Source organism: Flavobacterium pygoscelis (assembly GCF_023162025.1).
Classification (GTDB): domain Bacteria; phylum Bacteroidota; class Bacteroidia; order Flavobacteriales; family Flavobacteriaceae; genus Flavobacterium; species Flavobacterium pygoscelis.
In genome coordinates this window covers 57,672-288,357 of record NZ_JALNUB010000005.1, presented here as the reverse complement: position 1 = coordinate 288,357, position 230,686 = coordinate 57,672, and the positions used below count along the sequence as shown (strand labels likewise).

At 32.3% G+C, this 230,686-nt stretch carries 203 protein-coding genes, 7 tRNA genes, 1 pseudogene and 1 riboswitch (2 of these 212 only partly in view); of the genes and pseudogenes, 125 read left to right on the top strand and 86 right to left on the bottom strand.

Going from position 1 to position 230,686, the window contains the following annotated elements; translation table 11 throughout:
* Positions 1-1,019: the 5' portion of a 1-deoxy-D-xylulose-5-phosphate synthase gene (locus MW871_RS10105; RefSeq protein WP_248428426.1), read on the bottom strand. It extends 763 nt beyond the left edge of the window; the window shows 1,019 of its 1,782 coding nt (coding positions 1-1,019); its start codon is at positions 1,017-1,019; its stop codon lies beyond the left edge, outside the window.
* A 143-nt stretch (positions 1,020-1,162) separates the two neighbouring features.
* Here MW871_RS10105 and MW871_RS10100 point away from each other — a divergent pair, with 143 nt between their 5' ends.
* The 3 genes from MW871_RS10100 to MW871_RS10090 are packed head-to-tail and all read left to right on the top strand — an operon-like array spanning position 1,163 to position 2,178.
* The gene (locus MW871_RS10100; protein WP_188048952.1) at positions 1,163-1,402 is read left to right on the top strand and encodes a hypothetical protein; all 240 of its coding nucleotides are present in this window, start codon (positions 1,163-1,165) and stop codon (positions 1,400-1,402) included.
* Positions 1,399-1,692, top strand: coding sequence for a type II toxin-antitoxin system RelE/ParE family toxin (locus MW871_RS10095; protein WP_248428425.1), 294 nt, complete (start codon positions 1,399-1,401; stop codon positions 1,690-1,692). Before MW871_RS10100 ends, MW871_RS10095 begins: the two co-directional genes overlap by 4 nt.
* 42 nt (positions 1,693-1,734) lie before the next feature.
* Positions 1,735-2,178, top strand: coding sequence for a nucleoside deaminase (locus MW871_RS10090; RefSeq protein ID WP_248428424.1), 444 nt, complete (start codon positions 1,735-1,737; stop codon positions 2,176-2,178).
* An 88-nt stretch (positions 2,179-2,266) separates the two neighbouring features.
* Here the strand turns inward: MW871_RS10090 and MW871_RS10085 are convergent, their stop codons facing one another.
* The 4 genes from MW871_RS10085 to ahcY form a co-directional block, all read right to left on the bottom strand.
* Positions 2,267-5,044 (bottom strand): outer membrane beta-barrel protein, encoded by a 2,778-nt coding sequence (locus MW871_RS10085; protein ID WP_248428423.1) that lies wholly within the window; start codon positions 5,042-5,044, stop codon positions 2,267-2,269.
* A 129-nt stretch (positions 5,045-5,173) separates the two neighbouring features.
* A complete protein-coding gene (locus MW871_RS10080) occupies positions 5,174-5,710 on the bottom strand; it encodes a hypothetical protein (protein ID WP_210644715.1) in 537 nt (178 codons plus the stop codon).
* Between the two features lie 246 nt (positions 5,711-5,956).
* Positions 5,957-6,289 carry a DMT family transporter gene (locus tag MW871_RS10075; RefSeq protein ID WP_248428422.1) on the bottom strand — a complete coding sequence of 111 codons (333 nt, stop codon included), beginning with the start codon at positions 6,287-6,289 and terminating at the stop codon, positions 5,957-5,959.
* Positions 6,290-6,417: 128 nt separating this feature from the next.
* Complete coding sequence (ahcY, locus tag MW871_RS10070; protein WP_188048947.1) at positions 6,418-7,734, bottom strand: adenosylhomocysteinase; 1,317 nt, start codon at positions 7,732-7,734, stop codon at positions 6,418-6,420.
* Positions 7,735-8,009: 275 nt separating this feature from the next.
* On the opposite strand from ahcY, the gene MW871_RS10065 reads away from it, so the two are divergent.
* Positions 8,010-8,642, top strand: a complete 633-nt coding sequence (locus MW871_RS10065) for a 4'-phosphopantetheinyl transferase family protein (RefSeq protein WP_248428421.1) — start codon at positions 8,010-8,012, stop codon at positions 8,640-8,642.
* A 501-nt stretch (positions 8,643-9,143) separates the two neighbouring features.
* Here MW871_RS10065 and MW871_RS10060 read toward each other — a convergent pair.
* From MW871_RS10060 to MW871_RS10050, 3 genes are all read right to left on the bottom strand, one after another.
* Complete coding sequence (locus MW871_RS10060; protein ID WP_188048945.1) at positions 9,144-9,533, bottom strand: group III truncated hemoglobin; 390 nt, start codon at positions 9,531-9,533, stop codon at positions 9,144-9,146.
* Positions 9,530-9,820 (bottom strand): hypothetical protein, encoded by a 291-nt coding sequence (locus MW871_RS10055; protein WP_188048944.1) that lies wholly within the window; start codon positions 9,818-9,820, stop codon positions 9,530-9,532. The genes MW871_RS10060 and MW871_RS10055 overlap by 4 nt, the downstream gene beginning before the upstream one ends.
* Before the next feature lie 80 nt (positions 9,821-9,900).
* The gene (locus MW871_RS10050; RefSeq protein WP_248428420.1) at positions 9,901-10,497 is read right to left on the bottom strand and encodes a Crp/Fnr family transcriptional regulator; all 597 of its coding nucleotides are present in this window, start codon (positions 10,495-10,497) and stop codon (positions 9,901-9,903) included.
* A gap of 96 nt (positions 10,498-10,593) precedes the next feature.
* On the opposite strand from MW871_RS10050, the gene MW871_RS10045 reads away from it, so the two are divergent.
* From MW871_RS10045 to MW871_RS09980, 14 genes are all read left to right on the top strand, one after another.
* Complete coding sequence (locus MW871_RS10045; RefSeq protein ID WP_248428419.1) at positions 10,594-11,328, top strand: phosphoglycerol geranylgeranyltransferase; 735 nt, start codon at positions 10,594-10,596, stop codon at positions 11,326-11,328.
* Between the two features lie 9 nt (positions 11,329-11,337).
* The gene (gene pnuC, locus MW871_RS10040; protein ID WP_210644705.1) at positions 11,338-11,961 is read left to right on the top strand and encodes a nicotinamide riboside transporter PnuC; all 624 of its coding nucleotides are present in this window, start codon (positions 11,338-11,340) and stop codon (positions 11,959-11,961) included.
* Positions 11,922-14,033 (top strand): DUF4301 family protein, encoded by a 2,112-nt coding sequence (locus tag MW871_RS10035; RefSeq protein ID WP_248428418.1) that lies wholly within the window; start codon positions 11,922-11,924, stop codon positions 14,031-14,033. Before pnuC ends, MW871_RS10035 begins: the two co-directional genes overlap by 40 nt.
* A gap of 25 nt (positions 14,034-14,058) precedes the next feature.
* Entirely contained in the window at positions 14,059-14,460 is a 402-nt protein-coding gene (arfB, locus tag MW871_RS10030) for an alternative ribosome rescue aminoacyl-tRNA hydrolase ArfB (protein ID WP_248428417.1), read from the top strand.
* Positions 14,461-14,860: 400 nt separating this feature from the next.
* Positions 14,861-17,071 carry a TonB-dependent receptor gene (locus tag MW871_RS10025; protein ID WP_248428416.1) on the top strand — a complete coding sequence of 737 codons (2,211 nt, stop codon included), beginning with the start codon at positions 14,861-14,863 and terminating at the stop codon, positions 17,069-17,071.
* 239 nt (positions 17,072-17,310) lie between these two features.
* On the top strand, positions 17,311-17,559 hold the full coding sequence (locus MW871_RS10020) for a hypothetical protein (RefSeq protein ID WP_248428415.1): 249 nt from the start codon (positions 17,311-17,313) through the stop codon (positions 17,557-17,559).
* Positions 17,560-18,006, top strand: coding sequence for a GLPGLI family protein (locus MW871_RS10015; RefSeq protein ID WP_248428414.1), 447 nt, complete (start codon positions 17,560-17,562; stop codon positions 18,004-18,006).
* Between the two features lie 9 nt (positions 18,007-18,015).
* Complete coding sequence (locus tag MW871_RS10010) at positions 18,016-18,720, top strand: GLPGLI family protein (RefSeq protein WP_248428413.1); 705 nt, start codon at positions 18,016-18,018, stop codon at positions 18,718-18,720.
* A gap of 536 nt (positions 18,721-19,256) precedes the next feature.
* Complete coding sequence (locus MW871_RS10005) at positions 19,257-19,487, top strand: hypothetical protein (RefSeq protein WP_248428412.1); 231 nt, start codon at positions 19,257-19,259, stop codon at positions 19,485-19,487.
* Positions 19,488-19,549: 62 nt separating this feature from the next.
* On the top strand, positions 19,550-20,272 hold the full coding sequence (locus MW871_RS10000) for a GLPGLI family protein (RefSeq protein WP_248428411.1): 723 nt from the start codon (positions 19,550-19,552) through the stop codon (positions 20,270-20,272).
* Between the two features lie 445 nt (positions 20,273-20,717).
* Complete coding sequence (locus MW871_RS09995) at positions 20,718-20,942, top strand: hypothetical protein (RefSeq protein WP_248428410.1); 225 nt, start codon at positions 20,718-20,720, stop codon at positions 20,940-20,942.
* Positions 20,943-20,987: 45 nt separating this feature from the next.
* Positions 20,988-21,695 (top strand): GLPGLI family protein, encoded by a 708-nt coding sequence (locus tag MW871_RS09990; RefSeq protein ID WP_248428409.1) that lies wholly within the window; start codon positions 20,988-20,990, stop codon positions 21,693-21,695.
* 174 nt (positions 21,696-21,869) lie between these two features.
* Positions 21,870-22,619, top strand: a complete 750-nt coding sequence (locus MW871_RS09985) for a GLPGLI family protein (RefSeq protein WP_248428408.1) — start codon at positions 21,870-21,872, stop codon at positions 22,617-22,619.
* Between the two features lie 51 nt (positions 22,620-22,670).
* Complete coding sequence (locus MW871_RS09980) at positions 22,671-25,337, top strand: TonB-dependent receptor (RefSeq protein WP_248428407.1); 2,667 nt, start codon at positions 22,671-22,673, stop codon at positions 25,335-25,337.
* A gap of 1 nt (position 25,338) precedes the next feature.
* On the opposite strand, the gene MW871_RS09975 is transcribed toward MW871_RS09980, so the two are convergent.
* Complete coding sequence (locus tag MW871_RS09975) at positions 25,339-25,752, bottom strand: Rieske (2Fe-2S) protein (RefSeq protein WP_248428406.1); 414 nt, start codon at positions 25,750-25,752, stop codon at positions 25,339-25,341.
* Between the two features lie 159 nt (positions 25,753-25,911).
* Here MW871_RS09975 and greA point away from each other — a divergent pair, with 159 nt between their 5' ends.
* The 3 genes from greA (at position 25,912) to MW871_RS09960 (ending at position 27,775) form a co-directional block, all read left to right on the top strand.
* A complete protein-coding gene (gene greA, locus MW871_RS09970; protein ID WP_188048929.1) occupies positions 25,912-26,388 on the top strand; it encodes a transcription elongation factor GreA in 477 nt (158 codons plus the stop codon).
* A 29-nt stretch (positions 26,389-26,417) separates the two neighbouring features.
* Positions 26,418-26,807 carry an HIT family protein gene (locus MW871_RS09965; protein ID WP_248428405.1) on the top strand — a complete coding sequence of 130 codons (390 nt, stop codon included), beginning with the start codon at positions 26,418-26,420 and terminating at the stop codon, positions 26,805-26,807.
* Positions 26,808-26,884: 77 nt separating this feature from the next.
* Positions 26,885-27,775 (top strand): hypothetical protein, encoded by an 891-nt coding sequence (locus MW871_RS09960; RefSeq protein ID WP_248428404.1) that lies wholly within the window; start codon positions 26,885-26,887, stop codon positions 27,773-27,775.
* 2 nt (positions 27,776-27,777) lie between these two features.
* Here the strand turns inward: MW871_RS09960 and MW871_RS09955 are convergent, their stop codons facing one another.
* Positions 27,778-28,926 (bottom strand): sensor histidine kinase, encoded by a 1,149-nt coding sequence (locus MW871_RS09955; protein WP_248428403.1) that lies wholly within the window; start codon positions 28,924-28,926, stop codon positions 27,778-27,780.
* Between the two features lie 175 nt (positions 28,927-29,101).
* Here MW871_RS09955 and MW871_RS09950 point away from each other — a divergent pair, with 175 nt between their 5' ends.
* The 3 genes from MW871_RS09950 (at position 29,102) to aat (ending at position 31,138) form a co-directional block, all read left to right on the top strand.
* Positions 29,102-29,977 (top strand): flavin reductase family protein, encoded by an 876-nt coding sequence (locus tag MW871_RS09950; RefSeq protein ID WP_188048925.1) that lies wholly within the window; start codon positions 29,102-29,104, stop codon positions 29,975-29,977.
* Between the two features lie 27 nt (positions 29,978-30,004).
* Positions 30,005-30,382, top strand: coding sequence for a DUF3127 domain-containing protein (locus MW871_RS09945; RefSeq protein WP_188048924.1), 378 nt, complete (start codon positions 30,005-30,007; stop codon positions 30,380-30,382).
* A gap of 114 nt (positions 30,383-30,496) precedes the next feature.
* Entirely contained in the window at positions 30,497-31,138 is a 642-nt protein-coding gene (gene aat, locus MW871_RS09940) for a leucyl/phenylalanyl-tRNA--protein transferase (RefSeq protein ID WP_248428402.1), read from the top strand.
* Between the two features lie 270 nt (positions 31,139-31,408).
* Here the strand turns inward: aat and MW871_RS09935 are convergent, their stop codons facing one another.
* The 14 genes and pseudogenes from MW871_RS09935 to rplM all read right to left on the bottom strand — a co-directional run bounded on the left by MW871_RS09935 (position 31,409) and on the right by rplM (position 42,727).
* On the bottom strand, positions 31,409-32,119 hold the full coding sequence (locus tag MW871_RS09935) for a HesA/MoeB/ThiF family protein (protein WP_248428401.1): 711 nt from the start codon (positions 32,117-32,119) through the stop codon (positions 31,409-31,411).
* A 55-nt stretch (positions 32,120-32,174) separates the two neighbouring features.
* Positions 32,175-33,332 (bottom strand): 2-iminoacetate synthase ThiH, encoded by a 1,158-nt coding sequence (gene thiH / locus MW871_RS09930; RefSeq protein WP_248428400.1) that lies wholly within the window; start codon positions 33,330-33,332, stop codon positions 32,175-32,177.
* A 44-nt stretch (positions 33,333-33,376) separates the two neighbouring features.
* Positions 33,377-33,754: pseudogene (locus MW871_RS09925) on the bottom strand (GxxExxY protein).
* Positions 33,755-33,909: 155 nt separating this feature from the next.
* Positions 33,910-34,686: a thiazole synthase gene (locus MW871_RS09920; RefSeq protein WP_248428399.1), complete on the bottom strand. Its 777-nt coding sequence runs from the start codon at positions 34,684-34,686 to the stop codon at positions 33,910-33,912.
* Positions 34,667-35,305 (bottom strand): thiamine phosphate synthase, encoded by a 639-nt coding sequence (locus MW871_RS09915; protein WP_248428398.1) that lies wholly within the window; start codon positions 35,303-35,305, stop codon positions 34,667-34,669. The genes MW871_RS09920 and MW871_RS09915 overlap by 20 nt, the downstream gene beginning before the upstream one ends.
* Complete coding sequence (locus MW871_RS09910; protein WP_248428397.1) at positions 35,298-36,053, bottom strand: hydroxymethylpyrimidine/phosphomethylpyrimidine kinase; 756 nt, start codon at positions 36,051-36,053, stop codon at positions 35,298-35,300. The genes MW871_RS09915 and MW871_RS09910 overlap by 8 nt, the downstream gene beginning before the upstream one ends.
* Positions 36,026-36,598: a thiamine phosphate synthase gene (locus MW871_RS09905; protein ID WP_248428396.1), complete on the bottom strand. Its 573-nt coding sequence runs from the start codon at positions 36,596-36,598 to the stop codon at positions 36,026-36,028. The genes MW871_RS09910 and MW871_RS09905 overlap by 28 nt, the downstream gene beginning before the upstream one ends.
* A gap of 17 nt (positions 36,599-36,615) precedes the next feature.
* Positions 36,616-38,439: a phosphomethylpyrimidine synthase ThiC gene (gene thiC / locus MW871_RS09900; RefSeq protein WP_248428395.1), complete on the bottom strand. Its 1,824-nt coding sequence runs from the start codon at positions 38,437-38,439 to the stop codon at positions 36,616-36,618.
* Positions 38,440-38,646: 207 nt separating this feature from the next.
* Positions 38,647-38,853 (bottom strand): sulfur carrier protein ThiS, encoded by a 207-nt coding sequence (gene thiS, locus MW871_RS09895; RefSeq protein WP_248428394.1) that lies wholly within the window; start codon positions 38,851-38,853, stop codon positions 38,647-38,649.
* A 63-nt stretch (positions 38,854-38,916) separates the two neighbouring features.
* Positions 38,917-39,014: riboswitch (TPP riboswitch) on the bottom strand.
* A gap of 120 nt (positions 39,015-39,134) precedes the next feature.
* The gene (locus MW871_RS09890) at positions 39,135-39,698 is read right to left on the bottom strand and encodes a DNA-3-methyladenine glycosylase I (RefSeq protein ID WP_248428393.1); all 564 of its coding nucleotides are present in this window, start codon (positions 39,696-39,698) and stop codon (positions 39,135-39,137) included.
* A 111-nt stretch (positions 39,699-39,809) separates the two neighbouring features.
* Entirely contained in the window at positions 39,810-40,772 is a 963-nt protein-coding gene (gene tsf / locus MW871_RS09885) for a translation elongation factor Ts (RefSeq protein ID WP_188048913.1), read from the bottom strand.
* 140 nt (positions 40,773-40,912) lie between these two features.
* Complete coding sequence (rpsB, locus tag MW871_RS09880; RefSeq protein WP_248428392.1) at positions 40,913-41,710, bottom strand: 30S ribosomal protein S2; 798 nt, start codon at positions 41,708-41,710, stop codon at positions 40,913-40,915.
* 175 nt (positions 41,711-41,885) lie between these two features.
* On the bottom strand, positions 41,886-42,272 hold the full coding sequence (gene rpsI, locus MW871_RS09875) for a 30S ribosomal protein S9 (protein ID WP_039108715.1): 387 nt from the start codon (positions 42,270-42,272) through the stop codon (positions 41,886-41,888).
* Positions 42,272-42,727 carry a 50S ribosomal protein L13 gene (gene rplM / locus MW871_RS09870; RefSeq protein ID WP_188048911.1) on the bottom strand — a complete coding sequence of 152 codons (456 nt, stop codon included), beginning with the start codon at positions 42,725-42,727 and terminating at the stop codon, positions 42,272-42,274. The genes rpsI and rplM overlap by 1 nt, the downstream gene beginning before the upstream one ends.
* A 342-nt stretch (positions 42,728-43,069) precedes the next feature.
* Between rplM and MW871_RS09865 the strand changes: the two genes are divergently transcribed.
* On the top strand, positions 43,070-44,095 hold the full coding sequence (locus MW871_RS09865) for a LacI family DNA-binding transcriptional regulator (RefSeq protein WP_188048910.1): 1,026 nt from the start codon (positions 43,070-43,072) through the stop codon (positions 44,093-44,095).
* Between the two features lie 143 nt (positions 44,096-44,238).
* Here MW871_RS09865 and polA read toward each other — a convergent pair whose 3' ends face one another.
* Positions 44,239-47,082, bottom strand: a complete 2,844-nt coding sequence (gene polA, locus MW871_RS09860; protein WP_248428391.1) for a DNA polymerase I — start codon at positions 47,080-47,082, stop codon at positions 44,239-44,241.
* 335 nt (positions 47,083-47,417) lie between these two features.
* Between polA and MW871_RS09855 the strand changes: the two genes are divergently transcribed.
* From MW871_RS09855 to MW871_RS09845, 3 genes are all read left to right on the top strand, one after another.
* A complete protein-coding gene (locus tag MW871_RS09855) occupies positions 47,418-48,653 on the top strand; it encodes a metallophosphoesterase (RefSeq protein WP_248428390.1) in 1,236 nt (411 codons plus the stop codon).
* A gap of 197 nt (positions 48,654-48,850) precedes the next feature.
* The gene (locus MW871_RS09850; protein ID WP_210644658.1) at positions 48,851-50,338 is read left to right on the top strand and encodes a hypothetical protein; all 1,488 of its coding nucleotides are present in this window, start codon (positions 48,851-48,853) and stop codon (positions 50,336-50,338) included.
* A gap of 113 nt (positions 50,339-50,451) precedes the next feature.
* A complete protein-coding gene (locus MW871_RS09845) occupies positions 50,452-50,748 on the top strand; it encodes a thioredoxin family protein (RefSeq protein WP_210645505.1) in 297 nt (98 codons plus the stop codon).
* A 4-nt stretch (positions 50,749-50,752) separates the two neighbouring features.
* On the opposite strand, the gene MW871_RS09840 is transcribed toward MW871_RS09845, so the two are convergent.
* Positions 50,753-51,400 carry a polysaccharide deacetylase family protein gene (locus MW871_RS09840; protein ID WP_248428389.1) on the bottom strand — a complete coding sequence of 216 codons (648 nt, stop codon included), beginning with the start codon at positions 51,398-51,400 and terminating at the stop codon, positions 50,753-50,755.
* 126 nt (positions 51,401-51,526) lie between these two features.
* Entirely contained in the window at positions 51,527-54,838 is a 3,312-nt protein-coding gene (locus tag MW871_RS09835; protein WP_248428388.1) for a glycosyltransferase family 117 protein, read from the bottom strand.
* A gap of 236 nt (positions 54,839-55,074) precedes the next feature.
* On the opposite strand from MW871_RS09835, the gene MW871_RS09830 reads away from it, so the two are divergent.
* Positions 55,075-55,145: transfer RNA gene (locus MW871_RS09830), tRNA-Gln, on the top strand.
* Between the two features lie 119 nt (positions 55,146-55,264).
* Here the strand turns inward: MW871_RS09830 and MW871_RS09825 are convergent.
* On the bottom strand, positions 55,265-56,089 hold the full coding sequence (locus tag MW871_RS09825) for a universal stress protein (RefSeq protein WP_248428387.1): 825 nt from the start codon (positions 56,087-56,089) through the stop codon (positions 55,265-55,267).
* Positions 56,090-56,267: 178 nt separating this feature from the next.
* On the opposite strand from MW871_RS09825, the gene rimP reads away from it, so the two are divergent.
* From rimP to infB, 3 genes are all read left to right on the top strand, one after another.
* Complete coding sequence (gene rimP, locus MW871_RS09820; protein ID WP_188048902.1) at positions 56,268-56,732, top strand: ribosome assembly cofactor RimP; 465 nt, start codon at positions 56,268-56,270, stop codon at positions 56,730-56,732.
* Positions 56,733-56,745: 13 nt separating this feature from the next.
* Entirely contained in the window at positions 56,746-57,999 is a 1,254-nt protein-coding gene (nusA, locus tag MW871_RS09815) for a transcription termination factor NusA (protein ID WP_188048901.1), read from the top strand.
* A 112-nt stretch (positions 58,000-58,111) separates the two neighbouring features.
* Positions 58,112-61,024 (top strand): translation initiation factor IF-2, encoded by a 2,913-nt coding sequence (infB, locus tag MW871_RS09810; protein WP_188048900.1) that lies wholly within the window; start codon positions 58,112-58,114, stop codon positions 61,022-61,024.
* A 1,381-nt stretch (positions 61,025-62,405) separates the two neighbouring features.
* Here the strand turns inward: infB and MW871_RS09805 are convergent.
* The gene (locus MW871_RS09805; RefSeq protein ID WP_248428386.1) at positions 62,406-62,795 is read right to left on the bottom strand and encodes an SPOR domain-containing protein; all 390 of its coding nucleotides are present in this window, start codon (positions 62,793-62,795) and stop codon (positions 62,406-62,408) included.
* Between the two features lie 215 nt (positions 62,796-63,010).
* Here MW871_RS09805 and MW871_RS09800 point away from each other — a divergent pair, with 215 nt between their 5' ends.
* The 26 genes from MW871_RS09800 to MW871_RS16415 all read left to right on the top strand — a co-directional run bounded on the left by MW871_RS09800 (position 63,011) and on the right by MW871_RS16415 (position 96,531).
* Positions 63,011-64,318, top strand: coding sequence for a c-type cytochrome (locus tag MW871_RS09800; RefSeq protein WP_188048898.1), 1,308 nt, complete (start codon positions 63,011-63,013; stop codon positions 64,316-64,318).
* A 29-nt stretch (positions 64,319-64,347) separates the two neighbouring features.
* A complete protein-coding gene (locus MW871_RS09795; RefSeq protein ID WP_248428385.1) occupies positions 64,348-67,404 on the top strand; it encodes a TAT-variant-translocated molybdopterin oxidoreductase in 3,057 nt (1,018 codons plus the stop codon).
* A gap of 37 nt (positions 67,405-67,441) precedes the next feature.
* Positions 67,442-68,845, top strand: coding sequence for an NrfD/PsrC family molybdoenzyme membrane anchor subunit (nrfD, locus tag MW871_RS09790; RefSeq protein ID WP_188048896.1), 1,404 nt, complete (start codon positions 67,442-67,444; stop codon positions 68,843-68,845).
* Entirely contained in the window at positions 68,838-69,362 is a 525-nt protein-coding gene (locus tag MW871_RS09785; protein WP_188048895.1) for a DUF3341 domain-containing protein, read from the top strand. Before nrfD ends, MW871_RS09785 begins: the two co-directional genes overlap by 8 nt.
* 7 nt (positions 69,363-69,369) lie before the next feature.
* On the top strand, positions 69,370-69,915 hold the full coding sequence (locus tag MW871_RS09780; RefSeq protein ID WP_188048894.1) for a c-type cytochrome: 546 nt from the start codon (positions 69,370-69,372) through the stop codon (positions 69,913-69,915).
* 27 nt (positions 69,916-69,942) lie between these two features.
* Complete coding sequence (locus MW871_RS09775) at positions 69,943-71,415, top strand: cation-translocating P-type ATPase (protein ID WP_188048893.1); 1,473 nt, start codon at positions 69,943-69,945, stop codon at positions 71,413-71,415.
* Positions 71,416-71,434: 19 nt separating this feature from the next.
* Positions 71,435-72,595 (top strand): cytochrome c oxidase subunit II, encoded by a 1,161-nt coding sequence (locus MW871_RS09770; protein ID WP_188048892.1) that lies wholly within the window; start codon positions 71,435-71,437, stop codon positions 72,593-72,595.
* Positions 72,596-72,624: 29 nt separating this feature from the next.
* Positions 72,625-74,421, top strand: a complete 1,797-nt coding sequence (locus MW871_RS09765) for a cytochrome c oxidase subunit I (RefSeq protein ID WP_188048891.1) — start codon at positions 72,625-72,627, stop codon at positions 74,419-74,421.
* A 78-nt stretch (positions 74,422-74,499) separates the two neighbouring features.
* On the top strand, positions 74,500-75,522 hold the full coding sequence (gene ruvB / locus MW871_RS09760; RefSeq protein ID WP_210644638.1) for a Holliday junction branch migration DNA helicase RuvB: 1,023 nt from the start codon (positions 74,500-74,502) through the stop codon (positions 75,520-75,522).
* 77 nt (positions 75,523-75,599) lie between these two features.
* Positions 75,600-76,523, top strand: coding sequence for a tRNA epoxyqueuosine(34) reductase QueG (queG, locus tag MW871_RS09755; protein WP_248428492.1), 924 nt, complete (start codon positions 75,600-75,602; stop codon positions 76,521-76,523).
* Between the two features lie 175 nt (positions 76,524-76,698).
* Positions 76,699-77,124, top strand: a complete 426-nt coding sequence (locus MW871_RS09750; protein ID WP_248428384.1) for a CBS domain-containing protein — start codon at positions 76,699-76,701, stop codon at positions 77,122-77,124.
* 158 nt (positions 77,125-77,282) lie between these two features.
* Positions 77,283-79,565: an NADP-dependent malic enzyme gene (locus MW871_RS09745; protein ID WP_188048888.1), complete on the top strand. Its 2,283-nt coding sequence runs from the start codon at positions 77,283-77,285 to the stop codon at positions 79,563-79,565.
* Positions 79,566-79,656: 91 nt separating this feature from the next.
* On the top strand, positions 79,657-80,238 hold the full coding sequence (ruvA, locus tag MW871_RS09740; RefSeq protein ID WP_188048887.1) for a Holliday junction branch migration protein RuvA: 582 nt from the start codon (positions 79,657-79,659) through the stop codon (positions 80,236-80,238).
* A gap of 25 nt (positions 80,239-80,263) precedes the next feature.
* A complete protein-coding gene (gene sov / locus MW871_RS09735; RefSeq protein ID WP_248428383.1) occupies positions 80,264-87,409 on the top strand; it encodes a T9SS outer membrane translocon Sov/SprA in 7,146 nt (2,381 codons plus the stop codon).
* Between the two features lie 87 nt (positions 87,410-87,496).
* Positions 87,497-87,877: a glycine cleavage system protein GcvH gene (gcvH, locus tag MW871_RS09730; RefSeq protein WP_188048885.1), complete on the top strand. Its 381-nt coding sequence runs from the start codon at positions 87,497-87,499 to the stop codon at positions 87,875-87,877.
* Positions 87,870-88,247 carry a VanZ family protein gene (locus tag MW871_RS09725; RefSeq protein ID WP_188048884.1) on the top strand — a complete coding sequence of 126 codons (378 nt, stop codon included), beginning with the start codon at positions 87,870-87,872 and terminating at the stop codon, positions 88,245-88,247. The genes gcvH and MW871_RS09725 overlap by 8 nt, the downstream gene beginning before the upstream one ends.
* A 211-nt stretch (positions 88,248-88,458) precedes the next feature.
* Complete coding sequence (gene deoC, locus MW871_RS09720) at positions 88,459-89,202, top strand: deoxyribose-phosphate aldolase (protein WP_188048883.1); 744 nt, start codon at positions 88,459-88,461, stop codon at positions 89,200-89,202.
* A 49-nt stretch (positions 89,203-89,251) separates the two neighbouring features.
* On the top strand, positions 89,252-91,345 hold the full coding sequence (locus MW871_RS09715) for a capsule assembly Wzi family protein (RefSeq protein ID WP_248428491.1): 2,094 nt from the start codon (positions 89,252-89,254) through the stop codon (positions 91,343-91,345).
* Between the two features lie 106 nt (positions 91,346-91,451).
* Entirely contained in the window at positions 91,452-92,354 is a 903-nt protein-coding gene (gene cyoE / locus MW871_RS09710) for a heme o synthase (protein ID WP_210644628.1), read from the top strand.
* Between the two features lie 2 nt (positions 92,355-92,356).
* Entirely contained in the window at positions 92,357-92,944 is a 588-nt protein-coding gene (locus tag MW871_RS09705; protein ID WP_188048881.1) for a cytochrome c oxidase subunit 3, read from the top strand.
* A gap of 42 nt (positions 92,945-92,986) precedes the next feature.
* Positions 92,987-93,964 (top strand): cytochrome c oxidase subunit 3, encoded by a 978-nt coding sequence (locus MW871_RS09700; RefSeq protein WP_248428382.1) that lies wholly within the window; start codon positions 92,987-92,989, stop codon positions 93,962-93,964.
* Between the two features lie 20 nt (positions 93,965-93,984).
* The gene (locus tag MW871_RS09695; RefSeq protein WP_188048879.1) at positions 93,985-94,335 is read left to right on the top strand and encodes a cytochrome C oxidase subunit IV family protein; all 351 of its coding nucleotides are present in this window, start codon (positions 93,985-93,987) and stop codon (positions 94,333-94,335) included.
* Between the two features lie 75 nt (positions 94,336-94,410).
* Positions 94,411-95,052 (top strand): hypothetical protein, encoded by a 642-nt coding sequence (locus MW871_RS09690; RefSeq protein WP_210644624.1) that lies wholly within the window; start codon positions 94,411-94,413, stop codon positions 95,050-95,052.
* Between the two features lie 11 nt (positions 95,053-95,063).
* Positions 95,064-95,750 (top strand): SCO family protein, encoded by a 687-nt coding sequence (locus tag MW871_RS09685; RefSeq protein WP_210644622.1) that lies wholly within the window; start codon positions 95,064-95,066, stop codon positions 95,748-95,750.
* Positions 95,751-96,293 (top strand): DUF420 domain-containing protein, encoded by a 543-nt coding sequence (locus MW871_RS09680; RefSeq protein WP_248428381.1) that lies wholly within the window; start codon positions 95,751-95,753, stop codon positions 96,291-96,293.
* Positions 96,294-96,381: 88 nt separating this feature from the next.
* Positions 96,382-96,531, top strand: a complete 150-nt coding sequence (locus MW871_RS16415; protein ID WP_370566786.1) for a hypothetical protein — start codon at positions 96,382-96,384, stop codon at positions 96,529-96,531.
* Between the two features lie 27 nt (positions 96,532-96,558).
* Here the strand turns inward: MW871_RS16415 and MW871_RS09670 are convergent, their stop codons facing one another.
* Positions 96,559-97,968 (bottom strand): DUF4403 family protein, encoded by a 1,410-nt coding sequence (locus MW871_RS09670; RefSeq protein ID WP_188048874.1) that lies wholly within the window; start codon positions 97,966-97,968, stop codon positions 96,559-96,561.
* 197 nt (positions 97,969-98,165) lie between these two features.
* Between MW871_RS09670 and MW871_RS09665 the strand changes: the two genes are divergently transcribed.
* The 3 genes from MW871_RS09665 (at position 98,166) to tsaB (ending at position 101,658) form a co-directional block, all read left to right on the top strand.
* Complete coding sequence (locus MW871_RS09665; protein ID WP_248428380.1) at positions 98,166-99,602, top strand: TolC family protein; 1,437 nt, start codon at positions 98,166-98,168, stop codon at positions 99,600-99,602.
* Between the two features lie 7 nt (positions 99,603-99,609).
* A complete protein-coding gene (locus MW871_RS09660; protein WP_188048872.1) occupies positions 99,610-100,911 on the top strand; it encodes an efflux RND transporter periplasmic adaptor subunit in 1,302 nt (433 codons plus the stop codon).
* Positions 100,912-100,989: 78 nt separating this feature from the next.
* Positions 100,990-101,658, top strand: a complete 669-nt coding sequence (gene tsaB, locus MW871_RS09655) for a tRNA (adenosine(37)-N6)-threonylcarbamoyltransferase complex dimerization subunit type 1 TsaB (RefSeq protein ID WP_210644612.1) — start codon at positions 100,990-100,992, stop codon at positions 101,656-101,658.
* Positions 101,659-101,678: 20 nt separating this feature from the next.
* On the opposite strand, the gene MW871_RS09650 is transcribed toward tsaB, so the two are convergent.
* From MW871_RS09650 to MW871_RS09635, 4 genes are all read right to left on the bottom strand, one after another.
* Positions 101,679-102,536, bottom strand: a complete 858-nt coding sequence (locus MW871_RS09650; protein ID WP_188048870.1) for a mechanosensitive ion channel family protein — start codon at positions 102,534-102,536, stop codon at positions 101,679-101,681.
* Between the two features lie 78 nt (positions 102,537-102,614).
* The gene (locus tag MW871_RS09645; RefSeq protein ID WP_248428379.1) at positions 102,615-103,253 is read right to left on the bottom strand and encodes an apolipoprotein A1/A4/E family protein; all 639 of its coding nucleotides are present in this window, start codon (positions 103,251-103,253) and stop codon (positions 102,615-102,617) included.
* 261 nt (positions 103,254-103,514) lie between these two features.
* Entirely contained in the window at positions 103,515-103,715 is a 201-nt protein-coding gene (locus tag MW871_RS09640; protein ID WP_188048868.1) for a dodecin family protein, read from the bottom strand.
* 99 nt (positions 103,716-103,814) lie between these two features.
* The gene (locus MW871_RS09635) at positions 103,815-104,714 is read right to left on the bottom strand and encodes a NifU family protein (RefSeq protein ID WP_188048867.1); all 900 of its coding nucleotides are present in this window, start codon (positions 104,712-104,714) and stop codon (positions 103,815-103,817) included.
* Positions 104,715-104,879: 165 nt separating this feature from the next.
* On the opposite strand from MW871_RS09635, the gene MW871_RS09630 reads away from it, so the two are divergent.
* Together MW871_RS09630 and MW871_RS09625 are read left to right on the top strand one after the other, a co-directional pair.
* Positions 104,880-105,878, top strand: coding sequence for a PorP/SprF family type IX secretion system membrane protein (locus MW871_RS09630; RefSeq protein ID WP_248428378.1), 999 nt, complete (start codon positions 104,880-104,882; stop codon positions 105,876-105,878).
* 12 nt (positions 105,879-105,890) lie between these two features.
* Positions 105,891-106,409 carry a gamma carbonic anhydrase family protein gene (locus MW871_RS09625; RefSeq protein ID WP_188048865.1) on the top strand — a complete coding sequence of 173 codons (519 nt, stop codon included), beginning with the start codon at positions 105,891-105,893 and terminating at the stop codon, positions 106,407-106,409.
* 1 nt (position 106,410) lies between these two features.
* On the opposite strand, the gene murI is transcribed toward MW871_RS09625, so the two are convergent.
* The 8 genes from murI to MW871_RS09585 all read right to left on the bottom strand — a co-directional run bounded on the left by murI (position 106,411) and on the right by MW871_RS09585 (position 114,760).
* Positions 106,411-107,187, bottom strand: coding sequence for a glutamate racemase (gene murI / locus MW871_RS09620; protein ID WP_248428377.1), 777 nt, complete (start codon positions 107,185-107,187; stop codon positions 106,411-106,413).
* A gap of 112 nt (positions 107,188-107,299) precedes the next feature.
* A complete protein-coding gene (locus tag MW871_RS09615; protein WP_188049498.1) occupies positions 107,300-107,800 on the bottom strand; it encodes an OmpH/Skp family outer membrane protein in 501 nt (166 codons plus the stop codon).
* Positions 107,801-107,821: 21 nt separating this feature from the next.
* A complete protein-coding gene (locus tag MW871_RS09610) occupies positions 107,822-108,832 on the bottom strand; it encodes an OmpH/Skp family outer membrane protein (RefSeq protein WP_210644602.1) in 1,011 nt (336 codons plus the stop codon).
* Positions 108,833-108,869: 37 nt separating this feature from the next.
* On the bottom strand, positions 108,870-111,599 hold the full coding sequence (locus MW871_RS09605) for a BamA/OMP85 family outer membrane protein (RefSeq protein WP_248428376.1): 2,730 nt from the start codon (positions 111,597-111,599) through the stop codon (positions 108,870-108,872).
* A complete protein-coding gene (uppS, locus tag MW871_RS09600) occupies positions 111,532-112,272 on the bottom strand; it encodes an undecaprenyl pyrophosphate synthase (RefSeq protein WP_210644600.1) in 741 nt (246 codons plus the stop codon). The genes MW871_RS09605 and uppS overlap by 68 nt, the downstream gene beginning before the upstream one ends.
* A 4-nt stretch (positions 112,273-112,276) precedes the next feature.
* On the bottom strand, positions 112,277-112,951 hold the full coding sequence (porG, locus tag MW871_RS09595) for a type IX secretion system protein PorG (RefSeq protein ID WP_248428375.1): 675 nt from the start codon (positions 112,949-112,951) through the stop codon (positions 112,277-112,279).
* 161 nt (positions 112,952-113,112) lie between these two features.
* Complete coding sequence (locus MW871_RS09590; protein ID WP_248428374.1) at positions 113,113-113,997, bottom strand: NAD kinase; 885 nt, start codon at positions 113,995-113,997, stop codon at positions 113,113-113,115.
* A 103-nt stretch (positions 113,998-114,100) separates the two neighbouring features.
* Complete coding sequence (locus MW871_RS09585) at positions 114,101-114,760, bottom strand: CBS domain-containing protein (protein WP_188048858.1); 660 nt, start codon at positions 114,758-114,760, stop codon at positions 114,101-114,103.
* A 114-nt stretch (positions 114,761-114,874) separates the two neighbouring features.
* Here MW871_RS09585 and MW871_RS09580 point away from each other — a divergent pair, with 114 nt between their 5' ends.
* From MW871_RS09580 to MW871_RS09550, 8 genes are all read left to right on the top strand, one after another.
* Entirely contained in the window at positions 114,875-115,588 is a 714-nt protein-coding gene (locus MW871_RS09580; RefSeq protein WP_248428373.1) for a pyridoxine 5'-phosphate synthase, read from the top strand.
* Between the two features lie 78 nt (positions 115,589-115,666).
* Positions 115,667-116,425, top strand: a complete 759-nt coding sequence (locus MW871_RS09575) for an alpha/beta fold hydrolase (RefSeq protein WP_248428372.1) — start codon at positions 115,667-115,669, stop codon at positions 116,423-116,425.
* A gap of 53 nt (positions 116,426-116,478) precedes the next feature.
* A complete protein-coding gene (locus MW871_RS09570) occupies positions 116,479-116,823 on the top strand; it encodes a phage holin family protein (protein WP_188048852.1) in 345 nt (114 codons plus the stop codon).
* Between the two features lie 220 nt (positions 116,824-117,043).
* Positions 117,044-117,628 (top strand): DUF3347 domain-containing protein, encoded by a 585-nt coding sequence (locus tag MW871_RS09565; protein WP_248428371.1) that lies wholly within the window; start codon positions 117,044-117,046, stop codon positions 117,626-117,628.
* Between the two features lie 2 nt (positions 117,629-117,630).
* On the top strand, positions 117,631-118,191 hold the full coding sequence (locus tag MW871_RS09560; protein ID WP_248428370.1) for a helix-turn-helix domain-containing protein: 561 nt from the start codon (positions 117,631-117,633) through the stop codon (positions 118,189-118,191).
* A gap of 86 nt (positions 118,192-118,277) precedes the next feature.
* Positions 118,278-120,767: a heavy metal translocating P-type ATPase gene (locus tag MW871_RS09555; RefSeq protein ID WP_248428369.1), complete on the top strand. Its 2,490-nt coding sequence runs from the start codon at positions 118,278-118,280 to the stop codon at positions 120,765-120,767.
* A gap of 418 nt (positions 120,768-121,185) precedes the next feature.
* Positions 121,186-121,317: a hypothetical protein gene (locus tag MW871_RS16335; protein ID WP_255462775.1), complete on the top strand. Its 132-nt coding sequence runs from the start codon at positions 121,186-121,188 to the stop codon at positions 121,315-121,317.
* A gap of 216 nt (positions 121,318-121,533) precedes the next feature.
* A tRNA-Glu gene (locus MW871_RS09550) sits at positions 121,534-121,605 on the top strand.
* Positions 121,606-121,702: 97 nt separating this feature from the next.
* Here the strand turns inward: MW871_RS09550 and nhaA are convergent.
* Positions 121,703-122,869, bottom strand: a complete 1,167-nt coding sequence (gene nhaA, locus MW871_RS09545) for a Na+/H+ antiporter NhaA (protein WP_248428368.1) — start codon at positions 122,867-122,869, stop codon at positions 121,703-121,705.
* Positions 122,870-123,465: 596 nt separating this feature from the next.
* Positions 123,466-124,119, bottom strand: a complete 654-nt coding sequence (locus MW871_RS16410) for a M949_0222 family glutamic-type intramembrane endopeptidase (protein ID WP_427854650.1) — start codon at positions 124,117-124,119, stop codon at positions 123,466-123,468.
* A 540-nt stretch (positions 124,120-124,659) separates the two neighbouring features.
* Between MW871_RS16410 and MW871_RS09540 the strand changes: the two genes are divergently transcribed.
* From MW871_RS09540 to serB, 4 genes are all read left to right on the top strand, one after another.
* Positions 124,660-125,985 (top strand): trigger factor, encoded by a 1,326-nt coding sequence (locus MW871_RS09540; RefSeq protein WP_210644582.1) that lies wholly within the window; start codon positions 124,660-124,662, stop codon positions 125,983-125,985.
* A gap of 310 nt (positions 125,986-126,295) precedes the next feature.
* Positions 126,296-126,973 carry an ATP-dependent Clp endopeptidase proteolytic subunit ClpP gene (gene clpP, locus MW871_RS09535; protein WP_188048845.1) on the top strand — a complete coding sequence of 226 codons (678 nt, stop codon included), beginning with the start codon at positions 126,296-126,298 and terminating at the stop codon, positions 126,971-126,973.
* An 87-nt stretch (positions 126,974-127,060) separates the two neighbouring features.
* Positions 127,061-128,293 carry an ATP-dependent Clp protease ATP-binding subunit ClpX gene (clpX, locus tag MW871_RS09530; protein ID WP_210644580.1) on the top strand — a complete coding sequence of 411 codons (1,233 nt, stop codon included), beginning with the start codon at positions 127,061-127,063 and terminating at the stop codon, positions 128,291-128,293.
* Positions 128,294-128,455: 162 nt separating this feature from the next.
* Positions 128,456-129,694, top strand: a complete 1,239-nt coding sequence (gene serB / locus MW871_RS09525) for a phosphoserine phosphatase SerB (RefSeq protein WP_248428367.1) — start codon at positions 128,456-128,458, stop codon at positions 129,692-129,694.
* Between the two features lie 109 nt (positions 129,695-129,803).
* Here the strand turns inward: serB and MW871_RS09520 are convergent, their stop codons facing one another.
* The 5 genes from MW871_RS09520 to MW871_RS09500 all read right to left on the bottom strand — a co-directional run bounded on the left by MW871_RS09520 (position 129,804) and on the right by MW871_RS09500 (position 135,355).
* Positions 129,804-131,954 (bottom strand): peptidase domain-containing ABC transporter, encoded by a 2,151-nt coding sequence (locus tag MW871_RS09520; protein WP_248428366.1) that lies wholly within the window; start codon positions 131,952-131,954, stop codon positions 129,804-129,806.
* Positions 131,955-132,030: 76 nt separating this feature from the next.
* Positions 132,031-132,555 (bottom strand): TlpA family protein disulfide reductase, encoded by a 525-nt coding sequence (locus tag MW871_RS09515; RefSeq protein WP_248428365.1) that lies wholly within the window; start codon positions 132,553-132,555, stop codon positions 132,031-132,033.
* Between the two features lie 9 nt (positions 132,556-132,564).
* Complete coding sequence (locus tag MW871_RS09510) at positions 132,565-133,041, bottom strand: hypothetical protein (RefSeq protein WP_248428364.1); 477 nt, start codon at positions 133,039-133,041, stop codon at positions 132,565-132,567.
* 278 nt (positions 133,042-133,319) lie between these two features.
* Positions 133,320-133,565: a hypothetical protein gene (locus MW871_RS09505; protein ID WP_248428363.1), complete on the bottom strand. Its 246-nt coding sequence runs from the start codon at positions 133,563-133,565 to the stop codon at positions 133,320-133,322.
* Between the two features lie 263 nt (positions 133,566-133,828).
* Positions 133,829-135,355 carry a GH3 auxin-responsive promoter family protein gene (locus tag MW871_RS09500; RefSeq protein ID WP_248428362.1) on the bottom strand — a complete coding sequence of 509 codons (1,527 nt, stop codon included), beginning with the start codon at positions 135,353-135,355 and terminating at the stop codon, positions 133,829-133,831.
* Positions 135,356-135,576: 221 nt separating this feature from the next.
* Between MW871_RS09500 and MW871_RS09495 the strand changes: the two genes are divergently transcribed.
* Positions 135,577-136,371: a DUF2797 domain-containing protein gene (locus MW871_RS09495; RefSeq protein WP_188048841.1), complete on the top strand. Its 795-nt coding sequence runs from the start codon at positions 135,577-135,579 to the stop codon at positions 136,369-136,371.
* Positions 136,372-136,425: 54 nt separating this feature from the next.
* Here MW871_RS09495 and MW871_RS09490 read toward each other — a convergent pair whose 3' ends face one another.
* Both MW871_RS09490 and sppA read right to left on the bottom strand, forming a co-directional pair.
* Positions 136,426-139,053: an AsmA-like C-terminal region-containing protein gene (locus MW871_RS09490; protein WP_248428361.1), complete on the bottom strand. Its 2,628-nt coding sequence runs from the start codon at positions 139,051-139,053 to the stop codon at positions 136,426-136,428.
* A 187-nt stretch (positions 139,054-139,240) separates the two neighbouring features.
* The gene (gene sppA, locus MW871_RS09485) at positions 139,241-141,001 is read right to left on the bottom strand and encodes a signal peptide peptidase SppA (RefSeq protein ID WP_248428360.1); all 1,761 of its coding nucleotides are present in this window, start codon (positions 140,999-141,001) and stop codon (positions 139,241-139,243) included.
* A gap of 136 nt (positions 141,002-141,137) precedes the next feature.
* Here sppA and folK point away from each other — a divergent pair, with 136 nt between their 5' ends.
* Positions 141,138-142,274, top strand: coding sequence for a 2-amino-4-hydroxy-6-hydroxymethyldihydropteridine diphosphokinase (folK, locus tag MW871_RS09480; RefSeq protein ID WP_248428359.1), 1,137 nt, complete (start codon positions 141,138-141,140; stop codon positions 142,272-142,274).
* A 22-nt stretch (positions 142,275-142,296) separates the two neighbouring features.
* Here folK and MW871_RS09475 read toward each other — a convergent pair whose 3' ends face one another.
* Positions 142,297-142,845: an RNA methyltransferase gene (locus tag MW871_RS09475; protein WP_248428358.1), complete on the bottom strand. Its 549-nt coding sequence runs from the start codon at positions 142,843-142,845 to the stop codon at positions 142,297-142,299.
* Positions 142,846-142,914: 69 nt separating this feature from the next.
* The gene (locus MW871_RS09470) at positions 142,915-143,367 is read right to left on the bottom strand and encodes a DUF1573 domain-containing protein (RefSeq protein ID WP_248428357.1); all 453 of its coding nucleotides are present in this window, start codon (positions 143,365-143,367) and stop codon (positions 142,915-142,917) included.
* Positions 143,368-143,534: 167 nt separating this feature from the next.
* On the opposite strand from MW871_RS09470, the gene mutS reads away from it, so the two are divergent.
* From mutS to MW871_RS09450, 4 genes are all read left to right on the top strand, one after another.
* The gene (mutS, locus tag MW871_RS09465) at positions 143,535-146,141 is read left to right on the top strand and encodes a DNA mismatch repair protein MutS (protein WP_248428356.1); all 2,607 of its coding nucleotides are present in this window, start codon (positions 143,535-143,537) and stop codon (positions 146,139-146,141) included.
* Positions 146,142-146,289: 148 nt separating this feature from the next.
* Positions 146,290-146,365, top strand: a tRNA-Gly gene (locus MW871_RS09460).
* An 11-nt stretch (positions 146,366-146,376) separates the two neighbouring features.
* Positions 146,377-146,462, top strand: a tRNA-Leu gene (locus tag MW871_RS09455).
* A 270-nt stretch (positions 146,463-146,732) separates the two neighbouring features.
* On the top strand, positions 146,733-147,080 hold the full coding sequence (locus tag MW871_RS09450; RefSeq protein WP_188048834.1) for a DUF1508 domain-containing protein: 348 nt from the start codon (positions 146,733-146,735) through the stop codon (positions 147,078-147,080).
* 162 nt (positions 147,081-147,242) lie between these two features.
* On the opposite strand, the gene MW871_RS09445 is transcribed toward MW871_RS09450, so the two are convergent.
* From MW871_RS09445 to MW871_RS09430, 4 genes are all read right to left on the bottom strand, one after another.
* Entirely contained in the window at positions 147,243-147,476 is a 234-nt protein-coding gene (locus MW871_RS09445) for a hypothetical protein (protein ID WP_188048833.1), read from the bottom strand.
* Between the two features lie 193 nt (positions 147,477-147,669).
* Positions 147,670-149,844: a S46 family peptidase gene (locus MW871_RS09440; RefSeq protein WP_248428355.1), complete on the bottom strand. Its 2,175-nt coding sequence runs from the start codon at positions 149,842-149,844 to the stop codon at positions 147,670-147,672.
* Between the two features lie 23 nt (positions 149,845-149,867).
* Positions 149,868-150,314, bottom strand: a complete 447-nt coding sequence (locus MW871_RS09435; protein WP_188048831.1) for a GNAT family N-acetyltransferase — start codon at positions 150,312-150,314, stop codon at positions 149,868-149,870.
* Positions 150,301-151,542 (bottom strand): 3-deoxy-D-manno-octulosonic acid transferase, encoded by a 1,242-nt coding sequence (locus MW871_RS09430; RefSeq protein ID WP_248428354.1) that lies wholly within the window; start codon positions 151,540-151,542, stop codon positions 150,301-150,303. The genes MW871_RS09435 and MW871_RS09430 overlap by 14 nt, the downstream gene beginning before the upstream one ends.
* 200 nt (positions 151,543-151,742) lie before the next feature.
* Between MW871_RS09430 and MW871_RS09425 the strand changes: the two genes are divergently transcribed.
* The 4 genes from MW871_RS09425 to MW871_RS09410 all read left to right on the top strand — a co-directional run bounded on the left by MW871_RS09425 (position 151,743) and on the right by MW871_RS09410 (position 154,525).
* Entirely contained in the window at positions 151,743-152,903 is a 1,161-nt protein-coding gene (locus tag MW871_RS09425; RefSeq protein ID WP_345799455.1) for a DegT/DnrJ/EryC1/StrS family aminotransferase, read from the top strand.
* Positions 152,904-152,930: 27 nt separating this feature from the next.
* Positions 152,931-153,944: a UDP-glucose 4-epimerase GalE gene (gene galE, locus MW871_RS09420; RefSeq protein ID WP_210644556.1), complete on the top strand. Its 1,014-nt coding sequence runs from the start codon at positions 152,931-152,933 to the stop codon at positions 153,942-153,944.
* 90 nt (positions 153,945-154,034) lie between these two features.
* Complete coding sequence (locus MW871_RS09415) at positions 154,035-154,220, top strand: hypothetical protein (RefSeq protein WP_188048827.1); 186 nt, start codon at positions 154,035-154,037, stop codon at positions 154,218-154,220.
* Complete coding sequence (locus MW871_RS09410; RefSeq protein ID WP_188048826.1) at positions 154,208-154,525, top strand: hypothetical protein; 318 nt, start codon at positions 154,208-154,210, stop codon at positions 154,523-154,525. Before MW871_RS09415 ends, MW871_RS09410 begins: the two co-directional genes overlap by 13 nt.
* 87 nt (positions 154,526-154,612) lie before the next feature.
* Here MW871_RS09410 and fabD read toward each other — a convergent pair whose 3' ends face one another.
* Positions 154,613-155,485: an ACP S-malonyltransferase gene (fabD, locus tag MW871_RS09405; RefSeq protein ID WP_188048825.1), complete on the bottom strand. Its 873-nt coding sequence runs from the start codon at positions 155,483-155,485 to the stop codon at positions 154,613-154,615.
* A gap of 214 nt (positions 155,486-155,699) precedes the next feature.
* Between fabD and MW871_RS09400 the strand changes: the two genes are divergently transcribed.
* Positions 155,700-157,343, top strand: coding sequence for a hypothetical protein (locus MW871_RS09400; protein ID WP_248428352.1), 1,644 nt, complete (start codon positions 155,700-155,702; stop codon positions 157,341-157,343).
* 41 nt (positions 157,344-157,384) lie between these two features.
* On the opposite strand, the gene MW871_RS09395 is transcribed toward MW871_RS09400, so the two are convergent.
* On the bottom strand, positions 157,385-157,702 hold the full coding sequence (locus MW871_RS09395) for a DUF6370 family protein (protein WP_248428351.1): 318 nt from the start codon (positions 157,700-157,702) through the stop codon (positions 157,385-157,387).
* A gap of 2 nt (positions 157,703-157,704) precedes the next feature.
* On the bottom strand, positions 157,705-158,865 hold the full coding sequence (gene purT / locus MW871_RS09390; protein WP_248428350.1) for a formate-dependent phosphoribosylglycinamide formyltransferase: 1,161 nt from the start codon (positions 158,863-158,865) through the stop codon (positions 157,705-157,707).
* A 175-nt stretch (positions 158,866-159,040) separates the two neighbouring features.
* On the opposite strand from purT, the gene MW871_RS09385 reads away from it, so the two are divergent.
* On the top strand, positions 159,041-159,844 hold the full coding sequence (locus tag MW871_RS09385; RefSeq protein WP_248428349.1) for a hypothetical protein: 804 nt from the start codon (positions 159,041-159,043) through the stop codon (positions 159,842-159,844).
* Between the two features lie 118 nt (positions 159,845-159,962).
* On the opposite strand, the gene MW871_RS09380 is transcribed toward MW871_RS09385, so the two are convergent.
* The 4 genes from MW871_RS09380 to MW871_RS09365 all read right to left on the bottom strand — a co-directional run bounded on the left by MW871_RS09380 (position 159,963) and on the right by MW871_RS09365 (position 165,389).
* Positions 159,963-161,831: a peptidase U32 family protein gene (locus MW871_RS09380; protein WP_248428348.1), complete on the bottom strand. Its 1,869-nt coding sequence runs from the start codon at positions 161,829-161,831 to the stop codon at positions 159,963-159,965.
* A 271-nt stretch (positions 161,832-162,102) separates the two neighbouring features.
* Positions 162,103-162,561: a ferritin-like domain-containing protein gene (locus MW871_RS09375; RefSeq protein WP_188048819.1), complete on the bottom strand. Its 459-nt coding sequence runs from the start codon at positions 162,559-162,561 to the stop codon at positions 162,103-162,105.
* Positions 162,562-163,006: 445 nt separating this feature from the next.
* Positions 163,007-164,194, bottom strand: coding sequence for a pyridoxal phosphate-dependent aminotransferase (locus MW871_RS09370; RefSeq protein ID WP_248428347.1), 1,188 nt, complete (start codon positions 164,192-164,194; stop codon positions 163,007-163,009).
* Positions 164,195-164,297: 103 nt separating this feature from the next.
* Positions 164,298-165,389: a fatty acid desaturase family protein gene (locus MW871_RS09365; protein WP_188048816.1), complete on the bottom strand. Its 1,092-nt coding sequence runs from the start codon at positions 165,387-165,389 to the stop codon at positions 164,298-164,300.
* 105 nt (positions 165,390-165,494) lie between these two features.
* On the opposite strand from MW871_RS09365, the gene rsmG reads away from it, so the two are divergent.
* Positions 165,495-166,124 carry a 16S rRNA (guanine(527)-N(7))-methyltransferase RsmG gene (gene rsmG / locus MW871_RS09360; protein ID WP_210644539.1) on the top strand — a complete coding sequence of 210 codons (630 nt, stop codon included), beginning with the start codon at positions 165,495-165,497 and terminating at the stop codon, positions 166,122-166,124.
* A gap of 134 nt (positions 166,125-166,258) precedes the next feature.
* Here the strand turns inward: rsmG and pruA are convergent, their stop codons facing one another.
* The 5 genes from pruA to map form a co-directional block, all read right to left on the bottom strand.
* The gene (gene pruA, locus MW871_RS09355; protein ID WP_188048814.1) at positions 166,259-167,887 is read right to left on the bottom strand and encodes an L-glutamate gamma-semialdehyde dehydrogenase; all 1,629 of its coding nucleotides are present in this window, start codon (positions 167,885-167,887) and stop codon (positions 166,259-166,261) included.
* 290 nt (positions 167,888-168,177) lie between these two features.
* The gene (gene apaG, locus MW871_RS09350; protein WP_188048813.1) at positions 168,178-168,564 is read right to left on the bottom strand and encodes a Co2+/Mg2+ efflux protein ApaG; all 387 of its coding nucleotides are present in this window, start codon (positions 168,562-168,564) and stop codon (positions 168,178-168,180) included.
* Positions 168,565-168,645: 81 nt separating this feature from the next.
* On the bottom strand, positions 168,646-169,902 hold the full coding sequence (locus tag MW871_RS09345) for a type IX secretion system plug protein (RefSeq protein ID WP_248428346.1): 1,257 nt from the start codon (positions 169,900-169,902) through the stop codon (positions 168,646-168,648).
* A gap of 78 nt (positions 169,903-169,980) precedes the next feature.
* Positions 169,981-170,751, bottom strand: coding sequence for a class I SAM-dependent methyltransferase (locus MW871_RS09340; RefSeq protein WP_248428345.1), 771 nt, complete (start codon positions 170,749-170,751; stop codon positions 169,981-169,983).
* Positions 170,751-171,569, bottom strand: a complete 819-nt coding sequence (map, locus tag MW871_RS09335) for a type I methionyl aminopeptidase (protein WP_188048810.1) — start codon at positions 171,567-171,569, stop codon at positions 170,751-170,753. Before map ends, MW871_RS09340 begins: the two co-directional genes overlap by 1 nt.
* 212 nt (positions 171,570-171,781) lie before the next feature.
* Here map and MW871_RS09330 point away from each other — a divergent pair, with 212 nt between their 5' ends.
* Positions 171,782-172,969, top strand: coding sequence for a DUF445 domain-containing protein (locus MW871_RS09330; protein ID WP_248428344.1), 1,188 nt, complete (start codon positions 171,782-171,784; stop codon positions 172,967-172,969).
* 169 nt (positions 172,970-173,138) lie between these two features.
* Here MW871_RS09330 and gpmI read toward each other — a convergent pair whose 3' ends face one another.
* The 3 genes from gpmI to MW871_RS09315 form a co-directional block, all read right to left on the bottom strand.
* The gene (gene gpmI / locus MW871_RS09325; protein WP_248428343.1) at positions 173,139-174,656 is read right to left on the bottom strand and encodes a 2,3-bisphosphoglycerate-independent phosphoglycerate mutase; all 1,518 of its coding nucleotides are present in this window, start codon (positions 174,654-174,656) and stop codon (positions 173,139-173,141) included.
* 139 nt (positions 174,657-174,795) lie between these two features.
* Positions 174,796-177,213 carry a DUF5916 domain-containing protein gene (locus MW871_RS09320; RefSeq protein ID WP_248428342.1) on the bottom strand — a complete coding sequence of 806 codons (2,418 nt, stop codon included), beginning with the start codon at positions 177,211-177,213 and terminating at the stop codon, positions 174,796-174,798.
* A gap of 124 nt (positions 177,214-177,337) precedes the next feature.
* Positions 177,338-179,731 (bottom strand): DUF5916 domain-containing protein, encoded by a 2,394-nt coding sequence (locus MW871_RS09315; protein WP_248428341.1) that lies wholly within the window; start codon positions 179,729-179,731, stop codon positions 177,338-177,340.
* A gap of 187 nt (positions 179,732-179,918) precedes the next feature.
* Between MW871_RS09315 and MW871_RS09310 the strand changes: the two genes are divergently transcribed.
* A complete protein-coding gene (locus MW871_RS09310) occupies positions 179,919-180,641 on the top strand; it encodes a murein L,D-transpeptidase catalytic domain family protein (RefSeq protein WP_248428340.1) in 723 nt (240 codons plus the stop codon).
* Between the two features lie 226 nt (positions 180,642-180,867).
* On the opposite strand, the gene MW871_RS09305 is transcribed toward MW871_RS09310, so the two are convergent.
* A complete protein-coding gene (locus tag MW871_RS09305; protein ID WP_188048804.1) occupies positions 180,868-181,317 on the bottom strand; it encodes a GNAT family N-acetyltransferase in 450 nt (149 codons plus the stop codon).
* Between the two features lie 171 nt (positions 181,318-181,488).
* Here MW871_RS09305 and MW871_RS09300 point away from each other — a divergent pair.
* A tRNA-Gly gene (locus tag MW871_RS09300) sits at positions 181,489-181,561 on the top strand.
* A gap of 41 nt (positions 181,562-181,602) precedes the next feature.
* Positions 181,603-181,675: transfer RNA gene (locus MW871_RS09295), tRNA-Gly, on the top strand.
* A gap of 150 nt (positions 181,676-181,825) precedes the next feature.
* On the opposite strand, the gene pepE is transcribed toward MW871_RS09295, so the two are convergent.
* The gene (gene pepE, locus MW871_RS09290) at positions 181,826-182,533 is read right to left on the bottom strand and encodes a dipeptidase PepE (RefSeq protein WP_188048803.1); all 708 of its coding nucleotides are present in this window, start codon (positions 182,531-182,533) and stop codon (positions 181,826-181,828) included.
* A gap of 185 nt (positions 182,534-182,718) precedes the next feature.
* Here pepE and MW871_RS09285 point away from each other — a divergent pair, with 185 nt between their 5' ends.
* The 8 genes from MW871_RS09285 (at position 182,719) to MW871_RS09250 (ending at position 189,609) form a co-directional block, all read left to right on the top strand.
* Positions 182,719-183,435, top strand: coding sequence for a hypothetical protein (locus MW871_RS09285; RefSeq protein ID WP_248428339.1), 717 nt, complete (start codon positions 182,719-182,721; stop codon positions 183,433-183,435).
* Entirely contained in the window at positions 183,425-184,153 is a 729-nt protein-coding gene (locus tag MW871_RS09280; protein ID WP_248428338.1) for a peptidase associated/transthyretin-like domain-containing protein, read from the top strand. The genes MW871_RS09285 and MW871_RS09280 overlap by 11 nt, the downstream gene beginning before the upstream one ends.
* Positions 184,140-184,901: a hypothetical protein gene (locus MW871_RS09275; protein ID WP_248428337.1), complete on the top strand. Its 762-nt coding sequence runs from the start codon at positions 184,140-184,142 to the stop codon at positions 184,899-184,901. The genes MW871_RS09280 and MW871_RS09275 overlap by 14 nt, the downstream gene beginning before the upstream one ends.
* Before the next feature lie 71 nt (positions 184,902-184,972).
* Positions 184,973-185,719, top strand: coding sequence for a BamP family beta-barrel-assembly machinery protein (gene bamP, locus MW871_RS09270; protein ID WP_188048800.1), 747 nt, complete (start codon positions 184,973-184,975; stop codon positions 185,717-185,719).
* Complete coding sequence (locus tag MW871_RS09265) at positions 185,716-186,219, top strand: DUF6702 family protein (protein ID WP_248428336.1); 504 nt, start codon at positions 185,716-185,718, stop codon at positions 186,217-186,219. Before bamP ends, MW871_RS09265 begins: the two co-directional genes overlap by 4 nt.
* A 62-nt stretch (positions 186,220-186,281) precedes the next feature.
* A complete protein-coding gene (locus MW871_RS09260; RefSeq protein ID WP_248428335.1) occupies positions 186,282-188,525 on the top strand; it encodes a M1 family metallopeptidase in 2,244 nt (747 codons plus the stop codon).
* Positions 188,526-188,635: 110 nt separating this feature from the next.
* On the top strand, positions 188,636-189,037 hold the full coding sequence (locus tag MW871_RS09255; RefSeq protein WP_188049495.1) for a Sec-independent protein translocase subunit TatA/TatB: 402 nt from the start codon (positions 188,636-188,638) through the stop codon (positions 189,035-189,037).
* Positions 189,037-189,609, top strand: coding sequence for a phosphatase PAP2 family protein (locus tag MW871_RS09250; RefSeq protein ID WP_248428334.1), 573 nt, complete (start codon positions 189,037-189,039; stop codon positions 189,607-189,609). Before MW871_RS09255 ends, MW871_RS09250 begins: the two co-directional genes overlap by 1 nt.
* A gap of 90 nt (positions 189,610-189,699) precedes the next feature.
* Here the strand turns inward: MW871_RS09250 and MW871_RS09245 are convergent, their stop codons facing one another.
* Complete coding sequence (locus MW871_RS09245) at positions 189,700-190,341, bottom strand: O-methyltransferase (RefSeq protein ID WP_248428333.1); 642 nt, start codon at positions 190,339-190,341, stop codon at positions 189,700-189,702.
* An 81-nt stretch (positions 190,342-190,422) separates the two neighbouring features.
* Between MW871_RS09245 and rlmN the strand changes: the two genes are divergently transcribed.
* Positions 190,423-191,466, top strand: coding sequence for a dual-specificity RNA methyltransferase RlmN (rlmN, locus tag MW871_RS09240; protein ID WP_248428332.1), 1,044 nt, complete (start codon positions 190,423-190,425; stop codon positions 191,464-191,466).
* A gap of 87 nt (positions 191,467-191,553) precedes the next feature.
* On the opposite strand, the gene MW871_RS09235 is transcribed toward rlmN, so the two are convergent.
* The 3 genes from MW871_RS09235 to MW871_RS09225 are packed head-to-tail and all read right to left on the bottom strand — an operon-like array spanning position 191,554 to position 197,157.
* Entirely contained in the window at positions 191,554-192,636 is a 1,083-nt protein-coding gene (locus tag MW871_RS09235) for an alkaline phosphatase family protein (protein ID WP_248428331.1), read from the bottom strand.
* A gap of 11 nt (positions 192,637-192,647) precedes the next feature.
* The gene (locus MW871_RS09230; protein ID WP_248428330.1) at positions 192,648-194,057 is read right to left on the bottom strand and encodes a SusD/RagB family nutrient-binding outer membrane lipoprotein; all 1,410 of its coding nucleotides are present in this window, start codon (positions 194,055-194,057) and stop codon (positions 192,648-192,650) included.
* 10 nt (positions 194,058-194,067) lie between these two features.
* A complete protein-coding gene (locus MW871_RS09225; protein WP_248428329.1) occupies positions 194,068-197,157 on the bottom strand; it encodes a SusC/RagA family TonB-linked outer membrane protein in 3,090 nt (1,029 codons plus the stop codon).
* Positions 197,158-197,350: 193 nt separating this feature from the next.
* On the opposite strand from MW871_RS09225, the gene MW871_RS09220 reads away from it, so the two are divergent.
* From MW871_RS09220 to dnaG, 5 genes are all read left to right on the top strand, one after another.
* A complete protein-coding gene (locus MW871_RS09220) occupies positions 197,351-198,328 on the top strand; it encodes a polyprenyl synthetase family protein (RefSeq protein WP_248428328.1) in 978 nt (325 codons plus the stop codon).
* Positions 198,329-198,596: 268 nt separating this feature from the next.
* Positions 198,597-199,157, top strand: coding sequence for an RNA polymerase sigma factor (locus MW871_RS09215; RefSeq protein WP_210644504.1), 561 nt, complete (start codon positions 198,597-198,599; stop codon positions 199,155-199,157).
* A complete protein-coding gene (locus tag MW871_RS09210) occupies positions 199,144-199,848 on the top strand; it encodes a hypothetical protein (protein ID WP_248428327.1) in 705 nt (234 codons plus the stop codon). Before MW871_RS09215 ends, MW871_RS09210 begins: the two co-directional genes overlap by 14 nt.
* 35 nt (positions 199,849-199,883) lie before the next feature.
* Positions 199,884-201,479: a hypothetical protein gene (locus MW871_RS09205; protein WP_248428326.1), complete on the top strand. Its 1,596-nt coding sequence runs from the start codon at positions 199,884-199,886 to the stop codon at positions 201,477-201,479.
* A gap of 132 nt (positions 201,480-201,611) precedes the next feature.
* The gene (gene dnaG, locus MW871_RS09200; protein WP_248428325.1) at positions 201,612-203,585 is read left to right on the top strand and encodes a DNA primase; all 1,974 of its coding nucleotides are present in this window, start codon (positions 201,612-201,614) and stop codon (positions 203,583-203,585) included.
* On the opposite strand, the gene MW871_RS09195 is transcribed toward dnaG, so the two are convergent.
* Together MW871_RS09195 and nadE are read right to left on the bottom strand one after the other, a co-directional pair.
* Complete coding sequence (locus MW871_RS09195) at positions 203,582-204,211, bottom strand: response regulator transcription factor (protein ID WP_188048786.1); 630 nt, start codon at positions 204,209-204,211, stop codon at positions 203,582-203,584. The two genes, dnaG and MW871_RS09195, sit on opposite strands and share 4 nt — an antisense overlap.
* Positions 204,212-204,305: 94 nt before the next feature.
* Positions 204,306-205,106 carry an NAD(+) synthase gene (gene nadE, locus MW871_RS09190; protein ID WP_188048785.1) on the bottom strand — a complete coding sequence of 267 codons (801 nt, stop codon included), beginning with the start codon at positions 205,104-205,106 and terminating at the stop codon, positions 204,306-204,308.
* A 101-nt stretch (positions 205,107-205,207) separates the two neighbouring features.
* On the opposite strand from nadE, the gene gldB reads away from it, so the two are divergent.
* Both gldB and gldC read left to right on the top strand, forming a co-directional pair.
* A complete protein-coding gene (gene gldB, locus MW871_RS09185) occupies positions 205,208-206,164 on the top strand; it encodes a gliding motility lipoprotein GldB (RefSeq protein WP_248428324.1) in 957 nt (318 codons plus the stop codon).
* Positions 206,164-206,499, top strand: a complete 336-nt coding sequence (gldC, locus tag MW871_RS09180) for a gliding motility protein GldC (protein WP_188048783.1) — start codon at positions 206,164-206,166, stop codon at positions 206,497-206,499. Before gldB ends, gldC begins: the two co-directional genes overlap by 1 nt.
* Before the next feature lie 132 nt (positions 206,500-206,631).
* On the opposite strand, the gene MW871_RS09175 is transcribed toward gldC, so the two are convergent.
* From MW871_RS09175 to MW871_RS09165, 3 genes are read right to left on the bottom strand one after another with little or no spacing between them, the layout of a single operon-like run.
* The gene (locus tag MW871_RS09175) at positions 206,632-207,276 is read right to left on the bottom strand and encodes a hypothetical protein (RefSeq protein ID WP_188048782.1); all 645 of its coding nucleotides are present in this window, start codon (positions 207,274-207,276) and stop codon (positions 206,632-206,634) included.
* A 30-nt stretch (positions 207,277-207,306) separates the two neighbouring features.
* On the bottom strand, positions 207,307-207,927 hold the full coding sequence (yihA, locus tag MW871_RS09170; RefSeq protein ID WP_188048781.1) for a ribosome biogenesis GTP-binding protein YihA/YsxC: 621 nt from the start codon (positions 207,925-207,927) through the stop codon (positions 207,307-207,309).
* Between the two features lie 34 nt (positions 207,928-207,961).
* Positions 207,962-208,732 carry an alpha/beta fold hydrolase gene (locus MW871_RS09165; RefSeq protein WP_188048780.1) on the bottom strand — a complete coding sequence of 257 codons (771 nt, stop codon included), beginning with the start codon at positions 208,730-208,732 and terminating at the stop codon, positions 207,962-207,964.
* Positions 208,733-209,110: 378 nt separating this feature from the next.
* On the opposite strand from MW871_RS09165, the gene mraZ reads away from it, so the two are divergent.
* The 15 genes from mraZ to MW871_RS09090 all read left to right on the top strand — a co-directional run bounded on the left by mraZ (position 209,111) and on the right by MW871_RS09090 (position 225,815).
* Positions 209,111-209,584, top strand: a complete 474-nt coding sequence (gene mraZ, locus MW871_RS09160; RefSeq protein ID WP_188048779.1) for a division/cell wall cluster transcriptional repressor MraZ — start codon at positions 209,111-209,113, stop codon at positions 209,582-209,584.
* On the top strand, positions 209,559-210,467 hold the full coding sequence (gene rsmH / locus MW871_RS09155; protein ID WP_210644493.1) for a 16S rRNA (cytosine(1402)-N(4))-methyltransferase RsmH: 909 nt from the start codon (positions 209,559-209,561) through the stop codon (positions 210,465-210,467). Before mraZ ends, rsmH begins: the two co-directional genes overlap by 26 nt.
* Positions 210,468-210,478: 11 nt before the next feature.
* Entirely contained in the window at positions 210,479-210,826 is a 348-nt protein-coding gene (locus MW871_RS09150) for an FtsL-like putative cell division protein (RefSeq protein WP_188048777.1), read from the top strand.
* Positions 210,817-212,820: a penicillin-binding protein gene (locus MW871_RS09145; RefSeq protein WP_248428323.1), complete on the top strand. Its 2,004-nt coding sequence runs from the start codon at positions 210,817-210,819 to the stop codon at positions 212,818-212,820. Before MW871_RS09150 ends, MW871_RS09145 begins: the two co-directional genes overlap by 10 nt.
* On the top strand, positions 212,817-214,280 hold the full coding sequence (locus MW871_RS09140) for a UDP-N-acetylmuramoyl-L-alanyl-D-glutamate--2,6-diaminopimelate ligase (RefSeq protein ID WP_248428322.1): 1,464 nt from the start codon (positions 212,817-212,819) through the stop codon (positions 214,278-214,280). Before MW871_RS09145 ends, MW871_RS09140 begins: the two co-directional genes overlap by 4 nt.
* Positions 214,281-214,301: 21 nt before the next feature.
* Positions 214,302-215,531, top strand: a complete 1,230-nt coding sequence (gene mraY, locus MW871_RS09135; RefSeq protein WP_188048774.1) for a phospho-N-acetylmuramoyl-pentapeptide-transferase — start codon at positions 214,302-214,304, stop codon at positions 215,529-215,531.
* Position 215,532: 1 nt separating this feature from the next.
* Positions 215,533-216,864: a UDP-N-acetylmuramoyl-L-alanine--D-glutamate ligase gene (murD, locus tag MW871_RS09130; protein WP_188048773.1), complete on the top strand. Its 1,332-nt coding sequence runs from the start codon at positions 215,533-215,535 to the stop codon at positions 216,862-216,864.
* Between the two features lie 38 nt (positions 216,865-216,902).
* Positions 216,903-218,192, top strand: a complete 1,290-nt coding sequence (locus MW871_RS09125; RefSeq protein ID WP_248428321.1) for an FtsW/RodA/SpoVE family cell cycle protein — start codon at positions 216,903-216,905, stop codon at positions 218,190-218,192.
* A 51-nt stretch (positions 218,193-218,243) separates the two neighbouring features.
* Entirely contained in the window at positions 218,244-219,335 is a 1,092-nt protein-coding gene (murG, locus tag MW871_RS09120; RefSeq protein ID WP_248428320.1) for an undecaprenyldiphospho-muramoylpentapeptide beta-N-acetylglucosaminyltransferase, read from the top strand.
* An 85-nt stretch (positions 219,336-219,420) separates the two neighbouring features.
* Positions 219,421-220,770 carry a UDP-N-acetylmuramate--L-alanine ligase gene (gene murC, locus MW871_RS09115; protein WP_248428319.1) on the top strand — a complete coding sequence of 450 codons (1,350 nt, stop codon included), beginning with the start codon at positions 219,421-219,423 and terminating at the stop codon, positions 220,768-220,770.
* Positions 220,757-221,479 (top strand): cell division protein FtsQ/DivIB, encoded by a 723-nt coding sequence (locus MW871_RS09110; RefSeq protein WP_210644482.1) that lies wholly within the window; start codon positions 220,757-220,759, stop codon positions 221,477-221,479. Before murC ends, MW871_RS09110 begins: the two co-directional genes overlap by 14 nt.
* A 6-nt stretch (positions 221,480-221,485) precedes the next feature.
* Positions 221,486-222,868 (top strand): cell division protein FtsA, encoded by a 1,383-nt coding sequence (gene ftsA / locus MW871_RS09105; protein ID WP_188048768.1) that lies wholly within the window; start codon positions 221,486-221,488, stop codon positions 222,866-222,868.
* A gap of 67 nt (positions 222,869-222,935) precedes the next feature.
* On the top strand, positions 222,936-224,894 hold the full coding sequence (ftsZ, locus tag MW871_RS09100) for a cell division protein FtsZ (RefSeq protein ID WP_210644480.1): 1,959 nt from the start codon (positions 222,936-222,938) through the stop codon (positions 224,892-224,894).
* 329 nt (positions 224,895-225,223) lie between these two features.
* Complete coding sequence (locus MW871_RS09095) at positions 225,224-225,673, top strand: GatB/YqeY domain-containing protein (RefSeq protein ID WP_188048766.1); 450 nt, start codon at positions 225,224-225,226, stop codon at positions 225,671-225,673.
* A 68-nt stretch (positions 225,674-225,741) separates the two neighbouring features.
* Positions 225,742-225,815: transfer RNA gene (locus MW871_RS09090), tRNA-Arg, on the top strand.
* Between the two features lie 249 nt (positions 225,816-226,064).
* On the opposite strand, the gene rpmA is transcribed toward MW871_RS09090, so the two are convergent.
* Positions 226,065-226,331 (bottom strand): 50S ribosomal protein L27, encoded by a 267-nt coding sequence (gene rpmA, locus MW871_RS09085; RefSeq protein WP_121924086.1) that lies wholly within the window; start codon positions 226,329-226,331, stop codon positions 226,065-226,067.
* A 23-nt stretch (positions 226,332-226,354) separates the two neighbouring features.
* On the bottom strand, positions 226,355-226,774 hold the full coding sequence (gene rplU / locus MW871_RS09080) for a 50S ribosomal protein L21 (protein ID WP_248428318.1): 420 nt from the start codon (positions 226,772-226,774) through the stop codon (positions 226,355-226,357).
* 231 nt (positions 226,775-227,005) lie between these two features.
* On the opposite strand from rplU, the gene MW871_RS09075 reads away from it, so the two are divergent.
* Both MW871_RS09075 and MW871_RS09070 read left to right on the top strand, forming a co-directional pair.
* On the top strand, positions 227,006-228,331 hold the full coding sequence (locus MW871_RS09075; RefSeq protein WP_188048764.1) for a M16 family metallopeptidase: 1,326 nt from the start codon (positions 227,006-227,008) through the stop codon (positions 228,329-228,331).
* 11 nt (positions 228,332-228,342) lie between these two features.
* On the top strand, positions 228,343-230,391 hold the full coding sequence (locus MW871_RS09070) for a M16 family metallopeptidase (RefSeq protein ID WP_248428317.1): 2,049 nt from the start codon (positions 228,343-228,345) through the stop codon (positions 230,389-230,391).
* A gap of 83 nt (positions 230,392-230,474) precedes the next feature.
* Here MW871_RS09070 and MW871_RS09065 read toward each other — a convergent pair whose 3' ends face one another.
* Positions 230,475-230,686, bottom strand: partial view of a DMT family transporter gene (locus MW871_RS09065; protein ID WP_248428316.1) — the 3' portion only. The gene runs 655 nt beyond the window's last position; only the last 212 of its 867 coding nucleotides appear in the window; its start codon lies off the right edge, out of view — the gene reads right to left on this strand; the stop codon is at positions 230,475-230,477.

Sequence of the window (230,686 nt, the reverse complement as noted above, 5' to 3'; positions counted from 1 at the left end):
ACAGCGTGTTGTTCTGCAATTCCTACATCAAAAGCGCGTTTTGGAAATTCCTTCATCATAAAATTTAAGGAACTTCCCGATGGCATTGCTGGAGTAATTCCAATTATTTTTTCGTTCTTTCGGGCTAAATCTAATACGGTCAAGCCAAAAACATCTTGGTATTTTGGAGGAAGATTTTCCTCTGCTTTTATATATATTTCACCAGTAGAAGCGTCAAATTTGCCTGGTGCATGGTATTTTACCTGATCTTCTTCTGCTTGTTTTAGTCCTTTTCCTTTTGTGGTAATAACGTGAAGGAATTTAGGACCTTTTATTTTTTGTAAACGTTTTAATTCCTTGATTACGGCAAAAATATCATGGCCATCAATAGGACCTGAATAATCAAAATTCAAGGATTTGATCATGTTATTCTGTCTCGGATTTTTTCCTTCTTTTACGGCAGTGAGATATTTTTTTAGGGCACCAACACTGGGATCAATTCCAATAGCATTGTCATTTAAAATCACTAATAAATTAGCATCTGTAACTCCGGCATGATTCAATCCTTCAAAAGCCATTCCGGACGCAATTGATGCATCACCAATTACTGCAATATGTTGTTTCTCGAAATCTCCTTTCAAATTAGAAGCGATTGCCATTCCTAAAGCGGCAGAAATAGAAGTAGAGGAGTGGCCTACGCCAAAAGTATCGTAAATACTTTCGTCTCTTTTTGGGAAACCGGAAATCCCGCCTAATTGTCTGTTAGTGTGAAAATCATCTCTTCGACCAGTAAGTATTTTGTGTCCGTAAGCTTGGTGACCCACATCCCAAACTAATAAATCATTTGGCGTGTCAAAAACATAATGCAAGGCGATAGTAAGTTCTACTACACCTAAACTGGCACCTAGATGACCTTCTTTTACCGCTATAATATCGATGATAAAATTACGTAGTTCTCGCGCAACTTCAGGAAGCTGAGCCTCATCGATTAAGCGCAAATCGGATGGAGAATTTATGTTTTGGAGTAAGTTGTTTTTCATTAGAATATAAAAAGCGAATTTACGGTTTTAAATAATAAATTCCGCAAATTGTAAATTTACATTCTGTATTTGCAACCGCATTCGATTTTTCTATCGGTTTATTAACGGATTTTTTTTATAACTTTGAAATAAATTCAGTTACTATGAATGTAGAAATCCAACGCAGAAATATTGTGCACAGAATATTAGATATTGAAAATGTACAGTTATTAAATAAAATAGAAGATTTACTAAATAATGATATTTATACTTATTCTACAAGTGGAGAGTCGTTAACTATAAATCAATATAAAAGTCACTTAAGTGAAATTATGAAGCTTTCGGATGCAGGAGAAGCAGGGTATTCATCTGAGGAAGCTCGAAAAAAAATCATTAAAAAGTGAAGCCGGTTATTTGGTCTCCAAATGCAATAGAATCTATTCGAAATAGTTATAACTATATCTACACTAAAAGCCCGCAAAACGCGGATTTAGTTGTAGAAACCTTATTTGATTTAGGTGATAAGCTAAATTTATTCCCTGAAAAAAATCCAATAGAACCATTGTTTAATTCAGAAGCAATTCGCTTTTTCCCGAAATGGAATTTCAAAATAGTATACCGAATTGAAGAACATAGAATTTATATTCTAGATGTTTTTTCAACGTCACAAAATCCTAAAAACCACAATATATAGTTTAGAAAGCTATCGCTTATATCGTACTACGAATTAAACACTATGATAAATCCTTTTAACGACGAATATTTCATGAAAAAAGCTTTACAGGAAGCAGAAATGGCTTTTGATAAAGATGAAATTCCTGTAGGCGCTATTATAGTAATTGATAATAAGATTATCGCTCGAAGTCATAATTTGACTGAGTTACTAAATGATGTAACTGCTCATGCGGAAATGCAATCTATTACTGCGGCGGCTAATTTCTTGGGAGGAAAATATTTAATAGGATGTACACTTTATGTTACGCTTGAACCCTGTCAAATGTGTGCCGGTGCTTTGTACTGGAGCCAGATTTCTAAAATTGTGTATGGCGCTAGCGATGAAAATCGTGGTTTTGTAAAAATGGGAACAAAGCTGCATCCTAAAACTACTATTGTTTCTGGAATTTTAGCTGATGAAGCAGCTGATTTAATGAAACGCTTTTTTGCTCAAAAAAGAAAATAAAAACATTCCCATAGTAGTAAAAATAAGCAAAGCCCTTGAGATGAAAAATCAAGGGCTTTGTTTTTGCAATTATCTGAATTAATAATTATTACATGTCTATTGGCACCGCTCTGTTTCCTCGACCTTCACCATTTTTGCCTCCTGGAGGATTTTTCATTCCTGAAAAATCTTGTATTTTGTAGGTTAATGAGAAAATAGCATATCGCTTTAAAATTGTGTTTTCATCATCGCGTATTGTGGTTGCTGAGATTGTTCTGGTACTACTCTGATTTTGATTTAGTAAGTCATAGACTTTGACTTTTGCGATGAAATTTTTATCAAAAAAAGTATACGATAAACTGGTGTTCCAGAGATAAAAATCCTTTTTAAATTCAGACGAAAGTTTAGAGTTGTAAGTATAACCAAAATCATTTCCCCACGTCCAATTGTTTGGCCAATAGCTAGTAGTTTGTATGTTTAATCGATGAACGACATTTGAACTTGATTTGGTCAGATAATTATCATATTGGGTTTCGTTATAAGAGAAATTATATGAAGGTGCTACTGTGAAAAATTCTCCGTAATCGTAGTTTACATATACTCTAGGACTTATTCCTGTCGAGGTTGCGTCAAACAAAACACCGTCAGTAAAGCCTTTTGAAGTTGAAAAATTGGCATTCATTGAAATGCCATATCGCAATAAATTTGCTTCTTGTTTGATTGATTTGTTCCAACTTCCTCCTCCAGAAATAACATAAGTTCCAGATATGTTTTCGTAAGTAGTTGTTCTCTTCCTATTGGCATCGTAAACGGAGGACGATATAATTTCACTGCTGTAAAAGTCTGCATTAGCAAAAATAGAATATCCAGAACGCGTACGGAAATCAAAATTTCTATAATTAATATTCGCGCTGTGCTTCTCGTTTGGTTTTAAATCAGGGTTACCAATGACCGTATTCAGCGGATTAGAAAGATTTACAACAGGAAGTAATTGATTGGAAGACGGTAATGAAACCGAGTAGTTATATCTCGTTGTAAGTGCTTTTGAGCGATCGAATTTATATCTTACTTGTCCGCTAACATTGGGTAAAATGTATTTTTTGTTGAGATCGGTTGCTTGGTTTAAATAATTAGAATAATTGTCATATTGAACAATAGAAGAGGACGAATTAATATCGACTGTGAAATTATTTTTTTCAAATCGAATTCCAGCTTTTGGAATAATACTGTTTTGTTTTGAAGAAGTATAATTAGATTGTAAGTCATTCAACTCTGAATACGATTCATTTAAAGAATTAAAATTATAGGTTCGAACTTCGTTTGCTGTAGTGCTGAAATTATACGCAAGTCCTATTCTAAAACGCAATGAATCGGTTACGGGTTCTGTGTATTCTATTTCCGCAGCATAGGAATCGCTTGAACTGTCAGAAATGGTGTTTTGATTTCTATTGTCAGTTGTCTGAGTCGCATAATAGGTTGTCTCCGATTGGGTTAATTCGTTGCTATTTGATTTAGAGTTGTTATTGTTGAATACGAGACTCAAATTTCTGGCTTTCTTTTCAAATGATTTGTTGAAATTGATTGCGTTCTGAAAATTATTAGAATCGTTTTGAGTGGTTGATTTCGATTTCGAGTCATTGGTCAATGTTCCATTTTCATCTGTAGAATTACTTCTAGAATCGGAATAACTATCGGATTTAGTACTAGAAAACTTTGGTGCAGCAAATATTTGAATACCTGGAATTGCTTTATACTCTAATTCAACACCCGCTTTATGACTCGTGTTATCATTTTTTGTTTTCGATTCCGATTCCGTTGTAAAATTTCCTGTAGGCAAGAAATTAATTGCTTTGGATTTGTATAAATTATCGGTTTCTGTATTCGAAAAATTATAATTAGCCGAGGTTTGTAAACCGTTGATCCATTCATCCGAATAGTTTAACCCTAATAAGTTTGATTTGGTAATTCCTTTTGCTCCATTTTTTGAAGTATTTCCTCTAGCGTTTCTGCCTCCTCCCATATTATCAAAAACCTCATCCATAGAGAAGCCTGGAGCATTAATGTTATTTGAAGATCCTAAAAGGCTTATTTTTCTATTATTATCAAATAAATTGACAATAAAACTAGATTCGTATCGATCATCGGTACCATAACCGCCTAGGAATTTACCAAAATAGCCTTTGTTTTTTTCTTTGTCAATTGTTAAATTAATGCTGGCATTATCTGAGCTTGAAGCTGATTTTGTATATTCTTCTTTTTTTGTTTTATAGTCGGAAACCTGAACTTTGTTAATGATATCTGCTGGTAAATTTTTTAAAGCCATCACTCCATCGCGATCAAAAAATGGTTTTCCGTTGACCAATACTTGGTTTACTTCTTTTCCGTTAACGGTAATTTTACCATCACTGTCTACTTCAAAACCAGGTAATTGTTTGAGCAATGTCTCTACATTTGAGTCTGGGCGAACTTTGAATAAAGAAGCTTTAAACTCAATAGTATCATTTTTTACGCGTATCGGAGGTTCTTCAGTAATAATTGTCACACCAGAAAGCATGTTTGCCGATTCCGGAAGCGCAATAGTATTAAAATCTCTGTTGCCATTAATTTCCGGAACAAGTTCTTTATGTGTTTCAAAACCCATATAGGTTACTTTTAGAAAAACAGGCTTTTCTTGTTTTTTTACGCTTAGTATAAAATTACCATTTTTGTCGGTAAGGGTATATTCTAACATCGTAGAATCTTTTACGGTTGTGAAATAAACCGTAGCTGATTCTAATGGGAATTTGTCATTTGCACCGATTACCTTCCCTTTGATAGTGTATTTTTCCTGAGCGTGAGAAAATAAAGAACAAAGTAAAAAAAATAAAATGGCGTAGGATTTTGACATAGTACAAGAGTTAATTCTCATTAAGATATCAAATAACAAGAAAGGTTTAATGAGAAATAAGTATCAATCAAAAAAAATCCTCGAAAAACAGCTGGTTTTGCGAGGATCAATATTATATTGGCATCAATATTAATTTTTTTTGGATTCTTTTTTAGCTTCTTTTTGTTTTATTTTTAATTCCTTTTCTTCTTTTTTTAATTCCTTTTCTTCCTCTTGTTTTTTTGTGAGAGCTTCTCTATCTACTCTTAATTTTTCTATCTCAGCTTCATATGTTTTTATTTTTGTTTCCGAAGTTTCTAGTTTTGTTTTAGCTTTAGTTATTTTTTCTTCTGTTTTAGTAATGTTTTTGGCTAATTTATTATCGTCTGAAGTTTTTAGATTGTTTTTAGTGATTTCTAAATTGGCTTTTTCTTCAGTAAGTTGTATTATTTTTTGCTCTAGTTTTTTAGTTTTTCGTTGCTCTTTACTCAGTTTAATTTCTGCTGTTTGAGTGTTATTTCTGTTATGTTGTAATATAAGTTGCTGTTGTTGTATTTGCATATACATCAGGTTTTGCTGTCTTGTCATTTGAACCGCCGCATTCATTTGTCTTTGAGCACTAGAATATTGTGCGTTTGTTGCAAGAGTACTTAAAAGTGCTATTATTGTAATTAATAGAAGTTTCATAATTTATATTTTTTTATAAGCCTCAAATATAAAAGAATATAAAAGTATAATTGTCATTAAGGTTTATTTTTTGTAGGAATTAACAGTGGGTTGCATAAGGGATAGCAGCGGCATCCTTTTGGGAAGCTTTAGCGGAACAAAAGATACAGCGAATAGCCCGACCCGAAGTTTTTACGCAGGGACTGCCCAAAAACAAGAAATCATCAATAGATATAAATCTGAAATTCACTGCTAAAACTTATACAATTAATGTCCTGTAGTTTTTGAAAAAACATTGATTATGATAACGCCAATTAAAATTAGCGATAAACCGAGGATTGCGGGTAAATCTGGAATTTGTTTAAAAAAAACAGCACCAATTATAGTAATTAAAACAATTCCAACTCCAGACCAGATTGCATAAGCAATTCCTATTGGAATGGTTCTTATGGCAAAACTCAAAAAGTAAAAGGCACCACAATAACCTACAATTGTAATGATACTTGGAATTAACTTACTGAATTCTTCCGATTTTTTTAGTGCTGAGGTTGCAATAATCTCAAAGAGAATAGCAATGCCTAAAAATAAAAAGTTTTTCATAAAATACGCTTATTTGTTTCTGTAGTACTAAAAATAGAAACCCTCACATTCAAACTGAATTTAGCTCAGTTAATGTAAGGGTTTAAATCTAAAATAAAATTCCTCCTTTGTCGGAATGACAAATCAGACTAGTATCTGTAATATTCTGGTTTGAATGGACCTGAAACTTCTACACCAATGTAAGCCGCTTGATCGTCACGTAATGTTTCTAATTCAACTCCTAATTTAGCCAAGTGTAAAGCTGCCACTTTTTCATCTAAATGTTTAGGTAACATATACACGTCATTGTTGTATGCCGCGCTGTTTTTCCACAATTCGATTTGAGCTAAAGTTTGGTTTGTAAAAGAGTTACTCATTACAAAACTCGGGTGACCTGTAGCGCAACCTAAGTTTACCAAACGACCTTCAGCAAGGATAAGGATATCTTTTCCTGCGATAGTATATTTGTCTACTTGTGGTTTGATTTCAACTTTAGACGCTCCGTGAGTTTTGTTCAACCAAGCCATGTCGATTTCGTTATCAAAGTGTCCGATGTTACAAACGATCGTTTTATCTTTCATTTGTTCAAAGTGAGAACCAAGAACGATATCTTTATTTCCAGTAGTTGTAATGATGATATCAGCATTTGCAACAACAGTATTTAATTTTTTAACTTCAAAACCGTCCATTGCCGCTTGTAAAGCACAAATTGGGTCAATTTCAGTAACGGTTACAATAGATCCAGCACCTCTAAAAGAAGCCGCAGTTCCTTTTCCTACGTCACCATATCCGCAAACAACAACTCTTTTTCCAGCAAGCATAATGTCTGTTGCACGACGAACTGCATCAACTGCAGATTCTTTACAACCGTATTTGTTGTCAAATTTCGATTTAGTAACAGAGTCATTAACATTGATTGCAGGCATTGGCAATGTTCCCGCTTTTACTCTTTCGTAAAGTCTGTGAACTCCAGTTGTAGTTTCTTCAGACAATCCTTTGATTCCAGCTACTAAATGTGGGTAACGATCAATAACCATGTTGGTTAAATCTCCACCATCATCCAAAATCATGTTCAATGGTTTTCTATCTTCACCAAAGAATAAGGTTTGCTCGATACACCAGTCAAAATCCTCTTCGTTCAAACCTTTCCAAGCGTAAACTTGAATTCCAGCAGCAGCGATTGCAGCAGCAGCTTGATCTTGCGTAGAGAAAATGTTACAAGAAGACCAAGTAACCTCAGCTCCAAGAGCGATTAATGTTTCGATTAAAACCGCAGTTTGAATAGTCATGTGCAAACATCCTGCAATACGAGAACCTGCAAGCGGTTGTTCGTCTTTATATTCAGCACGAAGTGCCATTAAACCTGGCATTTCAGCTTCAGCTAGTTCAATTTCTTTTCTTCCCCAAGCCGCTAGAGAAATGTCTTTTACTTTGAAAGCCACAAAAGGCATAGTTGTAGTACTCATTTATAGTATATTTGTAATGTAAATTTTTTGCAAAATTACGCAATAAAGTTATGACTTTAAAAGGATTCCTAAATATTTATGAATTGTTTAATTTTGTAATCTTTTAAAAATCAGTAAAATAATTTTTTTAAACTGAATTATTTTTAGTTTAAGGAGCTATTTCCCGCTTTGCACTGTATCTTTTATAATAGTAGGCTTCCAGCCTTTCGAAGGCTGGAAGCCTACTATTATAAAAGGATGCCGTTTCAATCGGGGCTAGGGATCACGATACTAACATGCCACTATTCAAGACAATATCCTTTAATTCGACAACACAAATTCTAGTTTGGAAGATTACAGAATCTTACCAAGAACTTTTGGATACCGTAGTTTTAAACGAAAAAAACAGCATCCGATTAGCCGGAATGAAATCACCATTGCACCAACGCGCTTTTCTCAGCGTGCGCAAATTATTTCATTTGGCCGGTTATACCGATTTTGATCTGTACTATGATGAATTTGGAAAACCACATCTTAAAGATGGCAAGCACATTTCAATCACTCATTCACATGAATTTTCGGCAATTATTCTAAGCGACGAAACCGTGGGAATCGACATGGAATTACAACGTGATAAAATCATAAAAATAGCCGATAAATTCTGCGATTCGGAATTTCAGTATTTAATCGATAACGAAGAGTATATTCGGAAATTAACCGTGATTTGGGGTGCTAAAGAAGCTATTTTTAAAATCAGAAACGAAAAAGGAATCAGTTTCAAAAATCACATCAAAGTCAATGCTTTTGACTTAGAAACTAAAGAAGCTATTTCTGAATTGCATTTTGATCGCTTAATCAAAAATTTCAAAATCTATTTTGAGGAAATTGAAGGTTTTACTTTGGTATATGCCTTTCAACTAAATGTTTAAAATAGTTACGTAGCGTTTTTTGCCGCAAAGACACAAAGTCACAACTTCTTTTAGTTTTACAAATCAAGATAATCCTAAATTTAGTGACTTTGAGACTTCGAGGAATTGCTTTTAAGTGGTCTTTAGTTTTTTTTGCCACAAAGGCACAAAGACGCAAAAAAATATTCTTTACGTTTTATAAATCAAAATAATCAAATGCTTCGTGTCTTTGTGCCTTGGCGGCGTTATTTTTAAGTATTCTTCAGTTTGTTTTTACCACATAAGCACAAATACGTAAAAAAAATATTCTTTACGTTTTTATAAACCAAAATAATCAAAAGCTTAGTGACTTTGAGTCTTGGCGGCATTATTTTTAAGTAGTCTTTAGTTTGTTTTCGCCACAAAGGCACAAAGGCGCAAAAAAAAAATATTCTTTACTTTTTAATAAATCAAAATAATCAAAAGCTTCGTGTCTTTGTGACTTCGTGGCATTTTTTTTAAGTAATCTCAAATTGAAAGTAATTACACTTTTCTGCGACTCTCAAAAATATTCATAAAAAGAAAAGTACTCATTTTCTGCGCTCTACGTTTTAGAACATCGGCATTTTCGCCTACAAACAATTCATCAATAGTAGCAAACCATATATTCAGCCAAATACCAAAGATGTTTGACGTAATCTGCTGGTTGAATTTTTTATCTACTGCGTTATGCGCTACGATTGGGTTTCCAGTAAATTTTCGAGTACCAAATATATTCATTTCCCAAAAATCGGTCAACTTTTCTAGATGTTCTTCCCAATTGGTAATGGTTTCATTAAAGAAAAAACCGATTTCCTGATCCGCTCTTATTTTTTCGTAAAAAGTGCTAACTAACAGTTTTAGATCTTCTCGGTTTTCAATTTCTTTTATCATCGGATAATTAAGGTGTTCATTAAAATAAAGAAAATACTTGAAATAACGCTGATGATAGTCAAGTTAAAAATTACTTTATGTTTCATCTGGGCTAAAATTGACGTATTAACAAGCATGCAAATTAATACAATAATTGCCAATTGTCCCATTTGCAAAATACTTGTTCCGTTTCTTAGGATATTCATTGCAGCAGCTGAACCTAAACAACTTTGTCCAATAACGATTAAAGTTGCAAAACCAATAAAATTGTTGTTGAAATCAGCGAGTGTTTTTTGATATAGTGACATGATAGTTAAATTTTTTTGTTATTACAAATTTACAGACATATCAATATGTTTATTTATGACCTATATCATAAACCAGAAAATCAACGATATACTTTTCTATTAATGATTTTTAGTTCTCCTTTTTTTTCTAATGTTTTGATGGTTCGTATTACAGTTTCTACGCGAAGTCCCGTTAAATCGCCCATTTGTTGTCGGGTCAAATCAATATGGAAACCATTATTTTCTTTTTTAAAATTAAAATAAGTAATCGAATAATCAAATAATTGCAAAAGGCGGTGTTCTGAATCTTGAGTAGAAATCTCAGCAGCCATTACCGATTTGTAATGCAAACGTTGCGCTAAATTTTCAATCATAATAATAGAAACTTCGGGGTTTTCAGCCATTAGTTGAAGAAAGTTAGCTTTAGAAACACACATTAATTCAGCTTCTTCGACTACTTCAGCATTTGCGGGATACGTTCTTTCTAAAAACAAAGGAGGTTCACCAAAACATTGATTTACAGTAAAAAAACCTTGAATAAATTCGCGACCTTCATCGTTAAAATTATTCATTTTTACCGAGCCAGAAATGATTTGGTAATAATGTGTGGCTAATTTATCCTTCTCGAAAATGATTTCTGATTTTTTATAAAGGCGTCTAAAAGCGCCATATTTTTCTAAAATTTCTATTTTTATCATACAGTTGTTATTCTCGCATTTTTGATTCCTAAAACTAAGATAAGTTTTCTTAAAGTTTGGCTCACTTTCAAAAAAACGCATACTTTTACGTTTATTATGAAAAATAAAGATAAGGATATATATGGTCAAATACTTTTGGCAAGATCAGAGAATCGCAAATTATTAGCGATTTTACTGGATCCTGATAAAATAGTTTTAGAAGATATTAAAGAATTGATTCTGAAAATTAATCAGTCACCGGCGACTCATCTTTTTATTGGAGGAAGTCTTGTCGAAAATAATATTCTTGACGAATTGATTTTAAAAATAAAACTAAACTGTAATTTGCCCATTGTTTTATTCCCCGGAAACCCGTCGCAAATTTCCAGTCATGCCGATGGAATTTTGTTTCTTTCTTTACTCTCTGGACGAAATCCAGATTATTTGATATCCCATCAAGTAAAAGCAGCTCCGCTATTAAAGAAAACCCAACTCGAAATTATATCTACAGGTTATATTTTAATAGAAAGCGGAAGCGAAACAGCGGTAGAACGTGTGAGTAAAACCAAACCAATTGATAGAGAAAATATAGATAAGGCTTTGGCAACAGCTCAAGCGGGAGAAATGTTAGGTAATAAATTGGTCTATCTAGAAGCAGGAAGTGGTGCAAAATATTCGGTTCCTTTAGAAATGATAACAACAGTTTCTAGAAATATAGGAATACCATTAATTGTTGGTGGCGGAATTGTATGTTTGCAAGGAATTCAAAATGCTTATGATGCGGGAGCTGATTTAGTAGTTATTGGAACCGCTTTTGAAAATGATGTAGCGTTTTTTAACCCAACAAAATAATATAATAGCATGTTTGATTACTTTTTTGCACAATATCATGATTATCCAGTACATGAAGTTTATCTAGAACTTATTGCTGTTTTTTTTGGCTTATGTAGTGTTTGGTATGCGAAGAAAGATAACATTTTAGTTTTTCCCACGGGATTAATTAGCACTTCTATTTATGCTTATTTGCTTTGGCAATGGAGCTTGTTGGGAGACTCAATGATCAATGTGTATTATTTTATAATGAGTATTTATGGTTGGTATCATTGGACCCGAAAAAAAGAAGATGTTGAGGAGTTTCCAATAGCAGTAATGACAAAAAAAGAGAAAGGAATGGCAATACTAATTTTTGTTGCTACCCTTGTTTTTGTGGTAATCGTTTATCTTTATTTTGATAAATTTACCAGTTGGTATTCCTATTTAGATACTTTATTAACAGGCATATTTTTTGTGGGAATGTGGCTTATGGCCAAAAGAAAAATTGAAAACTGGATTTTCTGGATTGCTGGTGATTTGCTTTCTATTCCTTTATATTTGGCAAAAGGATACACTTTTACCAGTTTTCAGTATATAGTATTTACAATTATTGCCGTTTATGGCTATTTAGAATGGAAAAAGATCTTAGACAACAAAAAAGTTCAGTTATAAAAATAGCTTTGTTTGGTCCCGAAAGCACCGGAAAAACAACATTAGCTAAACAACTTGCTGCACATTATCATACGGTTTGGACTCCTGAGTTTGCAAGAGATTATCTGCAAGAAAAATGGAATAAAGAACAAAAAATATGCGATCTGTCCGATATGCTTCCTATAGCGTATGGTCAAGTTCAATTAGAAAATGAGAAACTAACACTTGCTAATAAATACTTGTTTTGCGATACGAATTTGTTGGTCACCAAAGTTTTTTCTGATGTTTATTATAATTATTGTGATCCTTTGTTGCAAAAAGCAGCTCAGGAACATGAATACGATTTGTTTTTCCTTACCGATATTGATGTGCCTTGGGAAAAAGATGATTTAAGAGACAAACCAGAAGGTCGAGAAAGTGTTTTTGAGGTTTTTAAACAGTCTTTAATTAGCAATAATAAGCCTTTTATCCGTTTGACAGGCGATAAAGAATCGCGACTTAAAAAGGCTATTGCAATCGTAGATGATTTGACAAAAGCTAAAGAAAATGGGTTTTCTTCTGTGGATTTTGTACAGCTTTATAAACGTGAAATTTCAGTGGATCAAGTAGTAAAGCAGTTAGAGTTTATTCAAAATGGAATCTGCAAAACAAAGTTGATTCAGCCGGCGAGTTTGAATAATGGAATTTTAAAATTGTCTAAAAATGATTTTATAGAAAAAGCCGCGTTTTTTGAGGAAAATAAGCAGTCGTTAATACTTTTGAAATTTGTTCCTGCCTCTGGTGCCGCAACAAGAATGTTTAAGTTTTTAATTGCATTCCTAGAAGAATTTGATTTAGAAAACGAGACGATAAATGCCTATATAAATCGAAAAAAAGCGAGTCGACTTTCTATATTCTTAGTTGGACTTGAGAAATTTCCTTTTTTTGAAGCAATAAATTCAAAGTTGCGATCAGAACTCCCCAATTTTGATGATTTAGAGAATGATTATAAAAAATATTATTTTGTAAAATTCTTGCTCTCTAGTGATTTTTTTGATTTTGCTAATAAACCCAAAGGGATTTTGCCTTTTCATAAATACGCTTCCAATGTGGCTTCACCAATAGAAGAGCATTTATATGAGTGTGGATATTATTCTAGTTCTAATGGAAACTCAAATTTGCATTTTACGGTTTCTGAAGCGCACCAGTCTCATTTTGAGGAAATAATTACTTCTATAAAGCATAAGGTTGAAGAGGAAACAAATACCAAAATTAAGGTAACATATTCCTATCAAAACAAAAGCACAGATTCTCTTGCCGTTGATACAGAAAACAAACCTTTTCGTGAGGAAAATGGCGAATTGGTTTTTAGACCTGGCGGTCATGGAGCACTTATTCAAAATTTAAATGAACTAAACGCAGATGTCATTTTTATAAAAAATATTGACAATGTGATTCATAATAACAACCAAAAAATTGCATTGTATAAAAATGCACTGGCGGGAATTTTGGTTGAATTGCAACAACAAGTTTTTAGTTATTTGCGACTAATTGACGAAACAGTTTTAAGTCAAGAACAAGTGCAAGAAATTGGTGTTTTCCTTAGAAAAAAATTAAATGTGCAAGTACCTGATGATTTTGAAAAAGGCACTGTAGATGATAAAATAGCCTTTATAAAAGAAGTGCTTAATAGACCGATTCGCGTATGTGGTATGGTCAAAAATGAAGGAGAACCAGGCGGCGGTCCTTTTTGGGTTCAGAATAAAGAAGGTAGAATTTCGTTGCAAATTGTCGAAAGTGCCCAAATAAATTTATCGGATAAAGAACAAAAAAGAATTCATAATGCCGCCACTCATTTTAATCCTGTAGACTTAGTTTGCGGCATTAAAAACTATAAAAACGAGAAATTTAATTTAGCTCAGTTTGTAGATCACAACAGCGGTTTTATTGTAGATAAAATTTGCATGGGACAAAATATCAAGGCTTATGAGTTGCCTGGATTATGGAATGGTGCTATGGATAATTGGCTTACGGTATTTGTTGAGGTTCCATTACTTACCTTTAATCCTGTAAAAACAGTAAATGATTTGTTGAAGCCAGCACATCAATCTTAAGAGATAACAGAAATAATAGAGCAGCATGGAAATTCATAAAATACTAGCAGAGTTGCACTATAAGGCAGTTCGAAGTAGCGGAGCAGGAGGGCAAAATGTAAACAAGGTTTCGTCTAAGGTAGTTTTGAGTTTTGATTTGAAAAATTCGCAAGCCCTTTCAGAAGAAGAAAAAATACTACTTGAGACTAATTTGTATTCCAGATTAACGTCTGAATTAATTTTGATTCTCAATTGTGATGAAGACCGTAGTCAGCTAAAAAATAAAGAAATTGTAACCAAACGCTTTTTATCACTTATAAAAAACGGTTTACTAGTTCCTAAAGAAAGAAAACCAACTAAGATTCCAAAAGCAGCTATTCGAAAAAGAATTAAAAATAAAAAGTCTATTTCCGAAATTAAGAAAACAAGAAAGAAACCAGATTTTTGAAAATACTGTCGAAAAATCAATTATTTAGATAAGAGAGTGTAATGGTGGTTTCTTTTTGATTGCTGTGATTTGATTACTATTAAAATATTTTTTTATTTAAAGAGGTAAAACGTTGAGTTGTAGTTAGTAATTTTTTTGATTGACTGCTTTACAAAAAATGTTAGGCTACTTGTTACTTTTATCTTAATACTTTTTTACCTTTGCTGCGTCTCAAAGGGGTGCTTAGATTCTGAAAATTCAGAATTACAGGCTGAGATCATACCCAACGAACCTGAGCAAGTAATGTTGCTAAGGGAAAAAATGACAAATTATAGTGTGCACACTATTTTTTTGTCATAAAAAACAATCAATAATTTAAAAAAAGAATAATTCCCCCTTTTATTCGTAATTTTTTTTACGGATGAAAACTATTTGCAATTTTTCTAGCCTTAAAGGCAAAAAGGTACAAAACAGCACTTTTATACTGTCTGTTTTCTTTACAATATCCTCTTTTATTTCTTTTGCACAAGTAAAAGATTCTACAAAAGTCAATCAATTAGACGAAGTATTAGTTTCTGCAGTTCGTGCTACTACAAAAACTCCCGTTAGTTTTAGTAATCTGACTAAAAAAGACATCAAATCTCGTAATCTCGGTCAGGACATTCCTATTTTGATGAATTATTTACCGTCCGTGGTTACCACTACTGATGCAGGAAATGGAGTAGGTTATACCGGAATCCGTGTTCGTGGAAGTGATGCTACTCGTGTCAATGTAACCATCAACGGAATTCCGTATAATGATTCCGAAAGTCATGGAACTTTTTGGGTGAATATGCCTGATTTTGCTTCTTCAGTAGAAAGTTTGCAATTGCAACGTGGTGTAGGAACATCAACCAATGGCGCGGGAGCTTTTGGTGCAAGCTTGAATATGTTGACCGATACATACGCTAAGGAAAGCACGGGAGAAATCGCTAATTCGTTTGGAAGTTTTAACACCAGAAAACACACCGTTAAATTTAGTACTGGTTTGATGAATGATCATTTTGAAATCGCTGGGCGTTTGTCGGCTTTAAAATCAGATGGCTATATTGACAGGGCTTTTTCTGATTTAAAATCCTATTTTCTTCAAGGAACTTATGTGGGCAAAACTACTTTAATTAAAGCCTTAGCTTTTGGCGGAAATGAAAAAACCTATCAATCTTGGAATGGTTTAGAGGATTTGGACAAACTAAAAAATGACCGAACGTTTAATCCTGCTGGGAAATATACAGATAAGTTTGGTGTAATTCGTTTTTATGACAATGAAACGGATAACTACCAACAAGATCATTATCAATTGCACTGGAACGAAAAAGCATCCGAAAAATGGAGTACGAATCTGGCTTTCCATTATACCAAAGGAAAGGGTTTTTATGAAAATTATAAGCCGAATGCAAAGTTTGTGGAATATGGATTGACTCCAATTGTGATTGATGCAACTACCATTAATAAAACTGATTTGATTCGTCAGAAATGGTTGGTAAATGATTTTTATGGAACTACTTTTTCGGCCAGTTATAAAGAAGAAAAATGGAATGTTATTTTAGGAGGCGGTTACAATAAGTACGAAGGAAATCACTTTGGAAGAATAATTTGGGCGCGCTATGCCTCAAAATCTGAATTAGATGATCATTATTATGATGATGCCGCGACAAAAATGGATGGAAATGTTTTTGCGAAAGCCAATTTCCAAATTACAGAAAAGCTAAATTTATACGGAGATTTACAACTTCGAAACGTGCATTATAAAGCGAATAGTGCCGAAGCAGGTTTGGTCAATGATAATTTTAATTTCTTCAATCCTAAAGCGGGATTAAATTACGAACTTAATGCTAACAACGCCTTGTATTTTTCGTATGCCAGAGCCAATCGCGAACCGAACAGATCCGATTATGAAAACGGGAGTCCACGCCCAGAGAAATTAAACGATTTTGAATTGGGATTGCGTCATGTAGATTCAAAAATAAAGTTGAACGCTAATGTTTATTATATGGCTTACAAAGATCAGTTGATCGTTACAGGAGCATTAGACGATGTAGGTGCGCCAATACGTGAAAATAGTGGCGATAGTTATCGTTTAGGTGTAGAGGTTGATGCAACAATTTCTATTTTGGATAATTTATTTATTAGACCAAATATAACGGTGAGCACAAATAAAAACAAAGATTTTTTCTTTAAGAGAGATGGTGTTTTAACCTCGTTAGGAGATACCAATATTGCTTTTTCACCTGATTTTATTGCGGGGAATATCGTAAGTTTTGTGCCAGTAAAGAATCTTCAAATATCGTTTTTATCAAAGTATGTTGGGGAACAATATATGGCAAATATTGATGCAAAAGGATCTAAATTAAAATCCTATTTTACGAATGATTTGAATGTTTCGTATGAGATTATTCCAAAATCAGTTTTCAAATCGATTTATCTTTCAGCTTTAGTAAATAACATCTTTGATTACAAATACATATCAAATGGTTTTTTCTATACTTACGATGATGACGAGTCTAATCCGCCAGCGATTGCTACTTTAGAAGGAGCCGGTTATTATCCGCAAGCAGGAATTAACTTTTTAGTAGGACTGACTTTGAAATTTTAATTGAAAAGATACTTTATTGAAGAAGGCTAGGAGTTTATGAACTTCTAGCCTTTTTTAATTTTGTAGGTATTCTTAATATTCAATATTAGTGAAAAGAAGTACTAAATTTATAAATAACATACTATTTTATTAAAATAAATGCTTTTAGATGATGAATTATTTTGTAGGTTTATGATTATATAATTTCTTCTTTTTAAGTGTGATTAATTAAATAATGATTTTCGTAAAATTTATAAATAATGAAGTTAATAAAGATCATATTATTGTTTTGTTTCGTTTCTTGTCTTGGACAAGTAAAAAACGGAACTGTAGAGTATGGGCTAAGTATTGAAATGTTAGAAGGACTTAAAGAGAATGGTCCATTCAAAAAATTATACTCGGAGGCTGTAAATAATGCGCAATATTTGACTTTTAATTTATTATTCGATAAACAAAATTCTTTTTTTTCTTTAGATAAAGGACTTGAAGTAGGCGAAAATAACAATTAATTGGCTATTGTTGCCTCAGGTTATAAAGGGGTAATTTATCAAACAAAAGACTTTGCACTTTCTGAATTAGATAAAAGTTTTGGAAATTTTTTACTGAAAAATGAAGTTAACGAATGGACTTTGGTTAAAGAAACAAAAGAAATTCAAGGTTTTCTGTGTTATAAGGCTACTGCTATTAAAACAATTATAAATACTAAAGGGAATTTTAAGTTTCCTGTAATAGCCTGGTATTGCCCTAAAATACCTCTTTCGTTTGGGCCAAATGGTTTTGGTAATTTACCTGGTTTGATTTTAGAATTACAAGTTAGGAATGTTCTTTTTGAGGTTAAAAAAATTGAAATGAATCTTAATAATCCTCCTATCTTACCTAAAATTAAAGAGTATAAAATAATCGATGAAAAAGAATTAGAAAAAATGATTGCAAAAATTAGCGATTTTAAGAATTAATAACTTACAATGAAAAATACTATTATTATTTTTTTAATTTTCTTTGTATCCTCAGCAAATGGACAAGAAAATAATATCAGTGTCGTTTATGGCTTGAATATAGAGAATGAAGTTGGTTTATTTAATAACAACGCTACTTTAAAAAATTTATTTTTGAAATCCATGATTGATTGTAAAAAATTAAATTTTCAATTAATTATTACTCAAAATGGTTCTAAATTTTATAACGAAAAAAAATTAGAAATCGATGGTAATTTGGGTTCTAAAAGCTTTACTCTTTCAATGGGAAACTACACAGGAATGATATACAGTATAAAGGGGAAAGTATTAAAACAAAGTCCTTATTTGGGAGAGAATATTTACGGTGAAGAAGTTTTTAAAAGTGATTGGAATTTGACTAGCGAAACTAAATTAATTGATAATTATTTATGCTATAAAGCAACTAGTAGTAATAAAGTGGTCTATGGTGATAAGGTGTGGAACCATCCTGTTGTAGCGTGGTATTGCCCTAAACTACCTTTTCCTTATGGTCCTATTGGTTATGGTAATTTACCAGGATTAATTTTAGAACTCCAAGTGAGAAATGCTATTTATGGTGTTAAAAGTATAAACCTTAATAGTAGTTTTGATTTTGATGTAAAATTCTTAGATAAAATAAAAATATTAACTCAAAAGCAAATAGAAGAGGCTTTTACAAAACAAGAAGGATATTGAAAAATTTCATAAATAGTAAATATAAAAATTAATGGTTCATTTTTATAGATTTTTTAGTTACTATGTATAGAACTCTTTTTTTATTATTTTTTACGACTCTCTGTTTCTCCCAAACAAAAATTCTTGTAGGTGTGGTTTCGGACGATGTAAATAAACCATTCGAATCTGCTAATGTTATTGCAAAACCATTACAAGAGAAAGCCAATTTAAATTTTTCTACAGCTGATAATAAACGGTGTAACGTCTGGGGTCGGTTATTATGCGCAAGCAGTAATTAACTTTTTAGTAGGGATGAATTTGAAGTTTTAATTAAAATGATACTTTATTGTAGAAAGCTAAAGGTTTATGAATTTCTAATCTTTTTTAATTTTGTAAGAAATTGATTTATTGACATCTCCTTAATCAGACGAACAACTCGTTAAATTTTAGATATAATTCTTGTTTATTTTTTTTGATATTTACCTTGATTAACCAGAAAATATTTATAAATTTAAACCAATTTAATTATAAAAAAATTAGTATTTACTGCTTTTGCAGTGGTAGCATTTAGTGGAGTTGCAATGGCAAATACTTTGGCATTGAAAGAGGGGAAAAAAGAGAAACAGAAAAAGGAAGTTGTTTTAAAAGTGCAAGATTGTACTACAAAAGCAATGAATTATATAGACCGCGTATATGATGGTAATGGCACACATTCTGCAGAGCAAAATTATGCGGCTTATCAAGGTTATTACCAAGCTTGTGAAGATGCGAAAACTCCACAGAATTAATTAATTATTAAAAAAATAAACAAAACTATTGAAAGTTTTGTTTGTATTTTAAAGTTAAAATCATGAAAAAATTAAAAATTATATTCATTTGTATTTGCGCTTCAACGATGGCTAATTGTTTTGGACAATCAGTTTCTGGTAAAGTTATTTATAAAATTCAATTAGTTGGTTATGGCACAGATAGTAAAGATCCAGAATTTAACAAACTAAATGAGGCAACAGTTGAAATCGCAAACAAGCAAACTTGTACGTTGCAATTTAACAGTACACAGTCAAGTTCAGTTTTGGACAAGTATCTAATTTCTGACGCTGAAAATAATGGCTTAAGAAAAATGGCTAGGACGATGGCTTTTATTGTAACGAACGAAAGTGATTATTTTTTCGATAAGTACACTAATACTGCAATAAAACGGGAGGACAATGGAAAACTCATAAAGAAAGCGCATGATAAATTACAATGGGAAATATCGAGTGAAAGTAAGATAATTGATAATTATTTATGTTACAAAGCCACTTATTTCATGAAGTTTATTAATAGGTTAGGAGTAAATACCAGTATTCCTATTACTGCATGGTTTGCTCCAAGTTTGCCATATGCATATGGTCCTAAATACTTTAATGGCTTGCCAGGACTCATCTTGGAACTAGTAGATAGAGAAACTACTTTTTATGCTACTTCCATAGAGATTTTTACAGATAAGGAACTTGCAATTGATTTTCCAAAAGGGAAAACAATTAGTGCGGAGGTTTATGAAAAAGGACTAAAAACACAAGTGGGAATGTAAAATTTTAAGTTCATTTTTATAACTATTTCAATTTTAATGTTCAAAACTCTTTTTTTATTACTTTTTACCACTCTCTACTTCTCCCAAACAAAAATTCTTGTAGGAGTAGTCTCTGACGACTCCAATAAACCACTAGAATCTGCTAATGTTATTGCAAAGCCATTACAAGAAAAAGCCAATCTAAAATTTGCTTTTACCTATATTATAGAACGTTACCTATGAAAGGGTTATTATCCACAAGCTGGAATCAACTTTTTAGTAGGTTTGACTTTGAAGTTTTAAAGTTTGTTTGGAATTTTAATTACTAACCTATGTATTGATTGAAATACCATGTTGTTAATTTTACGTTAAAATTTAAATAAAATTCTTATTAATGTTTTTTTTTTTTTTGATATTTACCTTGGTTAACCAAAAAACTATTTATAAATTTAAAAACTATTAAATTATGAAAAAATTACTATTTACCGCTCTAGCAGTGGTAGCATTTAGTGGAGTTGCAATGGCAGAAACAAGTGTGCAGAAACAAGTATTTAAAAACAGTTGCGGTGATGTAGCCGCAAATACTGTTAATGTAGCTGAAGAAGAATATCATAATGAGACAGGACAATGTTTTGATTCTTGGGTCTATAATTATATATACAATAATGCATTAGAAAACTGTCTAAATTAAATAAATAAAACGCTCATTTATGAGCGTTTTAAAAAATAAATGATAATGAAAAAAAATATTATAATATTATTGCTTTTTTCCTCTTTATCATTGAGCAGCCAGAATAATCATCAAGATTTGACATATGTGATTTATAAGTTTAAGAATGTAATGGTAGATTCAACAAAGTTTGCACGTTTTAATCCTAATTTATTAGAATTCGAGTTTATTTATGAAAATAAAAGAAGCTTGTTCAAAATCATTGATAAAATGGAGTCACATTCCAAACAAGATTACAAAATTACTTCGATTATTTATGGGGGTAATTTAATTCATTTCAGAGATAATTCAATCCCTGAAAAGCTATTTAATGTAAATTATAAAGGGCAATCTTTAAATGTCATAATGGATTTGAAGGATTATGAATGGCAAATCTCAAATGAAAGTAAGTATATTGGTAAGTTTAAGTGCTATAAAGCAACTACGGTAATAAAAAAAGAAGATAAAGGAAGAAATACTGTAAAAATACTTAATCCAATAGTTTGGTTTACACCTGACTTGCCAACATCATTTGGTCCATTTGGGTTAGATGGTTTACCAGGTCTTATTATAGAGGGTACTATTGATGGTAAGGCTTATTTTTATGCTGATAAGGTAACTTTAAAGGATGAAAAAAAAATTCAAATTATAAAACCTAACAAAGCAATTAATATTGCCGAAATTGATTTTGATAGTATGATCGCAGCTGATTTTGTCAATTCTAGAGACAAATAATTTATTTTGACAACCTTCTTAACGGGTTTATTTTTGTTGCCTATGAGGTAGATATGACAAAGAAGACGACATCGATTTATTAAACGATCTTATAGGACTATGTCATTAAAAAGGTAAATGTAAACACTATCAAAAATACATTTTGATAGTGTTTTTTAAATATGAACAATACTTATGAAAAATATACTTTACTTATTTCTATTATATGCAAATATTTTATTTGCACAGTCAGGGGTCGTTATTTATTCTATACAATTAGATACCACAGGTCATAATAAAACTAGATCTAAATTAACAAAGGAATGGGCTGATATAGATATGAAAATGAATAAATATGCCATGATGCAACAATTTGAATTGATATTTGGCAAGAATCAATCAAGTTTTAAATATAAAGAAAGATTAAATTCTGATATAAATTTTGACGATAAAATAAATAAATTAGCAAAATCTGCTTATACATCTAATGACGATGTATTTATTGATTTAAACACCAATACTGAGTTTAGTAATAAAAGAGATGGTACTATAGTTCAAGATACTATTAATAAAAACTGGCAAATTCTTAAAGAATCAAAAAAAATAGGAGACTATTTATGCTATAAAGCAATTCTAAAGACGCCTTACATTAATAGATTTGGAGAATCAAAAATTAAAATAATAGAAGCTTGGTTTGCACCTAGTTTACCCTATGCTTTTGGCCCAGAGAATTTTTGTGGTTTACCGGGCCTTATTCTAGAATTGGCAGCAAATAGAATAACCACATATGTAGCTAGCAAAATCACAATTGAAAAAGAAGATTTGAATATAACTTTCCCAAAAGGGAATACGATAACAAAAAAGGATTATCAAAACGCAATGGAAAGCAGTATTGGTGGTATTTTACTTGCGAAAAAAAGAGAAGAAGCGAAAGAGAAAAATTAAATTAATACAAGTTGCTAGGCAAGTTTCATTCTCCATACTATCTAAAACATCATGTTTAAAATCCTATTCTTTTTTTTAATAACAACACTTTCTTATTCTCAAACCCGCATAATAACTGGTGTGGTTTCGGACGATCTAAATAAACCATTAGAATCTGCTAATGTTATTGCAAAACCATTGCAAGAAAAAGCCAATCTGAAATTTGCTATTGCGGATAACAAAGGGCGCTATCGCCTAGAACTAGATGCGCTTGTAAAATACGAAATCACTGTTTCCTATATTGGTTTTGTTGAAGAGGTCTTTATAATAACAACTGATGCCACTAGTACAAGTCATGATTTTAAGCTAAAATCTACGGGGGAACAACTCAAAGAAATTGTCATCAAACATGAGTTTAAGCCTATAGTTATCAAGAAAGACACGATGACATTTGATGTAAAAAGTTTTGCTAACGGTAACGAGCGTAAAATGAAAGAAATTCTAGAAAAATTACCCGGTGTTGAAGTAGATAAAAAAGGAAATGTTACGGTACAAGGCAAAAAAGTAACCAAAATGCTCGTTGAGGGAAAATCATTTTTTGGCGGAGGCTCAAAACTGGCGGTCGAAAATATTCCTGCTGATGCGATGGAGAAAATTGAAGTTATAGACAACTTTAACGAATTAGGTTTTATGAAACAAGTGTCGGATAATGATGAACTGGCGATGAACGTAAAACTAAAAGCCGATAAAAAAAAGTTTGTCTTTGGTGACGTCGAAGCGGGTGCCGAAGTAGGCAATGCTGATAACGGTTTTTATCTCGCTCATACTGCTTTGTTTTATTATGCGCCCAAAACAAATTTGAGTTTTATAGGCGATGCCAATAACATCGGTAGAAGCACGTTTACTTTTGATGATTTAATGCGCTTTGGCGGTGGCATGAGCACGTTTCTTTCGGGCAGAAAATCGTTTACTAATCTATATTCTTTTGCAAATGATAATACGGATGTGGTAACCAATCAATCCCAATTTGCAGCTTTAAATTTTAGCCACGAAACCTCTTCAAAATTGACGATTTCTGGTTTCAGTATTTTTTCTAAAGTATTAACAGCAACCAAAACAGAAAGTAAAAACGAATATCTACAAAATAGTGCCATTGCTTTCGAAAATAAATTGCAAAATGGCGAAAATCGTTCCGTATTGGGAATAGGGAATATCAAACTAGATTATTCGCCTACCAATAAAGAAAAATGGTATTACAACGCCCAATATCAATCTAGTACTAATGATTTATCTAGCACTGTAAATTCGATAACAGCTGCAAATTCAACTGTTTTTGAAACTATCAGTAAGGCAGATAATGTGTCCGTAAAGCAATATTTAGAATGGCATAAAAGTTACAATGAGCAGCACACTACGACTTTTGTAATAAACCAAGCGTATGATAACAATACACCAAAAAATCAATGGTTTACTGATAAGCCTTTTTTTGTGGGCTTAATTCCGTTACAAAATGATGTTTCTTACACGATTAACCAAATCAAAAAAGTAAGAAATAATAGTATTGATGCTTTATTTAAGCATTATTGGATTATTAATAATTTCAATCATTTGTATACTAATATTGGGAATAATTCAGGCACTTCAAGTTTTACAACTGCCGAAAAACAAATTCTTACTAACGGAACTAGTAATGATTTTGCGTCGGCTGGATTTGGTAATGACATAAAATACCAATTAAATGATGCTTACGCTGGCGTTGAGTATAAATTTAGAATAGGAAAGTGGACTAATAAACCTGGTCTTTATGTCCATTTTTATAATTTAAAAACGAATCAAATTAGTAGAGAACAACACTTATCTAAAACACTTTTACAACCACAATGGAATAGCGAGTATGAATTTAATAAATCTGAAACGCTTAATTTTACTTATAAATTAGAAAATAATTTTCCAGAAGTAAGTCAGTTAGCTTCTAATTATACTTTGCAAAATTACAATTTGGTATACAAAGGAAATGCGCTTTTGCAAAATGAACAATTCCATACGGCTAATTTAAGGTATTCAAAAATGAATATGTATCGAGGTATTACTTGGAATGCAATGGCAAATTTCAATAAAAAAATAAAAACCATTCGCAACGAGATTCAATTAGATGGAATCAATCAATTTAATAATCCAATTTTAAGCGACAATCCTGAAACTACTTATGGTATAAATGGTTCTTTTAGTAAACGGATTTATCGTTTTAATCTAAAGCTAAACACGCGCTTGAATTGGTTTAATTACAGTCAAATCATTAACAGTGTTATTACCAAAAATGATAGAAATAGTCAAAATTTTGGTTTGGTATTTAAAACGGCTTATCGCAAATGGCCAGATTTCAGCATTGGGTATAATAAAGGATTTAGTCAGCTTTCAGGATTGACAAAGTCCAATTTTCAAACTGATGCAATAAATGCTGATGCAAATGTGAATTTTTTTAAATCTTGGATTTTTAAATTGGAATATGAAAAACTTAAAAATACAAATAACACAAATCAAAGTAATTTTTATGATATTGCTAATGCTTCTTTACGATACCAAAAGAAAAACAGTCCTTTAGGGTTTGAACTAACTGCCAATAACTTGTTTGACAATAAACTAAAAAATGATTATTCTTTTTCAGATTATGTAATCAGTGAGCGAAACACTTATCTTTTACCAAGAGTAATTTTGTTCTCGATAAGTTATAAATTGTAATTTAATTAAAAACTCGCAACACATCACCATTTATCTGAACGCGATATTGTTTCATTGGATATTGCAGTTTTCCTTGTCCGGTAAACAAACTGTATTCTTGATTGTCGCATGCGCAAAGGGCATTAATGCCTTTTATTGTCATAGTAGAACAAGAAGATAAAGCTTGGTTAGGACAAGCGGCATCAAAAGCATTGTAGCCACTACCGGTATTAAAAACAATAACGCCACGAACCCCTTTTTCTGGAATTAACACCGCATTGCTCACAAATTTTAGATCAGAATATTGGGGCAAATTTAAGTTGAGGTCAATAAGAACTGAATAGTTAGGTAAGTAAGGATTGGTGTTCTTTACTCCTGAATCGCTGCAGGAAAAAAACAAAGGAATGATAAAAAAAAAAGCGGCGTATTTTTTCATTTTAAAAGTGTCAAAGTATTAGCGAAACAAATTTAAATTATTTAACTTTGAATTATATATGATTAACATATAATTATAGGCAAATAAAAATAATAGTATCTTTGTGGAAAGAAATCCCGTCCTGATGGGATTTTTTCTATTTATATAAATAAGGAAGTTATGAGTACAGTATCGTATTACACCGCTGATGGGTTAAAGAAATTAAGGGAAGAGTTAGATTATTTAAAAAGTGTGATGCGTCCAAAAGCCTCTGCAGATATTGCTGAAGCTAGAGACAAAGGCGATCTTTCTGAAAATGCAGAATATGATGCGGCTAAAGAAGCACAGGGAATGTTAGAAATGCGTATTGCCAAATTAGAAGAGGTACATTCTAATGCTCGTTTGATAGATGAAACAAATTTAGATCTTTCTAAAGTTTTGGTTCTTTCTAATGTTAAAATAAAAAATCAAACCAATGGCATGGAAATGAAATACACATTGGTTGCAGAAAGTGAAGCTGACTTAAAAACAGGTAAAATCTCAGTAACTTCACCTATAGGTAGAGGTTTGCTTGGTAAATCAGTTGGAGAAGTCGCTGAAATCACGGTTCCTAATGGCGTTTTGAAATTTGAAATACTTGAAATTACAAGAGACTAAGCAATCACAACCAATTAATTATTTCTACTATGTCAAGTATTTTTACCAAAATAGTAAACGGAGAAATTCCTTGTTACAAAATAGCTGAGGACGATAATTTTCTAGCTTTTCTAGACGTTAATCCCAATGCAAAAGGACATACACTTTGTATTCCGAAACAAGAAATCAATAAGATTTTTGAAATAGAAGAGGAATTGTATATAGGATTAATGCAGTTTTCAAAAAAAATTGCAATAGCCTTAGAAAAAACAGTCCCTTGTAAACGAGTTGGTATGGCCGTTGTTGGTCTAGAAGTGCCTCATGCGCATGTACATTTAATTCCGTTGAACGAAATGGATGAAATGCGTTTTCAAAATAAAGTTTCTTTTTCTAAAGAAGAATTCGAATCTTTGGCACAAGCAATTACAAACAATCTATAACATAAAATTAATAATTTTTATTTCCACGAATTTGGTAATTTATTTCTAAACTCGTGGATTTTTTATATTCATTCGTCATGAAAAAAATTCTAATTTCAATACTTTTTTTAATTCCTTTTATAATTTTTAGTCAAGAGAAAAGCAGTCATAATTATTATTGGAATATTTATGATGCTAATGAAACTATTGTTGCCGCTAAAAATTGTTATGTTAGAGAAATGCCTTCTATACAATCCAATTTGCTCGATTCCCTGCAATTAGGAAAAAAGATAAAAGTACTGAGAACGACTGAAAATGATTTAAAAATTAAAGGATTAAATGTTTCTTGGGTTGCAATTGAATATGAAAATAATATTGGAAAATTAGTTCAAGGTTTTTTATGGAAAGGATTTTTGGCTGTTGGTTTTTCTAAAAGCGCCGACTATACTTATCTAACTGCTATAGATAAAATTGAAACTGTAAAAGATGCAGATGGTTTTGAAAAAAATTCAGTTAGCATTTCTGTAAAAATCCTGGATAGTGAGAATGCTGTTGTTGGGCAAAAAACAATCACAAAAAATCTTGATGGTAGTTATTTTTTTCAAAACAAGACTATTGGTAGTTTAGGTTTGACCAATCTAGAAAATATTTATAGAATTAGTTTTAGCGGAGAGGCATGCGGCATTCCGACCTTATACTATTATTTTGGATGGAACGGTAAAAGTTTTGTGATGCTGCCAGAAAAACAAGAAGTGGGTGATGCTGGAGTGTATTATTATTCAGAAAATTTTGTTTTTCCTAAAGAAACTGGAGGGAAACCGGATTTAATAGTCAAGCAAATTGAAGAAGGAGAATACGATCAAGACTCAGAGAAAGACAATACTTATCTTTTAAAAATAAGTAAATGGACTGAAACGTATAAATGGAATGGTGAAAATGCAGTTTTTATCTCTAAATCTAAACCAGTTAAATCGTCAAAAAGAGAGTAGTGCTAAACTATTTTTTTTAAAATAACTTGCATGGTAGTTCCTTTTCCGATTTCCGATTGAAGCACTTTTATGGTTCCTTTGTGGTATTCCTCTACGATTCTCTTTGTCAAGGAAAGACCCAGTCCCCAACCTCTTTTTTTAGTGGTAAAACCGGGTTCAAAAATAGCTTTAAACTGTTTTTTTTGAATTCCTGCACCGGTGTCTGAAACATTTATTTTGACTAAATCGCCTTCTTGCTTGATTTCTAATGCTAATTTCCCTTTTCCTTTCATGGCATCAATTGCATTTTTTACTAAATTTTCAATTGTCCAACTGTGCAAAGTAGGATTTAGCAAAACCATAATTTTTGTTTGTGGCGCTTGAAAAGAGAATTCAATTTGTTTAGAAAACCGAGATTGCAAATAGTCATAAGATTGTTGGGTTTCGGCAACAATATCTTTAGGCTCTAATTTGGGTTCCGATCCTATTTTAGAGAAACGATCCGTTATGGTTTGCAAACGCTCAATGTCTTTTTCAATTTCAAGTGTTGTACTTTCTTCAACGGCTTCCGATTTTAAAATTTCAACCCAGCCAATCAATGACGAAAGTGGAGTTCCTATTTGATGCGCTGTTTCCTTTGCCATTCCCGCCCAAAGCTTATTTTGAGTTGCCATTTTGGTGCTTCTATAAAAATTATACACTAGGCCGCCAAACAGCACAATAATAAGTACTAATGCAATAGGATAATATTTTAATTTATTGAGCAAAGAAGAATTACCATAATATAATTTCTGAAATTTTCCGGGAACATATTCTATTACAATAGGTTCATTTTCACTTCTTAAATTGTGTAAAAAGTCTACTGCTTTATCTTTGTCTTTTACAATAATATCGTCAATGTTTACGGTATTAATTATGCTATCATTCTCTGTAAGAATTATTGGTATTGACGTATTATTGCTGAAAATCTGTAACGGAAGTTCGACATCCGTAGTCTCATTAGCATTGATGAAAGTTTTTTGCGCATTTGCCCAAAGATTCATTTTTAAACGTTCTTCATTTTTGAAAATCTGGAAAAAGGTATAAGTATTCCAAAGTATCAATGAAACGATCAAAAAAGAGGCGAAAATAATAATCCAACGGGTTGTATTTCTTCGGTCAGAAAACTGCATAAATAAAATTTTGAGGTATAAATATAACGAATTAAAGATGGAAGTATTTTAGGATCAGTCAAAGAATTTTATTTTGAAAAAATCACACTCTTATTTTAATCTAATTCTCTTATTGACGTTCTAAAATTTAATTCAATTGTCTACTTTTGTAGCTACAAGAACTAAATCTTAAAGTATGATTACTATTGATCCTAAAAGTATAGAAACGGCAAAATTACAAGGATATTTGCAAGGTTCCGTAGGTCCAAGGCCTATCGCTTTTGCCAGTACAATGGATACGGAAGGAAATCCAAATGTGTCTCCTTTTAGTTTTTTTAATGTATTTAGCGCAAATCCTCCTATTCTTATATTTTCTCCTGCAAGAAGGGTGCGAGACAATTCTATAAAACACACTTTGATTAATGCTGAAGCCACGGGTGAAGTGGTAATTAATGTTGTGAATTATGATATGGTGCAACAAACTTCGCTTGCCAGTACAGAATATGCTGAAGGTGTTGATGAGTTTTTAAAATCAGGTTTAACGCCAATTCCTTCAGAGGTTGTAAAACCATTTAGAGTCAAAGAATCGCCCGTTCAATTTGAATGTAAAGTGACTCAAATTATTGCTTTAGGAACAGAAGGTGGAGCAGGAAATTTAATTCTTTGCGAAGTAGTCAGAATTCATATCGACGAAAGTATTTTAGATCAAAATGGAGCGATTGATCAACATAAGATTGATCTAGTATCTCGATTGGGCGGAAATTGGTATTCGAGATCCAATCAAGGACTTTTTGAAGTGCCAAAACCACTAACCACGTTAGGAATTGGAGTAGATGCCATTCCTGATTTTGTAAAGCAAAGTGCTGTGTTTAACGGAAATGATTTAGGCATGTTAGGAAATGTCGAATCTTTGCCAACTCTTGAAGAAATTACTATATTTGTAAAAGAAAATTTTGAAGTAAAAGGGGTACTGAGTGCAGATGATGAAATCAAGAAATACCAATTAGCTAAAGAATATTTAAATAAAAACGAAGTACTTACCGCTTGGAAGGTACTTTTAGCCAAAAAATAAAGAGAGCAAACAATTAAAATAGAGAAGATGGAAGTTACAGGAAAAATTAAAATGATCGATCAAACTAAAGAAGTTGGATCTGGAGGTTTCAAGAAAAGAGATGTAGTTGTTACTACTGATGAGCAATATCCACAGCATATTCTAGTTCAATTTGTTCAAGATAAATGTGATTTATTAAATGGTTTTCAAGTAGGAGAACCTGTTAAAATTGATATTAACTTAAGAGGTAGAGAATGGACTAATCCTCAGGGAGAAACAGTTTATTTTAATACAATTCAAGGTTGGAGAATTGCAAAAGCACAAGCCGATGCGCCTGCAGCACAAATGCCTCCAATGCCTGCAGCACAAGCATTTGCTCCAGCAACAAATTTAAATGAAGAAGAAGCTGACGATTTGCCATTCTAAAATAAAATTATAAAATTTATAAAAACCAAATTCCAACTTTAGCTTGTCTTAAAATTGGAATTTGGTTTTTTTTTAAATGATTTTACCACTATCATTGACTTGATTTTTGTATTAATGCACTACCTAACTAACGATTTATTTTTTCCGCCGGTTTCCCAAGCCAATCTCGATGGTATTTTAGCTATTGGGGGCGACTTATCTCCTGAGCGTTTGTTGTTGGCTTATAAAAGCGGTATTTTTCCTTGGTTTGAACCTGGAGATCCTATTCTCTGGTGGTCTCCCAATCCTAGAATGGTTTTATTTCTAGAAGAATTAATTGTTTCAAAAAGTATGCGAAACATCCTGAATAGGAAAAGCTTTAAAGTTACTTTCAACCAGAACTTTAGAGAAGTAATTGCTCATTGTCAAAATGTAAAAAGAAACGGTCAAACCGGAACCTGGATTACCAATGATATGATTGAAGCATATTGTAATCTTAACAAATTAGGAATAGCCAAATCAGTTGAGGTTTGGCAAAACGAAGAATTAGTCGGTGGTTTGTACGGAATCGATTTAGGAACTATTTTCTGCGGCGAAAGTATGTTTTCGTTAGTTTCAAATGCATCAAAAGTGGCTTTTATCGCTTTGGTGGAACAGTTAAAAGAGAAAAATTACAAATTACTAGACTGTCAGGTTTATAATCCCCATCTGGAAAGTTTAGGATGTCGTGAAATTAAACGCTCTGAATTTATCGCTATTTTAAGTAATGAAAATTAAGGCCTATTCCAGCTGTTCGTTGCAAGTCTTCCCTCAAAAAACTTTTTTTCTAAAGCCATAAAAGGAGCTTCCTGCCGGTCGCTCTTTTCTGTCTAGAAAAAAATAGTTTTTTTCAGTCAGCGCTTTCCACTACCATCTGGGGCAAAAGTATTCCTAATTTTATTTTTAAACTTTGGGAAAGAGCTAACAGCTTTTAAAAACAAGTTATTTCGAAAAAAAAATCCGTGTTCATCTCTCCAATCCGTGTCATCCGTGTTCCAATTCCTAAATTTAAAAAGTCAGCTTTGTAAAACTCCAATCTAAAGTTTTAAACAAAACTAATTCATTTTTTAACGTTGGTAAACCTATAATCAACTTCAAAGTTTCATGTGCCATCATCAATCCAATTAGGCCTGGTAAAGTACCTAAAACCCCATTCATATTGCAATTAGGAACGTCTTTAGGGTTTGGTGGTTCCGGAAATAAATCACGCAAATGTTTACTTCCTATATGATTAAAAATTGCTAACTGTCCTTCAAATCCTAATATACTTCCATAAACTAATGTTTTCCCTAAAGCAACACAAGTATCATTTACCAAATAGCGCGTCTTAAAATTATCCGAGCCATCAACGACCAAATCAAAATCAGTAATAATTCTCGCAGCATTTTCAATCGTTATTTTTTCTTCGAAAGCTAAAACTGTAATTAACGGATTTAGTTTTTCTATGACACTTTTTGCAGTCGACGCTTTAGGAAAGCCTATTTGTTCTTCGGTATATAGAATTTGACGATGTAAGTTGTGAATTTCAATTTTATCAAAATCTACAATTCCAATTGTTCCTACACCAGCAGTGGCAATATATTGCAAAACAGGACAACCCAAACCGCCCGCTCCAATAACAAGAACTTTCGATTTTTTTAATTTCTCTTGTCCTTCATCACCAATTTCAGACAACATGGTTTGTCTGTTATAACGTAAAAAATCTTGTATAATGCTCATTTTTAATTAAGTCTTAAATTTTTTAAAGTCGAAAGTTATAAAGGCAATAAAATACTTAATGAAGAATCGAGCTGTCTTTAAGACTTTCGACATTCGACTTTTGACTAAAGGTTCTATCCCAATCTTTCCAAACGGGTTCGTATCCTTTTTGGGTTATTATCGCTGCAATTTCTGCTGCAGAGCGTTCGTCGCTAATTTCAAATTGCTCTAAGGATTGCGGATCTACTGCATAACCACCTGGATTTGTTTTAGAACCCGCGCTCATGCTTGTAGTTCCTATAGCAATAATATGATCTCTAAATTTTTCATTCTCTCTTGTCGATATAGAAATTTCTAACTCTTCATTCCACAAACGATAGGCACAAATGAGTTGGGTTAAATCTTTATCATCCATAATGAAATTAGGTTCTATAATTCCTTCGGCTGGACGTAATCTCGGAAAAGAAACAGAATATTTAGTTTGCCAATATGTTTTTTGTAAATAATCCAAATGCAAGGCATTGAAAAAACTATCGGTACGCCAATCTTCCAAACCTAATAGAACGCCTAATCCTATTTTATGAATGCCAGCTTTGCCAATACGATCAGGTGTTTCTAGCCTATAATCAAAATTTGATTTTTTGCCTTTCGTATGGTATTTTTTATATACTTCTTGATGATAGGTTTCTTGATATACTAAAACAGAATGTACGCCAGCTTCATGCAAACGCTCATATTCTTCCTGAGAAAGTGGTTGCACTTCGATAGAAATTATCGAGAAATCTTTTTTTATTTGTTCGATAGCGTTCAAGAAATAATTGATATTTACCGTGTAGTTGGCCTCTCCAGTTACTAATAAAACGTGATCGAATCCTGCTTTCTTTAAAACAGCTATTTCTTGTTTTATCTCTGTATCAGATAAAGTCTTGCGTTTGATTTTGTTGTCTAAACTAAAACCGCAATAGGTACAAATATTTTGGCATTCATTACTTAAATACAGCGGAGCATACATTTGTATTGTTTTTCCAAATCGCTTTTTAGTGAGCGTATGACATTGTTGTGCCATTTGTTCTAAATAGGGTTGTGCTGCGGGTGAAATCAATGCGATAAAGTCATCGAGATTGCGTTTGTTTTTCGCCAATGCTTGCTCCACTTTTTCATGGCTGGTTGCGTATATTTTAGAGTGAATTTCGTCCCAATTATATTGTTCAAAAACTGATTTGAATGTGTTCATTTGATTTTTTATGGCACGCAAATTTGGTAGATTTGCGCAGATTTTTATATTTTATTGGCAATTCTTTTGATGTCATTTAAAATGGTTGTAGTGTTGAAATTGACTAGTATTCCTAATTTCTTATTAGTAAGCTTTAGATAATTTGTAATTTGCTTGTAATGAATTGGAGCTAAATCTTCGACAGATTTCAGCTCAACAATTACTTTGTCCTCTACTAATAAATCAATTTTAAATGCAATATCTTAAATGATTTCTTCATAAGGAATACTAATTACAAGTTGTCTTTCAACTTTTAAATCCATTTTTTTTAATTCATAACTCAAAGCATTTTCATAAACCGATTCAAAAAAACTTGGTCCGAGTGTATTATAAACCTTGAAAATTGCTCCTCTTATTTTAAAAGATATCTCATTTTCAGTCATTTGTTAAGATTTTTATAATTAGTATTAATTAGATGTATTACTTAATATTAAAAAATAACAATAATAATTTTTAGCAAGCAGATTCTGGCATATTCATTTAAATTTAATTTTTTATCTGTGTAGATCTGCATAATCTGCGTGCCATTTTCAATATTTTATTCATATAAGAAAGCAGTCAAAGGACTAGAAGCTATCGCATGATTAAATTGTTGACCGAGTTTGGCTTCAAAAGCTTTTCTACCTGCAATAACAGCTTCTTTAAAGGCTTCTGCCATTAATTTAGGATTTCCTGCAACAGCAATTGCAGTGTTGACCAAAACGGCATCAGCACCTAACTCCATTGCTTTTGCGGCATCAGACGGAGCGCCAATTCCAGCATCAATTATAACTGGAACTTTACTTTGTTCGATAATGATTTCTAAAAAATCGATCGTTTTTAAGCCCTTGTTACTTCCTATCGGTGAACCCAGAGGCATTACAGCTGCTGTTCCTACATCTTCTAATCGTTTGCATAAAACAGGATCAGCGTGAATATACGGTAAAACGATAAATCCTAATTTAGCGAGTTCTTCTGTTGCTTTCAAAGTTTCGATAGGATCAGGCATTAAGTATCTTGGATCCGGATGAATTTCGAGTTTAAGCCAATTTGTTTCTAGTGCCTCTCGAGCTAATTGTGCTGCAAAAACAGCTTCCTTAGCATTTCTTGCACCTGAAGTATTGGGTAATAAATTGATTCTTGGGTTTTGCAAATGTTTTAATATCGAATCTGTGTCGGTTTCTAAATCAATTCGTTTAAGTGCCACGGTTACTAATTCACTTCCTGATGCTAGTATGGCTTCTTCCATTTGGATATTTGATCCAAATTTTCCCGTTCCTAGAAATAATCGCGATTCTAAAATTTTATCTCCAATTTTAAATAGTGACGCTGCCATATATTTTTTCGTTAAGTTGACTAATTAGTTTTTTAGGCTTTTCGCTTTTTGTAATCAGACTAGAAACAGCAATACCGTAAATGCCAGTTTCCATTAATATTTCTATATTCTCGAGCGTAATTCCTCCAATAGCATATATTGGAATTGCAATCTTCTTTGATTTTACTTTTTTCAGTATTGAACGATACCCTTCAATTCCTAAAATTGGACTCAAATTTTCTTTAGTATCTGTATATTGAAAAGGTCCTAAACCAATATAGTCGCATTGCTCAGCAAATCTTTGCTGAATGTCAGCAAAAGTATTAGCAGTGCCACCGATCATTTTGGTGTCGCCTAAAATTTGTCTGGCTTCACTGATTTTCATATCTGTCAATCCTAAATGAACGCCATCGGCCTCAAATTGTTGGGCTAAATAAACATTGTCATTAATAATATAATTGGCAGAATAAACATCGCATAAAATTTTTGTAGACTCGGCTAAATTGAATAGATCCATTGTATTTTGAGTTTTAAATCGCAATTGAATCCATTCGCAACCATTGTCTAATGCTTTGCGAATATTTGTTATTTGTTCTTCGACTGTATTTCCTTGAGAAATGTATTGTAATTTATTATACATAATGATAGCCTAGTTTAGAAGGGTTCGATAATAGAAATTTTTCAGAATATATTTTTGCGATTTTGCATGCGTTTAAAAGATTTTGATCTAATGCTAGATTAGCCGTTATAGCTGCTGATAATACACAACCAGAACCATGTTTAGCATATATTTTGGTAGTTTCTGGTGAAATTCTAAAGATCTGACTTTGATTGTGTAAAAAATCAGTCCCCGTTTCGGTGGGATGATGTCCGCCTTTTATGAGTATCGCACAGTTTTTAGTTAGTCGCTCCGTAATTGTATCTGCATTTTCTTTTGCAGTTCCTAATTTTAAAATCTCCTCATAATTAGGTGTTATAAGTTCTACTTCGTTTAAAATTGAAATTAATTCGGAGTTATTTTCGATTGTTAAAAAATCAAATGCTGTGCTCGACTTTAAAACTGTATCCCAAATAATTTTCGTTTTTGGGGATAGTTGCTTAATCAAAAAAACTATATTTTTTAGATAAGATAAAGAGGGAACTATGCCAATTTTTACGGCTTTAATTTCATAGTCGTTAAATAGAACTTCTATTGAACTTAACACAAAGTCTAAGTCGGTCCATTGTATATCGTAAAATTTATTTTCAGTCTGTATTGTATTGGCTGTTTGAATACCAAAGCCATACACTTGGTGCTGTTCGAATGTTTTAATATCTGCTAGAATACCAGCTCCAGCAGAGGGATCGAAACCTGCTATACTTAATGCATATGAGCGATTTGTTGGCATATTTTGAATTTTTTTATTGGATTATCATCGTTCCAAATAGTTCCTAAAAGCGCACAATCATCAAAATCAGATTGTAATAGTTTGGGTATGTTTTCTGGTTGAATACCGCCCAACGCAATCATTCTTGTTTTAAAATTGGTTCTTTTTTTAATCTCTAAAAATAAATCGTTTATTGGATGATAATTGGTTTTTGAAATAGAGGAAAACACCGGACTTAAAAAGGCATATTCAAAAAAAGTTGATAATTCATTAAACTCTTCTATAGAATGCGTTGATGTGGAAAATATAGGTTTATCCCAGCCAAATTTTTTAATTTTGACAGGGTTATGAATCCTATTAATACCAAATTCTGTTGCCAATTGGTGGTGATTATGCAATACCAATTTCGATCTGAATTCTTGATTGATCTCAGACAAAAAACTTTTCATTTCTTCATCAGAATAATTAGGTTTTCGTACATGTAACAATTCCAATCCCTCTTCAAAAAGGGTGTTGATAAGGAATTTTTCTCTATTTAAAACTATGGGATTTGAAATCACAATCATGCGTTGTTTGCCTTTTTCTAGATGTAAATTTCTTTACCTTGTTCTATAAACTCTTCTGATTTTTCCTTCATCCCTTTTTCTGCTTCAGCTACATCGCGAATTTCTTGTGATATTTTCATCGAACAGAATTTCGGTCCACACATCGAGCAAAAATGTGCGACTTTAGCGCCATCGGCAGGAAGGGTTTCGTCGTGAAATTCTCTTGCTGTGTCGGGATCTAACGATAAGTTGAATTGATCTTCCCAGCGAAATTCAAAACGTGCTTTGCTTAATGCGTTGTCGCGGTATTGCGCTCCTGGATGCCCTTTGGCTAAATCGGCAGCGTGAGCGGAGATTTTGTAAGTGATAACGCCATCTTTTACGTCTTTTTTATTGGGTAAGCCAAGGTGTTCTTTTGGAGTTACATAACACAACATGGCGCAACCATACCAACCAATCATGGCAGCTCCAATAGCCGAGGTGATATGATCATAGCCTGGAGCAATATCTGTAGTTAATGGACCCAGGGTATAAAACGGCGCTTCGTCACAATGTTCCAATTGTTTGTCCATGTTTTCCTTGATCATGTGCATGGGTACGTGACCAGGGCCTTCAATAAAAACTTGAACATCATGTTTCCAAGCTACTTTTGTGAGTTCTCCTAATGTTTCTAACTCGGCAAATTGTGCGGCGTCATTTGCATCAGCAATTGATCCTGGACGTAATCCGTCTCCTAGCGAGAAGGCAACATCATATTGTTTCATGATTTCGCAAATTTCTTCAAAGTGCGTGTACAAGAAATTTTCTTTGTGGTGAAATAAACACCATTTCGCCATTATAGATCCTCCACGAGAAACGATTCCGGTAACACGATGAGCGGTCAAATGAATGTAACGCAATAAAACTCCCGCGTGAATTGTGAAATAAGAAACGCCTTGTTCTGCTTGTTCGATTAAAGTATCACGGAATACTTCCCAAGTTAGATCTTCGGCTATTCCGTTTACTTTCTCTAATGCTTGGTAAATTGGAACGGTACCAATAGGTACAGGCGAATTACGAATAATCCATTCTCTAGTTTCATGAATGTTTTTTCCTGTAGATAAATCCATGATTGTGTCAGCTCCCCAACGGCAAGCCCAAACCGCTTTTTCTACCTCTTCTTCAATGCTTGAAGTCACAGCGCTGTTTCCAATATTTGCATTTATTTTTACAAGGAAATTACGACCTACAATCATCGGTTCACTCTCGGGATGGTTGATGTTATTTGGTATAATTGCTCTTCCTCGTGCTACTTCACTGCGCACAAATTCAGGCGTAATTTTAGATTTTGGTGTGTTGGCTCCAAAACTATGACCTTCGTGCTGGCACTGCATGGCTTTAGTTTGATTTTCTATTTGTTCCAAGCGCTGGTTTTCGCGAATGGCAATGTATTCCATTTCGGGAGTAATAATTCCTTGTTTTGCGTAATACAATTGCGAAACATTGGCTCCTTTTTTAGCACGCATCGGTTTATGTAAATATTCAAAACGCAAGTGATCTAATTTTTCGTCTTCTAAACGTTTTTTCCCATATTCGGAGGAGATTTGACTCAATTCTTCTACGTCATTTCGATCTAAAATCCATTGTTCCCGAATTCTTGGCAATCCTTTTCTAATATCGATTTCAATATTTGGATCCGTATACGGCCCTGAAGTATCATAAACTGTTACAGCAGGATTTGTTTCTATGCCTCCTCTAGAAAGTTTGGTGTCTGCTAAATGAATTTCGCGCATCGCCACTTTTATTGGGTGAATTTCACCATCTATATAAACTTTAGTGGAGTTTGGAAAAGGTGTCCTGGAAATTTTTTCTTCGTTGTTCATAGTTCTATTCTTTGTGTTTAGTAGTGTTTTCTAGTTGTGTTTTGAAAATGTAGTTGTTCTGCTAGGGATAGTAATGAAAAGCTCGCAAAAGCAAAAACTCTAGAAAACAAGGAGTAAGAAAGCGACCAAAGGAAGCTCTTGTTGCGACTGTGTTTTTGAGTTTTTTGACTGCGAACTTGTAATGGATAGCCCGCCCGAGCAGCCCAATTATCCTCCTTGAGTTGCGGAAATAATTAAAATTTCGTCGGTTTCTTGTAGAATGTGTGAATTCCAGTTTGATTTTGGAATTACAATATTGTTAATAGCAACGGCAATGCCATTTTGTTTTTGGGAATTTTCAATATCAAGAACGTCTTGGATGTGTAGCACATCTGCTTGAAATTGTTTTATTTGATTGTTTATTTTTAGTTCCATTCCGTTATAATTTTATTCAATTATACTTTAGGAATGGCTACAATTACGCATAGGAGTGCGCGATGAAGTCATCTTACTTTTCCCTACGCTAGTATGAACTAGATCAGGTTCAGAGGGTAAAATCTCAGCCTACAGTATTGCAGACACCCCTAAAGTGAGCTGCAAATGTAATAATTTATTTCGGTTTATGGTATTTAGAGAGAAATAATTGATTTTTTATAAGTCGCCCAAATTTTTAAATGGTATTTTTTTTGGGATATTATTAAAAGTAAAAAAGGGATTTATTGTTTGCTAATCCAACAATCTTGTAGATGATCGTTGACGATTCCAGTAGCTTGTAAAAAGGCATAAATTACTGTAGAACCAACGAATTTGAATCCTCTTTTTTTTAAATCTTTGCTAATTGTATCTGAAAGTGGAGTAGTAGCAACAACATCTTTTAGTGTTTTGGGGTGGTTGATTATTGGATTTTGATTAGTGAAATTCCAGATATAGTTAGAAAAACTTCCAAACTCTTCTTGTATTTTGATAAAGGCTTGTGCATTTGAAACGGCGGAATGAACTTTTAATTTATTGCGTATGATTCCGGGATCTATTAAGAGTGCTTGAATTTTATCTTCTTGGTATTGAGCTATTTTTATGTAATCGAAATTGTCAAAAGCTGATCGGAAGTTTTCTCTTTTTTTTAAGATAGTGTACCAACTTAAGCCCGCTTGAAAAGTTTCGAGGATTAAAAATTCAAATATAGTTGCGTCATCATAAATGGGAATTCCCCAATCTTCGTCATGATACTTCCTGTATAAATCATCTTTTTCGCACCAAGCGCAACGCAGTTTATTTTCCATATATAAGTCTATGGTTCAAATATAAAAGAAAAACTCCATTTCAAATTAATTTGAAATGGAGTTTTTTTAAATCTGAAATCAAATATGGTTAATTTGAAATCATAAATCAATTTATCCTAAACTAACTCTTTTGAAACCTGTAATTTCAACATTGAATCCTTTAACATAATCACCAACTTTTTTACTGTCATCTTTGATGAAGTTTTGATCTAATAAAGCTTTTTCTTGATCTAAAGTAGTATTGTCAGAAATGAAACGTTGCACCTTTCCAGGAATAATTTTATCCCAAATTTGTTCTGGTTTACCTTCTGCTTTTAATTCTGCTTTAGCATCTTCTTCCGCTTGTTTTAGAACTTCTTCAGTTAATTGAGAGAAAGAAATATATTTAGGAACATTTTTCAACGTTTTTCCTAAACGTTTTGCTTCTTCATTTTCTTTTTCGATTATAGCAATACGAGCTGCAAGTTCAGAAGCTACGAAAGCAGGATCAAAATCTTTGTAAGATAATGTATCAGCTCCCATAGAAGCAACTTGCATAGACACATCTTTAGTTAAAACTTCAGCATTATCAACTGCTGTAGAAATAGATGTTAATGCAGCAATTTTATTAACGTGAACATAAGATCCGATAAAAGCACCTTCTAAGATTTCAAAACCACCGATTTCGATTTTTTCACCAATAACACCTGTTTGCTCAATTAATTTTTCAGCAACAGTCATTCCGTTAAAATCTGAAGCTAAAAATTCTTCTTTAGAAGAAAAGTTGATCGCTTTTTCAACTAATTCTTTAGCTAAAGTTACGAAAGATTCATTTTTACCTACGAAATCTGTTTCACAGTTTAAAGTTATAATAGCTCCTTTAGTTTTGTCTGCATTAATAAAAGAAACAGCAGCTCCTTCAGAAGACTCACGGTCAGAACGATTAGCAGCAACTTTTTGTCCTTTTTCTCTAAGGTTTTGTATTGCTTTATCGAAATCTCCATCAGCTTCAACTAAAGCTTTTTTACAGTCCATCATTCCGGCACCTGTAGTTTGTCTTAATTTATTTACGTCTGCAGCAGTAATTGTTGCCATGTTTTTTATATTTTAAATTAAAAAATAGTTTTAATAAAAAAATCCAAACCCAAAATTCCAGTTTCCAATTGATAAATCAAATCATTGCTGAGTTTAATTTTTGGAATTTGGAATTTTAGAATTTGGAAATTCTTTTTGTTTTATTCTTCAGTTGCAGTTGGAGCAGCAGCTTCTACAGCAGGAGTTTCAGCAACAGGAGTTGCTTCTACAGCTTCAGCAGCAGGAGTTGCATCGCTTTCTTTATCAGAACCTCTATCAGAAAGTCCTTCAGTAATTGCAGCTGTAACTAAAGTTAAAATTTTATCAATTGATTTAGAAGCATCATCATTTGCAGGAATTACATACTCTACTTCACGTGGATCAGAGTTAGTATCAACCATTGCGAAAACTGGAATGTTTAATTTTTGAGCTTCTTTTATTGCGATATGTTCCGCTTTAATATCAACTACGAACAAAGCAGCTGGTAGTCTAGACATGTCAGCGATTGAACCTAAATTTTTCTCTAATTTAGCACGAAGACGATCAACTTGTAAACGCTCTTTTTTAGAAAGAGTCATGAATGTACCATCTTTCTTCATTTTATCAATAGTAGCCATTTTTTTAACAGCTTTACGGATAGTTACAAAGTTAGTTAGCATTCCACCAGGCCATCTTTCAGTGATGTAAGGCATGTTTGCAGCTTTTGCTTTTTCAGCAACGATGTCTTTTGCTTGTTTTTTGGTAGCAACGAATAATATTTTTCTACCTGATGCAGCGATTTTTTTCAAAGCGTCATTTGCCTCTTCAATTTTTGCTGCAGTTTTATATAGATTGATAATGTGAATACCATTACGTTCCATATAGATGTAAGGAGCCATGTTTGGATCCCATTTTCTAGTCATGTGTCCAAAGTGAACACCTGCTTCTAGTAAGTCTTTAACTTCTATTTTGTTTGCCATTTTTGTTCTAGTTTACGTTCTGTTGATTAGCAATGCACAAATGGCGGTTTCCCGGCTTTATACATTTAGATGCTAAACTATTTCCTACCTCGGTAGGAGAGCAACAACAACTGTGTTTTTTAAATTCAATAATAAATTGATACTGTCCTGTACATAGTGTGCAAGACAGGTAATATTAACGTTTAGAGAATTGGAATCTCTTACGAGCTTTCTTCTGACCGAATTTCTTACGTTCAACCATTCTTGGATCTCTTGTTAATAAACCTTCTGGTTTCAATATTCCTCTGTTTTCAGCATTTACTTCACACATAACGCGTGCTAATGCCATTCTTACAGCTTCTGCTTGACCAGTTGAACCACCTCCGTAAACATTAACTTTTACGTCAAAGTTAGTTACATTTTCTGTCATAGACATTGGTTGTAATACTTTGTACTGTAAAGTTGCAGTTGGGAAATAAGTTTCGAATGCTTTTTTGTTTACAGTGATTACTCCTGTTCCTTCTGAAACATAAACACGTGCAACAGCGGTTTTTCTTCTACCGATTTTGTGAATAACTCCCATTATTTAAGATCGTTAAGGTTAACTGTTCTCGGTTTTTGAGCGCCTTGTTTGTGCTCTGAACCTACAACAACATTTAAATTTCTGAAAAGTTCAGCTCCTAATTTGTTTTTAGGTAACATTCCTTTTACTGCTCTTTCTACTAATAATGCAGGGTTTTTTGATTGCAATACTTTAGCAGTTAAAGATCTTTGTCCTCCTGGGTAACCTGTGTGACGAATGTAAGTCTTCTCGTCCATTTTGTTTCCAGTAAGGTTAATTTTTTCTGAGTTGATAACAATTACGTTATCTCCACAGTCAACGTGTGGTGTATAACTTGCTTTGTATTTACCTCTAAGGATCATTGCGATCTTTGAAGCCATACGTCCTAAGTTATGCCCATCAGCATCAACAACGATCCACTCTTTTGTAACGGTGGCTTTGCTTGCTGATTGTGTCTTGTAGCTTAATGCGTCCATAATATTATTTTAATTAAACATTCCATCCCCATAAAGGGGTTGCAAAAGTACAATTAATTATTTTAAATGCAAATACCTTAAAAGATTATTTTAAACTTGTTTTAGTGCTGATTATCAAATGTATATTTAAAATATGCTTCTGTCCTGAAAATTTACAATTTTACTTACCAAGAGATTGTTGTCTAGTGGTCTTTTGTTTTTTATAAAATATTGAGTATTTCTTATTTTTTAGAGCCCTATTGTGTATTATATAAACTATTTTTGTTTGTACTATGTTTATTATTCTAAACATTGCTTTGTCTCATTAATGGATTTTTTCCATTTTATATATTTAATTTATTTATGAAAGTTAAAGCTACTTTAAAACAAATCGCAAAAGAACTCAATGTTTCTGTTTCTACAGTTTCAAAAGCGCTAAATGATAGTCCGGAGATTAGTGAGTTAACGAAAGTTAAAATTAAGGAATATGCTAAACTTAAAAATTACAAACCCAATGTTATTGGTTTAAATCTTAAAAATAGAAAAACGAAGACTATAGGTGTTATTATTCCAAATATATTAAACTCTTTTTTTGCAAAAGTTTTTAGTGGTATCGAGAAAATTGCAGATGAAAATGGGTATAATGTAATTATGTGTATTTCTAATGAATCGCTAGAAAAAGAAGAGCATACTATGGAAATGTTGAGTAATGGGACTATTGATGGTTTTATTGTTTCTGTTTCTGAAGAGGCGCAAAAAAATCAAGAATATGAGCATTTTTCTAGAATTATTAATGACGGAACTCCCATTGTTATGTTTGACAGGATTGCCGAAGGTGTTGATTGTGACAAAGTTATAGTCGATGATTTTGATTCTGCTTTAAATGCTACACAACATTTGATAAATCTTGGATGTAAAAACATTGCATTATTGTCTTCTATAGACAATTTGAGTGTGGGTAAATTAAGAGTTCAAGGATATCTAGAAGCTTTAGAAATTAATAATATTCCTGTAAATAAAGATATTATTCTTAGAACTGATTCTGAAGAAAATTTGAATGACAAAATAGAAGGAATTCTTGACAATAATACCATTGACGGAATTTTTGCTTTAGAAGAAACCGATTCTGTTGCCGCATTAAAAATTGGACTTAAAAAAGGTTATAAAATACCCGAACAACTTTCTGTAATTGGATTTGCTGACGGCATCTTAGCTTCGAGAAGATTGTCACCGCGATTAACAACAGTAAGCCAACACGGAATAGAAATAGGTGAGGTTGCTGCTAAATTGCTTATTGATAGGTTGGAGTCTAAAGAAGAGCATGTTCCTTATGAAACCAAGGTTATTAAAACTAAACTGAAAGAAAGAGAATCTACCAGGAAGTTATAAAAAACAAAAAAATCCATCGATTAGATGGATTTTTTTTTTGGGATTATTGTCATTGCGAGAAAGCACACAATCTCATTTAAAATTAATGTGATTGTTTTATTCTTGGTGACAACTAGTTTATCACTGAAAAGTGAGTAGTATTTTTAATGCGCTTCTAACCAGTTTTTACCTATTCCTATTTCTACTTCTAAAGGCACCTCTAGTTTGAAAGCATTTTCCATTTCATGCTTAATCATAGGTTGAATTTTTTCTAATTCAGAGTTATGAACATCAAAAACAAGCTCATCATGTACTTGCAGCAGCATTTTTGATTTCCAATTTTCATTCATTAATTTTTTATGAATATTAATCATTGCAATTTTTATAATGTCAGCGGCACTTCCTTGAATGGGTGCATTTACAGCATTTCGTTCGGCGCCACTTTTTATCATCATATTGGCAGAATTAATGTCTTTCAGGTATCTTCTTCTTCCTAAAACAGTTTGAACATATCCGTTTTCTCTAGCAAAATCTACTTGATTGGCCATGTACGATTTTAGTTTCGGATAAGTGGTATAATACGCATCAATCAATTCAGCACTTTCTTTGCGCGAAAGTGAAGTCTGATTCGAAAGTCCAAAGGCAGAAACGCCATATATAATTCCGAAATTTACTGTTTTAGCATTGCTACGTTGTTCCTTAGTTACTTCGTCTAAAGGGACATTAAATACTTTGGCTGCGGTACTTTTATGAATGTCTTCATTGTTTTGAAACGCTTTTATCATATTCTCCTCACCAGATAAAGCAGCAATAATCCGCAATTCTATTTGGGAATAATCCGCAGAAATTAAGGTGTAATTTTCGTCGCGAGGAATGAACGCTTTACGAATCAAACGGCCTCTTTCCGTTCGAACGGGTATGTTTTGTAAATTCGGATTGTTAGAACTTAAACGTCCTGTAGCAGCGACGGTTTGCATGTAATCAGTATGTACACGACCCGTTTTTGTATCAACTTGATTGGGTAAAGCATCTATGTAAGTACTTTGCAGTTTTACCATTTGGCGCCATTCTAAAATATCTTTTACAATAGGATTGTCGTTTGCTAAATAGGATAAAATTTCTTCTCCAGTTGCATACTGACCTGTTTTAGTTTTCTTTTGTTTGGCTCCACCAATTTTCATTTTGTCAAAAAGGACATCACCTAATTGTTTTGGGGATGCTAAATTGAATTTTTCACCAGCCGTTTCGTAAATTTTTTGCTCCAGCGCATTGCTTTCTGCCGCCATTTCAACAGACATCGATTTAAGAAAAGGAACATCAAGATTAATTCCTTCTAATTCCATTGCTGCTAAAACGGGAATTAAAGGAATTTCGATCTCATCAAATAATTTTTTCGTTTCTGCTTTATCCAGAATTGGAGAAAAATTTTGTTTCAATTGATAAGTGATATCTGCATCTTCAGCAGCATATTCTTTAATCTCTTCTAATGCAACATCGCGCATTGATTTTTGGTTTTTGCCTTTTTTTCCAATTAATTCTTCAATTGATTTGGGTGAATATTTTAAATACGTTTCTGATAAAATATCCATATTATGACGCATATCAGGATTAATTAAATAATGTGCAATCATCGTGTCAAAAAGTTTTCCTTTAATTTCAACGCCGTATTGTGCAACTATTTTTAAATCGTATTTTATGTTTTGTCCAATTTTCTCTATCGATTCACTTTCGAAAAAAGGTTTAAATTTATCAATAAGAAGCTGTGTTTCTTCTCGATTTTCTGGAAACGGAACATAAAATGCTTTTCCTTTTTCCCAAGCGAAAGAGATTCCTACTAATTCTGCATTTAAAGCATCAATTCCAGTTGTTTCTGTATCAAAACAAACCGAAGTTTGCTTCATTAAATTCTGTATAAAAAGCTTTACTCCTAAATCTCCTTGAACATAAGTGTAGTTGTGGTCCGTATTTTCTAATGTTGCATAGAAAGAATTTGATTTTACTTCATCGTTATTTTCTTCAGAAAAGCCAAACAAATCAAACTGTTCTTCATTGGTTTTTTTTGCAGGTAATTTTTTTGAAGTTTTTTCATCAGTACCGTCACTAGTTTCATTTTCTGCTGCAGAAGGATTGTATAATTTGTCAAATTGCGCTTTCATTTGACGAAATTCTAGTTCCTGAAATAAAACATCAGTTTTTTCTACGTCAGGTTTTGATAATTCATAATCATCCTCATTAAACTGAACGGGACAATCCAATAATATAGTGGCCAAGGTTTTAGATAGTAATCCTTTTTCTTTATTGGCTTCTATATTTTCCTTCATTTTTCCTTTTAGTTTATCCGTATTGGCTAAAAGGTTTTCCATGGTTCCAAATTCCTTCAATAATTTTTTAGCAGTCACTTCTCCTACTCCTGGAAGTCCAGGAATATTATCTGCAGCATCTCCCATCATTCCCAGAAAATCAATTACTTGGTCAGGTCTCTCGATTTCAAATTTAGCTAAGACTTCTGGAACGCCCCATATTTCTATACCGTTCCCCATTCGAGCGGGTTTGTACATAAAAATGTTTTCGGAAACTAACTGAGCAAAATCTTTATCGGGTGTAACCATAAAAACTTGGTAGTTTTGTTTTTCTGCCTGTTTTGCGATCGTGCCTATCAAGTCATCAGCTTCAAATCCAGAAACTTCTATAATAGGAATATGCATTGCGGTCAATAAATCTTGAATGTAAGGAATTGCAATTTTTATAGCTTCGGGAGTGGCGTCACGGTGCGCTTTATATTCCGGGAAAATATCATTTCGTAATTGACTTCCGCCTTTATCAAAAGCTACAGCTAAATGATCTGGTTTTTCTCTCTTTATGACATCCATTAAGGAGTTCATAAAACCCATTATAGCCGAAGTATCCATTCCTTTAGAATTAATTCTTGGGTTTTTTATAAAGGCATAATAACCTCTAAAAATTAAAGCGTAAGCATCCAGTAAGAATAAGCGTTTTTGTTGTGACATGAGTATTATTTTGTATAGTTTTCAAAAGTACAAAATTGCATAGATAAAGAAGTGTAGGTTTGGTTTATTTATCTAAGATCGTTTGTTTAGGTATAGCTTTTAATGCTGTTTTTTTGTAATAAATTATGATTGTTCTTAGTTTTAGAGCTAGTTTTTTTGTTTAATAAAAAATATTTAAGTTTTTGCAATAGGCTTTTGTTGTAACCTAGAAACAGTAGTGTTTTTAAATTTAATCAGATTCTCCCTTTTACGAAAGTGTATATTTAGTTAAATTTAGATTAATAAAAACCAATTGTGTTTTCTTAATTTGTTATTTTGTTTAAAATTAAATTAAAATGATCTTTCGTTTCGCGCTCCTATTTGTTATTGTTACTATTGTCGAATTATATACTTTTCAAGCCTTAAAAACGCTCATAAGGTCGAGGCCAGTTTTGATCGTAGTAGAGAGTTTGAGTATTTTATTTCTGATATATATTGTTTATTCTTTAATGCAATTTGATCGTAGTGTAGGTCAAACACATCAAACAATGATTACGATGGCGCTATTGCTGATCGTTTATGTGCCAAAATTAATTTTGACGTTATTTTTATTAGGCGAAGATATTTTTAGATTAGGTGCCGGAACCGTTAATTACTTTATTAATTATGATAAAGAAGCTGTTTTTTTTGAATCGCGACGCAAGTTCGTTAGTCAAATTGGTTTAGGAATTGCTACTATTCCATTTCTGTCTTTGATTTACGGTGTAACTGTTGGAAAATATAATTACAAAGTGATCAAACAACGTATTTTTTTTCCTGATTTGCCAGAAGATTTTGATGGTTTTACTATTACTCAAATATCAGATGTTCACAGCGGTAGTTTTGACAATGCTGAAAAGATAAATTATGCAATTGATTTGGTAAATGAGCAAAACTCAGACTTGATTTTGTTTACCGGAGATATTGTCAACACACATGCAAAAGAAATGCATCCTTGGATTGAAACGTTTAATAGAATAAAAAAACACGCTTATGGCAAATATGCGGTACTTGGGAATCATGATTATGGTGAATACGTAACATGGCCTAATGAAACAGCAAAAGAAGAAAATTTCAAAGCAATTAAAAACTTATATGGTCAAATAGGTTTCGATTTGATGTTGAATGAACATACTTTTATTCAAAAAGGGGATTCTAAAATAGCATTGGTAGGAGTAGAGAATTGGGGTCATAATTTTAAGCAAGCAGGAGATTTAAACAAAGCTGCGGGAGTATTGCAAAAAGAAGATTTTAAAATTTTGATGAGTCACGATCCCTCTCATTGGGATCATGTAGTACAACACGATAAAAAACATTACCAATTAACACTTTCAGGTCATACGCACGGTATGCAATTTGGTATCGAAATTCCTGGCTATTTTAAATGGAGTTTAGCACAATATGTTTATAAGCAATGGGCCGGTTTGTATGAGCATATGGGAAGATACGTATATGTAAATAGAGGTTTTGGATTTCATGCTTATCCTGGAAGAGTAGGAATTATGCCCGAGATTACCGTTATAGAACTAAAAAGAGGTAGTGGAATTGCCTAATTTAATTTCTATTACAAGTTTTAAATTAGGTATGTAATAAATAAAAAAAAACTGGTTAAAAATATTATATTTGATATTTATTAGCTTAAATTTTTCATTTTTGATCTTTTTTTAGTATTATGCAAGTTCTAATTCTATTAATAGTAGTAAATTAGCGTATATGATTCCCAAAATCTAAAAGATAAACAGACCTTATTATGAAAAAAATTACTTTAAAACGCAACTTTTGGATTTTTGCATTTATGTTTTGCATGGTGCAATCTTATGCCCAAGTAGGAATAGGAACTATAACACCTAATGCTAGTGCTATGCTAGATGTTTCTTCCACCACGAAAGGGATGTTAACTCCTAGAATGACCACAGCTCAAAGATTAGCCATCACAAGTCCTGCTCCAGCAGATGGATTAATCGTTTATGATATAACCTTAAAATCATTTTATTATTATAATACCACTACCTCTTCTTGGAATAGGGTAAATAGTGATGTAAATGGTAGATCTAAATTTAAAAGAATTAAGTCTATAGCTGATTTAGCTCCAGAGAAGGTTGGTTCAACTTATGTTTTAGCAACAGATACTTACTATGAAGTTAACGGAACTATTATAGTAGATTTTCCTATTGATATAAATAACGCTTATTTAGTTGGTTTAGATGCAAACGAAGATAGATTAATCAAAAATTCTGGAACCTTATTTCAAGGTACTCAAGGTGGAACAATAAAAAATATTACAATATCAAAGGCTGCTGGAACTTTACAAGTATTTAATTTAACAGGGGATGCTACTGGAACTCCCTTAGTAGGAACTCAAAATCTAATCGTTAGAGACTGTATAATCGCTGGATGTAATAGTGTTGGTACAATTAGTGGTTTTAATTTAGTGTTTTTTGCAGTGGTACAATACGCTTCAAACACTACAGGGATTACGTACTCTAATGTTGCACAACTTTTATTGAGTAATATCGGTTGGTTTGGAAACAATTCTGGTACATTTGAGACATTTTCGGGTAGTTTTAATTTATTGCAAAAATTAGGAGGATTTAGTGATGTTAAGTCTGGTGCGATTGGAGTTGATGTGTCTTCAAATCCTACCATCAATAGTGATGCAGTTATGGAATCTGTTGTTTTTACAGGAGCATCTACTCAATATGTTAATCCTTACACATTAGGAACTTATTCCGGTTATAATTTTAATAATAGTTGGAATGTTAGGTCTGCAGGTATTCCTAATGAAACCGATGCTGATGCAGGTGGAGGTTTTTCAATGGATTATGGAGTTGGGACAGGAATATCGGTATCCACAAATAATTCAAATCCAAGTAATATTGTTAAGGTTGGTACTGGCACTACTATTTCTCCAACCTCTAATTTATTTAGATTTTCATCGGATAGTCCAAATAGATTGAGATACTTAGGTAAAAAGAAAAGAATTTTTCAAGTTTCTGGATCAATTTCTATTCAAGTTCCAGGTGCTGCAACTTACATTGTTTACCTTGCTAAAAACGGAACTGCTGTAACACAATATAAAGTTTATGGTAGAGGTCAAGTAGCTAACGATATATTAGTTCTTCCTATGAATGCTAACATTGAATTAAATAACAATGATTATATTGAAGTATTTATTCAAAGATTTACAGGTGTAACTGGGGATCCGATAGTTCCTAATCTTACAATTATTGTTAGATAATTTTTATAAAATATAATATTAAATAAATTATTTTAGTATAAATAATTTTAAGTAATAGATTTACATTGGCAAATTGTCATTATAAATTATTTATTATTAATAAAATCAAATTTATGTCAAAATTTGGAGAACTTATAAATACGCAAGTCCCCGTGTTAATTGATTTTTACACCGAGTGGAATGAACCGTCAGTATCTATGCATCCTGTAATAAGAGATGTTGCAGCTGCTCTTGGAGATAAAGCAAAAGTTATTAAAATAGATGTTGATAAAAATCAAGAGTTGGCCGAGGCACTTCGTATAAAAGGAGTGCCCACTTTAATGATTTATAAGCAAGGTCAAATGATATGGAGACAGTCGGGTGAGTTAGATGCTAATACTCTTATCGGTATTGTTCAAGATCAGTTATAGCATTTTATAAAATACCACAAGTAAAATTATTTTGTTTTAAATATTCCAATGTTTTGGGTAATGCATATTCTAAGTTATTAGAAGCTTTGATGCTGTCATGAAAAACAATAATGCTACCTGATTTTATATTGGTCAATACGTTTTCTAAACATTTTTCTTTAGGAATAGATGGATCAAAGTCGGCACTTAATATGTCCCACATTATTATTTTATATCCTAATTGCCTAATCGCTCTAGATTGGGCAATTTTTAGCTTTCCATAAGGCGGCCTAAAAAGTTTTGATTGTAGATTGTTCTTTTCTTTAAGACTATGCTGCAATTTTTCTTCACACTTCTTAATGTTGTCTAAATAGGTTTTGTTTTTTGTTTTCCAGCCGTTCAAATGATTGTAGGTGTGGTTTCCTATAGCATGGCCATCATCTTCAATTTTTTTAAATACCGCTGGATTTTTATCGATATTATCGCCAATGCAAAAAAAAGTGGCTTTAGCGTTATATTCCTTCAGTGTTTCCAGAACCCACAAGGTAACTTCAGGAATTGGTCCGTCATCAAACGTGAGATAAACTGTGTTTTTAATATTGGTTTTATCCCAAATAAACCCTGAAAATAGCTTTTTAATTATCCAATGTGTCTTTATCCAATATAATTTCATAATTAGAATAATAGAAAGTAGTAATTAATTTATAAAACGACTTGCTGAAAATAAAAATGAGTTAATTAGAAATGATTGCAGTTACCTTTATTTCTAATTAACTCATTTTAAAATTATGTAAAATAATTACTCCTTTTCACGTTCAAAACGCTCGAACATCTTTATGTAAGTATTAAAAGTAATTTTATTTTTATTGTAGAAATCTAAATCTCCATTTTCCTTCATCACTTGTAATAAACTTCTGTAGCGCTCAATGTCAATAATAATTGGTGTAGCTATACTACTTTGTTCTGAAGCTTTTAGCTTCCCGTAATAATTAAGGTTTTCTTGGTATTTACCAATAAGCTTTTGGAGTAACTCTTGTGCTTTTTGTTTTTCTCCAATTTTATAATATCCACCAGCGTAAGGTTCAACTAAGGGATAATATCCAAAATTATCAATAGGCATTTTTGTCATAGCCAAATCGATTATTTTTTTAGCTTTATCTTTTTTTCCTTCAACAATCAGTTGATTCATTAATCTAGAAAGATAAGAGCGATAATTGATACTATTTTTTCTTGTTTCTGGGTCATGGTATATTTTCGGACTATCGTTATTTCCCCAATCCCATTCCATTACTTTAGAGTACATCTTATCAGCATCTACTTGACCCATTTCTAGTGGACTAGCATCTTTTGCTAAAGCTGTTTTTACAGGTACTAATTTATAAACCATTCCTTCTAATTGCAGGTATTCCTTCATCCAGATGTAATCTTCATTATCAAAAGCACCACCGCTAAAATAAATTGGTCTTTTCCAATTGTTGTTGGCTACAATGTCAAGCATCATTAACCTATTTTTATATAATGCGTTTCCTTTTATGTCAACATCAATATATGGAACAATAGAATCGTTGAATTGCGCAGAAACTACTTTGTTTTTTATAATTATGTTTTTATCAACAGGAATTCTAATTTTATTGGTTGGATAAAAATGAATAGTTTGTCCGTTTTGCATTTCAACTGTCGATTTTGGATTTTTGATAAAGTCCATAAAATCTTTAATATCCCATCGACTTTGCACCTTAGGAATATAAGCTACATAATCCAAATTATCACCTACATATTGTTCGTGTGTAAATGAAATAGGCAAAGGTTCTGCTTCGTAGGTTTTAGTTTTCATCTGATCAATATACCAATCTTTCATAAAGAGACTAGTATTTACTATTTTAACATCAGTTCTAACTCCTTCTATCTCTTGAGCATACCATAAAGGGAATGTGTCATTATCGCCAATTGTAAATAATATTGCGTTAGGATCGCAAGAAGTAAGATATGCTTTTGCAATTGCAGTAGCAGTATATTTTCCAGAGCGATCGTGATCATCCCAGTTTTGAGAAGCCATTAGTACTGGAGCGGCTAATAAACTTGCCGCAATAATAAGCGGACCTGCTATTTTGGGGGCTAAATATTTTTGCGCACTTTCATACAATGCGTAAACTCCAAATCCAATCCAGATCGCAAATACGTAAAAAGAACCAACTAATGCGTAATCTCGTTCTCGAGGTTCAAAAGGCCTTTCGTTTAAGTAAATTTTTAATGCTATACCGGTAAAAAGAAATAAAGCGAGTAAGACATAAAAGCTTTTTAAATCTTTGTTAGCGTGATACATTAATCCAATAAGTCCGAGAATAAACGGTAAAAAGAAATAGACATTACGACCTTTGTTATTAAGTACATCAGACGGTAAGTTATCTTGACTTCCTAAATGTAAGTTGTCTATAAAGGAGATCCCGCTTAACCAGTTGCCATCTAAGTAATCATATCTTCCTTGAATGTCGTTCTGACGGCCAACAAAGTTCCACATCAAATACCTCCAGTACATATACCCAAATTGATACTCGACCATAAACCCAAGGTTGTCTATAGTTGTAGGTTTATCAATAATTAAATAATTACTATAGCTTTTTAGGAATTTGATATACCCTTCGTTGTCAATTTGTTTTTGGGCATAAGCATGTCTAAATTCGTTTATGGTTTTTTCAGTTTCCTGTTTCAGTTGAGCAATTGCTTTGTTGTAATCTTCTTCACTTAATTGGCTAGCATCAATACCGTACTTAGCTAAATCCTCTTCATACGGATAATCAGGGTTAAATCTGAAAGTAGGAGGATTGGTAAAGTTCATGTAGTTTTCAATATGTCCATCACTCCACATCCTTGGTAAAAATGTTTTATGATTATCATCAGAATTTTGTACGGCATTTTTGTAATTATTTACAATAACATATTTTCCTGTTTTATAATCTCTCTCGTAGTTAGGAGCTTGGTCAAGGTAAGGGTTGTTTTTGTCAAGTCCTGCAAAATTCTCTGTGTACTGAGGTCCGTAAAATAAGGGATTTACTCCATATTGTTCTCTGTTATAATAGGCTAGAACTTCACGCGCATCCGAAGGTTTATTTTCATTAATTACAGTATTTGCATTAGCACGTACCGGAAGCATAATCCAAGTAGAGAAACCAATCAAGATAAAAAGGATGCAAAGTATAAGAGTATTGTAAGTTACTAACCCTTTTTTATTGGTATATTTTAAACCAAAGTAAAACAAGGCAATTAACAAAATAGCTACAAAAAGAGTTCCAGAATCAAATGGTAAACCTAAACTGTTAACCATAAAAACTTCTGTTTCTCCAAAGAATCCCATTGTCAAAGGCAATAGCAGTTTAAAAATAAAAAGTAAGATTCCAACAACTACAATATTTGCAATGATGAAATTTTTAATCGTTACAACTTTATAATTTTTGAAAAAGTAAAGAAATCCAATTGCAGGAATTGTTAACAAAGCCATAAAGTGAACTCCAAAAGAAAGTCCAACTACAAGAGATATAAGTAGCAACCATCTGTTTCCTCTTGGTGTGTTCATATCTTGTTCCCATCTTAAACCTAACCAGAATAGTAATGCAATAAATAAAGAAGCCATTGCATAAACTTCTGCTTCAACGGCATTAAACCAAAAGCTATCTGAGAATGTGTACGCTAGAGCTCCAACAAATGAGCTTCCTAATACAACGATATCGTTATTTTTATTGGTATTATTTTCTAATGTTTCGTTGTTTTTTGAATCAGAAAAACGAGCAACAAGTTTTCTTAAAATTATTGACGAAGACCAAAACAAGAATAAAATGGTAAAGGCACTAGAGAAAACTGACATCATGTTGACCATTAATGCGATTTTTGTGCTACTTGTAGCAAACATTGCGAAAAAAGCACCAATCATTTGATATAGAGGAGCTCCAGGCGGGTGTCCTACCTCTAGTTTTGCAGCGGTAGCTATGTATTCGCCACAATCCCAAAAACTCATGGTTGGCTCAACTGTCAAAGTATAGGTTAATAATGCGATTCCAAATGTAAACCAACCAATGATTGTATTCCATTTATTGAAATTGAAACTTGCTTTAGCCATGTCGAAAATTTAATTTAAATGTAAGCTACAAAGAAAATGTTTTTTTGTTTATAGAGGTAGTCATTAACAAAATTTTCTGCAAAAGTAATGTATTTTAATAAAGCATTGATTATGAATATCTTTCGTGGAGTTGGCAATATTGATTTTTGAAAAAGTGATTTTTTTTTGATAAAAAGTTGTAAAAAGTTTGTGCAAACTAAAATTTATTCTAAATTTGCACTCGCTAACCGCAATACTGGTCTATGGTGTAATGGTAACACAACTGTTTTTGGTGCAGTCTTTCTAGGTTCGAGTCCTAGTAGACCAACAAAAAACCCCTCAAATTTGAGGGGTTTTTTTATGGAATTTAATCAACTACAATTACTTTTTTTTAAATCGCTTTTTTTTAATTTATTAAACTTTTGAAGTTTTGCTTGTAATGAAGTTTTAAATTTTGAAAGTGATAACAGGTTTGCTAATATGATTTACTAAATCCTCACTGATACTTCCGTTAAAAAAATGTGCCAATCCTGTTCTTCCGTGGGTACAGATCCCAATTAGATCGGCATTTATTTTTTTACTGAAATTTTTAATACCGTTTTCGATATTGCTATCATTGAATAAATGTAAAGAGTAGTTTTCTATTTCATAGTTTTTAACGAATTCATTCATTTTTTGCTCCGCTTCTAGTGTGTTTTTAAAGCTGTTTGGAGTTGAAATTGTTACTAAGGATAAATTTGCGTTGAAAGCTTTGGTGAATTCTAGCATTTTTTTGAAGGGTATTACGGTTTCTTCTGAAAAATCTGAAGCAAATACGAAGTTTTCAAACTTTAGATCTTTTGCGTCTTTTTTTATCACTAAAACAGGTACTTCAGACATTCTTACTACTTTTTCGGCATTAGAGCCAATGAGTATTTCTTCCATTCCTGAGGTTCCATGAGATCCCATTACGATTAGATCGATTTCATTTTTCTTGTTGAATGTTAAAATCCCATCAAAAGCCTTTTCAAACTGTACCGAAGTGTAAATTGTAAGTCCGTCTAAGTAAGTTTGCTCTGTTATTTTTTGTAATTTTTCATTTGCTTTTTTTATAAACAACATTACTTCAGGAATGCTGCTTCCTGCTGTAATAGCATCGTTCATTTGGTTAGGTAAATCTAATAAATGCAACAAATAGATTTCTGAATTGTTTTTTTTGGCGATTAAAGCTGCTGTCTTTAGTGCATTTTCTGCATATTCAGAAAAATCAGTTGGGACTAAAATGCGTTTCATAGTTAAAAAGTGTTAAATTATGGAGAAAATACTTATTTATTTCCGTAAATAAAGGTAAGGATTTTTTTTAAAGCAACCGATTATTTTAGTTAATAAAAAAAAACACTATATTTGCACCGTTATTTATTAAAATCTAGATAATGAGGGGACTAATATGTCCCCTCTTTTTATAAAAACTATGACATTTAAAGAAAAAGTAAATACGTTATTGGTAGATTGTCTTTTAGAGAAGCCATCAATATTTTTGATAGACCTTGTGGTAACCGATGCTTTTAAGGTAATAGTCAACTTAGATGGTGATGATGGAGTTGCATTACAAGATTGTATTGATGTGAGTCGTTTTATCGATAATAATTTAGACCGAGAGGAGCAAGATTATTCTCTAGAAGTAGCTTCGGTAGGAGTTGGATCACCACTGAAACTAGTAAGACAGTATAAGAAAAATATAGGTCGAACATTGATTGTTAAGACTGAGGGAGAAATAATTGAAGCTGAATTAGTGGATGCTAATGATGATTTTGTAGTTTTGTCTTGGAAAGCAAGAGAGCCTAAAAAGTTAGGAAAAGGCAAGGAGACAGTTCAAAAAGAACTTAAGTTGCCTTATGGAAATATTAAAGAAGCAATTGTTACAGTAACATTTTAATTAAAGAATTCGCATGGAAAACTTAGCATTAATCGATTCATTCTCAGAGTTTAAAGATGATAAACTTATTGATCGTGTAACGCTTATGGCAATTTTAGAAGATGTATTTAGAAATGCATTGAAGAAAAAATACGGATCAGATGATAATTTTGATATTATTATCAATCCAGACAAAGGCGATATGGAGATATGGCAAAGAAGGGTTATCGTTGCTGATGAAGACTTAGATTTTGATCATCTTGAAATCACTTTAACAGAAGCTAGAAAAATTGAACCTGATTTTGAAATTGGTGAAGAAGTTTCCGAAGAAGTGAAATTAATTGATTTAGGTAGAAGAGCAATTTTAGCTTTGCGCCAAAACTTAATTTCAAAAATTCATGAACACGATAATACAAATCTTTACAAGCAATTTAAAGATTTAATAGGTGATATTTATACTGCTGAAGTGCACCATGTGCGTCCAAGAGTAGTTATTTTGGTTGATGATGAAGGAAACGAAATCGTTTTACCAAAAGAAAAACAAATTCCTTCTGATTTTTTCCGCAAAGGAGATAACGTTAGAGGAATTATCGAAAGTGTTGAATTGAAAGGAAATAAACCTCAAATTATTATGTCTAGAACTTCAGAGAAGTTTTTAGAAAAATTGTTTGAACAAGAAATTCCTGAAGTTTTTGACGGTTTGATCATGGTTAAGAAAGTAGTGAGAATCCCAGGTGAAAAAGCAAAAGTAGCTGTAGATTCTTATGACGATCGTATTGATCCTGTTGGAGCTTGTGTTGGTATGAAAGGTTCTCGTATTCATGGAATTGTTCGTGAATTAGGAAATGAAAATATTGATGTTATCAATTATACAAGTAATATTCAATTGTTTATTACTAGAGCATTAAGTCCAGCAAAAGTTTCTTCTATTAAAATTAATGAGGAAACAAAAAGAGCAGAAGTTTTCTTGAAGCTTGAAGAGGTTTCAAAAGCTATTGGTCGTGGTGGGCATAATATAAAATTAGCGGGTCTTTTGACTGGTTATGAGTTAGATGTTATTCGCGAAGGCGATGTTGCTGGTGCAACAGCTGATGAGGATGATGTTGAATTAACGGAGTTTTCAGATGAAATTGAAAGCTGGGTTATTGAAGAATTCGCAAAAATTGGTTTGGATACTGCAAAAAGTATTTTGAAACAAGATGTGGATGATTTAGTGAGAAGAACAGACCTAGAAGAGGAAACGATTTTAGATGTAATGAGAATATTGAAAGAAGAATTTGACAGTTAGTCAATAGTTCTTCAACGATAAACATGCCGCTTTACAATGAATTCTTGCTCGGTAGGTATCGGGTTAGAAGTAAAGCGAGGAATAACAAAAAAGATAATAATAAAAAGGTTTTATGTCTGAAGAGAGAATTATTAGAATAAACAAAGTTTTAAGGGAATTGAATATTTCTTTGGAAAGAGCTGTGGATTATCTAAAAGATAAAGGAATTGCTATTGAGTCAAATCCAAACACAAAAATTTCTGATGATGTATACAATGTCTTGTGCGGTGAATTTGCAGGCGACAAAGGGAATAAAGAAGCTTCTAAAGAAGTAGGGGAAGAGAAAAGAAAAGAAAAAGAGGCTTTGCGTTTAGAGCGTGAAAAAGAAATTGAAGACAAGCGTAGAGCGGAAGAAGATCGTCTAAAACAACAGGAAGTTATAAAAGCGAGAGCGGTTATATCAGGTCCAGTTCAAGTAGGAAAGATTGACTTAAGTCCTAAGAAACCTTCAATTATTTCTCCAGCAAAAGCTGTAGAAAAAGTAGAAACTCCAATTGCTAAAGCTCCTGAAGTGAAGCAAACGGTGAATGAAGCTACTCCTGAGAAAGTGTCAGTTGAAAAACCGGTACAAGAAAAACCTTTAAGCGAAAAAAACGCTTCAGACAAAAAAGAGGTAAAACCTGTTGTTGAAATTAAAGAGGTTAAAGAAGACGCATCAAAAGAAGTTGCTCCTGAAGCAAAAGCAGTTGCTAAAGCAGAAGTTGTAAAAACTGATGAAGCTCCAGTTGATGAAACAATTACTACACAATATCAAAAATTGTCTGGTACTACTTTGACAGGTCAAATTATTGATTTATCTCAATTCAACAAGCCAAAAAAGAAAAAAGAAGAGCCTAAGATTACTCCAAATAAACCGGGAGCTCCAGGATCTGCAGCTGCAAATGCTAATAAAAATAAACGTAAAAGGATAGCTCCTAAACCGGGTGCTCCTAGACCACCTGCGACTCCTGGAGTTCCTGGTGCACCAAATCCTAATAAGATTACTCCTAATGTAGGAGGTGGTGGTTTTAATGCAAATAGAAGTGCTAGACCTGGTTTTGTAAAAGGAAATAGACCTGCTATTGTTGCTAAAGTTGAGCCAACAGAAGAAGAAGTTAAAAATCAAATTAGAGAAACTTTAGAAAAACTACAAGGAAAAGGTGGGAAATCTAAAGCGGCTAAATATAGAAGAGATAAAAGAGATACGCACCGTCAGAAATCAGATGATGAGCAAAGAGCTATTGATGAAGGAAGTAAAACTATTAAAGTTACTGAATTTGTTACTGTAGGGGAGATTGCTATTATGATGGATGTGCCAATTACTAAAGTTATTGGTACGTGTATGTCACTTGGAATCATGGTTACCATGAACCAACGTTTAGATGCTGAAACATTAACTATTGTAGCTGATGAATTTGGTTACGAAGTTGAGTTTATTACGGTAGACATTGAAGAAGCAATTCAAGTTGTTGAAGACAGAGAGGAAGACTTAGTTTTTAGAGCGCCTATTGTAACTGTGATGGGTCACGTCGATCACGGTAAAACATCTTTACTAGATTACATACGTAAGGAAAATGTTATTGCAGGAGAATCTGGAGGAATTACACAGCACATTGGTGCCTACGGAGTAACATTAGATAACGGACAAAAAATTGCATTCTTAGATACTCCTGGTCACGAAGCGTTTACAGCGATGCGTGCACGTGGAGCTCAAGTTACCGATATTGCTATTATTGTAATTGCTGCTGATGATGACATCATGCCGCAAACAAAAGAAGCAATTAGCCACGCTCAAGCAGCAAATGTTCCTATTATTTTCGCTATCAACAAAATTGATAAACCTAACTCTAATGTTGAGAAAATAAAAGAGAAATTAGCGGGTATGAATTTACTTGTTGAAGACTGGGGTGGTAAAATTCAATCACATGATATTTCTGCAAAAGTAGGAACAGGTGTGAAAGAGTTACTAGAGAAAGTATTGTTAGAAGCAGAATTGCTTGATTTGAAGTCGAATCCAAATAAAGCGGCACAAGGAACAGTTGTTGAGGCTTTCTTAGATAAAGGAAAAGGATATGTTTCTACAATTTTAGTTCAAAATGGTACTTTAAAAGTAGGAGATTATATGCTTGCAGGTAAACATCATGGTAAAATTAAAGCCATGCATGATGAACGTGGTAATATTGTAACTGTTGCAGGTCCTTCTACTCCAGTATCCGTTTTGGGTCTTGATGGAGCAGCTACTGCAGGAGATAAGTTCAATGTGTTTGAAGAAGAAAAAGAAGCGAAACAAATTGCTTCTAAACGCTCTCAATTAATGCGTGAACAATCAGTACGTACACAGCGTCATATTACTTTAGATGAAATTGGACGTAGAATTGCTTTAGGTCAATTTAAAGAATTGAACATTATCCTTAAAGGAGATGTTGATGGATCAGTTGAAGCATTATCTGATTCGTTCTCTAAATTATCTACTGAAGAAATTCAAATTAATATTATACATAAAGGGGTAGGTGCAATTACAGAGACTGACGTTATGTTAGCTTCTGCATCAGATGCAATTATTATCGGATTTAATGTTCGACCTGCCGGAAATGCTAGACAATTAGCTGATAAAGAAGAAATCGATATCCGTTATTACTCTATTATCTATGCTGCAATTGATGACTTAAAAGATGCAATGGAAGGAATGTTAGCTCCTGAAATGAAAGAAGAGGTTCTTGGTACTGCTGAAATTAGAGAGATATTCAAAATTTCTAAAGTAGGTTCTATTGCAGGTTGTATGGTTATGGATGGTAAAATTGTCAAAAATGCTAAAATGCGAATCATTAGAGAAGGCGTTGTTGTATTCACTGGTGAGTTGTTAGCATTGAAACGTTTCAAGGACGATGTAAAAGATGTAGCTAAAGGTTATGACTGTGGTATTCAAATAAAAGGGTACAATGATATCGAAGAAAGAGATGTTATTGAGTCATACCATGAAGTAGCAATCAAAAAGAAATTGAAATAGTATTTCATTCTATATTTATATAAAAATCCCGATTCCTCGGGATTTTTTGTTTTTAACGATATAGGTTAATGTATTTGTTTGATTTTTTAAATTGCACTAACAACCAAAATTTTTTTATCTTCTTTTTTATAAAGTTTACTGTTAGAATACTAAAATTATTAAGCAGATATGACTCTCCTTTTTTATATATGATAGTGTGGGTGTTTCTGCTTTTTATATTGTGAATTACACAAGAATTTTTTTGGCTATTATTTTAACACTTAATAAATCTATTTTATTTTATCCTGAATAATTTCAAATTTCATCAATTTTTTTGTTTTGTCATATGATTGCTATTAACGAAAAAAGAATAAAAATAAAATTATATGTACTTGTAAATATTTAAATTGGAATGATACTAAAGTTTTAAAATTTGGGTTGTATTTTATATAATAGTAGCTTTTTTTTAAATATTTGGATTGATTTTTTTTTATCTAGAACACAATTTTTTTTCAATAATATTTTATACTTAAAAAACTAGGGTTTTATTTTAGATTAATTGTTGTATTTTTTTTTATAAATGTAACTTCTTACTTTGATACAAATTCAATTAAAAAGGTAATTGATTTAGACGATGTTTATGAGTAGTAAGTAACACTTTTTATCGATTGACTATGTTTTTTAAAATTTATTAGTAAATGTAAATATTATAAAACTGATGAGTTATTTGTGGTTTTAGTTTTATGATTAATACTTCTTAAATTTTAATTAAAAATTCACTTTAGTTTTTTTTATATTATTATTTCACATTGTATAAAGTAATTCGGATTGGATTATGAATTGAAGATAGTTTTTTTTGTTAATTGATTTATTTTTTTCTTTCTATTTGTAAAGAGTTGGGGGAACTGACTTTTGAAAACAGTATTATAATTTAGTTTTCTTCATTTTTTGAATAAAGCAATTAGGTTTCATTACTTATCATTTGCTTTTCTAAAAAGTATTTTTATGTAAAAATGAATTTTTTTAAATTACCAAAGATTAATATTGAATCAAATTTAGTGTGCCCAATTTTTATATTTTTTAGCAAAAGAGAGTCATTCAATCAAAAGGATTTAATTCTTAAATGTGTATTAATAAATGATTATAAAATAGCATTTTTGATAAATAATAGGTAGTTGGGTAAGGCTATTTATTTTTCTTATTTCCACTTTAAAGTGTGTTTTTAGTAGGTATGAAATGTCAATTTAGTAATTGATGTATTAAAGTAATATTGCATTCTTTTTTTGTTGCAAAGTGGTTTTTTTTAACCTTCTAATTGCATAATTTATAAAGAATGAATATATGTAAAACAAGAAAACCACCCTAAAGAGTGGTTTTCTTGTTTTAAGAATGTGGTGTTTTGCTATTTGTTAGGTTTTATCAAATGAACATTATTGTATTTTTTTCTAATTTCAATCAAATTGCGTTCCGCATCAATTTTTGTTTTAAAATTTCCAACCCAAACCTTGTAATTGGGTGTAAAGAAAAATATTGTTGCATCAATATCTTTAAATTCTTGTCTAAATTCATTTAATGTGCTTTTTGCTTTTTCGCTTTCGCCACTAAATATCTGAATTTGGTATCTTTCGTTTATTGCATTAGAAATATTCGTTTTTCTCTTCTCATTTAGCAATTGTTCAAATTTAGTATCTTGTTTTACAGTTATGTTTGTAGCTTGTGCGTTTGAGTTATAACTGGAAATAAATAATGTTAGAGCTAAAAAAAAGGCTTTTGTAAGGGCTAAAATTCTCATAATGTGATTGTTTTTGTGCAAAAATAATATTTAATGATTGATGCCAAAGTGTAAATGTTATTTAGAATTGATATAAATTGAAATTAAGACTATTTTAAGGTTTTGAGAATAGTTCTTAAGTCGTATTTTTGTCGAAGTTTTAAAATTAAGGACTAGTTTTTATAATTCAATTAGAAAAAACTATGCCAATTTTTATTAGATAATCAATATAGTTTATGAAAAAGGTGGGTAACCGTAATTCGATCTCAAGGAAATTAATTTTTAGCATAGCTTTTATGTTAACTATTTCCTTTACTTCATTTGCTCAAGAAGCTGATGCTTCAGCTACTTCTGGAAGTGCTGACCCTGTTAAGGGAAAAGAGCTTTTTAATGCAAACTGTGCTGCATGTCACAAGTTGGATGCAAAAGCTACAGGTCCTGCACTTAGAGGTGTTGCAGGTAAATATGATGCTTCATGGCTTCATAAGTGGGTTCGAAACAGTTCTGATTTAATAAAATCGGGAGATGCACAGGCTGTAAAGGTTTTCGAAGAGAATAATAAAGTGGTTATGTCTGCTTTTCCACAACTTTCTGATGGTGATATTGATAATATCATTGCTTATACCTCTGAGCCTAAAGCTGAGGCTGCCGCTCCTGCTGCAGGAAAAGAAGCTGTTCCTGGAACTGCTGCTTCTGATAGTGGAGTTTCAAATAATATAATTTTAGGTGCTTTGGCACTTGTTATGATTGTTTTGGTAGTGATGTTATTTTTGGTAAACAAGGTTTTATCTAAAGTGGCTAGTGCAAACGGAATTGTAGTTGCTCCAAAAGCGGCGACAACTCCAATATGGAAAGCATTTGCGAAAAATCAATTCTTGGTTTTAGTAACTTCAATATTTTTATTGTTGGCTAGTGCTTATTTTGTTTATGGTTTTCTGATGCAGATTGGTGTAGATAAAGATTATGCGCCTATTCAGCCTATTCATTTCTCACACAGAATTCATGCTGGTGAAAATGAAGTTAATTGTAAATATTGTCACTCTGCGGCTAGAGTAAGTAAAAATGCAGGTATACCTTCTTTAAATATTTGTATGAACTGCCATAAAGGAATTGGTGAAGTTGCAGAAACTACTGCTACTCCTGAGTACAGCAAAGCTTTTTATGATGAACAGATTCAAAAATTATATACGGCAGTTGGTTGGGATTCTGAAACTCAAAGTTATACTGGTAAAACACAACCTGTAAAATGGGTTCGTATTCATAATTTACCTGATTTTGTGTATTTTAATCACTCTCAGCACGTTACTGTTGCTGGAATTGAATGTCAGACTTGTCACGGTCCAGTTCAAGAATATGAAATACAAAAACAATTCGCTCCATTAACTATGGGTTGGTGTATTGACTGTCATAGAAAAACTGACGTTAAGATGGAAGGGAATGAATATTACACTAAAATTCACGCTGAGCTTTCTAAAAAATACGGAGTTGAGAAATTGACTGCAGCTCAAATGGGAGGTTTAGAATGTGGTAAATGCCATTATTAATCAAATTATTAAGATTTTAATATTTATATATGTCATCAAACAAAAAATACTGGAAAAGTGTTGAGGAACTAGACAAAAATAGTTCTATTGTTGAGGCGCTTAGAAATAACGAATTTGTTGAAGAAATTCCTACTGATGAGTTTTTAGGAAACGGTGATGCTTTATCATCTTCATCAACATCACGTCGTGATTTTTTAAAGTACGTTGGTTTTAGTACTGCGGCGGCTACGCTTGCAGCTTGCGAGGGTCCTGTAAACAAATCAATACCTTACGTTCTTCAGCCAGAGCAAATTATTCCTGGAGTAGCTGATTATTATGCAACTTCTGTTTTTGACGGATTTGATTTTGCTAATCTTTTAGTAAAGACTCGCGAAGGACGTCCTATTAAAATAGATAATAATAAAATTGCTGGAGCTAATTTTAGTGCTAATGCTAGAATCCATGCGTCTATTTTGTCATTGTATGACAGTATGCGTTTGAAAGAGCCAAAAATTGAAGGTAAAAATTCAACTTGGGCTGCTGTTGATTCTGAGTTAAAAGCAAGTTTAGCTGATGCTGCTGCAAAAGGAGGTCAGGTTGTTTTGTTAACTAATACGTTAGCAAGTCCATCTACTGAAAAACTTATTGCTGAATTTTTAAGTAAAAACACAGCCGCAAAACATGTTATTTATGATGCGGTTTCTGAATCTGAAGCATTAGATGCTTTTGAAACGGTTTACGGAGAAAGAGCTTTAGTAGATTATGACTTTTCTAAAGCGTCATTGATTGTTTCTGTTGGAGCTGATTTCTTAGGTGATTGGCAAGGTGGAGGATATGATGCTGGCTATGCTAAAGGAAGAATTCCTAAAGCGGGTAAAATGTCACGTCACTTTCAATTAGAGTCGAATATGACTTTGTCTGGAGCTGCTGCTGATAAGCGTGTTGCTATGTCAACTGCAAATCAAAAACAAGCTTTAGTTCATATATATAATGTAATAACAGGTTCTTCTATAGGGGTAAGTTTAGATGCTGCCTTTAAATCAGAAGTAACAAAAGCAGCTCAGCAATTAAAAGCAGCTGGTTCTAAGGGATTGTTAGTTTCTGGTATTCAAGATAAAAATGCTCAATTATTAGTTTTAGGCATTAATCAAATGTTATCAAGTGAAGCTTTTAATACTTCAGGAGTTAGACAGATAAGAAAAGGATCGAATGCAAAACTTACTCAATTAATTTCTGATATGAAAGCTGGTAGCGTTCATACTTTGATTATGAGTGGTGTGAATCCTGTATATACTTTAGCAGATAGTGCTTCTTTTGTTGAAGGATTAAAGAAGGTTAAAACATCAGTAGCTTTTTCTTTAAAAGAAGATGAAACTGCTTTGTTAAGTAAGATTGCTGCTGCTGTTCCTCATTATTTGGAATCGTGGAATGATGTAAGTATTACAAAAGGTACTTATGGAATAACGCAACCAACAATTCGCCCTCTTTTTGATACAAAACAATTTCAAGAAGTGCTTTTATCTTTAAACGGTATTCCTGGTTCTTACTATGATTATGTTAAAGGAAATGCAGCTTCAATAATTACTGGTTCTTCATGGAACAAAGTTTTACATGATGGTATTTTTGTTGGGGCAGTGCCAAGTGTTTCTGCTGCTTCAGTTGACTTTAAAGCTGCTGCTAGTGCTTTGTCTCAGTCTAAGGCTGCTCAAGGTCTAGAGTTAGTATTGTATACTAAAACGGGTATGGGTGATGGTCAGCAAGCTAACAACCCATGGTTGCAAGAGTTTCCGGACCCTATCACTAGAGTTTCATGGGATAATTATGTTACTGTTTCGAACGCAGATGCTAAGAAATATGAATTATCTAATGAGATTGTTGCAAATGGTGGTTTAAACGGTAGTTATGCTACGATCACGACTGCAGATGGGTTGAAGTTAGAAAACGTTCCTGTAATTGTTCAGCCAGGTCAAGCTGTAGGAACTGTTGGATTAGCATTAGGTTATGGTCGTAAAGCGGCTTTTAAAGAAGAAATGATGGTAGGTTTAAATGCCTACACTTTATATAAAGGTTTCAATAATGTGCAATCAATTACATTAACAAAATCTGGAGGAGAACATGAGTTTGCTTGTGTTCAAGGTCAGAAGACATTAATGGGAAGAGGTGATATTATTAAGGAAACTACTTTAGAAATCTTTAATACTAAAGATGCTAAAATTTGGAATGAACAACCAATGGTTTCGTTGGATCATAAAGAAGTAGAAGCAACTAAGGTAGATTTATGGACTTCTTTCGATCGTTCAACAGGACACCATTTTAATCTTTCAATTGATTTAAATGCTTGTACTGGATGTGGGGCTTGTGTAATTGCTTGTCATGCTGAAAATAACGTTCCTGTTGTTGGTAAATCTGAAGTTAGAAGAAGTCGTGATATGCACTGGTTGCGTATTGATAGATATTATTCTTCTGAAAGCACTTTTGCTGGTGACAATGAAAGAAAAGATAACATAGCTGGTTTGTCTAGTTCTTTATCTACATTTAATGAAATGGAGAAAGCAGGAGATAATCCTCAAGTTTCTTTCCAACCTGTAATGTGTCAGCATTGTAATCATGCACCTTGTGAAACAGTTTGTCCTGTTGCGGCAACTTCTCACGGGCGTCAAGGTCAAAATCAAATGGCTTATAATAGATGTGTTGGTACGCGTTATTGTGCGAATAACTGTCCTTATAAAGTGCGTCGTTTTAACTGGTTCTTGTACAACAAAAACAGTGAATTCGATTATAATATGAATGACGATTTAGGACGTATGGTTTTAAACCCAGATGTTAATGTTCGTTCTCGTGGAGTTATGGAAAAATGTTCTATGTGTATTCAAATGACACAAGCGACTATTTTAAAAGCAAAAAGAGAAGGAAGAGTTGTTGTTGATGGTGAATTCCAAACGGCGTGTTCAAATGCTTGTTCTACAGGAGCAATGAAATTTGGTGATGTAAATGATTCAGAGGCTGAGATTACAAAATTAGCAGCTAATGAAAGAATGTATCACTTGTTAGAACATGTTGGAACAAAACCAAATGTGATTTATCACGTTAAAGTTAGAAATACCTAGTACAAAATAAATTAATTAAGAATCAATATAAAGGATTATGTCGTCTCACTACGAAGCAACCATTAGAAAACCCTTAGTTATAGGTGATAAAACTTATCACGATGTAACTGTAGATGTAGCAGCACCTGTTGAAGGGAAAGCAAACAAACATTGGTGGATTGTATTTTCAATCGCATTAATAGCCTTCCTTTGGGGATTAGGCTGTATTATATACACCGTGTCTACAGGGATTGGTACATGGGGATTAAATAAAACTGTTGGATGGGCTTGGGATATCACGAACTTTGTTTGGTGGGTTGGTATTGGTCACGCAGGAACTTTAATTTCTGCTGTATTATTACTTTTCCGTCAAAGATGGAGAATGGCAATTAACCGTTCTGCAGAAGCAATGACAATTTTCTCTGTTATTCAAGCAGGTTTATTCCCAATTATTCACATGGGTCGTCCATGGTTAGCTTATTGGGTATTACCAATTCCGAATCAATTTGGTTCATTATGGGTGAATTTTAACTCTCCATTACTTTGGGACGTGTTTGCAATTTCAACTTATTTATCAGTTTCATTAGTTTTCTGGTGGACTGGTTTGTTACCTGATTTTGCTATGTTGCGTGATAGAGCTATAACTCCTTTTAACAAAAGAGTATATTCAATATTAAGTTTTGGTTGGAGCGGTAGAGCTAAAGATTGGCAACGTTTCGAAGAGGTATCTTTGGTTCTAGCAGGTTTAGCTACTCCACTTGTACTTTCAGTACACACAATTGTATCGATGGACTTTGCAACATCAGTAATACCAGGATGGCATACTACCATATTTCCTCCATATTTTGTTGCTGGTGCAGTTTTCTCTGGTTTTGCAATGGTGAATACCTTGCTTATTATTATGAGAAAAGTATCCAATCTTGAAGCCTATATCACAGTTCAACATATTGAATTGATGAATATTGTAATCATGATTACAGGATCTATTGTTGGTGTTGCCTATATTACTGAATTGTTTGTTGCTTGGTATTCTGGTGTAGAATATGAACAATATGCATTTCTTAACAGAGCAACAGGACCTTACTGGTGGGCTTATTGGTCAATGATGACTTGTAATGTTTTTTCTCCTCAGTTCATGTGGTTCAAAAAATTAAGAACTAGTATTATGTTCTCATTTATAATTTCAATAGTTGTAAATATAGGAATGTGGTTTGAGAGATTTGTAATTATCGTAACTTCGTTACATAGAGATTACTTACCTTCTTCTTGGACGATGTTTTCACCAACTTTTGTTGATATTGGAACATTCATTGGAACAATAGGTTTCTTCTTCGTATTATTTTTATTATACTCTAGAACGTTCCCTGTGATCGCTCAAGCTGAAGTAAAAACAATTCTTAAAGGAACTGGAGATAATTATAAAAGAGAAAGAGAAGCAAATAAAGATTCACACCATGAGTAATAAAGTAATATACGCCATTTATAATGACGATGATATTTTGATGGATGCGGTAAAAAAAACCAGAGCAGCTCATCATCATATTGAAGAAGTTTTTACTCCATTCCCAGTACACGGTTTGGATAAAGCAATGGGACTTGCACCTACGAGATTAGCGATTTGTTCGTTTCTTTATGGTTGTGTAGGTATTTCATTTGCCACTTGGATGATGAACTATATAATGATTCAAGATTGGCCACAAGATATTGGTGGTAAACCAAGTTTTAGTTACATTGAAAACATGCCTGCTTTTGTTCCAATTATGTTTGAACTTACTGTATTCTTTGCTGCGCATTTAATGGTTATTACTTTTTATATGAGAAGTAGATTATGGCCATTTAAAGAAGCTGAAAATCCAGATGTAAGAACTACAGATGACCATTTTTTAATGGAAGTTGCTGTAAGGGATAATGAAGAAGAATTGATTTCTTTTTTTCAAAACACAGGAGCTGTAGAAGTTAAAGTAATAGATAAGCATTAAATTAGATATGAAAAGCGTATATAAAATAACACTTTTATTTGGTATAACTATTTTAGTTTCATCTTGCCATAATACTACGGCACCAAACTATCAATATTTTCCAAATATGTACGAATCAGTAGGTTATGAAACTTACTCTGAGTCGAATGCATTTAAAGACGGTAAAGAAGGACAATTGCCTGCTGAAGGTTCAATTAATCGAGGCTTTGAGCCTTATGAGTATGAGAACACTACTGCTGGTTATGAATTAGCAAAAGCTAATCTTAAATCTCCACTTGATTCTTCTGTTCAAAACCTTGAAAAAGGAAAAGAGCTTTTTGATATTTACTGTATTTCTTGTCATGGTTCTTCAGGAAATGGAAAAGGTAAATTGGTAGAAAGAGAAAAGTTTCTAGGTGTTCCTAGCTATGCAGATAGAGTGATAACTGGTGGAAGTATTTATCATGTTATAACTTATGGTTTGAATTCGATGGGTTCACATGCCAATCAATTGAATCCCCAAGAACGTTGGTTAGTTGCTGACTATGTTCTAAAACTAAAAAGCGAATTATAATTGTTGAACAAACTGATCGTAATAGATATGTATACATTTTCAAGTAAACTAAAAACTTTTTCATTCATCTTGATGGCCGTAGGTGCGTTAGGAATTGGATATGGTTTTTATACTGCACCCAAAGATATTCAAGAAGTTGAAAAAATTCTCGCAGCGGAAAGTCATGGTGGCCATGGTGAAGCAAAACATGAAGAGTCTAAATCAACTGATGCTTCACATGAAAAAGCTAGTACTGAAAAGCTAGTTTTAGCAGATGATAAAGTGGCTAATACAGCCTTAGGAACTGCTGCTGTTGTTGATGATAGCACTCAGGTTAAAGTTGAGGCTGAAGCTATTCAAGCTGATTCTAATATTAAGAGAGAGACTCATGTAGTTAGTGAAGAAAAAGAGCATGCAGAACATTTAAATCATGTTTTACATCAATTACAAAATAAGCCATGGGCAGCTTTTTATGTTGCTTGTATCTTTTTTATGCTAGTTTCTCTAGGTGTTTTAGCTTTTTACGCTATTCAACAAGTATCTCAAGCTGGTTGGTCTCCTGTATTATTCAGAGTGATGCAAGGTATAACTTCATATTTGCCTGTAGGTTCTGTTATTTTCTTTATAGTTTTATTATTATCAGGTTTGCACTTAAATCATCTTTTTATATGGTTGGATCCTGAAGTAGTTGCTGCAGATAAATTAATTGCTAATAAAACGGGTTACTTAAATTTTCCTTTTTGGATTATTAGAGCTGCAGTGTTTTTGGTTGGATGGAATTTATATCAATACTTTTCAAGAAAAAATTGTTTAGCTCAAGATGAGTCAAATGATAATCTTAATTACAAAAAGAATTTTAATATATCAGCAATATTTTTAGTTTTCTTTATAGTAACTGAATCTATTATGTCATGGGATTGGATTATGTCTATTGATCCACACTGGTTTAGTACTTTGTTTGGATGGTATGTTTTCTCAAGTTTCTTTGTAAGTGGTATCACCATTATAGCATTAGTGACTTTGTATTTAAAATCAAAAGGTCTTTTAGAGCATGTAAATACAAGTCATATTCATGATTTAGCTAAATTTATGTTTGGATTTAGTGTGTTTTGGACTTATTTATGGTTTTCACAATTCGTTTTGATATGGTATGCTAATATACCTGAGGAGGTTACTTATTTTATAACAAGAATCGAATTATACAATCTTCCATTCTTTGGAGCTGTTGTGATGAACTTTTTATTCCCTTTGTTGATTCTTATTAACACTGATTTTAAACGAATTACATGGGTTTTAGTTATGGCTGGTGTTGTAATTTTAGCAGGTCATTATCTTGATTTCTTCCTTATGATTATGCCTGGAACAGTAGGTGACAGATGGTTTATTGGAGTTTCTGAGATTGCTTCTGTTCTTTTCTTCCTTGGTTTATTTATCTTTGTTGTTTTTACAGCATTATCTAAATCACCATTGTTGCCAAAAAGAAATCCTTTCATCGATGAAAGTAAACATTTCCATTATTAATATTTAAAGTAGAAAACAGATGACAAGTTTGTTGGTAATTATAGTTTTAGTTTTATTAGCTGTTGCTTTATGGCAATTGACTAAAATATTCGACCTAACGCAAGTTGGATCCAATTCAGATACATCAGAAGTAGCTACAGATGATGATAATAACGTACAAGGTTATATCATGTTTGCATTTTTAGCTTTCCTGTACATCTTCACTATTTATGGTTTATTTAAATGGGGACCTCTTGTTCTTCACACTCCTGCTTCTGAGCACGGTTTGGATGTTGATAATTTAATGAATATTACGTGGGTACTTATTTTTATTGTTCAGGCAATTACTCAAGCGTTACTTCACTATTTTGCTTTTAAATATAAAGGTAAAAAAGATCAAAAAGCGTTATACTTTGCTGATAATAATAAATTAGAAGCTGTCTGGAGTGTTATTCCTGCAGTTGTGTTAGCTGGTTTAATATTATATGGTTTATATGCTTGGACAAACATTATGTTTGTTGATGAAGATGAAGACACTATTGTAATTGAATTATATGCACAGCAATTTAACTGGAAAGCAAGATATTCAGGAACTGATAATGTTTTGGGTAAAGCGAATGTTAGATTGATCGAAGGTGTAAATAGTCTTGGTGTTGATATGTCAGATCCTTATTCTCAAGACGATATTGTAGTTACAGAATTGCATATCCCGAAAGGAAAAAAGATTCATTTTAAAATGAGATCACAAGATGTTTTGCACTCAGCTTATTTTCCTCACTTTAGAGCGCAAATGAACTGTGTTCCTGGAATGGTTACTGAGTTTGCTTTTACACCAATCTTGACAACTGCTGAATATAGAGAGTTGCCTTATATGATTGAAAAAGTAGCGCATATTAATGACTTAAGAGCTAAGAAAAGTGTTGAACTTGTTGCTAAAGGTGAAACTGCTTTAGATCCTTACACTTTTGATTACTTATTGTTATGTAATAAAATTTGTGGTGCATCTCATTACAATATGCAAATGAAAGTAATTGTTGATACGCCAGAGGATTATAAAAAATGGGTGAGTGAGCAAGCTCTTTTGGTAAATCAAGTAAAAGAAGCTAAGGCTTCTGCTGCACCTGCAGTTGATGGTGCTGTAAAGCAAGATTCAACTAAAGTTGGTGATAGTACAGCTGTTGTTAAAATAGCTATGAAATAATTTATTAAGAAAATTTAAAGTAAACATATATGTCAGCAGAAGGTCACGATCACGCATTAGATCACGAACACGAACACCATCATAAAGAAACTTTTATTACTAAATATATCTTTAGTATAGATCATAAAATGATTTCTAAACAATACCTAATTACAGGTATTATAATGGGAGTTATAGGGGTTATGATGTCTTTGCTTTTTAGAATGCAATTAGCATGGCCAGAGGAATCTTTTAAAATTTTTAATATTTTATTAGGTGATAAATTTGCACCTAATGGAGTTATGGCTAATGACATTTATTTAGCTTTAGTTACAATACACGGTACCATAATGGTTTTCTTTGTTTTGACAGCTGGTTTAAGTGGTACTTTTAGTAACTTACTTATACCTCTTCAGATCGGAGCTCGTGATATGGCATCAGGATTTATGAATATGGTTTCCTATTGGTTGTTCTTTTTGTCAGCTGTAATCATGCTCTCTTCTTTATTTGTTGAAGCAGGACCTGCATCATCTGGTTGGACAATTTATCCTCCTTTAAGTGCTTTGCCACAAGCAATCCCAGGTTCTGGTATGGGTATGACACTTTGGTTAATATCAATGGCTATTTTTATTGCTTCCTCTTTGTTAGGGTCTTTGAACTATATAGTTACTGTAATCAACCTTAGAACTAAAGGAATGTCAATGACAAGATTGCCATTAACAATTTGGACGTTTTTTGTAACAGCTATTATTGGTGTTGTATCTTTTCCAGTGTTATTATCAGCAGCTTTATTGTTAATCTTTGATAGAAGTTTTGGTACTTCATTCTTCTTGTCTGATATTTATATTGCGGGAGAGGTTTTACATTATCAAGGTGGTTCTCCAGTTTTATTTGAACACTTATTTTGGTTTTTAGGTCACCCTGAGGTTTATATTGTTATTTTACCTGCGATGGGTATTGTATCAGAAGTTATGGCAACAAGTTCTCGTAAGCCAATTTTTGGTTACAGAGCTATGATTATGTCTGTTTTAGCTATTGCATTTTTATCTACAATAGTTTGGGGTCACCATATGTTCGTTTCAGGTATGAATCCTTTCTTAGGATCTGTATTTACTTTTACTACATTATTAATTGCGATTCCATCTGCTGTTAAAGCTTTTAACTGGATAACAACATTATGGAAAGGTAATTTACAATTGAATCCAGCGATGTTGTTTTCAATAGGAATGGTATCTACTTTTATTACTGGTGGTTTAACAGGGATTATTTTAGGAGACAGTACGTTAGATATTAACGTTCACGATACTTATTTTGTTGTAGCTCACTTTCACTTAGTAATGGGGATTTCTGCTTTATACGGTATGTTTGCTGGTGTTTACCACTGGTTTCCTAGAATGTATGGTAGAATGATGAATAAGAACTTAGGTTACATTCACTTTTGGGTAACTGCAGTTTGTGCTTATGGAGTATTTTTCCCAATGCACTTTATTGGATTAGCTGGTTTGCCAAGACGTTATTATACTAACACTAACTTTCCTTTATTTGATGACTTACAAAATGTAAATGTTCTTATTACAACATTTGCTTTAGTAGGAGGTGTTTTTCAATTGGTTTTTCTTTACAACTTTTTCAGTAGTATTTTTTACGGGAAAAAAGCGGTTCAAAATCCATGGAAATCAAATACACTTGAATGGACTGCTCCAGTAGAACACATTCATGGTAACTGGCCTGGAGAACTTCCAGAAGTTCACAGATGGCCTTATGACTATAGTAATCCTAATCATGATGTAGATTTTGTTCCTCAAAATGTACCAATGAAGCCTGGTGAAGAAGTTTTACATCACTAGATTTTAAAATATATAAAAATGCCTTTCAATTCTGGAAGGCATTTTTTTTTACTTGTAACTTTATTCTATCTTTGTTTCATGAATGAAAATCTAGATCCAACCTCAAACGGTTATAATGCAGAAGAGCTTGATATTGAGAAAAAGTTAAGACCACTTTCCTTTGATGATTTTGCTGGTCAAGACCAAGTTCTGGAAAATTTAAAAGTTTTTGTTCAAGCTGCGAATCAAAGAAATGAAGCGCTAGATCATACTTTATTTCATGGGCCTCCGGGATTAGGTAAAACCACTTTGGCTAATATTCTTGCTAATGAACTTCAAGTAGGTATTAAAATAACTTCTGGACCTGTTCTGGATAAACCTGGTGATTTAGCAGGTTTATTGACTAATCTTGAAGAGAGAGATGTTCTATTTATAGATGAAATACACCGCTTAAGTCCAATAGTTGAAGAATATTTATACTCTGCAATGGAGGATTTCAAGATTGATATCATGATAGAGTCTGGACCTAATGCACGTACGGTTCAAATTAATTTAAATCCATTTACATTAATTGGCGCTACTACACGATCAGGTTTATTAACAGCTCCGATGCGTGCTCGTTTTGGCATTGCCTCTCGGTTGCAATATTATACTACTGAATTATTGACTACAATTGTAGAAAGAAGTGCTTCAATCTTTAAAATGCCTATAACCATGGAGGCTGCTATTGAAATCGCTGGCAGAAGTAGAGGTACTCCTCGTATAGCGAATGCTTTGTTGCGTAGAGTCCGTGATTTTGCCCAAATTAAAGGAAATGGAAGTATTGACATTGAAATTGCCCGATATGCCTTAAAAGCACTTAATGTTGATGCTCATGGTTTAGATGAGATGGATAATAAAATCTTGAATACAATTATTGATAAATTTAAGGGTGGTCCTGTTGGTTTGTCAACTTTGGCAACAGCAGTCTCAGAAAGTAGTGAAACAATTGAAGAGGTTTATGAACCATTTTTAATTCAAGAAGGCTTTATTATGAGAACACCAAGAGGACGAGAAGTTACTGAGAAAGCTTATAAACATTTAGGAAAGATTAAAACTAATATTCAGGGAGGCTTGTTCTAGTTTTTTTTAATAAGCATAAGTGTAAAAATTATTGTTTTATATAGAGTTTTAATCTTTTTTTTTAACTGCTAATTTATATCATTCAAAATAAATCAACATATACAGAATTCATCAAATCTGAGGCAATTCGTCTTGGTTTTTTGTCTTGTGGTATTTCTAAAGCTGGTTTTTTAGAAGAAGATGCGCCGCGTTTGGAAAATTGGTTGAAAAATAATAATAATGGACAGATGTCCTACATGGAAAATCATTTTGATAAACGATTAAATCCTACTTTACTTGTTGAAGATGCAAAGAGTGTTATTTCATTGCTATTAAATTATTATCCAGAAGAACATCAAAATCCAGAAGCATTTAAAATCTCTAAATACGCTTATGGTGAAGATTACCACTTTGTTATTAAGGAGAAGTTGAAAGAGCTTTTATTTTCAATTCAATCAACTATTGGGGATGTGTCTGGGCGTGCATTTGTAGATTCTGCACCAGTATTAGATCGTGCTTGGGCATCTAAAAGTGGCTTGGGGTGGATTGGTAAAAACAGTAATTTAATAACCCAAAAAGTAGGTTCTTTTTATTTTATTGCAGAATTGATAATTGATCTCGATTTAGAATATGATAATGCTACTACTGATCATTGTGGCAATTGCACTGCTTGTATTGATTCTTGTCCTACTGAAGCGATTGTTGCTCCTTATGTGGTAGATGGTAGTAAATGTATTTCCTATTTTACGATTGAGCTAAAAGAAAATATTCCTATAGAGATGAAAGGAAAATTTAATGATTGGGCTTTTGGATGTGATGTCTGTCAAGATGTTTGTCCTTGGAATAAGTTTTCAAAAAAGCACAGCGAACCCTTGTTTACAGCAAATTCTGAGTTGTTGTCGATGTCTAAAAAAGATTGGATTGAAATTACCGAAGAAACTTTCAAAACTGTTTTTAAAAAATCTCCTATCAAAAGAGCTAAGTTTTTAGGATTGAAAAGGAATATTGATTTTTTGCAGTAATTTTTTATAGATATTAAATTATTTTAGATTCCATATTTGTGCTATTTCAACAAAAATTTTTTCTATAAAAAAATAGTCTATAATTTTTTTTAAGTTTCAATTTTATTTATTTAATCTTTATTCCTTGTTTTTATTATATTTTTTTTAACTTTATATCTCAAAAAATCAAAGAGTTATGACTGTTAATCAAATTTTAAGTACAAAAGGGAAGGAAGTTTATTCTATACTTTCAACAAATACAGTGTATGAAGCATTGACAGTAATGAGTGAAAAAGACATTGGTGCTATTCTCATTATTGAAGATACTGTTTTAAAAGGTGTTTTATCTGAAAGAGATTATGCTCGAAAAATTGTTTTAAAAGCAAAATCATCAAAAAAAGCCTTGGTACATGAGATCATGGAAACAAATGTTATTACAGTAAATCCTTCAGATAATTTAGAATTTTGTATGGAATTAATGAGCACCAAAAGAGTCCGTCATCTACCTGTTTTAGAAAATAATGTCGTCATTGGAATAATTTCAATTAGTGATGTGGTAAAAGCAATTATTGATATTCAAAAGGATACTATAGAGCATTTGAATTCTTATATTACACAGTAAGAATTTATTTTCAAAATGATAACTACAGCCGCAATTTATGTGGCTGTTGTTGTTTAAATATGTTTGTATGACTTTAAATTTTAGAAAAGAATACGATAAAAGATAACTTTTTAAGACAAGTCTTCTATCTTTGTAGACTAGATAAAAATCTAATATCAATGGAAAAAAATAGTAAAAGAAGAGAAGCATTATTATATCATGCAAAGCCAACTCCTGGTAAAATTCAAGTTGTTCCTACAAAGAAATATGCAACGCAGAGAGATTTATCATTGGCTTATTCTCCTGGCGTAGCTGAGCCTTGCTTAGAAATTGTTAAGGATGTAAATAACGTTTATAAATATACTGCCAAAGGAAATTTAGTTGCTGTAATTACCAATGGAACAGCTGTTTTAGGACTTGGTGATATCGGACCAGAAGCTTCTAAACCAGTAATGGAAGGAAAGGGTTTGTTGTTTAAAATATTTGCTGATATTGATGTTTTTGATATCGAAATTGGTACTAAAGATATTGAAGAGTTTATTCAAACTGTAAAGAATATAGCACCAACTTTTGGTGGAATTAATCTAGAAGATATCAAAGCGCCAGAATCTTTTGAAATTGAGAGAAGACTGGTAGAAGAATTGAATATTCCCGTTATGCATGATGATCAACATGGTACTGCCATTATATCCTCAGCGGCATTATTGAATGCATTAGAATTAGCCGATAAAAAAGCCGAAGAAGTAAAATTAGTGGTTTCTGGAGCAGGTTCAGCAGCTATTGCTTGTGCCGATTTATATGTCCTATTAGGTGTGAAAATTGAAAATATTTTTATGTTTAATAGCAAAGGTTTATTAACTAAGGATAATCCTAAACTATCTGAACTTCAATTAAAATATGCTAAGGATAGTGCTTCAATGAGTCTTGAAGAAGCATTAAATGGAGCAGATGTATTTTTAGGATTATCAACAGGAGATATAATGACTGCTCAAATGTTGAAGGGAATGGCTGAAAATCCTATCGTTTTTGCTATGGCAAATCCAGATCCAGAAATTGATTATAATCTTGCGATGGAGACTCGTAAAGATATAATTATGGCTACAGGTCGTTCAGATTATCCTAATCAAGTAAATAATGTTCTTGGTTTCCCTTATATTTTTAGAGGAGCGCTTGATGTTCGCGCTACTACTATCAATGAAGAAATGAAGATGGCGGCTGTCAAAGCTTTAGCTTTATTAGCAAAAGAATCTGTGCCGGAACAAGTAAATGTTGCTTATGGAGCAACTAAGCTGAATTTTGGTCGTGAATATATTATTCCAAAACCTTTTGATCCAAGATTAATTACCGTTGTTGCTCCTGCTGTTGCAAAAGCTGCAATGGATTCTGGTGTAGCGCAAAATCCAATAATGGATTGGAATAAGTACGAGGAAGAATTATTGGACCGTCTAGGAAATGACAATAAGATGTTACGTTTGATGACAAACAGAGCAAAAATGGATCCTAAAAAAATCGTTTTTGCCGAAGCGGATCATTTAGATGTTCTAAAAGCAGCTCAAATCGTTTGGGAAGAAGGAATTGGTTTTCCAATTTTGTTAGGGAATAAAGAAATTATTTTAGAGTTGAAAGCAGAAATTGGTTTTGACGCAGATGTTACTATTATTGATCCAAAAACTGACGTAGAAAATGAACGTCGAAATAAGTTTGCTACCACATATTGGACTGCCAGAAAAAGACGTGGTATTTCTTTCTTCGATGCTCAAAAACTAATGAGAGAAAGAAATTATTTTGCTGCAATGATGGTTAATGAAGGAGAAGCAGATGCATTAGTAACGGGACACTCTAGAAGTTATCCATCGGTGGTAAAACCAATGTTGCAACTTATAGAAAAAGCGCCTGGAGCATCTATTGTAGCTACTACAAATATGATGATGACCGCTCGTGGACCAATGTTTTTATCGGATACGGCAATTAACATTGATCCAACAGCTGATGATTTGGCTAAAATTGCGATCATGACAGCCAAAACAGCTAAAATGTTTGGAATAGAACCCGTAATAGCAATGATATCTTTTTCTAATTTTGGTTCATCGACAAGTGAAAATGCGGGTAAAGTAAGAGAAGCAGTTTCATACTTACATAAAAATCATCCTGAAATGATAGTGGATGGAGAAATACAAGCCGATTTTGCTTTGAACTCAGAAATGTTAAAAGATAAATTTCCTTTTTCAAAATTAGCGGGTAAGAAAGTAAACACCTTGATTTTTCCAAATTTAGACGCAGCAAATATTACCTATAAACTTTTGAAAGAATTAAACAAGGTTGATTCTATAGGGCCTATTATGTTAGGAATGGGGAAACCTGTTCACATTTTTCAATTGGGTGCTAGCGTAGAGGAAATGGTTAATATGGCAACAATTGCCGTAATTGATGCTCAAGAAAAAGCAATTAAAAAGAGAAACTAAATCAATATTTATGCTGTAGCAATATAGTTAAAGTTATAATTTTAAGTTAATCCTCTGTTAATTTTATTATATTTGAAAATATATTTTAAGTATGATAGCACATTTACAGGGGAAATTAGTAGAGAAGTCACCAACGCATATTGTTATTGATTGTGGTGGTGTTGGTTATCATATTAATATTTCTTTACATACTTATTCTTTACTGCCCAATACAGATTTTATAAAAGTGTATACGCATCTTCAAATTAAAGAGGATGCGCATACACTTTTTGGTTTTATAGAAAAATCAGAGAGAGAAATTTTTAGATTATTGCTATCCGTTTCAGGAATTGGAGCGAGTATCGCTAGAACGATGTTATCCTCGCTAGATCCTAAACAAATTACCAACGCTATAGGGTCTGCAGATGTGGTTACAATCCAGTCCATAAAAGGAATTGGAAGTAAGACAGCTCAAAGAGTGATATTGGACTTAAAGGAGAAAGTCTTAAAATTATATGATTTAGACGAAGTTTCTATGTCACAAAGCAATACAAATCGAGATGAAGCGTTATCTGCTTTGGAAGTTTTAGGATTTGTACGTAAAACTTCAGAGAAAATTATTGAAAAAATTGTCAAAGAAGATCCAGATGCTTCTGTAGAGACAATTATTAAAAAAGCATTAAAAAGCCTTTAAAAGCTACATAAGAAACACGAATTCTATGCATAAAATTTGTATTTTTTTGCTTGTTTTATTTTGTGGTTTTGTATCACAAGCTCAAGTAGAACAAGTTGTTCAGGATACGACTAAAAATGGATTTTCTAAAGGGAAAATTCAACTAAAAAATCCAAAAAGTATTATTTCTGCATATACTTATGATCCTGTTACTGATCGGTATATTTATACCAATTCTGTAGAAGGGTTTTCTATCAATTATCCAATAATTTTAACTCCAAAAGAATACGAGAATTTAGTTTTAAAAGAGTCGATGAGAGACTATTTTAAGAAAAAAGTCGATGCTGTTGATGGTAAAAAAGAAGGAAGCGATCTGGCAAAAAAGGATTTATTGCCAAGATATTACATTAAATCGGGTCTTTTCGAATCAATTTTTGGAAGTAATACAATTGATGTAAAGCCTACCGGATCTGTAGAGATGGATATTGGTATGCGGTATACAAAACAAGATAATCCCTCTTTTTCTCCGAGAAATCGTTCTAATCTAACTTTTGATTTTGATCAAAGAATTAGTATGAGTTTAATGGGTAAAGTAGGAACTAGACTTAATGTAAATGCCAATTACGATACGCAATCTACATTTGCTTTTCAGAATTTAATAAAACTAGATTATTCCCCCTCAGAGGATGATATTATTCAGAAAATAGAAGTGGGAAATGTGAGCATGCCATTAAACAGTTCTTTGATTAGAGGGGCACAGAGTTTATTTGGTGTCAAAACCAAGCTTCAATTTGGTAAGACAACCATAACAGGTGTTTTTTCGGAACAAAAATCACAAACAAAAAGTTTAGTTGCAGAAGGTGGAGGTACTATTGAAAATTTCGAGATGTTTGCATTAGATTATGATTCAGACAGACACTTTTTCTTATCTCAGTATTTTAGAAATAGATATGATAAATCACTTGCAAATTACCCATTTATAGATAGTAGAGTTCAAATTTCTAGAATTGAAATCTGGGTAACAAATAAGCAAAATAGGGTAACTACAACTAACAATAACTTAAGAAATATTATTGCGCTTCAGGATTTAGGTGAAGGACAATTGTCTGGTTTACCAGATACCGAGGTGGTAGTTTTAAATCCTTCTAATGGCATTTTTAATAATCCGCCAGATTCTCCAACGGACAACTCGAATAATGATTATGATCCAGCGCAAATTACATTAGGAACAGGATTACTGAATGCTAATATTCGTGAAATTGTAACGGCTAATTCTGGTTTTAATATTACGATTAGCGAAGGTCAAGATTATTCTAAACTTGAAAATGCAAGAAAACTTAATCCAAATGAATATACCTTTAATCCGCAACTTGGGTATATTTCCTTGCAACAAAGATTAGCTAATGATGAAGTGCTTGCTGTTGCCTATCAATATACAATTGGTGATAAAGTTTATCAAGTAGGGGAGTTTGGTAATGACGGTGTAGATGCTACAGTGGTAACAGGAACGAATCCATCTAATCAAGCAATTATTTCACAAAGTTTAGTATTAAAAATGCTGAAAAGCAATTTGACAAACGTAAAAAATCCCGTTTGGAATTTGATGATGAAAAATATCTACCAAATTCAAGGAGGATACCAATTAAAGCAAGAAGATTTTAGATTTAATATCCTGTATTCTGATCCTTCACCACTAAATTATATTAGTCCAGTTGCGGGAAGTCCTTTTCCTGCCAATCCTTCCAAAGAAAATAAAGTTGCTGAAACGCCTTTGCTAAAAGTTTTTAATTTAGATAAGTTAAATTATAACAACGATCCTCAAGATGGAGGAGATGGTTTTTTTGATTTCATGCCTGGTCTAACAATTGATGCTCAGAACGGGAGAATTATATTTACAACTAAAGAACCTTTTGGTGAATTATTATTTTCAAAACTAACAAATACTGGATCAGCAGAAAATTATAATAATACGACAACTTATAATGAAAATCAAAAGAAATATGTTTTTCGAAGTATGTACCGAAATACACAATCAGGTGCTTTGCAAGACAGTGATAAAAATAAATTTCTATTAAGAGGTAAGTATAAGTCAAGTGGTGGCGATGGTATTCCAATTGGAGCATTCAATGTTCCTCAAGGTTCAGTAGTAGTTACTGCTGCAGGAAGAGTTTTGGTTGAAGGTGTTGATTATAGTGTTAATTATCAATTAGGTCGTGTTCAAATATTGGATCCTTCTTTACAAGCTTCTAATACACCAATTGAAGTTTCTTTAGAGAACAATTCGATTTTTGGTCAGCAAACCAGACGTTTCATGGGAGTTAATGTAGAACATAAAATTTCTGATAATTTTTTAGTTGGTGGTACATTTCTAAAAATGTCTGAAAAACCATTTACACAAAAATCAAGTTTTGGTCAAGAATCTGTTAATAATACTATTTTTGGATTTAATACTAATTTCTCTACTGCGGTTCCTTTTTTGACACGCTTAGTAAATAAATTGCCAAATATTGATACTGATGTTCCCTCTAATCTTTCTATAAGAGGTGAAGTAGCTTTTTTGAAACCTGATTCGCCCAAAGCAGATAAGTTTCAGGGAGAATCTACTATTTATGTTGATGATTTTGAAGGCTCACAATCTACTATAGACATGCGTTCTGCTTATTCTTGGAGTTTAGCATCTACTCCTGCTAGAAATGCAAAAAGTAATTATAATTTTAATGCTGATGCAAATGATTTAAGTTATGGATTCAAAAGAGCCAAATTATCATGGTATTCTATTGACCCAATTTTTTATACTCAAAAACCATCTGGAATTTCTAATGAAGATCTTTCACTTAATTCAACCAGAAGAATTTTTAGTAGAGAGTTGTATCCACTTACAGATATCGCGCAAGGCCAAACCCAAGTTGTAAATACATTAGACTTGAGTTATTATCCCTCCGAAAGAGGTTCTTATAATAATAGTACTACTACCGCTTCGGATCCAGCTAGTAATTTTGGAGGAATCATGAGGTCTTTGAATGCTACCAATTTTGAACAAGGTAATGTAGAGTATATTCAGTTTTGGGTTTTAGATCCCTATGTGGGAAAAGGACAATCACCTTTGACAAATACAGGAAAAATTTATTTTAATTTAGGTGAAATATCAGAAGATGTACTAAAAGATGGAAGAAAACAATATGAAAATGGTTTAGGTCCAGATCAAATATTAACAAATCCAAGACCTTTATGGGGAGATGTTCCTGCGTCTCAATCCTTGATTTATGCCTTTGATAACAATGCTGATAACAGAAAAAACCAAGATATAGGTTTAGATGGTTTGTCTAATGCGAATGAAGGTTCTGTTTATACTAATTTTGCCTCTGAAATAGATCCTGCAGCAGATGATTACATTTATTATTTAAATACTACTGGAAGCATTTTAGATAGGTATAAAAATTATAATGGTACCGAAGGAAATTCGGCTGTTAATATAAATGATCCTAATAGAGGAGCGACAACTTTGCCTGATGTTGAAGATATTAATAGAGACAATACGATGAATACCATCAATGCTTACTATGAATATAGTGTCGCAATTGAGCCGGGGATGAATGTTGGTCAAAATTATGTAACTGATGTAAGAAATACACAAGTTACTTTGCCTGATGGTTCTACCACAGAAGCGAGGTGGTTGCAATTTAAAGTGCCTGTTTCTCAACCAGAGAATACAATAGGAAACATTTCTGATTTTAGATCAATTCGTTTCATGAGAATGTTTATGACTGGATTTACGTCTGAGGTTACAGTTCGTTTTGGAGCCTTAGATTTGGTTCGTGGCGAATGGAGAAGATATACAAATGCTCTTGATTTTAATGATTTAAATCTGGCAGATGACAATACTATTTTAGATGTTCAGGCTGTGAGTGTGCAAGAAAATAATGAAAGATGCCCCGTGAATTATATTTCGCCTCCAGGAGTTCAAAGAGAGCAACTTTATAATAACAATACCATTATTAATCAAAATGAACAGGCGTTGGCTTTAAGAGTTTCGGGTGACGGATTAGAACCTGGAGATTCAAGAGCTGTTTTTAAAAATGTTAGTATTGATATGCGTCAGTTCAAGAAATTAAAAATGTTCTTGCATGCCGAATCATTGCCAGGAGAAATCGCTCTTCAAGACAATCAAATGGTAGGTTTTATTCGTTTTGGAAATGACTTTACACAAAATTTTTACCAAATAGAAATTCCATTGAAAGTAACGGTTCCTGCAGGAATTTCTAATTCTGATTGTAGTTCTTTAAGCGCCGAAGCAGTTTGGCCAGAGGAAAATCAAATCGATTTATCATTGGCATTGTTGACTAAATTAAAAATTATAGCAATGAGCATCGATCCGATGACTTTGCCTGCTGACGGAATTTATTATCCAGATTCAGATCCAAATAGACCAGAGGGAGATGGAAGTAATGGGTTGAAATTAGGTATAAAAGGGAATCCAAATTTTGGATTAGTACGAACACTTATGGTAGGTGTAAAAAATAGTGATGCCCGTAATGACATAAAAGGAGAAGTGTGGTTTAATGAACTTCGATTGGCAGATATGGATAATCACGGAGGAATGGCAGCAGTTCTTAATGTTGATACCAACCTTGCTGATTTTGCTACGATTTCTGCTTCCGGTAGAAAAACCACTATTGGTTTTGGATCTTTAGAACAAGGACCAAACGAACGAAGTAGAGAAGATACAAGACAATATAATATTGTAACTAATGTGAATTTAGGAAAATTATTGCCACAAAAATGGGGCGTTAATTTACCTTTTAATTATGCTATTGGCGAAGAAACAATTACCCCGGAGTACGACCCTTTTAATCAAGATATAAAGCTAAAGCAATTACTAGAAAACACCACTGATCAAAATAAGAGAGATAATATAATTAATAGAGCAGTAGATTATACTAAAAGGAAAAGTATAAACTTTATCGGAGTAAGAAAAGAACGTCAGCCAGAGCAAAAACAACATTTGTATGATCCTGAAAACTTTACTTTTTCTCAGTCTTTTAATCAAGTAGAAAGACATGATTTTGAAATAGAAGATTATGTAGATCAACAAGCCAACTCATCAGTAGATTATGGATATACTTTTCAATCTAAACCAATCGAACCTTTTAAAAAGAACGAGTTTTTGAAAAAAAGTAATTATTGGAAGTTGTTGAGTGACTTTAATTTTAATTATTTGCCTTCTAATATAACTTTCAATACCAATATAAATAGACAATATAATCGTCAGCAATTTAGGCAAGTAGAAGTAGAAGGTATTGGTCTAGATCCTTTATATCGTAGAAATTTTGCTTTTAATTATCAATATGGTTTTAATTATAATTTAACTAAATCGCTAAAGTTAAATTACACAGCTTCTTCAAGTAATATTGTAAAAAATTATTTAAATGAAGACAATGAACCTATTGATAGTTTTACCATTTGGGATAGTTATTGGGATATAGGAGATCCAAATCAGCACATGCAACAATTGGTAGTTAATTATGAAATACCAATTAATAAAATACCCTTATTTAGTTTTGTAAAAGCAAATTATTCTTATACGGGTGATTATACTTGGCAACGTGCTTCTAACGCGCTTTCGCAAATTAGTATTGACGGTACTGATTATAATTTAGGAAATACGATTCAAAATGCGAATTCAAATAATATAAATACCACATTCAATATGGAGATGTTGTATAAGTATTTGGGGATTTCAAAAAACAACTCTAAAACAACTCCTAAAGCAAAAACAGTATTGCCAAAACCTGGGGAGAAAATAGTAAATGCTAATGCGAATCAAATTCCAAAAAACAATCCTTTTATGGATGGTTTGCTTGGGGTTCTAACTAGTGTAAAAAACATTCAGGTCAATTATACCTATAATAGTGGGACTGTTTTACCAGGATATACGCCGGGCATTGGATTTTTAGGTTCCTCACGACCTTCTTTAGGTTTTATTTTTGGAAGCCAAGATGATATTCGATATGAAGCTGCAAAAAACGGATGGTTAACGGATTACCCTGATTTTAACCAAAATTTCACTCAGGTAAGTAACAAGTTGTTTAAAGCCACAGCCAATATAGATTTGTTTCCAGACTTGAAGATTGATTTAACATTAGACAGATCTATATCTGAAAATTCATCAGAACAATATGATGTTACAAATGGTGTTTATAACGCTAGATCTCCTTACAATACAGGTATTTTTTCAATTTCAACTGTGTTAATAAAAACTTCATTTTCTACTAGTGATGAAAATGGTTCGGCAGCTTTTGATGATTTTAGAGCCAACCGTCTTACAATTGCAAATAGATTAGCCACAGAACGAGGTATTGACATTAACAACCCATTGAATAGAGATCCAGAAGGATTTCCTTTAGGATATGGTAAAAACAATCAGTCAGTATTATTGCCAGCATTTTTGGCAGCTTATTCTGGTGGCGATGCCTCTGCGGTTTCATTAGGTATTTTTAGAAGTTTTCCGATACCCAATTGGGCGGTTAAATACAATGGCTTGATGCGTTATAGTCTTTTTAAAGAAAATTTTAAACGCTTTTCTTTGCAGCATAATTACAGAGCTTCCTACACCATAAATGCTTTTAGATCTAATTTTGATTATGATAAAACGCCTAATGGAGTAGATCTAAGTGGTAATTTTTTAAATCAGACTATTATGTCTAATATAAATTTAGTAGAACAATTTAGTCCGCTAATTAGAATGGATTTCGAATTGAAAAGTTCTTTTAAAGTCCTTACTGAAATCAAAAAAGACCGAGCGTTGTCAATGAGTTTTGATAATAATCTTTTAACCGAAGTAAAAGGTGTTGAATATATAGTGGGAATGGGATATCGTTTTAAGGATGTTGTACTCTCATCGAGATTGGCAGATAGTCCAACAGGGATAATAAAAAGTGATATAAATATCGCAGCTGATGTAGCGTATAGAAATAATCAGACCATTGTTCGCTATTTAGATTATAACAACAATCAATTAGCGGGAGGACAGAATATATGGTCACTAAAAATAAAAGCAGATTATTCTTTTAGTAAAAATTTGACAGCAATTTTCTATTATGACCATTCGTTTTCAAAAGCAGTAATATCTACTTCTTTTCCGTTAACCAATATTCGTTCAGGCTTTACCCTTCGTTATAACTTTGGGAATTAATTTTTTTTGAATCTCAACCAGAAATGAATAGAAGATTGTTACATTTGTAACAAAGAACACAATTAATAATTATCAATTACAATTTAGATGAACTTACCAGCAAATTTAAAGTACACAAAAGATCACGAGTGGATTAGTATTGAAGGCGATATCGCAACAGTAGGAATCACAGATTTTGCTCAAAAAGAATTAGGAGATATTGTTTATGTTGAAGTGGAAACTTTAGATCAAACTTTAGAGAAAGATGAAGTTTTTGGGACAGTAGAAGCAGTAAAAACCGTTTCAGATTTGTTTCTTCCTATAGCAGGAGAAATTATTGCTTTCAATGACGATTTAGAAAGTAATCCAGAAAGCGTAAATTCTGATCCTTATGGTGCAGGGTGGATGATCAAGATAAAAATAGCAAACATGAGTGAAGTAGAAGGATTGCTTTCTAGTGAAGCTTATAAAGAATTAATAGGTGCGTAAACAGCTCTATTTTTGGGCCGCACTAATCTGGTCTTTGATTATTTCTTATTTTTGTTTAGCACAGTTTAGTAGTGTTCCTTTAGGGAATGTCTCAAATATAGATAAATTCGTTCATGCGTTTTTTCATTTTGTGTTAACAACCTTCTGCTTTTTATTTTTTAAGAATCAGTATAAAGAAGTAGTTAGTTATAAACCATTAGTTTTTTCATTTCTTTTTTCTCTTTTTTTTGGAATTGGAATCGAATTAGCTCAAGGTTTTTTCACTACAACCAGACAAGCAGATATATTTGATGTTATGGCAAATGTTTCAGGTGCGTGCTTATCATTACTTCTTATTACTTTATTTGGTTTTAATAATAAAACGAAGTAAAATTAAAATTTGAGTCCCACTTATGTGGGACTTTTTTATTATATGGATGTAACTCTTTAGTTTGTAATTTTTTAATTCACATTTGAATTCATATAACAAAGGCTATTTTTAGATTGTATAATACAAATAGAAAATTTTATTTGAAAGATATGTTCAGATATAATGTATTTTTGTAAGTCATAATTTGCTACAATTATCAAATCAAAACATCATGAATATAAAGCAATATTTAGATTCTACCTATTTAAAAACAGCTACGCAAGCAGGTATTAGCGAACAGGAAAATATTCTTGTCGCTAAAGGGTTTATCCAAGAAGCTATCGAAGAACATTTTAAACTTATTATGATTAGGCCAGATAGGGTTTCTTTAGCAAAACAAATGATTCTTAAAGAAAAATCAAATTTGCAAATAGGTACTGTAATTGATTTTCCAGAAGGAAAATCGTTGATTGAAGATAAACTTAAAGAAGCTGCTCAAGCTATTGAGGATGGTGCTGATGATCTTGATTTTGTTTGTAATTATGAAGCTTTCAAAAATGGAGATGTTGAATTGTTAAAAGAAGAAATCCTAAAAGGAACACAATTAGGTTTAAAGAATAATAAAGTTGTAAAATGGATAATTGAAGTGGCAGCACTCAATGATAAACAAATTATTCAATTGTCAAGTTTGATCAAAAATGTAATTGTTTCTAATTTTCAAGAAGAATTATTTTCAAAAGTTTTTGTAAAATCATCTACGGGTTTTTATAAAACGGAAAATAACTTGCCAAATGGAGCTACAATTCCTTCTATCAAAATGATGCTTGAAAATGCATCGCCACTTCCTGTTAAAGCTGCTGGAGGAGTACGGACTTATGATGAAGCTGTTGCTATGATTGAACTTGGGGTTAAAAGAATTGGTACTTCTGGTGCAAAATTGATTGCTAATGGCGAAAATTCAAACAATGAATACTAAATTGAAGAATACTATAAACTGCAACAAAGGAATAATTTTATTTTTTTTAATGTTGTTTTCTTTTTCAGTGACCGCACAAGAGATTACAAGTAGTTCTGTTCAGTCTTTAAATTCTGCTGAGCGTTTTCCTGTTTTTTCAACTTGTGTGAATTTAGAATCAAAGGCAATAGAAAATTGTTTTTATGATCAAATTCAAGATTTTGTTTTTGAAAATTTTAAAGTTCCACAACAATTAAAAGACACTAATTTTAAAGGAAATGTAAAAGTGCTTTTCGAGGTTGATCGAGAAGGATCTTTTAAAGTTATATATATTGATGCTGCAGAGGAAAAATTGATTGAAGAAACGAAAAGAGTTTTTGATAAATTTCCTAAAATCCTACCAGCTACTTACAATGGTAATCCTACATACGCTAAATTTACACTGCTGATTTTAATTCCATTGAAATCAAAAGAAGTGATAGCTTCAGAAGCTTTGGCTAAGGCTAAAATTATGCCTAATTATACTAAAAAAATTACGGAACTAGATAATATTGTCTATCAAAAATTTGATAATCCTGAATTTGAAAGTCACTTAAATGTTCCTTTTTCTCATAGTTATTATGCGCAATTTGATGCTTCCTTAAATCAAATAGGAACTAATAATCATACCGCTTCAAAACCATACACGTATTCTGAGGTGTCTAAATATTATAATCTCAAATTAGTAAATGAAGATTTAAAAAAGAAAGCATCTAGTTGGTGGGAAAGAAAGTTATGGAATGAAAGTATGGTAGAAATTAAGGGAGATGACTACTGGTTTACATTGAACCCGATATTTGATTTACAGGCTGGAAAAGCATCTCACAGTGAGTCTTCTTACACTTATGTGAATACTCGAGGAATTAATTTTCGTGGGGGATTGGGTAAGATGCTTAATTTTACAACTACAGTTTTTGAAAGTCAAGGTCGTTTTGCAGGTTACTACAACAGATATGCGCAATCAATAAAACCCGCCGGAGGAAATCCTGCTATAGTTCCTGGAATGGGAATTGCTAAAGATTTTAAAACAGATGGATTTGATTTCCCTTTAGCAGAAGCTAATTTGACTTTAGCTCCAAGCAAATTCATCGACTTGCAATTGGGTTACGGAAGAAATTTTATCGGTGATGGATACCGATCTTTATTAGAAAGCGATGGCGCAAGTCCATATCCTTATTTTAAATTAAATACAAATTTTTGGAAAATTAAATATACCAATACCTATATGTGGCTGAAGGATGTAAGACCTGAAGTTACGGTAGAAAGAACTTATGCTACAAAGTTTATGGCAAATCATTATTTGAGTTGGAATGTTTCTAATCGATTAAATCTAGGTTTCTTTGAGTCTGTGATTTGGACCAATACAAATAATAGAGGTTTTGATGTAAGCTTTGTAAATCCAATTATTTTTTATCGATCTGTAGAATTCGCTTCTTCTGCAAGAAGTGGAAACGCAGTTTTGGGATTGACATATAAATACAAATGGAGTGATCAAATTAATTTTTATGGGCAATTTATCTTAGATGAATTTTCCTTGGGTGATGTTAAAAAAAGAGACAATAGTTGGAAAAATAAATACGGATATCAGCTTGGAGTGAAATACTATAATGCTTTCAAAATTGATAATTTATTATTGCAACTAGAGTACAATCATGTTCGTCCTTATGTGTATTCGCACAGCATGCCAATTACCAATTATGGTCATAACAATCAGAGTTTAGGGCATCAATGGGGAGGAAATTTTAACGAACTTCTAGCCATTGCAAGATATCATAAAGGCAGATATTTTGCGGATGCTAAATTTACAATTGGTACTCGAGGTTTGGATTTTGATTCTGCAGAAGATGGTTTTAATTATGGAGGAAATATTTATAAAGATTATGACGAACAGCGTCCTTTAGATAGTGGTGTTAAAGTAGGTCAAGGAAATAAAACTGCAATTTTTATTGCCGATATTCAAGGAGGGTATTTGGTTAATCCAGCTACTAATTTAAAACTTTTTGGAAGTTATATTTACAGGAGTTTTGACCCCAATACGAATACGGCAGTTAACTTTACTGAAAGTACAAATTGGTTCAATATAGGATTGCGTGCAGATATTTTTAATTGGTATTTTGATTATTAATTGTTATTTTGAATCTTAAATACTCTTTTTGTGAATTGTTTTTTGTCAAATCCCTTTTGATAACCTACTTTTGCAAAAGTTTTTACAACTAAAATAATTACTAGCATTGAACGCAACTAAAAGTACCCTTTCCTTCAAATCCATTTATATAGATTTTCGCGAGATCACTAAAGCGCGTCTAGCTGTGAGTGTTGTTTTTTCGTCTTTAGCTGGATTTATGCTAGGGATAAACGATCTTCATTCTTTAAACTGGATGATTTTGTTTAAGTTAGCTATTGGAGGTTATTGCATGGTGGGTGCATCAAATGCATTTAATCAGGTTATCGAAAAAGACCTAGATGCCTTAATGGATAGAACTAAAAATCGTCCTGTTCCTTCTGGAAGAATGTCTAAAGGGAGCGCTTTGTTAGTAGCGAGTTTTTTAACAGTAATAGGATTAGTACTTCTTTATACAATTAACCCTAAAACAGCTATGTTTGGGGCGATATCAATATTTTTATACACTAGTGTTTATACTCCGCTAAAAACCATGACTTCTTTGTCGGTTTTTGTTGGTGCTTTTCCTGGAGCTATTCCTTTTATGTTAGGTTGGGTAGCAGCAACTGGAGAGTTTGGTATTGAGGCAGGTACATTATTTTTAATTCAATTTTTTTGGCAATTTCCTCATTTCTGGGCAATAGGTTGGTTTTTGTATGAAGATTATGAGAAGGCAGGTTTCTTTATGTTACCAACAGGAAAAAAAGATAAAGGAACCGCATTGCAGGTTATTTTATATACAATTTGGCTTATTTTAGCGTCTTTATTACCGGTTTTAGGATTTACTGGACGATTATATATAACTCCAGTTGCTGCAGTTGTAGTACTTATTTTGGGGTTATGGATGTTATTTTATGCTTTTAGATTGTACAAGTTAAGAACGGCTAAAGCAGCACGTACATTGATGTTGGTCAGTGTTTTGTATATTACATTGTTGCAACTGGTTTATATAATAGATAAATTTTTAAGATAGTTATGGAAATGATAATGACAACAGATGAACAGAAATCTAGAACTGCACGATCATATAAATTGATTTTGCTATTTTCTATGGTCAGTATGACGATGATGTTTGCAGGGCTTACAAGTGCTTTTGTAGTAAGTAAATCAAGAGTAGATTGGTTGAAAGACTTTCAGTTGCCTTCGGCATTTTATTATAGTACTGCAGCAATTATTGGTTGTAGTGTTACCTTTTATTTGGCTAAAAAAGCAATAATGAGAGACGATCAGGGTAAAACTTCAGTTTTTCTTTTGAGTACCTTATTTCTTGGAATTTTGTTTGTAATTTTACAATTTGTAGGTTTCGGACAAATAGTAAATAGTGGTTATTATTTCACTGGAAGTGGAAGTTCAATAACGACAACTTTTTTGTACGTTGTAACGGTTGTGCACCTGATTCACCTTGCTGGTGGTATGATTTCACTTCTAATTATAATTTATAATCATTTTAAACAAAAATACAATTCATCTCAAACCCTTGGAATTGAACTAGGTGCAATGTACTGGCACTTTCTAGACTTATTGTGGGTTTATTTGTTTTTATTTTTATATTTCTTTAAATAAGAAAAAAACGTAAATTTGTGAACTTTTTAACGAATAACTTATATGGAATCGACAGTTACTACTGCTAATAGTGAAGAGAAAACTTGGGGAGGCAACAATGAGCCAATGGGGGCTAGTTATGGCAAATTGATGATGTGGTTTTTTATCGTATCGGATGCTTTAACTTTCTCAGGGTTTCTTGCGGCGTATGGTTTTTCTAGGTTTAAATTTATTGAATCATGGCCTATAGCCGATGAAGTGTTTACTCACTTCCCGTTTATGCACGGAGTATCTGCTCCGATGTATTATGTTGCATTAATGACTTTTATTTTGATTTTTTCATCTGTAACAATGGTATTAGCTGTTGATGCAGGTCATCAAATGAAAAAAGGTAAAGTAGCGCTTTACATGTTTTTAACCATTATCGGAGGTATAATCTTTGTTGGATCTCAAGCTTGGGAATGGAAAAACTTTATTAAAGGTGAATATGGTGCTATTGAGACAAAAGGGGGTAGTTTACTTCAATTTGTTGACAAAGACGGTAAACGTGTAGCATTAGCTGAGTTTGCAGTTGCCTTGCCAGAAGGAAGAGAGCAACTTACTAGAGATAAAGCAAAATGGTTTATGAGTGAGCCTTCTTTGCCTTCATTCTCTGTAGAGGAAGTTCAGGCAGGTTTTAAAGCGCATCCAGAACTTTTGATTAGAACAGAGGTTGTGAATAAAGAAAAGCAAAAAACAATTCTTTCAAGAAAAGAATCTGAAGCAAGATTGGGCGATGCCCATTACGTTGTTGAAGGTGCAAACTTGATCAGAAATGAATATGGAAATAAATTATTTGCTGATTTCTTTTTCTTTATCACAGGTTTCCACGGTTTCCACGTTTTTTCTGGTATTATTATTAATATCATTATATTTTTCAATGTTCTTATAGGAACTTATGAAAAAAGAAGAAGCTATGAAATGGTTGAGAAAGTGGGTCTTTACTGGCACTTTGTCGATTTAGTTTGGGTATTTGTATTTACTGTTTTCTATCTAGTTTAATTTCAAAAAAAATATTTGTTATGTCACACGTACACGTATCTAACATAGGTAGAATCTGGAAGGTTTTCGGAATATTGTCTGCCGTTACAATAGTAGAGGTTTATCTAGGAATAGTAAAACCAGATTTTCTTTTTATGAACGATTTTCTGAGTATGAACATTCTTAATTGGGTGTTTTATGCGCTAACTCTTTATAAAGCATATTACATCGTTTGGGCATTTATGCACATGGAAGGTGAAAAAAGTACTTTAAGGAGTGCAGTTGTTTTTCCAGTAATTTTTCTGATTTTATATTTACTCTTTATTCTTTTGACCGAAGGGGATTATATTTATGAGGTGTTTAAAAACTCTACCATTAAATGGAATTTTTAAAAAAATATTAATTCATAAAGAGGGTATCCGTTCTAGCGGGTACCTTTTTTTATATAGTAAAATTAAGGTGTTATAATGAAAAAAAATATTGTTCTTTTCGTTCTATTTGTTTTGCCTATTGTAGCTTATTTATTCTTTGCTTCTGGTGTAAACGGATATACAAAGTTGCCAACCCTAACTACTAATACTGCTGATTTTGGGCATTGGAATACTTTAGATGGTAAGGAAATTACTTTAAATGGAAAAGTGACTATTCTTGGTTTTTCAGGAACTGAACTTTTAAAAAATAGAGGTAATTTTTTTAATTTAAACCAAAAGATATATCAGACTTATCATAAATTTAAAGATGTTCAATTTGTTATTCTCTGTCCTATAGGAACAGAAAGTGATGCCAAGAAAGTAGTTGATGCTTTTGCTATGTTTACTGATGTTTCTCAATGGCGTTTTGTTTTTGCCTCTCCAGAAGAGATTAAAGCCTATTATGCGCAATTAAAATTAGTAGAGAAATTAGACGATAAACTTGGAACTTCTAAAGTTTATATTATTGATAAAAATAGAAACCTTCGCGGTAGAAAATTAGTTAAAGGAACTAAAGAAGGATATAATACCTTTCATCCAGCTGAGTTGAGTAACGAAATGTTAGATGATTTTAAAGTTATTCTTTATGAATATCGTGCTGCCTACAAAAAAAATAAAAACGCTACTAGACAAATTTAATTTATTATAAGATGCTTAAAAATAAATCATATATAGGTATTTCATTTATTATCTTAATTTTTGGAATTTATGCAATCCCAAAAATTGTCGAACGAATTAAAAATGATAAAACGGTTCAGGGAGAACGATTAGATCGTATTAAACCTAAAACTGCAGATGAAGGTAAATTAATTAAAATTGGAGCTGTTCCAAATTTTGAATTAGTTAATCAAGAAAATAAGAAAATTACCAATGAAACCTATAAAGGGAAAGTGTATGTATTGGAGTTTTTCTTTTCAACATGTCCAACAATTTGTCCAAAGATGAATGAAAGCATGCTTATTCTTGAAAATAAGTTTTTTGGGAATCCCAATTTTGGAATTGTGTCTATTACTATTAATCCAGAACACGATTCGCCTGAAGTATTAAAGCAGCATGCTAAAGATTTAGGGGTTAAATCCTCCAACTGGAATTTTTTAACAGGTGATAAAGACTATATTTTTAAATTAGCAAATAAAGGTTTTAATCTTTATGCTGGTCAAAACAATAAAGTTGCAGGTGGATTTGAGCATTCTGGTTTGTTTGCTTTGATTGATAAAAACGGGAATATCCGTTGTAGAAATGATGAGTATGGAAATCCAATTTTATATTACGATGGTTTAGATAAAAAAGGGGTTAGAAATATTCAACAAGATATTAATATATTATTAGCAGAATAAATGAAAAATAATTCATTAGAACAAAAATACAATAGACTCATTATTGCTGTTTCTATTGTGATTCCAGTTGTTGTTGCGATCCTTTTTGGTGTAAAACTTAAAGACTTTGGATTTGATGTAGCGCCGCTTTCTTTTTTGCCTCCTATTTATGCCTCTACTAATGGTTTGACCGCTTTACTTTTAATCGCTGCGGTCGTTGCTATTAAGAATGGTAAAAAAAAGCTCCACGAACGCTTAATGACAGGTGCAATTGCTTTCTCAGTTGCTTTTCTTGTGATGTATGTTGCATATCATATGACGGCCGATTCTACAAAATTTGGCGGTGTAGGATTTGTTCGTTATATCTACTTTTTCATTTTAGCCTCTCATATTATTTTGTCGATAGCTATTATACCAATGGTATTAATAACTTACGTGAGGGCATTATCGCAAAATTTCGAAATGCATAAAAAGATTGCACGAATTACATTTCCTATTTGGTTATATGTTGCTGTTACTGGAGTAGTTGTTTATTTAATGATTTCACCTTATTATGTATATTAAAACAAAAAATATAAAAAGAAAGTGGTCAATTTATTTTTGTCTTCTTTTTTTCGGTCTTTTCTCTGTTTCTTCAAATGCACAGTGCGCAATGTGTCGTGCTGCCTTAACTAGCGAAGGTAATACTGCAAAAGCTGAGGCTATTAACGATGGGATAGTTTATTTAATGGCAATTCCTTATCTTTTAGTTGGAGGCATTGGGTATGCTGTTTATAGAATGAGAAAGAATAAAGTGGGCTAATAAATTTATTTCGAAACTTGTCTATCATTATTTTATACCGTTGACAGATACATTCACTACGCCGTTTACTTTAATGAAGGCAAGGATTGCTTGGTTGTTTAATTGAATTTTTTCAAACTGAATTTCTTCCATTTTGCCGTTTACAAACACTCCTGGCATTGGCGAGTAATTTTTTAAATAAGTCATCATACTTTTTTGTGCTTCCTCTAAATTTGGTTTTATAGAGTAGCGACAGCTTTGTTCAATTTTCTTTAAAATTATACCCTCTGCAAGCCAATTTGCAGTTCTCATCAATTTACTTTTAGTGTCTAATACGTAATTCAATTGATTGAAGTAAATCTCTTTTGTTTGTTCATTATATTGAGGAGTTCCAGATAAATAGATAGTTCCGTTCACGGCTCCCAAAAGGTCTAATGCGATTATCATTTTGCCGTTTTTATGCCAAATAGAAACTTCTTGTACTTTTACTTTTTTTGATCCTGAACCTAATTCTTGTCCATAAAAGTTTTTGGTTATTATTTTCGAAGCATCTCTGTAGGTAGAAACAGCAACAATATTTGCAGAAATTGCATTTGGAATCGTAGTGACAGGTTTTAAGGTAATTTTTGATGCGTTAAATTTTGATTCTGGTTGTCTTCCTATAAGAGTTTCCATATTGCATTTCATTCCCATGTCTAAAATAAAAGCATCATTTTTTAACTTAGCATTCGTAGAGTATATTTCGATGGGAACAATTCTAAGCCAACTTTCATAACTTTCGCTCATTTGAAATGGTGTGCAAATCTTTTCAAGTGCTTCTAATACATTTGGCTTAAAGTCCATTGATTTTTCTATAATAGCATCAATTTTTGTTTCAATTTTTGTTTTAAAAAGTTTTATTGCGGGATTTATTAGATAGGTCACTGGAAGATTTTTCCCAAAAAGAGTCATCGTTGGATTTTCATTCCATTCTAAAGATTTTAATTCTGTTTTTGTAGTTAATTTCCAATTGACCAAAGCTACATCACTAATTAGTGTAACAACTCCGTCGAGATGAAATTCACGGATGTCATACATTTCAATGCCTAATTTTTTGGTTCCGATTCTGTATTTAATTACTGCTTTTAAGGGAAGTGTAGTTTTGATTTTTTCACCTTTTGCTGCGTTGTCATTTTTTATTGTGATGGGAGCAAGCTTCCATATCTTCATTTCAATATCATCATCCTCAATAGTATTATCTTCATATATAAGTCCGTTCAAGACGGAGTTTGTTTGATACTCAATGTCTTTTATCTTTACACTAATAGGCATGTTTATAAAGGACGGCGTGTTCTCATAAACTAATGGCGTTGCATCATCAGGCTCTGGTTTTAAAGCATCGATTTTATTTGTTGGTGCACAACTACTCATGAAGATGCAGAAGCCAACTAGGCTATATATAAAACTTGATTTTGACATTTTTAATTTAGTTTAATCCAGTAAAATTAACAAAAGAATTCTTTTTTTATCGTTTTTTGTAACAAAAGCTATTTCTTAAAGTCTAATAGCTTTATAATGTAATTACGAGTAAAATATTTTATATTAATACAGTGATCTTTGTTATAAAAACTTAAATTTGTTTTGCATCGTTTCTGCACTTTTATTCAAAAAAAAATATGAAAAAAAGATTTTTTCTCAGTTTAATAACTATTGTAGCAGGTTGTGTGACCATACAAGCACAAGCCAAAAAATGGACTCTAGAGGAATGTGTACAATATGCTATAAAGAATAATATTTCGATTAAGCAAACTGAACTTGATTCTAAGGTTGCGTTAATTGATAAGAGAGGCGCTATAGGTAAATTTCTTCCATCTGTTAATGCTAGTGCATCTCATTCTTGGAATATTGGTTTGAATCAGGATATTACAACAGGACTTCTTCAAAATCAAACTACACAATTTACATCTGCAGGTGTAAATGTTGGAATTGATATTTATAGAGGTTTACAAAATCAAAATAATTTGCGCAAAGCGAATTTGTCAATTTTAGCTTCTCAATATCAATTGGTCAAAATGCAGGAAGATGTTGCATTGAATGTTGCTAATGCTTTTTTGCAAGTTCTTTTTAATAAAGAAAATCTAAAGGTCCAAAAAGAACAATTAGGAATCAATGAAAAGCAATTTTCAAGATCACAGGAATTGGTGAATGCGGGTTCTATTCCTAGAGGTGACTTATTAGATATTAAAGCTACAGTTGCCTTAAATAATCAAAATGTTATTGTTGCAGAAAATGCTTTGCTAATTTCTAAGTTGAGTTTAAGTCAACTATTGCAACTTAAAGATTTTGAAAACTTTGAGGTAGTTGATGATACCAATATTAATGATGAAAATAATATTTTAGCTCAATCTCCTTCGGCAATTTATAGTAAAGCTTTAGAAACTAAAATAGAAAGTAAAATTGCTAGAACTAATCTAGAAATAGCACAAAAAAATCTTGAAATTTCAAGAGGAGCTCACATGCCTACCATTCAAGGTTTTTATAGTTTTAATTCTAGAGTTGCTTATAGCGATAGGATCACTGGAGTTGTGCCAAATGCGGCAAGTCCCACATCAGTAGTGGGGTTTGTAGAAGGTACCAATCAAAATGTTTTAGCTCCAAATTTCAGTAGAGTATTAGGTGGACCAGAACCATTTTTTGATCAATTTAGTAATAATAAAGGGCAATCTTTTGGTGTTCAAATTTCAATTCCAATCCTTAATGGATTTTCGGTAAGCAATAACATAGAGCGCTCTAAAGTAAGTCTTGATAAATCTAAGATTGCAGTAGAACAACAAGATTTAGATTTACAGAGAAATGTTTTCACTGCTTTTGCAGATGCTAAAGGAGCTCTTAATACTTATGAATCCTCTTTAGCAGCCTTAGATGCCAGACAAGGAGCCTACGATTATGCAAAAGAAAAATATGATGTTGGTTTAATGAACTCTTTCGATTTTAACCAATCACAAACCTTATTAACTAATGCGCAATCAGAAGTTATTAGAACTAAGTACGATTACATTTTTAAAATTAAAATCTTAGAATTCTATTTTGGAATTTCTCTCATCAAAAACTAAATTAATTATGTCTAAAAAAACAATTTATATCCTAATAGGAGGTGCTGTAGTACTAATTGCAAGTCTAGTAATTCTTTCAAAGTCAGGAGTAATCGGTAATAAGGAGAAAGGTACCGAAATAGAAACGGCTCAAGTGGTACCAATGACTATTGTAGAAACTGTTTCGGCTACTGGAAAAATTCAACCAGAAATTGAAGTTAAAATTTCGTCGGAAGTTTCAGGTGAGATTATTTCTTTGAATGTAAAAGAAGGACAGGTAGTAAAGAAAGGAGATTTATTAGTAAAAATTAATCCTGATTTATATACTTCTGGTTACAATCGTTCCATTTCTAATTTATCAGGAACCAAAGCCAATTTAAGTCAAGCGGATGCTTCTTTCAATGAATCTAAATCAAGTTATGATAGAAATAAAACTTTATTTGAAAAAGGAATTATTTCAAAATCAGATTGGGATAAAGCAGTTTCTTCCTATGAAGTTGCAAAAGCAGCAAAACAAAGTGCTTACTTTAATGTACAAAGTGCCTCTGCAACTGTAAACGAAGCGAAAGACAATTTGGGTCGTACTACAATTTATGCACCTGCAGATGGAACTATTTCAGTATTGAATGTTGAACTAGGAGAGCGTGTTTTAGGGACGCAACAAATGACAGGAACTGAGATTTTAAGAGTTGCCAACTTGAATAATATGGAAGTTGAAGTTAATGTTAATGAAAATGATATCGTAAAGATTAAAGTTGGAGATGAGGCAAACGTAGAAGTTGATGCCTATTTGAAAAAACAATTTAAAGGAACTGTAACTAGTATTTCCAATTCGGCTAGTTCAGCTTTGACAGCAGATCAAGTAACTAATTTTAAGGTTAAGGTAAGAATATTGAAAGATTCCTATAAAGACTTATTAGAAGGAAAACCGGATACATATTCTCCTTTTAGACCGGGAATGACTGCAACAGTTGATATTATTACTCAAACAAAAGCGAATGTTTTGTCAGTTCCTATTAGTTCTGTTGTGGTTAAGTCGGATACTACTGCTGTAAAAAATATTGTTGTTGTAGATCCTAAAGATGAACAAAAGGACGCCCCAAAAGTAGATAAAAAATTCGAGTGTGTTTTTGTTAAAGTAGGAGACAAGGCCAAAATTAGAATTATTAAAACAGGAATTCAAGATGATACAAATATTGAAGTTTTAACAGGGCTTCAAAAAGGCGATGTTGTTATTACAGGACCTTATGCAACAGTAACTAAAGATTTGAATTCGGGAGATTTAGTTTCTTTAAAAACTGATAATGAAAAAACAAAAAATAAAAAGTAATTGATTAATGCATCATTTTTTAAATCACAATTATAAAATTTTATAATTGTGATTTTCATTTTTAAATAAAAGCTGAAATTGGAATATATATTAAATATAGAGACTGCTACCAAAAATTGTTCTGTAGCTCTAGCAAAAGAGGGTAAAACAATATTATGTAAAGAAATTGCAGAGGAAGGGTATTCTCATGCCGAACGTTTACACGTATTTATAGAGGAAATTGTTAAAGAAGCGGATATTAGTTTAAAAGATTTAAAGGCAATTGCAGTAAGTCAAGGTCCAGGATCTTATACAGGATTGAGAATTGGAGTTTCGGCTGCAAAAGGGCTTTGTTTTGCTTTAGGGATTCCTTTGATTGCTGTTGATACATTACAAGTTTTAGCAAGGCAAGTTTCAGTTTCTGATGGATTAATAATTCCGATGATTGATGCCAGAAGAATGGAAGTTTACAGTGCTGTTTTTAATCCAAAATTTGATAAAAAAAGAGAAATCTTAGCCGAAATTATTTCAGAAGATTCTTTTTCAGAGTTAGAAGAAAAACTTTACTTCGTTGGTGACTGCGCCGAAAAATGCAAGTCTGTATTAACTAAAGAAAACTTTTATTTTTTAGAAAATATCAAATACCCATCTGCTAAAGAAATGAGTGCAATAAGTTATGAAAAGTTCAAAATAAACGACACAGTTGATGTAGCTTATTTTGAACCTTATTACTTAAAAGATTTTATGATTACTCCTTCAAAAAAGTAATTTAAAACTTCTTTGAACATCTATTGATTGCTTTGCTCTTTTTTTGAATTGTTTTCTGTGCTTTTTGAAAGTTCCATTACAAATGGTTGAATAGTTATTCCTGCAGCATCAAAAGCTCTTTTACATTCCTCTAAAGTATCTGAATAAACGCCCCAGAAATGTTCGTTTTTTGCCCAAGGTCTAACCGCTAATTGAATTCCGGTATCGGTTAGGCTTTTTACAGAGACTTCCGCTGCAGGTGTTTTTAATATTTTTGGATTACTATTTAAAACAGTCATGATAATTTCTTTAGCTTTTTTGATATCGGTGTCGTAGGATATCGCTATGTTCAAATCTGCTCTTCTTGTTTCTTGTAACGAGTAATTGATAATTGTCCCATTCGATAAAGATCCATTTGGTATAAAAATAGTTTGATTGTTGCTTGTAATTAATTTAGTTACAAATATTTGTATTTCTGAAACCGTTCCGACAACACCTTGAGCTTCAATTGTATTCCCAACTTTAAATGGCTTGAATAAAATAATTAGCATTCCACCTGCAAAATTAGATAATGAACCTTGAAGTGATAATCCTACTGCAAGTCCCATAGCTCCTAAAATAGCGACAAATGAGGAGGTTTCTATTCCTAATTTGCCAATAAATGATACAAATAATAGTACTCTTAATACCCAAAGTAATATATCTGCTAAGAACTTTGTTAATGTAGGTTCTAATTTTCTACTAATCATTAACTTTCGTATAAATCTATTTATTAAACGTATAACGTAAAGCCCTACGAATAGGATAAGAAAGGCAGAAATTAATTTTGGTGAATAATCAATTAGTACTTTTAAAAAATGGCTTGCGTAGTCTGTTATTTGTTCTGGATTTAAATTCATTTTTTCTAAATAAAAAACCTTCTCATATGAGAAGGTTTGGTTGATGTACAAAGATACAAATTAATTCATTTTATTAAATTAATCTAAGTTCTCTTCTTTTTTATTTATTGTGTTTTGAGTTGCTTCTTTTAATTCTTCTACATTGTCTGCAATAGTATTTTTAGCTTCTTCTGCAAAATCTTCTACTTTTTCTGAAACAGTATTAGTCTTGTCTTTTAAAGAATCCACAGAGTCTTTTAGAATGGTTTCTGAATCACTAGTGAATTCTTGTACATTTTCTTTAATTGCTTCAGCAGTAGTATTAATTTTGGTTGTAGTATCTACTGCTATTTCATTTGCTTTTTCGTTAGACATTCCTGCACTCTCTTTAAGTGAATCTACTACATCGCCGATCGATTTTTCTGCTTTTTCAGAGTATTCATTTAATGTTTCCTTGGCTTGATTTGCATAATTCTCTGCCTTATCTAGAATGGGAGTTGTAGTTTGTTTGGCTTTTTCAAATGTATCTTCAGCCATAGTTTGTGCTTTTTCCAAATAAGGTTTTGCTGTTTCTTTTGCTTTTTCTAAGGTCTCTTCTGAAAAATTTTCTACTTTTTCTAAATACGGAGCCGCAGATTCTTTTGCTTGCTCTAAAGTACTTTCTGCTTTATCTGTTAATTCAATAGCAGTTTCTTTGGCAGAGCCAAATAAATTCTTAAAAAATGATGATAGTCCCATATTATTTTGTTTGATTAGTTACGCAATAATAGTCTTTTTTTGTGAACATTACTTTATTAAAACACTAATAATTTACTGATAATCAGATGCTATATTAATTTTGTTGTTTTCATGAAAATAATAATAATTTCTACTCAATCAATACTGCTGTTTTTTGTTTAGTTATCTTTTACTTTTGTAAATGTTTATGAAGATATAGTGAATAAAAAAAGCACCTCTAAAGAGATGCTTTTTTTATTCTATTTCTAGTAGATAATTAATTTATTCGAGTTCGAATGTTATTTTCATATTCAGTCGAAATTCTGTTATACCACCATCACTAACTTTAGCGCTTTGTTCTTTAACATAAACAGAACGAATGTTTTTTATTGTTTGTGATGCCTTTGCAACTCCTTTTTGAGCTGCATCTTCCCAACTTTTCTCTGAGCTTGAAAGTACTTCTATTACTTTTAATATAGACATGATTTATGTTTTTGGTTAATTATAAAAATACAAATTTATTTATATGTACTGAATAAATTTAATTTTATTTAACATAACACGTTGAAATTCAGTAAGGTTTTATCCGTTTACGGCTTCTACTTTAATGCTTTCATCATTCAACATACTTTTAAGCATGTTTTCTATACCGCTTTTTAAAGTAAAAGTAGAAGATGGACATCCGCTACAAGCACCTTGTAAAATCACTTTGACAGTTTTGTCACTTTCGTTATAAGATTCAAACGCTATGTTACCTCCATCAGCTTGTACAGCAGGTTTTACATATTCTTCTAATATGTTGATTATTTGTTGTGAGGTTACATCTAAATTATCAAATTCTTGAGCTTTAGTGCTTTCTTCAGCAATTACTGTTGCAACGTAATTTTCGTCTAAAACAGTTCCGCCATTTTCAATATATTGTTTGATAAAGCTTCTTAATTCTAACGTTATTTCTTGCCAATCATTGATTTCATATTTCGTTACAGAAATATAATTTTCATCGATAAAAATTTCTTTTACATAAGGAAACTTAAAAAGTTCTTTTGCTAAAGGAGAAGCCGAAGTCTGATCTATGTTTTTAAATTCAATAGCATTTTTAGTTAGCATTTTACTAACTACAAATTTTAATGCTGATGGATTTGGTGTTGTTTCACCATAAACAGTTACAGGTTGTTTTTTAGATTTGTTTTCATCTACGGTTATAATCGTACCGCCATCGTTTACAAATTTCTCTATTTGTTCTGCAACAGCATCTTTGACATCATCCCATTCCACAATGCTGTATTTTTCTATAGCAATAAAATTTCCAGAAATGTAAATTGTTTTTACAAATGGTAAATAAAATAATTGTTGTGCTAAAGCCGATGGTTTAGCTTCATCAATGTTTTTAAATTCAAAACTTTCATTCTGAGTGATAAAGTCTTGAAATTCAAACTTTAATATAGTTGGGTTTTGTGTTTCTTTTATTGTTATCGTTTTCATTGTTTTTCAAATTTTTACAAATTTACTAAAGTTATTTTCTACGAATACCTATATTTGGTTTTTTAATGAATAAATTAACTTTAGTTTAAATTTAATGCAATTACTTTTTTTTTAATTGAAGTATTATATTGATTTTAAATTCTTTATTTGCTTAATAATACTTAAATGATTTTTAAACTTAGAATTTCTATTTCACTTTTTTTTTTATCTTTTTATTGTTTCGCACAAGAAGGGATTCCGGTTTACTCGGATTATTTATCTGACAACTATTATTTGATTCATCCCTCTATGGCTGGTGCATCTAATTGTGCAAAAGTTAGATTAACAGCTAGGAAACAATGGTTCAATCAAGATGATGCTCCGGAGTTACAAACAATTAGTTTTAACGGTAGAGTAGGAGAAAAAGCGGGTGCAGGAATTATTCTTTTTAATGATAAAAATGGTTATCATTCTCAAAAAGGAGTTAAACTTACCTACGCTTATCACTTAATGTTCTCTAGAGATGAAGTTGATTTAAATCAACTCTCTTTTGGTATGAGTGCAGGATTAATTCAAAGTCAGTTAGACGAAACTGAATTTTTAAAATCCGGTGATTATGATCCTAATATCAATGGTTCTATTGTTCAAAAAGACACTTATTTTAATGTAGATATTGGTGCTTCTTATAATTTTCTAGATTTTTATGCGCATGCAACAGTCAAGAATGCTGTTGAGACTAGACGTGATATCTATAGCGTGTATGAAAGTGATAATTTAAGAAAATATTTATTGAGCGTAGGCTATATTTTTGGTAATAAAGAAAAACTATTATTGGAACCTTCCCTTTTATTTCAAATGGTAGACAAAACTAAAGAGAAGTCTATTGATGTAAATTTAAAAGTTTATAAAAATCTAGATTTTGGAAGACTTTGGGGTGGCTTGTCTTATCGAAGAAGTTTTGATGGTGCCGAATATAAAAATGGAAACAGTATTGCTTTACAAAAATTACAATATATTACTCCAATTGTCGGTGTAAATTTCAATAAATTTATGTTCGCTTATACTTATTCTCAATTATCTGGAAACGTTAAGTTTGATAACGGTGGATATCACCAAATCACTTTGGGAATCGATTTGTTTTGCAAACCTGTAAAATACGATTGTAACTGTCCCGCAATTAATTAATTTATATTTATTATGCTTATTAAAACTGTCAATGGCAAAACGCCATCTATTCCTGAAGACTGTTATGTAGCCGAAAATGCAACAATTATTGGCGATGTTAGTTTTGGAGAAAATTGTAGTGTTTGGTTCAATGCTGTTATTAGAGGAGATGTAAATTTTATCAAATTTGGCAATAAAGTCAATATTCAAGATGGAGCTGTAATACATTGTACTTATCAAAAACACGCTACCGTAGTTGGTAATAATGTTTCAATTGGCCATAATGCAATTGTGCATGGTTGTACCATTCATGATAACGTATTAATTGGAATGGGAGCCATTGTCATGGACAATTGTGTTGTAGAAAGTAATTCTATTGTGGCAGCAGGTGCTGTAATTACTCAAAATACAGTTGTTGGTGCTGGTACAATTTGGGCAGGAGTTCCTGCAAAAAAAGTCAAAGATATCGATCAATCTGATTTTGCTGGAGAAATTGAACGTATTTCTAATAATTATGTTATGTATTCTGGCTGGTTAAAAGAAGACAAATAGTTTAAAACTCCTTTTCTTGTACTTTATATTTATTTCCTAAAATTTGTTTAAGAACAGAGGAGTCAGTATTTGTATAAAATACTGTTTCACTTTTAGTAGATGAATTAAATCCTATGGTCTCACTCAATAGTTTTTGAGTTTGTTTGGCAACTGCTTCACCAGAATCTATTATTTGAATATGATTAGGTAGAATAGCTTTAATCTGTGGGATTAAATAAGGATAATGACTGCAGCCTAATACTAAATAATCTATGTTGGCTTCTATCATTGGTTTAAGATAGGAGTTGAGCAATTGAGTCATTTCAGGAGAATTGATTTGTCCAGACTCTATCAGCTGAACTAATCCATTGCCTACTTGTTCAATTATTTTGGTGTCCTGATACTTCTCTGTGGTTTTATTAAAAAGGGTACTGCTTAAGGTGCCTTGTGTCGCTAAGACCCCAATTATTTGAGTTTTAGAATGCAATACAGCTGGTTTTATAGCAGGTTCAATACCAATGAATGGTACATCGTATTTTGACCTTAATTCTTGAATTGCATTGGTGGTAGCCGTGTTGCATGCCACAACAATTAACTTGCAATTCATATTGAGTAAGAACTCTGTGTTTTTCATGCTTAAAACGATGATTTCTTCCTTCGTTTTTTGTCCGTAAGGTGCATTTTTACTATCTGCTAGATATATCGTTTTTTCGTTAGGTAGTAGTTCGTGAATAGCCGACCAAATAGAGGTGCCGCCAATACCAGAGTCGAATATTCCTATTGCTTCATTGTTTTCCATTAAAACAAAGTTAAGTGCTCTGATTTAAAATTCCTAAAAAATTATTAGTCCAAAAAAAAACCGCTCCAGCTAATAATAGTTGGAGCGGTTTATCAAATAAATGTTCTATTTTTTAGAAACCTAAATCTTTTTTTACATCAGCAGTCAAGTTTGGACCATCAGCAAGTAAAAGAGAAGAACCGTCTAATACATATTGGAATCCTTTTGCTTTACCTACTTTTTGGATAGAAGCTCTTACTTTTTCCATTAATGGTTTAACGATATCAGATTCTTTTTGTTGTAATTCTTTTTGAGCATTATCTCTATAATCAACAATTCTTTTTTGCATGTCCTGAACTTCTTTAGAACGGTCTCCATTGATCGCTTCTGTTACTGTTGCAGCTTCTGCTTCGTATTTTTTTAATTTTCCTTGGTATTCATCAACCATTTTTTTGTATTCAACATCATATGTACCACTCAATTTATCTAGTTGTTTTTGAGCATCTAACATTGCTGGCATTTTTGTCATAATTTCACTTACATCAACATGAGCTGTTTTTGCTTGTGCATTAATAGTTTGATTTGCTCCTAACATTAATATCGCAGCAATTAGTAGAGTTTTGATTTGTTTCATCATTTTAAAAATATTAAGTAATTAATTATTGTTTGTATTTTCTTTTGTTTTTTCTTCTTTAGCCTTTTTAAGAGCTTCTCTTTCTTCTATTGTTTTTTTTCTTTTTTCGTCTAATTCTTTTTTGCGATCTTCAATAACCTTTTTACGGTCTTCTAAAATTTTTAGTCTCGCATCATTTTCTTTTTGCTTAGATTCCTCCAAGGATTCTTTTTTAGTTTCAACATTTTTAGGAGTGGTTACCGCATTGTCTTCTTTGATATTTGCAGAAACCGTGCCAGCTTTTTTAGCTTCTCTTTCGGCTTGAATTTGTTTTCTTTTATCTTCAAATTCTTGTTTCTTTTGTTCTTGAAGCAATTTTCTCTCTTCTAGAATTTGTTCACGTGCCGTCTTTTTCTCCTCTATAAGTTTTTTTCTTTCTGCTAAATCTGGATTATCATCCAAAGCATCTTCTTTGCTTTCTTTTATTTCAGCTTCTTTTTGCTGTTTTTTAGTGAGTTGCTCTCTTTTTTCTGTTCGGTTTAATACTCGTAAAACTTGCTCACTAATATCAAATCTTTTGGCTGCAAAAAGCATTGTTAGATCTGAAGATTTATCAAAAATGAAATCATATTTTAATCGTTCAGCTATATCCTGAACTGCAGTAAAAACTTGATCTTGTATTGGTTTGACTAAAGTAGATTTTTGAATCATTAAATCTCCATTAGGCCCAAATCTTTTTAATTGATATTCTAAGTTTTGATTTTCAAGAAACGCAATTTCGGTTTCTCTCTCTTCTATTAGTTCTTTAGTCAATAAAACTTTTTCTGCTTTTAGGGCTTCTTTTAATTTATTGATTTCAATTTTTTTTGTTTCAATTTCTAATTTCCACTTATTGGCTTTTTGATCTAACTGATTTTTAGCTTCCGTATAATCGGAGACATTTTCTAAAATGTATTCCATGTCAATAAAGCCTAATTTTGTTCCTTTGGCCTGAGCATTAACCCCAGAATATGTGATCAATGCTAAAAATACAGATAAAAATTGTTTTTTCATAAAAGCTATTTTATTTAGAAATCATGAGCACTTTTTATTAAAATTGTTGACCAATAATAAAGTGAGGTTCCCATCCATGTGCTTTTGTTTCTCCAGGAAGGCTATCAAAACCATATCCAAAATCAATTCCTAATAATCCAAATGCCGGCATAAAGACACGTAAACCAACACCAGCAGAACGGTTTAAAGCAAACGGATTGTAGCTTTTGAAACTAGCATATGATGAACCTGCTTCTGCAAAGGCTAATGCATAAATTGATGCCGATGATTTTAGGGTTATAGGATAACGCATTTCCATTGAAAACTTATTAAATACAGTTGCTCCAATTTGCTCTCCTGCATTATTTGTAGGTGTCAATGAATTGTTAGGATATCCTCTTAATTGAATAGTTTCTCTACCATCCATTGAATAATTTGCTAACCCATCACCACCAAGATAGAAACGCTCAAAAGGAACTGCTCCTCTTTCTTGATTGTATGCACCAAGGAAACCAAACTCACCCATCGTTTTAAGAACTAGTTTCCCGTATATTTTACTATACCAATCAGCCTTAAATTTTATCTTATAATATTCTAACCAATTAAATCTCTTTTGATCCACTTTACTAGGATCTGCTGCAGCAAGAGTATAGTCAGCAACCTTGTTTCCATTACTATCGATATAATCTCCAATATTTACAATATTACCGTTTGTGTCAGGTATATTTTGTCTGTCAACAGTATTCTTTAATTTGTATTCTTGTTGATCTCCTAAAGTAGCATAATTGATCCCATTAAATAACGAATAAGGAGGTGTCATTTTTGCTGTTATACTAAACTCAGAACCATAAGTCGGGAAAATAGGATTTAAACCTTTACTACTTCTTGTTAATCCTATTGTATAAGCTAAGTTTCTAGAAGTACCATCTCCAAAAGTAAATAATCCAGTGTTGTAATTATTTAAAGAGTAGTGTTGGTAACTTACAGCCTGAGACAATACGAAATAATCATCTGGCACAGTTAATCTTTTTGCAATTCCTACAGATAAAGTCAGGATGTCAAAACTTTTTGATTTATCTGCTCTCTGTGTAATGTAGTTATTTAAAAACTGTTTACTGTAAGATAATGATGTGCTAAAAGAAACTGGTTTTTTACCACCAAACCATGGCTCCGAAAAGGAAACACTATAGGTCTGAAAGTACGTACTCGCTTGTAAACGCAATGATACTTTTTGACCATCACCCATTGGTAATGGTTTGTAAGCATCTTTGTTTAATAAGTTTCTAGCAGAAAAATTATTAAATGATAATCCTAGTGTTCCGATGAAACCACCACCACCATAACCTCCTTGAAGTTCGATTTGGCTGGACCCTTTTTCAACAAGATTGTATTCTATATCAACAGTTCCTGCTGATGAATCTACATTTTTAAATTTAGGATCTATTGCTTCTGGATCAAAAAATCCAAGTTGACCTATTTCTCTTACTGTTCTTACTAATAAATCCTTACTGTATTTTTCGCCCGGTTTAGTTTTTAACTCACGATAAATTACACGGTCATTAGTTTTGTCATTCCCTACTACGGTGATTTTATTAAAATAAGCAATTGGTCCTTCTGTAACTCTAATTTCAAAGTCAATAGTGTCGTTTGCTGTTCTTACTTCAACGGCATTGATATTAGAGAATAAATAACCGTTATTTTGGTATAAATTGGTAATGTCTTCTCCGTCAGGCTTAGTCTTATCGGCTATTCTTTTTTCAAGTAAAACTCCATTATAAACGTCTCCTTTTTTAACGCCTAAAATTTGACTCAAACCTTGATCGCTATAAATAGTATTTCCTAAAAACTTAATATCTCCAAAATAATATTTATTACCTTCCTCTACATTAATTTTTATATCTAATGCTTTTTTAGCTTTATTATAAGTTACAGAATCTGAAATGATACGAGCATCTCTATATCCTTTTTCCTTGTAAGCAGCAACCACTTTTTCTAAATCAGATTTGTATTTTTCTTTTATAAATTTGGATGCTTTTAAGATACGGATAGGATTTTTTTGTTTAGTATCCTTCATCGCTTTGCGCAATACTTTATCCGATAATTTTGTATTTCCTACAAAGTCAATTTCATGTATTTTTACTTTTGTTCCTTTGTCAATAGTAACAAGCATATTGACTTGGTTGGCAACAGTGGTATCTTTTACTGTATTGATATTAACTTTAGTATTGTAATAACCGTCCTTTTTATATTTGTTTTCAATATAATTTTTAGTAGTTGTTATCAAGTTTTCATTGACCACTTTACCTTTAGTAAGACTGTTATCTTTGATCAAAGATTCTGTTTTGTTTTTCTTAACCCCAACAAACTTTACCTCATTTAATTTTGGTAATTCGATAAGGTTTAAGTCAAGATAGATACTGTCATTTTGTATTTTATTTACATAAAAAGTAATTTCATCAAAAAGACCAAGTTTTCCTAGTTTTTTGATAGCAGTACTGATTTCTTCACCTGGAATAGTAAGTTCTTGTCCTTTTTGTAAACCAGAAAAAGTAACGACAGTTTGTGAATTGAAACTGATATCTCCGATTATAGCAACATCGGCTAAAATGTATTTTTTGCCTTCATCAAAAGGAACTCTTTCTTGGGCTTTCACTGATGAAAAACTTCCAAAAATCAAAACGGTAAGGGCTATTTTTATGCTTTTATTTAACACTAAAAAATTATTTAATTTGTTCACTTGTTTTTCCAAATCTACGTTCTCTTTTTTGATAACTAACGATAGCCTCATATAAATCTTGTTCTTTAAAGTCTGGCCATAATATGTCAGTAAAATATAATTCTGCGTAAGCAATCTGCCACAACAAAAAGTTACTTATTCTATGTTCTCCACTTGTTCGTATTAATAAATCTACGTCTGGTAAATTTTGCGTGTAAAGATGCTCATTAATAATTGAATCGTCAATACTGTCTATTGAAATTATATTATTTTTAACTTTACTACATATATTTCTTACCGCATTGACAAGTTCTTCTCTAGATCCGTAGCTTAAGGCCAAGGTTAGAGTCATTTGCGTATTGTCTTTTGTTTTGTCAATTACATCAAGAAGTTCCTTTTGTGCCGATTTTGGTAATTGCTCTAAATTACCAATTGCAGTAAGCTTTATGTTGTTTTTTTGCAAAGTAGTTAATTCCTTTTTCAAAGAATTAATCAATACCCTCATCAAGGTTTCGACTTCTAATTTTGGTCTGTTCCAATTTTCAGTAGAAAAAGCGTATAAAGTAAGAAACTCAATGCCAAGTTTAGCACTAGCTTCTATAATTACTTTTACAGATTTTGTTCCGCTTTCATGACCTAAAGCTCGCAAAAGTCCTTGCTGTTTTGCCCAACGACCATTTCCGTCCATAATTATGGCTAGATGTTTTGGTAGTCTTAACGGGTCAATGTCCTGTAGTAAATTCATTTATTTATTGTGCACAATAACAGGGTTTTTCTCCAAAAGTATACGTTAGTGTAACTCCTGAAAATACATACCAATCATTATTATTTATATTTCCGAAATTGTTATTAAAACTGCCATCTATATTATCTGTCAATGTATATCGTGCTCCGGTTTCAAGAGCAAGAATTAAATGCGGAGATAAATTTGATTTTACTCCTACTATCATAGGAATTGCTATAGATTTTCTTCTCTCTGTTCTTCCACCAGATCTAGCGCCTGTTTGAGGATCTGATATTTCGTATTTGCTAAAAAAGTAACTGACTCCAGAGGCAACATACGGTGTTATTTTTCTGTCTAAATTGTGAAGATTAAAATCAAAAAAGTTGAATTCTAAACCTAAATTAAATTCTTTTAAATCATTATCGAAACGGTATCCTCTTTGAGTTCTACTGTTTTCTTTAGAATTTAAGTCATTTGAAGTAATCTCTGACTGAATATAGGAAGCTCGAAAGGAATGTCTAGGACTTTTATTCCATTTATAGAGTAAACCAAATGCTAATTTATTTGGAGCGATGTACGTTGTAGGTCCTACGTCTCCAATATAATTACTACCTCCTAAGAATACTCCAACCTCATGAATCTGAGCTTGAGCACCCATGAATGGGATAAGACAAATAAAAAAATAAAAAATCTTGTTCATTTAATCAAAAATTGCGTGCAAATATAATAATTATCAATTCGTTTCAATACCCATTCGTTTAATTCTCTATTTTTTTATCATAGTTATTTAATACAAAATAAGTATTTGTTTATTTAAACGTTAAAAAAGGATAAAATCGTATCGCATTCTTTCAAAATGAATTAATTTCTTTTGTCTTCTCCCCAAAGTAATTTGTTGCGTAATGTTTGTACAAAAGTTTCTCTTGGTATTTCTACCATATTGATATTAAAAGGTGTTTTCTTTAAAGTCAGTATCGACTCATTCTTTACCGACGTAACTCTGGAGTCTAGTGAGACTAAATAATTGGCCTCTCTACCTGAAACTTTTAATCGAATTTCGGTACTATCTGGTACAACAAGAGGTCTAGTGGTTAAGTTGTGTGGTGCTATAGGAGTTATTACTAAACTTTTTACATCTGGAGTCAAGATAGGTCCGCCACAACTTAAATTATAGCCAGTTGTTCCTGTAGGTGTTGAAATAATTAAGCCATCTGCCCAATAGGAATTTAAATATTCTCCATTTAAATACGTGTCAATGGTTATCATCGCTGTAGTATCTTTTCTGCTCACTGTGATTTCGTTCATCGCAAAATTCATTTCTTCAATAGACTCATTTGGCGTAGAACAGTCTATGCTAATTAGTGCTCTTTGAGAAATAGTGTATTTTTTATCTAACACAAATTGAAGGAATTCAGATATATTCTCTTTTTGAACGCTTGCTAAAAAACCTAACCTGCCTGCGTTAATTCCTAAGATTGGTATTCCAGAATCACGAACTAATGTAGCAGCTCTTAAAATTGTTCCGTCTCCGCCAATACTAATTAACATATCAAAACTAGAATCTAATTCTAAGTGAGAAGTAAAAGTTTTATATTTATTTTCTACTAATTTACGTTCGTAAAGCATAGACAGAAAATTTGCTTCTATGATCATCTCTACATTGTTTTTGGTGAGAAAAACAAAAATGTCATTTATAATGGGTTGTGTGCTATTTTGATAATATTGACCGAAGATCGCTACTTTCATTTTTTTTTAAATTTGATAGTGAGATAAATAGTTGTTAATTTAAAAAAGAGGATCAATAAATAGTGATTTCTTTTTTAATAAAAACCATTTCCTAAATTTGTTGTTATATATTAAGGTACTTGTCTAAATATTCAGAACGTTCCTTTAAATTGTTGATGTAATTATCTTCCTGATGGTCTGACATGATTTCATAATCGTATCTTCTAAAAGTTTGGATGATTTCATTCATTGCTCCTAAACTTATTTTTAAAGTCACCTCTACACTTGAAGCATCTGCTTCGGAAATAAATACTCCTAGAATCTTACCATTATTACTTTCGACTATTTGAGTAATTTGGCTCATAGAATAATCGAGTATTGGTTTTTTGACAATGATGATGGCACCTGGTTCTTTCAAAAAAGGAGTTTCATGAAAAAACTTCATGATGTCTTCTATTTCATAATATCCCACATAAGTATTATTCTCATCCAAAACGGGAACTAAATTAGTGTGATTTTTGGCAAAAACTTCTAAAACATCAAGCCAAATTGTTGTAGTTCTTGCAAAAAAACCTTCTAATGTAAAACGATAATCGGTTACTTTTTTATCAAAATCAAAGGTCTCAATATCTTCTGCTGCGATGCTCCCAATGTAAATACCCTCTTCGATAATTGGAAAATGCGAAAAATGTAAATCGTCAAAAAACGTTTGAACAGTAGATATGGTATCTTGACTGTCAATCGCTTTAAAATCATTAGTGATGTATTCTGTAATTTCTGTCATAAATCATTCCTCAATATTCGATGCAAAATAATCAAAAATAAGCAAAAAGTCCTAGATTTTACTTTGTATTTTTGCTTCTACTAAATAGTAGTATCAAAATAAAAATCAGTTTTCATGACAAAGTTAAGTGTAAATATCAATAAAATAGCCACTTTGCGTAATGCTCGCGGTGGAAATGTGCCCGATTTGTTAAAAGTAGCGACCGATATTCAAAAATTTGGAGCGCAAGGTATCACCATTCATCCTCGACCAGATGAACGTCATATTCGTTATCAAGATGCACGTGACTTGAAACCGATCGTCTACACGGAATTTAATATTGAGGGAAATCCACAACACAATTTCATAGATTTAGTTTTAGAATGCAAACCAGAGCAAGTAACTTTAGTTCCTGATGCTATTGGAGCCATTACATCTTCGGCAGGTTGGGATACAGTAAAAAATAAAGCCTATTTGACAGAGATGATTCAAGAGTTTCAACGTCACGGTATTCGAACTTCTATTTTTGTAGATCCTATTAATGAAATGATCGAAGGCGCTAAAAAAACGGGAACCGATAGAATCGAATTATACACAGAAGCCTTTGCACACCAATATAGTTTAGGCAACGAAAGAGGAATTGATCCGTATATCAAAGCGGCTATTTTTGCAAATGAATTAAATTTAGGAATCAATGCTGGTCATGATTTAAGTTTGGATAACATTCAATTTTTTAAACAAAATATTCCTGGTTTGCTAGAAGTATCTATTGGCCACGCATTAATTTCTGAAGCTTTATATCTGGGTTTAGAAAATGTGGTAAATATGTATTTACAAAAAATGAAATAATTCATTAAAAAGGGTAATGATTTTAGACGCTTATTTAGATCTATAATCTTTGATCATTACTCTACAATCTAAAATATAATGTTATATTCAAAAATAGAAGGTTCTGGTCAGCCACTATTAATCCTTCATGGATTTCTAGGAATGTCTGACAATTGGAAAACCTTAGCCACACAGTTCGCTGCAAATTTCGAAGTCCATGCATTAGATTTACGCAACCACGGTCGCAGTTTACAGTCGGAAGAGTTTAGTTATGAAATCATGGTTAAAGATGTTTTCGACTATTGTCAACTTCATAATCTAGAAAACATTAATATCATTGGGCACTCCATGGGCGGAAAAGTTGCGATGCTTTTAGCAACAAGACATCCTGAATTAGTAAGCAAATTAATTGTTGCTGATATTGGACCCAAGTTTTATCCACAGCATCATCAGGATATTTTGGCAGGATTAAATGCCGTTGATTTCTCTATAAAACCAAGTCGCTCGGATGTGGAAGAGATTATGAAAAACTTCATTCCTGATTTTGGAACACGCCAATTCTTAATGAAAAATTTATATTGGGTAGAGCCAGGTCAATTGGCTTTCCGATTCAATTTAGCTGTTTTTAATCATAAAATGGATGAAATTGGGGTTGCGCTTCCAGAGGATCTCGTTTTTAGCAAACCCACATTATTTATTCGTGGTGGAAATTCGAAATATATATTAGATCGTGATTTTGAAAACATCAAAAAGCATTTTCCTGATTCAAGTATAGAAAATATTCCAAATGTAGGACATTGGTTGCATGCAGAAAATCCAGCAGAATTTTATCAAAAAGTAACTGCTTTTTTACAATAGTAAAACCTACTTTAATTATTACTACATTTATTAAAACTTAAAAAACACAAAAAATGAATTTACTGATTAAAATAATAGTTACAGCAGCTTTAGTCTTGCTTATTTCAAATTTTATGCCCGGGGTTCATGTCGCTGGTTTTTCTACCGCATTAATTGTGGCAATAGTATTGGGATTGCTTAATATTTTTATCAAGCCAATTTTAGTGCTTTTTACTTTGCCAGTTACGATTCTTACTTTAGGATTGTTTTTGCTAATCATCAATGCACTTATTATTATATTATGTACCAATATTGTAGGTGGTTTTAAAGTAGACACCTTTTTTACAGCCTTGTTATTTAGTATTGTATTGTCCGTTTTGCAGTCTGTTATGAATGGGATTCTAGGAGAAGGAAAGTAATAATTTGCTCATTTTCTTTATAGGAAAGCTTGGTGTCTTACGATACTGAGCTTTTTTTTAAAAAATAGGGTATTCCAGTTTCTCTTTTTAGTTTGTTTTTTTTTGATACTAAAAAATGGAGTCTGACTTTTATCAGAACTAAAAAGAATGAAATTCTGCCACTTTGATACTTTAAAATCATTAAATTTATACTCAAATATAATTTTAAATAAAGAACACAATGAGTACTATAAAAAAATCTGTGATTGCAATTATGGTTTTATTTTTCATTTCAAATGTAAATGCAACAAACTTAAAATCTTCAACTGTTAAAGTCAAAATGCCTAAGCAAACAAGAAGCAGCTCTGTCTCTTCATTCAAAACTGATATGCTGGATGCTAAATTAAATGGTGTTTTTGAGAATTATTTTCTACTTAAAGATGAATTGGTGAAGACTGATGGCGTAACAGCTGCTGCTAAAGCAAAATTGTTAGTCACTTCTTTGAGCGAAGTAAAGATGGGTGAACTTTCAAAAGAAGTTCATAAAGTTTGGATGAAAGTAATGAAAAATGTTATGGCTGATGCCAAAGGTATTGCAGCAACTCAAGATGTAAAAGCACAAAGAGTGCTTTTCGTGTCTTTGTCTAAAAAAATGTATGATTTGGTTAAAGTAGCTAAGTTTCAAACGCCTGTTTATTACCAGTTTTGCCCTATGGCAAATGACGGAAAAGGAGCTAACTGGTTAAGTAAGGAGAATGCAGTAAAAAATCCGTATTATGGAACTAAAATGCTAAAATGTGGAGAAGTTGTAGAGACTATTAAATAATAATGAAGCTCTATATTAAAAACATGGTCTGCAGCCGATGCATCATGGTCATGGAGTCTGAACTTGTAAAGTTTGGACTCCATCCCATTTCAGTCGAATTGGGAATCGCAGTTATTTTCGAAACTTTAGACAAAGAAGAGGAGCAGCAACTCAATGCGAAATTAATAACCTTAGGTTTTGAAATCCTTGATGATAAAAAAAGCCGAGTGGTCGAGAAAGTGAAAAATTTGATTATTGATTTAGTTTATTTTAAAGACAATCAATTCCAGACGAATTTATCAAATTATATAGTTGCCGTTATTGGTCAAGATTACAGTTATATAAGCAGTGTTTTTTCGCAACAAGAAAACACAACTATTGAACACTATTACATCCTTCAAAAAATTGAAAGAGTTAAAGAGTTGCTTGTTTATGATGAGTTAACTTTAAATGAAATTGCTTTTCAACTTAACTATAGCAGTTCTTCTCACTTAAGTAAACAATTTAAAAAAATAACTGGTCTAACGCCAACATGCTTTAAAAGCTCAAAAGAGCCAAAAAGACACCTCATAGAAAACCTATAAATATTACATAAGAGATCCAGAATTGTACAAGTTCTTTCGTCTTTATTTATGGTAATTTTGCTTCCCACATCAAATCCTATAAAATAATGACCTATAAATATACAATTACTGGAATGTTTTGCGATGGTTGCAGAACCAAAGTCGAAAAAGCATTGAATGCAATGGAAGAAATACAAGCAACGGTTACTTTAGATCCGCCAATTGCTACTATCACCATGCAAAAACCAATTCAAACTTCTGAATTTCAAGAAGTACTTACTGCTGCTGGAAAATACTCCATAAAGGTTTTTAATCCCAATGATTTAAAATTACCAATAGATGAAGTAGTTGTTGAACTTCCTAAAAATGTCGCAGGAAAATATTATTGTCCAATGTTTTGCGAGGGCGAAAAAGTATATGATGATGCTGGCGATTGTCCAGTGTGTGGAATGGATTTGGTAAAAGCTCCGGATTTAGAAGCGACCAAAATCATGTTTACTTGCTCGATGCATCCCGAAATAATACAAGATCATCCCGGAAATTGTTCTATATGTGGAATGGACTTAGTGCTAATGGAACCAAAAGATGGTGAAGAAAATAAAGCCTATAATGAGCTTTGGCGTAAAATGAAGATTTCACTTCTGTTTACAATTCCTATTTTTATAATTTCAATGTCAGATATGATTCCGAATAATCCATTGAATAAAATTGTGGATACGCAAACATGGAATTGGGTAGAATTGATATTATCACTTCCGGTGGTTTTTTATGCGTGTTCGATGTTTTTTGTACGTGCATGGAAATCTATTGTTACTTGGAATCTAAATATGTTTACGCTAATCGGAATTGGATCAGGGGTAGCATTTCTTTTTAGTTTAGTAGGTTTGTTTTTTCCAGCAATTTTTCCAGCTGAATTTAAAACGCATCACGGGACGGTTCATCTTTACTTTGAAGCTACAACAGTTATTTTAACCTTAGTTTTATTAGGTCAGTTATTAGAAGCAAGAGCTCACAGTAGAACGAGTGGAGCGATAAAAGAACTTTTGAAATTAGCACCAACGCAAGCCACAATAGTAAGTAATGGTTTAGATAAAGTAATAGCCATTCATGATATAAAAAAAGGAGATTTACTGCGTGTAAAACCTGGGGATAAAATTCCAGTTGACGGAAAAATTACTAGCGGAGAAAGTACTATTGACGAATCAATGATTTCGGGTGAACCCATTCCGGTTGATAAAAAAGTGAATGATGATGTTATAGCAGGAACCATCAACGGAAATAAATCATTTGTAATGATTGCTGAAAAAGTGGGTTCGGAAACACTGCTTTCGCAAATTGTACAAATGGTAAATGCTGCCAGTCGTTCTAGAGCGCCTATTCAAAAAGTAGCTGACAAGATTGCAAAATATTTTGTACCTACAGTTGTGCTAGCATCAATTATAACTTTTATTGTTTGGGCAAATTTTGGTCCTGAACCCGCTTTGGTCTATGGATTTATAAATGCGATTGCTGTTTTGATTATTGCTTGTCCTTGTGCATTGGGATTAGCTACGCCAATGTCTGTAATGGTAGGTGTTGGAAAAGGAGCACACTCTGGTATTTTGATAAAAAATGCCGAAGCTTTAGAAAATATGAATAAAGTAAATGTGCTAATAACGGATAAAACAGGAACAATCACGGAAGGAAAACCATCGGTAGAGAAGGTGTTTTCAACGCAACATAACGAAGCGGAGCTATTGCAAAATTGCGCCTCTTTAAATAAATATAGTGAGCATCCTTTAGCGCAAGCAGTTGTTAAGTTTGCCGAACTAAAAGAAATTGCATTAATAGAAGTTCAAGATTTTCAAGCTATTTCAGGAAAAGGAGTGGTTGGTACTGTGGCGAATAAAAAAGTAGCTTTTGGAAATAGAAGTTTGATGGAAACTATTGGCAATGAAATAGCGGTCGATTTAGAGAATAAAGTTATAGCAGAGCAGAAACTTGGAAAAACTGTTTCATATATTAGCGTTGACGGTGTGACTTGTGGTTTTATTGCTATTCGAGATGCTATTAAACCAACAAGTGTAGCGGCAATAAAGGAATTAATACGCCAAGGAGTAGAAGTGATTATGCTTACTGGCGACAATAAAAACACAGCAAAAGCAGTAGCAAAAGAGTTGAATTTAACCTCTTTTAAAGCGGGTTGTTTACCAGAAGATAAATTAAACGAAATTAAGCGTTTGCAAGCTGAAGGCAAAATTGTGGCTATGGCGGGAGACGGAATCAATGACGCTCCAGCTTTGGCACAAGCCGATATTGGAATCGCCATGGGAACTGGAACTGATGTAGCGATAGAAAGCGCCAAAATAACATTGGTAAAAGGTGATTTGCAAGGCATTGTAAAAGCTAAAAATCTAAGTCATGCGGTGATGAAAAACATCAATCAGAATTTATTTTTTGCATTCTTTTATAATGTGCTTGGTATTCCAATTGCTGCGGGTGTTTTATATCCATTTTTTGGAATTTTGCTTTCGCCAATGATTGCTGCTTTGGCTATGAGTTTTAGCTCTGTCTCAGTAATAGCAAATGCGTTGCGATTGCGTAATGTTAAGTTGTAGTATTATTTAAAAGCTTTTTTATAATTAGAGGATTAAATTATTAACTAAATTAGTTTTCAGATTTCTCCAAATTCTTTTTGTGATTTTTAGCTGTTAACTTTAATAAATAGTAATACCTACAAGGTTTTCAAATCCTTGCAGGAGTGCTATAGTCGTTTTAATTAGTATGATAATTTAATGAAGTAAATTATAATTAATTTAGTTTTTAATTTCCTGCAAGGTCTTATTAGGACCTTGTAGGAATTGTTATAATTGAAGTAGACATCTAAATCTATAGTATCTTCAATATAGTCTAATTGCATTGTGCCATTTTTATTTTGAATCGGTATTATAGCTTTTCTTCATGAACTAAAACAACAATTCGTTTGGTTTAATTTGAATTAAATAATATTGCGTAAATTGTGTAAAAAATAGCATTATGATTGATACAGTAAAAGTGACTACAGATGGAAATTCATTTTTTGGATTGCCCTTATTTTGGTGGGTTTCAATATTGATTTTTGCTGGCGTAATATTAGCGGCAGCTCATTTGTATAGAAAAAGAAAATAATTTGTTAGAACATTTTGTTTTAAATTAACATTCTCCGATTGAAAAGAATTGTATTTATCTAAAAATATAAATACAATTCTTTTTCATGCTAATTGCTAATTATGAATTGGTTATGGATTTGAGGTAGATAAAATGTATTTAAAGCTCTTTAGTTTTTAGTTTAAGCGTTGCAAATCTGAAAAATATTTATACTTTTGCACTCGAATTGAAAAGTAAGGCCCGTTCGTCTATCGGTTAGGACGCATGGTTTTCATCCATGTAAGAGCGGTTCGATTCCGCTACGGGCTACTAAATTAATTTTTATTTTCTTTAAAAAAAAAAGCCTCAAAATAATTTTATTTTGAGGCTTTTTTTATGCTTTCCGATTTCAATACACTTGATTATGCTATTCAAGTTCTGATGGCTTTTTAAATTTGCTTTTCGGTTTTAGTGTGAATTTTAAAAATACAAAACCTAGCAATCCTGCGGTAACCGATGCAAGTATGATAGCAATTTTTGAACTATTTATTAAGGCGACATCATCATAGGCAAGAATAGTTATGAAAATGGACATTGTAAATCCAATTCCTCCTAATAACCCAACACCAACTATATTTTTCCATTGCAATCCTTTTGGTAGTTTGCATAATCCAATTAACGCTCCAGTGAAAGCAAAAGCTACAATTCCGATAGGCTTTCCTAAAATTAAGCCTGCAATAATACCAATGCTGTTTGATTCGCCTAAGCCATTTTGCCAATCAGCTCCAATAGCGATACTTGTGTTCGCTATTGCAAAAAGCGGTAGAATTACAAAGGCAACCGGTTTGTGTAAAAAATGTTGCAAAACATAAGAAGTTGATTTTTTATCACCATTACCAAACGGAATTGCAAACGCTAATAAAACTCCAGTTATGGTGGCGTGAACTCCAGAGTTGTACATAAAATACCACATTACAACTCCTCCAACGAGATAAGGAATTAGGTTTTTAACTTTCAGACGGTTGAGTAGTAGTAAAACTGCAAACACTGCTAGAGACAATAATAAGTTTGTCCAGATAATGGTTTTTGTGTAAAATATTGCGATAACGATAATAGCAATTAAGTCATCGATTACGGCCAATGCAGTCAAGAATATTTTTAATGATAGCGGAACTCTGTTGCCTAATAAAGAAAGAATTCCAATAGCGAATGCAATATCGGTAGCCATTGGGATTCCTGCTCCAGCTTGTGTTGCAGTACCAAAGTTAAATAAAAGAAAAATACATGCCGGAATGATAAAACCTCCCATGGCTCCAATAAGAGGAAAAGAAGCGTTTTTTATATCAGAGAGTTCTCCTTTGTAGATTTCGCGTTCTAATTCTAAACCAATTAACAAAAAGAAAACTGCCATTAACGCATCATTTATCCAATGCGTAATACTGTGACCGCCTATGTCAAATTGCCAAAAGTCAATATAACTAGATTGAATAGGAGAATTGGCTAAGGCAAGAGAAATAATGGTCACAAAAAGTAAAATAACACCTCCTGCTTTTTCGCTTTCGTAAAATTCTTTAAATAGAGCAGTGATCTTCATGGATTTGTTTTTATGGAATCTTTGAAATTCTAAATCCAAGCAAAACAAGCTTGAGACTTTAAATTATACAAATAGAAACCTTTGGTTTTCCGTATTGATTACGGTTTTACCAAATATAGCTTTTTAATAGTTTAAATAAATCTTGTTTGGTGTTTGTTTTAAAGTTGAGCATTTTATCCCGAAGCTTAATATTAAATTTCATCAAATATTATTTCACCGTTTTTAATGCTCTATTTCTGTTCCAATTTTTTAGATTTTTAAAAGTAGCGGGAAATTCAGTGAAATTTTTTTTCAAAATCGAATTTAATTTATTTTTGTTATTTCTTTTTCAAAATCGAAGATTATTATATTTTATAAGTTTTAGTTACTGCGAGCGTGCCGCTGAAACCAAAGTTATTTAGTTGGGGTTTTAACCTTCCAACTTTGTCATTCTGACGAAGGAAGAATCTTTGTTTGTTCTCTTGTTTGTTGCTCTTGCTTCACTTGTTCGGGTAAACCCTAGAGTCCTTCTCTGTCGGAATGATCAAAAAAAACAACTTTTTTAATTATTATTTTTAACTTAATTACATTGAATTCGCGCCAGCTTGAGATAATTTTTATTGGATTAATTTGTATAATATAATTATCAAAAAAGGCAATGAATTATTAATTATATGAAAAAAATAAGAACGCCAAATATTGTATTTTTTAGCAATATAACATAGGAATACTCCTGCGATAATTTTTTCAGAGATGGGTATTAAGTTTACCCAAGAGAAATTATCGTAATTAAATAAATGTATAAATCCAAAAATTATAGAAGAAATCAAAATGATTATTATTGAATTTATTTCTATGAAAAGTAACATTTTTTCATATAATTTTTTGTTGAAAAGCACTAATAGGCCGCAAATAATCACCACTATAAAAATATATAAAACTGTGGTTTTTTGTTTGAAATAGGAAGTTAAAAAAAATACGATTGAGATAAAACTTAGTATTAAAACCAATCGGGACTTGTATTGTAAAAACCCCCTAAATATTAATTCTTCAATTAATGGAATGAGAAATAGATAAGGGAAAATTTTAGATAAATTAAATTTATCTAAATCGCTTTGATCAATAAACGATTCGTGAGTAATAAACGACTTAATATATCCCGCAAAAAAATTTAGGATTGTTAGTACTATAAATAACGTAAAATCTTGTCTAAAGATTCCATGGAATTTTTGATTTGGATTTTTTAAAAAGCACAAAAAATCATTTTTCATTAAATTATTATACATTGTCTACATTTATGTTAGATTGTTAAATTCTGTGTTTTTTTTTTTTTGCTCAATTTCAGCTATCACATATTTAACTCTTTCGTTATCTCACTTGCAGAGGTATAATCAATAATACAAGTTTATATTATTAGCGAATATAAATATTAATCTTACAAAAAAGTATTTTTTTTATATACAAAGTGAAGCAATTACGATATTGAAATTTTTAAAATAAACACCAATTCCACACACAACCCGCGTGAAGGATTACTTCATTATATTTTATTTTTTGGTATTCAGTGAACTTCGTTTGCAGTTAAAATCCTTTTTTATCATGTAGCTATAGCGAAATGATTAAAAAGATTGCAACGAAAAGCCTGACCATCCGCAGCGGAACGGAGGTGTGACATACCCAAAACACACCACATATTCTAGATTTCTTACCTCAGATTTCACTCGTAAGGTTCAGCAGTAAAAAGCTTGTGGAACTTGTAAAAATTTTATAATTTTGCAGTCCGAATTTATAATAATAAATTAAAGAAGAAGATGGATATCAAAAGAGTAGCAATAGACGCTGTAAACGAGACAATTGTAATGACTGTAGTTCACATGGATTACAAAGGTCAAGTAGCAAAAAGAATAAACGAAAAAATGCCTTTGGCAACTGTTAAAGGATTTAGAAAAGGGGCTGTGCCTAAAGATCTTGTTGAAAAACAATACGGAAAAGCAATCAAACAAGAAGAAGTTCAAAAAGTGGTTGACTTAGCTTTGGAGCGTTTTGTGCAATCAGAAAGATTAAACCTTCTTGGAACTCCACTTCCTAAAGTAAACGAGAACTTTTCTTGGGATGCTGAAGAATTGGTTTTTGAATTTGAAATTGGACTAGTTCCTAACTTTACTTTGGATCTTGAAGGTAAAAACGACATTGTAAAATATGTAGTTAAAGCTGACGATAAATTGATTGACGGTCAAGTAGCACGTATCCAAAAACAATTTGGTACTGCAATTCCTCAAGAAGTTGTGGTGGCAGATTCAGATATTACGGGAACTTTCGCAAACGAAGAAGCTGGAATCAACAATGCAACGACTATTTCTCTGGATATGTTCAAAGACAAAGCGACTGCTGATAAATTCATCGGTAAAAAAGTTGGTGACGTTGTGACTGTAAATACAAATGGTTTGTTTGAAGACGCACATCAATTGATGGACGTAATGAAAATTGGTCATGATGACGTGCATACAATCGCTGTTGATGTAGATTTCACAATCGAAGCAATCAACGGTTCAGAATTGGCAGAATTAAACCAAGAGTTGTTCGATAAATTGTTTGGAGCTGGAAATGTAGCTACATTAGAGGAGTTGAAAGCTAAAATCAAAGAAGATGCTGAAACTCAATTCGCGCAACAAGCTGATCAAAAATTATTAGCTGATGTTCAAGATTTCTTGATCGAAAGCACGAAATTTGATTTGCCAGCTGAATTCTTAAAAAAATGGTTGCAAACAGTAGGGGAGAAAAAATTGACTCCTGAAGAAGCTGAAGTAGAATATGCAAGATCGGAAAGAGGATTGCGTTTTCAGTTGATCGAAGGTAGAGCAATGGCTACAAACGAAATCAAAGTTACTTTTGAAGACTTGAAATCATTCACTACAAAAAATATCCGTCAACAAATGGCTCAATTTGGTCAAACAAATCCAACGGACGAAGAAGTTCAAGGAATTGTGGCTAGAGTGTTGTCTAACCAAGACGAAGTAAAAAGACTTTCTGACCAAGTGGTAGGAGAAAAAATGCTTGACTTGTTTAAAGAAAAAGCAAATCCAACAACTAAAGAAGTGACTTATGAAGAATTTATTGCCGCTTCATACGGAGAATAATTTCTAAATAATAAGTATATTTGAGCGTCAAAATAAATATTTTTTGGCGCTCTTTTTATTTATAATACTGTCAGGAGCTAATCCAGTTATCCGTTGCAAGTTTTTTCATCGGGTTTGCTTTTTTCTAAGCAAGAAAAGGAGCTTCTTCCAGTCGCTCTTTTCGTGCAAGAAAAAAAGCAACACGATTTCAAAAAGCTTTTCACTGCTACCTGGGCTAAAAACGAGACATATTGACATTAACTATAAAAAGGTACGACCTTTGCGTTATGTTTTTTGACTTTAAGACATTCAAACTTTTAAACTTATATAAATGAACTACGGTAAAGAATTTAAAAAATTTGCTACAAAGCATCAAGGAGTGAACTCAATGTATTACGATAAAATCGTAGGTGCAATGACTCCACCAACTAATATGACTCCTTATATTATAGAAGAACGTCAGTTGAATATTTCACAATTAGACGTTTTCTCAAGATTAATGATGGACCGTATTATTTTCCTAGGAACAGGGATTGACGACCAAATTGCAAACATCGTTCAAGCACAATTATTGTTTCTTGAAAGCGCTGATGCTTCAAAGGATATTCAAATTTATTTGAACTCTCCAGGAGGAAGTGTTTACGCTGGTTTAGGAATTTATGACACGATGCAATACATCAAACCAGATGTAGCAACCATTTGTACAGGAATGGCAGCTTCTATGGGTGCGGTTTTACTATGTGCAGGAGCAGCAGGAAAACGTTCGGCATTGCCACATTCAAGAGTTATGATTCACCAACCATCAGGAGGAGCACAAGGAGTTGCTACTGATATGGAAATCAACTTGCGTGAAATGTTGAAATTGAAAGATGAATTGTACCATATCATTTCTCAACATTCAGGACAAACTTTTGATAAAGTTCATTTAGATAGTGAACGTGATTATTGGATGATTGCTGAAGAAGCAAAAGCATACGGAATGATTGATGAGGTTTTAATAAGAAAGTAAAAATATAGTCGAAAGTCGAAAGTCGAAAGTCAGGAGCAATGCGAATGACTTTTGACTTTATGACTTTTTGGCTTTAGACTTAAAAGAATGGCAAAAGCAGTATTAGAATGTTCGTTTTGTGCGAGAAAGAAACCAGAAACCAGCTTGCTGATTGCTGGAATCAATGCGCATATTTGTGATAAATGTATCGAACAGGCACACGGAATTGTTTTAGAAGAATTAAAATCTGGCGGAAGTTCAAAAGCTGTTGGTGATTTGATTTTGAAAAAACCTAAAGAAATTAGAGCGTTCTTAGATCAATACGTTATTGGTCAAGATCAAACTAAAAAAGTAATGTCGGTTGCGGTTTACAATCACTACAAACGTTTGATGCAACAGCAATTAGATGACGAAGTAGAGATTGAAAAAAGTAACATCATAATGGTGGGACAAACAGGAACAGGAAAAACATTAGTAGCTAAGACTATTGCTAAAATGCTTGACGTTCCGTTGGCAATTGTTGATGCAACAGTGCTTACCGAAGCAGGTTATGTGGGAGAAGATGTCGAAAGTATTTTGACTCGTTTGCTACAAGCAGCTGATTATGATGTGGCCAAAGCAGAACGCGGAATCGTATTTATTGATGAGATTGACAAAATTGCTCGTAAGAGCGATAATCCATCTATTACGCGTGATGTTTCTGGAGAAGGGGTGCAACAAGCTTTACTGAAATTATTAGAAGGAACTGTTGTAAATGTACCACCAAAAGGAGGTCGTAAACATCCAGATCAAAAATTCGTTGAGGTCAATACGCAGAACATTTTGTTTATTGCCGGTGGTGCTTTTGATGGTATAGAAAGAATTATTTCTAAACGATTGAATCGTCAGGCTGTTGGTTATTCTACTTCTAAAAACGTAGATAATATTGACAAAGACAATTTATTGCAATACATTATCCCAAAAGATATAAAAGATTTTGGTTTAATTCCGGAGATAATTGGGCGTTTGCCAGTATTGACACACATGGATCCTTTGGACAGAGAAACGTTGAGAGCAATTTTGACGCAACCTAAAAATGCGTTAATCAAACAATACGAAAAGTTATTTTTGATGGATGAAGTCGTTTTCACGATCACGGATGAAGCGTTAGATTTTATTGTAGATAAAGCATTAGAATACAAATTAGGAGCTCGTGGATTGCGTTCTTTATGCGAAGCAATCTTAACCGATGCGATGTATGAATTGCCAAGTTCTGATGATAAAACATTAGAAATTGATGTGAAGTATGCACAAGAAACATTAAATAAAAATTTATTGAAGCGATTAGAGATTGCCTCTTAAAAATTGCATATTTGATAAAAAGACTAGCCCGTTCATTTAATTGAGCGGGTTTTTTTGTGTCAATTTTACACTATTTGTTATTGTGTCTAAAAAGCAGCATTATTTTTTTTTATCATGATTAGAATACCGATTTTTGTTACTTCATAATCAAAATAATGCAGGATGAAAGTAGAGGATAAAGAGGTCATTTTATTAAAAGTTTCTGGTCAAGATAAATTAGGTGTAACGGCAGGATTAACCTCTGTGTTGGCTAACTATGATGCAATAATTTTAGATATTGGTCAAGCTGATATTCATGACACACTTTCTTTAGGGATTTTATTTGAAATAAAAGCGGGATCCACTTCTGCGCCTGTATTGAAAGATTTGTTATTTAAAGCTTATGAATTGGAAGTTAAAGTTAAGTTTATTCCGATCTCTATTGCTGATTATGAAATTTGGGTAAAAGGGCAACGCCAACAACGTTACAGCATCAATGTTTTGGGAGAAACACTTACTGCTGTTCAATTGGCGGCTGTGACAAGAATTTTGTCCAATCAAAAGTTAAATATTGATGCCATTAAAAGATTAACAGGTCGGGTTTCTATTGTTGAAAAAGAAGAATTTCCTCGTTCTTGTATTCAACTTTCCGTAACCGGTACAATAGTAGATAAAACTTTTATGACGGCTAGTTTTATGGAAATTTCACGAACCTTAAACGTTGATATTTCTTTTCAGGAGGATAATATGTATCGTAGAAACCGCCGTTTAGTTTGTTTCGATATGGATTCTACTTTGATACAAACTGAAGTTATAGACGAATTAGCAGAATTAGCAGGTGTAGGAGAACAAGTTCGTGCGATCACCGAAGCAGCTATGAACGGCGAAATAGATTTTAGTGAAAGTTTTAAACAGCGTATGGCGTTATTAAAGGGGCTAAGCGAAGATGTATTGCAAAATGTTGCAGAAAATTTACCAATCACAAAAGGAGCGCATCGCTTGATGAAAGCCTTGAAATATTACGGTTATAAAACGGCTATTTTATCTGGTGGTTTTACGTTTTTTGGTAAATACTTACAGAAGGAATTAGGAATCGATTATGTTCACGCAAACGAACTCGAAATTATTGATGGTAAATTGACAGGGAATTATCTCGGCGAAATTGTAGATGGCAAAAAGAAAGCCGAATATTTGCAAGCTATTGCAGATAAAGAAGGGATACATATTAATCAAACGATAGCAGTAGGAGATGGCGCTAATGATTTACCAATGCTAAGTTTGGCTGGTTTAGGAATTGCTTTTCATGCAAAACCAACCGTAAAAGAAAAAGCAGGAAGTTCTATTTCTAGTTTAGGTCTCGATGGAGTTTTGTATCTTTTAGGATATCACGACAGGCATATTGATATGATGGAGGAGGAGTAAAGTTCGAATTATTTCAATTATACAACTATACCTTCTCCAATTGCATGCTCTTCAATTACTCTAATTAAATGCGCTAGTTAAACATAATTCTTTGTTATATGAAATTTATTTAGTCTTGCCAATATTCACTATAAAAATTAGTAGTTTCCATCAACTCTTCATGATTTCCAGTGGTTGATAGTGTCCCATTTTCGAGAACGTAAATAGTATCTGCAATTTTTTTCAAGGTATTCAAGCGATGTGAGATAAAGAAAATAGCACAGCTAGGTTTTATTTTGGCTAATAACGCCATAGAGAAATTCTCTGTGTTTCTATCCATTGCCGATGTCGCTTCATCTAAAATTAAAAACTGCGGTTTTTTATATAATACTCTAGCTAAAGCTATAATTTGTTTTTGTCCACCTGATAAATTAATTCCTTCTTCTCCCACTATCGTTGCTAATCCTTGTGGCAATTGATTAAAGTAAGCTTCAAAACCATATTCAGTAAGGAATGAAATTATGTTCTCTGGAGTTTCAGTTGCTCCAAGTAAAATATTATCAATCACATTGCCATTGAAGATGATTATATCTTGCGGAACTACGCCTATCAATTTGCGATAGCTTTGTAATTCAATTTCAGATAGTTGGTATGTATTATTAACGGTAATAGTTCCTTTTTCAAAATTATAAAAGCGTTGTAATATTTGACCAATTGTACTTTTCCCGCTACCGCTTTCTCCCACAATTGCCGTTAGTTTTCCTTTTTCTATTTTAATATTAACGTTCGAAAATAATTCACTTCGTCCCGCGAATCGAAAAGATAGATTTGTTAATGAAACACTTTTAATTTCATCGATTGCAACACCTTCTTCTTTTTCTTTTTCGATAGAAGCAAATTCAAACATTCTAGTGAAAGCAATTTTGGCTTCATTGATAGGTATTGATATCAATGCTAGATTTGCAATTGATGGTAATAAGGAACCTACGATCCCTAAAATCGCCATTAATTCCCCTAATTTAATTTCTTTGTTGAAAACTTGAATAGAGGTGTAAATTAAAACTCCGGTCAAAAAGAAAACACTTGCCAGTCCTGATTGCCAGGAAAGGCGAATATTTATTTTTCCTAAATGAAGTAGTTTTTCTTGGAAGTTCTCAAAAATCATTTCATTGGTTTTGCTAAAAACCGCTTGTTTGTTATCGTTTTTTATAGTAGAAATTCCTTGAATAGTATTGATATAATTGCTTTCGTTAAAGGCGTAACTTTGCATAACTGATTTTTGTGCTTCAATTATGGCTTTGTTACTTCTATAAATAATGTAAAAATAGACAGGCATGGTCAATAGTGAAATTAAACCTAATTTCCATGAGTAACCGAACAAGAAAACTAACGAAATAATAGAAACTAATACATCAATTACTAAGCTGCTTGCCAGCATCTTAATCACTCGCTGAACTCTTTGTGTGTCATTCAGTCGAGCAACTAATTCCCCTATTTTTCGCGTATCAAAAAAAGGTTTTGGAAGATGAAGCAAAGAGGAAAAAAACTGAAAATTAATGCGATTATTGAAATCTTTAGATTGTTGTAGTAGGAAAAACTCTCGCAATACCGAAATTCCAACTCGTGCCAAAAGCAATATAGCCAATAATACAATTCCAGAGATCAGTTTGTTAATTTTATGCGAAGGTAAAATGTCATCAATTAGTTTTTGAGAAAACAAAGACATGGCCATTCCTAAACCTGCCACAAAAACACCAAGTAGCACACTTATCCAAAGTAATTTATAGTCTGGTTCTAGTAATGCTAAAAACCACTTTTGTTGCGCATTTTTGACTTCAGTTTCTTTAACAAAGTTTTCATTGGGTTCTAATGTTAAACAGCTTTTTGAAACCCAAATTTCATCTAATTCAGTTGCCGATAAATAATGAATTCCCTTACCAGGATCGCCAATTAAGAAACCTTTTTGGTCATCATATTGATAACAAACCACGTAATGTTGTAGTTTCTCTTCTATTACTACATGAAGTATTACCGGTTGTTTGTGATCAATTAACGCTTGTATATCTGCTTCGCAACCCTCGGCATTAAATCCTAATTCATTAGCAACTTGATACAAACCAAGTAAGGTTGTGCCTTGTTTGGTAGTTCCGCTTAATTCACGTAACTTTTCAATAGATTGCTTGCCGCCATATAATTTAATGATGGACAATAAACACGCAACACCACAATCAGATTGGTCGAGCTGTAGTGTATGGGTTTTTTCGATATGCTTTGTAGTCATTATTTTAGTTTGCTATTGCTTCATTTTGTCATTGCTTCGCCTGTTCGCTTCGCTCAAGTCTGACAAAGGAGGAATGTCATATTTTTTGTTGTAGTTTTTTTAGCAAAACCTCTACCTTAGTTTGCCCTTTTATTTTCTCAATTAGTTGTTGTTTTTTATCATATAAAACTAAGCAAGGCAAAGATTGAACATCAAAGGTAGTAGCGAAAGTAACTTTAGTGTCACATACAAAATGAATGTTATCATAATTTTGAAGGTTGTATTTTTTAGCAAAAGATTCTATTTTTTCAGGCTTTTCAAACGAAACAAAGACAAGTTGATTTGGTGTGAATTGATCTATACGTTCTTGTATCATTTTTGTCTCTTCATTACAGTACTCGCATTCACTGTTGAAGTAGATAAAGAGAGTTGGGGTGTCTACTTTTAAATTATTATTGGAAAATTGTTCACCATTTATATTTTGATACTTAAAAGTAGGAATGGTTTTTATGTTGGCTGCCACTTCTTTTTTATGGTTTATTTTAGTCACTATTTGGTAGCCCAAAAAAGTTAACAAACTAATAAAAATTAATGGTATTAGTAATTTAAGATATTTTTTCATTTTGCTTTTTTAGGAATAATTCAAAGTAAAAAACATGATGACCACGACCCACAGCAATAAAGCACTGCCATAACTGGAAGCCACAATTTTTAGCCCGCGATCCATATTCGTTTCGGTAATTTTACCAATAAAATAAGCGAGAAGTAGCCAGTAGGCCACTTCAAATAAATTAAGTACTTGGAAAGGATAAATCAACCAAGGTTCTAGACCTTGATATCCCACAATACTCAATGCAGACAATGGATAAAAATATTGGATATCTTCTAAATTATAAATCGTTTGGAAAAAATAAAACCAGATGATTTTAAATATAGGGATTAATAGAAATACAAACTCTGCTGTAATTACAAAACCCCATAATTGTTTAAATGTAACTGTTGTTTTGCTGAAGAAAAATGTACCCATATACAGTACACTTGCTATTAGGCTTGTTTTGATTAGTAGTACTATAGGGATAATTAGATAACCCACCCATTGCCACTGCATTTTAAATTTAAAAATTTTCTCTATTTGTTGATTACTAAGTTTGTCAGAGAGGGAGTTGTATAATATTTCTGTTGTAATTATGAATTTATTCAGTATTATATTTAATAAAACCACGGATAAAAACAATAATATAAATTTAAATAATCATTTAAATCTCATTTGTTTAGACGTTTAAAAATTTACAATAAATTATTGTTATTGGAAAAAAAATTAAAGTTGTTTAATTTTTCTTTAGAATTAATACAAAGTTAAAAATGAGTGCTACTAGAATTATGTAACTATTTTTCTTGTTTCAGATTAGAAGGCAGTTCATCTTTCCTCTCAAGTAGTTTATATTTATTTTTAGTTTGTTGATGAAAATATAAAATGACAATGAAAATAATAATTGATGGAAAATCAATTGTATTATTTGCTATATTAAAGACAATATATAATCCAATAAATATCAAAATCATAAAAAGCATGAATTTTGCATTATTCAATTTTATTCTTGCTTCGTCTATTTTTTTTCTTGTTTTTTTCATGTTTTTTTAAAACGTAAAATACCCTAATCATTTCGATACGGTATTTTACAAAATTATAATAATTAGTCAAAAAAAGCTGCCATACAGCCAATGTATATTAAACCATCCGTTAAAGAAAAAGCAGGAAGTTCTATTTCAAGCTTAGGATTGGATGGTGTTCTATATCTTTTAGGATACCATGACCGACATATTGATATGATGGAGTAATGTATAAAAAAAGTAATCAAACCAATCAGTAAATTTTCCTTTATAAATCTATAAATTTAAACTACGATACTAAACTGCATACTTTTCAACTGTTCCAAATAATCTCTATGATTAGACAATCTAGGGATTTTGTGTTGTCCGCCCAGTTTATTGTGATCTTTCAGCCAGTCGTAAAATAAATGTTTGCGTGCTACATTTATTATTAGCGGATTTAGCGTCATATTATTGTGTCTTTTGGCTTCGTAATCAGAGTTTAGAGATTGTATCGCTTCGTCTAATATTTTTTGAAAATTAGTTAGGTCTTGTGGGTTTTCTTTAAATTCAATCATCCATTCGTGAGCGCCTTTTTCTTTACCTTCCATAAATACGGGTGCTACAGTATAATCAACAACTTGTGTATTAGTCAATCGGCACGCTTTGGCAATAGCCTGATCGGTGTTTTCGACCATCAATTCTTCGCCAAAAACATTAATGTGATGTTTGGTTCTACCCGTAACCCGAATGCGATATGGGTTTAATGAAGTGAAACGAACGGTATCGCCTATTAAATAACGCCATAATCCAGAATTAGTAGTAATTACTAAAGCGTAATTTTTGAATAATTCTACGTCTGCTAATCGAATTACTTTTTGGTTGGGTGTTCCAAATGTGTCCATCGGAATAAATTCATAAAATATTCCATAATCTAACATTAACAATAAATCACTAGAATTGTTTACATCCTGAATGGCAAAAAAACCTTCGGAGGCATTGTATATTTCGTAGTATTTGAAATCTTTTTTGGGTAATATTTTTTGATATTGTTCTCGATAAGGTTCGAAATTTACTCCTCCATGAAAATATACTTCTAGATTAGGCCAAATTTCAAGTAAATTTCCTTTGCCCGTTTCCTCTAGCATTTTATTCATTAAAACTAACATCCAAGAAGGAACACCGGCAAAACTAGTTACATTTTCATTTTTGGTTTCATTTATAATGGCAGCTATTTTAGATTCCCATTCGCTCATCAACGAAATTTTATTACTTGGTGTGCTACTGAATTCTGCCCAAATTGGCATGTTTTCAATTAAAATCGCCGATAAATCACCAAAAAAAGTATCATTGTCTTCGTAAATCTGTGAGCTTCCGCCTAAGCGTAAACTTTTACCAGTAAAAAGTGAAGAATCTTCGTTGTTATTTAAATACAAACACAATAAATCTTTACTTCCTTTATAATGGCACTCTTCTAATGCTTTGTTGCTTACCGGAATAAATTTGCTTTTGGCATTGGTAGTTCCGCTAGACTTAGCAAACCATTTTATCGGCTCTTCCCAAAAAACATTTTGTTCTCCTTGACGCGTCCTTTCTATCAAGGGTTGTAATTCTTCATAACAAGAAATTGGAATTCGAGCTGCAAAAGTAGCGTAGGAATTGATAGAAGTATAATCGTATTTTTTACCAATTACCGTGTTTTTTGAGGACTGCACTAAATTCATAAGTAATTCTTCTTGAACTTCATTTGGGTATTTCAAGAAAAGTTCGATTTGATGGATTCGTTGTTTGAGAACCCAAGAAGCAAACGAATTGATTATGGTTAGTGGCATTTAGATTTCTGATTTTAGAGTAACGATTGTTAATTTAAGATTTGAATATCGATTGACAAATACTAACTTTGTCAAAGTATCAAAAATAGTGTTTTTTTATAAAAAACACTTCTATATTGTACTAAAGATTGAATATCACAATTACAAAAGAACATATTGTGTTCTACAAAGTGAGTTTAAATCATAAGTTTACTTTCATTCAACAACTATAAATAATCGCAATGACTTACGAAGGTGTTCTAACCAAAATGCAAACCGAATTTGGAAATCCAATACAATATTACTTGGTTTTCGAAAATAGTTTTCTAAATGTTAATCAATTATTGGATAAAAATATAGAGATTAACTTTGTGGGTTACCAATGTTTGAATTGTGGTAAAAAGAAAAAAATATTTCGTCAAGGTTTTTGCTATGATTGCTTTTATTCAAGTGCTTCGGTTGGAGATTGGATTATGAAACCGGAATTAAGCACGGCTCATTTGGGTATTGCCGACAGAGATTTAGCCTATGAAGAGAAAGTACAGTTGCAGCCACACATTGTGTATCTAGCTTTGTCAAGTGAAGTGAAAGTAGGTGTAACTAGAAAAACTCAAATGCCCACACGATGGATTGATCAAGGCGCTAATGAAGCGATTTCTATTGTTGAAGTTCCCAATCGATATTTGGCTGGAATTACAGAAGTTGCCTTGAAGAATCATTATGCCGATAAAACGAATTGGAGAAAAATGCTAACTAATTCAGTAGAACATGTAGATTTGATTGCAGAAAGATTGAAGTTAGAAAAATTAATTCCAACAGAAGTGCAAGAATATTTCTTTAGTCAAAAAAATGATCTGTATGAAATGCATTATCCTGTTTTAGAATATCCAACGAAAGTGGCTAGTTTAAGTTTAGATAAAACACCACAATTTCAAGGAAAATTAAAAGGTATAAAAGGGCAGTATTTAATTTTTGATGACGGAACTGTATTCAATGTTCGTAGTTCAGAAGGATATATTGTAAACATAAACGTATAAAAAAAAGGCTAAAAAGTAATTTACTTTTTAGCCTTTTTTAAAATAACTCAATTTTTAATTCACCTTTGTTGTATCGGCTACTTTTTTCTTTTTATTGAAAAAACCATTCAATACATCAGCTGCTTTCTTTTTTACCTCTTCATTTACTTTTGCTTTTACTTCCTCTTTTGTTGCCGGAATAACTGTTTTAACGGTATCTCCAGGTTTTTTGTTTTTATTTAACAAATCTGTCAATGCTGAGGTTCCTTGTTTTACTAAACGATCCTTTTGCTGATTCACTAATTGTGTTGTAAGTTTAGTTACGGCACTGTTAATGTCGGTTGTAATCTTGGGATTTGTAAAATTACCTACTAACATGGCGGTTACAGGAAAGCTTTCTATTTTTGCTGCATCTGCTGGTGCTAATTTTGCAATTAAAGCATTTACCTCTGAACCTAAATATTTTGCAGGAACATCAAACTTTAAGTTATAATTCATAGTTTGGTCAAAGCCATGTGTTCCGCCTATTGTTGCTTTTATATCTTGATATTTTATGTCAAAAGGTTTTACATTTACTTTTCCATCTTTGAAAGTAATAGCAGCTTTGATGTCATTCAAGTTAATTTTACTTACATCAATAAATTTAATATTAGAACTCAATGCTGTCAATAAAGTTGAATTGCTAGAGTTTACAGTGGTAGAAAGTAGTTGCCCTAATAAATCACCAGTTATACTTTTTAAATCAGGAGTAAACTCAGTTGCATCAAGATTTCCATTTAATTTAATAGTCGAATTTAATTTTCCATTCACAATTCCTGCAATTGGTGCTATTTTTTTCAACATATCCAGTTGGGTAAAAGTCTGAGCAATATCCACTTGATTCAAATTCAAATTCATGTCGAATGTCGGAATTTTTCCTTTAGTCGAAACGTCTCCGCTCAAACCGATTGTACCACCAAATATGGAAGTTTTTACGTTTTCTAAAGTTACTTTTTCATCTTTTACGATCAGTTTTCCAGAAACATCTTTCAGGGTTAAATTGTCATATAAAACCGTAGTCGCTTTTGCGGTAAGCGTACAATTTAAGAAAGCAGGAATTTTCATTGCTTCTGCTTTTTTAGCATCGGTTTTAGACTCTTCTCCTTTAGTCATAAAATCATCAACAGCTAATTGTTTCGAGTTCATAAAGAAATTTCCTTTTAATTCTTGGTTTCTGAATATAAAACCATAGAAATTCTCTAGAATTCCTGTTACACTAATGTCGCTTTTTCCAGTAGTGGCATCAAATTGTTTCAAGTTAACTTGACTTGGGTTAAATTGAACCAACGCAGTACTAATATTCATGGTTTTTCCGTTCTCATCTGCGTATTTAAAACCAGATAAGCTCATTGTTCCCGCATTATTAATGTTTTGATATTGACTCTTCTCAACCGATTCCATATCAAATTTAGTCGTAACATCAGCTTTTAAAATTCCAGATAAAGGTTTGTCTAATTTAACAGGATACGCTTTTGTTAAATTAGCCAAGTTTATGGTTCCTTTTAATGCAGCATCAACGATTGCGTTCTGCGTAACATTTGTAATCTTTGCTTTTGCATTAAAAACATCTTGGTCTATTCTAAAAGATAGCTGACCAATGTTTACGTAAGTGTCATTTAGAATTCCTGTTTCATTTATGATTTTAGTATCAATAATTATATTTTCAACTGTTTTTGGTAAGTCAGGATATTTAAATGAGGCGTTTTTTGAATTAATATCAATATTGAATTTTGGTACACTTGTATCAGAATACAATCCTTTTGCAAATCCTACAACTGTAAAATCACCTGTTGTTTTTACATTGTCTAAACTGGCAGAATAAGCCGCAGGAATTACTCCTAAGAAGTTTTTGAATGAAGAAGTTGGCGTTTTAAATTTCAAATCATAAACTTGACCCGCTTCTACCATTTGAATGAAACCATCAAATTGCAAAGGCAACTGATTAATAAGCGCTTTATTTTCTTTAAAAGTATATTTACTTTTTTCTAAATCAATACCTAAAACTGCATCTAGGGTTAAGGCAACATTTTTCATGTAGTTGACTTTATCCATGTCTAATGAAACTTTTGCAGTTGATTTAGTGACTAAATCTAATTTCTGCGAAGCAAAATCTCCATTTCCTTGATGATTTAAACTATCAATAACCATTTTTATTTTGGATGTTTCATCAAAATAGCGAAATTGAAAATTTTCTACTTTGTAATCTTTAATTTTTAATAATAAAGGATCGCTTTTCCCTTCGTCTTTTGTCTCTTTATTTTTTAGAGCAATATCAAAATTACCAATTCCCTCTTTATTGAAAATGATATTGATTAATCCGTTTTTTGATGAAATTCCATCAATATTAATCGCTTCTTTTTTATCTTTAAATAATTCTTTAATAGACATTTTTAAATTAAGCTCGCCTAATGATACTAGTGTGTCACCTTCAAAAGGAGCTTTGTTTATAATTGCCAATTTGCTGATGGTAACATTAGCACCAGGAAAATTTTTTATTAAGCTTAAATCTACATCCGAAAAGCTAACTTTTGCATCAACTTTTTCGTTGATAGCTTCCGCAATTTTTGCTTTTATCTGATCCTGAAAAAAATAAGGAATAGTAAATAAAGCAATCAGAAAAAGTATGATGAAGGCGCCAATAACTTTTAATATTGTTTTTAACATAATTTAGTTTTGTTTAGATTTATAAGGCAATAATAATGTATGTAATTGTAGCAAAAATAGTAATTATAATTTACTAGTGTCTATTGCATTAGTATTATATCGACTCTAGCTTGATAGGGCTAAAATTAAAATAAAAAAATCCGTTTAAAATTTCTTTCAAACGGATTGTAGTTAAGTAGTATAAAAATTAATTGATATTAATTTCAAAAGGCATTATAGCCTGAACTCCTGATCTAGTTTGCAATCTTTTAATTTCTTGTAAAATGCGATAATTATCTTCTCCAATTTCTTCTTTTATAAAAGTTGCTTTAGAGGTAGCAAAAGGCAAATTAGCTAATAAATCATCCAAATTTTTCTGATACTCTGGATAATTTTGAGTGCTATATTTGGTGATTTTAGCTAAAGAGGCCGCTTTTGCAATAGCATCATTTAGTCCGCCAATTTTATCTACCAAACCAATTTTTAACGCTTCGGAACCTGTCCAAACTCTACCTTGTGCAATAGCATCTACTTGGTCAAATGTCATTTTTCTACCTTCTGCAACATGCGTTACAAAAGTTTTGTAAATGTGTTCTACACCTTCTAATGTCACTGCTTTAAAATTTTCGTCAATAGGGACAAATGGACTATAATTTGCCGCATTTTCATGCGTTTTAACTTGTTCAGTGTTGATTCCTATTTTAGTTGCTAATGCAGTAAAGTTAGGAAGTACACCAAAAACACCAATAGAACCTGTTATCGTGTTTGCCTCTGCAAAAATGGTATTCGCATTACAAGCAATATAATATCCGCCAGAAGCAGCATAATTACCCATCGAAACCACTATTGGTTTTACTTTCTTGGTTAATTCTATTTCTCTCCAAATCAAATCAGAAGTCAATGCACTTCCTCCTGGACTATCAATACGGAGTACAATTGCTTTAACATTTTTATTTTTTCTGGCTTGTTGTAAAGAACGACGCATAGAACCCTCGCCAATAACGTTTACATCACCTTCGCCACTCATAATTTCTCCTTGTGCGTAAATAATTGCAATTTCATCCTTACTGTCAAAAGACTGAGCTGTTGTGGCTATTTTTTGAGCATAATCGGTTATGTTTACTTTGTTGTAGTCTTCATTTTCAGCAACTTTCAATGCTTTTTTGATAGCGCTGTGGTACACGTCTTCATAAGCGATAATGTCAACTAGTTTTTCTGCCTTTGCCATTTCTGGTGTTCGAGCCAAAAGTCCATTTGCAATTTCATTCAATTTGGTAACTGAAATGTTTCTGCTTTTAGAAATATCAGAAACGACAGAACTCCAAACCGAATTTAGTAATGCTGTAGTTTGTTCTCTATTGGCATCACTCATTTTATTTTCTAAAAAGGGTTCTACTGCGCTTTTGTATTTACCATGACGAATAACTTCCATTTTAAGGCCAGTTTTTTCTTGAAAGTCTTTGAAAAACATAATTTCTGCCGAGAGACCTTTAAAATCCATATCGCCTACAGGATTTATGTAAATCGTATTGGCAACAGAGTTTAAGTAATATTCTTTTTGTGAATATGAATTAGCATAAGCCATTACAAATTTTCCAGATTTTTTAAAGCTTTCTAGCGCATCTCTAAGTGCTTTGCTTTGTGCCATTCCTAAGGATGAATTGTCATTTAAGATAGATATTCCTTTGATATCAGTATCTGTTTTTGCTTTTTCAATTGAATTAATGATATCAGTTAATCCTATTTTTTTGTTATCTGAAAAGATAGTGACCCAAGGATCTTTATATTTTCCTGTATAGTCATTTTGTATTCTGTCTAAATTCAATTCGATTACGGAGTTGCTTTTTACAGTAACAACTTCAGATTCGCCACCAAAAGCGGCTCCAATAAGTAATATTCCAAAGAAGAACAACATAAAGAATACAAAAATCCCTATGATGGTCGCTAATACATTTCCTAAAAATTTCATATTTGTGTTTTTTTAATAAGTATTCGATGCGCTTAATATGTTACAAATTTAAAGGTTATAATTCTAAAATTAGTTATTAACAAGCTTTATAAAGATGCGACTTATCTAAATTTGTTTTAGTTAATTTGCGGTTAATATGAAATCACAACATCAGGTCATTTTATCGCTAGGGAGTAATCAAGGCAATCGACTGGAAACTATTGAGAACTGTATAGCATTAATTCATCAAGAAATAGGAACTGTAATTAAGGTTTCTAAGTTATACGAAAGTCCTTCTTGGGGTTTTGATAGTGATGCTTTTTACAATTGTGCTTTAATGATGCATACAACAAGTTCTGCTTCTAAAATTTTGTCGCAAGTTCTAAAAGTAGAAAAAAAGTTGGGAAGAGTTCGTGGCGTAGTTCCAGGATATCAATCTAGAATTATTGATGTTGATATTATTGCATTTGATGAAGCAATAATTAATTCTGAAAAGTTACAGATTCCGCATCCTTTGATGCAAGATAGGAAATTTGTTCTATTGCCAATTCGGGATTTAAATCTAGATTGGAAGCATCCTATTTTTAAAAAAAATATTGTAGAATTATTAGAATTTTCTCTTGATGAAAGTGAATGTAAAATAGTTCAAAATTTAAAAAGCCCTTTGGGAAATATTCCTTTAGAGCAATTTAATTATGTTGCTTTTGAAGGGAATATCGGAGCGGGAAAAACAACTTTAGCTACTAAAATTGCAGAGGATTTTAATGCAAAAACTGTTTTAGAACGTTTTGCGGATAACCCTTTTTTACCTAAATTTTATAAAGATCAAAACCGATATGCTTTTCCTTTAGAAATGTCATTCTTAGCAGATCGATACCAACAATTATCAGATGATTTAGCTCAATTTGATTTGTTCAAAGACTTTATAGTTGCAGATTATCATATTTTTAAATCGCTAATTTTTGCTAAAATTACCTTGGCTGATGATGAGTATCGCTTGTATCGCAATCTATTTGATATCATCTATAAAGAAATGCCAAAGCCCGATTTGTATGTTTATTTATATCAAAATTCAGAGCGTTTGCTTCAAAACATAAAAAAAAGAGGACGAAGTTACGAACAAGAAATACCTGCAGATTATCTAGATAAGATTAATAATGGCTATTTGGATTATATAAAATCTCAAACGGAACTAAACGTTTTGATAATTGATGTTTCCGATAGGGATTTCGTTAAAAATCAAGAAGACTACCTTTTTATTTTAGATGAAATTCAAAAGAAAACAAATCAGTAGAAAATATTAATTTTCACATTTTCTAATCTACCTTATTTTCTAACTGCTTGATTTTAAAAAATAAATCCCAAACTACAATTCCGGCACTAACTGAAATGTTTAAAGAATGTTTGGTTCCCAATTGTGGAATTTCAATTGATCCATCACATAGTGCAACTGCTTCCTGAGAAACTCCATAAACCTCATTTCCAAAAACTAAAGCATACTTCTTTTTGTTTTCAACTTTAAAATCCTGAAGAAAAACAGCGCTTTCTACTTGTTCTATAGCGAGCGTCATTACGTTTTCCTTTTTTAAGTTTTCTATAACTTCAAGAACGTTTTGATGATGTTCCCATGCAACTGTTTCTGTAGCTCCAAGAGCCGTTTTATGTATTTCTTTGTTGGGAGGCGTAGCAGTAATGCCACAGAGGTATATTTTTTCGATCAAAAAAGCATCTGCTGTTCTAAAAACAGAACCAATGTTGTGTAAACTACGAATGTCATCTAATATTAAAATAATCGGCGTTTTTTTGGATTCTTTGAAACCTTCAACAGATTTTCGATTTAATTCGCTATTTTCAAGCTTTCTCATATTTTGGGTATTATTCAAAAAAAAAGCTTCCTATTGAAGGGAAGCTTTCTTCTTATTAATTTATATTAGTTAGCTTTTTGCGGCATCAGCTGCTAAAACATTTCCTTTAATTGTAAGTACTTTAGTTGGTTCAACAGCGTTAGTTGTCAAAGTTACTGTTTTATTAAATGATTGTCCTGCTCTAGAAGTATCATACTTTACTCCAATAACTCCTTTTGCTCCTGGAGCAATTGGTTCTCTTGGATAAGTAGGAACTGTACAACCACATGAACCTTGTGCATTAGTAATGATTAATGGTTTGTTTCCGTTGTTAGTAAATATAAATTCACGTTTACCATCAGAATTATAAGCAACAGTTCCGTAATCAATAGTTTCTGTTTGAAAAACCATTCCTGCACCTTCAATTTTTGCAACTGCTGTAGTTTTAGCTTTGATTTTCTTAGGTGCTTTTGAAGTTTCTTGAGCGTTAGAAGCCGTAACTCCTACAACTAGTAATAATGCTAGTGTAATTATCTTTTTCATTTTATTTGTTTTTTTTAATTGGTTTGACAAATTTAAAGAAAAAATCATGCCAATAGCTTAATTTCATCTTAAAAATCATTAATATTTTTTTGGATCTTTAATAATTGACTATAAATCTATAAATTCGCTCACAGAATTTTTTTCATTCATTTTTAAAATAAAGTAAGTTGGCATCTAAAGATAAATTGGTTAAGGAAACGCCTTTAATGAAGCAGTATAACGAGATTAAACGAAAGTATCCTGATGCTTGTTTGTTGTTTCGTGTTGGGGATTTTTATGAGACTTTTGGTGATGATGCAGTACGGGCTTCAAAGATTTTAGGTATTACTCTAACCAAACGTGGAGCAGGTTCAGAAACAGAGACTGCCTTGGCTGGTTTTCCGCACCACTCTATAAACACCTATTTGCCAAAACTAGTCAAAGCAGGACTTCGTGTAGCAATTTGCGATCAGCTAGAAGATCCCAAAATGACTAAAACAATAGTTAAGAGAGGAGTTACTGAGCTTGTTACCCCTGGTGTTTCTATGAATGATGAGGTTTTACAGTCTAAAACAAATAACTTTTTGGCTGCTATTTTCTTTGCCAATAAATCAATAGGAATCTCTTTTTTGGATGTATCTACAGGTGAATTCTTAACGGCTCAAGGAAACGCAGAATATATAGATAAGCTGTTACAGAATTTTAATCCTAGTGAGGTTTTAATTCCAAAAAATAATAAGAATGATTTCCGAGAAACTTTTGGAGAGGATTACCATAGTTTTTATTTAGAAGATTGGATCTATAAGGAAGATTATGCTTTTGAAACCTTAACAAAGCATTTTCAAACCGTTTCTTTGAAAGGGTTTGGAGTAGAAGATCTTAAAGAGGGCGTTGTTGCCTCGGGAGCAATTTTATATTATCTTTCTGAAACGCAACACAATAGAGTGCAACACATTACGAGTATTCAGCGCATTGCCGAAGACGCTTATGTTTGGATGGATCGTTTTACAATTCGTAATCTCGAATTATATCACAGTTACAATCCAAATGCTGTTACTTTGTTGGATGTTATTGATAAAACGCTTTCGCCAATGGGAGGCCGCTTGCTAAAAAGGTGGTTGGCTCTGCCCTTGAAAGATAGTGTTAAAATAAAAAGTCGTCATGAGGTGGTTTCTTATTTGAAAGCCAATCAAGATGTTTTAAAGAATATTCAAAATCAAATCAAACAAATATCTGATTTAGAACGTTTAATTTCTAAAATAGCAGCCGGAAAAGTATCTCCTCGTGAGGTGGTTTATCTAAAAGAATCATTGGATGCTATTATTCCGATTAAAGATTTAGCCTTGCAAAGTCCGCAAGAAGCAGTAAAAATTATTGGTGATAGTTTGCATAGTTGCGAATTGTTGCGTGAGAAAATAAAAACGGTATTGAATCAAGATGCTCCGGTAGCTATTGCTAAAGGAAATGCTATTGCTAAAGGCGTTCATGCAGAATTGGATGATTTGCGCGCTATATCAACTTCTGGTAAGGAATTCTTAGACGGAATTGAAAAAAGAGAATCTCTAGCAACGGGAATTTCTTCACTAAAAATCTCCTTTAATAATGTTTTTGGCTATTATATAGAAGTGAGAAACATGCATAAGGATAAAGTTCCAGCGGAATGGATTCGCAAGCAAACTTTAGTTAATGCTGAGCGTTACATTACGGAAGAGCTTAAAGAATACGAAACAAAAATACTAGGAGCTGAAGAGAAAATTCATAAAATTGAAGCAGAGTTGTTCGAGCAATTGGTTGGTTGGATTGCTACTTATATTAAGCCAGTCCAGATGAATGCAAACTTGGTAGCGCAGTTGGATTGCTTGTGTTCTTTTACGCAACTCGCCATAGAAAATAATTACGTTTGCCCAGAATTAGATGAGACATTCGAACTAGAAATTAAAAACGGAAGACATCCTGTTATCGAAAAACAATTGCCGGTAGGTACTCCGTATATTGCCAATGATGTTTTCTTGGATAGAGAAACCCAACAGCTTATTATGATTACCGGTCCTAATATGTCTGGTAAGTCGGCTATTTTGCGTCAAACTGCCTTAATAGTACTGTTGGCTCAAATGGGAAGTTTTGTTCCTGCAGAGAGTGTTAGAATGGGTATTGTTGATAAGATATTTACTAGAGTAGGAGCGAGTGATAATATCTCGATGGGTGAATCTACTTTTATGGTCGAAATGAATGAAACGGCTTCAATTTTGAATAATATTTCAGATAGAAGTTTGGTATTGTTAGATGAGATCGGAAGAGGAACTAGTACCTATGACGGAATTTCTATTGCTTGGGCAATTGCAGAGTTTTTGCATGAGCATCCTTCAAGACCTAAAACCTTGTTTGCTACCCATTACCACGAATTGAATGAAATGAGTGAATCTTTACCTAGAATTCAAAACTATAACGTGGCAGTAAAGGAACTCAAAGACACTGTTCTTTTTATTCGAAAATTAGTAAAAGGAGGGAGTGCTCATAGTTTTGGAATACATGTGGCGAAAATGGCCGGAATGCCACAAATAGTAATCTTGAAAGCGCAAAAGCTTTTGAAAAAATTAGAGAAAAATCATTCTAGTGATGCCTTAAATGGAATTAAAGAGGCTAAAGACGAAATGCAAATGAGTTTCTTTAATTTAGATGATCCTTTGTTAGAAGAGATAAAAGAAGAGATTTTAAATCTAGATATAAATACCATTACCCCTATGGAGGCCTTGATGAAACTCAATGAAATTAAGAGAATGTTAGTTAGGAAATAATTTTATTGTTTTTAAATAATAGGTTATCAGAAGTTTAGCTTTTTTATTGTATTTTTTTATAAAAAAATCTTGCGTAACTCAATAAAAGTCCTAAATTTGCATCCGCAATACACAACAAGTATTGTGGTTCTTTTAAAGAATTGAAAATGCGAAAATAGCTCAGTTGGTAGAGCGCGACCTTGCCAAGGTCGAGGTCGCGGGTTCGAGCCCCGTTTTTCGCTCCACACCACATAATGCTCGGATGGTGAAATTGGTAGACACGCTGGACTTAAAATCCAGTGAACAGCAATGTTCGTGCGGGTTCAAGTCCCGCTCTGAGTACTAAAAAAGCTTCAAACTATGTTTGGAGCTTTTTTTATTTTATAAAATGACTACTTCAGATTTATTGGTGTAATTCAAAGTAATACAATCTCTATGTTTTATCGTGCCTAGTAAATTACATTAACTAATGTTATAATTAGTTTTTAGCATCAAATGACTGTGTTTTATAGTAGATAAAGAAGTTTATGGGTGATATGTCATAATTTAAAAAATGAAGCGAGTAGTGATGTGTTTATTCGGTTTGATTGTCAAATTTATTTAAAGTAAATTATGGGGGCTTTTGTTATTAGTAGAAGATTTAATGATGAGTATAAATTTGTTTTTACTTCTAGAAAAGGGAAAGTGGTTTTTACTAGTCTCAGTTATGAGCTTAAGTTTGAGTGTGAAGAAGATATTGAAAGATTTAAGCGTGAAATAGAAACAGCAGATTTTTTAAAATTTAAATCCTCAACTGGAAAATTCTATTTTAAACTAATGTTGGATGGCGTTCATTTTGCCACTAGTAGAAAATATACAACTTCATTGCGTTTGCAAAAAGGGATCGATGAAATTGTACGTTATGGATCGGTTTCTGAAATATTAGATTTTTCAGGCAATGATTTTATTTTTCAGGACTAACCTTGTTGTTGATTAATAAAAAAAGAGAATGTCTTTATTAGTAAAGACATTCTCTTTTTTTTTATTAATCACTTTGTTTCTTTATGAAGTCTAGTGATAGGAAATAAAAAAGCCATCTCGCTTAGCGGGATGGCTTTAAAATTTTTAGAATTTAAGTTCTAATTATTTTTTTACTTCAGCAGCAGCTTCAGTAGCAGTAGCAGCAGCATCAGTTGCAACAGCAGCAGCAGAATCAACTACAGTAGCAGCAGAATCAACAACCATAGCAGCAGAATCAACTACCATAGCAGCAGAATCAACAGCGTTAGCAGACTCTTCAGCAGAAGCGTCAGCTTTTTTACATGATACAACAGTTAATACAGCAACAGCAGCTAAACTTAAAAATACTTTTTTCATCTTAATTTATTATAAAAGGTTAATTATTAATTCGTGGCAAAGATATAAATTTTTTAATATGTAAAATATATTTTTATTTTTTTTTTAAAAAATAATATTTTTCACCAACGTTCATTTAAATAGCAATTATTATGCCAGTTGATTAAAAGGTTAAATTAGTTTTTAATATCGCTAATTTAACCCTTTTTTTAATTTATTTTTTACTTAAGGTCTTCTTTTTTAGTGTTTTACCTTGTTTTGGGTGAACTAATTTTAATTCGCTAATTAAGTTTTTAGCACCAGCATATTTGTCCATAATAAATAAAACATATCTTATGTCAACCATTATATTTCTACAAATACTAGGGTCATAATAGATATCGCTCATTGTTCCTTCCCAAACTCGATCAAAATTAAGTCCAATTAAATTCCCATAAGCGTCAATTGCAGGGCTTCCTGAATTTCCTCCTGTAGTATGATTGGTGCCTATAAAATTCACTGGCATTTTTCCATTTTCGCTGTACGGACCGTAATCTTTAGTTTTGTATAAATCAATTAGTTTTGCAGGAACATCAAATTCATAATCTCCAGGAATATACTTTTCCATTACACCGTCTAAATACGTTATTGGTGTATAAAGAGTAGCATCTTTAGGTTCGTATCCTTTTACTTTTCCGTAAGTAACTCTTAAAGTACTATTGGCATCTGGAAAAATACGGCTGTCCGTGTTTAATTCTAATTGTGCTTTCATGTAAGTACGTTGCAATGCGGTGATCTCTAAGTTGATTTCATCATATTTTGGTGCAATCTCTTTAGTGTACTTATCTGATAATTCTTTTACTAAGATAAAAGCGGGATCTGCATTTAAGTTTGCTATTACAGTTTTTGCATCGCCAGAAAGTAATTTTTTCAAGCTGTCGTAATCTTTAAGTTTGGATTTACTATAGATTTCTGAAGCTAAATTTTTAGCATTAATGTTCGTTAATCCTTTTGGTAAAAATTGCTTAGATGATTGATTAGCATACAAATCAATCAATTGTTCAAAAACTTTTTCGTCAACTGTTGCATTAAAGTTTTTATAAAAATCTGCCAAACTACTAATTAAATTAGTTTTTCTGTCGTTGAAAGCTTGTTCGCCTTTAGCGTTATAAACTTGTTCTAATTGGTATAATTTAAATCCGGTGCTAAGCATTTCTGTATTGCGTTGCACTGTCTCCATAAAATATTCTCTTGCAACGGCATAAGGAGCGATTGCAGCATAGTTTTTTTCGAAATCAGCTAATAGTGTTCCGTATTCTTTTTCTTTCCCTGCTTTAACTATTTTTTGTTGAAAAGCTTTCTCTGCTTCTCTTTTTACAGCTACAGCATTTGATTTTTTTAATCCTTGAGTTTCTCCAATCCACTTTTTCCAATAATTAGCAATACTAGCATATTTTGAAGCATACTGAATTTTGATAGCATTGTCTTTTCGCATAAAACCATCAGCAACTTTCAAGGCTTTGTCTCTAATTTCTATTTTTGCTGGATTTAACTCATTTACAATTTGCTCAATTGCAACTGCGGGTAAATACTCATTTGTTTTTCCTGGATAGCCAAATACTAAAGTAAAATCATCTTCGGCTACACCATCAAGTGAAATGGGTAAAAAGTGTTTTGGTGTATAAGGCACGTTGTCTTTTGAGTATTTTGCTGGATGATTATTTTTGTCAGCATAAATTCTGAATAAAGAAAAATCTCCTGTATGACGTGGCCAAACCCAGTTGTCAGTGTCTGATCCAAATTTTCCTATTGAGGTCGGTGGAGCGCCCACCAAACGAACATCCGTAAAAGTTTCTGTTACAAAAAGCATGTATTGATTGCCTTCATAAAATGTACGAATTTTGTTTTCTTGCCAACTTTCCTTTGGTAGAGAGTTGCTTAATGCTGAAATGTTCTCTTGGATTTTTTTCTGTTTTTCTGCTTCATTTGTAAGTGTAGCTGTTCCGTTCAATACAGCTGTCGTTACATCTTCAATTTTTACAATAAATGTTACGGTCAAACCTTCGTTTGGTAATTCGTCCTCCATTTTATAAGCCCAAAAACCATCTGCAAGGTAATCGTGATCTACTGTAGAGTGCGATTGAATTTGAGAATATCCACAATGGTGATTGGTTAGTATTAATCCTTTTGGAGAAATTACTTCAGAAGTACAACCACCGTTAAAATGAGGAACGGCATCTTTCATGCTAGATTGGTTTACATCGTAAATCTCTTTCACAGACATTTTCATGCCTAGATTTTTCATTTCTGTTTCGTTCATGCCTTTTAGTAAGGAAGGAATCCACATACCGCCTTGTTGGGCTTGTGTCTGAATAACAAATAATAATAGGAATAGTTTTAAAAATTTCATGTTTATATATTTAGTTTGCAATTTTACTTGATTTTGTGGGCCATTAATTTTCGATTATGCAATTCAAAACCGTTGGCAATATACAATTTTTGTGCATTTTGATTGTGATTTTCTATTTCTAAGTAGATTAATTTTAATCCCAATTCTGTACTTTTATCCTTAACAAATGATACAGTTTGACCTCCAATTCCTTTGCCTCTAGCTTGTTTGGTTAGGTACAATTCATCTAAAAAAGCAATTTTTCCTTGGTATTCAAAACTGAAAATAAAAGTTAGAATCACATAACCCACAATTTCATCTTCGTTCAAAATAAGCCATGCTTTTCCCAGATTTTCATTGGCAATGAATTCCTTAAATAAAGATTTACTAACTTTTAGGTCAATAGGATAATTGTCTATCGCATAGAAATCCTGCATCAACAACACTATGGTTTCTATATCTGTAGTGACTAATGGTTTAAAATGTATCATTTAAAATATTTTTTAAAATTATAGAAGTAGCCCCTTTATTCATTTGTACAAAAGTTTCGCAAATATGTCCTTTTTCATTCCTAATATCATCATTCCGAATTAGGTTTATAAAGGTTTCTTTTAATTCTTTAGCATTTGTTATAACACTACAACCTTCCATATTGACTAATGCGGTTGCTTCTGGAAAATGAGAATAGTTAGGTCCGATGACAATTGGAACACCAAAAGTAGCTGGTTCTAATAAATTGTGAACACCAGGATTTCCAAAACCTCCACCAACATAAGCAATATCTGCATAGCTATAAATCTTTGTTAGAATGCCAACAGTATCAATAATAAAAACATCAAAATCAGCTAAATTCTGTCCTTCTTTTTCAGTGAATAAAACTGTTTTTTTAGTGATGCTACTCTTTAATTGTTGAATTTGTTCTTTCTTGATGTTGTGTGGCGCAATTATAAATTTAATTTTCATTGCGTTTGAATTGATAAAATCAATCAATAAGTTTTCATCTTTTGGCCAAGAACTTCCTATAACAATTGTGGTTTTGTTGTCTTTAAATTGAGAAATGAAATCTAATGAATTCTCTTTTTCTAAAATGGTAGCCACTCTGTCAAATCGAGTATCTCCAGAAATTGAAACATTTGTTTTGCCTAGACTTTGCAAGAGTTTTTTAGACTTTTCGTTTTGTACAAAAAAGTAAGTGAAAGCGTTTAATGCTTCTCTGTAAAAACCACCATACCATTTAAAAAAAAGTTGCTTTTCTCTTAATATTCCAGAAATTAAATAAGTCTTTGTATTTCGTTTTTTAAGCCCCGCTAAATAATTGGGCCAATATTCGTATTTGATAAAAAAAACTAAATCGGGTTGCACTAATTCTAAAAATCTATCCGCATTTTTCTTGGTGTCTAATGGAAGATAAACTGTTACATCTGCTACAGAGTTGTTTTTTCGAACCTCATAACCAGAAGGCGAGAAAAAAGTAAGAATGATTTTATGAGACGGAAATTGTTTTTTTACAGCTTCTATAACAGGTAAACCTTGTTCGTATTCGCCCAAAGAAGCGGCATGAAACCAAATTGTTTGATCGGATTGATTTATTTTTTGTTGCAATGTTAAAAAAACATCTTTTCGTCCTTCTACAAAAAGTTTAATTTTAGGACTGAAAATGGCTGTGATTTTTAATAAAAAACCAGCAAATTGAACCACTAAGTTATAGAGAAAAAGCATCTTTTAGAATTTGGGGCTAAAATACGGTTTCTTTATTTTAGTTTCTTCGAATGAAATGCTTAAAATTTATTTTGTTACAGCTTCACTTTTTTATTTCATCAAAATAGAATTTATTTTAAGTGGTGTTCATTGGTTTGAACTCAATAATAACTATTTTTGTTCTTCGTTTTTAGAAAGAGTTCGTTGTTTTTAAAAACAGTATCCTTTCGAACTTTAAACAAGCAAAATCAATGAAAAAAATTCAAATGGTTGACTTAAAAAGTCAATACGATAAGATAAAAGAAAGTGTAAATAGTTCAATTCAAGAAGTTTTAGAAACCAATACTTATATTAATGGACCTCAAGTTCATCAGTTTCAAAAATCTCTAGAAAATTATTTAGAAGTAAAACACGTAATTCCATGCGCAAACGGAACCGATGCTTTGCAAATTGCAATGATGGGTCTAGATTTAAAACCAGGAGATGAGGTAATTACTGCCGATTTTACTTTTGCTGCTACTGTTGAGGTTATAGCCTTGCTACAATTGACACCCGTTTTAGTAGATGTTGATTTAGTTAACATGAATATCTCTATTGAAGGAATCAAAAAAGCCATTACTCCAAAAACAAAAGCCATTGTACCGGTTCATTTATTTGGTCGTGCGGCTAATATGGAAGCTATTATGGCTCTTGCCAAAGAACATAATTTATATGTAATTGAAGATAACGCGCAAGCAATTGGTGCTAATTGCAAGTTTTCTGACGGAACAAAAAAGAAAGCTGGAACGATAGGTCATGTTGGTGCAACTTCGTTCTTTCCTTCTAAAAATCTTGGTTGTTATGGAGACGGAGGTGCTATTTTTACTAATGATGATGCTTTAGCACATAAATTACGTGGAATTGTAAATCACGGAATGTACGAACGCTACCACCATGATGTTGTAGGTGTAAATTCTCGTTTAGATAGTATTCAAGCAGCTGTTCTGAATGCTAAATTACCTTTATTAGACCAATACAACAAAGCAAGACAAGACGCCGCTAGAAAATATTCAGCCGCTTTTGAAGGACATAAAAATATCATTTCACCAACGATTTGTGATATTTGTGATTGTCACGTTTTTCATCAATATACATTGCGTATTATTGCGGCAGATAGAAATGGATTAATGCAGCATTTATTAGACAAAGGAATTCCATGTGCTATTTATTATCCAATTCCATTACATTCTCAAAAAGCTTATTTAGATACGCGTTACAAAGAAGAAGATTTTCCAGTAACGAATCAATTGGTGCAAGAAGTGTTATCATTGCCAATGCATACGGAATTAGATGATGAACAAATTAAATACATTACAGATAGCGTTTTAGAATTTTTAAAATAGATTCTTGAAGCAAAATAATTAATAAAAATGAAGGTATTAGTAACAGGAGGTTTAGGTTTTATTGGTTCTCATACCGTAGTTGAATTGCAAAACGAAGGTTTTGAGGTTGTTGTTGTAGATAACCTTTCTAATACTTCTTTGAGTGTTTTAGATGGAATTGAAAAAATTACAGGCAAAAAGCCCATTTTTGAAAATTTAGATTTACGCGAAAAAGAGAAAGTACAAGATTTTTTCAAAAGGAATAGTGATATATCTGGTGTAATTCATTTTGCAGCTTCAAAAGCGGTAGGTGAAAGTGTTGAAGATCCTTTGTTGTATTATGAAAATAACATCAGTGCACTGATTTATGTGTTACAACAATTACAACAAAAACCCGAAGCCAATTTTATTTTCAGTTCTTCTTGTACGGTTTACGGTCAAGCCGAAAAGATGCCAATTACGGAGGATGCAGCACTTCAACAGGCCGTTTCTCCTTATGGAAATACAAAAGCGGTAGGAGAAGAAATCATAACTGATACCGCAAAAGTGACCAATATTAATGCTATTTTGTTGCGTTATTTTAATCCTATTGGTTCCCATCCATCTGCTGAAATTGGTGAATTGCCTATTGGTGTTCCTCAAAACTTAGTACCATTTATTACTCAAACAGGTTTTGGATTGCGAAAAGAATTGGCTGTGTACGGCGACGATTATCCAACACCAGACGGAACGGCTATTCGTGATTATATTCACGTTGTAGATTTGGCGAAAGCCCATGTAATAGCTTTACAGCGTTTAATAAACAAAAAAAACACAGCAAAAGTAGAAACCTTTAATTTAGGAACAGGAACAGGAAGTTCTGTTTTAGAAGTGATAAATAGTTTTGAAAAAGTGAGCGGTAAAAAATTGCCATACAAAATTGTAGGACGCAGAGAAGGAGATATTACTTCGGCTTACGCCAATACGGACAAGGCAAATAATGTTCTAGGTTGGAAAGCACAATCTACGCTTGAAGAAGCGATGGCAAGTGCTTGGAAATGGGAACAGAAAATTAGAGGTTAGATTTTTAAATTGATATTTATTAAAGATCCCAAATTATCAAAATGATGGTTTGGGATTTTTTTGTAAATTTGTTTCGCTAATACATTCATTATGAACGATAAAATAGAAAATTCAAACAAAGCGGAAGAACCAATTACGGCTTACAAAACTACTTTAAAACAAAAGGGTATTGGAGAAAATTTCGATTTTGATAAGGAATTCAAAAATGGATATACACCTGAAGAGCTTTTATCAGAAATGAAGAAACGAATAAGTAAGTATCCTTGGAAAAAATAATTTATAAAAATGATATTTTAGATTATTTCGATGATTTAGTATTTTTATTATTCAATAAAAAATACTTTTCTTATCAAGAAAATGCAGACAAGTATTTAGAAAAATTAATACAATTTGTTTCTGATAATATAAGAGACTTTCCAAATCGGAAAACTCCGCAAGAATTAAAATATCTTGGTTCAAATTATATTTTTTACAACTCTAATAAACGAACCACTTGGTATGTTTTTTTCGAAAATTCTGGCAAAAATTATTTGATTACTGGAATATTAAATAATCATTGCGAAGAAGCGAATAGATTATAAAACAAAAATCCTCATAAAAATGTATTTATGAGGATTTTTTATTTTAAAATAGACTGACCCATAAAAACGGATCACTGTTAACTAATATTATGCATTCGCGGTAACCGCTTCTTTGTCAATTTTTCCAATTAAACCGGCTAATACTTTTCCAGGGCCCACTTCTGTAAATAAAGTGGCGCCATCAGCGATCATTTGCTGTACCGATTGTGTCCATTTTACGGGAGCAGTCAATTGGATTATTAAGTTTTTCTTGATTTCCTCTGGTGATGAAATTGCTGTTGCAGTTACATTTTGATAAACGGGGCAAATAGGAGTAGAGAACGTAGTTGCTTCAATAGCTGCCGCCAGTTCTTCTCTTGCTGGTTCCATCATAGGCGAGTGAAATGCTCCGCCTACAGGTAATAATAAAGCTCTTTTTGCACCAGCTGTTTTCATGGCTTCACACGCTTTTTCAACTGCTGACGTTTCACCAGAAATTACTAATTGTCCAGGACAGTTATAGTTTGCTGCTACTACAACACCGTCAATCGAAGCGCAAACTTCTTCTACGATATTGTCTGCTAATCCTAAAACTGCTGCCATTGTTGAAGGCTTAATTTCGCAAGCTTTTTGCATAGCAAGTGCTCTTTTTGAAACTAATTTAAGACCATCTTCAAAAGATAAAGTACCATTGGCAACTAAAGCTGAAAATTCACCTAATGAATGACCTGCTACCATTTCTGGTTTAAAATCTTCTAATGTTTTTGCTAAAATTACTGAGTGCAAGAAAACTGCTGGTTGCGTAACCTTAGTCTCTTTTAATTCTTCTGCAGTTCCCTCAAACATAATGTCTGTGATGCGGAAACCTAATATTTCGTTTGCTTTTTCAAACAATTCTTTTGCTAGTGGAGAATTCTCATATAAGTCTTTGCCCATTCCTGTGAATTGTGCGCCTTGACCCGGGAATACATATGCTTTCATATTTATCTTTTTATTGTTTACCAATTTCTTCTATTAAAAAGGAATCAAATGCAAAAATACTATTTTTTACCCTATTTAAAAAAATCTCTTTTGTTTACCTTAAGGAATTAAAAATAGCAATATTCATGACAGAATGCTTGGTCCTTGTAATTCTGTCAGCAATTTTTGTAACATATCTTTAACTTTTATACTAATGAAGTATAAAAAGAAAGTCATGAAAAAAATTCTATCCGTTATAGCACTTGCTATTGTAGCCTTCATATTATTTTACATCAATTTGCCAGTAATAAACTATGGTTTTACTGGATTTGCTTTTATTTTATTAGTATTGGTTATGCTAGTTATTGTATATTCTAGTGGTTTAACGGTTTCAGAAAAAACAAAGCAGGTAAAGCTTGCAGCTATGCCAAGTAAGTATTTATATGTTCTAGTAGGATTAATTTTAGCATATTGTATTTTATTACCACTTATTACTAGTACGAAAATGTTGCGAACTGATTCCTTTCAAAAATTGATAGGAGAAGTTAAAGACGGACAAAAAATTACAAATCATATTGCACCAATTTCTATAGATAAAATCCGAGTGGTCGATGAAAAATTAGCGTATTTGCTGGGAGAAAAGATATTGGGTTCACAGCCAGCGTTAGGGAGTCAAGTGGAGTTAGGTGATTTTTGCATTCAAAAAGTAGGTAGCGAGCTCTATTGGATCGCTCCATTATTGCACTCTGGACTTTTAAAATGGTTTAATAATCAAGAGGGAACTGCAGGATACGTAATGGTTTCTGCAACCAATGAGCGTGATGTAAAATTAGTGCAACATGTGGCCGGAAAAGCTATAAAAATTAAGTATCAACCCGGAGCTTATTTTGGAAGTGAATTGCACCGACATGTATATTTTAATGGATTTGTAACCGTAGGTTTAACTGATTTTAGTTTTGAAATTGATGACGAAGGAAACCCGTTTTGGGTAATCACTAAGTATGCTAAAAAAATTGGTTTTGCGGGAAAAGATGCCACGGGAGTTATTGTAGTTGATGCGCAATCAGGTGCTATTAATGAATATTCAATTGCTAAAACACCGCAATGGGTAGATAGAATCCAACCTTTAGATTTTATTGAAAATCAATTGAATTATTGGGGAAAATATGTACATGGGTATTGGAACTTATCTAATGCTGATAAATTGCAAACGACTGAAGGTTTGACTTTAGTATACGGAAAAGACAACAAATCGTATTGGTACACCGGATTAACATCAGTAGGAAAAGATGAATCAGCGGTAGGTTTTGTATTGGTAGATACTAGAACAAAAGAAGCGACCTTTTATAAGCAAAGTGGAGCGACAGAATTTGCTGCTCAAAGTTCAGCCGAAGGGAAAGTTCAAGAAAAAGGATATAAAGCTTCGCTGCCTATTCCGTATAACATCAATAATATACCTGCTTATGTGATGACGCTTAAAGATGATGGAGGTTTGGTAAAAATGTTTGCTATGGTTGATATTTCCGATTATACAATTGTTGGAGTAGGAAATACGATGAGAGAAACATTGACCGCTTTTAAAAACGTCTATAATATGGCGGATAACAAGATAAATCCCAATAGTGTCTCTAATAAAAAAACAGTAAAATCAGTAGTTACTCGAATTCAAAATGATGTTAAAAACGGAAATAGCTTTTATTATTTTAAAGTGAAAGATTATCCTAATATTTTCGTGGGTTCTTCTCAAATATCAAGTCAGTTGCCCGTAACAATTATCGGAGATAGTATTTCAGTTTCCTTTGATTTAGATTTAGAAGAAATAATTGATATTTCAACATTCGAAAATATTAATCTAAAATCGAGTATGAAAAAGAAGTAGTAAAAAGAAAGGCTTGCAGTATTTATTGCAAGCCTTTCTTTTTATTTTTTAGGTACTAGTTTAAAAGAAGTTACTTTAAATCTATCGTCAACTATTTTTCCAACGACCTCTGCTTTTCTGACTGCAGCACAAAAACCGTCATTAGCATGTGCATCTCCATGTGCATCTATTGAAGTGCCATCTACAAAATAGGATTTCCCATCAATGCGAACGGCTAAATCGCAGCCATGTCCTTTCATATCAAATTGACATTGACCGCAAGCGGCTTCTACAATTTGTGGTTTTATTTCCTCTTTTTTTTCTTGAGCACTTAATGCTACTGCGAAAAATAAAAATGTTGCTACTATTATTTTTTTCATAATTATAAATTTACGGTTACTAAGGTAGCAGCATTTTTTGCTCTTTCCACAATTTCTTCAATAGGTGTTTCTAGAATGTCGTTTGCAAGTGCAACTCCCATTCTTCGGTTGGGTCTTGAAGTTGGTTTTCCAAAGATTCTAAAGTCAGTTTTTGGTAAAGCTGCTATTTTTTCGATTCCGGAATAGCTTGGATTTTCTGAATTTTCTGAAGCTAAGATAACAGCACTAGCACCTGCTTTTTCTAGAGTAATCTCAAAAATAGGTAAACTTAAAATTGCTCTTAAATGCAATTCAAATTGATTGAAATTTTGGGTTCCTGCTAAGGTGACCATTCCTGTATCATGCGGACGAGGTGATAACTCCGAGAAATAAACGCCTTCATCTGTTAGAAAAAACTCAACGCCAAATAGACCAGCGCCACCTAATGCTTCGGTAACTTTTTCGGCCATATCTTGTGCCTCATACAAGTCCTTGTCGGAAATACGTGCAGGTTGCCAACTTTCCATATAATCGCCACGTTCTTGTCTATGACCAATAGGTGCGCAAAATAAGGTGGGATTGTTGTTTTGAACAACAGTTAGTAAAGTGATCTCCGAATTGAACTGGACAAATGCTTCGACGATTACTTCTACTACATCACCACGGGAACCTTCAACGGCATAATTCCATGCTTTATCAATATCGGCAATTGTCTTTATTGTAGATTGTCCTTTTCCAGACGAACTCATTAACGGTTTTACAACGCAAGGCATTCCTACTGCTTCAACTCCTTTATGTAGTTCTTCAGCGGTGGTTGCATAGCGATAATTAGCCGTTTTTAATCCTAATTCTTTTGAAGCTAAATCCCGAATTGCTTTTCTGTTCATTGTAAAGTTGGCCGCTTTCGCCGAAGGAACAACTACAATTCCTTGCTTTTCGTACTTGTAAAACTGTTCCGTACGAATCGCTTCTATTTCTGGGACAATAAAGTCAGGTTGATGTTTGGCAACAATACGGTCTAAAGCTGCTCCGTCTAACATATTGATAACTTCAAAAGCATGCGCAACTTGCATCGCTGGTGCATTTGCGTAGCTATCGACAGCAATTATTTTTTGTCCGATTCTTTGTGCTGCAATGGTAAACTCTTTACCCAGCTCGCCAGAACCTAGAAGTAATATTTTCATTTTATCTCATCTTAATTGAGTAGTAAAAATAGAAAAACACTTTTTATAATACGTTAAAATTTATTTTAATTTATGGTTATAACTTTTGAATAACTTAAATTGAATTTTCTCACAAAAAGAGAACTATATTTATATATTTGTGGGTTTTTAAATCATAATTATAATTCAAAAAATAATGAAAACAAATTTTTTTTTATTGATCACTGCTTTATTTCTAACTACATTAGGATACTCCCAAATTACATTCAATGTGGGAATGGGGCAACAGAAAGCAGAAGGTATTGTTTTTAAAAAGGACAATCAAAATGTTAGTGGGCTAGTGCATTTTCCAGGTTTTAAGGAAAAAAGAATAAAAGTGAGAGTCGCTGATAAAAGCGAAAAATTTGCTGGTAAAGACATTGACTCTGTACAGATATTTGATGAAAATAAAAAGTTGATTTATACTTTCTTTTATACTAAAACAAAAACATATAAAGCAAAAGGAAAAGAGACAAAGATTGAAAAAGAAGGCTGGATTTGTAAAACAATGGAAGGCAAAGTCTCCTTATACTTAGGAGGATTGTCCTATGGAATTAAAGACGCTAAGGTTGAGGGTGATGCTATTAAAGAAGGAAAGACAAAAGCAGATAAAATAAAAATTAGAAAAATGAAAGTGGTTTCTGAAGAAGTACATCACTACTTAAAAAGAAAAAACGAAGATTATCCAACACTTGTGTCTTTGAGCTCAAACGGAGCTTCTGTAGGGTATAATGCTTTTTTCAGAGAATTTGCAGTCTATTATTTTAATGATAATCAAGAAATTGCGAAAAAGATTGAAGAAAAAGAATATAAGTATGATGATATAGAAGAGGTAGTAAACTTATATAATGTTAAACCAAAGTCTAAAGTAAAAGCAGAGGTAAAATCGGATGCAAAAGAGGTAGCAAAGCCAAAAGCAACTAAGGTTACAAAAAAGAAACCGACTAAAAAAAATAAATAAGAGCAATTGATTTTATTAGATTCTTTAATAAAAATCGATAAATTACTGATTTTTAGAAATAATAAAGCGTTCAAAAATTTATAAATAAATTTTTGAACGCTTTTATTTTACTTCTCAATTAATGAAAATGATCTTCTTCAATTTCAAACTCAGCATCTTTTTCCCAAATTTCCATTTCACAAGGCTTGCAATTGAATTTCAATTTGTATTCTAGTTCGCCTTGCTTTAAGACTAGAGGTTCTTTTAATTTCTCGCCCATAATTTCTTTTTGATGTATAGGGCATTTTTTTAATTCGTATTTGATGCAATATTTAGTAGTCATTACACGAGATTTTCCTGGTTCCCATTGTAATTCAAATGCTTTTTCTATTTCCGTAACACCGTGACGCTCATAAAATTTACGTGCCAATTTGTTAGATACATTGTACATGAAATCTAATTTAGTTTCAGGATAAGGATGTGAAGTTTTAACCAATTGGTGTTCTTCAACTTTGTAGCCAGCCATACGAATTGCTGATAATTGTTCAAAAACAGTACGTCTCATTTCATTGATTTTTGAAATAGGTAGAAACCAGTTTTCTGAAAACATCACATTAATTTCATCGGCTTTATAAGGAGTGAATCCTGTTTTACCCAATTGTGTTTTTATATTTTCGGCAATAGATTCGTTGTTTTTAGTTTGCTCTTTAGCATGTTCTAGATTAACTGTGCTCACAAAACCGTCTTCATCAGTAGCGATTAATTCGAAACCATTTTCATTTTCGGTCAATAATAAAGTAGTACTTATTTTTCGAACCGCACTATCTTCGCGCTCTACGATTTTGATAAAGGCAGCATCATTATTGCGGTAAATAAAAGTACCTTCTTTTAATTCCTTTAAAACATTGGGATAGGCTAAGCCGTTTTCGACTTTATTTACATAAATTCCATCTGCTTCATTGTTTTCGTTTATGTAGCAAAGTCCATCGCCATTGTTAAGTAGTTCTCCATTTTCAATTTGGTAAGCGTTACCAATTGTTTTGATTAATTTACCAATATATTGACCTTTTGATTTTGGACTTTCCCAAGACCCGATAGATTGGTCTCTTCCGTTTACAAAATAATCTGTGTATCCCCGATTGAAGCTTTTGTTTAAAGCAGAATCGAAAGTAAAAGTACATTTTCCCGAAGAAGCTTTAGTGTAGCTGTCATTTCCTTCTAGAAAAGCATCTAGTTTTTGTCTTAGATATGAAACATTATTTTTTACATATACAATATCCTTCAATCGGCCTTCTATTTTGAAAGAGCAAACTCCCGCTTCGATTAAGTTTGGGATTTGGTCTGAAACATCAAAATCCTTTATAGAAAGTAAGTGACTGTTTTTGATTAATGTTTCACCGTGTCCGTCAATTAAGTTGTAAGGCAAACGACAGTTTTGAGCGCATGAACCGCGGTTGGCGCTGCGTTCTCCATTGGCAACACTCATGTAGCAGTTTCCACTAAAGGAAACACACAAAGCGCCTGTTACAAAAAACTCTAATTCTACATCTGATGCTGTACTAATTGTTTTTATTTGATGAAGGTTTAATTCTCTAGCTAAAACGACACGTTTCATTCCAGCATCTTTCAGGAATTTAATTTTGTCAGCATCGCGGTTGTTCGCTTGTGTGCTTGCATGTAAAACGATTGGAGGTAACTCCATTTCCATGATTGCCATATCTTGCACGATAAGCGCATCTACTTTAATGTCGTACAATTTCCAAATCATCTGACGGCACGTTTCCAATTCATTATCGTATAAGATGGTGTTGATTACAACAAAAACTTGGGCGTGGAATAAGTGAGCATATTTTACTAATTCAGCTATATCTTCGATCGAGTTCGTTGCATTAGAGCGTGCTCCAAATTGTGGTGCTCCAATATATACTGCGTCGGCTCCACTGTTGATGGCTGCCATTCCGTGTATTAAATCTTTTGCTGGAGCAAGTATTTCTATTTTCTTTTTCATCTAGTTGATGATAAATTGTTAATTTTTAAAACTTTAGTCTTTTTAGAGTTCCCTCAAAAAAGTCTGCAAAGGTCTAATTAATTATCCAAGATTTCTAACGAATAGCTGTTTTTTTAAAAATAAATAGAATTATAAAAAGAGTTTTTTATAAAGGTTTATTAATTCGATTAAAATTGGAGTTCAGTACACCATATATGTAAATAGTTATTAAAAAATAAAAACCACTTAGCACAAGCTAAGTGGTTTTTATATAAAAATATTCTAATAGTAATTAAGATATTTTTTTTGCTTTAATTTTAGTTAAAGTACTTTGAATGCTATTTAATTGTTTCGTGATCATAGCAATTTGGTTGGTTTGTAAGTGGTCTTTTTTCAAAACCTCTTCATATTTCTCAATTGCAGCTTCTTCTCCAGTAATACAAGCGTTTATAATTGCTTCTGTATCTCCGCCAGTAAACGACGCTTTAATGTCAATCCAAGTACGGTGTAGCGCTCCTAAAGCTCCTCCACCAGACTCATCAGTTGATTTTCCTAGTCTGTTTATTTCATCTTGAAGTTCTACAATAAAAAGGGAACGTTCACGAGCATATTGTATAAAATCAGATTTTATTGATGCCTCTTCAGCGTGTTCTGCTGCATTGGTATATCCTAGTTTTCCATCCTCTAGAATTGAAATTAATCCTTCTAATGTGCTTACTGTTTCTTTTGTGGTTTCATCTGTATTTAACATGGTATAATTTTTTAATTAATGTATAATACAAAGTTGGAGAAACTTGTAATAAATTGTATTACACAATTTTAAAAAATATTTATAGTATTCTTTAGTGCTGCTTTTATGAAACTTAATTTTAAATAATAATCAGGTTGAAATAATAAAGTTCAATTTTCAATTAGAATGTATAATTAAATTCTAATAGTTTTTTTGCTATTGTAAGCACCAAATTTAATCTAAAAGAGCTTTTTATTAGAATTGATTTTACACGCGTAAGGGATAGTAGTGAAAATCCTTTTTTATTATGAAGCGATAGCGAAATAATAAAAAAGATTGAAGCGTATAGCCCGACCGTGCTGTAACTTTAGTGAAAGCAGGGTTACGCCCAAAAAAAATAGTTTAAGATCGAAGCGATAAAACTTCTAACCTTAAACTATTTTTATATTGTGAAAGTGTATTTTAATTAAGCGACAGCTTCTTTTATTCTGCGTAAGGCTTCTTTAAGAATGTCTTCGCTAGTTGCATAAGAGAAACGGATGCAGTTTGCATTACCAAAAGCTTCACCAGTTACTGTTGCTACGTTAGCTTCACCCAAAAGGTACATAGAGAAATCATTCGCATCTTTGATTAAAGTTCCTTTTAATGTTTTTCCGAAGAATGCAGAAACGTCTGGAAATACATAAAAAGCGCCTTCTGGAACGTTAATTTTCATTCCTGGAATTTCTTTGATTAATCCTACTACTAAATCTCTACGACTATGGAACGCTTGAACCATATCGTTTAATACAGAAGGATCAGCGTCAACGGCAGTTATGGTAGCGCGTTGTGCAATACTGTTGGCTCCACTAGTTACTTGACCTTGAATTTTGGTACACGCTTTTGCGATAAATTCTGGTGCGCCAATGTAACCAATTCTCCATCCTGTCATTGCGAAGGCTTTAGCTACTCCGTTTACGGTAATTGTTCTTTCTAACATTCCTGGTATAGAGGCGATGCTACAAAAAGTTCCCGAGAAATTAATGTGCTCGTAAATTTCATCGGCAACAACATATATGTTTGGATATTTATCTAATACTTGTGCTAATGCTGTTAGTTCGTCTCTACTGTAAACAGATCCGCTAGGATTGCAGGGAGAACTAAACCAGATCATTTTTGTTTTAGGAGTAATTGCTGCTTCTAATTGTTCTGGTGTAATTTTGAAATCGGTTTCTACTGAGGTAGGAACTTCTACAGGAACTCCGCCAGATAATTTTACAATTTCGAAATAGGAAACCCAGTATGGAGCGGGCAAAATAACTTCGTCTCCATCATTAAGCATGACTTGTGCAATGTTATATAAAGATTGTTTTGCTCCAGTAGAAACTACAATTTGAGAAGGTTTGTACTCTAAGTTGTTGTCTCTTTTAAATTTTCTGCAAATTGCTTCTTTCAGTTCTACATATCCATCAACGGGAGAATAAGTGCTATAATTTTCATCAATGGCTCGTTTTGCTGCTTCTTTGATAAAGTCAGGTGTATTAAAGTCAGGTTCTCCTAAACTTAAACTGATGATGTCTTTTCCTTCTGCTTTTAATTCTCTAGCTAATGCTGCCATTGCTAATGTTTGTGATGTAGATAGGTTGTTAATTCTGTCTGAAAGTGGGTTGTTCATTATAAAAAGTGTTGATTGCCCTGAGTTGCTGTAAAAATCAGGGTGGTTAATAATAGTTATGTTGCGGTCTTGTAAAAGAAAATTGAGTTTTTAAATGCTGTTTTTATAGAGCAGGTTTCATACCCAATTGTTTTAGATGTTTAAAGTGTGCAATAACAGCGCTTCTCATCGTTTTATATTCGTAATAAGGCAGGTTGCATTCTTGAGCTGTTTCCTTTACTATTTTGGCAATTTTACCGTAATGAATGTGGCTGATATTTGGAAAAATATGATGCTCAATTTGGTGATTTAAACCACCTGTATACCAGTTAACAATTTTGTTTTTTGGAGCAAAATTTGTTGTGGTAAACAACTGGTGAATAGCCCACGTATTGTCCATTTCGCCTAATTCATTTGGAGAAGGATTGGTCGTTTCCTCTACAACGTGTGCTAATTGAAATACAACACTCAAAATTAATCCAGCAGTATAATGCATTATAAAAAAACCAATAAGCACTTTCCACCACGTGATTCCTATGATAATAGGTAAAGCAATCCAAATAGTCACATAAATTACTTTTGTGATTATTAAAGTGGTCCAAAGTATTTTTGGGCTTTTCGCTTCTCCGTAAGATAATTTTCGTTTCAAGTAACTTCTCATTTGTCTAAAATCTGTTGTGATAGCCCAATTGAAAGTTAATAAACCATAAAGAAAAACAGAGTAATATTGTTGAAAACGGTGAAAATTGTACCATTTGGCATCTTTGGTAAAACGAATAACGCGTCCTGCATCTAAGTCTTCATCGTGCCCTGGAATGTTGGTATACGTGTGGTGTAACACATTGTGCTGTACTTGCCAGTTGTACACATTTCCAGCAAGAACATAAATAGTTCCTCCCATAAATTTATTAACCCAATTTTTATTAGAATAGGATCCGTGATTTCCGTCGTGCATTACGTTCATTCCTACGCCTGCCATTCCAATTCCCATTACAATTGTCAATAGAAGATGCGCCCAAAAAGGCATATCTAAGGTTAGGATTAAGAAATAGGGTGCTAGAAAAACAGTAAATAAGATTATTGTTTTTAAGTATAATTTCCAATTACCTGTTTTCTGGATTTTATTTTCCTTAAAGTAATTGTTAACCCGAGAGTTAAGGGTTCTGAAAAATTTCAGATTATCTTGCTTTGCAAAAGTTGGAGCTGTATTATTCATATGTCTTTAATAAGTTTCAAAGGTAATTATTATAAATTTTTGGATATGCAAAAATGAGATAAAAATTTTAACTCTAAAGTGTTACTTTTGTTAAAAAAATAAGTGATGGACGAGATTCTTAAATATTTTCCCAATTTAACTGATATTCAGAAAGAGCAGTTCGAAAAACTAGATTTTTTATACCATGATTGGAATGAAAAAATTAATGTTATTTCGAGAAAAGATATAGATGCTTTATATACCAAGCATATTTTGCATTCGTTAGGAATTGCTAAAATTATAAAATTTGAACCCGGAACTTATGTTCTTGATGTAGGAACTGGCGGTGGTTTTCCTGGAATTCCTTTGGCGATTCTTTTTCCCGAAACTCGTTTTCATTTAATTGATATTATTGCCAAAAAAATAAAAGTAGTGCAAGGGGTTGTTGATGCTTTAGAATTAAAAAATGTAAAAGCAGAACAATTGCGTGCTGAATTGGTAAAAGGTGATTTCGATTTTATTGTGAGTCGTGCCGTTACCAATATGCCGGATTTCGTTTCTTGGGTAAAAACCAAAATCAAAAAGAATAACAAACACGAATTGAAAAATGGAATTTTGTATTTGAAAGGTGGCGATTTAACGGAAGAATTAAAAGACTTTCCAAAAGCAACGGAGTATAATTTAGCTGATTTCTTTGAGGATGAGTTTTTTGAAACTAAGAAAGTAGTGCACTTACCATTGAAGTTTGTGGTTTGATAAGTCGTAAAGTCGATAGAACAGCCAAGTAAATAACTTAAAGTAAAAAGCCGAATCTAATAAGTTAGATTCGGCTTTTTGGTATTAAATAAAGTGCTTTACGACTTTCGACTTTAAAACTTTAAGACGATTAATTACTCTCCTAAAAACGGATATCTATAATCTTCTGGAGTTACAAAAGTTTCTTTGATTGTTCTTGCAGATGTCCAACGCAATAAGTTTTGCATAGAACCTGCTTTATCATTCGTTCCTGATCCTCTTGCTCCACCAAATGGTTGCATTCCTACTACAGCTCCAGTTGGTTTGTCATTGATATAGAAATTACCTGCAGCATTTTGTAACGCTACTGTAGCTTCTTCAATTGCATAACGATCTTGACTGAAAACTGCACCAGTTAAAGCATACTCAGAAGTAGTGTCTACTAATTCTAAAGTCTCTGCCCATTTAGCATCTTCATACACATAAATGGTTACAACTGGTCCGAATAATTCAGTTTCCATTGTAGTGTATTTAGGGTTTGTTGTTAAGATGACAGTTGGTTCGATAAAATAACCTTTAGATTTATCATAGTTTCCACCAATGATAACTTCAGCATCTGTATCTTTTTTAGCTTGATCAATAAATTTCGCTAATTTGTCGAATGAAGCTTCAGAGATAACAGCAGTAATAAAGTTGCTCATATCTTCTGGAGAACCCATTTTCATCGATTTCAAATCAGTTTCTAATTGGCTTTTAATCGCTGGCCATAAACTTTGTGGCACATACACACGAGAAGCAGCACTACATTTTTGACCTTGGTACTCAAATGCACCACGAGCAATTCCTGTGGTAACTTGTTTTGGGTTGGCTGATGGGTGCGCGATAATAAAATCTTTTCCTCCAGTTTCTCCTACAATTCTAGGGTATGTTTTGTATTTGCTGATGTTTGTTCCAATTTTTGCCCAAATATCATTGAAAACTCCTGTTGAACCTGTAAAGTGAACTCCTGCAAAATCTGGACTTGCTAATAACGTTTCCGTTACCATTCCAGAATCTCCCATTACCATATTGATTACACCGTCAGGTAATCCTGCTTCTTTAAAGATTTGCATCAACAAGTTAGCTGAATATACTTGAGTAGCTGCTGGTTTCCAAACTACTACATTTCCCATTAATGCTGCACTTGCAGGTAAGTTTCCAGCAATTGCAGTAAAGTTAAATGGAGTAATAGCGTATACAAAACCTTCTAATGCTCTGTATTCAACACGATTCCACATGTCTGAATTCGACTTTGGTTGCTCGCTGTAAATTTGCGTCATGTATTGTACGTTGAAACGTAAAAAGTCGATCAACTCACATGAAGCATCAATTTCTGCTTGATATATAGATTTAGATTGTGCAATCATTGTTGCAGCATTGATTTTTGCTCTATATGGTCCAGCAATCAATTCAGCAGCTTTTAAGAAAATACCTGCGCGGTGTTCCCATGCCATATTTGTCCATGCTTTTCTTGCTTTTAGTGCTGTTGCTATTGCGCCCTCGATATGAGATTTCTCTGCTAAATGGTAGGTACCTACGATATGTTGGTGATCGTGAGGTGCTGACATTGTTTTAGTATTTCCAGTTCTAATTTCTTCGCTTCCGATATAAAGAGGAACGTCAATTTTAGAATTCCACATTGCTTTGTAAGCTGCAAGTACAGCTGCTCTTTCTGGTGAATTAGGTGCGTAGCTTTTTACAGGCTCGTTTACCGCTTTTGGTACATGAAAAAATCCTTTTAACATAGTTGTAAAATTATAAAATTAAAAATCTTCGTTGTGTTTTTAAATAAAAAACAAAAGTACGAAGGATTCTTTAAAGAAATGATATTTTATGTTGTTAAGTAAAGACTAAACTTGTTTATAGTTGCTTTTTAGCCCTGATAGAAAAGGAAAGCTTTTTGTGGTATCGTTGTATTTTTTCTTGTAAAATAAGAGCGACTTTTGAAGCTCCTTATTTTGCTTAGAAAAAAACAAACGAGAACATGAAAACTTGTATTGGAGAGCAGGATTGGCTTCTAACAGAGTTTAAAAATCTAATTTAAAGCAAATGGAGCACACAATCTGAAAGACGGTACAATAACTTTAAAGTTTTTGGTAGAGGTAAAGTTGATCATGTTAAAATACCCTTTCATAGCGCCATAGGGCGAGGAGAGCAAGCAACCGGAACTATAGGTATGTAATTCACCTGGTTTTAAAACAGGTTTTTTTCCTATTACACCTTCGCCATCTACAACCTCAATATCATTTAATGAATCGAAAATTTCCCAATGACGAGAAATTAATTGTACAGAATCTTTACTGTGGTTTTCTATTGTAATTTGGTAACTAAAGGCAAAGTGTAACTTGTAGTTCTTGAAGTAAGTTCCTTCAAAACTAGTTAATACAGATATTTTTATGCCTCTTGTTATTTGAGAAACCATAATAAGTGTGTAAAATCGTGTTTGTTGTCGTCAAAATTACAAAAAATAGATGTCGATTTGCCAATTATCAAAAAAGAATTTTTAGTTGGTACTATTTACAGAACTTGCGCTGCCTTTTCCAACTACTCTGTCATAACGGTCTATTCCTTCTCTGTAATAAACCAGAACGGTGTAATTATTTTCTGTTTGATAAAAATTACCATCAATCGCATTTTCAAAATCAATGTTTCCTTTGTTGTCTGCAATGGTGTATTGAAAATTTGTGAATCCTTGTTTAATTAAAATCGCCTTTTCGTAAGTTGCTTTTTTAGGATTGTAATCGAGTTTATATTCTGGTGTAAGATTGTAGTTGTTAAACATTCCCGTAACATAAATATCTTTGTTAAGTCTAAAACTGGGAGCCGAAAGGCTAAAATAAACCCAAGCGTAATCTGCTTCGATTTCGCTATTTGATGCATTTATATTTTTAACAACAAAATTTCCGTTGATGTCTTGACTGAAAGAATAAGGTAAATTAGCTCTTGCAGCATTTGTGTACAATCGAGAACCATAAATGGCTGTGTCAGAGTCTATTTTTCCAACATTATTCGCGGCAGCTCTGATGTCTTTATTCTCGAAATACAGGAATTCATTACCAGCCCAAAATTGTGTTTCTGCATCGTATTTATATATCAACTCATTGCCAATTGTATATTGTGGTACTACATTTTTGATGGCGTTATTTAGTTGACCATTTTGCATAATTACCACTCTTACGTTCTTTAATGCGTTTTGAAAAGTAATCGTATTGGATCTAATGGCAAAATCTAAATTTTGTTTCGTATCCATATTAGTAACCGTTCGTGCGCGTTTAACTTGCAGGGGAACTGAAACTAAATCTTCGCATAATATAAGTTTTCTAGAAAAAACAACTTCTTTGTTTTCATCTAAAATCTTGATCATGTAATTGCCACTGATTTTTAATTTTCGGGTAAATTGATTGGGAATCGATAGTTTATAATGCGAATATATTTGTAAAGTATTAAAAGAATTGGTGTAATCCTGAATGCGTTGATTGTCAAAACCTTCTAGATACTCATTTTTGGGTAATCCAGAAGGAATCCAATTATAATCACAGTGAATTATTTCATAATAGTAATTGGCTTCGTTGCCAAAAAGATCATCAAATTGCAACTGAAAACCTTCACCCAAATTTAAGATTGGGATTATGTTTTGTTCGTTTTGAACAAATGAAATTGTTTTGATATTGTAAGGAGGAACCACCTCTTTTTCTGCTTGTGCAAAAGAAGAACTAACTGTAAAAAGCAGAAAAAAGTTGGCGAAAATAGTTTTAATCATCTTTCTAAATGTCTGAGAGGTAAATATAACAAATTATATAGAATTCAGATTTGAATCTTTTTTTGCTAAAACACTATCTTATTTAAAACAAACAGGAATAATTTCTCCTTTAGCTAAGCAATATTTTTCGACTAATTCGGGTTCAATTTTCTTAGTATAATCTTCTTCAACTACGCTAAAACCAATACTTCTTAATTTATCAAAATAATCTCTTCCGTAAATGCGAACATGATCGTACTGTCCGAAAATTTTAGCACGTTCTTTTTGATCGGTAATCGTATCATCTGCAAAAGTAACTGCTCTTTTTAAATCCTGAGGAATTTGTAAAATAGCCATTCCGCCCGGTTTTAGAACACGATATAATTCTTGCATTGCCTTGGTATCATCCGGAATATGTTCTAATACGTGATTGCAAAGAATAACATCGTATTGATTGTCCTTAAAAGGTAAATTACAAATATCTGCTTTTACATCTGCAAGAGGAGAAAATAAATCCGTAGTAGTGTAATCTAAATTTTTCTGGTTTCTAAATAGTTTATAGAAGGCTTGTTCTGGTGCGAAATGCAGCACTTTCTTTTTTTCTTTAGAAGTAAAAAAATCAGTTTCATCTTTAAGATACAACCATAATAATCGATGTCTTTCTAGTGAAAGTGTACTTGGAGAAAGAACATTGTTTCTTTGCGTTTCGTAGCCATAAGGCAACATCGATTTAAAACTTTTTCCGTCAATAGGATCGGTAAATTTGTTTCCTTTTAATGAAAAAGCGATAATAGGACGTGCCACGTAACTTAAACGAATCAGTAATGGGCGCGGTATGGTGTTGAGTACGAGTTTAAAAAGTTTCTTCATTACAGAACTAAAGGTGTTTTTCTAAATTCATCTTCTTCATTACTAACAATTCCTAACGCTTTATACACATAAGCAAAAGTGGATAATATCTCTGGTTTACCATCAATTATAGCAACGTCATGCTCAAAATGGGCACTCGGTTTTCCGTCGGCTGTTGTAATAGTCCAACCGTCTTTGTGTTGTTTTATATTTCTTGTTCCAAGATTGATCATGGGCTCGATTGCCACGACCATTCCTTCTACAAAAAGTTTTCCTCTTCCTTTTTTACCATAATTAGGCATTTCAGGATCTTCATGCATTTTTTGACCCACGCCGTGTCCTACTAATTCACGAACTACTCCGTAACCATGAGCTTCTGTGTATTTCTGAATGGCATTTCCAACATCTTCTACGCGGTTTCCCAATCTTAATTCTCGGATTCCTACATATAAAGATTCTTTAGTAATCTGTAGTAATTTTTTGGTTTCTGGAGCTACTTCACCAATTTCAAAGGAATAGGCATGATCACCATGGTATCCGTTTTTGTAAGCGCCACAGTCTACAGAAATTACATCGCCACTTTCTAATGGTTTGTTATTTGGAATTCCATGTACCACTTGAGAATTTGGACTCATGCACAATGAGTTTGGAAACCCATATAATCCTAGAAAACTAGGTACTGCACCATGATCACGAATAAATTCTTCGGCTAATTTGTCTAAATATAAAGTAGTAACTCCTTCTTTTATTTCAGAAGCTACCATTCCTAATGTTTTTGATACGATCAACGCACTTTCGCGCATCAATTCTATTTCTTCACGTGATTTTACAATAATCATAATACTTGTTTTTCAGTTTGCAAAAGTACGATTTTATAATTATTTAATTAGTTTCATACGGTATTTATAAAAAGCGTTTTTATTATACTCTTTTTTTAAAATTAGATAGAAATCAAATAAATGCTTTGAAAACAAAACAGTAAATTAGTGTAAAATAAAAAATAAATAATTTTATGAATTCGAATGAAACCAAAAAAACAAATTTAAAAAAGATGAAAAACATTGCGCTATTTGTTTTGGGAATAGCGGTGGTTTGTTTTTTTGTAGCGCATCATTATAAAGTGGGTTGGCTTAAAGCAATTAGTGAGGCCGCTATGGTAGGCGGAATTGCTGATTGGTTTGCTGTAGTAGCGTTGTTTAAACATCCATTAGGAATTCCAATTCCGCATACTGCTTTAATTCCTAATAATAAAGACGCTATTGGTCAGAATTTAGGCAGTTTTGTTTCGGATGAATTTTTAATTAAAGAGAAATTAGAGATGAAATTAGACGAATTTGATTTTGCTACTAAAGCAACTAATTGGTTGAAAAACGAGGAAAATTCATCTAAAATTGCTTCTTTATTAGTTGAAAATGTAATTCCCGGTGTTCTAAAAACTATTGATGATACCGATGTTAAAAATTTTATTCAGCAGCAGTTTGAAATTAAATTGCAGCAACTAAATTTTAGTGAATGGATTGCTTTGGGTTTAGAATCACTATCAAAAAGTAATAAACAAACTGAATTTATAACCAATGTATTGACCGTTTTGGCCTCAGAATTAGAAACGAATAGGATTGAAATTGATGAGAAAGTTAAAAGTGCTACACCTTGGTACACCATGGGCGTTGCTGATAAAAAAATTGCAAAAGGGGTTTATAATGGACTTTATGAATTTTTGAATAGTGCAAAAGAGCCTGATAGTACTATTCGTGAAAAGATTAATTTATATGTATTTAATTTTATTGAAGAGTTAAAAAACGCTCCCGAAATGCAACAAAAGATTAACTCCATAATTATAGATTTTACTCAGAAAGAAGAGTTTCAGAATTATATTGGATCAATTTGGCAGGAAATAAAAAAAGCAGTTACTGAAGATATAAATAACGGTGAGGAATCAAAAATTAAAATAAGTTTAGCTCGAATGATTAGTAATTTTGGATTAACCATTCAAAATGATATAGTCATGACTACTAAAATTAATAATTTTTTAAAGATTGATTTGTTAGGCATTTTGCTTCGAAATAAAAAAGCCATCGGAGATTTGATTGCTAATTCTGTGCAAAGTTGGGACAAAAAAGAAATTGCTGATAAGTTAGAATTAGAAGTAGGCAAGGATTTACAATTTATCAGAATTAATGGAACTGTTGTTGGTGGTATAGTTGGTCTGATTATTTATTTTGTAGAGCAGTTTATTTAATTTATGAATTAGTTTTACTGTAATTTTGTACTATTCTTCATGTTTGAGCCACCTTAACTACGTTGTTTGGCAGAATTCAGAAGTACTAGTTCAACAAAATTTATAACTAAAGTATTCTATAAAAAAAATGCTATCCTTTTGAGATAGCATTTTTGCATTTATTTTTTATTTATAACAAAGAATGACGTGTCATAACATCAGGTTTTTCAATTCCCATTAACTCTAAAATAGTGGGTGCTATATCTCCTAAAACCCCATTTTGAATTTTTTTCAACTCTTTATCTACTAAAATAATTGGTACCGGATTGGTAGTGTGTGCTGTATTTGGACTTCCATCAGGATTAATCATGGTTTCGCAATTCCCATGATCTGCTATAACTATAGTGGTGTAGTTATTGGCTAAAGCAACTGAAATTACTTTTTCGACACATTTATCAACCGCTTCACAAGCTTGTATTGCAGCGCTCATTATTCCGGTATGACCAACCATGTCTCCATTTGCAAAATTAAGACAAACGAAATCTACCTCTCCTTTATTCAGTTCAGGGACTAATGCATCTGCTAATTCAAAAGCACTCATTTCTGGTTGTAAATCATAAGTAGCTACTTTTGGAGAATTTTTTAAAATACGAGATTCTCCTTCAAAAGGCAATTCTCTACCACCAGAAAAGAAAAATGTTACATGCGGATATTTCTCTGTTTCCGCAATCCTAATTTGCTTTTTGTGTGCTTTCTCTAAAACTTCTCCAAGGGTCTCTGTAATATTGTCTTTATTATAAACGACTTTTATATTTTTGTAAGTTTCGTCATAATTAGTGAGTGTTACATAATACAGGTTTAGTTTGTGCATGTTGTGTTCGTGACAATCCATTTGAGTTAAAACCTCTGTTAGCTCACGACCTCGATCTGTTCTAAAATTAAAGAAAATAACTACATCATCTTCTTCTATAGTGGCGAGTGGTTTGTCAAATGTATCTACGATAACGGTAGGATCAATAAATTCGTCGGTCACATTAACTTCGTAACTTTCTTCAATAGATGCCACTGCATTTGTGACATGAGTTCCAATTCCGTTGACTAATAGATCATAGGCTAGTTTTATTCTTTCCCATCTTCTATCTCTATCCATGGCGTAATAACGACCTATGATCGAAGCTAATTTTACGGAAGTATTGGCTATATAATCTTGTAAGTCTTGAATGTAATGTTTGCCTGATTTCGGATCCACATCTCGACCATCAGTAAAGGCGTGAACATAAACTTTTTGCAATCCATGTTCTTGCGTCGCATCTATCAAACCTCGTAAGTGCGAAGTGTGCGAATGTACGCCACCATCTGAAAGTAACCCTAAAAAGTGTACTTTTTTATTGTGTGTTTTGGCATATTTAAAAGCATCTACTAATACAGGTTCCTTAGCGAGAGTATGATTGGCCACGGCCAAATTAATCTTGGCTAAATCCTGATATACAATTCTACCAGCTCCAAGATTCATGTGTCCCACTTCGCTGTTTCCCATTTGACCTTCGGGTAATCCTACATTCAAACCGTCTGTTCGAAGTTGAGCATGTGGATAATTTTTATATAGGCTATTTATAAAAGGAATATTAGCGTTGTCGATTGCAGAAATTTTTGGATCTGGAGATTTTCCCCAACCGTCCAAAATCATAAGAATTACTTTTTTATTCATCACTAAGTTATTTTAAACAAAGATAAAGTATTTCTAAAACCTTAGCGCCAATTCAGTTAACTATTGAAGATATATAGATTTGGTTAAAATAAAATGATTAATATAAAATCAAAAGGGCTTTTTTTTAAAATAAATGGATTTAGAATTTATTTTTAACTTGATTGTAATCAATAAAATAACGAACGCTAATTGAAAAGGTATGATTTAAAGCGTCATTAGTTAATAAATTAGTTACATTATTTCTAAAATCCTTATTAATATTTCTTTCAAAAGCACCTGCGTTATTTCGATACAAGATAGAAACTTGACTGCCTGGCGCAAACCACCACGAATAAGATAAATCAGCATTCCAAGAATAGAAACTAGAATTTTTATTAGTGGTGTATCCTGTAAAATCTGTAAATCTTCCGTTTTCTTGTAATGCTAAGGTGTTTTTATTTTCAGCATAAGACCAATAATGACGTAAAGAAATATTAAAAGACATTTGACTATTTAAAGCATATTTTCCTGAAAAAGTATTGGCATATGTTATAACGTTTCTATTTGCAAAAATGACGGTGTTTGGTGTGTTTGTATTTAGATCATCGTCAATACTGTCGATACGTCCTTTGTTATTGTTTCTTCTAAAAAAGCTGAAATTATAATTAATGGATAACTTATCATTAAAACGGTATCTAGGACCGAAATCAAAACCATAGGTCGTTCTTCCAGATTCATTAAAAATAGCATAAGAGGGATTAAAATCTATTGCAAACCTATTGTTATAATTCGTTGATATATAAATAAATCCTCCAATTTTAGCAGGAAGAATTACATATTTATTAGCTTGTTGAGATTCGTAGTAATCATAAGTTTCTACTGGGTTAGCATCAATTCCTATTGATAAAGATCTATTTTTTTTATCATTTGCATTAATTTGAAAGTTCAGGTTTCCCGATTGAATTTTTCCACTCTCTTTATGAAATTGAGAATAGGTATCGAATCGTGCGCTAAAACTATTGAAATGTTTGGTAGAGTTGAGAATCCTATAACTGGCATTTCCGTATAAACTATAATAATTAGTTTCAAAATTAATTCCTAAATCATTATTATCAAAATCTTTGGTAGTGATGTCTGCACCAATTCCATAACGAAACTTTCCACTAGTTTCAGAAAAATTCAATTGAGAATTAACTCCTTTTTTGTTTTCGATATCATTGACGAAACTGTATTTAAAATCTCCGGTTAGGCTGTATGTATTTTTTTTAGTATTTAAATCCCAAACTAAAGCACTCACGTTTCCGTCTCTGTAACTGCCATTTCGTGTTACATTTGTATTTACAAAAGTAATTGATGAGTTTTTGCGAAAACGTTGGTCTAAAACTAAAACATTGTAATTGGTTAAGGGTTCAACTACTTCATTTCTTACTTCTTGTGTGTTATTATTTCTTATGGTAGCTTTGGTTTTTTCGGTTACGGCATTTAGGATTCCAACTCCTAATCCCTCTTTTGTTCTTCCTGATATTTTTAAAGCATTTATAAGATTTACGCTTGCAGGATTATCAATTATTTCTTCATCATTATTAATTTCTGGATAGATGCTTGGGTTTCCTCCAATTCGTCTTGAGTAAACCAAGTTGCCTTTGCTAAATAAATCTGTCCCTTCTGTAAAAAAAGGTCTGTTTTCATTAAACTGTTGTTCAAAAGGACCTAAAACAAGGACTTTGTCATCATATTTTGTTTGCCCAAAGTCGGGTACAAGTATCATGTCTAACGTAAAAGCATCATTTATTCCGTATTTTAGATCTAAACCTCCTTTTAGAGTTCCTTTTGTTTTTTGTTTATCACTCGCATTTATATAAAATGACGAATACGGCAAAAGGAAAAGACGAGTAGGTGGTTTTATGTTTTCAATTCCTTCTAAAATTCCTGTTTGTTGGGTAAAAGTTCCTAATTTGGTATCGATAAAATTCCAAGTGTATTTTTGTCGATCTCGTCTAATTTCTCTAAAAAAATTAAGACCCCAAGTTTGTTTGTCTTCTGCTGAAAACCGTAACGCTGCATAAGGGATTCGCATTTCTACAACCCAACCTTTGTCTGTAATAACCGCTTTGCTTTTCCAAACGGCATCCCAGGAATAATCCTCTCCATTAGAATCAGTGGTAATACAATCGGCTTGACCATCAGCTGCGTTTACGAAAAACTGGAAATCTTGCTGCCCGTCATTGAACCCATTTATGAAAACACCAAAAAGATCCGAAGTACCAAAATTATCTCTTTGAGTAATTTCTTTTAAGATTTTATCTGGACTTTCATCATATAATAAAGCACCTATATATACAGCGTCGTTATCATATAATACTCTAATTTCAGTTCTCTTATTTTCTGGGATTTTTTTTCCATTATCCGGTGTCAACATAACAAAATCACTAGCAATTGGAGCCGATTGCCAAATAGTTTCGTCAAGCTTTCCATCAATTTCAATTTTTTCTGAAATAAATTTAGTCTGTAAGATTTTTTTTTGGCTGTAGCCAAATAAGGAAATGAATAAAAAACAAAGTAAAAGCGAGTTCTTCATATTTTGATTGATGATGATGATTATAAAACCAAAATAGCATGATAGGAACAAGTTGCCGACGTACTTAATAGTTTTTTTAATAGACTCTCTTTTTAAGTCATTGTTACAATTTATTATAGAAAAATTAAAATTTGTTTTTTATAACGTTATAATCAATAAAATAACGCAAGCTTATTGAAAGTACATTGGTAAGATCACTATTAAAAATGTTTTTAAGATTTTTTGACACCTCTTTTTCTACCGTACTTGCTCTCTCAAGACCGTAATTACGGTATAAAACTGAAATTTCACTTCCTGGAGCAAACCACCACGAATAGGATAAATCAAAATTCCATGAATTAAAATTTCGGTCTTTATTTAAATTGTAAGTGCTGTTTGGAGCCAAGTAACCGTTGTTTTGTAAAGTAAAAAAATCATGGTTTTTAGAATAGGACCAATAATATCTGGCAGTAAGATTTATGGTCATTTTATTGTTTAACGAATATTTTCCGGTAAGATCGTTCTGAAGGATCTCCCGATTGCGTTCGGTAAAAATAATTCCTGAATTATTAGAGTCAACCCAACCTCGATCGTTTTTCATTTTGGTGTATTCTAATGCGTAGGCCAATGATATTTTATCATTAAATCTATATTTTGGACTTATGTATAATCCGCTTGTAATTCTTTTTTGTTCATCATATTTCGTAAAATTTACCGTCATGTCTAGGGTTAATGGATTGTTTCTATTCAGTTCAAAACCAAAATAAGAAGCAATTCTTTTTGGTATATATACATAACTTCCGTACTCGCGTGGCTCATAAAAATCAAAGGATTCTAGTGGGTTTATAACAATTCCTAACTCAAAATAATCATTGTTTAATGAGGTGCCTTTGAATACCGTTTTATACCAGTTTTCTTGAATTTTTCCCGTAGTATTTTGAATTTCTAAATTAAGTTCTTGTTCAATCTTTAAGGTGTTAAATACTTTTGTTGGATTTAATATTCTATAACTTCCATTTGCAAGAGCACTGTGGTAATTGGTGTAAAAAACAATACCTAAGTCATTTATATCATAGTTTTCTGAGATGTATTTTCCTGAAAATAAATAACGATATCTTCCACTTGTTTTTTCAAAGTTTAATGATGTTTTGTATCCATTATAATCTTCAAGCGTATTTACATGGCTAAACTTAAAATCTCCATATAAATTATAGGTGTTTTGCTTTGTGTTCAGGTCAAAAACTAAGGCAGAAGTATTAGCATCTCTAAATTCTCCATTTCTAGTAGTATTGGCATTTACAAAAGAAACAGAGGAATTTTGATTGAATCTTTGGTCGAGTACTAAAACATTGTAATTTGTTAAAGGTTCAATAACTTCTTTTCTTTTTTCGTTGGTCAAGGAATTAAAAATAGTCGCTTTCGTTTTTTCTGTAATGGCATTCAAAAAGCCTATTCCTAATCCTTTCTCTGTACGCCCAGATATTTTTACAGCATTTAATAAATTCACCGTGCTAGGATAGTTTGTTATTTCTTCCTCATCCGTAAGATTAGGATATGTACTTGGTTCTCCGCCAATTCTTCTGGAATAGAACAAACCTCCTTTGTTAAATAAATCTGTTCCCTCAGTAAAAAAGGGTCTGTTTTCTTCAAATTTTTGTTCAAAAGGGAGTAAATTTAAAATAGCATTATCAAATTTTGTTTGTCCAAAATCGGGTACTAAAATAGCATCTAATGTAAAGGAATCGTTGATGCCATATTTGATATCAAGTCCCGCTTTTAGGGTGGTGTCAGAGCCAATGTCACTTTGTTGATAATAGGCTGAGGTGTAAGGAATCAGAAATAGGCGAGTAGGTGTTTTTATGTTTTCAATTCCTTCAAGTATTCCTGCTTGCGGAATCACTGCTCCAATTTTTGTATCAATGTGATTCCAGGTATATTTTTGTACGTCTCTTTTAATTTCTCGCATAAAATTCAAACCCCATGTTTGTTTATTCGCTTTTGAAAATCGCAAAGCAGCATACGGAATTTTCATTTCTACAATCCAACCAAAATCAGTTATATTTACTTGACTATCCCAAATAGCGTCCCAAGTAAAATCCTCAGAATCTTCAGTGGCTATACAATCCATTTGCACGCCTGCTGCACTTACAAAAAATCGAAAATCTTGCTGTCCATCGTTAAATCCATTTATGTAAACCGAAAAATGATCAGAGACACCAAAAACATCCCGATTGGTGATTTCTTTTTTAATTTTAGTAGGTTCATCATCATAAAGTAAGGCTGCAATATAAATAGCATCGTTATCATAGACAATTTTCACTTCAGTTTTTTTTGTTGCACTTATCGGTTTGCCATTATCCGGTTCAAACATAACAAAATCAGATGCAAGAGCTGCTGTTTTCCATATTTCTTCCTCTATTTTCCCATCAATAATTATGTTTTCGGTAGTAAATTTTGTTAAAAGTGTCTTTTTTTGACTAAAAGCGCTAAGATTTAAGAATAATAAAAAAAATAGCAAGAATGAATGTAGTTTTGACATATTTTAATGGTTTAATCCAAACAAAAATAACCAAATTAACATAACAAGTTTTGTTTTTTTATTGATTCGTTGAATTATTAGTACTATTTTTCTTTGTAACAGTAGTATAATTGTGTTAAATACATTTTTCGCTCTTTATTTTTTCTTACGTTTGCAAACCCAAACACTTATAACTAAAAGAAAATCAATGATTTATACGATAATTCCTACTATTTTATTTGTACTTGCTTCCTTTACTACTAATAGAGCTTCATTCTCTGAAACTAAAACTACTAAACCTGTCCTTTATTCGAAAGTCGTAGAGACCAATGTAGAGGCTAAAATTGAATCAGCTTATAATAATTTGCACTCCAGTAAATTTGCCTTGCCAAAATTAGAAAGCTTTGCAGTAGCTTTAAAAGGGTACTATTCTTTAAAAGAAAAAGGATTAATTAAAAAAGAGATTTTAACTTTAATCGATTTTAGTTTGTCTTCTAATACTAAAAGACTTTGGGTAATTAATGTAATTACGGGAGATGTATTGTTTAATTCTCTTGTTGCTCATGGAAGAAATACCGGTGAAGAATTTGCTTCCAATTTCTCAAATGCCAATGAATCTTATAAAAGTAGTTTAGGCTTTTATTCAACAGGAGAAATTTATAACGGAAAACACGGTATGTCTCTTAGATTAGATGGCTTAGAAAAAGGAGTTAATGACAACGCAAGAGCAAGAGGAGTTGTGATGCATGCTGCAGATTATGTTTCTGAATCTTTTATAAAAAACAATCATAGATTAGGTAGAAGTCAAGGTTGTCCTGCTGTTCCAGTCGAATTGTCTAAAGACATCATTAATGTAATAAAAGATAAATCTTGTTTCTTTATTTATCATCCTTCTAGAGATTCTAAATTCGGAATCAAATCAATTTCATAAATTCGAACATTCTTATTTGAAATTAAAATCATCTTTTTCTTTTGAATATTTTGTTTTTATTTCCATATTATTTTTCCTTGTCGATTCCCTTTTTTTGAATAGGGAATCAACAAGGAAATTTTATTTTAAAACGATTGTATTGATCCTTTTAATGATCTCATTTAAAGGTAAAACAATTCTATTTTTTAATCATTGAATTAGTCCGTATTCCAGTTTTTTTTTAATTCTAAGATGAAGAAGAGCAGTTTTTAGACATAATAATATGTGTTCCGATGTCTTTGATTTCAAAAGATAAACCATTGGTTTTATATCCCATTTTTTTATAAAATTCAATAGCTTCTTTTCTGGCATTGAACCAAATTAAACAGGGCTTTTGTTCAAAACAATGTTTTTCGGTAGCAATAATCAATTCTGCTCCAAATTTTTTCCTCTGTTGTTCTTTTAAAACGGCCATTCCACGGATTTGAAATTGTTTTTTATTCGTAAAAATTTCATTTTTTGACTCGAATACTGATACAACTCCTATGATATTATCTTGCAAATACAATCCAAAATGAATCGTAGTCTCTAAATTGTCTCCATCAAAATGACAACTTTCTATTGATTTTCCTTCACGAAGCACCGGATGTCTTACCGGATAAGTCTCTAAAGCACTGATTTTTTTTATTTTTTTCATTTTTTTTAAAATTATTTTTGGAAGCTTCTAGCGTTATAATATTTTAATATTAAATTCATTAGCCTCTAAAAGTACTTTTATTGAAAAGTATTTCGCGCTATGTTTTAGATTTTTTAATAAAAAAACTTGCATTCAAGCAAACTTATTAATTATATTTGCACCGTTGTTAATGCGAAAGTAGCTCAGTTGGTAGAGCTCCAGCCTTCCAAGCTGGTTGTCGCGAGTTCGAGCCTCGTCTTTCGCTCTTAGTTTCAAATCTAATTTGAAAAATTTTTACTGTATAATGCGAAAGTAGCTCAGTTGGTAGAGCTCCAGCCTTCCAAGCTGGTTGTCGCGAGTTCGAGCCTCGTCTTTCGCTCTAAAGCCTTAAACTTTTGTTTAAGGCTTTTTTGTTTAAAAACCTTTTTGAGTTTTATTATCTTTTTATTTAAACCTCAAACTTTCATCTGAGGTTTTTTAATTTTCTATCTTAAATAAAAAAAAACAGATTGGTCTCTATTTTTAAGTTTTATTTTAAAGAACTAAGGTCGGATTCTGCTTCTAATTCTTCTGGTACTTGGTTTTGTTTAAAAACACGAGCGTTTAGATTTCCTTTCAAAGTGATTTTTTCTCCTTTAACATCAAGCCAACTGCCTTCTCGTAGTCCTAAAACAGGAACAGTATTGTAAGCATGAAATTCTTTTATCCTAGTTTCACGAGTTTCTCCCATGTGATTGGAGTTTAAGTCTGGATCTAAATAATGTGGATTTAAATTAAAAGGAATAACTCCAAGAGTTTGAAAACTGAGTGGATAAACAATTGGCATATCATTAGTGGTTTGCATTGTAAGTCCGCAAATATTACTTCCGGCACTAGTTCCTAAATAAGGGGTTCCATTTTTTATGACTTCAGATAAAGTTGTCATTAGGCCTTTTTTATGCAACTGTGATACTAGGACAAAGGTGTTGCCGCCGCCTGTAAAAATTCCTTCTGCATTTTTTAGCGCGAATGTAACATCTTCAAATTCATGAATTCCTTTTACTTTTTTGTTTATTTTGGCAAAAGCCATTGCTACTTTTGCTGTATAATCATCATGAGAAATTCCACCAGGTCTGGCATAAGGAATAAATAGAATTGTTGTGCAATTATGAAAATGATGCTCTAATTCGGGTAATAAATAGTCTAAGAATTCTTCGTTTGCAAGTGTTGATGTACTTGCTATTAGTATGTTTTTCATATTAGAGAGGTATATTTAGGCTAAAGATATTGATCCCTTTTTTATATTTCAAGTTTTTAATTAACATTTTTTTACCAAGTCATTAATAGTTAATTTAGAAGGCATTAGGATACTTTTACCGTGAATCAAAATTCAGCTTCCTAACTATGATTAGAATTGTGTGTTTATTTTTAATCTTTTCTACCATGCAAATCAAGGCACAAGAAAGGGATCAGGTACTTTTGAAAGGCAAAGTAAGTGCAGAAAAAATGGTTTTAGAGGATGTTTACGTTATAAATAAAAAGACACAAAAAGCAGTTGTTTCTGATCGTGACGGTATCTTTTCTTTATATGCTACAGTTGGTGATACATTATTATTTAGTGCAACAGAATTTAGAGAAACGATAGTGGTTTTGTCTCATGAAGATTTTCAAACTTCATTGTTTGTAGTTAGGATGAAACCCGTAGTCAATCAATTAAACGAAGTGGTCGTTAGAAATGGTATTAACGCTGTTTCTTTAGGGATTATTCCAAGTGGACAAAGAGTGTATACGCCGGCTGAAAGAAGGTTAAATACGGCTAATAATCTCAATGCAACAGCAAATGCGGGTACTATGGTAGGTGGCTCTATTTCGGCGGATCCATTGCTTAATTGGATTTCTGGAAAAACCAAAATGCTAAAGAAAGAAGTTAAAGTAGAAAAGAAGGAACTTTATTTATTTCAATTAGAAAGTATGTTTTCTAATGATTATTTGGTAAGTAAATTAAAAATACCTTCGGAATATGTAAAAGGTTTTGAATATTACGCCGTTGAAAACGATGAATTTGTCTCGATTTTAAAATCAAAGAATCCATCAACAATTACCTTTTTGCTTACAGAATTAGCAAATAAATACAAAGAAATAATTGCCCGTGAAAATTAAAATTACGCTACAGTTGATGTTTTTGTTCTTGATGCATGCTGCATTGGGACAAGGAGTTATTATAAAAGAAATGAAAGGAAGAATTTTTGCAGATTCTGTTGCTGTTGATAAAGTAAATATCGTGAATTTTACAACTCAAAAAGCCACGGTTTCTGATGCGCAAGGAAACTTTATCCTGTCTCTTAAAACGGGTGATATTATTGTTTTTTCAGCAGTAAATTTAGAAACTCTACGTCGCAAAGTTACAGATCAAGATTTACTTCAAGAGATCTTACAAGTAGTGATGCATCCCAAAAGTATTATTTTGAAAGAAGTATTAATAAATGAATCTGCTATTACAGCAGAAAGTTTAGGAATTATTCCTTATGGCCAGAAAAAATATACAGCCGCCGAAAGAAAACTATATACAGCAACTTCTGGAGGAGGAATCGATGGATTGCTTAATTCTGTTTCGGGACGCAAAGCCATGTTGAAAAAAGAAATTATAGTAGAGAAAAAAGTACAATTGCTAGCGCGAATGGATGTGTTGTATGAAGAGCAATATTATCTGGAAACGCTAAAAATCCCTTTAGATTACATTAAGGGATTTCAATATTACTGCATTGATGATGCTGATTTTGCTAATGCATTAATTGCTAAAAATAAAACCTTAACTCTTTTTTTAGTTGTAAAACTTGCAGAAAATTATAAACAAATAATTGCTGTTGAAAATAAATAGACTGATAATCGGTTTTGTGTCTTTTATGAGCCAAATTTCTTTTGGTCAAAATGGTATTGAAAAAATGCTGCAAGGTAAAATTATTGTAGACTCAATTGCTGCCAGCGGTGTAAACATTCTAAACACAGCAAATGATAAAACAGCCGTTAGTAATAAAGTTGGTGATTTTTTTATTTCTGCTAAAATAAATGATGTTTTGGTTTTTACTTCCTTAAACCTAGAATCCCATCGGTTACAAATTAATTTAACTACTTTTTCCTCTGGAGTATTATTTGTAAAAATGTCTCCGAAAAAAACAGCGCTTAAAGAAGTAGTTGTTAGTAAAAAGGAATTTTCGGCAGTTTCATTAGGGATAATGTCTAAAGCGCCAAAAAGTTTTTCTCCAGCAGAGCGACAACTACAAACCGCTGGTGATTTTAAACCAATTATGTTGTTAGGTTTATTGGGTGGTTCGATGGAACTTGATCCATTGATAAACAAGATTAATGGCAGGACAAAAAGGTTGAAGAAATTGGTAGTCCTAGAAAAAAAAGAAATAAATCTAAATAAGATATCAGAATTGTATACAGACGATTTTTTTACTACTAGATTAGGTATTTCTTCTGAATATGTTGGTGGTTTTAAATACTACATTGTCGAAAATGATGCTTTCTTGAAAGTGCTATCTTCTAAAAATGAAGAGGAAATTACTTTTTTTATGATTACCTTAGCTCAAGAATATAAAGCACTTATCGTTCTTGAAAAATAAATAAATTATAGAAAGATTTTGTTGCAATTTTAAATTACTTCCTTAAAAATATAATATAAAACAACCTCCAAATGAAAACCAAAATCGAAATACTTTGTTTGATTTTTTTTACTCAGTTTATCTTTGCTCAAAATGAAAATAGAAAACCCTTGCATGGTCAATTCAAAAACGAAACCGCATTGGTTGATAACGGTTACGTTTTTAATTTAAATTCGAAAACGCGAACCTTTATTAGTAATCAAGGTTTTTTTGATGTTTTGGCCATGCCGAAAGATACCTTGCTGGTTTTGAGTACTTCTTTCAAATCTAAAAAGATTGTATTGCAAGAAAAGGATTTTTCAAAACCTTTGTTTATTGTTAATTTAGAATCTCAAACTACTTTACTAAAGGAAGTAATTATCAAAGGGAAAACCGAAATTAAGCCTGCGCTACCAAGTTCTCAAAGTATGGTAGATCTAAAGTTTACTGATGATGCTGCAACCTCACCAAAAAATAGAGTGATGCCTTCTGACGGAACTATAGAAAACGGAATGGATTTTGTTCGGATTTTTAAGATGGTTTCTAAAATGTTCAAGAAAGATGTTGAAAAAGCAGGTTCGACTGTCAGTTTTTCAGAGACAGTGTATAAAGGAGTAGATTCGTATTTTTTTACGAATACCTTAAAATTAAAAACGAGCGAAATTGGACTTTTTCTGGATTATTGTGAAAACGACCCAAGGTCTAAAAATCTTTTGAAAGAGAAAGATGAGTTTATGTTGATTGATTTTCTAATCACCAAGAATGAAGAGTTTAAAAGAATAACTACTTTTGAAAAATGAAAAAAACAATTTTAATTACTTTTTTGGGAATGTTATTTTTAACATTAACTTCTTTTGATGTTCATAAATTTTATGTGGCATTATACCAAGTTAATTACGCACCCGAAAAGAAAATGATACAAATAACCACTCGTATTTTTGTAGATGATTTAAATAATTCATTAGCTAAAAAATACCAAAAGAAAATTAATTTAGGTTCAGATAAAGAAACCGAGGAAGATCTTACTCTCTTTAAGAAGTATCTTGCCGAAAAGTTTTACATCAAAGTAAATGGTCATGCAAAACCAATTCAGTTTTTAAGTAAAGAAATGGAAGGTGATGTGCTTGTATGTTATTTTAGTATTAAAGATATACATAAGATTAATACGTTAGATATTTACAATGCAGTTATAACAGAAGGAAACTCTGAGCAGCAAAATATTATGCATTTTAATGTATTAGGAGTCAAAAACACCTTACTTTTTAGTGAATCTTCTTCTAAAGGGTTGTTAAAATATTAATAATTAACAATAAATTTATATAAAATTATTATTTTCACAGACTGAAAACCAGAATTAAACCTATGAAAAAATTATCCCTATTATTATTTCTTCCTGCGTTATTATTTGCACAGGAGAAAAATCCACCCACAACCACTAAACAAACAGGAAGATACGACAACAATAAGTTTAGTCAAATGTATGATCTGTTAGCAACGCCTAATATGTTTCGTACAGCTTCTGGAGCGCCAGGGCCAGCATATTACCAACAACAAGCCGATTATAAAATAGATATTGAGTTAGATGACAAGAAATCTAGCATAAAAGGATCGGAAATGATTACCTATTATAACAATTCTCCTGATACTTTAGAGTATTTATGGGTTCAGTTAGATCAAAATCAAGCAGCAAAAACGTCAGAAACTCCGTTGGCTGATAGCCAAAGAATGGAGCAAGTTTTTCCTGCAGCAAACTTTGCTAATAAGTTTTTACAACAAGATTTAGAGCGTGGTTTTAATATAGAAGCAGTAAATGATGCCACAGGAAAACCATTGTCTTATACTATAAATCATACTATGATGCGTATCAATTTAGTTACGCCTATGAAACCAGGAGAGAAATTCTCCTTTGGTGTAAAATGGAATTACAACATCAATAATTATAGAGTAGAGGGAGGTCGTTCAGGTTATGAATTATTTGAAAAAGACGGAAATAAATTATATGTAATTGCACAATTCTACCCAAGAATGGCAGTTTATAATGATGTTGAAGGATGGCAAAACATGCAGTTCTGGGGAACAGGTGAATTTACACTTCCTTTTGGAAATTTTGATGTTAATATTACAGTTCCTGCAGACCATGTTATGGAAGCTACTGGAGATTTAACCAATAGAAGCGAAGTGTTTACGCCGGAGCAAGTAAAAAGATACGAATTGGCTATGAAAACCTATGATAAGCCTGTTGTAATTGTTACCCAAGCGGAAGCAGAAGCAGCAGAAAAAGGGTTTTCTAACAAGAAAAAAACATGGAAATTTAGCGCTAAAAACGTTAGAGATTTTGGAATAGCTACTTCAAGAAAATTTATTCTTGATATGATGGCTGTTAAGATGGGCGAGAAATCAGTAATGGCAGTTTCGATATATCCTAAAGAAGCAAATCCGTTTTGGGGAGAAACAGCTACAAGAACAGTCGCGCATACGTTAAAAAGCTATTCCTCTCATACTTTTGATTATCCTTATCCAAAAGCAGTTTCTGTATCTGCAGAAGATCAAGGAATGGAATACCCAATGATTTGTTGGAATTACGGTCGTCCAGATGAAAATGGAGTGGTAAGTGAGCGTATTAAAAACGGAATGATTGGTGTGACTATACATGAAGTAGGACACAATTTCTTTCCAATGATTGTAAATTCAGATGAGCGTCAGTGGTCTTGGATGGATGAAGGTTTAAACACTTTTATGCAATATATGGCAGAACAAGAATTAGGAACAAATTTTCCTTCTAGTCGTGGTCCAGCAAGTAAAATAGTTCCTTACATGAGTGGAGATCAGAAATTCTTAGAACCTATTATGTCTAACTCAGAAACCATTGCTCAGTTTGGTGCAAATGCTTATGGTAAGCCAGCAACGGGATTAAATATTCTTAGAGAAACTATTATGGGTCGAGAATTATTTGACCATGCTTTTAAGGTTTACGCAAACAGATGGAAGTTCAAACATCCTACACCTGAAGACTTTTTTAGAACGATGGAAGACGCTTCGGCAGTAGATTTAGATTGGTTCTTTAGAGGTTGGTTTTATTCTACTGATTTTGTAGATATTGGAATAAAAGAGGTAAAACAATATTATGTTTCTGAAACCGCTACTAAAGAATTAAAGGATGCAATAGTAAAAAGAGGACGTTTTGGTGAAGAAAAAGGGCCTTTCGTTTATTTAGTTCCTGGAACAAGCGGAGAGTTATCTGCTAAAAATAAAAAAGCATTTAAGATAGAAGACGTAAATTTACTCTCAGAATATGTAAATAAAAAATTTACAGCCGACGAGAAAACAAAATTAAAATCTCCGAAGTATTTTTATGAAGTAGAGTTCAATAAACCTGGCGGAATGATTATGCCTATTATTGTTGAATTAACTTATGAAGACAATACAACCGAAATGTTTAAATATCCTGCTCAAATCTGGAGAAAGAACAATGATACCGCTAAGAAAGTATATGCTACTGAAAAAGCAATTAAGAAAATACAAGTAGATCCAAAATTAGAAACAGCTGATATTGATGTAACTAATAATACTTGGCCAAAAGAAGAAGTAAAATCTAAATTTGATTAAACAAATATTTCATAAAAAAAAGAGACTCTGAAAAGAGTCTTTTTTTTATGAAATATTTAAAAGTACAAGGTTCAAAATTTAATATCTTTGTAACACTAAAAAATAAAATTATGTTTGGTATAGGTGGTGGCGAATTAATTTTTATCATGTTTATAATATTAATGCTGTTTGGATCTGATAAAGTTCCAGAAGTCGCTCGAACTATGGGTAAAGCGATGGCACAGTTAAAGAATGCTACAAATGATATAAAAAGTGAAATTCAAAAAGGAGCTGAATCTAACGGATTTGATTCACAATCATTATTAGATTTACAGGGTAATATCACTTCGGAAATTAATAAAGTAAAGGATAACTTATTGGGTGATACGTCTCAGTATAATGATTTCGCTGTAAATATTAGTACTGAGCTTAATAAAGCTAAAGAAAACTTACTTGGCGATGTTAATGGCTCGTTAGAAGGAACTAAAGAAATTATTGAAGATGTTTCTGGACCTATAAAACGCCAAATGTAATGTTAGAGAAAATACTTTCTTTAGACACTGAATTATTGGTTTTTTTGAATGGTTTAGGATCTCCTACCTACGATGCCCTTTGGTTGTTTATAACCAAACAAAGCAATTGGATTCCGCTTTTCTTACTTTTATTGTATGTTATTTTTAAAAAAATTGGCGGGAAGCAAACATTATATCTTTTATTGTTTGTGGCTCTTTTAGTAACGTTTACGGATCAAATGACCAATTTATTTAAAAATGGATTTCAAAGATTGCGTCCTTGTAATAATCCTGAAATCAATTCTTTTATAAGAGTGGTGCAAGTACGAAACTCTTTCAGTTTTTTCTCTGGACATGCAGCAAATTCAATGGCAGTTGCTTCTTTTTTATATTTTACTTTAAGATCGTATTTTAAATATTTTCTGTTAATCTTTCTTTGGCCTTTTATATTTGCTTACAGTAGGATTTATCTAGGATTGCATTATCCAGGAGATATTTTAACGGGTTATTTGTTCGGATTTACTTTTGGTTTCCTAATGTATAAATTATATAAAGTGGCACAAAAAAAGTATTTTCCAAAGCCAAACTTATAATATTTAGAAGTCTAATAATACTATTGCTCTTTAATAAATATAAACTAAATCTGTTAGATAGGTTCTAAATTTTTGGATGCTGTTTTTTAATTACAAAACCCTACTAACAGTCAAACCATCGCGAATAGGTAGCAAAACTGTTTCTACTCTAGGATCTTCTTTCAGTAATTTATTGTATTCCATTATTATTTTTGTGCTAATATCATTCGGTTGAACAGTTTCTAGAACTTTACCGCTCCACAATACATTATCAGATAAAATAATGCCTCCTTTATTCATGTTTGGTAATATCAATTCGAAATAATTGATATAGTTTTCTTTATCGGCATCTATAAAAACAAGATCGAATTTAGTTTGTAGCGTTGGAATTATATCTACCGCTTCTCCTAAATACTGAAAAATTTGTTTTCCCCAAGGTGACTTGTCAAAATGCTTTCGCTGAAAATCAACCAGCTCTTCTTTTATATCAATGGTATGAAGTGTCCCGTTTTCTTGCATTCCTTCGCACAAGCACAAAGCAGAATATCCAGTGTAAGTTCCAATTTCTAATATGTTTACAGGGCGAATAAGTTTAGAAAGCATGCTTAAAACTCGACCTTGAAAATGTCCGCTTAACATTCTTGGAAGTAAAATTTTTTGATAGGTTTCTTTGTTTAAAGCGGCTAATAAAACAGGTTCTTTTTCAGAATGTTGCTCGATGTAGTCTTCTAGTTCTTGGGAAATGAAATGCATTATTTAGATAATTTTCAATTGTCAGCAAAGTTATCAATTTATCAAAACAACAAATCAAGAAATTGTCATTAAATTTGCATCATGGAAATTGATAAAAAAGACATTCGAGCCTTGTCGAAAGAAGCATTAAGAGAATTTTTTGTTGCGAATGGGGATAAAGCCTTTCGTGGGAATCAAGTATATGAATGGCTTTGGAGTAAAGGAGCGCATAGTTTTGAGGATATGACAAATGTTTCAAAAGAAACAAGAAATAAGCTAGAAGCTAATTTTGTCATCAATCATATCAATGTAGATACGATTCAACGAAGTGAGGATGGAACTGTAAAAAATGCCGTTCGTTTGCACGATGGTTTAGTTGTAGAGTCGGTTTTAATTCCTACTAATACACGAACAACAGCTTGCGTATCTAGCCAAGTAGGTTGCAGTTTAGATTGTAATTTTTGTGCCACAGCACGATTAAAAAGAATGCGTAATCTGGAACCTGGAGAAATTTACGATCAAGTATTAGCTATAGATAAAGAGAGTAGGTTGTATTACAATCATCCTTTATCGAATATTGTTTTCATGGGAATGGGTGAGCCGCTGATGAATTATAATAATGTCTTGAAAGCAATCGAAATGATTATTTCGCCAGAAGGATTAGGCATGTCTCCCAAACGAATTATGGTATCGACTTCTGGAGTACCAAAGATGATAAAAAAATTAGCTGACGATGATGTTAAATTTAAATTAGCTGTTTCTTTACACTCCGCAATTGATGAAATTCGCTCTCGAATAATGCCGTTTAGTGCTAATTTCCCTTTAGCAGATTTAAGAGAATCATTAGAATATTGGTATAGAAAAACAAAAAGCAAGATTTCTTACGAATATGTGGTTTGGAAAGGAATTAATGATAATAAAGAATCAGTTGATGCACTAGTGAAGTTTTGTAAATATGTTCCTTGTAAAGTTAATTTGATTGAATACAATCCTATTGATGATGGAGAATTTCAACAAGCCTCAGAAGAGTCTATAAATGCTTATATTAAAGCTTTAGAAGCCAGCGGAATTGTTGTTAAAGTGAGACGTAGTAGGGGAAAAGACATAGATGCTGCATGTGGACAGTTAGCAAATAAAGAAGCTTAATTTTTATAAAAAATACCTATAGATTATAAAAATAAAAATGGTTTGACACTGTTGTCAAACCCTTTTTTACATTTCTAAACGGTCGAATTATTTAATTACTCCAAGAATTTCTTTTGAAATAGGATGCTTTGCTTCATAAGTATATCCCATGATTTTGGCAATGGTTTGTGCAAATTGATTTTGATACAATTGATTTTCATTAGTCATTTCTCCTTTAGCTTCAATCTGTGGTCCCATTGCAGCAAACCAAATTTCAGAGGCGTCTTTTATATCAGGGCCATGACTAGTCCATTCTGCTTTTGTGAGATCGCCGCGTCCATGATCAGTAGTAAAAATCAACGCAGTTTTATTTTTGTATTGTGGGTCATTTTGCACAAAGTTCCAAATCTCCTTCATCCAGGCATCCACTTGATGAGCCGCATCCAAATAAGAACGGTAAAAGCCAGCGTGAGCCCATTCATCTGTTTCTCCATAAGAGATGTATAACACACGAGGTTTATTGGTTTTCAATTCTTCTAATGCGCCATAATGGGTAAAAATATCTAGACATTCTTCCTCGTGAAAGGGTTTGAAAGAATCGGCAAGCATGGCATTAATAAGTTGCTGTTTCGCTGTTGGATTTTTCCCTCCTGTTTTATCAAATGCAGATATTACAGGAAAACCAGCTCTTTTTTCATTTAAAATATTGTCAAAAGCATCCCAAGCTCCAAAAGCGGCTACTTTTCCTTTAATTTTAGGTTGTTTGTTTAGATATTCTAACACGGTTACATTAGGATTGGCAGGATATTTATTCGAATTGATTAATGTATCAGCATATCCAGTCATGATTTCGTTGTATCCAGGATAACTAAACCAATACGGATTAGCATTATTAACTTTATTTCCTAAAGTTCTATTGCCATACAGTTGTCCTTTTTTTGCTAAAACAGACCACATAAAAGGCATAAGTTTTTCTCGTCGTTCTTTGGGATTTTCAGCCCAATATTTTTTATAAATGTAGCTGCTGTCGTTCTGATTGAATTTTTTATCTCTTGCTAAATTTTCGTCCATTCCTTTGAAAGCTTCTTGCCATCTAAAACCATCTGTAGTAATGATAATTATGTTTTCGGCTTGTTGTGCTTTACTATGTATAGCACTAAAAAGTAGTAATATCAAAAATATTTTTTTCATGTTTTTTTTATTTAATTAAAATTATCCCACCATATTTTTTTGTTAATATCATCACCACCCATTTTTTGTAGTGCTTTATTGTTGTTTTCTGCATTTACAGATTGTTCAAGACTTGGATACATGATGCGTCTAGGAACTTTACCGTTATTTTTGGATCCGGGTCCTGCTTTTATAAAGCTAGGTTTCCCTGTTCTTTTCCAATCTAACCATGACTCAATTCCTGTATGATATAGAGCCAACCATTTTTGTACATATAAAACTTCTGTGGTAGAATTATAAGGAGCAATAGTTGTTAAGTAGTTGGCAGGCATCGTAACATTCCATTGTTTGAAGGAAGCTTCTACTGCCGTATTGTAATATCCTTGTGCATTCCCATTAGTAATAAGATTGCGTTGACTAGCTTCTGCTAATAAAAAGTTTAACTCGCTGTACGTCATCAATAGTGAGGCTATTTTTGTTTTCGTATAAAAATAATTTTCGGCTCTTCTAGAGTAATTGGTAGGTCCTCCAATTTTATCTAATGTAAGACCTGGTAACAACCCTAAATGATTATTTTTACCTTCTATTGGGTCAATCCACTCCTCAAGTCTAGTATCACTATTTGCTATTAGGGTGTTTACTAAATGAGTAGAAGGAATTACGATATTATAACCGTATAATCTATTAATACCATCACTCATTGGAGAAATGTTAGGATAACTTCCAGAGTAAAAATAAGTAGCATTGTCTGCATTTGACTGAAATATTGGATATTGTGATGGTTTGCTAACAATTTCATTTATTGTGAGGCTAACATTTTTTTTATTAGAAATACGCATCAATAACCTTAAATGTAGTGAATTAGCAAATTTTCGCCATTTTAGCATATCACCATTAAACAATAAATCTCCTTCGATTTTTAATTTAGTGTCAATTATACTATTGGCTTTATCTAAATTCAATAGCAGTTGGGTGTAAATTTCCTCTTGTGAATCATATTTGGGTTTTAAAATGCCTTCTTCTCCTCTTGAAGCTTCCAAATAGGGAGCATCGCCATACGTATCTGTAATTAAACTCATCGAGTAAGTTTCTAAAATTAAACTTACAGCTTCATAGTTTTTATCGTTTAAAGCGATGGCTTGTTTTTTAAGATCGTATATGTCATTCAGCCATTTGTATTTTTCCCAAAAACGATCATCTGAACCCCAATTGTAAATATCCAATTCATTGTATTCATAATTGCCTCCGTATTGTGCTACAATATCTCCAAAATTGTATGAATCTGAAACATTACTATTTGCTAAATTGAATATTATATTTGGTAAAAGTTGCTTTGGCTGTGAAGTAGTAGGTTGGTTTTTATTGGTATTAATTTCTTCAAACCCATCGGTGCAAGAAACACTAAATGTGAATAGTGTTATTAGTAAAATTATTTTTTTCATGATTATTATTTTAGAATGAAGCATTTAATTTGATTCCGTAATTTCTAGAAGAGGGCAGCTGTAAAACTTCAAAACCTGGCAATAAAGTGCCACCACTTATTGCTTGTGTTTCTGGATCTATGTTAGGGACTTTTGTCCAAAGGGCTAAATTATTTCCTACCAAACCAATGCTTAGATTTTGCATTTTAAAAGTAGTTATCCATTTAGTTGATAGTCTATAATTCAAACTCACTTCTCTCAATTTTACATACGAAGCATCAAACGTATTGGCTTCTATATTATCTCTTCTATAAGCATTAGAGTAATACCAGTTTTCTGCACTTACTGAAGTTGTATTGGGACTATAACTTCCATCTGAATTTTGTACAACGCCTTTTCCTATTATTCCTGTTTCTCTACCAGGTAATGAAACGGCTAATATGCCACTTTCCATTCCGATAGAATTTGTCATCGAATATATTTTCCCTCCCTGTCTTATGTCTACTAGAGCATTAAAATTGAAATTTTTATATTTCAAATTAGTAGTAAGACCTAACATCCAATCAGGATTGTAGTTTCCTATTTTTTTTATTTTAGTATCAAGTATCGGAGATCCCATATCGTCAAATACAATTTGATTGTCTGGACTTCTCAAATAACCACGCCCGTACATGTCGCCCATTCGTTCTCCTACACGAGCTTCTATTGTTCCGCCACTTGGGCCTTGAGCAATGATGTAATTGTCAATTCCTGGTGTTAACTCTTTTACAGTTCCTCTATTTCTAGTGAAATTTGCATTTATCGACCATTCAAAATCTTTGGTTCTAATAGGTATAATTCCCAATCCCAATTCTAATCCCTTATTTTGAATTTTACCCGCATTAATAACATTCGAATTAAATCCAGAAGCTTGTGAAATATCTAAACCTACAATTTGATTTTTAGAATTGGTGATATAATAACTCACATCAAGTGTTACTCTCTTCTTGAAAAGTTGGACTTCAATTCCTGCTTCATACGATGTGGCAATCTCAGGTTTTAAATTACTGTTTAAAATGGCGTCCGGATTAGTCAAAGTTCCAGGAAGTGAACCGTTAGAATAGGTTTTTACTAATCGATAAGGATCGGTGTCGTTACCTACAGATGCTGCGTTTACTCTCAATTTCAAAAAATCAATCTTATCATTCATTTCAAACAAAGAGGTTGGAATAAAACTTAAAGAAGCAGAAGGATAAAAATAGGAATTGTTATTCACAGGAAGCGTAGAGGACCAATCATTTCTTGCTGTTAGGTCTAAATACAAGTAGTCTTTATAGCCTATGTTGGCTAAGCTGTAGATACTGTTAATGCGCTTTTTATAAATATTTCTAGATTGAATAGGCAGTACATTGATGTTTTGCAAATTATATATACCAGGAATACTTATTCCTTGTCCTTCAATTTTACTTTCGGATGTGTATTGGTTCATGCTATTGGCTCCATAAGAAACTTTAACAGAAAAATCACCAAAAGTATGATCGTAAGAAAGCAGCATATCGGCATTGTATTCTGTAAATCCTATAGTTTGCTCGCGATACATTCCTTGTGTATATCGTGAGGAACCAATTGGTCTGCGAGACCATCTAAAATCATTCGAATTATCCATTCCTATTCTTCCCATTAAGGAAAAATCAGTATTGATTTGATATGTTGAAGAAACATTTCCAAAAAGACGTCCTTTCTTAAACGCATTTATATTTTCATAAGCAATTTTAAAAGGATTGTCTCCCCAGCCAAACATGCTGTTTTGTTTCACGTCTTTTATAATCCAATACTCTTTTAACCAATCCAAATCTACATTAGTGTGATTCCAAAGCAAATTATACATAATACCTTGGCTCCCATAACCTGTAACAGGAGTGTTATCACTGTTGCTTTTAGTATAAGTGGCAACAGTTGCGAGTTTCCATTTATCTGAAATAGAATAATTTAGATTTAAACTTATGTTTTCTCTTCTTAAATTAGAATTGGGAACAATATCTTCGCTTGTCGTTTTTCCGTAACTAAGTCTAAAATTTGTTTTTTCATCCGATCCAGAAATAGAGACAGAATTAGAAATTGAACTTCCTTTTCTAAAAAAATCATTTAAGTTGTATCTAAATTCAAAGGGTAAAACTTGGCCTTGGCCCACTGCATAACCTGGACTTCCGTTCTGAAGTATAGCAAGACCAGAACCTAAACGTGGTCCTAAATTGGTATCGGCTCCTGGGTCATAAACCTGTTTAGAACCCGCGCCATATTGATCTTGAATCTCAGGTAGTCGCAATGCCTCACTGGTCATAAAAGAAGAAGAAATAGTCACTCCCAAACCTTTATTCTTTTTTCCCCATTTGGTTGTTATTACAATTACACCATTGGCCGCTCTAGAGCCGTATAAAGCAGATGCTGCAGCCCCTTTTAATACGTTAACACTTTCAATATTTTCTTGATCAATTTCCGAAGCTCCGTTACCATAATCAGTAGGTAAGTCGGCTTGATTTGTTGCAGAACTTCCTACGCCATAAACGGTATTGTTAATGGGAATACCATCTACAATAAATAAGGGTCCGTTGTTGTTAATGTTTAATGATTTGTCGCCTCTGATAGTAATTCTCGAAGAGCTCGTAATCCCATTTCCAGAGCCAGTAATTTGTACTCCGGACATTTTACCGGTTAAATTTGAAACGAAATTAGCAGAGTTTACTTTATTAATATCATTTGATTTTAATTCCTGAGAGGCATATCCTAAAGCGCGTTTTTCTCTTTTTATTCCTAGAGCAGTTATTACCACCTCTCCTAAAACTACTGAGTCGTCTTGAAGTGTTATTTCTAAATTTTCTTGACGATCTACAACTACTTCTTTAGTTACAAAACCGATGAAGGTAAAAACCAAAGTATTTCCTTTTTCAGTATTAATTGAGAATTTTCCATTGGCATCAGTGATGGTTGTGTTTTTAGTTCCCTTGACTAAAACGGTTGTTCCCATCAGTGGAAATTTAGAAGAATCAGTTACTTTTCCTTGAATAGTTTTTAATTGAGCACTCATTAAATTTGCACAAAATACTAATGTAAGTAAGAGTAAATTTTGTTTTAAAATTTTCATTTTTTTTCTAGTTATGTTTGTGGTGCAAACTTAGAAGTCAGATAACAAGTTCTAATTAAGGAAACTTTAACAATGACGAATTGTTAATTAAGAATTGGTTAGCAATGTTAAGAGTAAGTTTTTTTAATTTCGATTAGTAAAATTTATTTTAAGTCTGTTTATAACTACGAAAAGATGTAACTTTGAAAGCGAAATGAATGTCACCTCTCAAATTAAACAGCCCATTTTTAAAGAAATGGAACTTTTTGAAAAAAAGTTCTATGAATCGATGACTTCGCAAGTGGCTTTGTTGAATAGAATTACCTATTACATTGTCAATAGAAAGGGGAAACAAATGCGACCTATGTTTGTTTTTTTAACATCCAAAATGGTTTCAGAAGGCATTGTAAATGACCGAACTTACCGTGGTGCTTGTGTCATAGAGCTGATTCATACTGCAACTTTAGTGCATGATGATGTTGTAGATGATAGCAACAGACGAAGAGGTTTTTTCTCTATTAATGCACTTTGGAAAAATAAAATTGCCGTTTTAGTAGGCGATTATTTATTGTCTAAAGGATTATTACTCTCTATAGATAATGGTGATTTTGATTTGCTTAGGATCATATCTGTCGCTGTGCGCGAAATGAGCGAGGGTGAGCTGCTACAAATCGAAAAAGCCCGGAGACTTGATATTACCGAGGAAGTTTATTACGACATTATTCGAAAAAAGACAGCAACACTTATTGCTGCTTGTTGTGCGCTTGGTGCAAAATCTGTAATTGAAGATGATGTTCAGGTGGAGAATATGAGAAAATTTGGTGAGCTTATAGGAATGGCTTTCCAGATCAAAGATGATTTGTTTGATTATACTGATGAAGCCATTGGTAAACCCACCGGAATTGATATTAAAGAACAAAAAATGACTTTGCCACTTATTCATGTTTTGAATATGTGTACTTCAAAAGAAAAAAGTTGGTTGATCAATTCTATAAAAAACCACAATAAAGATAAAAAAAGAGTTAAAGAAGTTATTGCATTCGTAAAGAACAATAACGGTTTAGTCTACGCTGAAAATAAAATGATCGAATTTCAGCAGGAAGCCTTATCTCTTTTGGATAATTATCCTGACTCTGAATATAAAGAGGCGCTAATCTTAATGGTTAACTACGTTATTGAAAGAAAAAAATAAATTATAGAATTAGACAATTTATAAGTTTAATTTGAATAGTTTATTTTTTTTATTAAAGATTCTATATTTTATATTATTGTTTATGTATTGTAAATCAGCACTATAATTTTTGTATTTAGATATTTTTTACTTTTTTTAAATTATCCATGCAACCTTTTTGTATTCATTCTCGTCTATACTAATAGAAGTCTTATTCAATGTCAAAAAGCAATTAAAACAAGAATAATTTTTTTGCTATTACTATTGAATTTTGTCATTGAAATCATTTATGAAAGTAATCCAATTACATCAACAAGAAAAAGAGTTAATTCAGTTGGCTGTCGAAAATAATCGGCAAGCACAACAGCAGCTTTACACTCAATTTTCTCCTAAAATGTTAAGTGTTTGCCGCCAATATATAAAGGATATACATCAAGCAGAAGACATTATGATAACTGCCTTTATGAAAGTTTTTGTTAACCTTCAAAACTTCGAAAATAAAGGAAGTTTTGAAGGTTGGATTAGAAGGATAATGGTCAATGAATGTATTTCTTTTATCAGAGTCAATAAAAAAGTTAAATACATCGAAGAGGAAACTTATTTGGAAGAAAGCTTTAATAATATAGAAAGCAAATTTTCAATAGATGATATACAGTTTTTGATCGATGGCTTACCAGAGGGTTATAAAATGGTGTTCAATTTATTTGCGATCGAAGGTTTTAAGCACAATGAAATAGCAAGTTTATTAGGAATAAGTGAAGGAACATCAAAGTCGCAATTATCACATGCTAGAAAAATGTTGCAAGGACAGATTAACAAGTTAAAAAATTACAGTTATGGAACCAGATAATTTTGAAGAACAATTTAAAGCGCAATTAAACGTAAGGGAAATAAAACCGACGCCAATGGCTTGGGAAAAATTGGATAGTATGTTAACTGCTGCCGAAAAGCCAAAAAGTAAGTTCTCTTGGATTTATATTGCAGCTAGTTTTGTTGGGTTTTTAATGATTTCAACGTTTTATTTTAATAGTTCTGAAAGTGTCAAAACACAAACGATTAACCCAATTGTTCTTGAGCAAAAAGGAATAGATACTAATATTGAGGAACCTACAATAAAGAAAAAAGAAGATTTATCTAAAACGGTTCAAAACGGAATGCCAAAATCTTCTGGAGTTCTTGCTGTTGCCACTAGCTCGAAAAGCAATCTAATTCAAAAATCTTATGCAATAAAAGATTCTTCTACTAGAGATCCGATAAATAATGTTAAGATAAATAAAGCTGTTGGGAATAGTGAAAATACAATAGATATTTCTAAAAGATACAGTTCTGCTGAAAAATTGTTAGCTGAAATTAGTAACACGAAGTACGAAAACAAAGCTGTTCAACCAAACAATATAGGGATTACTGTTAGTGCAAACAGCTTGCTCTCTGATGCTGAAACCGAATTAAATCAATCCTTTAGAGAAAAAGCATTAGATAAATTCAGCAAAAATTATAATGCTATAAAAACAGTTTTAGTTAATAGAAATTATCAAGATTAAACCAATCATCAATCATCAATCAAAAAACGAAAATCATGAGAAAAATTATTTTATTTACAGTTATTCTTTTGGTCGCTATGGTCGCCAAATTAAACGCTCAAAGTACAGGAAGTTATAAATATGTGCTAGACTGGTCGTATTGGGAACCAAACTCTCCTAATTACAACATGAGTTTTGAAAAAAATCCACAGCTAATGGATCAAAATATTTTTACCATGAAGTCAGTTAAAAATAAGATTTATGGTTTTGGTTCCCTTATGAAAACCGTTCCATCTGATTTATATAAAGGAAAAACAGTTAAAATGTCTGGATATGTAAAAAGTGAAAAAGCAAAATCTGGTGCTGCATTATGGATGCGTGTTGATTATTATTCAGCTCAAGTTCTCGCTTTTGACAATATGAACGGTAGACGCATTAAAGGAACAACAGACTGGCAAAAATATGAAATCGTATTATTTGTACCAGTTGATGCTACCTCTATTTCTTATGGTGTTTTATTAAATGAAACAGGTCAAGTTTGGTTTAAAGACATTACTATAGAAATAGTAGATGATTCTCTTGCGGAAACAGGCTACAATAAAGGAAGAGACAATAAATTGATTTCCTTTGAAAAAAGAGCCAAAGCAATAGGGGACGAAATTAAGTTGGTGAAGGATAGAGAAAAAAAGGCATTAAAAAATGAAGTAGATGCTATTGATCAAGAAGTAGAAAAAGGATTGATTTCGAAAGAAAAAGCAGAAGCACTCAAATTAGAAAAAGCAAAAGTACGTGCCAATACTATCGAAACTAAAGTAGCTTTAGAGGAGAAGAAATTGAATCAGTTAATTCAAGATAGGGTAGATGGTAAATTTGATAATGCTGAAAATGATAAAAGAGGCTCAACCAGAGTTATAATTGGGATTAGTAATGATTCTATAGGTTCTAATAATAGAGAATTCAATGTGACTTCTATGAAGTTTTATAATGGATATGAGGATAAAGAAAGTAGATTGTCTAAAAGAACTACAAGCCAATTAGTTTTTGCTGCGGGATTGAATAATGTAGTAACAAATGGAAATGTGAATAAGTCAGATTTTAGGTATTTTGGATCTCATTTTTATGAACTTGGCGTTACGTACAATAGTAGAATCTTAGAAAAGGATAATCTTTTGCACGCTAAATATGGTCTTTCTTTGATGTATAATAATCTTCGTCCAACGGATAATCGCAGTTTTGTTGTGAATGGAAATCAAACAGATCTTACTGTAGATCCTAGAGATTTAAATGATTCTCGTTTTAAAAATGTTTATTTAGTTGCGCCATTACATTTAGAATTTGATTTTTCTGGTAATAAAGATTCAAATGGGAAACCTTTATTTAGAACCCACAATAGCTTTCGTTTAGGAGTTGGAGGATATGCAGGAGTTAATTTGAAATCAAAGCAAATTATAAAATATAATGACAATGACCTAAAAGTTACTGATAAAGTAAAAGGGGATTTTAACACAACAGATTTTATTTATGGTTTAAGTACTTATGCAGGTTATAAATCGACAAGTTTATATTTGAAATATGATTTAAATCCGTTGTTTAAAAATAATGCTGTGAATCAGAATAATGTTTCTTTAGGATTGCGTTTCGATTTTAATTAAGATTTATTTGAGTTAGTTAGTTATTTAAAAAGTGCTTCGGAAGAGGCGCTTTTTTTCGTTTTAGATTTAGAATTTGAGGTTTGATTTGCGTATTTTTGCAATCTTAAAATAATTTTAATTTCCCAATATATTTTGATTTCAAAAGCGACCATTGATACTGTTTTCGAAACTGCTCGAGTAGAGGAGGTAATCGGTGATTTTGTAAATTTAAAACGGGCAGGAAGTAATTTCAAGGGATTGAGTCCTTTTTCTGAGGAGCGTTCTCCTTCGTTTATGGTTTCTCCAGCTAAAGGAATTTGGAAAGATTTTAGTTCTGGAAAAGGTGGCAACTCGGTTGCGTTCTTGATGGAACACGAACAATTTACGTATCCAGAGGCCATTCGCTATCTAGCCAAAAAATACAATATTGAAATCGAAGAAACAGAGCAAACTGATGAAGAAAAAGCAAATACCGATATTAGAGAAAGTATGTACCTCGTTTCAGAATTTGCTAAAACCTATTTTCACAATACGCTTTTAAATTCAGAGGAAGGAAAAGCGATAGGTTATTCTTATTTTAAAGAAAGAGGATTTACAAATGATACTATTGAAAAATTTGGATTAGGTTATTCTCCTGAAGCCTGGGATGCTTTTACTAAGGAAGCGCTAGGAAAAGGGTATAAATTAGAATTTTTAGAAAGTACCGGTTTAACAATTCCTAAAGACGATCGTCCATTTGATCGCTTTAAAGGGCGTGTTATGTTTCCTATTCAAAGTATGTCAGGAAGAGTGCTGGGTTTTGGAGGTAGGATTTTGACCAACGATAAAAAAGCAGCAAAATATTTAAATTCGCCTGAAAGTGATATTTACCATAAAAGTAAAGTCCTTTACGGAATTTTTCAAGCCAAACAATCTATTGCTAAATTAAATAATTGTTATTTAGTTGAAGGTTATACAGATGTGATTCAGTTTAACCAAGCAGGAATAGAGAACGTTGTTGCTTCATCTGGTACAGCATTGACGCCAGATCAAATCAGATTGATCAATAGGTTGACTAAGAATGTAACGATGCTTTTTGATGGCGATGCAGCAGGACTTCGTGCTTCTATTCGCGGAATCGATTTGATACTAGAGGAAGGGATGAATGTAAAAGTATGTGCTTTTCCTGACGGTGAAGATCCAGATAGTTTTGCCAAAAAAACTTCTCATGATGATTTAGTTTTATATCTAGAAAATAATGCTAAAGATTTTATTCAATTTAAGGCGTCACTTTTAATGAATGAAGCCAAGAACGATCCAATCAAAAAAGCAGATTTGATTCGAGATATGGTTACTAGTATTTCAAAAATTCCAGATCGTATTCAAAGAGAAATTTACATTCAGGAATGTTCTAGGATTATGGATATTTCAGAGCAAGTGCTGCAAAGTACCTTAGCACAATTAGTTCAAAAAGAAGTTACAGAAGTTGGTAAAAAACAAAAGCAAGAGCAAAAGGCTTTTGAGATTGTAAAAAATGACAATCCCATATCGCCTCAAAAAGTTGATATTTTATATCGACTCGAACGAAAAATTATAGAAATTCTTTTGTTATACGGTAATAAAAACGAAGAATTTGAAGATACGTTTTTAAAAACAAACGAAGAAGGTGAGATTGCAACATTTACAGAGAAAAAAGAATATAAAGTATATCAAAGAATTTACCTAAGCCTACAAGAAGATGAGGTAGAATTGGCCAATCCTTTGTTTAGAGATATATTTAATGATCTCATAAACTTTTATCATCAACATGAAACATTTAGTTTAGAACAATACTTGATGCATTTACAGCCTGATTTTGCTCAAGAGGTTACCGATATTTTGATGGAGGATGAACGTGTTGTTCTACATGATTGGGTAGGACAAAATATTTTTCCAAAATCAAAAGACGAGACTATAAGTCAAAATGTTTCAGAAACAATATTGACAATGCGTTGGTATTTGGTAGGAATGATAATCGAAGAATTAAAAAACTCTGTGCTATCTGAATCAAATTCGGATAATACAGAGTCTTTATCAATGATAATGGATTACAATACATTAATCCATTCTTTTTCTAAAAAACTGGGAAGAGTAATGTCTCGATACTAAACTATTTCTAGTTTTTTTGCTTTATCTACTAAGTCTACTAGGTTGGTAACATTTAACTTAGTTAATAAACGCAATTTGTATGTACTAATCGTTTTTTCGTTAAGATTTAAAATTTCAGCAATTTCATGGTTCTTTTTACCTCCACTTAAATAACGTAAAACTTCTACTTCTCGATTAGATAACTTGCGATACAAACGTTCACTTTTAGTTTGTTTAGCAATCAATGCTAAATTTTTCTTTACTGTCTCATTCATTATTATCTTGCCTTGGTAGACTTTGATAATAGAGATACCTAAAGTTTCTAATTTTTCAGATTTGTGTACAAAACCAGATACTCCGGCTTTTATGGCATTTGGTGCATAAATCTGTTCAGAAAGACCACTATAGATAATGATTTTTGTTTTTGGAAAATTTTTCAAAAGTGCTTTGACCTCAAAAATGCTGGAAAGACCTTCTAGTTCCAAATCTATTACTAAGACATCAATGTCTTTTGTTTGAAGTATATCCCGCACCATTAAGAAATTGCCAACATTGGCAACTATCGAAATGTCTGCATTATCTTTAAAGTAAGATTTTACTCCAAAATGCACAACAGGATAGTTATCGGCTATACATACTTTAATCATAATTTTAAGTTTTTAGAATTGTTTGTAATTGGATTCGTAAAATTAATAAATAATTTCTGTAATTAATTGCAAATCAATAGAAAATATGATTTCTTTAATATTTATTGATTCTACAAAAGGGAATTGGGATCATTTTGTGTTGATTTATACGATTTAATCGCTTGTATATTTCAAAAACAATACGTTCTCTTCCTGTAAAATCTGTTGCGCTTTTTTTAGATTCATCTTGTAACATTGCCCATTCTAACTCATCATAACTAGCGCCAAGTTGATCTTCATCTGTTCTGTCATCACCAAACAATCCATCAGTTGGTGAGGCGTCTAAAATTGATTTAGTTATTTTTAAATAATGACCCAATAAAAACACTTCAGATTTCATTAAATCAGCTATTGGACTTAGATCTACTCCGCCGTCACCATATTTTGTGTAAAAACCAACGCCAAAATCTTCAACTTTATTTCCTGTTCCTGCCACCAATAGTCCATGAATTCCAGCAAAATAATATAAAGTGGTCATTCTTAATCTTGCTCTAGTATTTGCTAATGCTAAATTTAATTTGGCAACATCTTCATTTTCTGGGACAACGGTTTTAAAAGTTTCAAAAGTATCCGTTAGATTCGCTTCAATACTACTTACATTTGGGAAACGTAACTTTAATTGTTCAATATGTTCTTTTCCGCGAGTTACATGACTTTGTGCTTGATGAATTGGCATTTCAACACATAAAACTTTTAATCCTGTTTGAGCACATAAGGTTGAGGTTACGGCTGAATCTACTCCGCCAGAAATACCGATCACAAACCCGTTTACCTTTGCATTTTCGGCATAAGTTTTTAACCACTTAACAATTTGATCGTTTATTTTTTCAACTTGAATGGTGCTTTTTTTAGTCATAATAATTTACATTTTAAGAAGCAGGAATGTATATTTGCAAAATGAATTACTCATTCTTTTGTTTCCTGATTTTTCTTTAGAAACAAATTTAATTAATAAATATGAAAAAATATCTGTTGCTTGTAGTCTTTTGTCTCTTTATTTTATCTTGTAATAAGAAAAATAAAGTTGAAACTGCCATATCGGTAATTCCTTTAGAAGTAAAAGTGGAGCGTTTTGATCAATTATTTTTTGAAACGAAGCCTCAAGATTTAGATAAGGTTAAAAAACAATTTCCGTTTTTTTTTCCTGCAGGAAATGACAACAGTGTTTGGATTAACAAAATGCAGGATCCAATTTGGAAAGAGGTGTACACTGAGGTTCAGAAAAAGTATGCTAATTTTGAACCTGAAAAGGAAGAATTAGAAACTCTTTTTAAACACATTAAATATTATTTTCCAGAAACAAAAATACCAAAAGTGATTACTGTTATCGCAGAAATGGACTATAATAATAAGGCTATTTATGCAGATAGTTTAGTCATCATCTCTTTAGAATTATATCTGGGAAAAGAGCACAAATTTTATCAATTCCCAAATTATTTAAAGCAAAATTTTGTAGAAAAACAAATCGCTCCTGACGTAGTGGCTAGTTTTTCGACACGTAAAATTCCACCAGTCCTTGATAAAGATCTTTTAACACAGATGATATACAATGGCAAACAATTGTATCTAAAAGATTTATTATTGCCTGAGTATTCAGATGCAGAAAAAATGGGTTATACGCCAGAACAAATTACTTGGTGTGAGGAAAATGAAAATTATATGTGGCGTTATTTTATAGAAAGAGAAATGCTTTATAATAATGATCAAAAATTAATTTCCCGATTTATAAACCCAGCTCCTTTCTCTAAATTTTATCTTGAGATTGACAATGATTCTCCGGGAAGAGTCGGAGCATGGATCGGTTGGCAAATAGTACGATCTTTTGCGAAAAATAATGATATGCCTATTTCCGAATTATTAAAAATGAATGCAAAAGAGTTGTTCGAAAAATCTAAATACAAACCCAAAAAATAATGTCAAATAAAAATACATCCGAAATTAAGTTTTTAGTCGAATTAGATGAAAACCGTGTTCCAGAAAAATTAATGTGGTCTGCTCAAGATGGAGGTGTGGAGGCGCAAGAGGCTAAAGCGATTATGCTTTCTATTTGGGATAGCAAAGCAAAGGAAAGTATGCGAATTGATCTGTGGACGAAAGATATGCCTGTTGATGAAATGAAAATTTTCTTTCACCAAACTTTAGTAGCAATGTCAGAAACTTTTAAACGTGCTACAGATGACGAAAAAATGTCAGATACCATGAAAGATTTTTGCGATTATTTTGCAGAGAAATTAGAGTTGGGTAAATAGTTAATCTTTTATCACAAACTATTCTGTATGAAGTATAGCTTCAAAATTTAAACAAAAAAAAAACTGCAATTTGATTCGTTTCAATTGCAGTTTTTTTTGTTGAATTAATGGTTTTTTAGACTTAAAGAATTTTTAATTTTGTATAGATTTTTTTTGCAAATCTTTTAGGATCTTCTTCAAGCTTCCTGTCATTAGCGTACTTGAGCTTCTGTGAAAAGAAATGTTATCGATTAATTTATTTGATTTTTGAGTTTCCCATACTGACTTTTCTTTTTTAGCGGATTCCTTTCCAATTGCCCTTTGAGAATAGATTATTTCTTGTGAATTCAAGTCGTATATTTCTAGTGTTACCTCGCTTTGGTTTGCTCCGGTTGAGTATTCGTCTTCGTATAGTCCAATTATTCCTATTTCGTCTTTGTTTTTTTTAGAAGAAATATTGATGAAATAGTCAAAACCTGTTCCGATTTTTAGCTCTTGAAGTTTTTGTTTACTTGGGTTTAATGGGATTTTATAAGGTATCAATAAATTGCTCACGTCCTCTCTGTAAAAATAGCGATCTTTTAAATTATCTTTAAAAAAGGTGGCGGCCTCATTAGTAAGCCTTTCAGAATTGTAGCCTGGACTATCTAATTGATTAAGCAACCATTTTCCATTTGTAAAATCAACGCCTGTTTTATAATCTATATTAGTTAAGACGTAAGTATTGCTTTTGCATGAAGCAAAAAGCAATAAAACAATGGCTAAAATAGGAATTGAGATAATTTTTTTTCTTGTCATGTCTATTTTTCCAAGTCTATTTAGAGTATTTTAAAACTGATTGTTGTTTTTAAATACTTCTTGGTTCACTTCGTCTATGTAGCCTAATAATTCTTCTTTTCCTGTTGATTCTGTTGCTGAGGTTACAAAATAATGAGGCATTTCGGCCCAGTTATTAGCAAACATTTTTTTCTTGTAAGCGGCAATATGTGAATCTATTTTTACTTTACTAATTTTATCTGCTTTGGTAAAAATAATACAGAAGGGAATTTCGCTTTCTCCCATGTACGACATAAATTCGATATCTATAGTTTGCGCTTCGTGGCGAATATCAATCAAAACAAATGCACATACTAATTGTTCTCTTGTTTCAAAGTAGTCTGTTATAAATTCCTGAAAAATAGATTTTGTTTTCTTAGACACTTTTGCATAACCATAACCTGGTAAATCGACTAGATACCAATTGCTGTTAATCAAAAAGTGATTGATCAATTGTGTTTTTCCAGGTCTTCCAGATGTTTTTGCTAATTTCTTATGATTTGTTATCATGTTTATCAAAGAGGATTTCCCTACATTTGATCTACCAATAAAAGCATATTCCGGCAAAAAATCTTTAGGACATTTGCTTACTTCGGAGTTACTAATAACAAATTCTGCGGTATTAATTTTCATTTTTATGTTGTGTAAAAATTCTCTTGGTATAAAATTATACTGGTAAATGTGTATTGGTTAACCACTCTTCCAGTAAATTGTTAAATTCATCTGGATGTTCCATCATAGCAGCATGTCCGCATTTGTCAATCCAATATAAAGTAGAATTTGGTAATAATTTATTAAATTCTTCTGCAACATCAGGAGGTGTAACTTTATCGTTTTTTCCCCAGATGATACAAGTCTGAACATGCATTTTTGGCAAATCTTTAGCCATATTATGGCGAATTGCACTTTTAGCAATTGTTAATGTTTTTATCAGTTTTATTCTATCATTCACAGATTCATAAACCTCATCTATAAGTTCTTTTGTGGCTACCGCAGGATCATAAAAAACATCTTCTGCTTTTTTCTTGATGTATTCGTAATCCCCTCTTTTAGGATAACTATCTCCCATTGCACTTTCGTAAAGTCCCGAACTTCCTGTAATTACAAGACCTGCTACTTTTTCAGGATACATTTTAGTGTGGTACAAAGCTATGTGTCCGCCCAATGAATTACCTAATAATATAACGCGTTCTAAACCTTTAAATGTGATGAAATCTTTTACATATTTTGCAAAACTTTTTACATTAGTTTTCAAAATATTTTGAGTGTATATGGGTAGGTCTGGAATGATGATTTTGTAGCCTTTTGTAGAAAAGTAACTAGCAACAGCATCAAAATTACTGAGTCCTCCCATTAGTCCGTGAAGTATAACGATTGGGATTCCTTCTCCAGCTTCATAATAGCTGTATCTACCTTCTTTTTTATAGTTTTTTTCCATTTTGTTTCAAACCGAATTTTCAATTTTGACAAATATATGATTTAATAAATAAAAATTAATTCTTACAACAATTTTTAATTGTAAAATTATTCTGTTCAAACATTAAAATCCTCTTTTTTGTTGGATTATTCTTCTCTATTTATGTCTTTTTCTGATTTATCTGAACCATTTTAATAGGCTGTTTAGACATCTTCAAAATGTTGTTTTTTATAACATTATGTTTCTTACAAATAAAGCAAATAATTGTTAAAGCTCTGATTGCTTATAAATTAGGCTTTTCGGGAGTAAAGTGGTTAAACTTATTAACAAAGTGGTATATAGTGGTAAAATGTGGTAATTTTTTTTATATTTTTGCTCTACATCATTTAATACTATTCTTTGGATACAATTATTGGGACATATGAATGTAAAGTCGATGCTAAAGGAAGGTTGCTCATGCCAGCGCCTTTGAAAAAGCAATTGGCTTCCTCACTTCAAAACGGATTCGTTTTGAAGCGTTCTGTGTTTCAGCCTTGCCTAGAGTTATATCCTATGCAGGAATGGGATTTAATGATGCAAAAAATAAATAAACTCAATCGTTTTGTAAAGAAGAATAATGATTTTATTCGTCGCTTTACTGCAGGGGTTAAGGTGGTTGAGATTGATGCTCTAGGAAGGTTATTAGTTCCTAAGGATTTGGTTTCTTTTGCAAGTATAGCAAAAGAAGTAGTGTTTTCTTCGGCAGTGAATATTGTAGAAATCTGGGATAAAGATTTATATGAAAAATCAATAAGTGGTGAGGATTTAGATTTTGCAGATTTAGCAGAAGAAGTAATGGGTAATATAAATGACGACGACAATGGAATATCATAATCCGGTTTTGCTTCATGCAACAGTAGATGGTTTAAATATTAAACCTGATGGTGTTTATGTTGATGTGACTTTTGGCGGAGGTGGTCATTCAAAAGAAATTTTGTCTAGACTGGGTCCAAACGGAAAACTATTTGCTTTTGATCAAGATGAGGATGCTTTGGCAAATGCATTGCCAGACGAAAGATTTACACTGATTAATGAGAATTTTAGATTTATAAAACGTTTCATGCGCTTTTACGGAATTAAAAGTGTAGACGGAATTTTAGCAGATTTAGGAGTTTCTTCTCATCAATTTGATGTGCCAGAAAGAGGTTTTTCTACACGATTTGATGCTGGATTGGATATGCGAATGAGTCAAAAAAATGATTTAAATGCTTATAAAGTGGTTAATGAGTATGATGAGGCTAATTTAAAAAGAGTCTTTTTAGATTATGGTGAATTAAAAAATGCTCCGCTTTTGTCTAGAACAATAATTGAGTCTAGAGAAAATAGTCCTATTAAAACTACAGATCAGTTAAAAGAAGTGTTAGCACGATTTTTACCGGAAAGAATTCGAAATAAAATATTAGCTCAGATTTATCAAGCTATCCGAATTGAAGTAAATCAAGAGATGGATGTTTTAAAAGAATTTTTAGAGCAATCACTAGAGATTTTAAGTCCTGAAGGCAGATTAAGTGTTATATCATATCACTCTTTAGAAGACAGATTAGTCAAGCGTTTTATGAAAAACGGTCTGTTTGAAGGAGAACCTGAACGTGATTTTTTTGGTAATTTTTCGGTTCCATTCAAGACCATCGGTAAACTAATTGTTCCGGATAATCAAGAGATAAAAGAAAACAATAGGGCTAGAAGTGCCAAATTAAGAATAGCAGAAAAGAGATAATTTATTAAAAAATGAAAAACGGAGTATACGGTTTGTTAAAGGCAAAATTCCTTAATAATGAGGATGCGGTCAAGAACTGGCGTTTTATTGTTTTTATAATTTTATTAGCTATTCTAATGATTGCTAACACTCAGAGATTTGAACAAAAGGTGTTTAAAATTGTCGAGTTAACTAATAAAGCTAAAGAGTTGCGCTCTGAGTTTGTTGACAGGCGTTCTGAGTTAATGAAACTGAAAATGGAGTCTACTGTTTCAGAAAAAATGATTGAGAAAGGAATTTTTCCGTCAACAGTTCCTCCAGTAAAAATAAAAGTAATAAAAGAAGAAGATAAAACCTTTTTAGGAAAATTATGGCAGTAGAAGATAAGCACATATCTTATAGAATATACATGGTAGCTTTTGGCATTTTTGTCATGGCTATTGCTATTGCCGTTAAATTAACTAATATTCAGTGGGTTGAAGGGGATTATTATAGAAAGTTGGCTAAAGAAAGAACCGTTAGGAATTTTGTAATTCCAGCCAATAAAGGAAATATTTATTCTGCTGATGGCAGTCTTTTGGCTACTTCAATTCCAAATTATGAAATACGTTTTGATGCTTTGGCTCCAAAGCCAGAATCATTTGAGAAAAATGTTAGAGCATTGTCAGATTCGTTAGCAACAGTTTTAGGTAAATCATCGGGTTTTTATGAGAATGAACTTCGAAAAGCTAGAGCGAACAAAAACAGATATTATTTGATTGCTCGTAAATTGAGTTATACACAATACTTTAAAATTAAAGGTTTTCCATTATTTAATTTGGGTGCCTATAAAGGAGGGATTATAATCGAGCAAGAAACGGTAAGAGAACATCCAATAGGTAAAATTGCTGAACGAACGGTAGGTTATGAGCGCACTTCAAAAGGCGAATCGTATGATGGTAAAGGAATAGAGTGGGCGTTTAGAGATTATCTTAATGGTAAAGACGGTAAAATTTTAAAACAAAAGATTGCCAAAGGGCAATGGAAGCCAATAAGAGATTTAAATGAAGTTGATCCTCAAGACGGGTATGATGTTATCTCAACTATAGATGTTTACATACAGGATATTGCGCATCATGCTTTACTAAAACAGTTAGAAATATATGAAGCAGATCATGGTTGTGTAGTGGTTATGGAAACAAAAACGGGTCATGTAAAAGCAATTTCAAATTTAGGAAGAGGCACTGATGGTTCATATTTCGAAACAACGAATTATGCAGTAGCCGAATCACATGAGCCTGGATCTACGTATAAACTTGCCGATTTGATGGCACTTCTTGAAGATAAAAAAGCAGATACTAGTAGTGTTTATGATAGTAAAGGTGGGGTTATCGTTTATTCTGGCAAAAAAGTACGCGATTCGCATATTGGGGGTTACGGTAAGATTTCATTAGCAAGAGGGTTTGAACTTTCGTCTAATACGATTATGGTTCAAGCGGTGTATGAGAATTATAAAAATGAACCTTCAAAATTTGTAAATCATCTTAATAATTTTGGATTGAACAAACCATTAGGACTTTCAATAAAAGGCGAAGGAAGACCTTACATACCACAACCTAAAGACAAACATTGGTCTAATATTTCGCTGCCTTGGATGGCTTTTGGATATGGTGTCTCAATTACACCTATGCAAACATTAGCTTTTTATAATGCTGTTGCAAATAATGGGGAAATGGTGAAACCTCAGTTCGTTTCTGAAATTAAAGAATGGAATAGAACCATAAAAAAATACGATAAAGAAGTTTTAAATCCAAGAATTTGTTCGCAATCTACTATTTTAAAGTTGCGCGCGGTTTTAGAGAATGTGGTTAAAAAAGGTACTGGATCTAAATTGTATTCTAAAGATTTTTCAATGGCAGGTAAAACGGGAACTGCGGCAGTAAATTATGGAATTAATGGAGGTGCAGACAAACATTATGCTTCTTCTTTTGTTGGCTATTTCCCTGCAGACAATCCTAAATATTCTTGTATTGTGGTGGTTCATAAACCAAATACAGTCAATAATAATTATTATGGTGCCGATGTTGCTGGACCCGTTTTTAAAAGAATTGCACAAAAAATATTTACGGATGCGCCTTCAACGAATGAAATTAAAAATTTAGACAGAAAAATTCCAAAACAAGAAAGTGATTACGATTCTTATTTTGTTAAATCTCACGTTAAGCAACAATTAGTGCCAAATCTAAAAGGAATGTCTGGTATGGATGCAGTAGCATTGTTGGGTAATTTAGGTTTGAAGGTACGAATTTTAGGAGTTGGAAAAGTAAAAAAACAATCGGTAGAAGCGGGACAAAATATTGTTAAGAACGCAACGATATTATTAGAATTATCATGAGTTTACTAAAAGATATATTGTACAAGGTAGCTATCGAGGCCGTAAAGGGTTCGACTGATGTTGCTATTCATAAATTAGATTTTGATTCTCGAAAAATTGGATCTAATGATATTTTTGTGGCAATAAGAGGTTCTGTTTCTGATGGGCACGATTTTATAGAAAAAGCAATTCAGCTAGGAGCAGTAGCCATAGTGTGCGACACTTTTCCTGAAAAAATTGAAAAAGAGGTTACTTATGTATTAGTGAAAGACACCAATACTGCTATGGCTTTTATGGCGGCCAATTTTTTTGGTGATCCATCTCAGCATTTAAAGTTAGTTGGAATTACGGGTACCAATGGTAAAACTACAATTGCATCCCTATTATTTCAGTTATTCCAAAAAGCAGGTTTTAAAGTAGGGTTGCTTTCTACAGTAAAAATTGTTGTTGACACTATTGAATATAAAGCCACTCATACTACACCAGATTCTATTACCATAAACCACTATCTAAAAGAAATGGTAGATCAAGGTGTTGAATACTGTTTTATGGAGGTGAGTTCACATGGTATTCATCAAAAGAGAACAGAAGGGTTGCATTTTGTGGGAGGGATATTTACTAATTTATCTCATGATCACTTAGATTACCATCCTACGTTTGCAGAATATAGAGATGTAAAAAAATCATTTTTTGATCATTTGCCTAAAACTGCATTTGCATTGTCTAATATCGATGATAAAAATGGACAAATAGTGTTGCAAAATACAACAGCAAGAAAATGTTCTTACGCTCTGAAATCTTACGCCGATTATAAAGCTCAGATTCTTGAAAACCAACTTTCTGGTTTGTTATTAAAAATAAACGGAAATGAAGTTTGGGTAAAATTGATAGGTACTTTTAACGCCTATAACTTATTAGCGATTTATGGTGCAGCAGTTGAGTTAGGATTGGAAAGTCTGGAAGTACTTCGATTATTATCTGATTTAGAAAGCGTTTCTGGAAGATTTCAATTTATAGTATCAGCAACAAATATTACTGCAATTATAGATTATGCGCATACTCCGGATGCATTAGATAATGTTTTGAAAACTATAAATGATATTCGAACTAAAAATGAACAACTAATTACAGTTGTGGGTTGCGGTGGGAATAGAGACAAAACGAAACGCCCGATAATGGCAGATATTGCAACTGCATTAAGCGACAAAGCGATACTTACTTCGGATAATCCCAGAGAGGAAGATCCTGATGCTATTATTAATGAAATGGAGCAAGGTGTTGCACCTCAAAACTATAAAAAAGTTTTAAGTATTACAGATAGAAAGCAAGCAATAAAAACAGCTTGTCAATTGGCTCAGCCTAACGATATAATTTTAATTGCTGGTAAGGGACACGAAACCTACCAAGAAGTAAAAGGCATTCGCCACCATTTTGACGATATGGAAACAATAAAGGAAATTTTAGAACAACTTAATAAATAATCAACTAACTCATAATCATATATGCTATATTATTTATTTGAATATCTAGACAAAACATTGGATATCTCTGGTACAGGAGTTTTTCAATACATTACTGTTAGATCAGCATTAGCATTTATGTTATCGTTGCTGTTGTCAACTATTTATGGAAAAAGAATTATTCAGTTTTTACAAAGGCAACAAGTTGGTGAAACTGTTCGTGAGCTAGGTTTAGCCGGACAAAATGAGAAAGCGGGAACGCCAACCATGGGTGGATTAATTATAATTTTTGCCACTCTTGTTCCGGTAATACTTTTTGCGAAATTACATAATATCTATATTGTTTTGTTGACGGTTACCACACTTTGGATGGGAACTATTGGCTTTATTGATGATTATATAAAAATCTTTAAAAAAGATAAAAAGGGATTAAAAGGAATTTTTAAAGTTGTTGGGCAAGTTGGTTTGGGTTTGATTGTGGGATCTGTACTTTATTTTAGTCCTGCAGTTACTGTAAGACAAGATACAGGTAAAATAAATATTTTTAGAGTTACCACAGAAAATGTAATTGTTCAAGCGCCCGTTGAAGAGAAATCTACAGTAACGACAATACCTTTCTTTAAAAATAATGAATTTGATTATGCTGAATTATTAGCTTGGACTGGTGATGGTTACCAAAAATGGGCTTGGCTAGTTTTTATTCCTGTAGTTATTTTTATTATAACAGCAGTTTCTAATGGTGCAAATCTTACAGATGGAATTGATGGACTTGCTGCCGGAACATCAGCAGTTTCTGTTCTCGCGTTGGGCATATTTACTTTTGTTTCTGGAAATATAATTTTTTCAAACTATCTCAATATTATGTATATCCCCAATTCAGGTGAAATGACCGTTTTTATAGCGGCATTTGTTGGGGCACTTATCGGATTTCTATGGTACAATTCTTATCCAGCTTCCGTTTTTATGGGTGATACAGGAAGTTTAACTATTGGTGGAATTATTGCTGTTTTGGCAATAGCGGTGCGTAAAGAAATGCTAATTCCATTATTGTGTGGAATTTTCCTTGTCGAAAATTTATCTGTAGTCCTACAAGTAAGTTATTTTAAATATACAAAGAAACGCTTTGGCGAAGGCCGAAGAATATTTTTGATGTCTCCCTTGCATCACCATTATCAGAAAAAAGGATACCACGAAAGTAAAATTGTAACTCGATTCTGGATTGTTGCCATCATGTTAGCCATATTATCCATTATTACTTTAAAATTAAGATAGTATGAGATTAGTGATTTTAGGCGGAGGAGAAAGTGGTGTTGGTACTGCTATTCTAGGAAAAAAGAAAGGATATGAGGTGTTTGTATCAGACTTTGGAAAAATAAAAGGGAACTATAAGGAGGTTCTTCTTATAAATGGAATTGAATGGGAAGAGGAAATGCATACAGAGAATCTGATTCTTAATGCAGATTTGGTGATGAAAAGTCCAGGAATTCCGGACAAATCACCAATAGTAAAAAAGCTAAAAGAAAAAGGAATTCCAATAATGTCAGAAATCGAGTTTGCTGCTCCTTATACAAATGCAACAATTATTGGTATAACAGGAAGTAATGGTAAAACCACTACTACAATGCTTACTCATCATTTGTTAAAATCAGCAGGATTAAATGCTGGTTTGGGCGGAAATATAGGAAAGAGTTTTGCTTGGCAAGTAGCAGATAATAAATACGATTCGTATGTGTTGGAGTTGAGTAGTTTTCAATTAGATGGAATCAAAGATTTTAAACCACATATCGCAATTATTACCAATATCAGTCCAGATCATTTGGATCGTTATGATTATAAATACGAAAATTACATCGATTCTAAGTTTAGAATAACAATGAATCAAACCGAGGATGATTACCTCATATACGATGCAGACGATGAAGCGATTAACCAATGGTTAAGCACTCACAAAACAAAAGCAAAATTAATTCCTTTTTCATTGACGAAAATTTTCAGCGAAGGAGCCTATATAAAAGATAATAAAATGGAGATTAAAATCAGTCAAGAAGAATTTACAATGAACACAGAATACATTGCTTTAGAAGGAAAGCATAACATGAAAAACGCAATGGCAGCAAGCTCTGTAGCAAAATTAATGCAAATAAGAAAAGCTACTATTAGAGAGAGTTTATCTGATTTTCAAGGAGTAGAACACCGTTTGGAAAAAGTTTTAAAAATACAGAATGTTCAATATATAAATGATTCCAAAGCAACTAACGTTAACGCTTCTTTTTATGCTTTAGATAGCATGAATACACCAACCGTTTGGATTGTTGGTGGTGTTGATAAAGGGAATGACTATAATGAATTGATGGCTTTAGTTCGGGAGAAAGTAAAAGCGATCATTTGTCTTGGTGTTGATAATAAAAAAATTATTGATGTTTTTGGCAACGTAGTAGATATTATGGTTGAAGTAGACAATATGAATGATGCTGTAAAAATGGCTCAAAGATTAACAGAAAAAGGAGATACAGTTTTGTTATCCCCAGCATGTGCTAGTTTTGATTTATTTGAAAGTTACGAAGACAGAGGAAATCAATTCAAACAAGCCGTTAAGCATTTGTAATAAAAAAAGAGTTTTATAAAATTTGAAGATAATAAAGTATGAAGCGATTAATAGGTAATTTAAAAGGAGATAAAGGGATTTGGTCATTTGTGGCCTTACTTGCCTTGTTTTCGTTTATGCCTGTTTTAAGTGCGAGTAGTAATTTGGCTTACATAGGCCACGGAACAGGAAATACTTTAGGATATTTAGTTAAACATTTAGCTCACATAGGATGTGGATTCTTTATTGTGTATTATATACATAAAGTGCCTTATCATTATTTTAGATCGATTTCTAAATGGTTGTTGCCTGTTGTTTGGTTAGTTTTAGCTATAACGATGATCAAAGGAACTGTAATTGGTGGAGCCAATGCAAGTCGATGGATACAAATTCCACTGGTTGGAATTTCATTTCAACCGTCTGCATTTGCTGCTTTAGTGCTGTTTGTGTTTGTAGCGCGCTATTTATCCAAAACAAGGGAAAATCCAATTGATTTTGTAGAATCTTTAAAAGAGCTTTGGTTGCCCGTTTTCATTACGCTAATTTTTATTCTTCCATCTAATTTCTCGACAACGGCATTGATTTTTTCTATGATATTAATGTTGGCTTTTATAGGTCGTTATCCAATGAAATACTTGGCTATTATTATTGGAACTGGTATTTTATTTCTTGGGTTTTTTATATTGATTTCAAAAGCTTTTCCAGATGCCAAATTTTTTAATAGAGTTGCAACTTGGGAAAGTAGAATTGAAAGTTTTAGTACAGACAAACCCGATGAAGATGATTACCAAATAGAAAAAGCAAAAATTGCCATTGCCTCAGGTAAAATATATGGTTTAGGACCAGGAAAAAGTGTTCAGAAAAACTTCTTACCACAGTCTTCTTCCGATTTTATATATGCAATTATAGTAGAGGAATATGGTTTAATTGGTGGTTTGGGAGTTTTATCCTTGTATTTATTATTGCTTTTTAGGTTTGTCATTGCTTCGCACAAAGCCAATACACTCTTTGGAAAATTGGTAGTAATAGGATTGGGATTTCCAATGATTTTTCAAGCCATGATAAATATGGCGGTAGCTGTAGAGCTTTTGCCCGTTACTGGTCAAACGTTGCCTCTAATTAGTAGTGGAGGAACTTCCATCTGGATGACTTGTATTGCTTTAGGCATTATTATAGGCGTAACTAAAAAAGAAGAGGAAATTACTCAAGAATTAAAAGAAGCGGCAAAAAGAGAAGAAGCATTACAAAAATTAATAGATAGAGAATTAGAAGAAGAATTTGTTTTAGAAGAAGATTATTCAATTCAGGACAAAGCTGTAAATCCAATGCAAGCAGTTTTAAACAAGTAATTTTTTTTCTAATGTAATATAAAATAATACTAACTCAGTAAGTTTAAGAAAATGAAACAATATAGATTCATATTAAGTGGCGGCGGTACAGGAGGACATATTTATCCTGCAATTGCTATCGCAAATGAATTAAAAACTCGTTTTCCAGATGCTGAGTTTCTTTTTGTAGGTGCCAAAGATAAAATGGAAATGCAAAAAGTACCACAATCGGGTTATCGGATTAAGGGACTTTGGATTGCCGGATTGCAGAGAAGAATAACTTTTGACAATGCACTTTTTCCATTAAAGTTAATTAGTAGTTTGTTTAGAGCGCGTACAATTGTACGCCAATTTAAACCAGATGTTGTCATTGGTACCGGTGGTTTTGCAAGCGGACCATTATTACAAATAGCTACTTTATTGGGGATACCAACTGTTATTCAAGAACAGAACTCCTTTCCAGGAATCACAAATAAATTGTTAAGTAAAAAAGCAAATACGATTTGTGTTGCTTATGAAAATTTAGAACGTTTTTTTCCAAAAGAGAAAATGATTTTAACGGGCAATCCAGTTCGTCAAGATGTTTTAGATATTGACTCAAAAAGAAGTGAAGCCCTTTCTTATTTTAATTTAGATACCAATAAAAAAACTTTATTAATTCTTGGAGGAAGTCTTGGTTCTAGAAGAATAAATCAGTTAATAGAAAAAGAATTGGATTTTTTATTAGCTTCTGGCGTTCAAGTTTTTTGGCAGTGTGGTAATTTTTATATGTCAGAATACAGACATTTTTCAGAGAAAGAAGATGTTCAAGTGGTCTCCTTTATTGATAGAATGGATTTAATTTATGCAGCTGCCGATTTTGTTATTTCTCGTGCAGGAGCGTCATCTGTTTCAGAGTTATGCTTGGTTGGTAAGCCTACAATCTTTATTCCTTCTCCTAACGTAGCTGAGGATCACCAAACTAAGAATGGCAAGGCTATTGCTGATAAAAAGGGAGCTTTATTGATAAAAGAGAGTGAATTAGAGGATAAATTTGAGTCTGTTTTTAACAAATTGTTGCATGATGAAAACCTTCAAAACAGTTTGAGTTTAAACATGAAAAAATTAGCAAAACCAAATGCAACAAAAGATATTGTGGCGGAAATAATAAAATTAATAAAATAATTACAGTAAAATCAAGTTTAACATTCTACGGGTATTTTGGAAGTAAAACTAAAAGTGCTATTACAAGTAATATTGAAAATTAAAAATGAATTTAAATCAAATACATAACGTTTATTTTATAGGTATCGGAGGAATCGGTATGAGCAATCTTGCGCGCTATTTTAAAAATTTAGGCAAGCAAGTTTGTGGATATGATAAAACGCCTTCTGTTCTTACTTCTGAATTAATAGAAAGCGGAATTTCAATACATTTTGAGGATAATATTAATTTGATACCTTCAGATTTTTACAATGAAAATACTTTAGTTATTGTTACTCCTGCTGTTCCTAGTGCTCATTCTGAATGGAATTATTTTATAGAAAGAGATTATATAATTAAAAAAAGAGCTGAAGTTTTAGGATTAATTACTAAAGATACTTTTTGTTTTGCAGTTGCTGGAACGCATGGAAAAACAACTACATCAGGTATTTTAGGTCATATTTTGAATGAAGCTGGAGCTGACGTAACTGCTTTTATTGGTGGAATAGTAGAAAATTACAATTCTAATTTAATTGGAAATGGAAAAACTATAACTGTTGTCGAGGCGGACGAATTTGATAGGTCTTTTTTACACCTGCATCCTAATATTGCCTGCATAACCTCTATGGATGCTGATCATTTAGATATTTATGGTACAAGTGAGGCAATAGAAGAATCTTTCGTAGAATTTGCTTCAAAAATAACAGACAAATCTAAACTCTTTATTACCAAAGAGCTCCCTATAGAAGGAGTTATTTGCGCTATAAATGAAGAGGCTGTTTATAAGGTGTTTAATGTTAGGATTGGTGATGGAAGTTATGTTTTTGACGTTCAAACACCTACTTCGGTTATTAAGGACATTCATTTTGGGTTGCCGGGGAAACATAATTTAATGAATGTACTAATGGCTATTGCAATGGCAGATTTATTTGGTACTCCAACTAAAGTTATTGCTGCTGCTGTTGCTTCATTTAAGGGAATTAAACGAAGATTTTCTTATCAAATTAAAACCGTTGATAAGGTATATATTGATGATTATGCACACCATCCTACTGAAATAAATGCAGTGAATCAAGCAGTTAGGGAGTTGTATCCAAATCAAAAAGTTTTAGCTGTTTTTCAACCCCACTTATTTAGCAGAACAAGAGATTTTGCTGATGATTTTGCTAAAAGTTTATCAGCATTCGATGAAGTACTTTTATTAGACATTTATCCAGCTCGTGAGTTACCCATGGAAGGTATAAATTCTCAATGGCTTATGGAAAAGATGACCAATAATAATAAGAAATTAGTAGAAAAAGAGGATTTAATAGCCTCAATTTTGAAAAGTGAAGCTACCGTTATTGTTACTATTGGAGCGGGTAATATTGGAGAATTAGTACCATCAATTAAGAAAGCGATAAATGAAACTCTTTAATTGGATAAACATACGATTAGTGCTAATGTTTGTATTGGTTATTTTTTTATTTTCATTTACTTCAAAACGAAATGAAAATAGGAAATTGTCAAAAACAATCATTACTTTTGTAGGAGATAACGCGCCTTTTATTAAACAGGAAACGGTTAATAAATTGTTAATAGAAAATAATAGTGCGGTAACGAGTATTCAAAAAGTTAATTTAGATTTGAATAAGCTAGAAAAAAACTTGAATTCACATCAGATGATTGAGAAGTCAGATGTATTTGTGAGTATTGATGGTGTTTTAAAAGCTGTGGTAAAACAAAAGACTCCTGTTGCTAGAGTATTTGATAGTAATGGTTCTTTTTATATTGATTACGAAGGGGATAGAATGCCTTTGTCATCAAATTTCACTGCAAGAGTTCCCCTTGTTTCAGGAGAAATAAATAAAAATAATAACGAAGATTTAGCTGAATTGTTTCGCGTAATTTTTGATGATTCATTTTTGAAAAAAAATATAATCGGAATACAAATTATGCCAAATGGTAGCTTAATAATGCTCAACAGGAATTTTAATTATCAAATTGATTTTGGTAATCTGAATAATGTGGAGCGAAAATTTAAAAATTATAAAGCTTTTTTTCAAAAAGCAGTTTTAGATAGTTCGTTGTATAAATATAAAAAAATTGACCTCCGATTTACGGAACAAGTAGTTTGCACTAAATAATAGATAATGGAAAAAGATAACATTGCAGTAGGTCTAGATATTGGGACAACAAAAATAGTTGCCATGATAGGCAAAAAGAATGAATATGGTAAACTAGAAATTTTAGGAATTGGAAAGTCCAAAAGTTTAGGTGTGGCTAGAGGTGTTGTGAATAACATTACTCAAACTATACAATCAATACAACAAGCAGTTCAAGAGGCAGAAAATAATTCAGGTTACAAAATTAAAGACGTAGTAGTTGGAATTGCTGGACAACACATTCGCAGTATTCAGCATACAGATTACATAAGCAGACATAATCCTGAAGAAGTGATAGGAGGAAACGACATTCAACTTTTGATAGATCAAGTAAATAAATTGGCGATGTTACCTGGTGAAGAAATCATACATGTTTTACCACAAGAATTCAAAATTGATGGCCAATCTGAAATAAAAGAACCAATAGGAATGTATGGCGGAAGATTAGAGTCTAGTTTTCATGTTGTAGTTGGACAAGCTTCTTCTATACGCAACGTAGGGAGATGTATTCAAAGTTCTGGAATTGAGTTGTCAGGATTAACCTTAGAGCCTTTGGCTTCTGCAGATGCAGTATTAAGTCAAGAAGAAAAAGAAGCTGGTGTTGCTTTAATCGATATCGGTGGAGGAACAACTGACTTAGCTATTTTTAAAGATGGAATTATACGACATACAGCGGTTATTCCTTTTGGTGGTAATGTGATTACAGATGATATTAAAGAAGGGTGTTCGATCATTGAAAAACAAGCGGAATTATTAAAAGTTAAGTTTGGTTCAGCATGGCCAGGTGAAAATAGAGATAACGAGATTGTTTCTATTCCTGGATTAAGAGGTAGAGAACCGAAAGAAATTTCATTAAAGAACCTTTCTAAAATTATTCATGCCAGAGTTGTAGAAATCGTTGATCTAGTTTTTACAGAAGTCAAAGCGTATGGTCATGAAGATCCTCGTAAAAAATTAATTGCTGGTATTGTACTGACAGGTGGCGGTGCTCAATTAAAACACATTAAGCAGTTAGTAGAGTATATTACAGGTATGGATACTAGAATTGGATATCCAAATGAGCATTTAGCTGGAAATTCAGATGAGGAAATATCAAGTCCTTTGTACGCAACAGCGGTAGGATTGGTAATGAAGAGTATTGAGAATAAATCACAAAGTGCTATTCGAGTTGAGGCTTTAGAACAACCTAAAATTCCAACTTACAGACCTGCAGTTGTTCAAGCGCCCATACAAGAAGTGTACGAAAGTGTAGAAGAACAAGTAGATCAAAGTGTAAATGAAAAACACAATTCTACTGTAAATAGAATACAACGAAATTTCTTTGATCGATATGTAGATAAGATTAAAGATTTTTTAGATAATGCAGAGTAAAAGGCGCGGCCTTTAAAAATAATAAAAAGATTAATAATATAACAATTTCAAAAAAAAACCAAATAAAATGATGAGCGACTCAGAATTTGGAAGTATTTCATTTGATTTACCAAAGAATCAATCAAATGTGATAAAAGTTATAGGAGTAGGTGGTGGTGGAAGCAATGCTATAAACCACATGTTTAAGCAAGGAATTAAAGGTGTTGACTTTATCGTATGTAATACGGATTCTCAAGCTTTACAGAGCAGTTCTGTACCAAATAAAATTCAGCTAGGTGTTAACCTTACTGAAGGACTTGGTGCTGGAGCTAATCCTGATGTAGGACAGCAATCAGCGATTGAAAGCATTTCTGACATAGAAAAAATGTTGGATCGCAATACTAAAATGGTTTTCATTACTGCTGGAATGGGTGGTGGAACAGGTACTGGTGCTGCGCCAGTAATAGCTCAATTGGCTAAAGAAAGAGATATTCTTACGGTTGGTATTGTAACCTTGCCTTTTCTTTTTGAAGGTAAAGTGCGCCAAGAGCAAGCCTTAATCGGTATCGAAAAATTGCGTAAGCAAGTCGATTCATTAATTGTTATTAACAATAACAAGCTAAGAGAAGTATATGGTAATCTTGGTTTTAAAGCTGGGTTTTCAAAAGCAGATGAAGTTTTAGCAACTGCCTCAAGAGGAATTGCTGAAGTTATTACACATCACTACACTCAGAATATCGATTTAAGAGATGCTAAAACGGTTCTTTTTAATAGCGGAACTGCTATTATGGGATCTTCAGTTTCTTCTGGAGAAAACAGAGCTAAGGAAGCGATTATCGCTGCTTTAGATTCTCCTTTGTTAAATGATAATAAAATAACTGGTGCCAAAAACGTATTGTTGCTTATCGTTTCTGGAACTAATGAAATAACTATTGATGAAATAGGAGAAATCAATGATCATATTCAGGTAGAAGCAGGTCACAATGCTAATATTATTATGGGAGTTGGTGAAGATGAGTCTCTTGGAGATGCTATTGCAGTAACTATAATTGCAACAGGATTTGATATTGAGCAACAAAACGAAATTGTAAATACAGAACCTAAGAAAATAATTCATACGCTTGAGGATGAACAAAGAAGTGTTTATAATCTAAGCAGTAAATCAGTTACAGCATTTGATTTAAATGCAGATTCGCAAGTTTCGAACTCCAATGAAAGAGTTGTTTTTGATTTATTAGAAGATACAGTTGTAATTCCTGAGCCAGTTGTCGTTCCTGAGTCAGTAATTGAGCAACCTTTGATTCAAAAAGATGAATTAACAGTGATGTCAGAATTTATTAAAAATCTTGACGTAACTTTCGAAATTGTCTCTCCTATAAGTGATGTAGATTTTACAATTACAGCACCAGTAGCACAAGCCAAAATTCCGCAGCCAAAAGTTGTTGAAAGACAAGAGCAGACTACTTTTTCATTTGATCTACCTCTTTTTAAAACAGAACCAGCAGTAGTAGAAGAAGTAAAGGAAAATAAAGTTCTTTTCGAACTTACAAACGAAACAAAAGAGATTAAAGTAAATGAAGCGGTGCAATTTGTACCAGTAACGGAGTTAACTGATAGTGGAATAATTAAGTATTCTCTAGAAGAATACATGGATCTTGAGCCAGAATTCACAGCTAAACCAGTTGCAAAAACGCCAGAAGTTGTAATTCCTGCTGAGTTGAATATTACCATGAAACAAGTGGAAAAATCTGAACCTGTAAATGTTGATTTTGAACCAGTTTCTCCAATGGAAATGACAATAGAAGAGTCGTTGCGAATGAGAGCAGATGAGAGAAGAAAGAAATTAAAAGAATTCAATTATAAGTTTCATAATAACGTTTCTAAAATTGATGAATACGAAAAGGAACCTGCATACAAACGATTAGGGATTGATATTTCAAATAATCCTGCAAATAATACGAATTCAAGAATTTCAGTAGGAACAGATAGTAATAATGATTTACAATTGCGTTCAAACAATTCATATTTGCATGATAATGTAGATTAAGTAATACTTACTAAATTAAAATAACCCGAAAACTCAATTGAATTTTCGGGTTATTTTTTCTACTATAGGAAACGGTGGTTTTATTGTTATTCCCATTAAATTTCTTTAATTTTGTGTGCCTTAATCCAGCTATCATTTCAAGCTTTTATCAAAAATTCTTTTTTATAAGCACTTAAAAGAGCTTCCAAGGTCGCTTTTTAAGTTTTATAAAAAAATGAATTTTCTTCAAAAAGGCTTTTCTTTTCTATCTGGGGTAATAATTTAGTGTCATAATATGGATTATTTTGCAAAGGAGAATTTAATAACAAGAATCTAATATCTAAAATAAAATGAGTTTATCAATACAAATCATGGACGATATCAAAGTTGCCATGAGAGCCAAAGATACAGTTGCACTAGAAGCTTTAAGAGCTATCAAATCTGAAATATTATTAGCTCAGACTGCATCTGGATCAAAAGAAGAAATTTCTGCTGATGACGAAGTTAAATTGCTTCAAAGATTAGTAAAAACACGTAAAGAAAGCGCTAGGATTTTTACTGAGCAAAATCGTTTGGATTTAGCAGAACCTGAATTGGCTCAAATTGCAGTAATCGAAAAATTCTTACCAGCACAATTAACCGAAGCGGAAGTAGAAGCGGTAATCGCTAAAATTATTGCTGAAACTGGAGCTTCTGGAATTGCATCAATGGGAAAAGTTATGGGATTAGCAGCAGCACAATTAGGCGGAACTGCCGAAGGAAAAACTATTTCAACACTTGTAAAGAAATTATTGGTTTAAAGGTTAGTGTTGTAAACGATTTTAAATCACAAATCTAAAATTGTTAATAAGCAATCTATAATCAAAATGGCTGTGTAGTTCAACTGGATAGAATATCAGATTTCGACTCTGAGGGTTGCAGGTTCGAACCCTGTCGCGGCCACTACGAGTTTTTTACTACTCTTTAACGATTTATGTTTTATTAAAACGCTCTTTATAGGGCGTTTTTTTTTTGTTTCTTAAAGATTCAGTATTTTGATATCTACTTTTCTTTTTTGTATTAGTTGGTCACAAAGGAAGTGTTTCAATTAAAGGTTAAGAATCATCTCTTTAGCTAGTAATTAAAAAATTTAAGCATAAAAAAAACCTTTAGATTACTCTAAAGGTTTTTTTTATTTTGAAAACAATTCAATTATGCTTCAACTTCAAATGGAAGTATAGATACATAAGATTTGTTATCTCTTTTCTTTTGGAACATAACAACTCCATCTACTCTTGCGTGTAGTGTGTGATCTTTACTGATGTAAACATTTTCACCTGGATTGTGTTTTGAACCTCTTTGTCTTACGATGATGTTCCCAGCAATAGCAGCTTGACCACCAAAAATCTTAACACCTAAACGTTTTGATTCTGATTCTCTACCATTCTTAGAACTACCGACACCTTTCTTGTGAGCCATGACGTATTAGTTTTATTTTGTTATTATTCTTGTGTATCTTCTTTTTTAGCTTTAGCTACTTTTTTCTTAGGAGCTTCAACTTCTTCTGTTGTTTCAGCTGCTGCTTTTTTAGGAGCTGCTTTCTTAGTACCAACACCAGTAATTCCTTCGATTACAATTTGAGTAAGATATTGTCTGTGACCGTTTCTCTTTTTGTATCCTTTTCTTCTTTTCTTTTTGAAAATGATAACTTTGTCTCCTTTTAAGTGTTGTAACACTTTAGCTTCTACTGAAGCACCTTCTATAGCTGGGGCGCCTAAAGTGATAGTTCCGTTGTCATCTAATAAAAGAACTTTATCAAAAGTAACTTTTGAACCTTCTTCATTAGTCAAACGGTTAACATAAACCTTTAAGTCTTTGCTTACTTTGAATTGTTGCCCTGCTATCTCTACGATTGCATACATATTGATTGGTTTTAATAATTTTTAAGGTTGCAAATATACAATTATATTTTTAACTTGCAATCTGTGTATCAAAAAATATTACTGCTTATTAATTCATCCTTTTGTTGTTCTTTTTTCATTACTCTTCTTGCTGAATTGAACAAGTGTTAAAGTAGAATTTTTCTTCTTTTTTTTGTAACAATCTCTTTAGGAATACTACTTATTATTCATATTAACAAAATTATTAACCTTATGAAAAAATCATTAATGGCTTTAGGTGCTTTGTTTATGCTAGGAGGAGTAGCCTCTGCTCAAAAAGTAGCATTTGAGGAATACAATTTAGATAATGGCTTGCATGTAATTTTACACAATGATCCGTCAGCTCCAACTGTCATCACATCTGTAATGTATCATGTAGGTGCTAAAGACGAAAATCCGGAAAGAACTGGATTTGCTCACTTTTTTGAACATTTATTATTCGAAGGAACAGAGAATATAAAGCGAGGAGAATGGTTCAAAATTGTAACTAGTAATGGTGGTGTGAATAATGCCAACACTACTGACGATAGAACTTATTATTACGAAGTTTTCCCGTCTAACAATCTTGAATTAGGATTGTGGATGGAAGCAGAGAGAATGTTGCATCCTATTATTAACCAAATTGGTGTGAACACGCAAAATGAAGTTGTAAAAGAAGAAAAAAGACTTCGTGTTGACAATCAACCATACGGAAACTTTTTGGCAGAAGTAAAAAAGAATATTTTTAAGAAGCATCCTTATCGTTGGGCAACAATTGGCTCTATGGCACATTTAGATGCTGCAACTTTAGAGGAATTTCAAGCTTTTAATAAGAAATTCTATGTTCCTAACAATGCTGTTTTAGTTGTTGCAGGAGATTTTAAAAAGGAGCAAGCTAAAGAATGGATTCAAAAATATTTTGGACCTATCAAAAAAGGAGCAGCTATTAAAAGAGAAACTTTTGTAGAAGATCCTATCACGGAAACAATAAAAGCAAAGTTTGAAGATGCAAACATTCAAATTCCTGCTATTGTAGCTGCCTATAGAACACCGTCTATGAAAACTAGAGATGCAAGAGTTTTAGACATGATCTCTTCGATATTAACGGATGGAAAAAGTTCTAGATTGTACAAAAAAATTGTTGACGATAAAAAAATGGCCTTGCAAATAGGTGCTTTTAGTAACAGTCAAGAGGACTACGGAAGTTATATTATCTACGGATTACCTCAAGCTCCTAATACGGCTGCTGATATTCTTGCTGAAATAGATTCTGAAGTTGTAAATCTACAAACAGAATTAATAAGTGAGAAAGATTTACAGAAATTAAAGAATAAATTCGAGAATCAATATGTAAACAGCAACTCAACTATTGATGGTATTGCAGATAATTTAGCAACTTACTATTTATTATACGGAGATGTGAATTTAATTAATACGGAGAACGATATTTATCAATCGGTTACACGTGAAGAGATTAGAGATATCGCCAAGAAATATTTGAATCCAAATCAAAGATTAGTTTTGGATTATGTTCCATCTAAAGACAAAGCTCAAAACTAAGATATATCATTATGAAAAAATCAATATTAATTTTATCAAGCTTGTTCTTAACACTTATTATGCAAGGACAAATCATTCCTCAGCCAAAACCTGGAGTTGCTCCAACCGTTAAAATCGGAAAACCGCAAACCTTTGAATTAAAAAACGGATTGAAAGTTATGGTTGTTGAAAACCATAAATTGCCTAGAGTTGCTTTTAGTCTTACTTTAGACAATGATCCATATGCAGAAGGAGACAAAAAAGGACTTTCTGATATGACAAGTACGTTGATGGGAAGTGGAACAACTAAAATTTCTAAAACAGCTTTCAATGAAGAGATCGATTTTCTAGGAGCTAATATTAACTTTAGTTCAAATGGTGCTTCAGCAAATTCTTTGTCAAAGTATGCAGGTAGAGTTTTAGAGTTAATGGCCGATGGCGCATTAAATCCAAATTTTACTCAAGAAGAATTTGATAAAGAAAAAACCAAACTTATTGAAGGTCTAAAAGCAAATGAGAAAAGTGTTTCTGCCGTTGCTAGAAGAGTAGTAGATGTTTTAGCTTATGGTAAAGATCATCCTTCTGGTGAATATGTAAGCGAAGCAACTTTGAAAAATGTTACTTTGGCTGATGTAAAAAGAAACTATAGTACGTATTTCGTTCCAAGTAATGCTTATCTAATCATTGTAGGAGATGTAAAATTCAATGAAACTAAAAAAATGGTAGAAAAGTTTTTTGGTTCATGGAAAAAAGATACAGCTCCTTCTATTTCTTATACGGATCCAAAAGATGTATCAAGCACTCAAATTAACTTTGTAGACATGCCAAATGCGGTACAGTCAGAAGTTGCAGTTGTTAATATGTCAAGTCTAAAAATGACAGATCCAGATTACTTTGCTGTATTGATAGCAAATCAAATTTTGGGTGGAGACTTCAACAGTTATATTAACATGAACTTGAGAGAAGCTCATGGATGGACTTATGGTGCAAGAACAGCGATAAGTGGTGATAAACGTATTGCTACTTTTAATGCTTCTACACAAGTTCGTAATGCTGTGACAGACAGTACGGTTGTAGAGATAATAAAAGAATACAAAAAAATTAGAACTGAAAAAGTGACTGAAGACATGTTAGCTAGTGTAAAAGCGGGTTATATAGGTCGATTTGTAATGCAAATTGAAAAACCACAAACTGTGGCAGGATATGCATTAAGAATTCAAACTCAAAATTTACCAGCTGATTTTTACGAAAATTACATTAAAAACATAAGTGCGGTAACTGCTGACGATGTCTTAAGAGTTGCAAACAAATATTTTAAAGTTGACAACAGTAGAATTATAATTGTTGGAAAAGCATCTGATGTTGCAGCTGGATTAGAAAAATTACAGATACCAGTTTTCTATTTTGATAAGTACGGAAATCCAACTGCTAAACCAGAATTTAAAAAACCAGTTCCAGCAGGATTGACTGCAAAAACAGTTATTGATAATTATATTATAGCTATCGGTGGTGAGAAAGCAGCTTCAGCTGTTAAAACAATTGCATTGAATGGAACAACGACGATTCCTCAAGCACCTTCTCCATTGACTTTTGTTTCTAAAATTGATGCCAAAGGAAAACTAATGGTAGAGTTGGCTATGGGGACAATGAGTATAATGAAGCAAGTGGTTAATGAAAAAGGAGGTTATGTGATGCAACAAGGGCAACGTCAAGTTATTGAAGGTGCTGCGCTTGCCGAAATGAAAGCGGCTGCTACTCCAATTGAAGAGCTTTTACTTTCTAAAAAACAAGGTTTAATTTTAGAGAGTATTGAATCTATAAATGGTAAGGATGCTTACGTAATCAAAAATGGTAAAACAACGCTTTTCTATGATGTAAATACAGGTTTAAAAGTTGCTGAAACGAAAGTGATGGAGCAAGGTGGTAAGAGTATTTCTCAAACTACAAATTATTCAGATTACAGAGTAGTAAAAGGAGTTAAAGTTCCTTTTAATATTATACAAAATGTAGGTTTTGAATTGGATATAAAAATATCAGATGTCAAAATCAACGAAGGAGTATCAGATGCTGATTTTCAGTAATCTTTAATTGAATTATTTAAACAAAGGCTGTCTTTAAGACAGTCTTTGTTGTTTTAAATTATCATTGTTTTGTAATGGTGCAATTATTTTTTTGCGGATAAATACACACCTATTAAAATAATAAAGGCGCCAAAATATTGAACGGGCGTAAGTATTTCATTGTCCAACAAACCCCATCCAAAAGCAATTACAGGAATTAAATAGGTTACAGAAGTCGCGAAAACTGGTGATGAGATTTGTATTAACTTAAAGAAAAGTATATTGGCTATTCCGGTCCCTACTATGCCTAATATCA

Bases quoted from the DNA above. Each gene is read 5' to 3' on its own strand.
- MW871_RS09500 (WP_248428362.1), bottom strand. From the start codon at position 135,355: ATGCCACTAACCATAATCAATTCGTTTGCTTCTTGGGTTCTCAAACAA.
- MW871_RS09945 (WP_188048924.1), top strand. From the start codon at position 30,005: ATGGAAGTTACAGGAAAAATTAAAATGATCGATCAAACTAAAGAAGTT.
- MW871_RS09375 (WP_188048819.1), bottom strand. From the start codon at position 162,561: ATGTTAAATACAGATGAAACCACAAAAGAAACAGTAAGCACATTAGAA.
- MW871_RS09825 (WP_248428387.1), bottom strand. From the start codon at position 56,089: ATGAAACGCATTTTAGTCCCAACTGATTTTTCTGAATATGCAGAAAAT.
- MW871_RS09910 (WP_248428397.1), bottom strand. From the start codon at position 36,053: ATGCCAACAAATCGCTCATATGCATTAAGTATAGCAGGTTTCGATCCC.
- murC (WP_248428319.1), top strand. From the start codon at position 219,421: ATGAATTTAAATCAAATACATAACGTTTATTTTATAGGTATCGGAGGA.
- MW871_RS09980 (WP_248428407.1), top strand. From the start codon at position 22,671: ATGTTTAAAATCCTATTCTTTTTTTTAATAACAACACTTTCTTATTCT.
- MW871_RS09265 (WP_248428336.1), top strand. From the start codon at position 185,716: ATGAAAAAAACAATTTTAATTACTTTTTTGGGAATGTTATTTTTAACA.
- MW871_RS09665 (WP_248428380.1), top strand. From the start codon at position 98,166: ATGAAAAAAAGATTTTTTCTCAGTTTAATAACTATTGTAGCAGGTTGT.
- rsmH (WP_210644493.1), top strand. From the start codon at position 209,559: ATGACGACGACAATGGAATATCATAATCCGGTTTTGCTTCATGCAACA.
- MW871_RS09540 (WP_210644582.1), top strand. From the start codon at position 124,660: ATGGATATCAAAAGAGTAGCAATAGACGCTGTAAACGAGACAATTGTA.
- MW871_RS09095 (WP_188048766.1), top strand. From the start codon at position 225,224: ATGAGTTTATCAATACAAATCATGGACGATATCAAAGTTGCCATGAGA.
- MW871_RS09800 (WP_188048898.1), top strand. From the start codon at position 63,011: ATGAAAAAGGTGGGTAACCGTAATTCGATCTCAAGGAAATTAATTTTT.
- MW871_RS09845 (WP_210645505.1), top strand. From the start codon at position 50,452: ATGTCAAAATTTGGAGAACTTATAAATACGCAAGTCCCCGTGTTAATT.
- MW871_RS09560 (WP_248428370.1), top strand. From the start codon at position 117,631: ATGAAGCTCTATATTAAAAACATGGTCTGCAGCCGATGCATCATGGTC.
- MW871_RS16415 (WP_370566786.1), top strand. From the start codon at position 96,382: ATGTGTCGTGCTGCCTTAACTAGCGAAGGTAATACTGCAAAAGCTGAG.
- MW871_RS09805 (WP_248428386.1), bottom strand. From the start codon at position 62,795: ATGAGAATTTTAGCCCTTACAAAAGCCTTTTTTTTAGCTCTAACATTA.
- MW871_RS09165 (WP_188048780.1), bottom strand. From the start codon at position 208,732: ATGGAAAAAAACTATAAAAAAGAAGGTAGATACAGCTATTATGAAGCT.
- gpmI (WP_248428343.1), bottom strand. From the start codon at position 174,656: ATGAATAAAAAAGTAATTCTTATGATTTTGGACGGTTGGGGAAAATCT.
- MW871_RS10020 (WP_248428415.1), top strand. From the start codon at position 17,311: ATGAAGTTAATAAAGATCATATTATTGTTTTGTTTCGTTTCTTGTCTT.
- MW871_RS09230 (WP_248428330.1), bottom strand. From the start codon at position 194,057: ATGAAAAAAATAATTTTACTAATAACACTATTCACATTTAGTGTTTCT.
- MW871_RS10000 (WP_248428411.1), top strand. From the start codon at position 19,550: ATGAAAAAATTAAAAATTATATTCATTTGTATTTGCGCTTCAACGATG.
- rpsI (WP_039108715.1), bottom strand. From the start codon at position 42,272: ATGGGAGTTATTCACAAAATCGGTAGAAGAAAAACCGCTGTTGCACGT.
- aat (WP_248428402.1), top strand. From the start codon at position 30,497: ATGCACTACCTAACTAACGATTTATTTTTTCCGCCGGTTTCCCAAGCC.
- MW871_RS09680 (WP_248428381.1), top strand. From the start codon at position 95,751: ATGAAAAATAATTCATTAGAACAAAAATACAATAGACTCATTATTGCT.
- clpX (WP_210644580.1), top strand. From the start codon at position 127,061: ATGGCAAAAGCAGTATTAGAATGTTCGTTTTGTGCGAGAAAGAAACCA.
- MW871_RS10100 (WP_188048952.1), top strand. From the start codon at position 1,163: ATGAATGTAGAAATCCAACGCAGAAATATTGTGCACAGAATATTAGAT.
- MW871_RS09435 (WP_188048831.1), bottom strand. From the start codon at position 150,314: ATGATACATTTTAAACCATTAGTCACTACAGATATAGAAACCATAGTG.
- gldC (WP_188048783.1), top strand. From the start codon at position 206,164: ATGTCAAATAAAAATACATCCGAAATTAAGTTTTTAGTCGAATTAGAT.
- greA (WP_188048929.1), top strand. From the start codon at position 25,912: ATGAGTACAGTATCGTATTACACCGCTGATGGGTTAAAGAAATTAAGG.
- MW871_RS09345 (WP_248428346.1), bottom strand. From the start codon at position 169,902: ATGATTAAAACTATTTTCGCCAACTTTTTTCTGCTTTTTACAGTTAGT.
- MW871_RS09445 (WP_188048833.1), bottom strand. From the start codon at position 147,476: ATGAAAAAAGTATTTTTAAGTTTAGCTGCTGTTGCTGTATTAACTGTT.
- MW871_RS09770 (WP_188048892.1), top strand. From the start codon at position 71,435: ATGACAAGTTTGTTGGTAATTATAGTTTTAGTTTTATTAGCTGTTGCT.
- MW871_RS09285 (WP_248428339.1), top strand. From the start codon at position 182,719: ATGCAAATCAAGGCACAAGAAAGGGATCAGGTACTTTTGAAAGGCAAA.
- murD (WP_188048773.1), top strand. From the start codon at position 215,533: ATGAGATTAGTGATTTTAGGCGGAGGAGAAAGTGGTGTTGGTACTGCT.
- MW871_RS09865 (WP_188048910.1), top strand. From the start codon at position 43,070: ATGAAAGTTAAAGCTACTTTAAAACAAATCGCAAAAGAACTCAATGTT.
- sov (WP_248428383.1), top strand. From the start codon at position 80,264: ATGCATAAAATTTGTATTTTTTTGCTTGTTTTATTTTGTGGTTTTGTA.
- MW871_RS09235 (WP_248428331.1), bottom strand. From the start codon at position 192,636: ATGAAAAAAATATTTTTGATATTACTACTTTTTAGTGCTATACATAGT.
- MW871_RS09610 (WP_210644602.1), bottom strand. From the start codon at position 108,832: ATGAAAAAACAATTTTTATCTGTATTTTTAGCATTGATCACATATTCT.
- MW871_RS09400 (WP_248428352.1), top strand. From the start codon at position 155,700: ATGAAAAAAATTCTATCCGTTATAGCACTTGCTATTGTAGCCTTCATA.
- MW871_RS09995 (WP_248428410.1), top strand. From the start codon at position 20,718: ATGAAAAAATTACTATTTACCGCTCTAGCAGTGGTAGCATTTAGTGGA.
- nrfD (WP_188048896.1), top strand. From the start codon at position 67,442: ATGTCGTCTCACTACGAAGCAACCATTAGAAAACCCTTAGTTATAGGT.
- MW871_RS10060 (WP_188048945.1), bottom strand. From the start codon at position 9,533: ATGATAAAAGAAATTGAAAACCGAGAAGATCTAAAACTGTTAGTTAGC.
- MW871_RS09575 (WP_248428372.1), top strand. From the start codon at position 115,667: ATGTTATATTCAAAAATAGAAGGTTCTGGTCAGCCACTATTAATCCTT.
- ftsZ (WP_210644480.1), top strand. From the start codon at position 222,936: ATGATGAGCGACTCAGAATTTGGAAGTATTTCATTTGATTTACCAAAG.
- MW871_RS09140 (WP_248428322.1), top strand. From the start codon at position 212,817: ATGAGTTTACTAAAAGATATATTGTACAAGGTAGCTATCGAGGCCGTA.
- tsf (WP_188048913.1), bottom strand. From the start codon at position 40,772: ATGGCAACAATTACTGCTGCAGACGTAAATAAATTAAGACAAACTACA.
- MW871_RS09745 (WP_188048888.1), top strand. From the start codon at position 77,283: ATGGAAAAAAATAGTAAAAGAAGAGAAGCATTATTATATCATGCAAAG.
- thiC (WP_248428395.1), bottom strand. From the start codon at position 38,439: ATGAACAACGAAGAAAAAATTTCCAGGACACCTTTTCCAAACTCCACT.
- MW871_RS10065 (WP_248428421.1), top strand. From the start codon at position 8,010: ATGCCACTATTCAAGACAATATCCTTTAATTCGACAACACAAATTCTA.
- apaG (WP_188048813.1), bottom strand. From the start codon at position 168,564: ATGGTTTCTCAAATAACAAGAGGCATAAAAATATCTGTATTAACTAGT.
- MW871_RS09580 (WP_248428373.1), top strand. From the start codon at position 114,875: ATGACAAAGTTAAGTGTAAATATCAATAAAATAGCCACTTTGCGTAAT.
- MW871_RS09635 (WP_188048867.1), bottom strand. From the start codon at position 104,714: ATGAAAACGATAACAATAAAAGAAACACAAAACCCAACTATATTAAAG.
- polA (WP_248428391.1), bottom strand. From the start codon at position 47,082: ATGTCACAACAAAAACGCTTATTCTTACTGGATGCTTACGCTTTAATT.
- MW871_RS09495 (WP_188048841.1), top strand. From the start codon at position 135,577: ATGACTTACGAAGGTGTTCTAACCAAAATGCAAACCGAATTTGGAAAT.
- MW871_RS10035 (WP_248428418.1), top strand. From the start codon at position 11,922: ATGGAAAAAGATCTTAGACAACAAAAAAGTTCAGTTATAAAAATAGCT.
- fabD (WP_188048825.1), bottom strand. From the start codon at position 155,485: ATGAAAGCATATGTATTCCCGGGTCAAGGCGCACAATTCACAGGAATG.
- MW871_RS09840 (WP_248428389.1), bottom strand. From the start codon at position 51,400: ATGAAATTATATTGGATAAAGACACATTGGATAATTAAAAAGCTATTT.
- MW871_RS09305 (WP_188048804.1), bottom strand. From the start codon at position 181,317: ATGAAAAAAATAAAAAAAATCAGTGCTTTAGAGACTTATCCGGTAAGA.
- gldB (WP_248428324.1), top strand. From the start codon at position 205,208: ATGAAAAAATATCTGTTGCTTGTAGTCTTTTGTCTCTTTATTTTATCT.
- MW871_RS09315 (WP_248428341.1), bottom strand. From the start codon at position 179,731: ATGTCAAAACTACATTCATTCTTGCTATTTTTTTTATTATTCTTAAAT.
- nhaA (WP_248428368.1), bottom strand. From the start codon at position 122,869: ATGAAGATCACTGCTCTATTTAAAGAATTTTACGAAAGCGAAAAAGCA.
- MW871_RS09780 (WP_188048894.1), top strand. From the start codon at position 69,370: ATGAAAAGCGTATATAAAATAACACTTTTATTTGGTATAACTATTTTA.
- rpsB (WP_248428392.1), bottom strand. From the start codon at position 41,710: ATGGCAAACAAAATAGAAGTTAAAGACTTACTAGAAGCAGGTGTTCAC.
- MW871_RS09145 (WP_248428323.1), top strand. From the start codon at position 210,817: ATGGCAGTAGAAGATAAGCACATATCTTATAGAATATACATGGTAGCT.
- MW871_RS09220 (WP_248428328.1), top strand. From the start codon at position 197,351: ATGAATGTCACCTCTCAAATTAAACAGCCCATTTTTAAAGAAATGGAA.
- purT (WP_248428350.1), bottom strand. From the start codon at position 158,865: ATGAAAATATTACTTCTAGGTTCTGGCGAGCTGGGTAAAGAGTTTACC.
- MW871_RS09590 (WP_248428374.1), bottom strand. From the start codon at position 113,997: ATGAAAGTAGCGATCTTCGGTCAATATTATCAAAATAGCACACAACCC.
- MW871_RS09690 (WP_210644624.1), top strand. From the start codon at position 94,411: ATGAAAAAAAATATTGTTCTTTTCGTTCTATTTGTTTTGCCTATTGTA.
- MW871_RS09645 (WP_248428379.1), bottom strand. From the start codon at position 103,253: ATGGGACTATCATCATTTTTTAAGAATTTATTTGGCTCTGCCAAAGAA.
- MW871_RS09370 (WP_248428347.1), bottom strand. From the start codon at position 164,194: ATGAACAACCCACTTTCAGACAGAATTAACAACCTATCTACATCACAA.
- MW871_RS09210 (WP_248428327.1), top strand. From the start codon at position 199,144: ATGGAACCAGATAATTTTGAAGAACAATTTAAAGCGCAATTAAACGTA.
- MW871_RS09695 (WP_188048879.1), top strand. From the start codon at position 93,985: ATGTCACACGTACACGTATCTAACATAGGTAGAATCTGGAAGGTTTTC.
- MW871_RS09650 (WP_188048870.1), bottom strand. From the start codon at position 102,536: ATGAATTTAAATCCAGAACAAATAACAGACTACGCAAGCCATTTTTTA.
- MW871_RS09605 (WP_248428376.1), bottom strand. From the start codon at position 111,599: ATGAGGCTATCGTTAGTTATCAAAAAAGAGAACGTAGATTTGGAAAAA.
- MW871_RS09225 (WP_248428329.1), bottom strand. From the start codon at position 197,157: ATGAAAATTTTAAAACAAAATTTACTCTTACTTACATTAGTATTTTGT.
- deoC (WP_188048883.1), top strand. From the start codon at position 88,459: ATGAATATAAAGCAATATTTAGATTCTACCTATTTAAAAACAGCTACG.
- MW871_RS09630 (WP_248428378.1), top strand. From the start codon at position 104,880: ATGATTTTTAAACTTAGAATTTCTATTTCACTTTTTTTTTTATCTTTT.
- rlmN (WP_248428332.1), top strand. From the start codon at position 190,423: ATGGAAATTGATAAAAAAGACATTCGAGCCTTGTCGAAAGAAGCATTA.
- MW871_RS10055 (WP_188048944.1), bottom strand. From the start codon at position 9,820: ATGTCACTATATCAAAAAACACTCGCTGATTTCAACAACAATTTTATT.
- thiH (WP_248428400.1), bottom strand. From the start codon at position 33,332: ATGAACACATTCAAATCAGTTTTTGAACAATATAATTGGGACGAAATT.
- murI (WP_248428377.1), bottom strand. From the start codon at position 107,187: ATGGAAAACAATGAAGCAATAGGAATATTCGACTCTGGTATTGGCGGC.
- MW871_RS09795 (WP_248428385.1), top strand. From the start codon at position 64,348: ATGTCATCAAACAAAAAATACTGGAAAAGTGTTGAGGAACTAGACAAA.
- MW871_RS09685 (WP_210644622.1), top strand. From the start codon at position 95,064: ATGCTTAAAAATAAATCATATATAGGTATTTCATTTATTATCTTAATT.
- mraY (WP_188048774.1), top strand. From the start codon at position 214,302: ATGCTATATTATTTATTTGAATATCTAGACAAAACATTGGATATCTCT.
- MW871_RS09950 (WP_188048925.1), top strand. From the start codon at position 29,102: ATGATTACTATTGATCCTAAAAGTATAGAAACGGCAAAATTACAAGGA.
- MW871_RS09070 (WP_248428317.1), top strand. From the start codon at position 228,343: ATGAAAAAATCAATATTAATTTTATCAAGCTTGTTCTTAACACTTATT.
- ftsA (WP_188048768.1), top strand. From the start codon at position 221,486: ATGGAAAAAGATAACATTGCAGTAGGTCTAGATATTGGGACAACAAAA.
- MW871_RS09125 (WP_248428321.1), top strand. From the start codon at position 216,903: ATGAAGCGATTAATAGGTAATTTAAAAGGAGATAAAGGGATTTGGTCA.
- pnuC (WP_210644705.1), top strand. From the start codon at position 11,338: ATGTTTGATTACTTTTTTGCACAATATCATGATTATCCAGTACATGAA.
- MW871_RS09915 (WP_248428398.1), bottom strand. From the start codon at position 35,305: ATGTATAATAAATTACAATACATTTCTCAAGGAAATACAGTCGAAGAA.
- MW871_RS09890 (WP_248428393.1), bottom strand. From the start codon at position 39,698: ATGGAAAATAAACTGCGTTGCGCTTGGTGCGAAAAAGATGATTTATAC.
- MW871_RS09615 (WP_188049498.1), bottom strand. From the start codon at position 107,800: ATGAAACAAATCAAAACTCTACTAATTGCTGCGATATTAATGTTAGGA.
- MW871_RS09110 (WP_210644482.1), top strand. From the start codon at position 220,757: ATGAAACTCTTTAATTGGATAAACATACGATTAGTGCTAATGTTTGTA.
- MW871_RS10010 (WP_248428413.1), top strand. From the start codon at position 18,016: ATGAAAAATACTATTATTATTTTTTTAATTTTCTTTGTATCCTCAGCA.
- MW871_RS09215 (WP_210644504.1), top strand. From the start codon at position 198,597: ATGAAAGTAATCCAATTACATCAACAAGAAAAAGAGTTAATTCAGTTG.
- MW871_RS09905 (WP_248428396.1), bottom strand. From the start codon at position 36,598: ATGATTGTGATTTCAAATCCCATAGTTTTAAATAGAGAAAAATTCCTT.
- pruA (WP_188048814.1), bottom strand. From the start codon at position 167,887: ATGTTAAAAGGATTTTTTCATGTACCAAAAGCGGTAAACGAGCCTGTA.
- MW871_RS09150 (WP_188048777.1), top strand. From the start codon at position 210,479: ATGAAAAACGGAGTATACGGTTTGTTAAAGGCAAAATTCCTTAATAAT.
- uppS (WP_210644600.1), bottom strand. From the start codon at position 112,272: ATGAATTTACTACAGGACATTGACCCGTTAAGACTACCAAAACATCTA.
- MW871_RS09570 (WP_188048852.1), top strand. From the start codon at position 116,479: ATGAATTTACTGATTAAAATAATAGTTACAGCAGCTTTAGTCTTGCTT.
- MW871_RS10075 (WP_248428422.1), bottom strand. From the start codon at position 6,289: ATGAAAAACTTTTTATTTTTAGGCATTGCTATTCTCTTTGAGATTATT.
- MW871_RS09470 (WP_248428357.1), bottom strand. From the start codon at position 143,367: ATGAAAAAGATAATTACACTAGCATTATTACTAGTTGTAGGAGTTACG.
- MW871_RS09490 (WP_248428361.1), bottom strand. From the start codon at position 139,053: ATGTTAAAAACAATATTAAAAGTTATTGGCGCCTTCATCATACTTTTT.
- clpP (WP_188048845.1), top strand. From the start codon at position 126,296: ATGAACTACGGTAAAGAATTTAAAAAATTTGCTACAAAGCATCAAGGA.
- MW871_RS16335 (WP_255462775.1), top strand. From the start codon at position 121,186: ATGATTGATACAGTAAAAGTGACTACAGATGGAAATTCATTTTTTGGA.
- ahcY (WP_188048947.1), bottom strand. From the start codon at position 7,734: ATGAGTACTACAACTATGCCTTTTGTGGCTTTCAAAGTAAAAGACATT.
- yihA (WP_188048781.1), bottom strand. From the start codon at position 207,927: ATGAAAATTAATACCGCAGAATTTGTTATTAGTAACTCCGAAGTAAGC.
- MW871_RS09775 (WP_188048893.1), top strand. From the start codon at position 69,943: ATGTATACATTTTCAAGTAAACTAAAAACTTTTTCATTCATCTTGATG.
- bamP (WP_188048800.1), top strand. From the start codon at position 184,973: ATGAAAACCAAAATCGAAATACTTTGTTTGATTTTTTTTACTCAGTTT.
- gcvH (WP_188048885.1), top strand. From the start codon at position 87,497: ATGAACTTACCAGCAAATTTAAAGTACACAAAAGATCACGAGTGGATT.
- MW871_RS09510 (WP_248428364.1), bottom strand. From the start codon at position 133,041: ATGCAGTGGCAATGGGTGGGTTATCTAATTATCCCTATAGTACTACTA.
- MW871_RS09175 (WP_188048782.1), bottom strand. From the start codon at position 207,276: ATGACAAGAAAAAAAATTATCTCAATTCCTATTTTAGCCATTGTTTTA.
- MW871_RS09385 (WP_248428349.1), top strand. From the start codon at position 159,041: ATGAAAACAAATTTTTTTTTATTGATCACTGCTTTATTTCTAACTACA.
- infB (WP_188048900.1), top strand. From the start codon at position 58,112: ATGTCTGAAGAGAGAATTATTAGAATAAACAAAGTTTTAAGGGAATTG.
- MW871_RS09935 (WP_248428401.1), bottom strand. From the start codon at position 32,119: ATGAGCATTATACAAGATTTTTTACGTTATAACAGACAAACCATGTTG.
- MW871_RS10085 (WP_248428423.1), bottom strand. From the start codon at position 5,044: ATGTCAAAATCCTACGCCATTTTATTTTTTTTACTTTGTTCTTTATTT.
- MW871_RS09625 (WP_188048865.1), top strand. From the start codon at position 105,891: ATGCTTATTAAAACTGTCAATGGCAAAACGCCATCTATTCCTGAAGAC.
- MW871_RS09660 (WP_188048872.1), top strand. From the start codon at position 99,610: ATGTCTAAAAAAACAATTTATATCCTAATAGGAGGTGCTGTAGTACTA.
- MW871_RS09260 (WP_248428335.1), top strand. From the start codon at position 186,282: ATGAAAAAATTATCCCTATTATTATTTCTTCCTGCGTTATTATTTGCA.
- MW871_RS10090 (WP_248428424.1), top strand. From the start codon at position 1,735: ATGATAAATCCTTTTAACGACGAATATTTCATGAAAAAAGCTTTACAG.
- MW871_RS09440 (WP_248428355.1), bottom strand. From the start codon at position 149,844: ATGAAATTTTTAAAACTATTCCTATTATTATTTGTTATTCAGACACAA.
- serB (WP_248428367.1), top strand. From the start codon at position 128,456: ATGAAAGTAGAGGATAAAGAGGTCATTTTATTAAAAGTTTCTGGTCAA.
- MW871_RS09205 (WP_248428326.1), top strand. From the start codon at position 199,884: ATGAGAAAAATTATTTTATTTACAGTTATTCTTTTGGTCGCTATGGTC.
- MW871_RS09785 (WP_188048895.1), top strand. From the start codon at position 68,838: ATGAGTAATAAAGTAATATACGCCATTTATAATGACGATGATATTTTG.
- MW871_RS09640 (WP_188048868.1), bottom strand. From the start codon at position 103,715: ATGTCTATATTAAAAGTAATAGAAGTACTTTCAAGCTCAGAGAAAAGT.
- MW871_RS09850 (WP_210644658.1), top strand. From the start codon at position 48,851: ATGAAAAAAATTACTTTAAAACGCAACTTTTGGATTTTTGCATTTATG.
- MW871_RS10045 (WP_248428419.1), top strand. From the start codon at position 10,594: ATGAAAAATAAAGATAAGGATATATATGGTCAAATACTTTTGGCAAGA.
- MW871_RS09255 (WP_188049495.1), top strand. From the start codon at position 188,636: ATGTTTGGTATAGGTGGTGGCGAATTAATTTTTATCATGTTTATAATA.
- rsmG (WP_210644539.1), top strand. From the start codon at position 165,495: ATGGACGAGATTCTTAAATATTTTCCCAATTTAACTGATATTCAGAAA.
- rimP (WP_188048902.1), top strand. From the start codon at position 56,268: ATGACATTTAAAGAAAAAGTAAATACGTTATTGGTAGATTGTCTTTTA.
- MW871_RS09330 (WP_248428344.1), top strand. From the start codon at position 171,782: ATGAAAAACATTGCGCTATTTGTTTTGGGAATAGCGGTGGTTTGTTTT.
- ruvB (WP_210644638.1), top strand. From the start codon at position 74,500: ATGAATGAAAATCTAGATCCAACCTCAAACGGTTATAATGCAGAAGAG.
- MW871_RS09715 (WP_248428491.1), top strand. From the start codon at position 89,252: ATGTTGTTTTCTTTTTCAGTGACCGCACAAGAGATTACAAGTAGTTCT.
- MW871_RS09415 (WP_188048827.1), top strand. From the start codon at position 154,035: ATGAACGATAAAATAGAAAATTCAAACAAAGCGGAAGAACCAATTACG.
- ruvA (WP_188048887.1), top strand. From the start codon at position 79,657: ATGATAGCACATTTACAGGGGAAATTAGTAGAGAAGTCACCAACGCAT.
- MW871_RS09245 (WP_248428333.1), bottom strand. From the start codon at position 190,341: ATGCATTTCATTTCCCAAGAACTAGAAGACTACATCGAGCAACATTCT.
- MW871_RS09585 (WP_188048858.1), bottom strand. From the start codon at position 114,760: ATGACAGAAATTACAGAATACATCACTAATGATTTTAAAGCGATTGAC.
- MW871_RS09075 (WP_188048764.1), top strand. From the start codon at position 227,006: ATGAAAAAATCATTAATGGCTTTAGGTGCTTTGTTTATGCTAGGAGGA.
- MW871_RS09520 (WP_248428366.1), bottom strand. From the start codon at position 131,954: ATGACTACAAAGCATATCGAAAAAACCCATACACTACAGCTCGACCAA.
- MW871_RS10050 (WP_248428420.1), bottom strand. From the start codon at position 10,497: ATGATAAAAATAGAAATTTTAGAAAAATATGGCGCTTTTAGACGCCTT.
- MW871_RS09195 (WP_188048786.1), bottom strand. From the start codon at position 204,211: ATGATTAAAGTATGTATAGCCGATAACTATCCTGTTGTGCATTTTGGA.
- MW871_RS09960 (WP_248428404.1), top strand. From the start codon at position 26,885: ATGAAAAAAATTCTAATTTCAATACTTTTTTTAATTCCTTTTATAATT.
- MW871_RS09430 (WP_248428354.1), bottom strand. From the start codon at position 151,542: ATGCTTTTTCTCTATAACTTAGTGGTTCAATTTGCTGGTTTTTTATTA.
- galE (WP_210644556.1), top strand. From the start codon at position 152,931: ATGAAGGTATTAGTAACAGGAGGTTTAGGTTTTATTGGTTCTCATACC.
- MW871_RS09700 (WP_248428382.1), top strand. From the start codon at position 92,987: ATGGAATCGACAGTTACTACTGCTAATAGTGAAGAGAAAACTTGGGGA.
- arfB (WP_248428417.1), top strand. From the start codon at position 14,059: ATGGAAATTCATAAAATACTAGCAGAGTTGCACTATAAGGCAGTTCGA.
- MW871_RS10080 (WP_210644715.1), bottom strand. From the start codon at position 5,710: ATGAAACTTCTATTAATTACAATAATAGCACTTTTAAGTACTCTTGCA.
- MW871_RS09955 (WP_248428403.1), bottom strand. From the start codon at position 28,926: ATGCAGTTTTCTGACCGAAGAAATACAACCCGTTGGATTATTATTTTC.
- MW871_RS09555 (WP_248428369.1), top strand. From the start codon at position 118,278: ATGACCTATAAATATACAATTACTGGAATGTTTTGCGATGGTTGCAGA.
- MW871_RS09765 (WP_188048891.1), top strand. From the start codon at position 72,625: ATGTCAGCAGAAGGTCACGATCACGCATTAGATCACGAACACGAACAC.
- MW871_RS09565 (WP_248428371.1), top strand. From the start codon at position 117,044: ATGAGTACTATAAAAAAATCTGTGATTGCAATTATGGTTTTATTTTTC.
- MW871_RS09990 (WP_248428409.1), top strand. From the start codon at position 20,988: ATGAAAAAAAATATTATAATATTATTGCTTTTTTCCTCTTTATCATTG.
- MW871_RS09670 (WP_188048874.1), bottom strand. From the start codon at position 97,968: ATGTCAAAATCAAGTTTTATATATAGCCTAGTTGGCTTCTGCATCTTC.
- sppA (WP_248428360.1), bottom strand. From the start codon at position 141,001: ATGAAATTTTTAGGAAATGTATTAGCGACCATCATAGGGATTTTTGTA.
- MW871_RS09505 (WP_248428363.1), bottom strand. From the start codon at position 133,565: ATGAAAAAAACAAGAAAAAAAATAGACGAAGCAAGAATAAAATTGAAT.
- MW871_RS09705 (WP_188048881.1), top strand. From the start codon at position 92,357: ATGGAAATGATAATGACAACAGATGAACAGAAATCTAGAACTGCACGA.
- MW871_RS09965 (WP_248428405.1), top strand. From the start codon at position 26,418: ATGTCAAGTATTTTTACCAAAATAGTAAACGGAGAAATTCCTTGTTAC.
- map (WP_188048810.1), bottom strand. From the start codon at position 171,569: ATGATTATTGTAAAATCACGTGAAGAAATAGAATTGATGCGCGAAAGT.
- MW871_RS09340 (WP_248428345.1), bottom strand. From the start codon at position 170,751: ATGAAGAAACTTTTTAAACTCGTACTCAACACCATACCGCGCCCATTA.
- folK (WP_248428359.1), top strand. From the start codon at position 141,138: ATGAAATCACAACATCAGGTCATTTTATCGCTAGGGAGTAATCAAGGC.
- MW871_RS09985 (WP_248428408.1), top strand. From the start codon at position 21,870: ATGAAAAATATACTTTACTTATTTCTATTATATGCAAATATTTTATTT.
- MW871_RS09975 (WP_248428406.1), bottom strand. From the start codon at position 25,752: ATGAAAAAATACGCCGCTTTTTTTTTTATCATTCCTTTGTTTTTTTCC.
- thiS (WP_248428394.1), bottom strand. From the start codon at position 38,853: ATGGAACTAAAAATAAACAATCAAATAAAACAATTTCAAGCAGATGTG.
- murG (WP_248428320.1), top strand. From the start codon at position 218,244: ATGAAACAATATAGATTCATATTAAGTGGCGGCGGTACAGGAGGACAT.
- rplU (WP_248428318.1), bottom strand. From the start codon at position 226,774: ATGTATGCAATCGTAGAGATAGCAGGGCAACAATTCAAAGTAAGCAAA.
- MW871_RS16410 (WP_427854650.1), bottom strand. From the start codon at position 124,119: ATGAAAAATGATTTTTTGTGCTTTTTAAAAAATCCAAATCAAAAATTC.
- MW871_RS09380 (WP_248428348.1), bottom strand. From the start codon at position 161,831: ATGAAAAAGAAAATAGAAATACTTGCTCCAGCAAAAGATTTAATACAC.
- rplM (WP_188048911.1), bottom strand. From the start codon at position 42,727: ATGGACGCATTAAGCTACAAGACACAATCAGCAAGCAAAGCCACCGTT.
- pepE (WP_188048803.1), bottom strand. From the start codon at position 182,533: ATGAAAAACATACTAATAGCAAGTACATCAACACTTGCAAACGAAGAA.
- rpmA (WP_121924086.1), bottom strand. From the start codon at position 226,331: ATGGCTCACAAGAAAGGTGTCGGTAGTTCTAAGAATGGTAGAGAATCA.
- MW871_RS09450 (WP_188048834.1), top strand. From the start codon at position 146,733: ATGGGGGCTTTTGTTATTAGTAGAAGATTTAATGATGAGTATAAATTT.
- MW871_RS09395 (WP_248428351.1), bottom strand. From the start codon at position 157,702: ATGAAAAAAATAATAGTAGCAACATTTTTATTTTTCGCAGTAGCATTA.
- MW871_RS09310 (WP_248428340.1), top strand. From the start codon at position 179,919: ATGATTTATACGATAATTCCTACTATTTTATTTGTACTTGCTTCCTTT.
- MW871_RS09475 (WP_248428358.1), bottom strand. From the start codon at position 142,845: ATGAGAAAGCTTGAAAATAGCGAATTAAATCGAAAATCTGTTGAAGGT.
- nusA (WP_188048901.1), top strand. From the start codon at position 56,746: ATGGAAAACTTAGCATTAATCGATTCATTCTCAGAGTTTAAAGATGAT.
- MW871_RS09250 (WP_248428334.1), top strand. From the start codon at position 189,037: ATGTTAGAGAAAATACTTTCTTTAGACACTGAATTATTGGTTTTTTTG.
- porG (WP_248428375.1), bottom strand. From the start codon at position 112,951: ATGAACAAGATTTTTTATTTTTTTATTTGTCTTATCCCATTCATGGGT.
- MW871_RS09320 (WP_248428342.1), bottom strand. From the start codon at position 177,213: ATGAAGAACTCGCTTTTACTTTGTTTTTTATTCATTTCCTTATTTGGC.
- MW871_RS09365 (WP_188048816.1), bottom strand. From the start codon at position 165,389: ATGAATAATACAGCTCCAACTTTTGCAAAGCAAGATAATCTGAAATTT.
- nadE (WP_188048785.1), bottom strand. From the start codon at position 205,106: ATGACTAAAAAAAGCACCATTCAAGTTGAAAAAATAAACGATCAAATT.
- MW871_RS09750 (WP_248428384.1), top strand. From the start codon at position 76,699: ATGACTGTTAATCAAATTTTAAGTACAAAAGGGAAGGAAGTTTATTCT.
- MW871_RS09855 (WP_248428390.1), top strand. From the start codon at position 47,418: ATGATCTTTCGTTTCGCGCTCCTATTTGTTATTGTTACTATTGTCGAA.
- MW871_RS09515 (WP_248428365.1), bottom strand. From the start codon at position 132,555: ATGAAAAAATATCTTAAATTACTAATACCATTAATTTTTATTAGTTTG.
- MW871_RS10025 (WP_248428416.1), top strand. From the start codon at position 14,861: ATGAAAACTATTTGCAATTTTTCTAGCCTTAAAGGCAAAAAGGTACAA.
- MW871_RS09835 (WP_248428388.1), bottom strand. From the start codon at position 54,838: ATGGCTAAAGCAAGTTTCAATTTCAATAAATGGAATACAATCATTGGT.
- MW871_RS09920 (WP_248428399.1), bottom strand. From the start codon at position 34,686: ATGGCAGCGTCACTATTTAAAATTGGAGATAAAATTTTAGAATCGCGA.